Origin of the sequence: Vibrio sp. J383 (genome assembly GCF_023503985.1) — a bacterium.
Lineage (GTDB): Bacteria > Pseudomonadota > Gammaproteobacteria > Enterobacterales > Vibrionaceae > Vibrio > Vibrio splendidus.
Map to the genome: position 1 here is coordinate 3,109,199 of NZ_CP097293.1, position 230,686 is coordinate 3,339,884.

181 protein-coding genes, 12 tRNA genes and 2 pseudogenes (2 of these 195 cut by a window edge) are annotated in these 230,686 nt (G+C 44.5%); 70 read left to right on the forward strand and 125 right to left on the reverse strand.

The features are described from left to right. From M4S28_RS13940 to vcdP, 7 genes are all read right to left on the reverse strand, one after another. A protein-coding gene (locus tag M4S28_RS13940) for a glutamate-5-semialdehyde dehydrogenase (RefSeq protein ID WP_050649653.1) crosses the window boundary here: on the reverse strand, positions 1-594 show its start. 657 nt of this gene lie to the left of the window's left edge; only the first 594 of its 1,251 coding nucleotides appear in the window; the start codon lies at positions 592-594; its stop codon lies beyond the left edge, outside the window. A 66-nt stretch (positions 595-660) separates the two neighbouring features. Next, the gene (gene proB, locus M4S28_RS13945; RefSeq protein WP_192852256.1) at positions 661-1,845 is read right to left on the reverse strand and encodes a glutamate 5-kinase; all 1,185 of its coding nucleotides are present in this window, start codon (positions 1,843-1,845) and stop codon (positions 661-663) included. Between the two features lie 76 nt (positions 1,846-1,921). Continuing rightward, positions 1,922-2,311, reverse strand: coding sequence for a sigma factor-binding protein Crl (gene crl, locus M4S28_RS13950; protein WP_017091097.1), 390 nt, complete (start codon positions 2,309-2,311; stop codon positions 1,922-1,924). A gap of 144 nt (positions 2,312-2,455) precedes the next feature. Further along, positions 2,456-3,709 carry an esterase FrsA gene (frsA, locus tag M4S28_RS13955; protein WP_026012376.1) on the reverse strand — a complete coding sequence of 418 codons (1,254 nt, stop codon included), beginning with the start codon at positions 3,707-3,709 and terminating at the stop codon, positions 2,456-2,458. 89 nt (positions 3,710-3,798) lie between these two features. After that, positions 3,799-4,263 carry a xanthine phosphoribosyltransferase gene (gene gpt / locus M4S28_RS13960; protein WP_017084190.1) on the reverse strand — a complete coding sequence of 155 codons (465 nt, stop codon included), beginning with the start codon at positions 4,261-4,263 and terminating at the stop codon, positions 3,799-3,801. Positions 4,264-4,347: 84 nt separating this feature from the next. Further along, positions 4,348-5,637: an NCS2 family permease gene (locus M4S28_RS13965; protein WP_017106261.1), complete on the reverse strand. Its 1,290-nt coding sequence runs from the start codon at positions 5,635-5,637 to the stop codon at positions 4,348-4,350. 522 nt (positions 5,638-6,159) lie between these two features. After that, positions 6,160-6,246: a small protein VcdP gene (vcdP, locus tag M4S28_RS26620; protein WP_016767614.1), complete on the reverse strand. Its 87-nt coding sequence runs from the start codon at positions 6,244-6,246 to the stop codon at positions 6,160-6,162. A gap of 456 nt (positions 6,247-6,702) precedes the next feature. Here vcdP and M4S28_RS13970 point away from each other — a divergent pair, with 456 nt between their 5' ends. Continuing rightward, entirely contained in the window at positions 6,703-8,175 is a 1,473-nt protein-coding gene (locus tag M4S28_RS13970; protein WP_102312429.1) for an aminoacyl-histidine dipeptidase, read from the forward strand. A gap of 156 nt (positions 8,176-8,331) precedes the next feature. Here M4S28_RS13970 and M4S28_RS13975 read toward each other — a convergent pair whose 3' ends face one another. Further along, positions 8,332-8,871 (reverse strand): DUF3332 family protein, encoded by a 540-nt coding sequence (locus M4S28_RS13975; RefSeq protein WP_029223480.1) that lies wholly within the window; start codon positions 8,869-8,871, stop codon positions 8,332-8,334. 271 nt (positions 8,872-9,142) lie between these two features. On the opposite strand from M4S28_RS13975, the gene M4S28_RS13980 reads away from it, so the two are divergent. Continuing rightward, positions 9,143-10,189: a succinylglutamate desuccinylase/aspartoacylase family protein gene (locus M4S28_RS13980; protein ID WP_076675667.1), complete on the forward strand. Its 1,047-nt coding sequence runs from the start codon at positions 9,143-9,145 to the stop codon at positions 10,187-10,189. A gap of 194 nt (positions 10,190-10,383) precedes the next feature. Here M4S28_RS13980 and M4S28_RS13985 read toward each other — a convergent pair whose 3' ends face one another. Continuing rightward, on the reverse strand, positions 10,384-10,701 hold the full coding sequence (locus tag M4S28_RS13985; RefSeq protein ID WP_004734416.1) for a DUF3622 domain-containing protein: 318 nt from the start codon (positions 10,699-10,701) through the stop codon (positions 10,384-10,386). Positions 10,702-11,055: 354 nt separating this feature from the next. Here M4S28_RS13985 and M4S28_RS13990 point away from each other — a divergent pair, with 354 nt between their 5' ends. Then, complete coding sequence (locus M4S28_RS13990) at positions 11,056-12,066, forward strand: adenosine deaminase (RefSeq protein WP_249631979.1); 1,011 nt, start codon at positions 11,056-11,058, stop codon at positions 12,064-12,066. Between the two features lie 91 nt (positions 12,067-12,157). Here M4S28_RS13990 and M4S28_RS13995 read toward each other — a convergent pair whose 3' ends face one another. Continuing rightward, positions 12,158-13,342 carry an NnrS family protein gene (locus M4S28_RS13995; protein WP_121602997.1) on the reverse strand — a complete coding sequence of 395 codons (1,185 nt, stop codon included), beginning with the start codon at positions 13,340-13,342 and terminating at the stop codon, positions 12,158-12,160. Between the two features lie 308 nt (positions 13,343-13,650). Between M4S28_RS13995 and M4S28_RS14000 the strand changes: the two genes are divergently transcribed. Then, positions 13,651-14,205: a gamma-glutamylcyclotransferase family protein gene (locus M4S28_RS14000; protein WP_102463146.1), complete on the forward strand. Its 555-nt coding sequence runs from the start codon at positions 13,651-13,653 to the stop codon at positions 14,203-14,205. Between the two features lie 114 nt (positions 14,206-14,319). Here M4S28_RS14000 and M4S28_RS14005 read toward each other — a convergent pair whose 3' ends face one another. Then, on the reverse strand, positions 14,320-14,652 hold the full coding sequence (locus tag M4S28_RS14005; protein WP_004734420.1) for a tRNA-binding protein: 333 nt from the start codon (positions 14,650-14,652) through the stop codon (positions 14,320-14,322). A gap of 197 nt (positions 14,653-14,849) precedes the next feature. Between M4S28_RS14005 and M4S28_RS14010 the strand changes: the two genes are divergently transcribed. Beyond that, the gene (locus tag M4S28_RS14010; RefSeq protein ID WP_017080052.1) at positions 14,850-15,848 is read left to right on the forward strand and encodes a substrate-binding domain-containing protein; all 999 of its coding nucleotides are present in this window, start codon (positions 14,850-14,852) and stop codon (positions 15,846-15,848) included. Between the two features lie 219 nt (positions 15,849-16,067). Here the strand turns inward: M4S28_RS14010 and galM are convergent, their stop codons facing one another. The 4 genes from galM to galE form a co-directional block, all read right to left on the reverse strand. Beyond that, on the reverse strand, positions 16,068-17,147 hold the full coding sequence (gene galM, locus M4S28_RS14015) for a galactose-1-epimerase (RefSeq protein WP_249631980.1): 1,080 nt from the start codon (positions 17,145-17,147) through the stop codon (positions 16,068-16,070). A 111-nt stretch (positions 17,148-17,258) separates the two neighbouring features. Beyond that, positions 17,259-18,419 (reverse strand): galactokinase, encoded by a 1,161-nt coding sequence (galK, locus tag M4S28_RS14020; RefSeq protein ID WP_004734423.1) that lies wholly within the window; start codon positions 18,417-18,419, stop codon positions 17,259-17,261. Positions 18,420-18,667: 248 nt separating this feature from the next. Beyond that, entirely contained in the window at positions 18,668-19,720 is a 1,053-nt protein-coding gene (locus M4S28_RS14025; RefSeq protein WP_249631981.1) for a UDP-glucose--hexose-1-phosphate uridylyltransferase, read from the reverse strand. A 266-nt stretch (positions 19,721-19,986) separates the two neighbouring features. After that, on the reverse strand, positions 19,987-21,006 hold the full coding sequence (gene galE / locus M4S28_RS14030; RefSeq protein ID WP_249631982.1) for a UDP-glucose 4-epimerase GalE: 1,020 nt from the start codon (positions 21,004-21,006) through the stop codon (positions 19,987-19,989). Between the two features lie 393 nt (positions 21,007-21,399). On the opposite strand from galE, the gene ebgR reads away from it, so the two are divergent. The 7 genes from ebgR (at position 21,400) to ygjK (ending at position 33,758) form a co-directional block, all read left to right on the forward strand. Beyond that, positions 21,400-22,383 (forward strand): transcriptional regulator EbgR, encoded by a 984-nt coding sequence (gene ebgR, locus M4S28_RS14035; RefSeq protein WP_017060801.1) that lies wholly within the window; start codon positions 21,400-21,402, stop codon positions 22,381-22,383. A 324-nt stretch (positions 22,384-22,707) separates the two neighbouring features. Then, positions 22,708-25,824 carry a beta-galactosidase subunit alpha gene (ebgA, locus tag M4S28_RS14040; RefSeq protein WP_249631983.1) on the forward strand — a complete coding sequence of 1,039 codons (3,117 nt, stop codon included), beginning with the start codon at positions 22,708-22,710 and terminating at the stop codon, positions 25,822-25,824. A gap of 3 nt (positions 25,825-25,827) precedes the next feature. Then, a complete protein-coding gene (locus M4S28_RS14045; protein ID WP_249631984.1) occupies positions 25,828-26,280 on the forward strand; it encodes a beta-galactosidase subunit beta in 453 nt (150 codons plus the stop codon). 165 nt (positions 26,281-26,445) lie between these two features. After that, positions 26,446-27,870 (forward strand): amino acid permease, encoded by a 1,425-nt coding sequence (locus M4S28_RS14050; RefSeq protein WP_004734429.1) that lies wholly within the window; start codon positions 26,446-26,448, stop codon positions 27,868-27,870. A 574-nt stretch (positions 27,871-28,444) separates the two neighbouring features. Then, entirely contained in the window at positions 28,445-29,878 is a 1,434-nt protein-coding gene (locus tag M4S28_RS14055) for an amino acid permease (protein ID WP_017080740.1), read from the forward strand. A 406-nt stretch (positions 29,879-30,284) separates the two neighbouring features. Then, positions 30,285-31,349 (forward strand): protein YgjJ, encoded by a 1,065-nt coding sequence (gene ygjJ / locus M4S28_RS14060; RefSeq protein WP_004734431.1) that lies wholly within the window; start codon positions 30,285-30,287, stop codon positions 31,347-31,349. A 15-nt stretch (positions 31,350-31,364) separates the two neighbouring features. Further along, positions 31,365-33,758, forward strand: a complete 2,394-nt coding sequence (gene ygjK / locus M4S28_RS14065; protein ID WP_249631985.1) for an alpha-glucosidase — start codon at positions 31,365-31,367, stop codon at positions 33,756-33,758. A gap of 212 nt (positions 33,759-33,970) precedes the next feature. On the opposite strand, the gene M4S28_RS14070 is transcribed toward ygjK, so the two are convergent. The 4 genes from M4S28_RS14070 to M4S28_RS14085 all read right to left on the reverse strand — a co-directional run bounded on the left by M4S28_RS14070 (position 33,971) and on the right by M4S28_RS14085 (position 40,423). Beyond that, complete coding sequence (locus M4S28_RS14070) at positions 33,971-37,087, reverse strand: beta-galactosidase (protein WP_249631986.1); 3,117 nt, start codon at positions 37,085-37,087, stop codon at positions 33,971-33,973. Between the two features lie 161 nt (positions 37,088-37,248). Further along, positions 37,249-38,475: an ABC transporter substrate-binding protein gene (locus M4S28_RS14075; protein WP_249631987.1), complete on the reverse strand. Its 1,227-nt coding sequence runs from the start codon at positions 38,473-38,475 to the stop codon at positions 37,249-37,251. A 176-nt stretch (positions 38,476-38,651) separates the two neighbouring features. Next, positions 38,652-39,503, reverse strand: a complete 852-nt coding sequence (locus tag M4S28_RS14080) for a carbohydrate ABC transporter permease (RefSeq protein ID WP_004734435.1) — start codon at positions 39,501-39,503, stop codon at positions 38,652-38,654. Continuing rightward, complete coding sequence (locus M4S28_RS14085) at positions 39,503-40,423, reverse strand: carbohydrate ABC transporter permease (protein ID WP_004734436.1); 921 nt, start codon at positions 40,421-40,423, stop codon at positions 39,503-39,505. The genes M4S28_RS14080 and M4S28_RS14085 overlap by 1 nt, the downstream gene beginning before the upstream one ends. 296 nt (positions 40,424-40,719) lie before the next feature. On the opposite strand from M4S28_RS14085, the gene M4S28_RS14090 reads away from it, so the two are divergent. Then, positions 40,720-41,802: an ABC transporter ATP-binding protein gene (locus tag M4S28_RS14090; protein WP_249631988.1), complete on the forward strand. Its 1,083-nt coding sequence runs from the start codon at positions 40,720-40,722 to the stop codon at positions 41,800-41,802. 281 nt (positions 41,803-42,083) lie between these two features. After that, positions 42,084-43,424, forward strand: a complete 1,341-nt coding sequence (locus M4S28_RS14095) for an MATE family efflux transporter (RefSeq protein WP_016767622.1) — start codon at positions 42,084-42,086, stop codon at positions 43,422-43,424. A 97-nt stretch (positions 43,425-43,521) separates the two neighbouring features. On the opposite strand, the gene M4S28_RS14100 is transcribed toward M4S28_RS14095, so the two are convergent. Then, positions 43,522-45,216, reverse strand: coding sequence for a solute:sodium symporter family transporter (locus M4S28_RS14100; RefSeq protein WP_010436271.1), 1,695 nt, complete (start codon positions 45,214-45,216; stop codon positions 43,522-43,524). 100 nt (positions 45,217-45,316) lie between these two features. Next, positions 45,317-47,419 carry an alpha-galactosidase gene (locus M4S28_RS14105; RefSeq protein ID WP_249631989.1) on the reverse strand — a complete coding sequence of 701 codons (2,103 nt, stop codon included), beginning with the start codon at positions 47,417-47,419 and terminating at the stop codon, positions 45,317-45,319. A gap of 248 nt (positions 47,420-47,667) precedes the next feature. Between M4S28_RS14105 and M4S28_RS14110 the strand changes: the two genes are divergently transcribed. Continuing rightward, the gene (locus M4S28_RS14110) at positions 47,668-48,741 is read left to right on the forward strand and encodes a LacI family DNA-binding transcriptional regulator (protein ID WP_249631990.1); all 1,074 of its coding nucleotides are present in this window, start codon (positions 47,668-47,670) and stop codon (positions 48,739-48,741) included. A 234-nt stretch (positions 48,742-48,975) separates the two neighbouring features. Here the strand turns inward: M4S28_RS14110 and M4S28_RS14115 are convergent, their stop codons facing one another. After that, positions 48,976-49,902, reverse strand: coding sequence for a LysR family transcriptional regulator (locus M4S28_RS14115; RefSeq protein ID WP_017080750.1), 927 nt, complete (start codon positions 49,900-49,902; stop codon positions 48,976-48,978). A 100-nt stretch (positions 49,903-50,002) separates the two neighbouring features. On the opposite strand from M4S28_RS14115, the gene chrA reads away from it, so the two are divergent. Then, the gene (chrA, locus tag M4S28_RS14120) at positions 50,003-51,151 is read left to right on the forward strand and encodes a chromate efflux transporter (protein ID WP_249631991.1); all 1,149 of its coding nucleotides are present in this window, start codon (positions 50,003-50,005) and stop codon (positions 51,149-51,151) included. A 204-nt stretch (positions 51,152-51,355) separates the two neighbouring features. On the opposite strand, the gene M4S28_RS14125 is transcribed toward chrA, so the two are convergent. The 16 genes from M4S28_RS14125 to M4S28_RS14200 all read right to left on the reverse strand — a co-directional run bounded on the left by M4S28_RS14125 (position 51,356) and on the right by M4S28_RS14200 (position 66,663). After that, on the reverse strand, positions 51,356-52,276 hold the full coding sequence (locus M4S28_RS14125; protein WP_249631992.1) for a glycosyltransferase family 2 protein: 921 nt from the start codon (positions 52,274-52,276) through the stop codon (positions 51,356-51,358). Further along, entirely contained in the window at positions 52,269-54,050 is a 1,782-nt protein-coding gene (locus M4S28_RS14130; protein ID WP_249631993.1) for a hypothetical protein, read from the reverse strand. The genes M4S28_RS14125 and M4S28_RS14130 overlap by 8 nt, the downstream gene beginning before the upstream one ends. Positions 54,051-54,068: 18 nt before the next feature. Continuing rightward, positions 54,069-55,073: a tetratricopeptide repeat protein gene (locus M4S28_RS14135; protein ID WP_249631994.1), complete on the reverse strand. Its 1,005-nt coding sequence runs from the start codon at positions 55,071-55,073 to the stop codon at positions 54,069-54,071. Beyond that, complete coding sequence (locus M4S28_RS14140; protein ID WP_102498635.1) at positions 55,070-56,041, reverse strand: type II secretion system F family protein; 972 nt, start codon at positions 56,039-56,041, stop codon at positions 55,070-55,072. Before M4S28_RS14140 ends, M4S28_RS14135 begins: the two co-directional genes overlap by 4 nt. A 3-nt stretch (positions 56,042-56,044) precedes the next feature. Next, complete coding sequence (locus M4S28_RS14145; protein ID WP_102498636.1) at positions 56,045-57,010, reverse strand: type II secretion system F family protein; 966 nt, start codon at positions 57,008-57,010, stop codon at positions 56,045-56,047. Positions 57,011-57,019: 9 nt separating this feature from the next. After that, on the reverse strand, positions 57,020-58,468 hold the full coding sequence (locus M4S28_RS14150) for a TadA family conjugal transfer-associated ATPase (protein ID WP_029222298.1): 1,449 nt from the start codon (positions 58,466-58,468) through the stop codon (positions 57,020-57,022). Positions 58,469-58,501: 33 nt separating this feature from the next. Further along, positions 58,502-59,722, reverse strand: a complete 1,221-nt coding sequence (locus M4S28_RS14155; RefSeq protein WP_102398355.1) for an AAA family ATPase — start codon at positions 59,720-59,722, stop codon at positions 58,502-58,504. Positions 59,723-59,746: 24 nt separating this feature from the next. Next, positions 59,747-60,232 carry a TadE/TadG family type IV pilus assembly protein gene (locus tag M4S28_RS14160; RefSeq protein WP_108100217.1) on the reverse strand — a complete coding sequence of 162 codons (486 nt, stop codon included), beginning with the start codon at positions 60,230-60,232 and terminating at the stop codon, positions 59,747-59,749. Then, entirely contained in the window at positions 60,232-60,660 is a 429-nt protein-coding gene (locus tag M4S28_RS14165) for a TadE/TadG family type IV pilus assembly protein (protein ID WP_249631995.1), read from the reverse strand. Before M4S28_RS14165 ends, M4S28_RS14160 begins: the two co-directional genes overlap by 1 nt. 2 nt (positions 60,661-60,662) lie before the next feature. Then, positions 60,663-61,937, reverse strand: a complete 1,275-nt coding sequence (locus tag M4S28_RS14170; protein ID WP_249631996.1) for a TadE/TadG family type IV pilus assembly protein — start codon at positions 61,935-61,937, stop codon at positions 60,663-60,665. Positions 61,938-61,953: 16 nt separating this feature from the next. Then, positions 61,954-62,250, reverse strand: a complete 297-nt coding sequence (locus M4S28_RS14175; RefSeq protein ID WP_017080025.1) for a hypothetical protein — start codon at positions 62,248-62,250, stop codon at positions 61,954-61,956. Further along, positions 62,213-63,667, reverse strand: a complete 1,455-nt coding sequence (locus M4S28_RS14180; protein ID WP_249631997.1) for a type II and III secretion system protein family protein — start codon at positions 63,665-63,667, stop codon at positions 62,213-62,215. Before M4S28_RS14180 ends, M4S28_RS14175 begins: the two co-directional genes overlap by 38 nt. Positions 63,668-63,675: 8 nt before the next feature. After that, positions 63,676-64,425, reverse strand: coding sequence for a Flp pilus assembly protein CpaB (gene cpaB, locus M4S28_RS14185; RefSeq protein ID WP_017080023.1), 750 nt, complete (start codon positions 64,423-64,425; stop codon positions 63,676-63,678). Further along, positions 64,418-65,767 (reverse strand): DUF8689 domain-containing protein, encoded by a 1,350-nt coding sequence (locus tag M4S28_RS14190; protein ID WP_249631998.1) that lies wholly within the window; start codon positions 65,765-65,767, stop codon positions 64,418-64,420. The genes cpaB and M4S28_RS14190 overlap by 8 nt, the downstream gene beginning before the upstream one ends. Before the next feature lie 37 nt (positions 65,768-65,804). Continuing rightward, positions 65,805-66,335 (reverse strand): A24 family peptidase, encoded by a 531-nt coding sequence (locus M4S28_RS14195; protein ID WP_102535115.1) that lies wholly within the window; start codon positions 66,333-66,335, stop codon positions 65,805-65,807. A gap of 157 nt (positions 66,336-66,492) precedes the next feature. Then, positions 66,493-66,663 carry a Flp family type IVb pilin gene (locus tag M4S28_RS14200; protein ID WP_086715348.1) on the reverse strand — a complete coding sequence of 57 codons (171 nt, stop codon included), beginning with the start codon at positions 66,661-66,663 and terminating at the stop codon, positions 66,493-66,495. A gap of 194 nt (positions 66,664-66,857) precedes the next feature. Here M4S28_RS14200 and M4S28_RS14205 point away from each other — a divergent pair, with 194 nt between their 5' ends. The 3 genes from M4S28_RS14205 (at position 66,858) to M4S28_RS14215 (ending at position 70,617) form a co-directional block, all read left to right on the forward strand. Beyond that, on the forward strand, positions 66,858-67,601 hold the full coding sequence (locus M4S28_RS14205) for a helix-turn-helix domain-containing protein (RefSeq protein WP_249631999.1): 744 nt from the start codon (positions 66,858-66,860) through the stop codon (positions 67,599-67,601). A gap of 83 nt (positions 67,602-67,684) precedes the next feature. Then, positions 67,685-69,373 carry an AMP-binding protein gene (locus M4S28_RS14210; RefSeq protein ID WP_249632000.1) on the forward strand — a complete coding sequence of 563 codons (1,689 nt, stop codon included), beginning with the start codon at positions 67,685-67,687 and terminating at the stop codon, positions 69,371-69,373. 338 nt (positions 69,374-69,711) lie between these two features. After that, positions 69,712-70,617 carry a LysR substrate-binding domain-containing protein gene (locus M4S28_RS14215; RefSeq protein ID WP_249632001.1) on the forward strand — a complete coding sequence of 302 codons (906 nt, stop codon included), beginning with the start codon at positions 69,712-69,714 and terminating at the stop codon, positions 70,615-70,617. Between the two features lie 145 nt (positions 70,618-70,762). On the opposite strand, the gene M4S28_RS14220 is transcribed toward M4S28_RS14215, so the two are convergent. Continuing rightward, a complete protein-coding gene (locus tag M4S28_RS14220; RefSeq protein WP_061022452.1) occupies positions 70,763-70,969 on the reverse strand; it encodes a DUF1127 domain-containing protein in 207 nt (68 codons plus the stop codon). Positions 70,970-71,072: 103 nt separating this feature from the next. Between M4S28_RS14220 and M4S28_RS14225 the strand changes: the two genes are divergently transcribed. Then, positions 71,073-72,023: a LysR substrate-binding domain-containing protein gene (locus M4S28_RS14225; RefSeq protein WP_249632002.1), complete on the forward strand. Its 951-nt coding sequence runs from the start codon at positions 71,073-71,075 to the stop codon at positions 72,021-72,023. 45 nt (positions 72,024-72,068) lie between these two features. After that, positions 72,069-72,287 carry a VF530 family protein gene (locus M4S28_RS14230; protein WP_054547529.1) on the forward strand — a complete coding sequence of 73 codons (219 nt, stop codon included), beginning with the start codon at positions 72,069-72,071 and terminating at the stop codon, positions 72,285-72,287. 128 nt (positions 72,288-72,415) lie between these two features. Here the strand turns inward: M4S28_RS14230 and fusA are convergent, their stop codons facing one another. Further along, a complete protein-coding gene (gene fusA, locus M4S28_RS14235; RefSeq protein WP_004734469.1) occupies positions 72,416-74,503 on the reverse strand; it encodes an elongation factor G in 2,088 nt (695 codons plus the stop codon). 234 nt (positions 74,504-74,737) lie between these two features. Then, on the reverse strand, positions 74,738-76,120 hold the full coding sequence (gene radA, locus M4S28_RS14240; RefSeq protein WP_054541846.1) for a DNA repair protein RadA: 1,383 nt from the start codon (positions 76,118-76,120) through the stop codon (positions 74,738-74,740). Positions 76,121-76,281: 161 nt separating this feature from the next. On the opposite strand from radA, the gene M4S28_RS14245 reads away from it, so the two are divergent. Then, positions 76,282-78,630: a PilZ domain-containing protein gene (locus M4S28_RS14245; protein ID WP_004734471.1), complete on the forward strand. Its 2,349-nt coding sequence runs from the start codon at positions 76,282-76,284 to the stop codon at positions 78,628-78,630. A gap of 89 nt (positions 78,631-78,719) precedes the next feature. On the opposite strand, the gene serB is transcribed toward M4S28_RS14245, so the two are convergent. Beyond that, positions 78,720-79,700, reverse strand: a complete 981-nt coding sequence (gene serB, locus M4S28_RS14250) for a phosphoserine phosphatase (protein ID WP_004734472.1) — start codon at positions 79,698-79,700, stop codon at positions 78,720-78,722. A gap of 109 nt (positions 79,701-79,809) precedes the next feature. Between serB and M4S28_RS14255 the strand changes: the two genes are divergently transcribed. Next, entirely contained in the window at positions 79,810-80,421 is a 612-nt protein-coding gene (locus tag M4S28_RS14255) for a YtjB family periplasmic protein (RefSeq protein ID WP_017080011.1), read from the forward strand. 258 nt (positions 80,422-80,679) lie between these two features. Here M4S28_RS14255 and deoD read toward each other — a convergent pair whose 3' ends face one another. From deoD to M4S28_RS14290, 7 genes are all read right to left on the reverse strand, one after another. Continuing rightward, positions 80,680-81,399, reverse strand: a complete 720-nt coding sequence (gene deoD, locus M4S28_RS14260) for a purine-nucleoside phosphorylase (RefSeq protein ID WP_004734474.1) — start codon at positions 81,397-81,399, stop codon at positions 80,680-80,682. A gap of 65 nt (positions 81,400-81,464) precedes the next feature. Further along, positions 81,465-82,685 (reverse strand): phosphopentomutase, encoded by a 1,221-nt coding sequence (locus M4S28_RS14265; protein WP_029224167.1) that lies wholly within the window; start codon positions 82,683-82,685, stop codon positions 81,465-81,467. A gap of 76 nt (positions 82,686-82,761) precedes the next feature. After that, the gene (deoA, locus tag M4S28_RS14270; protein ID WP_026012373.1) at positions 82,762-84,090 is read right to left on the reverse strand and encodes a thymidine phosphorylase; all 1,329 of its coding nucleotides are present in this window, start codon (positions 84,088-84,090) and stop codon (positions 82,762-82,764) included. Positions 84,091-84,201: 111 nt separating this feature from the next. Then, entirely contained in the window at positions 84,202-84,978 is a 777-nt protein-coding gene (gene deoC, locus M4S28_RS14275; RefSeq protein WP_017080007.1) for a deoxyribose-phosphate aldolase, read from the reverse strand. A 523-nt stretch (positions 84,979-85,501) separates the two neighbouring features. Then, positions 85,502-86,764 (reverse strand): NupC/NupG family nucleoside CNT transporter, encoded by a 1,263-nt coding sequence (locus M4S28_RS14280; RefSeq protein ID WP_004734478.1) that lies wholly within the window; start codon positions 86,762-86,764, stop codon positions 85,502-85,504. 204 nt (positions 86,765-86,968) lie between these two features. After that, positions 86,969-87,781 (reverse strand): TatD family hydrolase, encoded by an 813-nt coding sequence (locus M4S28_RS14285; RefSeq protein ID WP_249632003.1) that lies wholly within the window; start codon positions 87,779-87,781, stop codon positions 86,969-86,971. Then, positions 87,762-87,917, reverse strand: coding sequence for a DUF5363 family protein (locus M4S28_RS14290; RefSeq protein WP_157936365.1), 156 nt, complete (start codon positions 87,915-87,917; stop codon positions 87,762-87,764). The genes M4S28_RS14285 and M4S28_RS14290 overlap by 20 nt, the downstream gene beginning before the upstream one ends. 280 nt (positions 87,918-88,197) lie before the next feature. On the opposite strand from M4S28_RS14290, the gene M4S28_RS14295 reads away from it, so the two are divergent. Together M4S28_RS14295 and M4S28_RS14300 are read left to right on the forward strand one after the other, a co-directional pair. Continuing rightward, a complete protein-coding gene (locus M4S28_RS14295; RefSeq protein ID WP_249632004.1) occupies positions 88,198-90,435 on the forward strand; it encodes a hypothetical protein in 2,238 nt (745 codons plus the stop codon). Positions 90,436-90,530: 95 nt separating this feature from the next. Continuing rightward, complete coding sequence (locus tag M4S28_RS14300; RefSeq protein ID WP_114633970.1) at positions 90,531-91,244, forward strand: hypothetical protein; 714 nt, start codon at positions 90,531-90,533, stop codon at positions 91,242-91,244. On the opposite strand, the gene M4S28_RS14305 is transcribed toward M4S28_RS14300, so the two are convergent. The 6 genes from M4S28_RS14305 to ubiT all read right to left on the reverse strand — a co-directional run bounded on the left by M4S28_RS14305 (position 91,241) and on the right by ubiT (position 95,947). Beyond that, positions 91,241-92,071 carry a LysR family transcriptional regulator gene (locus M4S28_RS14305; RefSeq protein ID WP_114633971.1) on the reverse strand — a complete coding sequence of 277 codons (831 nt, stop codon included), beginning with the start codon at positions 92,069-92,071 and terminating at the stop codon, positions 91,241-91,243. The two genes, M4S28_RS14300 and M4S28_RS14305, sit on opposite strands and share 4 nt — an antisense overlap. 106 nt (positions 92,072-92,177) lie before the next feature. Then, on the reverse strand, positions 92,178-93,758 hold the full coding sequence (gene prfC / locus M4S28_RS14310) for a peptide chain release factor 3 (protein ID WP_249632005.1): 1,581 nt from the start codon (positions 93,756-93,758) through the stop codon (positions 92,178-92,180). A gap of 173 nt (positions 93,759-93,931) precedes the next feature. Next, entirely contained in the window at positions 93,932-94,387 is a 456-nt protein-coding gene (gene rimI / locus M4S28_RS14315) for a ribosomal protein S18-alanine N-acetyltransferase (protein WP_249632006.1), read from the reverse strand. Then, the gene (locus tag M4S28_RS14320) at positions 94,380-94,778 is read right to left on the reverse strand and encodes a DNA polymerase III subunit psi (RefSeq protein ID WP_029222295.1); all 399 of its coding nucleotides are present in this window, start codon (positions 94,776-94,778) and stop codon (positions 94,380-94,382) included. The genes rimI and M4S28_RS14320 overlap by 8 nt, the downstream gene beginning before the upstream one ends. Positions 94,779-94,932: 154 nt before the next feature. Beyond that, positions 94,933-95,436: a GNAT family N-acetyltransferase gene (locus tag M4S28_RS14325; RefSeq protein WP_004734484.1), complete on the reverse strand. Its 504-nt coding sequence runs from the start codon at positions 95,434-95,436 to the stop codon at positions 94,933-94,935. Then, positions 95,420-95,947, reverse strand: a complete 528-nt coding sequence (gene ubiT, locus M4S28_RS14330; protein ID WP_004734485.1) for a ubiquinone anaerobic biosynthesis accessory factor UbiT — start codon at positions 95,945-95,947, stop codon at positions 95,420-95,422. Before ubiT ends, M4S28_RS14325 begins: the two co-directional genes overlap by 17 nt. Positions 95,948-96,205: 258 nt before the next feature. Between ubiT and M4S28_RS14335 the strand changes: the two genes are divergently transcribed. From M4S28_RS14335 to M4S28_RS14345, 3 genes are all read left to right on the forward strand, one after another. Further along, positions 96,206-98,245 (forward strand): sensor domain-containing protein, encoded by a 2,040-nt coding sequence (locus M4S28_RS14335; RefSeq protein ID WP_249632007.1) that lies wholly within the window; start codon positions 96,206-96,208, stop codon positions 98,243-98,245. Positions 98,246-98,423: 178 nt separating this feature from the next. Further along, the gene (ubiU, locus tag M4S28_RS14340; RefSeq protein ID WP_004734487.1) at positions 98,424-99,437 is read left to right on the forward strand and encodes a ubiquinone anaerobic biosynthesis protein UbiU; all 1,014 of its coding nucleotides are present in this window, start codon (positions 98,424-98,426) and stop codon (positions 99,435-99,437) included. Between the two features lie 18 nt (positions 99,438-99,455). Next, positions 99,456-100,334: a U32 family peptidase gene (locus M4S28_RS14345; protein WP_017084242.1), complete on the forward strand. Its 879-nt coding sequence runs from the start codon at positions 99,456-99,458 to the stop codon at positions 100,332-100,334. Between the two features lie 86 nt (positions 100,335-100,420). Here the strand turns inward: M4S28_RS14345 and M4S28_RS14350 are convergent, their stop codons facing one another. The 17 genes from M4S28_RS14350 to rlmE all read right to left on the reverse strand — a co-directional run bounded on the left by M4S28_RS14350 (position 100,421) and on the right by rlmE (position 118,732). Further along, positions 100,421-101,758 (reverse strand): MATE family efflux transporter, encoded by a 1,338-nt coding sequence (locus M4S28_RS14350; RefSeq protein WP_102444419.1) that lies wholly within the window; start codon positions 101,756-101,758, stop codon positions 100,421-100,423. 89 nt (positions 101,759-101,847) lie between these two features. After that, entirely contained in the window at positions 101,848-102,255 is a 408-nt protein-coding gene (locus M4S28_RS14355; RefSeq protein ID WP_004734490.1) for a MarR family winged helix-turn-helix transcriptional regulator, read from the reverse strand. A gap of 156 nt (positions 102,256-102,411) precedes the next feature. Continuing rightward, the gene (nlpI, locus tag M4S28_RS14360; RefSeq protein ID WP_004734491.1) at positions 102,412-103,335 is read right to left on the reverse strand and encodes a lipoprotein NlpI; all 924 of its coding nucleotides are present in this window, start codon (positions 103,333-103,335) and stop codon (positions 102,412-102,414) included. A gap of 124 nt (positions 103,336-103,459) precedes the next feature. Next, on the reverse strand, positions 103,460-105,580 hold the full coding sequence (gene pnp, locus M4S28_RS14365) for a polyribonucleotide nucleotidyltransferase (RefSeq protein WP_249632008.1): 2,121 nt from the start codon (positions 105,578-105,580) through the stop codon (positions 103,460-103,462). 379 nt (positions 105,581-105,959) lie between these two features. Beyond that, positions 105,960-106,229: a 30S ribosomal protein S15 gene (rpsO, locus tag M4S28_RS14370; RefSeq protein ID WP_004734493.1), complete on the reverse strand. Its 270-nt coding sequence runs from the start codon at positions 106,227-106,229 to the stop codon at positions 105,960-105,962. Positions 106,230-106,447: 218 nt separating this feature from the next. Further along, on the reverse strand, positions 106,448-107,401 hold the full coding sequence (gene truB, locus M4S28_RS14375; protein WP_004734494.1) for a tRNA pseudouridine(55) synthase TruB: 954 nt from the start codon (positions 107,399-107,401) through the stop codon (positions 106,448-106,450). Next, positions 107,401-107,814 carry a 30S ribosome-binding factor RbfA gene (rbfA, locus tag M4S28_RS14380; protein ID WP_004734495.1) on the reverse strand — a complete coding sequence of 138 codons (414 nt, stop codon included), beginning with the start codon at positions 107,812-107,814 and terminating at the stop codon, positions 107,401-107,403. The genes truB and rbfA overlap by 1 nt, the downstream gene beginning before the upstream one ends. A 134-nt stretch (positions 107,815-107,948) precedes the next feature. After that, positions 107,949-110,639: a translation initiation factor IF-2 gene (infB, locus tag M4S28_RS14385; protein WP_004734497.1), complete on the reverse strand. Its 2,691-nt coding sequence runs from the start codon at positions 110,637-110,639 to the stop codon at positions 107,949-107,951. A 22-nt stretch (positions 110,640-110,661) separates the two neighbouring features. Continuing rightward, entirely contained in the window at positions 110,662-112,149 is a 1,488-nt protein-coding gene (nusA, locus tag M4S28_RS14390) for a transcription termination factor NusA (RefSeq protein WP_004734499.1), read from the reverse strand. A gap of 35 nt (positions 112,150-112,184) precedes the next feature. Further along, complete coding sequence (gene rimP / locus M4S28_RS14395; protein WP_004734501.1) at positions 112,185-112,640, reverse strand: ribosome maturation factor RimP; 456 nt, start codon at positions 112,638-112,640, stop codon at positions 112,185-112,187. A gap of 237 nt (positions 112,641-112,877) precedes the next feature. Further along, positions 112,878-112,954: transfer RNA gene (locus tag M4S28_RS14400), tRNA-Met, on the reverse strand. A 53-nt stretch (positions 112,955-113,007) separates the two neighbouring features. Further along, positions 113,008-113,092 (reverse strand) — tRNA-Leu (locus M4S28_RS14405). Between the two features lie 16 nt (positions 113,093-113,108). Beyond that, positions 113,109-113,441 (reverse strand): preprotein translocase subunit SecG, encoded by a 333-nt coding sequence (gene secG / locus M4S28_RS14410; protein ID WP_004734504.1) that lies wholly within the window; start codon positions 113,439-113,441, stop codon positions 113,109-113,111. Between the two features lie 294 nt (positions 113,442-113,735). Beyond that, complete coding sequence (gene glmM / locus M4S28_RS14415; RefSeq protein WP_017087432.1) at positions 113,736-115,076, reverse strand: phosphoglucosamine mutase; 1,341 nt, start codon at positions 115,074-115,076, stop codon at positions 113,736-113,738. 21 nt (positions 115,077-115,097) lie between these two features. Beyond that, a complete protein-coding gene (gene folP / locus M4S28_RS14420) occupies positions 115,098-115,928 on the reverse strand; it encodes a dihydropteroate synthase (protein ID WP_017084247.1) in 831 nt (276 codons plus the stop codon). Between the two features lie 90 nt (positions 115,929-116,018). Then, positions 116,019-117,995, reverse strand: coding sequence for an ATP-dependent zinc metalloprotease FtsH (gene ftsH, locus M4S28_RS14425; RefSeq protein ID WP_029224632.1), 1,977 nt, complete (start codon positions 117,993-117,995; stop codon positions 116,019-116,021). 107 nt (positions 117,996-118,102) lie between these two features. Continuing rightward, positions 118,103-118,732 (reverse strand): 23S rRNA (uridine(2552)-2'-O)-methyltransferase RlmE, encoded by a 630-nt coding sequence (rlmE, locus tag M4S28_RS14430; RefSeq protein ID WP_017079994.1) that lies wholly within the window; start codon positions 118,730-118,732, stop codon positions 118,103-118,105. A 114-nt stretch (positions 118,733-118,846) separates the two neighbouring features. On the opposite strand from rlmE, the gene yhbY reads away from it, so the two are divergent. Next, positions 118,847-119,143: a ribosome assembly RNA-binding protein YhbY gene (yhbY, locus tag M4S28_RS14435; protein ID WP_004734509.1), complete on the forward strand. Its 297-nt coding sequence runs from the start codon at positions 118,847-118,849 to the stop codon at positions 119,141-119,143. Positions 119,144-119,268: 125 nt separating this feature from the next. Here yhbY and greA read toward each other — a convergent pair whose 3' ends face one another. Next, positions 119,269-119,742: a transcription elongation factor GreA gene (gene greA, locus M4S28_RS14440; RefSeq protein ID WP_017079993.1), complete on the reverse strand. Its 474-nt coding sequence runs from the start codon at positions 119,740-119,742 to the stop codon at positions 119,269-119,271. Between the two features lie 513 nt (positions 119,743-120,255). On the opposite strand from greA, the gene M4S28_RS14445 reads away from it, so the two are divergent. Next, the gene (locus M4S28_RS14445; protein WP_017079992.1) at positions 120,256-121,293 is read left to right on the forward strand and encodes a porin; all 1,038 of its coding nucleotides are present in this window, start codon (positions 120,256-120,258) and stop codon (positions 121,291-121,293) included. A gap of 111 nt (positions 121,294-121,404) precedes the next feature. Next, the gene (gene dacB, locus M4S28_RS14450; protein WP_249632009.1) at positions 121,405-122,844 is read left to right on the forward strand and encodes a serine-type D-Ala-D-Ala carboxypeptidase; all 1,440 of its coding nucleotides are present in this window, start codon (positions 121,405-121,407) and stop codon (positions 122,842-122,844) included. 127 nt (positions 122,845-122,971) lie between these two features. On the opposite strand, the gene M4S28_RS14455 is transcribed toward dacB, so the two are convergent. Together M4S28_RS14455 and tyrS are read right to left on the reverse strand one after the other, a co-directional pair. Next, complete coding sequence (locus M4S28_RS14455) at positions 122,972-123,817, reverse strand: magnesium transporter (protein WP_249632010.1); 846 nt, start codon at positions 123,815-123,817, stop codon at positions 122,972-122,974. A 376-nt stretch (positions 123,818-124,193) separates the two neighbouring features. Beyond that, on the reverse strand, positions 124,194-125,381 hold the full coding sequence (tyrS, locus tag M4S28_RS14460; RefSeq protein WP_004734518.1) for a tyrosine--tRNA ligase: 1,188 nt from the start codon (positions 125,379-125,381) through the stop codon (positions 124,194-124,196). Positions 125,382-125,510: 129 nt separating this feature from the next. Between tyrS and shyC the strand changes: the two genes are divergently transcribed. Beyond that, a complete protein-coding gene (gene shyC / locus M4S28_RS14465; RefSeq protein ID WP_017088382.1) occupies positions 125,511-126,800 on the forward strand; it encodes a peptidoglycan DD-endopeptidase ShyC in 1,290 nt (429 codons plus the stop codon). Positions 126,801-126,896: 96 nt separating this feature from the next. Here the strand turns inward: shyC and M4S28_RS14470 are convergent, their stop codons facing one another. The 3 genes and pseudogenes from M4S28_RS14470 to erpA form a co-directional block, all read right to left on the reverse strand. Then, complete coding sequence (locus M4S28_RS14470) at positions 126,897-130,004, reverse strand: efflux RND transporter permease subunit (protein ID WP_249632011.1); 3,108 nt, start codon at positions 130,002-130,004, stop codon at positions 126,897-126,899. 10 nt (positions 130,005-130,014) lie between these two features. Then, a pseudogene (locus M4S28_RS14475) lies at positions 130,015-131,139 on the reverse strand (efflux RND transporter periplasmic adaptor subunit). A 339-nt stretch (positions 131,140-131,478) separates the two neighbouring features. Further along, a complete protein-coding gene (erpA, locus tag M4S28_RS14480) occupies positions 131,479-131,820 on the reverse strand; it encodes an iron-sulfur cluster insertion protein ErpA (protein WP_249632012.1) in 342 nt (113 codons plus the stop codon). A gap of 296 nt (positions 131,821-132,116) precedes the next feature. On the opposite strand from erpA, the gene hemL reads away from it, so the two are divergent. The 14 genes from hemL to M4S28_RS14550 all read left to right on the forward strand — a co-directional run bounded on the left by hemL (position 132,117) and on the right by M4S28_RS14550 (position 154,946). Beyond that, complete coding sequence (gene hemL / locus M4S28_RS14485) at positions 132,117-133,412, forward strand: glutamate-1-semialdehyde 2,1-aminomutase (RefSeq protein ID WP_017084255.1); 1,296 nt, start codon at positions 132,117-132,119, stop codon at positions 133,410-133,412. Between the two features lie 343 nt (positions 133,413-133,755). Beyond that, positions 133,756-134,841 (forward strand): AI-2E family transporter, encoded by a 1,086-nt coding sequence (locus tag M4S28_RS14490; protein WP_004734536.1) that lies wholly within the window; start codon positions 133,756-133,758, stop codon positions 134,839-134,841. Between the two features lie 110 nt (positions 134,842-134,951). Further along, the gene (gene rsmC / locus M4S28_RS14495; RefSeq protein ID WP_249632013.1) at positions 134,952-135,974 is read left to right on the forward strand and encodes a 16S rRNA (guanine(1207)-N(2))-methyltransferase RsmC; all 1,023 of its coding nucleotides are present in this window, start codon (positions 134,952-134,954) and stop codon (positions 135,972-135,974) included. A gap of 216 nt (positions 135,975-136,190) precedes the next feature. Continuing rightward, the gene (locus M4S28_RS14500; RefSeq protein ID WP_249632014.1) at positions 136,191-139,580 is read left to right on the forward strand and encodes a response regulator; all 3,390 of its coding nucleotides are present in this window, start codon (positions 136,191-136,193) and stop codon (positions 139,578-139,580) included. A 710-nt stretch (positions 139,581-140,290) separates the two neighbouring features. After that, positions 140,291-141,973: an ABC transporter substrate-binding protein gene (locus M4S28_RS14505; RefSeq protein WP_004734533.1), complete on the forward strand. Its 1,683-nt coding sequence runs from the start codon at positions 140,291-140,293 to the stop codon at positions 141,971-141,973. Positions 141,974-142,142: 169 nt separating this feature from the next. After that, complete coding sequence (locus M4S28_RS14510; RefSeq protein WP_004734532.1) at positions 142,143-143,129, forward strand: ABC transporter permease; 987 nt, start codon at positions 142,143-142,145, stop codon at positions 143,127-143,129. 2 nt (positions 143,130-143,131) lie between these two features. Further along, on the forward strand, positions 143,132-144,157 hold the full coding sequence (locus M4S28_RS14515) for an ABC transporter permease (protein WP_004734531.1): 1,026 nt from the start codon (positions 143,132-143,134) through the stop codon (positions 144,155-144,157). A 2-nt stretch (positions 144,158-144,159) separates the two neighbouring features. Further along, on the forward strand, positions 144,160-145,143 hold the full coding sequence (locus M4S28_RS14520; RefSeq protein ID WP_146454918.1) for an ABC transporter ATP-binding protein: 984 nt from the start codon (positions 144,160-144,162) through the stop codon (positions 145,141-145,143). Between the two features lie 87 nt (positions 145,144-145,230). Continuing rightward, positions 145,231-146,226 carry an ABC transporter ATP-binding protein gene (locus M4S28_RS14525; RefSeq protein WP_249632015.1) on the forward strand — a complete coding sequence of 332 codons (996 nt, stop codon included), beginning with the start codon at positions 145,231-145,233 and terminating at the stop codon, positions 146,224-146,226. Positions 146,227-146,324: 98 nt separating this feature from the next. After that, positions 146,325-148,046, forward strand: coding sequence for a glycoside hydrolase family 9 protein (locus M4S28_RS14530; protein WP_249632016.1), 1,722 nt, complete (start codon positions 146,325-146,327; stop codon positions 148,044-148,046). Positions 148,047-148,048: 2 nt separating this feature from the next. Next, positions 148,049-148,933, forward strand: coding sequence for a glucosamine kinase nucleotide-binding domain-containing protein (locus M4S28_RS14535; RefSeq protein WP_054541855.1), 885 nt, complete (start codon positions 148,049-148,051; stop codon positions 148,931-148,933). Positions 148,934-148,945: 12 nt separating this feature from the next. After that, positions 148,946-150,907, forward strand: a complete 1,962-nt coding sequence (locus M4S28_RS14540; RefSeq protein WP_249632017.1) for a beta-N-acetylhexosaminidase — start codon at positions 148,946-148,948, stop codon at positions 150,905-150,907. A 146-nt stretch (positions 150,908-151,053) separates the two neighbouring features. After that, complete coding sequence (locus M4S28_RS14545; protein WP_249632018.1) at positions 151,054-153,459, forward strand: glycoside hydrolase family 94 protein; 2,406 nt, start codon at positions 151,054-151,056, stop codon at positions 153,457-153,459. 74 nt (positions 153,460-153,533) lie between these two features. Next, positions 153,534-154,946: a phosphoglucomutase/phosphomannomutase family protein gene (locus M4S28_RS14550; RefSeq protein WP_249632019.1), complete on the forward strand. Its 1,413-nt coding sequence runs from the start codon at positions 153,534-153,536 to the stop codon at positions 154,944-154,946. Between the two features lie 157 nt (positions 154,947-155,103). Here the strand turns inward: M4S28_RS14550 and M4S28_RS14555 are convergent, their stop codons facing one another. The 10 genes from M4S28_RS14555 to hrpB form a co-directional block, all read right to left on the reverse strand. After that, positions 155,104-156,132 carry an ABC transporter ATP-binding protein gene (locus M4S28_RS14555; RefSeq protein WP_249632020.1) on the reverse strand — a complete coding sequence of 343 codons (1,029 nt, stop codon included), beginning with the start codon at positions 156,130-156,132 and terminating at the stop codon, positions 155,104-155,106. Further along, complete coding sequence (locus tag M4S28_RS14560) at positions 156,132-157,757, reverse strand: ABC transporter permease (protein WP_017091574.1); 1,626 nt, start codon at positions 157,755-157,757, stop codon at positions 156,132-156,134. Before M4S28_RS14560 ends, M4S28_RS14555 begins: the two co-directional genes overlap by 1 nt. Positions 157,758-158,002: 245 nt before the next feature. Next, complete coding sequence (locus M4S28_RS14565) at positions 158,003-159,016, reverse strand: Fe(3+) ABC transporter substrate-binding protein (protein ID WP_017084266.1); 1,014 nt, start codon at positions 159,014-159,016, stop codon at positions 158,003-158,005. Between the two features lie 297 nt (positions 159,017-159,313). Further along, on the reverse strand, positions 159,314-160,543 hold the full coding sequence (locus M4S28_RS14570; RefSeq protein WP_017084267.1) for an ammonium transporter AmtB: 1,230 nt from the start codon (positions 160,541-160,543) through the stop codon (positions 159,314-159,316). 27 nt (positions 160,544-160,570) lie between these two features. Further along, complete coding sequence (glnK, locus tag M4S28_RS14575; RefSeq protein WP_004738200.1) at positions 160,571-160,909, reverse strand: P-II family nitrogen regulator; 339 nt, start codon at positions 160,907-160,909, stop codon at positions 160,571-160,573. A 259-nt stretch (positions 160,910-161,168) separates the two neighbouring features. After that, complete coding sequence (locus M4S28_RS14580; protein ID WP_017088701.1) at positions 161,169-161,537, reverse strand: YacL family protein; 369 nt, start codon at positions 161,535-161,537, stop codon at positions 161,169-161,171. 237 nt (positions 161,538-161,774) lie between these two features. Beyond that, positions 161,775-164,363 carry a bifunctional aconitate hydratase 2/2-methylisocitrate dehydratase gene (gene acnB / locus M4S28_RS14585; RefSeq protein ID WP_026012369.1) on the reverse strand — a complete coding sequence of 863 codons (2,589 nt, stop codon included), beginning with the start codon at positions 164,361-164,363 and terminating at the stop codon, positions 161,775-161,777. A 272-nt stretch (positions 164,364-164,635) separates the two neighbouring features. Then, positions 164,636-166,969 carry a patatin-like phospholipase family protein gene (locus M4S28_RS14590; RefSeq protein ID WP_249632021.1) on the reverse strand — a complete coding sequence of 778 codons (2,334 nt, stop codon included), beginning with the start codon at positions 166,967-166,969 and terminating at the stop codon, positions 164,636-164,638. 38 nt (positions 166,970-167,007) lie between these two features. Beyond that, complete coding sequence (gene mrcB / locus M4S28_RS14595) at positions 167,008-169,407, reverse strand: penicillin-binding protein 1B (RefSeq protein ID WP_102572184.1); 2,400 nt, start codon at positions 169,405-169,407, stop codon at positions 167,008-167,010. Then, positions 169,404-171,842, reverse strand: a complete 2,439-nt coding sequence (gene hrpB / locus M4S28_RS14600) for an ATP-dependent helicase HrpB (RefSeq protein ID WP_241907276.1) — start codon at positions 171,840-171,842, stop codon at positions 169,404-169,406. Before hrpB ends, mrcB begins: the two co-directional genes overlap by 4 nt. A 94-nt stretch (positions 171,843-171,936) precedes the next feature. On the opposite strand from hrpB, the gene sfsA reads away from it, so the two are divergent. The 7 genes from sfsA to panC all read left to right on the forward strand — a co-directional run bounded on the left by sfsA (position 171,937) and on the right by panC (position 178,091). After that, positions 171,937-172,698: a DNA/RNA nuclease SfsA gene (gene sfsA, locus M4S28_RS14605; RefSeq protein WP_017087411.1), complete on the forward strand. Its 762-nt coding sequence runs from the start codon at positions 171,937-171,939 to the stop codon at positions 172,696-172,698. A 135-nt stretch (positions 172,699-172,833) separates the two neighbouring features. Further along, on the forward strand, positions 172,834-173,280 hold the full coding sequence (gene dksA / locus M4S28_RS14610; protein ID WP_017073117.1) for an RNA polymerase-binding protein DksA: 447 nt from the start codon (positions 172,834-172,836) through the stop codon (positions 173,278-173,280). Positions 173,281-173,478: 198 nt separating this feature from the next. Next, positions 173,479-174,354, forward strand: coding sequence for a tRNA glutamyl-Q(34) synthetase GluQRS (gluQRS, locus tag M4S28_RS14615; RefSeq protein ID WP_029224634.1), 876 nt, complete (start codon positions 173,479-173,481; stop codon positions 174,352-174,354). A gap of 183 nt (positions 174,355-174,537) precedes the next feature. Next, complete coding sequence (pcnB, locus tag M4S28_RS14620) at positions 174,538-175,893, forward strand: polynucleotide adenylyltransferase PcnB (RefSeq protein ID WP_004735460.1); 1,356 nt, start codon at positions 174,538-174,540, stop codon at positions 175,891-175,893. Further along, positions 175,890-176,375, forward strand: a complete 486-nt coding sequence (gene folK / locus M4S28_RS14625; RefSeq protein ID WP_004735459.1) for a 2-amino-4-hydroxy-6-hydroxymethyldihydropteridine diphosphokinase — start codon at positions 175,890-175,892, stop codon at positions 176,373-176,375. Before pcnB ends, folK begins: the two co-directional genes overlap by 4 nt. A gap of 22 nt (positions 176,376-176,397) precedes the next feature. Further along, entirely contained in the window at positions 176,398-177,192 is a 795-nt protein-coding gene (gene panB / locus M4S28_RS14630; RefSeq protein ID WP_004735458.1) for a 3-methyl-2-oxobutanoate hydroxymethyltransferase, read from the forward strand. An 8-nt stretch (positions 177,193-177,200) separates the two neighbouring features. After that, on the forward strand, positions 177,201-178,091 hold the full coding sequence (gene panC / locus M4S28_RS14635) for a pantoate--beta-alanine ligase (RefSeq protein ID WP_017079968.1): 891 nt from the start codon (positions 177,201-177,203) through the stop codon (positions 178,089-178,091). 106 nt (positions 178,092-178,197) lie between these two features. Here the strand turns inward: panC and M4S28_RS14640 are convergent, their stop codons facing one another. The 3 genes from M4S28_RS14640 to M4S28_RS14650 all read right to left on the reverse strand — a co-directional run bounded on the left by M4S28_RS14640 (position 178,198) and on the right by M4S28_RS14650 (position 181,841). Then, positions 178,198-178,968, reverse strand: coding sequence for an ABC transporter permease (locus M4S28_RS14640; protein ID WP_004735456.1), 771 nt, complete (start codon positions 178,966-178,968; stop codon positions 178,198-178,200). A gap of 1 nt (position 178,969) precedes the next feature. Further along, entirely contained in the window at positions 178,970-179,887 is a 918-nt protein-coding gene (locus M4S28_RS14645; protein ID WP_017079966.1) for an ABC transporter ATP-binding protein, read from the reverse strand. 322 nt (positions 179,888-180,209) lie between these two features. Continuing rightward, the gene (locus M4S28_RS14650; protein ID WP_029222729.1) at positions 180,210-181,841 is read right to left on the reverse strand and encodes a SulP family inorganic anion transporter; all 1,632 of its coding nucleotides are present in this window, start codon (positions 181,839-181,841) and stop codon (positions 180,210-180,212) included. A gap of 287 nt (positions 181,842-182,128) precedes the next feature. On the opposite strand from M4S28_RS14650, the gene can reads away from it, so the two are divergent. After that, the gene (gene can, locus M4S28_RS14655) at positions 182,129-182,788 is read left to right on the forward strand and encodes a carbonate dehydratase (protein ID WP_004735453.1); all 660 of its coding nucleotides are present in this window, start codon (positions 182,129-182,131) and stop codon (positions 182,786-182,788) included. 77 nt (positions 182,789-182,865) lie between these two features. Here the strand turns inward: can and hpt are convergent, their stop codons facing one another. Then, positions 182,866-183,396 carry a hypoxanthine phosphoribosyltransferase gene (gene hpt / locus M4S28_RS14660; protein ID WP_004735452.1) on the reverse strand — a complete coding sequence of 177 codons (531 nt, stop codon included), beginning with the start codon at positions 183,394-183,396 and terminating at the stop codon, positions 182,866-182,868. 337 nt (positions 183,397-183,733) lie between these two features. Here hpt and M4S28_RS14665 point away from each other — a divergent pair, with 337 nt between their 5' ends. Further along, positions 183,734-184,339 carry a LuxR/HapR/OpaR family quorum-sensing transcriptional regulator gene (locus tag M4S28_RS14665; RefSeq protein WP_017079965.1) on the forward strand — a complete coding sequence of 202 codons (606 nt, stop codon included), beginning with the start codon at positions 183,734-183,736 and terminating at the stop codon, positions 184,337-184,339. 301 nt (positions 184,340-184,640) lie between these two features. Here the strand turns inward: M4S28_RS14665 and lpdA are convergent, their stop codons facing one another. The 5 genes from lpdA to ampD all read right to left on the reverse strand — a co-directional run bounded on the left by lpdA (position 184,641) and on the right by ampD (position 192,794). Next, positions 184,641-186,068 carry a dihydrolipoyl dehydrogenase gene (lpdA, locus tag M4S28_RS14670; protein WP_004735450.1) on the reverse strand — a complete coding sequence of 476 codons (1,428 nt, stop codon included), beginning with the start codon at positions 186,066-186,068 and terminating at the stop codon, positions 184,641-184,643. Positions 186,069-186,310: 242 nt separating this feature from the next. After that, positions 186,311-188,200 carry a pyruvate dehydrogenase complex dihydrolipoyllysine-residue acetyltransferase gene (gene aceF, locus M4S28_RS14675; RefSeq protein WP_249632022.1) on the reverse strand — a complete coding sequence of 630 codons (1,890 nt, stop codon included), beginning with the start codon at positions 188,198-188,200 and terminating at the stop codon, positions 186,311-186,313. A 26-nt stretch (positions 188,201-188,226) separates the two neighbouring features. Continuing rightward, positions 188,227-190,890 carry a pyruvate dehydrogenase (acetyl-transferring), homodimeric type gene (gene aceE, locus M4S28_RS14680; protein ID WP_004735447.1) on the reverse strand — a complete coding sequence of 888 codons (2,664 nt, stop codon included), beginning with the start codon at positions 190,888-190,890 and terminating at the stop codon, positions 188,227-188,229. 62 nt (positions 190,891-190,952) lie between these two features. Then, entirely contained in the window at positions 190,953-191,714 is a 762-nt protein-coding gene (gene pdhR, locus M4S28_RS14685; RefSeq protein ID WP_004735446.1) for a pyruvate dehydrogenase complex transcriptional repressor PdhR, read from the reverse strand. 480 nt (positions 191,715-192,194) lie between these two features. After that, the gene (gene ampD, locus M4S28_RS14690; protein ID WP_017087406.1) at positions 192,195-192,794 is read right to left on the reverse strand and encodes a 1,6-anhydro-N-acetylmuramyl-L-alanine amidase AmpD; all 600 of its coding nucleotides are present in this window, start codon (positions 192,792-192,794) and stop codon (positions 192,195-192,197) included. 83 nt (positions 192,795-192,877) lie between these two features. Between ampD and nadC the strand changes: the two genes are divergently transcribed. The 8 genes from nadC to yacG all read left to right on the forward strand — a co-directional run bounded on the left by nadC (position 192,878) and on the right by yacG (position 199,982). Beyond that, a complete protein-coding gene (nadC, locus tag M4S28_RS14695; RefSeq protein ID WP_017079961.1) occupies positions 192,878-193,768 on the forward strand; it encodes a carboxylating nicotinate-nucleotide diphosphorylase in 891 nt (296 codons plus the stop codon). Between the two features lie 255 nt (positions 193,769-194,023). Beyond that, positions 194,024-194,452 carry a pilin gene (locus M4S28_RS14700; RefSeq protein ID WP_249632023.1) on the forward strand — a complete coding sequence of 143 codons (429 nt, stop codon included), beginning with the start codon at positions 194,024-194,026 and terminating at the stop codon, positions 194,450-194,452. Continuing rightward, positions 194,453-196,138: a type IV-A pilus assembly ATPase PilB gene (gene pilB / locus M4S28_RS14705; RefSeq protein ID WP_249632024.1), complete on the forward strand. Its 1,686-nt coding sequence runs from the start codon at positions 194,453-194,455 to the stop codon at positions 196,136-196,138. It begins immediately after the preceding gene. Between the two features lie 14 nt (positions 196,139-196,152). Next, on the forward strand, positions 196,153-197,382 hold the full coding sequence (locus M4S28_RS14710) for a type II secretion system F family protein (protein WP_249632025.1): 1,230 nt from the start codon (positions 196,153-196,155) through the stop codon (positions 197,380-197,382). Between the two features lie 67 nt (positions 197,383-197,449). Continuing rightward, the gene (locus tag M4S28_RS14715) at positions 197,450-198,319 is read left to right on the forward strand and encodes a prepilin peptidase (protein ID WP_249632026.1); all 870 of its coding nucleotides are present in this window, start codon (positions 197,450-197,452) and stop codon (positions 198,317-198,319) included. A gap of 2 nt (positions 198,320-198,321) precedes the next feature. After that, entirely contained in the window at positions 198,322-198,936 is a 615-nt protein-coding gene (gene coaE, locus M4S28_RS14720; RefSeq protein WP_017079956.1) for a dephospho-CoA kinase, read from the forward strand. A gap of 26 nt (positions 198,937-198,962) precedes the next feature. Further along, on the forward strand, positions 198,963-199,703 hold the full coding sequence (gene zapD, locus M4S28_RS14725; RefSeq protein ID WP_017088714.1) for a cell division protein ZapD: 741 nt from the start codon (positions 198,963-198,965) through the stop codon (positions 199,701-199,703). Between the two features lie 81 nt (positions 199,704-199,784). Further along, positions 199,785-199,982 (forward strand): DNA gyrase inhibitor YacG, encoded by a 198-nt coding sequence (gene yacG, locus M4S28_RS14730; protein ID WP_017056605.1) that lies wholly within the window; start codon positions 199,785-199,787, stop codon positions 199,980-199,982. A 361-nt stretch (positions 199,983-200,343) separates the two neighbouring features. Here yacG and rplS read toward each other — a convergent pair whose 3' ends face one another. The 5 genes from rplS to ffh form a co-directional block, all read right to left on the reverse strand. Beyond that, the gene (gene rplS, locus M4S28_RS14735; RefSeq protein ID WP_004735514.1) at positions 200,344-200,697 is read right to left on the reverse strand and encodes a 50S ribosomal protein L19; all 354 of its coding nucleotides are present in this window, start codon (positions 200,695-200,697) and stop codon (positions 200,344-200,346) included. Positions 200,698-200,756: 59 nt separating this feature from the next. Next, complete coding sequence (trmD, locus tag M4S28_RS14740; RefSeq protein ID WP_004735512.1) at positions 200,757-201,497, reverse strand: tRNA (guanosine(37)-N1)-methyltransferase TrmD; 741 nt, start codon at positions 201,495-201,497, stop codon at positions 200,757-200,759. Between the two features lie 26 nt (positions 201,498-201,523). Further along, a complete protein-coding gene (gene rimM, locus M4S28_RS14745; RefSeq protein ID WP_004735510.1) occupies positions 201,524-202,078 on the reverse strand; it encodes a ribosome maturation factor RimM in 555 nt (184 codons plus the stop codon). Between the two features lie 24 nt (positions 202,079-202,102). Beyond that, positions 202,103-202,351 (reverse strand): 30S ribosomal protein S16, encoded by a 249-nt coding sequence (rpsP, locus tag M4S28_RS14750; RefSeq protein ID WP_004735508.1) that lies wholly within the window; start codon positions 202,349-202,351, stop codon positions 202,103-202,105. A gap of 212 nt (positions 202,352-202,563) precedes the next feature. Continuing rightward, positions 202,564-203,958, reverse strand: coding sequence for a signal recognition particle protein (gene ffh, locus M4S28_RS14755; protein ID WP_004735506.1), 1,395 nt, complete (start codon positions 203,956-203,958; stop codon positions 202,564-202,566). Between the two features lie 200 nt (positions 203,959-204,158). Between ffh and M4S28_RS14760 the strand changes: the two genes are divergently transcribed. The 3 genes from M4S28_RS14760 (at position 204,159) to M4S28_RS14770 (ending at position 207,879) form a co-directional block, all read left to right on the forward strand. Then, the gene (locus M4S28_RS14760) at positions 204,159-204,953 is read left to right on the forward strand and encodes a cytochrome C assembly family protein (protein WP_029223243.1); all 795 of its coding nucleotides are present in this window, start codon (positions 204,159-204,161) and stop codon (positions 204,951-204,953) included. Positions 204,954-205,080: 127 nt separating this feature from the next. Next, complete coding sequence (locus M4S28_RS14765; protein WP_054541869.1) at positions 205,081-206,352, forward strand: HlyC/CorC family transporter; 1,272 nt, start codon at positions 205,081-205,083, stop codon at positions 206,350-206,352. Positions 206,353-206,556: 204 nt separating this feature from the next. Then, entirely contained in the window at positions 206,557-207,879 is a 1,323-nt protein-coding gene (locus M4S28_RS14770; protein WP_009845967.1) for an IS4-like element ISVbsp1 family transposase, read from the forward strand. 99 nt (positions 207,880-207,978) lie between these two features. Here M4S28_RS14770 and luxS read toward each other — a convergent pair whose 3' ends face one another. The 23 genes and pseudogenes from luxS to M4S28_RS14885 all read right to left on the reverse strand — a co-directional run. Further along, the gene (gene luxS, locus M4S28_RS14775; protein ID WP_017079953.1) at positions 207,979-208,497 is read right to left on the reverse strand and encodes an S-ribosylhomocysteine lyase; all 519 of its coding nucleotides are present in this window, start codon (positions 208,495-208,497) and stop codon (positions 207,979-207,981) included. A 24-nt stretch (positions 208,498-208,521) separates the two neighbouring features. Further along, positions 208,522-209,172, reverse strand: coding sequence for a transglycosylase SLT domain-containing protein (locus M4S28_RS14780; RefSeq protein WP_004735500.1), 651 nt, complete (start codon positions 209,170-209,172; stop codon positions 208,522-208,524). A 10-nt stretch (positions 209,173-209,182) separates the two neighbouring features. Continuing rightward, positions 209,183-210,751: a glutamate--cysteine ligase gene (gene gshA, locus M4S28_RS14785; protein WP_029406033.1), complete on the reverse strand. Its 1,569-nt coding sequence runs from the start codon at positions 210,749-210,751 to the stop codon at positions 209,183-209,185. A 99-nt stretch (positions 210,752-210,850) separates the two neighbouring features. After that, on the reverse strand, positions 210,851-213,709 hold the full coding sequence (locus tag M4S28_RS14790) for a M16 family metallopeptidase (RefSeq protein ID WP_249632027.1): 2,859 nt from the start codon (positions 213,707-213,709) through the stop codon (positions 210,851-210,853). A gap of 9 nt (positions 213,710-213,718) precedes the next feature. Further along, positions 213,719-214,180 (reverse strand): YqaA family protein, encoded by a 462-nt coding sequence (locus M4S28_RS14795; protein ID WP_004735497.1) that lies wholly within the window; start codon positions 214,178-214,180, stop codon positions 213,719-213,721. Positions 214,181-214,186: 6 nt separating this feature from the next. Continuing rightward, positions 214,187-215,140: an NADP-dependent oxidoreductase gene (locus M4S28_RS14800; RefSeq protein WP_004735496.1), complete on the reverse strand. Its 954-nt coding sequence runs from the start codon at positions 215,138-215,140 to the stop codon at positions 214,187-214,189. A 171-nt stretch (positions 215,141-215,311) separates the two neighbouring features. Next, positions 215,312-216,442: a sodium ion-translocating decarboxylase subunit beta gene (locus M4S28_RS14805; protein ID WP_004735495.1), complete on the reverse strand. Its 1,131-nt coding sequence runs from the start codon at positions 216,440-216,442 to the stop codon at positions 215,312-215,314. A 9-nt stretch (positions 216,443-216,451) separates the two neighbouring features. Continuing rightward, positions 216,452-218,233, reverse strand: coding sequence for a sodium-extruding oxaloacetate decarboxylase subunit alpha (oadA, locus tag M4S28_RS14810; protein ID WP_249632028.1), 1,782 nt, complete (start codon positions 218,231-218,233; stop codon positions 216,452-216,454). 31 nt (positions 218,234-218,264) lie between these two features. Next, positions 218,265-218,522 (reverse strand): oxaloacetate decarboxylase subunit gamma, encoded by a 258-nt coding sequence (locus M4S28_RS14815; protein WP_010435831.1) that lies wholly within the window; start codon positions 218,520-218,522, stop codon positions 218,265-218,267. Positions 218,523-218,897: 375 nt separating this feature from the next. Continuing rightward, positions 218,898-218,974, reverse strand: a tRNA-Arg gene (locus M4S28_RS14820). 84 nt (positions 218,975-219,058) lie between these two features. Continuing rightward, positions 219,059-219,135 (reverse strand) — tRNA-Arg (locus M4S28_RS14825). Positions 219,136-219,219: 84 nt separating this feature from the next. Continuing rightward, positions 219,220-219,296 (reverse strand) — tRNA-Arg (locus M4S28_RS14830). A gap of 101 nt (positions 219,297-219,397) precedes the next feature. Next, positions 219,398-219,474, reverse strand: a tRNA-Arg gene (locus M4S28_RS14835). Between the two features lie 84 nt (positions 219,475-219,558). After that, positions 219,559-219,635 (reverse strand) — tRNA-Arg (locus M4S28_RS14840). A gap of 101 nt (positions 219,636-219,736) precedes the next feature. Next, positions 219,737-219,813, reverse strand: a tRNA-Arg gene (locus tag M4S28_RS14845). Between the two features lie 84 nt (positions 219,814-219,897). After that, positions 219,898-219,974, reverse strand: a tRNA-Arg gene (locus M4S28_RS14850). Between the two features lie 85 nt (positions 219,975-220,059). Then, positions 220,060-220,152 (reverse strand) — tRNA-Ser (locus M4S28_RS14855). Between the two features lie 48 nt (positions 220,153-220,200). After that, positions 220,201-220,277 (reverse strand) — tRNA-Arg (locus M4S28_RS14860). Between the two features lie 46 nt (positions 220,278-220,323). After that, positions 220,324-220,416 (reverse strand) — tRNA-Ser (locus tag M4S28_RS14865). Positions 220,417-220,893: 477 nt separating this feature from the next. Beyond that, positions 220,894-221,091, reverse strand: a complete 198-nt coding sequence (csrA, locus tag M4S28_RS14870; RefSeq protein WP_004415691.1) for a carbon storage regulator CsrA — start codon at positions 221,089-221,091, stop codon at positions 220,894-220,896. Between the two features lie 92 nt (positions 221,092-221,183). Next, on the reverse strand, positions 221,184-222,365 hold the full coding sequence (locus M4S28_RS14875; protein WP_080583151.1) for an aspartate kinase: 1,182 nt from the start codon (positions 222,363-222,365) through the stop codon (positions 221,184-221,186). A 220-nt stretch (positions 222,366-222,585) separates the two neighbouring features. Beyond that, entirely contained in the window at positions 222,586-225,168 is a 2,583-nt protein-coding gene (gene alaS, locus M4S28_RS14880; RefSeq protein WP_102463485.1) for an alanine--tRNA ligase, read from the reverse strand. Between the two features lie 324 nt (positions 225,169-225,492). Then, positions 225,493-226,041: pseudogene (locus M4S28_RS14885) on the reverse strand (recombinase RecA family protein); the annotation flags it as partial. A 144-nt stretch (positions 226,042-226,185) separates the two neighbouring features. On the opposite strand from M4S28_RS14885, the gene M4S28_RS14890 reads away from it, so the two are divergent. The 4 genes in view from M4S28_RS14890 to M4S28_RS14905 are tightly spaced (at most 2 nt apart) and all read left to right on the forward strand, a layout consistent with a single transcriptional unit that may run on beyond the window. Next, on the forward strand, positions 226,186-228,063 hold the full coding sequence (locus tag M4S28_RS14890; protein WP_249632029.1) for a hypothetical protein: 1,878 nt from the start codon (positions 226,186-226,188) through the stop codon (positions 228,061-228,063). A gap of 2 nt (positions 228,064-228,065) precedes the next feature. Then, on the forward strand, positions 228,066-230,084 hold the full coding sequence (locus M4S28_RS14895) for a hypothetical protein (protein WP_249632030.1): 2,019 nt from the start codon (positions 228,066-228,068) through the stop codon (positions 230,082-230,084). Continuing rightward, a complete protein-coding gene (locus tag M4S28_RS14900; protein ID WP_249632031.1) occupies positions 230,074-230,640 on the forward strand; it encodes a hypothetical protein in 567 nt (188 codons plus the stop codon). Before M4S28_RS14895 ends, M4S28_RS14900 begins: the two co-directional genes overlap by 11 nt. Beyond that, a protein-coding gene (locus tag M4S28_RS14905; RefSeq protein WP_249632032.1) for a site-specific integrase crosses the window boundary here: on the forward strand, positions 230,637-230,686 show its 5' end (the start). Its footprint extends 1,441 nt past the window's final position; 50 of the gene's 1,491 nt are visible here — the first part of the coding sequence; it begins with the start codon at positions 230,637-230,639; its stop codon lies beyond the right edge, outside the window. The genes M4S28_RS14900 and M4S28_RS14905 overlap by 4 nt, the downstream gene beginning before the upstream one ends.

The window sequence follows — 230,686 nt, forward strand, 5'->3', positions numbered from 1 at the left end:
AATCATATCCACGTAATCATCCAGTTTAAGCAGTTGAGATACGAGTTCACGATCAGGCTTCTCGATGTACTGAACAGAAGCCGCTGGAAGCTCCGCTTTCTCTAATGCAGACTGGATAACTTTAACCAGTTCCATGTTCGAGAAGAACGTCTCTTTACCACCACGTAGAATGCTTGCGTTACCTGTCTTTAAACACAGAGCTGCAATATCGATGGTTACGTTCGGACGCGCTTCATAGATAACACCCACCACGCCAAGCGGTACGCGGCGGCGAGACAGTGACATACCGTTTTCCAGTACCTTACTGTCCATTTCGCTGCCCACAGGGTCGTTAAGGCTAATTACGTTACGTACATCGTTAGCGATACCGGTTAAGCGCTCTTCATTAAGAAGTAGACGATCAAGCAGTGCATCAGTTAGACCGGCTTCACGGCCTAATTCGATATCTTTTGCATTCGCTTCTAGAATCGTTGCAGCGTTTGCTTCTAGCTCATCAGCGATGATCGCCAATGCCTTGTTCTTCTGCGCCGTTGATGCGGTCGCTAGGTGGAAAGCAGCGTCTTTTGCTGCAATACCCATGTTAGTTAAATCCACGTTTAACTCTCCCTAAATTCTGTCTGTCTTTGGATGTAACAAGGCGATTCGCCTTATCATCACGAGCTATTCTTGGATTACAACCAGGTCGTCACGGTGAATGACTTCTGACCCGTAATCGTAGCCAAGAATGTCGCCAATATCTTTACTGTGCTTGCCTGCTATTTTTGCTAGGTCTTGGCTTGAGTAGCTAGCGATACCACGCGCCACTACCTTACCTTTGCTGTCTGTGACTTGGGTAACTTCACCACGAGAGAATTCGCCTTTAACTCGAACAACCCCTTTTGCCAACAAGCTGCTGCCTTTGGTGTTAACGGCATTGACTGCGCCATCATCGACCACTATGTCACCAGCTGAAGCTGGGCCCGCTAAAATCCAGCGTTTACGGTTTTCAAGCGCTTCCGCTAAAGGCAAGAAACGCGTGCCTTGTGGGTTATCACTCAATGAATCAAACACCACATTTTCAGCACTGCCCGCTGCAATGATCACTTCAATACCCGCACGACGAGCAATATCAGCTGCCTGCAGTTTTGTCGCCATGCCGCCGGTACCTAACGTAGTACCACTGCCGCCAGCGATCTTACGCAGTGTGTCATCAATGGTTTTCACTTCTTTGATGAGTTCAGCGTTTGGATCTTTGCGAGGGTCAGCCGTAAACAGGCCTTTTTGGTCAGTTAATAGCAAAAGCTTATCAGCGCCGCATAAAATACCAACCAATGCCGACAAGTTATCGTTATCGCCCACTTTAATTTCGTTGGTGGCTACTGCGTCGTTTTCGTTTACTACCGGAATAATATCGTGTTCAACGAGTGCGTTAATCGTGTCACGTGCATTCAGAAAACGCTCGCGATCATCGAGATCAGCACGAGTCAGTAGCATCTGGCCAATTTTAAGGCCATAGATAGCAAACAAAGACTCCCAAACTTGAATCAACTGACTTTGCCCAACTGCCGCAAGCAATTGTTTGCTCGCCATCGAGTTGGGAAGTGCGGGGTAACCAAGGTGCTCACGTCCGGCTGCAATTGCACCAGACGAAACCATAACCACAGAGTGGCCTTGTTTTTTTAATTCAGCACATTGACGAACCAGCTCAACCATGTGAGCGCGGTCTAATGCCAATGTTCCACCAGTTAAGACACTGGTACCCAGTTTAACAACGACAGTTTTACTCTGTGTTGTTGTCCCGCTTTGATGATTTGTTGTCATGAAGTCTTTTATGAATAAAACAAATAAGAGGTGATGTTTTAGCAATCAACAAGAGAATTCACAAGTAGAAAAGGTGCGAAATCGCACCTTTTTGCTTTATAGAGAAGAGTAACCTTTAAAATCAGACGAATTCGACAGACTCTTCGTCTAACTGAACGCCGATTTCAAATTTCTTTTGAAGTTCGTCAACCAGCTTTTGGTGAAAGGCTTCTTGAGTTCGAGAGACCTCAGCGACCGCCTTTTTAGGTAATGGTAAAGGATCCCAGTTACCATCGATGTTGTATTTACCCGTGTTGTACTTCGCCGAAAATCCTTCTTCCGACTTATCCAACTCTAGCCACCAGCCCCAGAACTCGCGCTCTTCTGGTGACTTTTTATCGTTCACACACACAGATAAGCAATCAAAGATATAGTGGCCTTCTTCTGATTGCGGCTCCCTCAAATACGGACCAATGGCCTTTAAAACGTTTAACAAGCGATAATGTGTCGGTTGCTGTGTCACTTCTGACATATTGAATCTCCATTTTCAATGTTAAGAATGACTTTACTCAGACTGCAATACGTAGAAAACATGCAGTTGGATTTTATAAATTTTCTCTGAGTATCAGGTACTTACTTTGTACACTTTTCATGCTTAACTAATTTAGGAGAAATGTCATCTAAATAATTCATCCTCAAGCCACTTTATCGCTAATTCGAGGGATTGCTCATACCCCTGTGTAATTGATTTAGTTTTGATTTTCTTCGCTTTGCCGTAATCACTGTAAATAGCAACCAGTTGATTATCCAGATGCGGTGAAACAGGGTCACCTTCCAAAGCCAATGCCAAAATAGGAACGCTGGTTTTACTGTTAGCCAGCAAGCCTTGCACCTTCAATGACCAAGCCATCAGTTGTCCAGAAAGGCTATTGATGTCCACCGCTCCTTTGCCAAGGCGAGAAGCCAACACATCCAAATGCATCTTGGGCATCTGCTTGAGTTTGTCCGCATGAACAAAGATATCGTGGATCGGAGCGCCAAGAGAGATACAGGCTTTGAGTTTGTGCTGCTCAAGGAAGGATAACCTCACCATCGCGTTACCACCGAATCGGAAACCAAACAGACCGACTTTATGATGGTCCACCCATGGAATGTTAGGCAGTTCATTCAACACGGCTTGATGCAGGCAAGAAGAGTCTTCGGTTAGTGGCCAATGCGAACTGTGCCCTATCGACGGCATATCAATCGTTAGCATCGCAATGTTTTTCGGTGCTAGGTAATCTCTAAACAAACGCCACATGTCAGTTTGCAAGCTATCTAAACCCGCACTCACGATCACGACAGGTTGTGGTTTGTCTGTTTTGGTTAGATGTAAGTTCGCCTTAATCTTTTTGTTTTGATACGGCACTTCGATTTGTTTGACGATCAATTTGGTGTGTTTGATCGCTTCAGAATACGCCGCATTCGCTAATACCTGCGCCTGAGCAGCAAGGTTGTCGTTCTTTAGATGTGGGTAACCCGCAATGCTGAAACACAACGATGCTGAAAACAGCTCTTCAGCCATCTCTTCACCGTTCTTCTCATTAGAACGATTCTGATGCTGCATACCTAGCTTGGTCCATTCGTATGCCCAGTTACCACTGCGGTAGCCCATCACGGTATCTAACCACTCATCGGTGGTACGAGAATTATCGGATGAGGCGATGCGTGCCAATACCGCTTCTTGCTCTATCGGGTTAACGCCTTGCCATACCCACTGAAGACGTCTTAGGTTTCGATACCAAGATGAGTTCTGCTCTTCACGTTTTTTATCCAACAGTTCTTCTGAACTTGGCATGTAACGCGTGAGCATTGAGGTCTCTTTAGCCTGCTTGTGTTTTACAAACAAGGTTTCCGAAAGGTTCGAGCTCGTTTCTTCTGATTCAGACATTGGGATACTTAATAAGAAATGGTTGTTACTAATCATATAAAAAAAAATGACCCTATAAAGGGTCATTTCTCAAAAAACTAAGTTTACACTTATTTTGACTTGCGATTTACCGGCTCAACGAAGCTTAGGCTAGTATCCCAAGGTTGCTCAATCCATGTGTCTTGAGCGATATCAACGATGTATTCGTCTAACAAATCTGCGCCAGATGGTTTTGCACACACAGCGATCAGTTTCGCTTTAGGGTACATTTCGCGAAGCTTGCGTGCAGTGTCACCACTATCAACAAGGTCTTCAACGATTAGGAAACCTTCGCCGTCACCTTCAGGTGCTTTAACGACTGTCATATCACGCTGGTGATCGTGGTCGTAGCTAGAAATACAAATCGTATCTACGTGACGAATACCTAGTTCACGAGCCAAGATTGCACCAGGAACCAAACCACCACGGCTTACTGCCCAGATACCTTTCCACTGTTCTGCTGGCATTTGCTTTTCAGCTAGTTGACGGCAGTAAGTCTGCATGTTGTCCCAAGTGATAACGAATTTGTTGCTCATAGTATAAAACCTAATAATTTTGTCATGTTATTAGAGGCTATGCCTTACATAGCCTCTTCAGCGATTAAGCAGAAATCTAGACGATTAAGCGAAAATGTATTTAAGAATAAAGATAACGGACATTACCCACACAGCAGGTGAAACGTCGCGACCTTTACCACTTAGCAGCTTAATTGCAGCGTAAGCGATGAAACCTAGTGAGATACCCTCAGCGATAGAGTACGTCAGCGGCATAAGCAGACATGTTACCACGACTGGTGCGGCTTCCGTAAGATCACGCCAATCAATGCCAACTAGGCCAGACATCATCAGAATTGCTACATAGAAAAGTGCACCTGATGTTGCGTAAGCCGGAATCATACCTGCAAGTGGCGAGAAGAAAAGAGCCAGTAGGAATAAGATACCAACAACAACCGCAGTTAGACCGGTACGACCGCCTTCAGCAACACCCGCAACACTCTCAACATAAGAAGTTGTGTTTGATGTACCTAGCAATGCACCAATAGATGTTGCTGTAGAGTCAGCAAGCAGTGCTTTGTTCAAGCGCGGTAGTTTACCGTCTTCTTTGATTAGGTTTGCTTTCGTTGCAACACCAACCAGGGTACCCGCGGTATCGAACAAATCGACGAACAAGAATGCGAATACAACTGAAATCATACCAATTTCAAATACAGCAGAGAAATCAAGCTGCATGAATGTAGGAGCAAGGCTTGGTGGTGTCGACATGATGCCGCCGTATTGAACGTCACCGATCGCAATACCAATCGCCGTGATTGCTAGAATCGCAATCATTACCGCACCTTTCACACCGCGGTGAACAAGAGCAATAGTCAGGAAGAAACCAAGCGCACCTAACATTGGCGCAATCGCAGTGATATCACCAAGTGAAACCTTAGTCGCTGGGTTAGAAACAACGATGCCTGCATTGCTAAGCGCGATAAACGCAAGGAAAAGGCCGATACCCGCAGAGATACCAACACGCAGAGACATAGGGATCGAGTTGATAATCCATTCACGGATCTTAAAGATACTTAAGAAGATGAAGATTACGCCTGATACGAAAACCGCTGCCAAAGCAACTTGCCACGTATAACCCATACCCATTACAACAGCGTAGGTAAAGAATGCGTTCAGACCCATGCCTGGAGCTTGCGCGATTGGGTAGTTAGCAACAAAACCCATGATGAAACAGCCAATAGCGGCCGCTAAACAGGTTGCTACAAATACAGCGCCATGGTCCATACCAGCATCAGCTAGAATCATTGGGTTTACAAAAATGATGTAAGCCATTGTTAGGAAGGTTGTTAGACCTGCGATGATTTCAGTGCGCACATTGGTGCCATTTTCACTGAGTTTGAATAGCTTTTCGAACATTATCGAATCCTATAAGGGTAAAAAGTAAACGGTTGCGTAATCGATTGGCTGTGGATTATAAAGTTATCAAATAACAAATTCCAGATAGAATTAAGGCTCTAATCGATATTTATCAGAATGCCGTATGAAACAAAGCGATTAAAAACGAAGAAAAACAGGAACAATAACGAATAAAAACAATACTTTAGTGAAACTCAATACCATAGAAACACTTGGCTATTTTTTAAACCATCAGTTATTTTCATTGAGAATGTAGCCATCAAATTCTCAATTTAAACCCACAAGAGATGTGTATTTTTCAACAGGATCAGTAATAAGGCGCAAATTGATATTTTAGCGTTTAAAAAACAACCGCTGAGAATGGTAGAAAAAGTAGTGAATTGACGCGGTAGGGAAAAAGTAGCAGGCAAAAAAAACGCCACTCAATACTGAGTGGCGGTAGAATCTGTCAACCAAAAGGGTTGTAAAAGAATTCCAATATATAGGGGTGAACAAAACTGTTCGAGTTACATGCTTGTGGTATTAGTAACCAAAGCTTGTAGGGTATGCAAAGTTGCTAGTGTAAACAGAGCTGTTAAGCCAGAACATTGCAGATGGTAAACCTTTCATAACTATCACCTTAATAAATCAATAAAAAACGAATTTGATTTCTCGGTTCCTTGGAGGCGATAAAACGGACTCATCCTTTGAGCATTTACTCTTCACTTCAGAAGTTGGTTATTAATATACCCGAAAGAAAAAAGATTACAAGTATTTTTTGCTATACGTCACACTTTTGGCTAATTATGGTTATTTAAGAAACTTTGTTTTGTAATTAAATTACAAAACAGACTTAAACAAACGTTTGCTTACGCCATTTATAAGCATCAAAGCGCTTAATCATGATCAGATAGACAAGATCGCTTTCAAAATTTGAGCTATTTGAGGTTTAGAACCGCTACTCGTCAAAACGCTCAAGTGGTATGCTGTTGCCATCAAAACAGACCCATATTTTAGATTTTTATTCTAAGGTTTTACCTATAGAAATCCTAAATATATGGTTACCAAATAAAAAAGGAGTCATCCGTGTCTGAATTCCATTCTGAGATCAGTAAATTATCCCCTGCCCCTATTTGGCAGTTCTTCGATAAGATTTGCTCAATCCCGCATCCTTCTAAGCATGAGGAAGAGCTAGCTCAATACATTATTGCTTGGGCAACAGAGCAAGGTTTAAATGTACGTCGCGACCCAACGGGTAACGTATTCATTACTAAACCTGCAACGCCAGGCATGGAAAACAAAAAAGGTGTAGTGCTACAAGCGCACATCGATATGGTTCCACAAAAGAACGAAGACACGGTTCACGACTTCGCTAAAGATCCTATCCAGCCATATATTGATGGTGAGTGGGTTACAGCAAAAGGCACAACACTGGGTGCTGATAACGGTATGGGTATGGCTTCTTGCCTTGCTGTACTGGCATCAAACGAAATCAAACATGGCCCTATCGAAGTTCTACTAACCGTAGATGAAGAAGCAGGCATGACTGGTGCTTTCGGTCTTGAAGCAGGTTGGTTAGAAGGTGATATCCTTCTTAACACCGATTCAGAGCAAGAAGGCGAAGTGTACATGGGTTGTGCTGGCGGTATCGACGGCGCAATGACATTTGAAATTGCACGTAACGCGATTCCAGCAGATTTCGTAACACGTAAGCTTACGCTAAAAGGCCTAAAAGGCGGTCACTCTGGTTGTGACATCCATACTGGTCGTGCAAACGCGAACAAACTGCTTGCTCGCTTCCTAGCGGGTCACGCAAAAGAGCTAGACCTTCGCATCGTAGAATTCAAAGGTGGTAGCCTTCGTAACGCTATTCCTCGTGAAGGCTTCGTAACGGTTGCGGTTCCTGCAGCAAACCAAGAGAAACTGGCTTCGCTATACAACTACTACACAGAGCTGCTTTCAACAGAGCTAGGTAAAGTAGAAGACAGCATCGTGACTTTCAATGAAGAAGCTTCTGTAGAAATGGGCGCACTTGCGTCAGTAGACCAAGCTCGCTTTATCGCGGCACTTAACGCATGTCCAAACGGCGTGATTCGTATGAGTGACGAGATTGAAGGTGTTGTTGAAACATCTCTAAACGTAGGTGTTATCACAACAGAAGAGAACTCAATCACAGTGCTTTGCCTGATTCGTTCTCTTATCGATTCAGGTCGTAGCCAAGTAGAAAGCATGCTTCACTCTGTTGCTGAACTAGCAGGCGCTAACATCGCGTTCTCTGGTGCTTACCCAGGTTGGAAACCAGACGCAGATTCAGAAATCATGCATATCTTCCGCGACATGTACGAAGGTATCTACGGTCACAAGCCAAACATCATGGTAATCCATGCTGGTCTTGAATGTGGTCTATTCAAAGAACCTTACCCGAACATGGATATGGTTTCTTTCGGCCCAACCATCAAGTTCCCTCACTCTCCAGATGAGAAAGTGAAGATCGACACGGTTGAGCTATTCTGGAACCAAATGGTTGCGCTACTTGAAGCAATCCCAGAAAAAGCATAATTCGATAAGCTATGTTTGTTCAATGAATCGTGCTTTTCAATAAATAGCACTTTTCAGTAAACACCGTTTATCCGAGACAAAATAAAACAGGTACTCAATGAGTACCTGTTTTTGTATCTAATTTTTGTAAACGACTATTTGTGACTAAAGAAGCGATTAAGCGCGTGTAGCCGCGTAGCTCTCTAGCTCATCAATTGAAGTTTGTGCCACAACTTCACCATCGATGAAGTACGTCACCATCTCGCCATCGCGAACACCGATTAACGTCGCACGCTCACCAGATTGGTAAGTAATGTCCATTTGGATCGTGTTTTCATCAATCTGCTGCATTTGACCTTTCTCAATCACATCAGCACTCGTAATAGGGCCTACTGGCGCTTCCGTTAGAGACGGATCCAACTGATGGTTGATGTCTAAGTACGTATCAGTCTTTGTATCAAAGATGTGCGGAGAACCAGTTAGTGGGTTGCTACCAGTCCAGAACTCTAGTGAGTTGAATACCAGGTAATCGGCAGCAACTGTTAGGCCGTAAGCAGGCGCTAGTAGCATGTTCAAGCCACCACGTGCGTAACGGTTATCAACAGCCTTAACGTTAAACTTCATTAGGTAACCGGTTACTGCGTTACTACCAACACAGCCAGATAAAGCGACAGAAACCACCGCCAGTGCAACGACTTTTGAAATTGTTTTTTTCATTTTTATCTCGATATATGAATTTGGCCGCCAAAAAATGGCGATGGATAATACCAATCAACCGAACGGAAAATATCAGAGTTAAATCAATGTATTGTCAGAAAATTCACAATTTAAAACACCCTCTAATTAGCCAAATCAAAAACAGAAACCAATTCAGAAGCCTCTCCATAAAAAACTTTTGTCGTGACCGTAAAGTGATTGATTCGTACTAAAAATCAACGATTGATACATTCCGTGTTAACGAATTATCACTATGTTGAGAACAACCTAAATGGCAAGACTAAAACCTAATCAACCCTTCGAATTACTTGGTTATACTGTTCAGCCAGGGCAACGAATGGAGATTGAACTACAAGCTGCCCTGCTTTACACGCACTCTCCACTTTCGATCCCGATTGAAATTATTCACGGTCGCCAAGCAGGTCCAACACTGATGGTAAATGCGGCTATCCACGGCGATGAGCTAAACGGTGTTGAGATTGCACGACAACTGACAAACGCGATTGATCCAAAGAAACTGAAAGGGACATTAATTGTTGTACCGATCGTTAACGTGTTTGGCTTTATCCATAAATCTCGTTACCTACCAGACCGTCGTGACCTAAACCGTTGCTTCCCAGGTAGTGAGAAAGGATCGCTAACATCACGCATCGCTCACACCTTCTTCGAGAACGTAGCGAAACACTGTGATTACATTCTTGATCTTCACACAGGCGCGATTCACCGTACTAACTTGCCACAGATCCGTGCAAACCTATCGAACCCTGAAACACTGCGCATCGCAAAAGCATTCGCAACACCAGTGATCATTGATTCTCCATTGCGTGACGGCTCACTACGTAGTGAAGCAGAAAAGTTGGGGATTCCTGTACTAACGTATGAAGGTGGTGAAGCGCTGCGTTTTGATCACCTAGCGATTCGTGCGGGTTACCTTGGCGTGCATCAAGTAATGAAAGAAATCGGCATGCTGCGCCCTAACCGTAAGAAGTTGCCAGAGCCAGTACTGAGTAAATCTACCAGCTGGATCCGCGCTGAGTCAGACGGTATTTTGCGCAACATGGTAAGACTGGGTGAACAAGTTGAAGCAGGACAAACTCTGGCTTACATCAGTTCACCTCTAGGTCACCAAGAAGGCCAAGTGATCACCACTAAAGGCGGTATCGTGATTGGCCAACAAACTCTACCGTTGGTAAACGAAGGTGACGCTGTATTCCACATTGCTTACTTCAAGCAAGATGATGATGAAGTGGGACAGTCTGTAGAGAGTTACATTGAAGAAGTCGCGGAAGACGATTGGCTGACAGCGCTAAACAACTAAGGACCGAATTCGGGTAATTAGTGAGTCAGATACGTAGCCACCAGCCATGAGTGGTTACGTGATCCAGACTAATACACCACAAATGAAAAAGCCCCGATAAACTTTTAACTAGAAAGAGAAAAGCTATATCGGGGCTTTTTTTACTTGTCCCTTATCTTAAAATTAAGGGACCTGTAAATTAATTGTGCACTGGATTACTCAGCGTCTTCTTGCTCTTCTTCACGAGCTTTTGCGCGTGCTTCACGTGCTTGCTCAGCTTTAAGCTCTTTAGTGTGACGTAGTTCGTCACGCTCTTTACGCTGCTCTGATTTACGCTCGTTACGTTCAGCTTGGTTTGAGATGAAAGATGCTAGCTCTTTCTCTGCCCACTCTTGTGCTAGAGCTTCAGTTTCGAAACCAGACTCACGCTTAGATACTGTTGTGCTGCGAGACGTTACTTGACGAGTAATCTCTGCACACCAACCGTTGCGTTTTTCTGTAAGGCGGATATCAAATTTTTTGTTCTTAGACATGTTCTATTTTTTCCTAAGGGAGATCATTAAGGGATCGGTCACTTTGATAACTCCATCTAAGTGAGCATCTTTTAACACCATCCCTTGGTAAGCGCGGTATTAGAGCACAAACCAATGAATATTGCTGCAAATATTTGCAGCGGATCACACTCCCATGCTGCAAATCGTTTGCGCCGGATTTCAATGGGTTCGTAACTCTCGATTCATCATCAACTTCTGTGCAATTTTATCGACAACAATGAAATGAACTATGCTCAAACAGAGATAAATGAAAGAGATAACCTGCAGGCTCAGGTTTACAGACTCTACTGTCTCGCCTACTCCGCCCATAATTAAAATAGCTAAGGAGTTGCTATGGATAGCTTCATCAAACATTTACCCAAGGTTGAGCTGCACTTACATATTGAAGGCACGCTAGAACCTGAGCTGATGTTCCAACTGGCCAAGCGCAATAACGTGTCGATTCCCTTTGATAACCCAGACCAAGTAAGAGACGCGTACCAATTCCACAATCTTCAGTCTTTTCTCGATATCTATTATCAAGGCGCTAACGTACTGATTCATGAACAGGATTTCTATGACCTGACTTGGGCTTACCTACTCAAGTGCCAACAAGATAATGTGGTTCATACTGAGATCTTTTTTGACCCTCAAACCCACACCGAACGTGGTATTGCCTTTGAAGTCATCATAAGTGGGATTACTCAAGCTTTGAATCAAGCCGAGCAAGAACTAGGGATCAGCAGCCAGCTGATCATGTGCTTTCTGCGCCATCTTGATGAAGACAGCGCTTTTGAAACACTCCAACAGGCCCTTCCCTACAAAGATAAGATCATTGCCGTCGGGCTGGATTCGTCGGAAAAAGGAAACCCGCCGGAGAAGTTTAAGCATGTATTCCAAGAGGCGATCAACCAAGGGTTCCTGACCGTCGCGCACGCCGGAGAGGAAGGCCCTGCGCAAAATATTAGTGACGCGCTGAGCTTGTTGGGCATCACCCGTATTGATCATGGCGTTCGCTGTGTAGAAGATGAAGACTTGATGGAACAGCTAATCGCTAAACGCACACCGCTGACCGTATGCCCGCTATCGAATACCAAGCTAAAGGTCTTCGACACCATGCAAGAACACAATATCGTCGAGTTGCTGAGAAAAGGGCTGTGCGTCACCATCAATTCCGATGATCCGGCTTACTTCGGCGGCTATATGAATGATAACTTCCTCGCCGTCGCCAATGCTCATCCACTGACGAAAAACGAATTAGCGCAATTCAGTATTAATGCTGTCGAAGCGAGTTTCATCTCGCCTCACGCCAAAGAAGATCTCATTGCACAAGTGCGCCAATATCTTGCCGAGAATACTCACTAAGAGAATGGATCTTTGAGAATGGAGCTTTGCTGCGATCAAAAAAGGGAAGCTCAGTGCTTCCCTTTCAAAATGGGTTCGAAAATCAATAGGCTTAGCCTGGGTGACCATCCACTCTTGGCGTTAAAAGCATCATGCCGAACTTCCAGATAAACAACCCGAATGCTAACGTCCATAAACCCGCGCTGATGTTCACCATCTCAAATAAATACGCAGGGAAGAAAGTCACACCTACGCTGCGAACCAAAGCCGCGATAAAAATAGCCGAGAACGCTAACGCCATACTTGGCCCTTTATAGATTGCACGACCCGTGTGCCCCATTGTCACGCGCGTAATCATCGCAAGAATTAATCCACTCAAACCGCCAATTGCAAACAAGTGCAGCATGTTGTGGCTCGCGAACGGGTTGTCTAATAAACCACGTAGCAGCAAGCTTAAAGGGATGCATAGGTAAGCCGCATGCAGCGACCACACCAAGGGTTCAGATAACGTAGTCCAAGGCTTCCAGCGGATAAAGCGCACCAACTGAGTCACACCTGCAAATACCATCAACTCATTGCCGACTTGAGCAAAGGTCAATGGGAAGAAGCTCAATACAAATAAGCCAACCAAAGGTAGATTCGCTAACCATTCTAACCAAACTAGTGGTTGTGCTTTTTCAAAATCGAAGCGACGTGCCGTGAAGAACGGAATCACTCGCCCACCCATCACTGATAGCAGCAAGGTAAACCACCATAACATTGCGTGCCATACTGCAGACGATGGGAATGGAGGCATACCTTTAACGGTCGCGTAACTAGCAAAGTTCGCCACGATAGCCAATATAAACAGCGGCACAAAGAATAGATTCTTCCAGCCTTTCGATTTAACAACTCGGAAACCAATTTCGTAAGCGGCGAAGATTAAGAACAACGCCTCAACCGATGAGATCAGCCATAACGGTGCGGGGGTCCAAAACAGAATACGAGGTGCTAACCACAAACCAACCAGTGCGGCTAATCGATAGTGTTTGGTTCCATTGACACCCGTCCACGTTTGCACCGCAGTTAACACAAAACCGACCACAATCGCCATGGCAAAGCCAAACAGCATTTCATGTACGTGCCACCAAAGCGCCGGTACTTTTAGCATTTCTGGCTGACCGTTTTGGAACATGATGACCCAAGCCACAATCGCGATCACAGCATAGAGACTGCCTAAAAAGAAGAAAGGTCTAAAACCTAATCGAAGATATGCAGGAATCGCATCTTCTACACTTTTATCTGTGATATTTAACAAACTCGTTCCTCATTTCAGATAACAAGCCAAGAGTGGCTTCTGGGAATTGCTATTTCATAGTCAAATTCATGATGCAGTAATCATCACTGCAATATTGCCTAACGTAATGCATGAAACGCGCCAAAGGTATAAAGCCAATAAAAACAAGTAACAAGGAGTCTTTAGGCTTCAAAAAAGTGTCAATTAAACACACCCTATAAAAGTCATTTAGACTCATGAGAGTGTAAAATAAAAAACTACTGACATTTGATGAAGCCAAACATATAGTAAGACTAGTCTCAAATACAAAAGAACAGACAGGGAACGCGATGTATATTTTTGGTTATGGTAGCTTGATCAACTCCTCTTCTCGTCAACTCACAGGTCAAACAGGACAAGCGATTCCTGCGATAGTGCATGGCCTAGTTCGTCATTGGAGTAAGATCGATGACAGCTATGTTTTGTCACCTTTGATCGTGAATCTCGGTGAGGGACAAGTGAATGGAGTTTTACTTGAAGTGGATGATATTGCGCTGACTGAGTTTGATCGCCGTGAGCGTGGTTATCACCGAATTGAGTTAAGAAGCGATCAGATAGAGAGCCAAACCGAGTTTAAACAGGATCAATCGATCTGGGTTTACATCAAAGACGAGATTCAAGCACCTTGCGAAAACAGCCCTATCGTTCAAACCTATGTCGATACGGTATTAGCAGGATGTTTAGAAGTGTCTGAAAGCTTTGCGGCGCACTTTGTTCAACACACACAAGGTTGGCATCACCCATTAGAAAATGATCGCCACCAGCCTAAATACGGCAATCTTGCTGGGGTTTCAGATCACCACCACAGTGTGATTGATGGCTTGATACTGACTGTTCGAAGCTAGTTGATGTACGTTATTAATGGATGTACATAGTTAATTGATCTACATCGTTAATTAATCTAAATCGCCAGTTAATCTAGGTTGGTGAGCTCGATCGCTCTCCAACCTAAAGCGATCTTAAACGACACGAATACCTGCAGGCATCGCACGTTCCGGTGTCAGCAATACACTTTCAGATTCATCTTCCGTTTCGGCACATAACAACATGCACTCAGAAGTGTGGCCTCTCATCTTCGCCTTCGCTAGATTACACAAAACAACAACCTGCTTACCCATCAACTCTTCTTCGGTGTAGTAAGGCACTAGGCTGGTCACCGTTTGTAGCGTCTTCTCACCGATATCCACTTGCACGATGTAAAGCTTGTCTGCGTTTTCATGACGCACAACCTCAATGATCTTACCGACACGCATTTCTAACTTAGCAAAGTCACCATAAGAGACAGTATCCATTTCTCACTTCCTATATTGATTTATTTTCACTCACTAAATTATTTACTAAAATTAAGTAAAATGTAAATGTTTACACTAGCATTAAGCCTAATAATTACAAGCGGTAAAGATCTCATTACTGGAAGTAAAATGAGAGTTTCGTTGCCTTGCACTCATTGTCGGTGTTAAATAGATGCAGCAATGTATAGAGGTTAAAAATGGCAACAATTAAAGATGTCGCAAGGGAAGCAGGTGTTTCTGTTGCAACCGTATCTCGAGTCGTGAATAAGTCTCCGAAGGCAAGTGCGAACTCAATTGAATCCGTCACCAAAGCGATGTCTAAACTCGGCTATCGCCCGAATGCCAATGCTCGCGCGCTGGTAAGCCAGAGCACCAATACCGTCGGTGTGTTGGTTGGTGATATCTCCGATCCTTTTTTTGGCACGCTGGTTAAGGCTGTCGATAATGTCGCTCGTGAGAACGGAAAGCATATCCTCGTCGGTAATGGCTCACACGATCGTGAAGAAGAAAGACAAGCGATTGAGTTACTGATCAATAGCCGTTGCGACGCCTTAGTGATCCACTCAAAAGGCCTGACAGACGAAGAACTGATTGCCTATGCAAAAGAAGTCAAAGGCTTAGTGCTGATCAATCGCTATATTGCTGAGATTGCCAACCGTTGTATTTTCTTGGACAACAAGAAAGGTGCGTATCTTGCGACTGAATATCTGATTCGTCATGGTCATAAAAATATTGCCTGTATCGCTTCATCGCACAGCATTGAAGATGCCGATGAGCGTGTACAAGGTTACTTGTCAGCACTCTCGGATTACAAAATAGCGTTATCTGACAGCTATATTGAGTACTCAGCTCCCACCAGTGAAGGGGGTGAATACGCCATGACCAACCTTTTGACTAAATCACTGCCAATCACAGGCATTGTTGCGTACAACGATTACATGGCGGCAGGTGCTTTGTCTGTCCTAGATGAAAACGGTATTCAAGCGCCAGACAAAATGTCGATCATTGGTTTCGATGATGGCTTGATTGCACGCTATGTTCATCCAAAGCTAACCACCATTCGCTACCCGATTCAGATGATGGCAGAGAAAGCGACACGACTCGCGTTGCACTTAGCCAAAGGTGAAAACACCTCAACGGAGCCAATGATGTTCTCTCCGACTTTGGTGCGCCGTAATTCGGTAGAGAAAATCTAAGCTCTGGTCAACTCACCAAACAACAAACAAAAAAAAGCCCTAACAGAATCGCTTCTGTTAGGGCTTTCCTACCTTACTCTGATACCCAACAATCGCGCTTAATAAATCACACACTCGTTGAGCGCCACTTTTGCTCATCCCCCAAGAACAACGCGATAACTCACATCGTTCTATTCACAAACAAAAGCAATTGGCATAACCGTTTTGAGCTAGAGCGTACTAGTTTGAAGAATCCCCCGAAAATTCAAACTGGTAACAGGTACGGTAGTTATATTCTTGTTCAGGCTTGAGAATACAACTGTCCTGCTTCCACTCTGGGTGGTTAGGAGAGTCAGGTAAGAACTGGGTTTCTAACGCCAAACCAGCGTAGTCTTCATAGCTGCCACCACTTCGGTTTGGTGTACCACCAAGCCAGTTTCCGGTGTATAGCTGCATCGCAGGTTTGGTTGAAAATACTTTTAGTGTGACGAGCGCATCTGGTGACGTTACGGTCGCAGCGCATTGAGTGCGCTTGCAGCCGTCAGCCAATAAGAAAGAGTGGTCGTAACCCTTTGCTGCTTTCTGCTGTTCATCACCCAACAAACGCTCTGAGATCATCATAGGCTGATTGAAGTCGAAGCTGGTCGATTTCACCGATTTAAGATTGCCTAATGGAATTCCTACCGAGTTGGTCGGTAAGAACTGATTGGCGTTGATGCTCACAATGTGTGACAAACAATCGTGCCCGGCTTCTGCACCAAGTAGGTTGAAGTACGCATGATTCGTTAAATTGACCACGGTTGGCTTGTCTGTGGTCGCAGAGTAATGAATGGAAACTCGATTGTCTTCGGTGAGTTCATAACGCACCGACACATTCAAATTCCCCGGAAAGCCTTGATCGCCATCAGCCGACTCTAAAGTAAACGATACAGATGTATCAGTCTGCTCGGCAATATTCCAACGACGTTTATCAAAACCGTTCGGACCACCATGTAAGGTATTGCCCGCTTGGTTGGTTTCCAGCTTGTAGTTCTGACCATCAATTTTGAAACGACCATTGGCTATTCGGTTAGCATAACGACCAACAGTTGTACCCATATAGCTGGCTTGTTTATCGAAGTTCTCCATTGAGTTAACACCCAACAAAACCTCTCTTTTATTTCCCTTTACTGGCAGGATACAGCTCAACCATGTTGCACCAATGTCCATGAATGTCACTTGCATGCCATGCTTATTTGATAGCGTCACTAACTGAGCGGATTGGCCATCATAGGCTGGGGTTTGTGTCATGGATTGATGCAGGTTTTGCTCTTGTGTCATTCTAAATTCCTTCTAGTGCCAGTAAAAAGCCTCTACCTGAAATAAAGGCTTTAGCATTTGGCCTACCATGATCTTTTTAGTTGGTAAGCTCTATATTAAGTCTCGAAGCGGTTAGATTACTTCAACTAAGCCTGCTCCGTCTTTCGCTTGGCACACATAAATAGATTCTTTTAGACCCGTCGCCGCTTGATATTTCTGCTCAACGGTTGTTTTAATTTCATCAACCAATGCAGGTGGAACCAATGCCACAATACAACCACCGAAACCACCGCCAGTCATACGCACGCCACCTTGATCACCAATCACGTGTTTTACTAGCTCAACTAAGGTGTCGACTTCTTTGACTGTGATTTCAAAGTCATCACGCATTGACGCATGTGATTCAGCCATCAATTCACCCATGCGTTTCATATCATGAGTACGCAGAGCTTGAGCCGCTTCAACGGTACGGTCATTTTCAGTGATCACGTGACGAGCGCGTTTCGCGACCATTTCATCCAACTCAGACTCTTTCGCTTTGAATTGTTCAATAGTCACATCACGAAGTGCAGGAACACCAAAGATGCGCGCCGCTTCTTCACACTGTTCACGACGCGTGTTGTATTCGCTGTCGACTAAGCCGCGTTTCTTGTTTGAGTTGATGATAACTACAGCCATATCTTCTGGCATTGAAACCGCTTGAGTTTCTAGGCTACGACAATCCAAAAGCATCGCGTGATTTGCGCGACCTTCTGCAGAGATCATTTGGTCCATGATGCCGCAATTACAGCCCACAAATTCGTTTTCGGCTTGCTGACCATTTAGCGCCACTTCGGCTTGGCTGATCTCTAGGTTGTAAAGCACCTTGAATGTCTGACCGATGACCACTTCCAGTGCCGCAGAAGAACTTAAACCTGCACCTTGAGGCACGTTGCCCGTTACAGAGATGTCTGCACCTGTAAATTCAAAACCACGACCTTTTAAGCACTTCACCACACCACGAATGTAGTTAGCCCACATCTTATCTTGTTGGAAGGTGATCTCTTGAGTTAAGTCGAACTCATCTACTGCATTTCCGTAGTCCACTGATACTACGCGCACGATGTTGTCGTCACGCTTAGCCGCTGCGACTACCGTTTGGTAGTTAATGGCACACGGTAGAACAAAACCATCGTTGTAGTCAGTGTGCTCGCCGATCAGGTTCACACGACCTGGCGCTTGGATAATATGAGTCGCTTGGTAACCAAGGACTTGCTCAAAAGATGCTTTCACGTTTTGGATTAGGTCAGACATAAGTAAACTCTCTGGTTAAACTCTTTGTTCAATTGGTTATGGCCCCTTTACGGCACCACTTTAATTCTTTTAGATTCCCTATCTCGTTCGTCTCTCACGGTAGGGAATGACAACATCAGCTTCTAAGCTCCTAACTTATAGGCCTTTCACCTGCCGTCATTCCATAATCGAGGAACGAGAAATCTGGAATCTCGCTTTTATTTAGTAACCGAGTTATCGATTAGTTTTACTATCAACGAAACAGGCGATTACTGTTCTTTGTAGTGAACGTCACTCAAATCACGAAGACGCTGCGCCGCTTGTTCTGCGGTTAAATCACGCTGAGACTCAGCCAACATTTCGTAGCCGACCATGAATTTACGAACCGAAGCACTGCGCAACAGTGGCGGGTAGAACAACGCATGTAGCTGCCAATGGTCGATGTCAGTACCTTCTTCGAAGAACGGCGCATAGTGCCAGCCCATTGAGTAAGGGAATGAGCATTGGAACAAGTTGTCGTAACGGCTCGTCAGCTTCTTAATCGCAAACGCTAAATCATCACGCTGCTCGTCAGTCAGTTCACTCATACGGCGGATGTGTGTTTTTGGCAGCAACATGGTTTCAAATGGCCACGCTGCCCAGTAAGGCACCACAGCAATCCAATGTTCGGTTTCAACCACAGTACGAGAGCCGTCTTTCATTTCAGCTTCAACGTAATCCACTAAAAGATTAGAACCTTGTTGTTCGAAGTACTCTTTTAACAGTTTTTCTTTGCGTTCAATCTCGTTGGGTAAAAAGCTGTTTGCCCAGATTTGACCGTGTGGGTGTGGCTGAGAGCAGCCCATAGTCTCACCTTTGTTTTCAAACGCTTGAACCCACAGATAGTCTTTACCTAGCTCTTCAATCTGTTCATTCCAGGTATCGATAACACCACGGATCTTGTTTACCGGAAGCTCCGGCAGCGTTTTGCTGTGGTCCGGAGAGAAACAGATCACGCGGCTCAACCCACGTACACCTTGAGTCTTGAATAGAGGGTTATCAGACTCTGGAGCATCAGGTGAGTCAGGCATCAACGCCGCGAAATCATTACTGAATACATAAGTGCCGTCGTAATCTGGGTTTTCATCGCCCGAAATACGCGTATTGGTTGGGCACAAGAAACACTCTTTCTCATACGCAGGAAGCTGCGCAGTCGATGGTTTTTCATCTTGGCCACTCCAAGGACGCTTTGCTCGGTGCGGTGATACCAAGATCCACTGACCCGTTAATGGGTTATAACGACGGTGCGGATGGTCTACTGGGTTAAATTCAACTTTTGACATGTTTAGATTGCTCTCAAATTTTGTGTCTTGGTCAATTAACCAAGATGAATAATTCTTCTACAAGGAGATTCCCTATCACGCTCGTTCCTCGCTGTAGGGAATGACGTGTGATCTCGTTGTGCTATTTGTGCAAAGGCAACCGCTTCATAGCCTTATGCTCATCCGTCATTCCAGAATCGAGGTACGAGATATCTGGAATCTCGCTTTTCTCATCTCTGCTTTCCCCAAAGAAATCGGAGATACAGCTAACAACGCTGCGGCTTCAATTACGAAGGGGAATAGCCGTTCGGGTTATTCGACTGCCAATTCCACGTATCTGCCGTCATCTCCATCACGCTACGCGTCGCCTTCCAGCCAAGCTCGCGCTCTGCTTTTTCAGTGCTTGCCCAACATTCAGCAATATCACCAGCGCGGCGTGGGCAAAGTTCATAAGGAACTGGCTTACCCGATGCTTGTGCGAAGGCTTCAACCATCTCGAGTACGCTTGAGCCTTTGCCCGTGCCTAGGTTGTAAATGTGTAAACCCGCCTTCTCGCCCACCGCTTTCAATGCGGCTACGTGTCCGTCCGCTAAATCCATAACATGAATATAGTCGCGAACGCCTGTGCCATCGACTGTTGGGTAATCGTTTCCAAAAACAGCCAATTTTTCACGGCGACCTACCGCTACTTGAGCAATAAACGGCATCAGATTATTTGGGATACCTTGTGGGTCTTCACCCATAGTGCCCGATGGATGGGCGCCAACTGGGTTGAAGTAACGCAGTAATGTCACACTCCAATCGTTCTCAGCGTTGAACAAATCACTCAAACATTCTTCGACCATGTACTTACTGCGACCATAAGGATTAGTTGTTGCACCCGTTGGAGAGCTTTCAGTAATTGGCACTACTTCTGGATCACCGTAAACGGTAGCCGAAGAGCTAAATACAATGCTCTTCACACCCGCTTTCTTCATGCTGCGAGCTAACACCAATGATCCATTGACGTTGTTATCGTAGTACTCCAAAGGCTTGGACACCGACTCCCCAACCGCTTTCAGGCCAGCAAAGTGAATCACAGCTTGGATATCGTTTTCTGAAAAAACGCTATCTAGAAAAGATTGATCACGAATGTCGCCAAGATAAAAAGTTGGTCGCTTACCGGTCAATGATTCGATTCGCTCCAGTACTAGCTCTTTGCTGTTGCAAAGGTTATCAACAATGATTGGCTCCATACCCGCCTGTATCATTTGAATACATGTATGACTTCCGATGTAACCCATGCCGCCCGTAACCAGTACTTTCACAATCAACCTCTCTTTGTCGTCATTCTTGGACTAACTCGAACTGATATTCAGCTCAGTAGCACCGTATGCCAGAAATAGTAGCAGCCATTTTGACTATAATTCTGTGATCAAAACCACGAAGTGTAAACGTTTACACTAGCTCATATCATTGTTACTGAACGTGACATAGGTAGAACCTATAAACAAATACATCTAATTCATTGAATTTTAATAAGATAATTATAGATAGTTAGATTTGAGACATCATAGAGGAGTTGAGCATTTATTTTACTAAAAGTTAATGCAATGACTTCCAGTTTGATTACAATAGGTCTGTAGAATAAAGAGGTGCATTGCTTTTTTACTAAATACCAATTTCAAAGCAGCGCAATGTTCCAATAACAGGAAGTGAGTATGGCAACGTTAAAAGATATCGCGACTGAAGCACATGTTTCATTGGCTACAGTTTCAAGGGTTCTCAATGAAGATCCAACATTAAGCGTCAAGGAAGAGACCAAAAGGCGTATCTTTGAAATTGCAGAGAAGTTGGAATACAAAACCAGCAGCTCACGAAAAGCCGTTAGCAGTAAAAAACAAAATCATCACTTCCTTGCGCTGTATAACTACAAGCAAGAAGCTGAAGTGAATGACCCTTACTATCTATCGATTCGCCACGGGATTGAAACCCAATGTGACAAGATGGAAGTTAAACTAACCAACTGTTATGAAAGTAAAATACACGTAAATTCAGCGCCTATCACTGGTGTATTGTTGGTGGGAAGAATGACACCGGAGGTTATCGAACAAGCCAAAAAGCTAAGCGATAATATCTGTTATGTCGATTTCACTGATCACTCTGAACCTTATGACTCTGTCGACATCGACCTGGCTTTGATCAGCAAAGAGATCACCAACTTCTTTATCAACCAAGGCTATCAACGCATTGGTTTTATTGGCGGACAAGATAACGTCAACACTCCTGATATTCGCGAAGTCGCCTTTGCTGAATACGGTAGCCTTAAGAATGTTGTCAGCGAGCAAGACATCTATCGTGGAGACTTCTCTAGTTCTTCAGGTTATAAGCTTGCAAAACAGATGCTAGCGACGGGCGACTACCCTAAAGCCATGTTTATTGCGTCAGATTCCATCGCAATTGGTGTTTTACGAGCCGTTCATGAGCACGGATTAAACATTCCTGAAGATATTGCGTTGATTAGTGTAAATGACATCCCAACAGCTAAATTTACCTTCCCATCTTTATCGACTGTTCGTATTCACTCTGAACTAATGGGAATTCAAGGCGTTAACCTGTTGATTGAGAAAGTACGCGACGGCCGTACTATCCCATTACGTGTCTATGTACCAAGCAAATTAAAGCTGCGTGACACGACAAAATAGTTAAAAATATCAAACAGATAAACTAAGGCTACCTTTGTTGAAGGTGGCCTTTTTTGTGCCCATCACATACGCCTATATACACATACATACCTCTTTAGCCTGCTTCATAAAACAGCCAATAGCATTCTTTTAAGTGGATCACACAGCACTGTAAAAAGACCATAAAAAACGTGATGGAGTTAAAGTAAAACGTTTTCACCAATTTCATTTAGTAAAAGTTTTACTAATAATTACCTCAGTCCAAAAATACTCGTATTCACTACGACCCAATTACGCATAAGAACGTCGGTCAGCAAATTGCATCTAGGCCGAGAGAGAGGCAACGTGAACAACTGGGAAAACTTCCTGAATTTACATGAGAACCGTATGGCACCGCGTGCATATTTCTTCTCATACGCATCAGAAAAGAATGCAAAAACGTTTCAGCGTGAACTTAGCAGCCACTTCCAACTATTGAGTGGCCAATGGAATTTCAGCTATTTCACCAATCCACTATTGGTTCCTGAAGAGTTCTACTCTCAAGAAATGAAAGACTGGGGCCACATTACGGTTCCAAACATGTGGCAAATGGAAGGCCACGGCGATCTTCAATACACAGATGAAGGTTTCCCATTCCCAATTGATGTGCCTTTCGTACCATCAGACAACCCAACCGGTGCATACCAACGCTCTTTCTTCCTTGGCGAAAGCTGGGACGAGAAACAAACCATCATCAAATTTGATGGCGTTGAAACTTATTTCGAAGTTTACGTAAACGGCGAATACGTAGGTTTCAGCAAAGGCAGCCGCCTCACCGCTGAGTTCGATATCTCTAACCACGTAAAAGCAGGCAACAACCTACTTTCTATTCGCGTGATGCAATGGGCCGACTCAACCTACATTGAAGACCAAGACATGTGGTGGACGGGCGGTATCTTCCGTGACGTTTACCTAGTGGGCAAAGAACAGCTGCACGTTCAAGACGTTACCGTTCGTACTGACTTCGACGACGCTTACCAAAGCGCTACTCTGTCGTGCAAAGTGGAACTAGAAAACCTAGCAGCAGCGGTAAACGCAACCCTTGAGTACGCATTGCTTGATGGCAGCCAAGTTATCTCGCAAGGCTCTGTAGATAGCTTAGCCGTCCCTAATCATAAGACTAGTGGCAATGTAGATACTCAATTCTCTATTGATGTGGTTAACCCTGTTCAATGGAACGCTGAAAACCCTTACCTATACCAACTGTTGCTTACGCTGAAAGACGCTGACGGCAAGGTACTGGAAGTGATTCCACAACGCGTTGGTTTCCGTGATATTAAAGTTCGCGATGGTCTGTTCTACATCAACAACAAGTACGTGATGCTGCACGGTGTGAACCGTCACGACAACGACCACCTGAAAGGTCGTGCTGTTGGCATGGATCGCGTAGAGAAAGACTTAGTACTGATGAAGCAACACAACATCAACTCAGTACGTACGGCGCACTACCCGAACGACCCACGCTTCTACGAACTGTGTGACATCTACGGCCTATTCGTGATGGGCGAAACTGATGTCGAAACACATGGCTTTGCGAACGTTGGTGACCTAAGCCGTATCACTAACGATGCTGCATGGGAAGCGGTGTTTGTTGAGCGTATCGAACGTCATATCCACGCTCAAAAGAACCACCCTTCTATCATCATGTGGTCACTGGGTAATGAGTCTGGCTACGGTTGCAACATCCGTTCTATGTACGATGCAGCAAAAGCGATTGATGACACGCGTCTAGTTCACTACGAAGAAGACCGTGATGCTGAAGTGGTCGACATCATTTCAACCATGTACTCACGTGCTCAACTGATGAATGCCTTCGGTGAGTTCCCACACGAAAAGCCACGCATCATCTGTGAATACGCACACGCAATGGGTAACGGCCCAGGCGGTTTAACTGAATACCAAAACGTGTTCTACAAGCATGACGCGATTCAAGGTCACTATGTTTGGGAGTGGTGTGATCACGGTATTCTGGCGCGTGATGAAGCAGGCACAGAGTTCTACAAGTACGGCGGTGACTACGGTGACTACCCGAATAACTACAACTTCTGCATGGATGGTTTGATCTACCCAGACCAAACTCCAGGCCCAGGCTTGAAAGAGTACAAGCAAGTGATTGCCCCAGTGAAGCTTCGCGATTTCGATGCACAAACGGGCACCTTCACAGTAGACAACAAGCTTTGGTTCTCAAACATCGATGACTACACCATCACTGCGGAAATCCGTGCTGAGGGTAAAACCATTGCGGTACAGCATATCAAGGTTGAAGAGCTGGCTGAGAACTCTAGCCGTGAACTGACGCTTAATTTGCCAGAGCTTGATGAGCGTGAAGTGTTTGTGAACTTTACAGTTCGTAAGGATTCTCGTACTTCATACAGCGAAGCGAACCACGACATTGCGGTTTATCAGTTCCAAGTGAAAGAGAACACAGCACAACTTGACGCCTTCACTAACAATAATGCGACAGCACTGAATGTTGAAGAATCTCGCTTAGCCTACCTAATCAAAGGCCACAACTTTGCTCTGAACTTCTCGAAAGTGAACGGCAAACTGACGTCATGGTTAGTGAACGGTGAAGAACTGATTAAGTCAGAGCCGAAGCTGAACTTCTTCAAGCCAATGATCGATAACCACAAGCAAGAGCACGATGGTTACTGGGAGCCTGCGCACCTACAGATCATGCAAGAGCACTTCCGCACGCTAAACGTTGAGCAAGTTAACGGCAAGGTAGAGATCACCACCACCAGCATCGTTGCTCCACCGGTATTTGATTTCGGCATGCGTTGTGAATATCGCTACCAAATCAGTGCAGAAGGCCAACTGAACGTTGAGCTAAGCGGTGAGCGCTACGGTGATTACCCACATGTGATTCCAGTGATTGGTTTCGATATGGGCATCAATGGCGACTTCGACCAAGTTCAATACTACGGCCGCGGCCCTGAAGAGAACTACCAAGACAGCAGACAAGCCAACATGATTGATGTTTACCAATCAACCGTGGCTGACATGTTCGAGAACTACCCGTTCCCACAAAACAACGGCAACCGCCAACACGTTCGTTGGGCTGCGCTTTCAAGCCGCGCGGGTAATGGTATTGCAGTAAAACCACAGCAAGAAATCAACTTCAGCGCATGGTTCTACACCAACCAAAACCTACACCAAGCACAACACACCATTGAGCTAGAGAAGAGCGGTTACATCACGCTAAACCTAGATCACCAAGTGATGGGCTTAGGCTCGAATTCTTGGGGCAGCGAAGTGCTCGACTCTTACCGAGTTTACATGGACGAGTTCCGCTACGGCTTAACTCTGATTCCATTCCAAGCAGGCGATTGCGACGCGCAGCACCTAATCAATCACAACTTTGGCGATGAGTTTTTTACGGCGAATACACCGAAAGCTCAACCACAACAGAACGAGGCATAAGCGATGATCGTTTTAGACAACCTAGAGCAATTTAAAGTCGTTTACCGCGACGGTCGTAAATGGCAACGCTGTGTAGAAGCGATTGAAAACATCGGCAACATCAAAGATGGCGTGATGTATTCCATTGGTGACTCACTGGCTTACATGATTGAAGACGGCGTGGCTCGTAACACCGAAAACTTTACTGGCAACCGTCGTTACTTCGACGTGTATTACTACCTAGAAGGTCGTGAAACCGTCGAGTTCGCAGCCAAGTCAGAGCTAGAGCAAATCCAAGCTTACAGCGATGAAACTGACCGCGAACACCTAATGGGTAACGGCGAGACTTGCGAGTTAGCTGAAGGCCAAGTGGCGATCTTTGATAACAGCAAAGCCTACCGATTCCACGGTGATAACCGAGTTCGTAAAGTGGTGCTAAAAGTGACTATCGAAGACGGTTACTTCCTTAATAAGTAAGTAACTGGAGCTAAACAAACGAAAACAACAACAAGATCTATTCACAGTGTGTACTGAGCCTTGCCGTTCAAGGCTCAGTCACACGGCACAACGCCTTTACGCTTCTTCCCTACAAGGAAGCCTAAAGAAATAACGACTATAATTACGTGACCCTTGGAGGACACTATGTCTGAATCTGTACGCGGTAAGTTAGGTAAATTTGCCTTGCTCTCCATGACATTTGCAGCGGTATTTAACGTTCGCAACATTGTAAATAACAACATCGAATTGGGATTGAGTTCTGCTCCTATCTTTTTGCTCGCCACCCTTATTTACTTCATTCCATTCGTGTTCATTATTGCTGAATTCGTATCAGCAAATAAAAATTCTGAGTCAGGCATGTATGACTGGCTTAAACAACCGCTGGGTTCAAAAGCGGCCTACTTAGGTTCATTCCTATATTGGTTCGTGAACCTATTTTGGTTTGTATCATTACTGCCCAACGTTATCGCATACGCGTCTTACGCGATGCTTGGCTACGAGTACGCCTTCTCTCCGATAGTGACTTCGGCAATATCAATAGGTCTGTTTGCAGCAGCGACACACATCTCGACCAAAGGTGCGAGCTGGTTAGGTAAAATTGCAGAGATCGTTGCATACGGTGTATTTGCACTGTTCGCGGTTTACGTTATCGGTGCAATGATGGCACTCGGTGGTAACCATGAGCCGGTAGAGCCAATCACGCTTGAAGCCATGACACCAACCATCAACTGGGCAACGTTAGGCATTATGTGTTGGATCTTCCAAGCAGCCGGTGGTGCAGAAACCGCAGCCGCTTACCTAAACGATGTTAAAGGTGGTCATAAGTCTTTCATCAAGGTGATCATCAGCGCGGGTATCGCTATCGGTATCATGTACGCAGTCGGTTCTCTATTAGTGAACGTATTCGTTGCTCGTGACGAATTAACTTATGCTGGCGGCATGGTTGAAATCTTCACTGGTATGGCGAACTACTTCGACATTTCACAATCTCTAACGGGTCGCTTCGTCGGTATCATTCTGTTCGTCGCTATGTTCGGTTCGATGATGATGTGGACAGCAGCGCCAGTAAAAATTCACTTCTCTGAAATCCCTAAAGGTGTTTACGGTGAGAAAACGACTGAGCTTAACGAGCACGGCGTGCCTGTTCGCGCAGCATGGTGGCAATTCGCTTTCGTATTCCTAATGCTAGTGGTTAACGGCTTCGGTTCTGAGTCTGTACAAGACATGATGAACACAGCAATCAACCTAACAGCAGGTACCGCAATGTTACCGCCTATCTTCATCATGGTGGCGTACTTTGTATTCCGCTTGAAGCATGACGATACCCCACGTGACTTCCGCATGGGTACTCGAGTTCAAGGTATGTCTGTTGTGTCAGTACTTATCGGTATCTTTGTTGTAAGCATGACGGCATCAGCATTCCCAACGGGTGTAGACTTAATGCAAGCGTTCTTCGTCAACGTATTTATGACGGCTGTATTCTCAGCTATCGCTTGGTGGTGGATCTCTCGCTTTGAAAAGAAGCAAGCAGGTAAAGATGCAAAGCTAGAAGCGGCTAAACAATCGTAATACTTAGCAGCATTAGAACCAATTTCAAAAGCGCCTGTCATGGCGCTTTTTTGTTTTAAATCAGACAATTAAAAACCAACACCCGAAAATAAAAACGCCATTCCGTCAAGGATTTACTTCACGAAAAACGTTAATTAAATCGCAATAAAACTCGAACAAAAACAAAGGTAAAACATTAACTAAATTTATTTACTCAAGGTCACATATTTGATCAATTTTGATTAACTTCCCGCCGCTTAATCTTTAATCTTCTTGCTGAAGAGACGAAAGAGTTCATATTTAAAAACGACAAAAAGCCCCTACAAACCTTACAAATCGTCGTTCATGAAACAAACAATCTCTTTGATGAACCTCTTAACCTTTAACTCTTTGTTTTGGTAATAACTTTACTGAAAATCAAGGAATAAAAGCGATAAGAAGTCCGATCGTAAATCTATAAAAACAACAATGAGCCAACCCTGACAAAACAAAGCGGGTGTTTGCCAAACCAACATAACAATAAAAGTGCGGCCTAGAGCCTCCCTCTCTAGGACCAAGTTATAACGATCATCAACGTGATTCACCGGAGAACATCATGTCCGAAAATAAACGCAGTACGATAGGCAAGTTTGCCCTACTGTCTATGACCTTCGCGGCGGTATACAGCTTCAACAACATCATTAACAACAACATCGAGATAGGCCTTTCCTCGGCGCCGATGTTCTTTCTAGCCACCATCTTTTACTTTGTGCCTTTTTGTTTGATCGTCGCAGAGTTTGTGTCACTGAATAAAAACTCTGAAGCGGGCGTTTATTCTTGGGTTAAAAGCTCTCTAGGCGGCCGCTGGGCGTTTATTTCGGCTTATACCTACTGGTTTGTTAACCTTTTCTTCTTCACATCTCTGCTGCCTAGAATCATCGCTTATGCGTCGTATGCGTTCTTAGGGTTTGAGTACATATTCACGCCAATCACCACGGCGATCCTCAGTACCATTTTGTTTGCGATTGCTACGCACATTTCAAACAATGGCGCGAAACTACTAGGCCCCATCACCTCACTAACCTCGTCGCTTATGTTGTTGCTAACAATGTCTTACATCTTGTTGTCTGGCGGTGCTTTGATCGGTGGTATCGAGCCAGCAGATCCAATCACCATTGAAGCGATGACACCAAGCTTCAACTGGGCATTCCTTGGCGTAATCACTTGGATATTCATGGCGGCAGGCGGTGCAGAATCGGTTGCGGTTTACGTTAACGACATCAAAGGTGGTCACAAGTCTTTCGTTAAAGTGATCATCATTGCCGGTATCTTCATTGGTGCGCTTTACTCGGTGGGTTCAGTACTAGCAAACGTGTTTGTGTCGCGAGAAGAGCTTAAATTTACTGGCGGCTCAGTGCAGGTATTCGAAGGGCTAGCACGACACTTTGGGTTGTCTGAAATCCTAATGAATCGCTTTGTGGGCGTGGTTTCATTCACGGCGATGCTAGGCTCTCTGCTGATGTGGACAGCGACACCCGTTAAGATTTTCTTCTCTGAAATCCCTAAAGGTATCTTCGGTGAGAAAACGGTCGCTCTAAACAAACAAGGCGTTCCAGAGCGTGCGGCTTGGATTCAGTTCTTGATTGTGATTCCACTGATGTTCATTCCGACACTGGCGTCCGATACGGTTCAAGATCTGATGAGTACCATTATCAACATGACAGCTGCAGCATCGATGTTGCCACCGCTATTCATCATGATCGCGTACCTTAATTTACGTTTGAAGTTGGATCACTTACCTCGTGATTTCAGAATGGGCTCACGTATGACAGGCATTACCGTGGTCTCGATTCTGATCGGCATTTTCACTGTTGGCTTCTTTGCGTCAACCTTCCCAACAGGTGCTGACATCATGACCATCATCTTCTACAACGTGGGCGGGATTGTTATCTTCCTTGGCTACGCGTGGTGGAAGTACGGCAAATATGAAAAAAGCTTATCTCCAGAAGAGAAAAAACTAGAAGCAAAACCTGAACCGGCGAACGCTTAGTTTACCCTGCACTCTGACTTAAACTTCAGGCACTCGCATTTGGTGAGTGCCTTTTTATTTGTCGGTACATTTCCACTAACCATCTCGATTAAATCAAAGCCATTCAAGAATCAAAGCATTCGAACCAACAATCTAACCACCCATCAAACAATTCACCTCCCGAATACTTACAACCCTAGCCATACCTCTGCAAATTCAACTGAAAGTCAAAATAAAAACAAAGTAAATATTTACTAAAAATAGATCACACTTTTAAACTTAATTAATTTTAAACATCAAAATTATCATTAATATTGGTTTTGCGATCGTAAGTAACCTGACCAATACGCCTTGAAGAGCACCCAATATTAGAAGTCAGAACTACTTGCGTACCTTCATTTATAACCCCGACACAGAAGTGATTAAAATGAAAAGTAGTTTTACTAAAAACACTCTTATTACAAGCTGTATTCTTGCTGCCTTAAGTACCACTGCCCACGCGGAAGAGTCCGCAGCAAACCACAGTGATACTCAGCCTCCTCAGACAGAAACTGAAACCCTATTTAACTTTTATGGTGAGCTTGGCCTTGGTGGTCACGTGGCACTCGAAGGTGATGATAAAGGCCGCTACGCAGACGGTACTTACATTGAAGCTGGCTTGGCTATCGAGCACGGTAATTGGTTTGGTCTTGCTTATATGGAAGGCTGGACAGTACAAGCCGACGACGAAGGCAATGCTTGGGCAACGGGCCACGGCTGGGGCGGCTTTGAAGGTGGTTTCAACCGCTTTTACGCTGGCTACCGCACAGATAACAAAACAGAATTCATGATTGGTCGCATGGACTCTTCATTAGATGACGTTCAATGGTGGGGTGACCCTACGGTTGAATACGGCTACGCGATCTCAAACACGCGAGACGTGCACCTTGGTGTGAAGATTCAAAACCTAGAAGGCAAGCTTCGCTACAGCGTTTCTTTCGCGCCAGAGTCTGACTTCTCTGAAGACGATGCTCTTGTTCACTTCGGTAAATACGACAGCTTCGCAGACCAATGGAAAGATAAGAACGCCATGGTCAATGGTTACCTTCAATACGATCTGACCGACGACTTAACCCTAATGGGTGGTGGTGAAGTTCGTAACAACGATGGTGGTGAACTATTGCTATTGGGTGCTGAGTACAAAAACTTCGCCACTCGTGTTTGGCACGATACAGATAAAGGCAACCAAGAGTCTTTCGGTAGCGAGTCTGGTATTCAAACCAGTGCATGGTACGAAGCGGCACAAGGCGTTTACCTATCTGCAGCCTACAACTACGCAAACTTTGACGGTGACAATGGCGACAAAGAAATCACCTCTTACATCAATGCTGGCGTTTGGTATGAATACGGCAACGGCGCGTTTGCGACTGCTTTCGATAGCCGCTTTGGCGTAGGCAGCGACACTGAAATCGGCGACGCTCAGGTGTTCGCAATGCAATACTTCTACTGGTAATAACAGGAATTGATCATGAAACTGAATAAATCATTCGCAGCTCTCGCTATCGGTGCAGCCCTTGTCGTTACTGGTTGTGCTTCAAACTCAATCTCTGGCTCAGGCTCTGACACAGAACAACTGCAAGCCAACGAATTTAAGAATGTTATCGACCGTACTGGCTCACCTGAATACATGCGTGACTACGACTTCGATGACCACCAACGCTTTAACCCATTCTTCGACCTAGGAGCATGGCACGGTCACCTGTTGCCAGATACCACAGAAGGCATGGGCGGATTCCCAGGTACAGCTCTGCTTACCGAAGAATACATCAACTTCATGGCTGATAACTTCGACCGCCTAAGCGTGTTCAAAGACGGCAAAAAAGTGGCTTTCACTATGGAAGCTTACAGCCTACCGGGCGCATTGGTTCAGACGCTAAAATCTGACGATGTGACCGTAGAAATGACGATGCGTTTTGCTTCAAACCGTACCTCTCTGCTAGAAACCAAAATCACTACCGACTCACCGATTGAATTGGTGTGGGATGGTGAACTGCTAGAAAAGACGCACGCCAAAGAAGGCGTGGCACAAACCGACAAAACAATCGCTGAAACTTACCCTGAGTATAACCGTCAAATCGTCGCAACCGACGATGGCCTAAAGGTGACCTTCGGTAAGGTTCGTTCGACATGGGATCTACTGACTTCTGGTGAGTCTGAATACCAAGTTCACAAGTCGATTCCAACGAAAACCACGGTTGATGGTTTAGCGTTTACTTCAACGGCAAACATTGAAGCATCGACGACTATCTACACCACATACTCACATGTTCTAACGGCAGAAGAAGCCCAAGCGGAACAGCCTGAAATCAAAAAGATCATGGCAAACCCTACCGACTTCTTAGCAGCATCAGCAGAACGTTGGGAAGGCTATCTTGAGATGGGTTTAACCAACCCGAACGCGACACCAGAGCAAGAGCGTGTTGCGGTTAAAGCGATGGAAACCCTAAACGGTAACTGGCGTGGCGCTGCAGGTGCGATGGAGTTTGACTCTGTAACACCATCAGTGACGGCGCGTTGGTTTTCGGGCAATCAAACTTGGCCGTGGGACACATGGAAACAAGCCTACGCAATGGCTCACTTCAACCCAGATGTAGCAAAAGACAACATTCGCGCGATGTTCGCTTACCAAATTCAGGCTGACGATGCCGTTCGTCCTTGGGATGAAGGTTACGTGCCCGATCTACTCGCTTACAACCTAAGTCCAGAACGTGGCGGCGATGGCGGTAACTGGAATGAACGCAATACCAAACCAAGCCTAGCAGCATGGGCAGTAATGGAAGTCTATAAGACCACCAGCGATGAAGCTTGGCTCGAAGAGATGTATCCAAAGCTAGTGGCATACCACGATTGGTGGCTGCGCAACCGTGACAACAACGGCAACGGCGTACCTGAATACGGCGCAGCACGTGATAAAGCACACAACACACCGGAAGGTGAAATGTACTTCACCGTGGTTCGTGGCGATAAACACGAGACAGTTATAGGCCAAGCTGCACTGGATAAAGTGATTGCTGAAGGTAACTACGATTACATCGAGAGCCCAGCGCAAACAGCCGCGTCTTGGGAGTCAGGTCGTGACGATGCAGCCGCATTTGGTTTCATCGATAAAGATCAGCTAGATGCGTATGTCGCGAACGGCGGCAAGCGCAGCGATTGGGATGTTGAGTTCGCTCAAAACCGCGCTGAAGATGGCACACTGCTAGGCTACTCGCTATTGCAAGAATCTGTCGACCAAGCAAGCTACATGTACAGCGATAACAAGTACCTAGCAGAAATGGCTGACATCCTAGGTAAAGACGCAGAAGCGAAAGAGTTCCGTGAAAAAGCAGAGCACCTATCGAACTACATCAACACTTGTATGTTCGACGAAGGCACTAACTTCTTCTACGACATTCGTATCGAAGACAAACCACTAGCCAACGGCTGTGCAGGTAAACCGATTGTAGAGCGTGGTAAAGGCCCTGAAGGTTGGTCACCATTGTTCAATGCTGCTGCCACTCAAGCTAACGCTGATGCAGTTGTCTCTGTAATGAAAGATACAGAAGAGTTCAATACCTACGTTCCACTAGGCACAGCAGCGCTTTCTAGCCCTGCATTTGGCCCAGACATTTACTGGCGTGGACGTGTATGGGTAGATCAATTCTACTTCGGCCTAAAAGGCATGGATAGCTACGGCTACCGTGACGATGCGATTGAAATGGCAGGTGCGTTCTTTGACCACGCCGATGGATTAGTTCAAGACGGTCCAATCCGTGAAAACTACAACCCACTAACCGGCGAACAACAAGGCGCACCAAACTTCTCTTGGAGTGCGGCTCACTTGTACATGCTTTACAACGATTTCTTTACTGACGCAGAGTAAATCGAACCTTTTTATCTGTCCTCTGAGATTCATTAATACACCGGTTCAATAAGATACTGCGAATTAACAAATTTCAGGCTTTGGCACTCAGCGTTATGTTGAGTGCCTTTTTTATATCTGAAGCCAAATAATCGAACAAACAAGCATTTAGACTATTTGGCCTACTATGATCCTTTTACTCTATTCGCTGTACTTTAACCGTTCGCTGCACTTTAACCGTTCTCACCACAATAGAAGCGCACCTGATAATGGTAATGCTCTTTCAATAATTTGTATTCATCATGAACACTTGGCGTCCATGAATCGTCGCCGCCGACACCCATATGGAAGCCATCGACATAAACAAACAGCTGTTCTTGTTCGGTTAAGTCACAAGTATGCTTTGCCTTCTGTAGCTGCTGTAACCCAAAACGACTGACTGAGAAATGGAAGTCTCCTTGCAGTTCAAATGCTCCCACTTTTGCCTCACGAACATCACAACGCAAGCCGCAATCAGAAGGGAAAATATACGGGGTATGCATTTGTTCAATGTTCTGTTGATATCGCCCTATATGGGCTGACATTTTTCGATCTGGGTAGTTTTCGTGTGGCCCACGACCAAGCCATTCCACCCCATCAGGCACATGCTTCAAAGCAAACTCAAAACCGACTCGTGGCAGAGACGGCAAACCTTTCGCCGCTTGCACATCCACATCTAATTTGACCTCACCATCGGCAAATAATTGATACCGCCACGTCGACAATAAACGAACTTGATCTTCCACTGTATGGGCAATGATTGCCGTCACCGACACCCCGTTTTTCTGAGTAATGGCTGAAAATTCGATACACTCAGGAGTGAGCCTATCTAACCTCATCGCCTGCCAGCGTGCGATCCATGAATTGGGGTCGACGCGGTTTGCTTCACTAACACCGATATCGTTGTCTAATGGCGCTCGATAAAAGTTATCTCGAAGGCCACTAGCAAGTTGTTCCACCCCTTTGATTTTCCAGCGTTCTAATGTCCCAGATAATCTGTCAAACTCTACTTGATAAGCATCACCACTCACCGTCAGCAGCGCGTCGGTTTCAGTCACTTTCGGTGGAAATTGAGATAGGTTGGCATCCAACATCAATTGCGGCTGAGTGGGTAAGGTAAGCTGTTCAATCGCCGTCACATGGCCTTTATTCGCCCACGCAGTATTGGCATTTAATACCACTTCGAGATTAAGGTAATTAAGCGCATTGGCCGTATGAGGAATAGTCACACCGTTAAGCTCTATCTGGACACTCTCGTCCGCACCAACCATCAATTCGATCCAACCGTCGCACGTGACCACACCATTCTGGGTAACCGTCCAATTCAACGTTTCAACCCTGCTGGTCACAAATAGGTGTTCGCTGTGTACCTCAATCACCAGTGGTGATGCAGACACCAGTTTGAACTGATAAAACTGTTGCGCCTTTTTCACTTCATGCAGCGTTGGATGTACCGTTCTGTCTGGGAATACCAAACCATTAATGCAGAACTGGCGATCATTAATCTCGTCGCCGAAATCACCACCATAGCCCCAATATTGTTTGCCGCTCGAATCGGTTTTGGTTATCCCTTGATCGACCCAATCCCAGATAAAGCCACCTTGCAATCTAGGATTATCTCGAAAAGCGTGCCAATATTTGTCGAAGCTACCGAGGCTATTGCCCATCGCATGTGCATACTCACACAAGATCAGCGGGCGCTGTTCGTTCGGCAGAGCTATGGCTTTACGAATACCCACTCTAGGAGTGACTTCAGGTTGACTCTCAACAACAGGTAAATCCCAATCAACACGCGCATACATAGGACATAAAATATCGGTCGCTGCTGTATCTGCCCCGCCACCTTCATACTGAACCGGGCGTGTTGGATCAGTTTGTTTCACCCATTGATACATCGCATGGTGATTACGACCTATCCCCGACTCATTACCCAATGACCAAATGATCACGCTGGCGTGGTTTTTATCGCGCTCCACTAGCCTAGTCATTCGTCTCATGTACGCATTCAACCACGACGAATCATTAGACAGTCGACACATCGGAAACTGACCATGGGTTTCCACATTCGCTTCATCAACCAAATACAGGCCATACTCATCACACAATTCATACCACAATGGGTGATTCGGATAATGAGCAGTTCTAACGGCATTGAAGTTATTTTGTTTGAGCAGTTTGATGTCTTGAATCATTCCTTCACGAGTCATGGTGTGACCCAATTCAGGGTGATGTTCATGGCGATTCACACCACGAATCAGCAACGGCTTACCGTTAACTTTGAGCAAACTATCGGTAATTTCAACACATCGAAATCCGACATCGTAAGCCTCGCAATCGACAAGCTCATCATGTTCATTGAGCAATGACACCACACAGTGATATAAGTAGGGTGACTCGGCACTCCACTTGTTCGGATTCACCACTGAAATGCGGTGTTCAGCGACTTCAGACCAAGGCCCTTTCTCATCCACAACTCGCTCACCAAAGCCCACGATTTGAGGTTCACAAACCAACAGTCCTTGAGCATCATAAAGTTCAGCTCTCAGCTTATCGCAGCCTTCTACATCATTGCTGTGCTTGGTTATTTTCGTAGAAATATTTAAAACCGCATCGCGATAGCAAGCATCTAGCTGCGTCTCAATACCAACATCCTCGATTGCGACCTTGGGCTTTCTCAATAAAGTCACATCACGGAATATGCCGCTGAGCCACCACATATCTTGGTCTTCAAGATAGGAACCATCAGACCAACGCAGCACCATTACTGCGAGCGTGTTCTCGCCTGCTTGTAAGTATTCAGACAGGTCAAATTCAGCCGGTAATCGACTGTCTTGCGAATAACCAACCCACTTGCCGTTGCACCATAAATGAAATGCAGAATTCACGCCATCAAAGGTCAGCCTATGGGTATCTAATAGCTCCGGTTCCATGCAGTTAAAATGAGTTCGGTAGAGCCCTGTCGGATTATCGCTAGGGACGAAGGGAGGGTTATCAGCGAAAGGATACTTCACATTGGTATAGATCGGTTTATCAAAGCCAAGCATCTGCCAGTTGCTTGGCACTGTGATCGACTTCCACGAGGAATCATCAAAATGTTCAGAGACAAACTCTTCGCAGACCAACTCAGGCGAACCGAACAGCTGAAACTTCCAAACCCCATTAAGAGACAAGGTGCGTGACGAGTTCTTCCCCACAGCCTCAGCCAACGAGGTGTAACCATTCAAAGGAGCATGAGCCTCAACAACGTTATGATGAGTGATGTGTTGGTTTTCCCATTCACGGGCAGAGATGATTTGAGAGAAAGTTCTCATGGAGTGTTCCTTACGATAAACCGTTCAAAGTGAATCATTGCAAGTGATACTCAGTGCTCCATAACATTCAAACATGACGAACACCAACGAATCAGCACTGGCAATAATCCCTAGAGAGACAAAAGAAAGCCGCAGCCTGAACCGCTGCGGCTATTGAGATATTACTTAAAGGTACGCTTGCTCACCTTATCGAGTTTCTTCAAGATTTTTTCGATTCGGTCAGGGTGAACCATAAACTCTTGGAAACCTTTCATGCCCTCTTTGGCCATCGCAGGATCGGTATCACGGTCATAGAACTGAGCCGTACCATCGGTAGAAGCGAGCATTGCTACACCTTTATCTAAGAACGGATCTGACTTGGCTTTGGCTTTATTGTTGGTCGGAATTTGCAACAGCATCTCATTGATCAGCTGTTGGTTTTCAGCGCGAGCAACAAACTCTAAGAACTTACGAGCATCTTCCTTATTTTTTGCTTTAGAAGGAATGTGTAACGTATCCATTGGCGCGTCTTCTGACATCGGAATACTTGGGTCGATGACAGGGAATTGGAAGAAATCCATCTTGCCATCTAACTCAGCAGGGAAGTTTGGCGTAATGAAGTTCCCCATCAGGTACATCGCCGCTTTACCGTTGTACAAGAAAGGTTGAGCTTCTTGCCAAGAATAAGAGGCGTGATTTTCTAGATAGTAACCAGGCTCAACAAGCTCAGCCCAGTTAGCGAAGGTTTTCTTCACACGTTCGTCAGAATATGACACCTTGCCTTCCATCAACTGAATATGAAAATCCAAGCCGTTAGTACGCATGTTGATGTAATCAAACCAACCTGCAGCGGTCCACAAGTACTTAGTGCCAATCGCAAACGGTGCCACACCATTTTCTTTCAGCGTTGCCGATGCCGATTTCAGATCATCCCATGTTTTAGGTTCAGCAATTCCATACTGTTCAAAAATGTCTTTGCGGTAGTAGATACCCCATTGGTAATACGTGTATGGCACACCAAATTGCTTGCCATTTACCGTCATTGCAGGTGCGGCTGACGCAAAGTCTTGCTTCATGTTGTTGTCAGTCCAAATATCACTAACATCTTCAAACAGGCCGCGGTCAACAAAGGCTTTCATTCGGTTACCCGCATACCAAAAAACCACGTCCGGCGGCGAAGTGACCAACCAATTACGAATCGTTGTTTTGTACGACTCGTGATCGTACAAGTTGTACTTGACCGTAATATCTGGGTTTTCTTTTTCAAAGCGGTTAATGATCTCACCCCACGCCTCTTTTGGCGCTGGATCAGAAGCATCTGAGTTGATGACTAAGGTGCCTGCAAACGATGTTGCAGACATGGAGGCAGCGAGCACTGCAGAGGCAGCGATATGTTTCACGTATTTCATATTGAGGTCCTTGTTATGGAGCTAAGCTCTCTAAGTCCAATTCTTATTGTTTTCTCTCGTAGGGTGGTTCGTGTTTTAGTTACTCTTCAATGATTCATCCATTCGGGATGTCGGTAGCAATAACGACTAAAGCCGTCGCTATTGCTAGATTCGTGTATCGATTCTTATCTCGTTATTTACCCTTTGGTCGCACCTAATGTCAGACCTGCGATAAAGTGCTTTTGCATGGTAAAAAACAGCACAACCGGTGGGATAGCCGCGACTACAGCACCCGCCGACATAAACTGCCAAGACGCCAGCCATTGGCCTTGAAGTGAGCTCAACCCCGCAGTCACAGGGCGAACGTCATCACTCTGAACCAGTACTAGTGCCCAGAAGAAATCGTTCCAAATAAAGGTAAACACCAACACGGCTAGCGCAGCTAATGCAGGGCGAACCAAAGGCAGCACCACATGCCAGAATATTTTCCATTCACTCACCCCTTCAACACGCGCCGCTTCGATCAAGGCATCTGGGATCCCGACGATAAAGTTACGCATAAACAAGGTACAAAATCCGGCTTGAAAAGCGATATGGAAGAAAATCAATGCCCAATGGGTATCGTAAAGGCCAAGTCCAATCGTTAAATCACGCACTGGAATCATCAAAATTTGGAACGGAACAAAGTTGCCCGCGATAAACATCGCAAAGATCCAAACGTTGGCTTTAAAGTTGTATTTCGCCAAGGCATACCCAGCCAAAGTCGAAAGAGCGACAGCCCCTGCGACCGCTGGCAGTGTGATGATCAAGCTATTGATTAGGTACTGCCCCATAGAGGTCGAGGTAAAAACTTGGGTGTAGTTCTCTATGAATTGAATCTCGCTCGGCCAGCCCCAGTAATTACCTTTGTTGATGTCATCCATCGAACGAATCGACGTCATCATCACGGCGATAAGCGGTAACAACCACATCACGATCGAGATAGGTAACGCGACTCGGTAGCTGATATTAGTAAAGCGACCGGCTTTTTGAATTGGTTGCGGAAACATTATTTTTCACTCCTTAACATGCGCCACAAGAAGTAAGCGATATAGATATCCATAATCAGAAACAGCACCACCGAAACCGCCGCACCGTAACCCATTCGATAATTAAAGATAGACTCTTCATACATTTGATACGCCAGTACCGTCGAGCTGCCCCAAGGTCCACCCGCCGTCATGGTTGCCACTAAATCGAAAGAACGTAGGGCACCAATCACGGTCACGACCACAGCAATAAACGTCGCGGGTCTTAGTTGAGGCAACACCACGTACCACAACATGCGCCACTTCTTTGCACCATCCAGTCTCGCCGCTTCTAATTGCTCTGGGTCGAGGTTATTCAACCCAGTGAGATACAAGATCATGCAGTAAGAGATTTGTGGCCATAGACCAGCGGCAATGATTCCGTAGGTGACATAGTCTTCGTCAGCGAGTATTGATATGGGCTCAAAACCGAACGCACCCAATACCATATTGAAAAGGCCAAATGAAGGGTCATAGAACCAGGAGAACACTAGACCAACCACCACTTGAGAGATAACAAAGGGGAAGAAAAATAAGGATTTAACGACACGAATGCCTTTCACTTGTTGGTTTAAGAAAAGGGCAATCGCCAAGCCACACGGTGGCGCAAGCATAAAGAAAATCAACCAAAGGAAGTTATTCGTTAACGAAGTATAAAAAGCATCTGAGTCAAAAAGCTCACGATAGTTCTCAAGCCCCACCCACTCTTTTTCGCCTAACCCATCCCACTCAAAGAAGCTCAGCCAGATACTGTCCAAGATGGGGTAGATAACATAGAGAGAGAAGATAGCGATGGCTGGCGCCAAAAACAGCCAAGGCGACACCTTAGAACTAATGCGCCTTTTCTTTTTCGCCGATGGGATGCGATTTTCTGGGTATATCGTTTTCACAGATTGCTCCATTTCCCGAAATTCCTTGTATTAAAAGCTTCATTTACTATTTGATTAATTTCCACCTAGGTTTCTAAATTTAATCAAGCAATGCAGCATTTATAGTAATTACGTTCAAATATTAGGCTTATTGATAACATTGCGCACAGTTATGTTTTATTTTTGTAAACGTTTCCACAAAAATCAGTATAGATCGCCAAATTTATATGACCACGGTCAATAAATCATGCGAGGCACCTAACAAATTTCTGATGAAAGCGTATGTTTTAAAGGCAAAGAGATGCAGTCCAACGAAGCAAGGAGAGAGCATGGCTGATATCAGCTTAAAACAGGTCATCAAACGATATGGTGATGTTCAAACGATCCATGGTGTTGATCTAGAAATAAGTAACGGCGAATTCGTAGTATTCGTTGGACCGTCTGGTTGCGGTAAATCAACTCTCTTACGCTTAGTTGCTGGCTTGGAAGAGATTACTGAAGGTGAGATCCATATTGGCGATGATCTGGTTAACGATGTCGATCCTGCCGAGCGTGGTGTGGCGATGGTATTCCAGTCCTACGCCCTTTATCCGCATATGACGGTTGAAGAAAACATGGGCTTTGGCCTGAAAATGAACGGTGTTGCTAAAGAAGTCGTCGAGAAACAAGTCACCAGTGCAGCGAAAACGCTTCAACTAGATCCTTTATTGAAGCGTAAACCTAAAGAACTTTCGGGTGGACAACGTCAGCGTGTTGCTATCGGTCGAGCAATTGTTCGTAACCCGAGAGTGTTCTTATTCGACGAACCTTTGTCTAACCTAGATGCAGAACTCCGTGTCGATATGCGCTTACAAATCGCCAAATTACATCAAGATCTGCAAAATACCATGATCTATGTAACGCACGATCAAGTGGAAGCCATGACGCTTGCCGACAAAATAGTCGTACTTAGAGATGGCCGAGTTGAACAAGTTGGTTCGCCACTCGAACTGTATCACTCTCCTCAAAATGAGTTTGTGGCCGGCTTTATTGGCTCCCCGAAAATGAACTTCTTACCTTGTTTGGTCAATAACATCTCTGAGACTCATGCTCAACTGACCGTAAATGGCTCGAGTAAAATTACTCTACCACTGCCAAGTGATGGCCTTGCAGAAGGGCAAAAACTCACTCTCGGTATTCGACCTGAACATTTAGAGATTAATGGCGAGTCGGATATCACCATTGAGTTCCAGAGTGAGGTCGTAGAAAGGCTAGGCAACAGCACTTATATGTTTGGTCAGTCTTGTGGTGTAGACAGCTTTAAAGTTCATCTGCCCGGAGATCAAGAGGTCACTCGCTATCAGTCTCTCAATCTAAATTTCTCATCAAAAGATTGTCATCTGTTTGATGCTGAAGGGCAGAGAATTAATTAAGCGTTTAAAAACGGTAAAGCTAGCTGATGTTGCTCGCTTTACCGCTTCATTTCAAACTCACTTCTTGTGCCACTTTTTAGTCGTTAAACGCTTCCACTTTATTCCTCTTTACCTTATGAAACATCTCTCAAAAGTTTCATAACTCACACTTAAATGTTGGCCTCTGAAGGCTTATTCGAACTTTATTTACCCTTAATAGCTATCCGGACATTAATTTGATAGTCGTTTACTAAATAATCGCTAAACTATAGTGTCGCCTACCCCCTTTTGAGAAAACCTAAATGCCTACTGCTGATTCCACCCTAAATAAACGCATGGGAATCGTTGCGCTCACCTGGCCAATTTTTATCGAAGTTCTTTTAAGAACAGCCCTCAACACCAGTGATGTCTTCATGCTATCTGGATACTCAGACAAAGCCGTGTCTGCCGTTGGTGTTATCTCTCAGATATCTTTTTTCCTGATCATCGTCTCGACCATGGTCAGTAGTGGAACTGGCATATTAATCGCGCAATACAACGGTGCTTCTCGCGACGAAGAGAGCGCTCATGTGGGTGTGGCGAGTATTGTATTAGCCATCATTACAGGCCTGTTACTGAGCATTATCGCCACTCTTGGCGCTGAGTATTTTATCCCTCTTTATCAACTTGAAGCTCAAGTGGAACAATACGCTCAAGAGTACCTATTTATCAGCGGTGCTCTCACCTTTAACGTGACGATTGGCGTTGTGCTAACGACGATTCTGCGCAGTCATGGCTACTCTAAGTCACCGATGATCATCAACTTAATAGCAGGTGTTATTAACGTACTGGGTAACTATTGCGTGTTGTACCAACCTTTTGGCCTACCAGTGTACGGTGTACAAGGCGTTGCTGCATCAACGGTCATTAGCCAAATGATTGGCCTATTGATCTTAATCGGTGTTGTAAGAAATAAAGGAATAGACTTACCTCTTAAGCAGTTCAAATCCGTACCTAAAGCTATCTATCAAAAAATCATTAAGATCGGCTCAATGAATGCGGGTGAGGTACTGTCTTACAACATGGCGCAAATCACAATTACCTTCTTCATAGTGCAGATGGGAACCTCGTCATTGGCGGCGTTCACCTATGCACAAAACATCGCACGTCTCTCTTTTGCGTTTGCTTTAGCTATCGGCCAAGGGAGCCAAATTCAAACAGGCTACTACATTGGAAAGGGCTGGATAGATGAAATTACGAGCCGGGTACAACGCTACTTTGTGGTTGGCTTCATCGCCTCAACTAGCATAACTTGTATGGTCTATATTTTCCGTTTTGAGATCCTAGATCTATTCACTCAAGATCCTGAAATCATCGCCCTTGCTGCATTACTTATTGCCGGGTCAATCTTGTTAGAAGCTGGCCGTGTTTTTAACCTGATCTTCATCTCATGTCTAAAAGCGACAGGCGACATTAAGTTCCCTGTAAAGATGGGAGTATTGAGCATGTGGGGCATTGGGGTTGCAATGAGCTATTTGCTTGGTGTGCACTGGGGCTACGGTGTATTTGGTGCCTGGATGGCTATCGCGATGGACGAATGGTTCCGAGGAATCATCATGGCGTATCGTTGGCGAGCAAAGAAATGGATTCGATTCTCATTCTAGAACATGAGTTTAGCGTTACATTTATCTTCATCAGATAGACAAACGCCGCTCCTATTTTCAAGGAGCGGCGTTTTCGTTTTTAATGAATCGAACTCACCTACGCGGTCGCAAGTGCTTTCTTACGCTTTGCTAAGCGTGCTGCAATACCAAACAGCATCACAATGCCGCACACACCGTAGACTTGCATAATGGTTGGATCATCCGAGACAAAACCAACATCAGAGAACATCACGTACGCACCTAATACCATGTAGAGAATGATAGCCGAAGCTTCGAAACGGAACGCCCAAGGCGTAACATCAATGTTTTCATTTACAGGCATCACATAATCATCTTCACGTGGCATAAAGTAACCAATAATGAACATCAGCGCCGTACATACAACAAACAGAATCGCCAATTGGTGTAAGAAGTGAATAGGTGTTTTGAACACTAACTGCATCGCAGCGTATGAACTTACAAATACCACCAATGCCACTTTAGCCGCTAGAGCTGGCACACGTTTAGAGATGTAACCCACAAACACGATAGTGAAGATTGGCACACTGAAGAAGCCCGCTACCATTTGTAGGTATTGGAACAAACCTTCTGGTGCGTACATGATGAATGGTGCGATACATACCGAGATAATCGCGATCACAACGCCGAAGATACGGCCTTTACCCACCAACTCTTCATCCGTTTTGCCTTGGCCAAACAAAGGCTTGTAGACATTCAATGCAAAGAGAGTGGTCGAACTGTTAAGCACACCATTAAACGTACTTAGGATGGCGCCAAACATCACCGCAACGAAGAAACCGACTAATGGTTTAGGCAATACTTCGTTTACCAAGCGCGTGTACATGGTGTCTGGATTACCAGCATCTGCGCCAAACATGTGGAATGCAATAATGCCAGGAATTATTAGGAACAGCGGAGAGATAACCTTAATTGCACCAGCAAGGATTACCCCTTTCTGACCTTCTTTTAAGTTCTTAGCACCCAATGCACGCTGGATGATTGATTGATCCGTCCCCCAGTAGTAAAGGTTCACAAGTAGAAGACCGGTAAACAAGGTTGAGAACGGCAGTGGATCGGTCTCAGTACCGACCGATTGCAGTTTCTCTGGCGCAGCGTACAACAGCGTATCTAAGCCAGCCCCAAAACTGCCATCACCTAGAGCCATCAAGCCAAAAACAGGGATCATCAAGCCGCCAATAATAAGACCAACACCATTAATAGTATCGGCAATCACAACCGCTTTGAGTCCACCATAAATCGCGTAAAAGAAACCAAGTAGACCGATCGTCGCTGAAATTAAGGCTATCGAGCTGAATTCTGAAATATTAAGCAGAGCTTGAACATCAAAGATCTCACCGAGAACAACGGCACCGGCATAAAGTGTGGTTGGCAAGATATTGATGACGTACTGGCACAAGAAAAGTAACGTCACAAACTTCTTCACCGACATGTCGTAACGACTCTCTAAGAAGTCTGGAATCGTCGTGATCCCTTGCTTGAGGTAACGCGGTACTAACATCAGAGCGATGATCACTAAGGTGACACCAGACGCTACTTCCCAACCCATGACACTCATGTTGTGGGTATAGGCTTGTGCGCTCATGCCAACAAAGCTAGTCGCGCTCAAGTTGGTTAAAATTAGGGAGCTGGCAATCAAACCACCGGTTAAGCTTCTTCCACCGAGAAAGAAACCGTCTTGTGAGGTGTTCTTGTCATTTTTAACTTTGTTGTAGGTAAACGCGACAACAAAACCAGTAAATAACAAGAATGACAGCAGAACTGTAATAGACATTTTGTTTTCCTTAAGTTTAGTTATTGCGGCAGCAATTCCTCGCTGCCGATTATATTTTTATATTTAGAATTTTATTTGTAGGGGACTCAGAGTTAGCGCTTCATATCTTTTTCAGATGAACAATCAAGGCTGACTCTGGGTCTAGAATCGGTAAGGTCAATCCAATCTCCTTGAGGTTATCGCCACTCAGGGTTAACGTTTTGTCGAGCCATTGAGGGCGTTGTTTCATCAACTGGAAACTGGTTTTTGGCATGTCCACTAACTTCACTTGATACATCGCGTTGTCTTCCACACAGCTAATACGAAGTGGAGAAGGCAGAGCATATTCAGGCATCGCTAATTGGCACACGGTAATCAGCATTTCATCGTCATTTTCAACGCCATAAATATTCTGATTTTTGTCCGAAGGATCCATTCGGAAACTACGACCAGAATGCAAAACATGACGAAATTGCTTATGCAGTGAAATGTAATGTGAGAATGCTTGTTTCTCTTCCGGTGACTCTTTAACAGGGTCAAGCTCAACACCCATGTGCCCCATGAGTGCAGTTACACCACGCATATTGATGCTGTGACGACGGTTGGTTGAGTGGCATTCTGCTGGGCCAATGTGCGCCCCCATCACTTCTGGTGGGAAGAAGTAACTCATGCCTTTCTGAATGGCTTGGCGCTCTAAGGCATCATTACAATCCGATGCCCAGAAACGATGTGTTCGTTTTAGAATTTCAAAATCGATACGGCCGCCGCCCGAAGAACAAGATTCAATCTCGACTTCTGGGTGCGCTCGATTCAACTCATCAACAAGGCGATATAGTGCTTTAGTTTGACCATGCACCGCAGCCTTACCTTGATGCCCAGGTTGAACCAACTCTCGGTTCATGTCCCACTTAAGGTAAGTGATGTTGTACCGAGTCAGCAGCGCATTGAGGCGTTCATACAAGTAGTTAAAACACGCTTCATTTTGTAGGTCTAACACGTATTGCCAACGACCAGACGGTTGATGATACCCTTGTAGTCCAAGTACCCAATCCGGATGGTTTCGATAAAGATTAGAGTCTTGGCTAACCATCTCAGGTTCAACCCACAACCCAAACTCCATACCCTGTTGGTTTACATGTTCAATCACAGGCTCTAAGCCATTTGGATATTTCACCTCATCCAAATACCAGTCGCCCAGTGCGGTACGTTCACCATCACGCCCCACAAACCAACCATCATCAATAATGAAACGTTCAACGCCCATCACGCCCGCTTCCGTTGCCATCTTCATGATGTAGTCAGGCTTGTGATCAAAATAGATCCCTTTCCATGTATTCAAGTGAACGGGACGAGGTTTATCAGTTGGAAATTGAATAATATTGTCGCGAACAAATTGCTGAAAACGCTGAGCAATACCGTTCAAGCCAGAATTGCTGTAACAGCCATAGAGCCAAGGTGTCTGATAAGTAGCCTCTGGTTCTAGAATCGATTCACCCGGTAGCAATAACTCTCCCGCTTGAACAAAGCGGCGGCCATCACTACGAACATCCGCGCGCATTTGGTGGTTACCGCTCCAACCCAAATGAAATCCCCACACCAAACCGTTCTGCTCTGAGAACCCTTGAGTGCCTGCAAACATGCCAGGGAAGTTTTCATGTGAAGTACGACCGCGACGGTTCTCTTGCATGAAGCCGCCGTGTTCAAAACGCTGACGTTGCGTTTGAAATTCATGACACCAACGGCCATGGAACGTCATGAGTTCGTTGGCATGATTCGGCAATGGCAACGTAGAAGAAAGCTTATTCAGGTAGTATTTATTGCTACCGTTATTGGTGACGGTTACACGCTTTTGAACGACGTCAGATTCGAAATCCAGTTTGATCTCAACCTTAAGCTCCAGTAAAGCAACCTTGTCTTCAAGGAAAAAACTCACTTCTTGATCTTGAGCATCGTAACGAACGGTCTTAAAGACGGGAGCCCAATCAAGCCCTTCTCTATGACCTTCAATACCCGGAGCGTTAAAGTGTCCACTGCCTAACTCAGGGCAAAGAGAAAGTGGCACATCCACATCAAGTCGAGCTTGAGAAATCGGCCTTTCTGTCGAAAGCAGAAGATCTTCATCAATACTTGCGATCTTTGCCCCCCAATGCAAAACCTCTGGAACGCGCCCTGATTTAATGATCAAACTATGATTTTTACTCTTTAAGTGAATAAATTCGTTCATTACTAATCTCTATTGTTTTCGTAAACATGATATAGAAATAATAGTGAACCCATCACGCCAAATTAGTATCCAAAACCGACAAAATCGTGATGTAAATTGGCTTTAACATTCGAGAAACTTGCACAAGATCGACTGTTTCCGGAAACATTTTTAATGTTTTAAAAGACATTTATTTGAGAGTGAGTAGAGTTTAGTTTGGTAAATTTCGGTAGGCTTATTTCACTCTAAAATATTCGATGAGCAGAGCGATGAGTATCACCTTTAAAGACGTAGCAAAACTGGCAGGGGTATCCACCCAGACGGTATCTCGAGTAACCAATGGCTCACAAGACGTCGCGGAGTCCACCCGCAACAAGGTTAACGCTGCCATAAAGCAACTGGGTTATGTACCCAATAAAGGTGCTCAAATGCTCAGTCGAGCCAAGTCCACCAGCGTTGGCTTAGTCACGCTCGATATGGCACTGCATGGCGCAGCAATGATCGCCAATGGCGTGCGAATGCAGGCTCATGATATGAGTTATGGCGTTGCTTTCTCTGTTGTTGCCGAGCCCAATCTCGCGAATACCCGTGAGGCAATCCGTGAACTGATGGCTCAACAGGTCGACAGCATAATTCTGAATGTGCCATTAAAGAGTACCGATGCAGAATTGTTAGTGGAACAATATCAGCACCTCAACCTAATCTTCATTGATGTCCCTTCTAACAGCCAAGTGAACTATGTTTGCGGTGATCATGCGGAAGGAGCAAAACTGGCGGCTCAACATCTACTTGAGAGCGGACGAACGGACTTCCTGTTAATCACTGGTCCGAACGAATCCAGCGCCTCAAAGATTCGACATCAAAGTTGGTTAGCCGCGTTATCAGATGCAGAGAGTAAGGTGCAGTATCAATATCAAGGAAACTGGCAAGCAGAAAGTGGTTATCTTGGCGTTCGAGAAGCTGTCTCTAAACAAGCCGTATTTGATGCCGTGTTAGTGGCAAGTGATCAGATGGCATTGGGAGCTTTACGTGCACTGCAAGAACTGCAGATACCGGTCCCTGATAAGGTTGCTGTCGTCGGCTTTGATGGCATCGAGGACAGTGCATTTTTTAATCCACCACTGACCACCATCAAACAGGACTTCACCACGATTGGCCGACAAGCAGTGGTACTTGCAGAGAAGCTCAACGCGAACTCACAAGATGCTTTACTGCAGCACCATATCGAAACGGCATTACTCCCAAGAGAAAGCAGCCAACCTAAGGTGACGGCTCACTATGAAAAACAAGAGATCGAGCAACTGCTAAAAAGGATTCAGACCCTTTTGCCAGAATCGACATAAAAGAAAAAGCGCTAGGGGGAGCTAGCGCTTTAAGACCAACTAAGTCCGTTTAGCCTGGTAGTTTTTTAAGCTATATCATGAGGATATAACCATTTTTTTACTTAGGTAAATCAAAAAGCCTATTCTTTACGACTGCTTTGAGTCGTAAATTAAGTATAGTCACGTTCTAGTAATTAACCGGATTTTTTTAGGGATAATTTGGACAAACTTAACGTCAAATCACAGCTCATAAATTTAGTCACTAATCACAGATGAAATAGCTTTAGCAATCAACTTTCTAAGTAATTTATTTTTATCATCTAGATGCTTTGCCTTGCGATAGACAAGCTGTATATCAAAGTCTGGAACATCGATAGGTGGTTTCACCGCCAGTAAAGTATCTTCGGTATCAATATCATTACGCGCCACGAGCCGAGGAACAATACACAACAACTCTCGACCACGAATTAATCGTTTTACTGTCAAGAAGTTACTTGAAGATATAGCGACTTTTCGACTGAAACCTAGCTCAGCCAATCGAATATCAACACCCGTTTTTAGAGCCCCCGCAGGAGAAACCAATGCATGTTCTACAGATACAAACTGATCTAAAGACATTGGTTGTTCAATAGATAAAACCGACTGATCGAACAAACACACATGTTGCTCTGTATACAAATGCTTTGTTCGATAAGGCTTTGGTACCTCACCAAAACTACCGATCGCGATATCGAGCTTAGCGTCTTCAAACACTTGTTGATAGTTGCTTCGATTGACATTGAATAACGTCACTTGAGAATAAGGCGAAGATTGCTTAATAAGATCAAACAACATTGGAGCGAACATCTGCTCTGCATAATCGGTAAGTCCGATCTTCCAAGTGCCTTTATAGGTTGCTACATCAAACGATTTAGACAACAGTACTTCTGACTGAATGGTATTGAGTAAGGCATCGACGGTGCTTGATAATTCAATCGCTCGGTCGGTCGCTTCCATCTTGCTACCGACCCGCTCAAACAAAGGGTCATCAAACAGCTTTCTCAATCTTTGTAAGCTATGACTCATCGCAGATTGGCTGACATAACAACGTTCAGCCGCCTTACTAACACTGTTGGTTTTATACAGAGCTTGCAGTGCAATCAATAAGTTAAGATCAATTCCTTTCCAGTTAAAATCAGCCACAAATCAATCCCATATCATTCATAATTATAATTAAAACAATTAATTTGAATCATAGTTTAACTCCACCTAAATTACGCTAAACATTTATCTGGAATCGATCATGCTTTCAATTTTTAAAACCTTTTTCTGGCTTGGCTGGATTAGCTTCGGTGGACCAGCGGCACACATTGGCTACTTCCGTAAAACCTTTGTTGAGAAACTGAATTGGTTATCCGACGAAGAGTACGGGCAAATTGTCGCCCTCAGTCAATTTCTGCCGGGTCCAGGCTCAAGTCAGGTTGGCTTTGCGGTTGGTTACAAAAAAGGTGGCTTAACCGGTGCGATTGCCGCATTTGTAGGCTTCACCTCCCCTTCTGTCATCCTAATGTTGATATTGGCCTTAGTGAGCAACCAGTTGTTGGAAGCACCGCTTTTCATTTCAATCATCCACGGGCTTAAGTTACTCGCGGTCGTGGTTGTAGCTGACGCCACTTTCGGCATGTACAAAAACTTTTGCCAATCAAAGGTAGCAACAGCACTGTGTGTGATCACCGCGATTGTTCTACTTTTGATTCCTGGGATCTGGCCTCAAGTCTTAGTGCTCCTATTTGCAGCAATCATTGGCAGCAAATTTTTAACCTCACACGAATTAAAAACAGCACCTTCGACGCACAAGATATCGTTAACACCACTCGTGATTTTCGTTGCTTTACTGGTTGGTCTGCCTCTATTCAGTGCTTACTCTCAAGGCATTGAAGTATTTGGCTTGTTCTACCAAGCAGGCAGCTTGGTATTCGGTGGCGGTCACGTGGTTCTTCCGTTGCTACAGAATGGCATTGGTGACCAACTGTCTCAAGATGCCTTCCTAACAGGCTATGCCGCAGCGCAAGCCGTACCGGGACCGATGTTTACGTTAGCCACTTACCTAGGTTATGTATTAATGCCATCAGCACCGATCACAGGGGCACTGCTCGCAACGATTGCGGTGTTCTTACCGGGCTTCTTGCTGCTACTGGGTGTATTGAAGAACTGGCAGGTAATTGCGAGTAAGCCTCTAGTAGCTGGGGCGCTTACAGGTGTGAATGCGGCTGTAGTCGGCTTATTACTTGCGGCTCTATACCAACCCATCTTCACAAGTGCAGTGAGTAGCGGCTTAGACTTCGCTCTGATCATTGTTGGTGTTTGGCTATTGAAAACCGTGAAGATGCCGATTGTAGGTTTAGTGGGGATCTTCATGTTATTGGGTGCGATTACCGGTCTCGCAATCTAAGTAATAATTGAGAGTAAGAGGTAGGGGAGCTAGTCGCCTACTTCTTACTTTAATCAAAATCGTCATCACAGCAGCAGCTATACAATTGCAACTCCACCTAGCACTTCAAGCACTTCAAGCACTTCAAGCACTTCAAGCACTTCAAGCACTTCAAGCACTTCAAGCACTCGAGTGCAGCTCCCTTGGCCAAAAACCTCAGCCTAATTATTTATCGTCCTTAAATCTTAAAATAGAGAGTATTCTCATCTCTCGCCTACCTCGTGATACGTTATCGAGTATCAAACCGCAGAAAAAAGACATCACAGCGATCAAAGCTATTGAGCTAGACAAAACAGCTGTAGGTAGCCTTGCCACTAAACCCGTGTCAACGAATTCAACAATAACGGGAATACCTAAGCTCAATGAAATAAGACCAAGCAATATCGAGAGCACGCCAAAGAAAAACATTGGTTTTACATCTCTCAATAAGAACAAGATAAAGTTGAGGATCTTGAAGCCATCACTCAAGGTGTTCAGTTTACTAGCGGTTCCTTCCGGCCTAGATTGGTACTGAGTTGAGACTTCTTTAATGGACATATTATGGTGTAACGCATGCACGGTGAGTTCTGTTTCTATTTGGAAGCCATCGCTGAAGATAGGTGCGGTTTTGACAAATCGATGGCTCATAATTCGATAGCCAGAAAATACATCATTCAATTGTGCATTGAATGCTAAGTTAATCAGTGATGAAAACATCTTGTTGCCAAGGATATGTCCTTTAGGATATGCACCAGAAGAGCGCTCGCGACTTCCAATAATCATATCGAGCTTTTCATTATTTAATTGCTCGATCAACACCGGGCACACTGACGCATCGTAAGTGTCATCGCCATCAGCCATCACATAAACATCAGCCTCAACATCAGAGAACATCCGCCTCACGACTTCCCCTTTACCTTGGCGAGGCTCATGTCGCACAATCGCCCCTGCTTGTAACGCCTCGTTGACCGTGTTGTCGGTTGAATTATTGTCGTAAACATAAATGTATGCATCAGGTAAGGCTTGTTGAAAAGAGGTAACCGTTTCGCCAATGGCTCCGGCTTCGTTATAACATGGGAGTAATATTGCTACTTTCTGTTTATTCATGCTCACTCCTTACTTTAAAAACTCGGTAACCATCCTCAATTCCATCGTATGTAACATCTAGCCAAGCAGGAATGTTATCTCCATAAAGCCTTCTAACTAAAGAGTCCTCGCTTCCAGTATTCTTGAGGAGAGATAAGTGAGGATCATTACCGATCAATATATAATCAACCTTTTTATCGACTATTTTGTTTCTTGCTAGAAGCATGTCCTCTTCTAACATCACTTCGATTAAAAATTGGTTACCCACAATATTTCTATGATAAGGCGCGGCGATTATACTGTTGTTCGTTTTAGCCAATACAGGTGCACCCGTTTCTATTCCTGAAAGGATCGTATGTGAATTAATACCTTTATCTTTTAGTACTTTAAATATATTGGGTGACTTGTATTCACTATCAAAGGTTGTGGTAATCTCACCCGTTGGAGACAATACAAGAATGAAAAATGCTACCGATAACGGTGATCCAGAAAAAATAATGATTATTTTTAATATCGAAAGTCTTACATATTCAGACAGCTTAATAATAAAATATGCTTGAAAAGGTGCAGCTAAAACAAAACACAACCTTATCACCCTAACTTGCCAAAATATCGCAAGGACTAAATTAAAAACAAATATGATATACAATATAGTACAGTGGTGATTTTTAATTCTTAAAACTGGGTATAGAATAGCGGGTACCAATAGTAAGGCATAGTTATCGACAGAAAAGAAACCTTTAATTGCTATATAACCAACTACAGATTTGGCCTCGGTGACCTGATCTAGCCAGTACAGCTTAAGTATCGGTGGGTAATCAATAAACAAAGCACTGGTCAGTGAGGGATAAAGGATCACAACCGGAAATAAACACAACAAACCAAGGGAAACAAACAATAATATTCTTTGTTTTAAGCTCATATCATCATTAGTCAATCGATTGTAAATATTAACAAACACCCAACCACTAAGGAAAAGAATGATGAGAATAAATGATACTTCGTCATATTTAAAAACAAAAAATTCATCGTAAGGTCTATTCAATAAGACAGCAAAAGCAGAAAAAAAAGTACAAGTTAGGTATAGCTTGGAGATATAACCAAACCATCCTTTATGAACAAAACTGTAATAAACCGTATAAATTACAAAGAAAGCCATAAATAACAATATATTCTCCATTCCTGTCCACAACGATAAAGACAGAAAAGCAGATTGAGCGTAAACACGCCATGATTGTTTCAGATTACGAATAGTAATAGGTGTTAATGACAGAAAAAGTGTTGCTAATATAAGTTGTATATTGTGATGATCAATAGAACCGGGTAAGAAATGAATAATTGAAGGCGAGGAAATAGCAAACATCATAGTGACAAATCGATACTTCTCTCCAAAATAATGTTCGCATAGATAAAAGCATGATAGCGCATACAATAATAAATAGAGCAAAGGAACAATAGACATTGAAATTGCATATGCAACACTGTCGCCAACCATAAATAGCAATGGGAAAGCAACTAAAGATAGCATTAGGTCAGGAAATCGAGACCAATGAATAATAATACCATCAGCGGCATTGAAATTACTCATCGGCTCTAGGTACCAATGCCCGTTCTTCATCCACTCTTGAAACTGAACAAAACGCATATAATCGTCATTGTCATTCAAGTTGAGTATTGAAACGCTTTCCCACTTATAAAAAAATATCACTATGGCACAAACTAGCCAAAGGGCAGAAATTACAATGATATCTTTATTAAAGCTTTCGCTTTTAGGCAATATGAATATCCTTTTCATTGAGCCAAAATCAAATTTCTACTGTTCCATCTCTCTCACTTCTGATAACGCTCTATTTAAATTTTCATTCGCTACTTTGTAGTAAGATGATTTCTTATCGATAGCTTGCTGTAGATAAGGAACTGCCTGATCGGGCTTTCCTTGTAATATCAAGAAGTAGCCGACATTATTCAACGCTTCCGGCGCTTCCATATGTCTCATAAATACGTTGGTTGCTTTTTTAATATCCCCAGAGGCTAAATAAATAAGCGCCAAATTATTCTGAGCTTTTTCATTATTCGGTTCTAACTCTAAGGCTGAACGCGTGTATTGATACGCTTCCTTGTAGTTACCGTACATGTAGTGGGAGTAGCCCATATTCAACAAAGCTTTGACTGAACTTTTGTCTATCGTCAGTGATTTTTTAAAGTACTCTTGTGCGATCTGATGCTTTCCGTCAACATCTTCCAGTACGCCAATCCCCATATACGCCAATGCTGGAGACATACTATCGACCTTCAAACTGGCCACTTCACTTTGGCTCAAAGCTTGGTAATTTTGGATAGTTTCACTGCTTTTTAAACGAACTTGATCTGAATTAATCGCTTTAAAGAAATAACTACGTCCTTCATCGGTACGACGTTGTTTGGTGTATAGAGCGCCTAACTGTTCCAAAACTTCAGTGTGAGCGGGGTTAAAATCTAGCGCTGCAAGGTAAGCTTTCTCGGCCAACGCATAGTTACCGCAAGACGAATGTATTTGGCCAATAGTGAACAGGGTTTTATCGTGAAACTCTTTTTCAGGGAAAGACAAAGAGCGTATGTATTCATACAACGCCAAGTCTATATTGTTGTCTCGCAGAGCAATGTCACCGCGCATAATTGCTTCTTTTTCATTTAGCGGTGGATCATCACTAGTCAAACTATCGATTGGTTTACCCGAATACAATTCGGCATCAAATTGGTTGGTTGGTTCGTCAGAAGATGCACAACCAAGTAGCAAAATGGGCAATAGTAGTAGAAGAAACTTATTGTATAACATCATAAACTTGCTCCCGGCGCACTTAATGCGTCCATTACGATCAAGAGTCCAGGGCCAAGTGCAACAATGAAAAAACAAGGCCAAATAAATATCAACATGGGGAATAACATTTTAGTCGGTATTTTCGCAGCGATTTCTTCAGCGGCTTGCTGACGCTTATCTCTAAAATCTTCAGTATAGTCACGGAGCGTTTGCGCTAAACTTCCGCCCATTCTCGATGCATGAGAAAGCAAAGAAACCAAGCCTTCCAATTCAACTAAACCAGTTCGTTCGATAAGCTGCCTAAGCGCATCAGGCATAGTGACGCCCGCTTGAATTTTAGCAAACACAGTCTCTAGTTCATCCGCAAGTTCAGGCTGAGAGATATAAAGCTCTGATGCAACACGTCCAAGAGCTGCATTAAAGCCAAGCCCTGATTCAGTACATACAACAAGAAGATCAAGCGCATCAGGGACGCCGTTTCTGATTTTTTTCTGACGCTCTTTTTGTAGCTTACTGAGAATAATATTAGGAGTGAATGTACCAAGAAAAACACAGGTCATTATAAGTAATTTATTATACTCTCCGCCTAACGCTATGTAATAAACCATAAAGCCCGCGACGATACCTATTAAGCTAGATAAAACCTTCAACGCATAGAAAACCGATAACGAACTCTTCTCATGGAACCCGGCATGCATCAACTTTTCCGAGTAAGTTTCATTATCTTTTTTATTACCTTTACTTATAAAAGGGCTTAATGATTCTAACGTATTCGAGAAGTCGTATGGTTTTCTGCCAGTCGGTGCCCCGTCTTCTGATATCTGTCTCAGTTTCTTGTCCAAAGGAGAACGAGCTCCTAAAAATAGAAATCCAAGCGTTAGCGTTAACAAGACTGTTGTAAGCAAAATCATCGAATAGATAACCATCTGAGAGCTAACTCCAAAGTCTGCTAACATCTGCTTCCAAACTTCAATATTTAATAATTCCATAGGTTATATCTCTATGCTGATGATCTTTTTAATCCACAAGGCTCCGATAGCCAAAAGAACAATACCGACACTCACCATGGATAGGCCGCGGGGATCTTTATAGAGTGGCTCGATATACTCGGGACTAGCGACCCTTAATGCGAAAAACAAACCAAAAGGAGATAACGTTAAGATCCATGCTGATAAACGACTTTCAGCAGAGAGCGTTCTGACTTTCCTTTCCAGTTTAAAACGCGCTCTAAGTACTTCAGATACCTTTTGCAGATTTTCAGAGAGATTACCCCCAGTCTCTTTTTGCAACATTACAGCACTAGAAAATGCCAACATTGAGACGGTTGGTACTCGTTCTGTCATCTGTAGAATCGCCAAGCGTAAGTCATAACCATAGTTAAGTAGGTTATAAGTATTTTTAAATTCAATACCGATTGGATCTGGAAGTTCTTCGCCAACTTCATTGAATGATTGGACGAGCGGTTGTCCTGCTTGCAATGCGCGTCGAATAATATCTAAAGCCTCAGGAAGTTGTTCCTCAAATCGAGCCATTCGGTAAGTCACTCGATTTTGCACAAATAGATAAGCGATAACCCAAACAAAAATGAACGCCCCCACACTGATGAACCATACTTGGTTGGTCATTATCGATATCAACGTGAGCAACACACCACAAAGAGAAACAATGAGTAAAAAGCGGCTCAATGCCAATTTAAAGCCGGCTAGTTCTAGCATTTTCTTTAAGCCAGCAAAATATGGAATGACGATTAATTTGCGGTCTACTGGAGATAATTCTTTGTTATAGTGTTCTTTGAGTAATGATAAACTCTCTGCATCGATATTACGTTGCGTCTCTTTCAAACGTCGAGACAACTCTTTGTGCTTCGCTTTTTTCCCTGCTGCAGGGAGCAACAAAGCTTGAGAGATAAAAAGCACCGCAATGAATAATAGACCTAATGAAACGCTTACATTGTCCATAATCTCTCCTTAACCTTTGGTCTCACTAAAGAGCTCGAAAGGCAGGTCGAGTCCACGTTTGACTAACTGGTCATGGTATTGAGGCACAACCCCCGTTGCTGTGAAATAACCGATAATATTGCCGTCTTCATCAATACCTTTACGCTGAAAACGGAATATTTCCGACATCGTAATCACCTCACCTTCCATACCGTTGATCTCTTGGATACTCACCATACGACGCTTACCATCTTCTTGTCGTTCCATTTGAACAACAAGGTGGATAGCCGAAGCAATTTGAGCTCGTAAGTTTTTGGTTGATATGTTCCACCCTGCCATCGAGAACATGTTTTCAACACGACTCAAGGCATCACGGGGGGTATTCGCGTGAATGGTAGCCAGTGAACCATCATGACCCGTATTCATCGCCGCTAGCATGTCAACGGCTTCGCTACCACGCACCTCCCCAACCACGATTCGGTCTGGTCGCATACGCAAGGTATTTTTAACCAATTCGCGCTGGCTGATTTCTCCCTTCCCTTCTAGGTTAGCAGGGCGGGTTTCGAGACGAATAACATGTGGTTGTTGCAGTTGTAATTCTGCCGAGTCTTCTATGGTAATAATTCGTTGGTCTCGCGGAATGAAACCAGAAAAGATATTCAGTGTGGTTGTTTTCCCTGACCCCGTCCCTCCTGAAATCAGGATATTCAGCTCACCTTTCACGGCAGCCTCCACAAATTTAGCCATTTGAGGAGAGACTGAGTCGTAACCAATTAAGTTATCCATGGTCAGACGATCGACAGCAAAACGACGGATCGAAACGGAAGGGCCATCGAGTGCGAGAGGCGGGATAATCGCATTAACACGGGAACCATCAACTAAGCGGGCATCTACCATAGGTGATGCTTCATCTATACGACGACCAACCTGACTGACGATACGGTCAATAATGTTTCTTAAATGGCGATCATCAAGAAAAGTATAGGGCGTTTTTTCGAGTTTACCCCGTCGCTCCACATAAACACTTTTAGGGCCGTTGACCAATATATCCGATACAGTTTGATCAGCTAATAAGGGCTCCAACGGACCAAGACCAAAAACTTCATCTTCTATCTGTTTGATGACCCGTTTACGTCCTTCTGCGCTGAGTGCATGACTACCATCATCAGCCATCAACTGAACGATAGCTTCGTGTAAGTCGAGCTTAGCGCGCTCCTTCTCCAAACTCGAAAGCAATCCTAAATCTAGGGTTTCAAGCAGCTGCTTATGAAAGAAGTGTTTGATTGATAATTCTTGCTCCAGTACTTTTCGAGCTTCATCGATCGCTTTCTCCTTTTCAACGCTCGCTTCTGTCCGAGAGTTACTGGACGTCTCAACACTTGATAAACGTTCAACAGGATTGGCATCTTCTGAATCATGCGAAATCTGTTCTACTTTTTTTTCAAACTCTGGATTTACATTTTTTCGTTTAAAGAACATCACAATCCCTCGTGTTTACTTTTCATCAACTCATTATGAAAACAACTTTTTCAGCCACCCTTTCTCTTCCTGCTCCGGTGGTGAAAGAACATGAGATAAGTCAATGATAGAGCGAGTAATAGAGCTTTTTTTTCTCGACTGAACTAACGGCTGCCCTAAGTTGGCACTCTCTAGCGCGACTTTAAAATCATTTGGCATAAGGTGTATGTCGTGGTTACCCACTGCTTGCTCAATGTCTTTCAACTTAATTGAATGTCGCTTTTCATAACGGTTGAGAATGACCTCTATTGAGTCACTTTGTAAGCCGTACTCAAACTTCAGAGATTTAATTAGTCGGCTTGTGTTTTTTACTGACACTAAGCTCTGTTGCAAAACCAAAAGTACTTTAGTCGCTGGTGATATTGCTGATGCAAATACGTGATCTAAGCCTCTAGACAGGTCAATGATCACATAAGGGTAGAAACGACGCAGAATTGGAAGTAATCGGCCAATTTTCTGAGCCTGCTCGAAATCATCAGCGTTATTTTCATGTTTAAAGCTTAGAACATGGAGACCTGATTCGTGTTTATTTACCAAAGAGCCCAAAGACATTTCATCCAAATCATTAGAGCTATTGATCGCATCAGAAACGCTATAAGTCGGAACTATGTTCAAATAGTCTGGGATCACGCCAAACTGAAGATCGATATCAAGTAAAAGAACTTCATTAGGGTGTTGAGTCGCCATCTCAATGGCAGTATTTAAAGCCAAGGTGGTTGCCCCCATCCCTCCTTTGGTATTCAAAAACAAGATAAACTCTCCGTAACTGGAGTTCTCAAGTTTTTCGGAAGCGGTTTTCTTCAATAATGGAAGTAAGTCCGATAGAGTCACATTGTGAGACAAAAAATCTGATGCCCCTAAACGAAGTGCTATTTTTAGTGATCCGTTATCACTTTCATCACCAAGCACAACTAAAGACAAATCCTTGTCTTCTAAAGACAAATCATACCCTTGCAACTCAACCATTTTTTGAGCCCAATTCCCATTAGCTTCAACGAAAATAAGCTCTGGGACATCTGCACTTTTTAGGTATTCCTCACTCATTGCCGCAAGAGAAAACGACGTTACATGAACATTTCGGCATTTTTTTAGTTCTTTACTCATATGCGAATGAAAGCCGTCAGTACTGTAGACTAACCAAACCTTTAGATTCGTTCTTAAACGCGTCATATCTTTATCGTTTTCATTCGGCGTTATTTTGATCGCTTCCCCCATACCGCTACTCCCGTAATAAATAACTTATGGACACCGATTCCTTTTTTCAGAGTCCGCCCTAACCACACCTAAGCTTTCAGCTGGTAATATTGTTTCAAACGCAGGGGCAGCAAGAAATCCATTCACTCCTAGAAAGCTTAGGTTACTGATTAACTGAATGCCATAACCCGTAGCCCTAGCACGCACAAACTTAATGGTGCCAAAGTTCGCTTCAAAATCAGAAGCAACCTCTCCCCCGCTCGCGTCTAAGTAAGCCACTTCTAAGTTCGCATTAGTAAATCCAACAAGAGGAATATCATCCACCACCATTCCTGCAATATTGTCTCTATCTAGGACGTAACATACCGTCGCTAACCGAGCTGCCTTCCTAGTCGCTTCGCTGACCATTTGTAGCGAAAATATATAGGCACCCAACGCTAAAATGAGAAAGAGAAGTAGAAAAATTAGCGATGAGACCAGAGTGAACTCAATAATGGCCAGCCCTTTAATTCGTCTTTTAAGCCTTGTCATCACAGCACCCTCATCACTGAAGTCACACTTAATGGAACAGCAAAACTCTCATTCGAAAAAGGAATAGACAAGAAAAGTGGAACATAATCATACGTCACACTAACTCGTACATAACTGTCGCCTGAAGGCGGGGTTACCGTCACATCCGATGTCGTCAATGAAGATAGTACAGCTGTCCCCGCGCTGTTCTGACCATAGACCACGACATTCTGAATTTCAGACGTCGGTGCGATGGTTCCACCAATGGTTCCATATACTTCACTAACCGCATAACGAGCGCCATTTTGTACTGACTTCGATATCACATTGTAGTGAATCAGAACATTGCCAAGCTCTAGAACTAAAACTAGAAAAAACAATAAGATGGGAGTCACAATGACCATCTCTACAGCAGCAAACCCCTGTTGAAATTGATTAGATTGCTTCATGGTCAAGACTCCCCACTATTGGGGTCCTTATACAGAACAATCTTATAAGTCCCTTCCGTTGTCGACGTTGTACTACCAGAACCACCAGCAACACTGCAAGAGTGGATAAACTCACCAAAAACGGCGGGTGTACCTGAGTTATTAGTTGGTGCTTTTTGCAACAAGAAAAAGCACCCAATTTTGTTTACGGTAAAGTCGGTTGCACCACCACTTTTACCTGAGCAATCAACCATAGGAATCGGTAAAATTCTTCGCCAAGCCACACCATTGGATGCACACCCTGAACCTCCGCTTGCTATACAGGCGTTAGTCTCTGACTCATATTGAGCGTAGGTATAACTTCCGTCAGAGTCGATCTCTCCCGTACCGGCATCAATCGTTATTTCATTGGTAGGTTCTGTGGTTACATAATCTGAAGGATAATCTGATGCAGATAAGCCACCACCATAGTCACCAAAACGAGTATTCAGGCCATCGCCTGTGGGACCAACAGTTCCACCTGGTTTAGTGGTTATATTGTCACCAATCGCTACAGGATAACTATAATTCCCACCTAAGCCTTCTTTGACGGTTTTACCACCAGAGCCAAAGTCTAATAGGTGATAATTACCATTACCCATTTCAGATAGTTTGTTATCCCCTACCTTAAGAGCATGAACGGTACCGACCTCATAACCAAACACATTGGTTATTACCTCACCGGTGTCATCGTGAAAACCATCTTCAGGATCAATATCGTTATCGGAGGTGCCATCACCAATACACACTCCAATGGGTACAACGTTATTAACTACTTCTTGCCCTGAGCTTGGCCCAGCAACGGCACTTGCCGATACTGCCTTATCAAGACCAAACAGTTGAATGAAAAATTCATCCATCTCTAGTGCATCCACGCGAACTCGCACATAAACATCATCACTTGCACCGAACGTCGTCGTGATCGCGCCAGTAAAATCCTGTGGGTCATTCGAATAATCAATGCTTATAGAAGCGGTCGAAAAATCAATTTCTTGGTTCCCTGTTGAAGCCGCCATAGCATTGAGCGCCGTACCGACTTCCGCGTCTACCGCGTCTTTATCTTTGCTATTGTCTAATATGGTTGCGGCAGCCAGCGCTGCAGAATCAACTGCATTTTGTAAGCGCGTTTTATTTACAACCATATGGTTTATGTCTACAGCTAGCGCTGAGACAGCTAGAAAAACCAACAAGGCAGCAGTAATCATCACCACAACTAAGCCTTGTTGCTTTTTAGGGCTTTGTGATACTCGATACAACATATGAGTACCTCCAGATTTAGTTAAAATCTTCTAAGATCTGGCTACTACTTCCGGACAGTTCGTTTTCACCTCTGCCAACATATCTGTCGTAACCAGTCTGCATCCGCTCCCCTGTACCATCAGGTACTTCGAGTAAATTCTCTTGGGTAGCATTAGGGTTATACGTTTGCTCTGTTTTCACTAGTGCTACCGAGTGCCCTAAACGAGCATCGTTCGCACAGCCAACTAATAACATTGCGAGAAAGATCATCATTATTTTAGTCATATCTATCCCCTTATAAATCATGCCCAAATGAGCCTTCGCTACCACCATCGGTCGGTGATATATCCTGTGAAACTTGAGATTGCTCTGAATCAGATTCAGACGGTTCAGCTATGTAAGCGCCTCGGCCCAATAAGTAATACTCCAAGTCATTAGGGTCAACAAAAGCATCAGTTGGCAGTGTTACTTTACTTCTATCCACCGGTTTGGCGAGTCGAGGCGTAACAAGAATGACCAACTCTGTTTCACCAGACACATATTCTTGGCTATTGAAAAGCTGACCTAAAATCGGCACATCTCCAAAACCTGGCATCTTGTTACTGATGTCCCTAACATTCTCACTCAACAACCCCGCAATACCGATAGTTTGTCCGTCGGCTAGCTCCAGTGTTGATGACGCGCTACGTCGAGTAATAGGTGGGATAAAATAAGTCGCATTTGTGGTACCCGGATCAATGGTCAATGAGCTGGTATTGGCTATCTCACTAACATCAACGGCTAGATTTAAATTGATTTTTTTGTCACTGAGTACCGTCGGTATAAATTTAAGCCCTACACCGTATTCTTTGTATTCAATGGTAATGCCATCTTCGTCTGGCACAGGGATAGGAAATTCACCACCCGCTAAAAACTCAGCCTTAGAACCACTTAATGCGGTTAAGTTAGGTTCAGCCAATACCTTAGCGACCCCGTTTTGTTTTGCTACGTCCAGTGCGAAAGTAAACAGAGTATTACTATCAATGAAAGACCCTAAAATGCCGTAGTCCGTCGACGTGGGAATATTGAAGATAGGCGTAGCTCCTAATACTCCGGCAGGTACAGAAGACGCCCCCCAAGAAAAGTCAGACCCACTGGTTTGGAAAAAGTGGAAGTTCGCATCAAACTTTCTCACTAAGCTTCTTTGAACCTCGGCAACCGTCACCTCTAACATAACCTGTTGCGCGCCACCTATAGACATTAGGTTGATAACACCTGTCGCTGCAGCTTGCTCACTTCCGCTTTCTTTTGATTCGTCAGCAGCCTGCCCTGACGAATAGGTTTCTGCAATTCGCATCGCCACATTCATTTGTTGTTGGTTACTAACCTGACCACTCAGCAACAAACGATTCTGCGCACTGTGCACCTCGATAGTTTCATCAGGAAGGAACTCATATAATTTAGCTTTGAGGCTATTAAGATCATGAGTAACTTCGATGTTAATAGACTCAATCAACTGACCTCGAGAGTCCCAAGCCATTAGGTTTGTCGCACCTAATTTTTTACCAATTAAAAACAGTTCATTTGATTTTAAAATTACAATATCTAAGACTTCAGGATCACCAAGAGAAACCTTCGCCGCTTTTCCCGACAACACCACATGCGTAGATTTATGATGTGGAACCGTGACTGTTTTTCCTGTCTGCAATGCCGCAACACTGGCCGTCGAAAAACAAATCAGGCTCAAAACACACGCTAATAATATTTTCATATCTCACCTCAATCCTTGACGCGCACATTAGATGTTTCTGTACCTTTGATAATGGTGACACTTGGTCTAGGCACATATCGACGAACCACTTTTTTCTCAACTTCGTGTGGGTTTCTCAAGGTCAGCTGAATACTGCCTTTGCTTTTAGCTGTCAGAAGTTTCTCCGCTTCTTTCGGCGTCATCTCAAGTGTTACCGCTCGCACGATAATCGGACTGTTTTCTTTCGTTTTAGCCGTTTGGTCGACAGCCAAAACCTTAATATCTTTAAGAACGGTTTGAGTCGCTGCAGAATTTTTTCCGTAAGAAACGGTATTGAGAATATCAACCTTATTACCCGGTAATAAGAACCCCGCCACACCAATAACATCATCAACACGTATCGTTACCGCACGTTTATTTTCAGGGATAAGAGCGGCAAGTGTTGACCCTTCTCCTGGTACAGTAAATCGTAACTTGTGAAGCACCTCTCCGGCATAGATAGTATTCGCAACAACCTTGCCAATCAGATCCGCTTTATCCGAATAGTTATTTTCATTAATCCAATCAACTTCCATCAACCTGGTGGTTAAAAACTGATCCTCGATAATGGTTCCGGCTTCAATTTCTTGTGATGCGACAACAACGGGGTGACGCTCGACCGTTTCAACTTCAACGGTTGGCTGAACTTGATCATCCATCCACTGCTTAGCAAAAAATACAGCCGCTAAGCCGAATACTACGGACAGTAAAAACAGTAGGAAAACTTGACTCTTATTCATTATTCTCTTCCTCGTGTCCATCAGAGGTAAAATAGACTTCCCATGCCATGGAAAGAATATCGAATGTGATAACAGGTGGGAGTTGCTCAAACGAAAGAATGTCTTTGCTTATACCAACGAGATCTTTCGGCAAACAGGGGAAAAGTGGCACCTTAAGAAGCGTGTGCATTTGAGACAAACGCTCAAAGAAACCATCTTGAAGCTCCATCTCTTTTTCAGCGACGACGCTCATCCATAAAGCTTCATAATCTCGCTGATTCAGCGGCTTGAATTCAATTTTGTAACCTAAACGACGTAGAAATGCAGGGTCGCTTATTTTCTTGGGATTTAGATTGGTAGAAAAGGCAAGCGTTAGAACAAACGGCATCGTGATTTGCTGGCCATTAGGTAGCGATAAATAATCAAAGGAATATTCCATTGGTACAATCCAACGATTAAGCAAAGCATCGACAGGCATGGGCTGACGACCAAGGTCATCAATGATAAAAATCCCATTATTTGCCATCATTTGTACAGGCGCTAACCAAACACGACTGTTCTCAGAATGATTGACTTCAAGCATATCCATAGTGAGCTCTCCACCCACCTGAATATTCGGCCTTTCACAATTAAGCCAACGCTTGTCGTATTGATCTTTGAGGGAGATACTTTGATCGCTACCGTTACTGTCTAACGGTTTATGATGTTGTGCAGAAAACACCTTGATAATGTTACCTAAGGCATAGACTGCATAAGGAATGAAAACAGACGTATGCAGCGCATTGACAATACGTGAAGCTACAAATGTTTTACCCGTCCCCGCATGCCCATATAGCAACAAAGCTCGTCCCGAATTTATTGCTGGCCCCAATACCGAAATCATTTTGTCGACACCATATACATCATTCAGTGCAGCTTCGACATGTGGCCGAGTCACTAACTCTGCTCTTAGATCCTGCAGCTTTACCACATCACTATATTGAGTAAGTGAAACGGGGGCGGGACCTAAATAAGCATCACGTTTAAAGGCAAGATCAGCTTCTTCAAGTCCTTTCTCAGAAAGGGAATAGCGGACGTGACTATGAGATGCAGATGAGAGAGAAAGGTTCGAGGTTGGTTGAAAAACTTCAATCAATGACTTTGTTCTCAACACAGCCAACGCACTTTCAACAATATGTGTCACAACACATAAATAGTTAGAAAGCTCTAAAACATCCGACTTGGGGTAGGCTGACAGGTGCTTCAACACAAGGTTTTCTATAACAACTTCAGGAACACCCAACATATCAATAGATGTAGGAACGGCTGGGGCTGAAATTTGAGGCTTCAAAGTTGTTGGATCAGTACGCCCTATAATATCCATATATTATTCCTCTCCATGAAGCTAACCAACAACAGATTTAAGTAAAGTAGCTATACATCGCCAATCCCATGACAACAGAGGGTGCAAAAGGCATCGTCACCTTATTTGAATACCTAGCGTGCGAACTAGCACTTTCATCCAATACTGGTGTCACTCCACCAAGCACGATCAGCTTATTTTCAAAATAGCCTTTAATACTAAGACTGTTCGAGTTGGAAAAGTTATATAGCAGGTAGAAAGTCCCGATCACTCCAGAAGAAAGTAAGATAAAGTACGACGCATCAAGTAATTGTCCCCACCCAAGATACATCCCCACAATACCTAATAGCTTCACATCTCCTGCAGACATAGCTCTTACAAAATATAAGAGTAATCCAAAACAAAAAAACACCACGAATCCAACTAAGGACATTAAAAAAACATCAAAGGTGTAATTGCGGTTAAACATTGATAAGAAGTACACAAACAAAAACAGTATCAATATTTTGTTTGGTATACGATGCTTCTCAACATCGTATACCGAAACTGCAATTAGCAATGCCCAAAAAACTGAAGGCTCATTAATCATATATTTAATTCATACACTCAAAATAATGCTCTGGATTTTACTCAGTAAGGCTGTTGCCATCCCAGAAAAAACCAACCCTATCGCAATAACAAGTAAGGCAGCAGCGATAATATAGGAAACCGAAGTAAGCCCTCTTTGCTGCCTCACTCCTTTCCGATCATAAACCACCAACGATTGTATTCAGTTTGGCTGCCAGAGTATTCCCTAAACCAGAAAATACAGTTGTCATACCTAATACTAATAATGCTGCACCGATTACGTACTCGATAACAGTCAACCCTTCTTCATCTTTCATGAATTCTTTACAATTATTCAAAAACTTATCCATGAGAACCTCTCCTTGATTTACGTATCAGGCTTTGTTTACCTGTAAACTAAATCTAGAGGTGAGAGATATATTCGGTTAGGATTTTTTTGCCATTCACTTGCACTTTTTTGTGGTACTTCTAATCTAATTGTTACGTATAGTAATTTAGCTAAATTTAAACCCACATTTAAATATGAAATAGAGTTGGTATTTATATGAAAGTAGTAACACCTTTATTATCAGATAAGGATAGCGACTTTAACGCTGTTATTATCAATAAAATAAGTCACTACTTTCCTATTGAAAACTTTGGACAAGATATATCTATAATCAGTAACTTAGATGTCAGGTTAGTGTTTTTCATATTGAATAAGCCAGATAAACTTCAACTACTTACAATGGCTTTAGCTATTTGCGAGAACCTAAATAAAAGAATAGTCATTATTTGCTCAGACCCGTTACCTAATATCGTTCGAAATCATAAGAATATATTTTTTATTATCGAAACAAACAGTAAACATCTGACCAGTAAGTTCGAAGAACTACAACGTAAAACGCAACATATCTTCGAGCCTCACTTTGATCTCGACCGAGATACAAACAACAACAATCAATTACCTGCAAAGTTGTTTACCTCTGAAGTCGTTAACTTTGTTATGGACAACATCAACAAAGAAATCAGAGAAACAGAAATCGCAGAAAAGTGTCATTGTTCAACAACCTACTTTTCTAAGAAGTTTCATCTACACTTTGGGGTAAGCTTTAGAGACTTTGTGTGCGATAAACGAATCCTGTTAGCCAAAAAGTTAATCGAAGCCGATACCGAATCAAAAATAGCTGTTATTTCTTACCAATGTGGATACAAGGATGTGTCGTATTTTTCAAGAATCTTTAAGAAAAGGACCGGAGTAACACCCGCAAGTTACAGACGTGCCTGCACGGATAACAGAAAACGCTAATTTTACTCCCTAAAAGAAAAAATCATGGTACATTTAACATGATTTTAACAAAAATAACTTAGCGAAAAACATGGAGTTAGACAATGATTCAGCCTAACGAGTTTAGCCAAGAAAAAGCAACAGCTCTCCCTACACCCAATGACATGATTTTAAAATGGGCAGAAGAACGCCCAGATGAAGTCTATTTAAAACAAATCATCAACCGCCAATTTGTTGAATTTACTTATAAAGAAGTGGCCGACAAAGCACTAAAACTGGCGTCAGCATTAGAAGGACTCGGAGCTCAACCCGGCGATCGAGTCGCGCTCGTTTCAAAAAACTGTGCAGAGTGGTTTATCTGTGATCTTGCCATGATGTTAGGAGATTTTGTCAGCGTCCCAATCTTTCCAACAGCGGGTGCAGATACTATTCAATACTGTATTGAACACAGTGAAAGTAAGATTGTAATTGCCGGTAAGCTTGATGATCCTAAAGCCACTCAAAAAGTACTCGATGATAATCCGAGTCTAATTAGTATCTCGTTACCCTACGATACTGCCGCTAAGTGCCAGCACACTTTTGAGCAACTTATCGAAACACATGAACCCTCAACCAAAAGACCTCAGCATCACGATGATAAGCTGATGTCGCTTGTTTATACTTCGGGTACGTCTGGGGTACCGAAAGGCGCAATGCTCACGTATGGTGCCTTTACATGGTCAGTTCAGAGATTAATCGATCACATTGGTATCCAACCTGGCGATCGCCTGTTTTCTTATCTGCCGCTTGCCCATATAACCGAACGAGTGTACATCTTTGGTTCTTCAGTGATGGGTGGGGTGGTTACTGCTTTCCCTGAATCTTTAGACACATTTATTGATGATGTAAAAATGCATCGTCCAACTTTGTTTATTTCAGTTCCTCGTTTATGGACTCTATTCCAACAACGAATCCAAGATAAACTTCCACAGAAAAAACTGAACTTCTTACTTAAAATTCCGTTCGTGAATAACCTAATTAAGAAGAAACTGGCTGATGGTCTGGGGTTAGACCAAGCTCGCGTTCTTGGCTGTGGCTCAGCTCCGGTATCACCAGCTCTACTTGCATGGTATCAGAGTGTTGGCCTACACATTACCGAAGCTTGGGGAATGACTGAGTCTTTCGCCTACAGCACGATTAACCACCCGTTTAGAGCAGACAAAATTGGCACTGTAGGTAATGCTGGTCCGGGCATCGAACTCAAAATTGCAGAAGACGAAGAGATTTTAGTTCGAAGCAAAGGCATGTTCTCTGGTTATTACAAAAATGACATTGCAACTCAAGAGTCTTTTAACTCAGAAGGTTGGCTTCATACGGGCGATATTGGTGATATCGACAGCGAGGGCTATTTAACGATTCGTGGGCGTAAGAAAGATACCTTTAAAACCGCGAAAGGCAAGTTTGTCGCTCCTGTACCCATCGAAAATAAACTCTTTGAGTACAGTCGTGTAGAAATGATGTGTTTGATAGGCTTAGGCTTACCTGGCCCTATCCTGCTGGTAGTACCGCATGACTTCCCTAATTTTGATCGGGCTCGTTACGAAAGAACAAGCAAACGCGTCATTGAAAAAATGAACGAACAGTTAGCTTCGCATGAGAAGATCAAAGGCGTACTGATGATTAAGGAACCATGGAGCATTGATAATGGTGTTCTTACTCCAACTCTCAAGATAAAGCGACATATCCTTGAGCAGAAATACCATGAAGTCGGTCATAACTGGCCGAAAGATAAATTGGTAGTTTGGGAAGAGTAATCAAAATCGAGAAGGAGCCAGTACGGCTCCTTTTTTGTAAGCTCAACTTATAGGTATTTAGTGTAATCAGCCGCATCATTGCTCCCATTGTCCAGACCGATGTCCTCCCTCATTCGACTGCTCAGCGATTCCGAACTAATAACTTGTCTCGATTTAGCCGTCTTACTCATCTTGGTTTTATCATTAACTTTAAGCATCTGATTAACAAATCTGCCGACCCAACAGGTTATTGTTTTCATTTTATCTCTCTTGTATTCCTTGTTTATTTGTCGCTATTATGGAAACAACCTGTTCGATAAGCGAACAACCATTGTTAACAGGGACTATAAGCTGAGATTATGGACAATAGACTGCGTCACCTTTCAGGTCTCCGTTACTTTGAAGTTGCGGCTCGCTTGAGCAATTACAGCAAAGCGGCTGAAGAGCTGTTCGTCACTCAAGCAGCCGTCAGCCAGAAGATTCGACAGTTAGAAGAACAGGTTGGATGTAAGCTCTTTATTCGTAAGGGGCGTGCAATGACTTTGACGCATGAAGGGCACACACTTTTTAGACATGTCTCTGATGGATTTCAAGAGGTTCTGCTGGGGTTAAACAAGATCCAATCAGAACCTATTCAAGGGCTGCTTGTTGTTAGAAGTCCCCCTTCTTTTGCTTCTCGTTGGTTACTACCTAGGCTGTGGAAGTTCTCGGTAAAGCACCCAGAGATCCCAATTAAGATACTAACAGGGTGTGATACCCCAAATTTAAAACATGGCGAGATTGATGTGGCTATTCGACAAGGCGAAGATCTATGCGTTGAAGAAGGCTTGACTCTTGAGATGCTAATCAACGAACCGGTTTACCCTTTTTGTTCCCCTGAACTCTCAAACTCTTTGAACTTCACATCACCTGAACAACTCCTCAAATGTTGGCTGATTCAGTTTGATAGCGGTTGTTTCCCGTGGGAGGAATGGTTTAGGCAAGCAAACATATCGACTCAAAGCAGCACCATTCAGTGGATGGAAGTCGGTACCTTTGATATGGGGTTAACGACTGTCATGGCGGGACATGGGGTTTGCTTAGCAACAGACAGCTTAGCTGGTGACTTCATCGAACGCGGCTTGCTAGTGAAGCCCTTTGATATAGGCATGACACCTGGGGTTCAAGTCAACCTATGCTTTGACCCTAACTCCCCGAGAGAAGAGCGTATTACAGCGTTCACCAATTGGTTGCACGAAGAAGTAAACGAGCTATTGGAGAACTAGCTCTGCCTATCAGCTCCTGAAATAAACAGTTCCCCAATAACTAAATACAGAATAGCAACGTAACTCTTCCTCGCCGACAAAGCTATGTTGAGTAAAAGCTATGTTGGGTAAAAACTGCATTGAGTAAAAGCTACGTTGCCCTGACTCACTCCCAAAACGATTTCTTCAGTTCTTTATCGACTTGATTCTGCGTAATACCAACATCTTCAAGTAAATGATCTGACAGTTCAGCTAGGTGCTTTCTCGTTCTACGGTTCTGAAGATACAGTCTAAATTTAGAATAGAATTTCTTAACTGATAACGATGGTAAGAATGATTGGTTAGTCCTTGATGTCGCTGTTATCGTGTTCATAGCCTTTCTCCTGTTGATCTTTCGCTTTGTTATGGTCAATAATCGACCAACAGAGCAACATCGACAAACGATAGATACTGACATTCAGTTAAGGAAAACTAATGTGAGAGAACGAACTCCACCATTTCAAGGGATCTATTACTTTTACACTGCAGCTGAAACTGGCAGTTTTAAACTTGCGGCAGAAAAACTGTTTGTCACGGCAGCAGCAGTAAGCCAACAAATTCGCCAACTTGAAGAATGGCTAGGCGCAGACTTGTTTATTCGCCAGCACCGAAAAATAGTACTCACTCACGAAGGTGAAGTGCTTTACCTGCAAGCGAAGAAAGGCTTTGCCCACATTCAAGATGGTGTGAGGCGAATTAACCAAGACCCAAACCCTACTCAACTTTCTATTTCAACCGTGCCATCATTTGCCCAACACTGGTTGGTACCTAGAATTGGCGACTTTCGCGATCGCCACCCTGACCTATCCATGCTGATTGAACCGACTAACAAGCTAGTGACGTTTGAAGATTCTAATGTCGATGTCTGCGTTCGGTATGGTCACGGTAACTACCCAAATATCGAGTCTCGTTGGTTAATGGACGAGGTGGTTTACCCAGTTTGTCACCCGATTTATCAAGAGAAGCATGGGATCCATGACATTGACGATCTGCATAAAGCTGAATTGATTGAAGATCGATGGCCAGATATGGATTGGAATCTATGGCTAGACATTGTTGGAGCGAAGGCAGGACGCTCATCATTGCAATTTGATGGCTCGCATTTTGTTTTAGAAGGTGCATTATCCGTACAAGGCGTTGCTCTTGTGAAGCACAGTTTGGTGTATCGGTATTTGCAGGAAAAGAAACTCGTTCGAATCGGTAACATCGCACTTAAGCCCAAATACAATTACTTCCTATGTGCGCCAGCTGGATACTTTCATCGCGAGAAAATCAAACGCTTTGAAGCTTGGATGCAAAGTCAGGTTCAGTTATTTGGAAATAAAGGTCGAGAAGAACTAACTATTATCGAGACAGATTACCAACTTAAATGGTCTGATAATTCATAAAGCGAAACTGGTATACTGAGCTCAAATAAATGGCGAGAACATCTCATGACACAAGAAAATAACCCGCTTCACGGCATAACACTGCAGAAGCTACTGACTGAATTGGTTGAGCATTACGGTTGGGAAGAGTTGAGTTATATGGTGAATATCAACTGCTTTAAAAAAGACCCAAGCATTAAATCTAGCTTAAAGTTTTTGCGTAAAACAGACTGGGCTCGAGTGAAGGTTGAGTCGATTTACATTGAGCTAAAACAGAACTCTTAAGTCTTAGTCTTAGTCTTAGTCTTAGTCTTAGTCTTAGTCTTAGTCTTAGTCTTCCAAGAGTAAGATAACAAAAAGCCCCGCAAGCTTTCACTTGCGGGGCTTTTTTAGTTAATTTAGAAAAGAGCTAATTACTTACCAGCTTCTTTTTCTGCTTTAACTTTAGCGATTACTTCTTCTGCCACGTTCATTGGACATGGAGAGTACTGTGCAAATTCCATAGAGAATTGGCCACGGCCTGAAGTAATTGTACGTAGGTGACCGATGTAACCAAACATTTCTGAAAGTGGTACGTCAGCTTTAATACGAACGCCAGTTACGCCAGCTTGTTGATCTTTGATCATGCCACGACGACGGTTAAGGTCACCGATAACATCACCAACGTGATCTTCTGGAGTAAATACGTCAACGTTCATGATTGGCTCAAGAAGTTGCGCGCCAGCTTTAGGCATAGATTGACGGAATGCACCTTTCGCTGCGATTTCAAATGCGATTGCAGATGAATCGACTGCGTGGAAACCACCATCGTAAAGTTCAACTTCAACGTCTAGCGTAGGGAAGCCAGCTAGTACGCCGTTTTCCATCATGCCACCAAAGCCTTTCTCAACAGCAGGCCAGAATTCTTTAGGTACGTTACCGCCAACAACTTTTGAAGAGAACGTAAAGCCAGAACCAGGTTCGCCAGGCTTGATACGGTAATCGATCTTACCGAATTGACCAGAACCACCAGACTGTTTCTTATGCGTGTAGCTATCTTCAATTGCTTGAGTGATAGTTTCACGGTAAGCAACTTGAGGAGCACCAACTGTTAGGTCAACGCCGTAAGTACGCTTAAGGATATCTACCTTGATGTCTAGGTGAAGCTCACCCATACCTTTCAGGATAGTTTCGCCAGTTTCTTCGTCAGTTTCAACTTGGAAAGATGGATCTTCTGCAACCATTTTACCGATAGCGATACCCATTTTCTCAGAACCGCCTTTATCTTTTGGAGATACAGCGATAGAGATTACTGGAGTTGGGAATACCATTGGCTCAAGCGTTACTTGATCTTTAGGATCACATAGAGTGTGACCTGTTTGCACGTTCTTCATACCAACGATCGCAATGATGTCACCAGCTTGTGCGCTAGTTAGTTCGTTACGGTCATCAGCTTGCATCTCAACCATACGGCCAACACGCTCAGTTTTACCTGTGAATGAGTTAAGAATCGTGTCGCCTTTGTTCAATTTACCAGAGTAAATACGAACGAAAGTTAGAGCACCGAAACGGTCATCCATGATTTTGAATGCAAGCGCTTTAAACGTTTCTTCAGTAGAAACGATAGCGTGGTTGCCAGTTTCTTCGCCGTTCTCGTCCATTAGAGGTTGAGGATCAACTTCAGTTGGAGAAGGTAGGTAATCTACAACAGCGTCAAGAATGATTTGAACACCCTTGTTCTTGAATGCAGAACCACAGTAAGTTGGGAAGAACGCTAGGTCACGAGTACCTTTACGGATACAACGCTTGATGTCTTCGATAGAAGGCTCTTCACCTTCCATGTAAGCTTCCATTAGGTCATCGTCTTGCTCTACAGCAGTTTCGATTAGCTCTTCACGGTATTGCTCTACGTCATCTACCATGTCCGCAGGAACATCTAGAATTTCGTAGTTTTCAGGAAGACCAGTGTCATCCCAAACGTATGCTTTACGGCTTAGAAGGTCTACAACACCCACGAATTCATCTTCGCGGCCGATTGGTAGAACCATAACTAGAGGAGTTGCACCTAGAACGTTTTTAACTTGGTCAACAACGTTGTAGAAATCTGCACCCATACGGTCTAGTTTGTTAACGAAGATCAGACGAGATACTTCTGATTCGTTAGCGTAGCGCCAGTTAGTTTCTGATTGTGGTTCAACACCACCAGAACCACAGAATACACCGATACCGCCATCAAGTACTTTAAGAGAACGGTATACTTCAACTGTGAAGTCAACGTGTCCAGGAGTATCGATAACGTTTAGACGGTGACCGTTCCAGAAACAGCTTACAGCTGCTGATTGGATAGTAATTCCGCGCTCAGCTTCCTGTTCCATGAAGTCAGTAGTTGATTCGCCATCATGTACTTCACCAGTCTTGTGGATCTGACCAGTTAGCTTAAGGATACGCTCAGTGGTAGTTGTTTTACCCGCATCAACGTGCGCGAAAATACCAATGTTTCTGTATTTCGATAAATCTGCCATTGTCTTACTCTGTTAATAGGATATAAAATGCGCGCAGAGTATATCACAATCTGTGAAGACTGATAGCTTTGCATGCATTTGGGACTAAAAAACTTTGCCTTTTTCTAACATATAGAAAAAGGCAATCTGTAGAAACAATCTAAATGATTGTTAAGTTTAGTGCTAACTTAAAGCGAAAATAGCGTTTAAGTTAGACTGAATTTCTGCTGTATAGAGTAGCTGAAGTGAGCTCAATTACAACTCATCAAAAGCATTAATTGCTTCTGATAATTTTTTCACGCCATGGATCTGCATTCCTGGAATACCCCCTTTAGGCATGTTGGCCGCCGGAACAATCGCTCTCTTAAAGCCATGTTTAAATGCCTCATTTAAGCGCTCTTGCCCGCTCGGTACAGGTCGAATCTCACCAGCTAGGCCTACTTCGCCAAAAACCACCACATCTTTTGGTAATGCGCGGTCTCTGAAACTAGAAAGTAGTGCCATCACCAATGCGAGATCGGCACTGGTTTCGGTTACTTTAACACCACCGACGACATTCACAAACACATCTTGGTCAGCCATTTGTAGGCCGCCATGTTTATGCAGCACGGCTAATAACAGTGAAAGCCTATTTTGCTCTAGACCAACAGCAACACGACGTGGATTAGCGAGCTGGGAATAGTCCACCAGCGCTTGGATTTCAACAAGAAGCGGACGTGTCCCTTCCCACACAACCATGACCGAACTGCCCGAGGTTTCTTCTTCGCCGCGAGACAAGAAAATAGCCGATGGGTTGCTGACTTCTTTCAGGCCTTGGCCTGTCATTGCAAACACACCTAACTCATTGACCGCACCAAAACGGTTCTTGTGACTGCGCAGCGTTCTAAAGCGGCTATCGGTTCCGCCATCTAACAGCACGGAACAGTCAATAATGTGTTCCAGTACTTTTGGCCCCGCTAATGTGCCGTCTTTAGTTACGTGTCCCACCAAGAACACCGCAACGTTGTTCTGTTTCGCATAGCGCGTTAATGCTGTTGCCGATTCGCGCACCTGCGCCACACTGCCCGGAGACGATTGAACATCAGCGACATGCATAACTTGGATTGAGTCGATAACCATGATCTTAGGTTGCTCTTTTTCGGCAATCTGACAGATCTTATCAACATTGGTTTCAGAGAGCATTTTGAGATGTTCTTTCGGTAAACCGAGTCGAGAGGCTCGCATCGCGACTTGTTGCAGTGATTCTTCACCTGTGACATAAAGTGTTGGCAACTGAGAAGAGAGCTGACACATGGTCTGCAATAACAGCGTTGATTTACCGGCACCTGGGTTACCACCAATCAGAATTGCAGCGCCAGGTACGACACCACCACCGAGCACGCGGTCGAGTTCTTTGAAACCACTGCTAAAGCGAGGGACTTCTTGCAGGTTAATTTCCGATAATGTCTGAACGCTCGATTCTGTTGCCCCACCTGCATAACCACCACTGAGTCGTTCATTACGCGCAACTTGAGGTGAAGCCGCTAACCTAACTTCGGTAATCGTGTTCCAAGCACCACATGCATTGCACTGCCCCTGCCAACGTGGAAAGTCAGCACCACAGTCATTACACACATAAGCTCGTTTTGCCTTTGCCATAAAACCTCAATAATTTACTCAGTTACACAATGATGTTGTCAATTTGTGACTTATTTGACCGTACGGGTGAAAATAAAAGTTGCAGTCATACCACTTATACTTAAAGATCGATTTAAACTAGTCGATAACATAAACGTACCGTCCATTCTAACAAGAAAAGTATGCAGCAATCTGAAATTCTATCTGTAGCAGAGCGACTCATCCCAGCCTACCACGCTGAGGATTTCGACTTCCTTCTTTCTCAAATGACAGAAGGTGAATCCCCGTCTCTGAAATTGCTCGTTAAAATGGAACTGAATCGTATCATGGCTCCGTGCACAAAGAGCATTGATTTACGCGGACGTATTGACACTGAATGCCGTCAATTTACGTTAGATGGTCGTAAACACTGGCTTGATGATATTGCTTTGAACGCGTATCAACGTGGTACTAAAAAGTTTAAAGGCTATACAGAGGGCGCGTGGGAGTTAGTGATGACTCCGCGAACTCAGCCACTTCGTAATATCGTTAAAACCTCGTCTCAACATAATCAAGATCTCACTAACGCTAATAGCCCATATGAAGCGGAAGCCATTAACCTCGGTTACGACTTAAAGCGTCAAGAAAACAGACTCAAGATTAGTTCACAGGTTGAGATCACCACATCTAAAGGCCAAAGCCTACATGGTGTGACGGTTGATATCTCCCCGTCGGGTGCAAAATTCAAGGTACCGAGCGCCTTTAAGTACAACCTCGGTGAGATCATCAGCGTTAAGTTCACAGAGCTTATCGAAAAGTCGCAAGAAAACGATGTTTACCAAGCGGTCGAATTCCGCGTTCTGGGCATTGATGAGTCTTACGAGAATAACGCCGTCAAATTTTTAAGAACCATCAAGGTAAGCAATAACAATATTGTAGCCCGCTTGCTTGATGAGTCTTTGAATAGCTCAAGCAAGAAAACCAGCCATGAGAATCAAGATAGAATCATTCGAACTCGTACTCGAGGTATCGAACACACCTATCTCAAGCACACCTGTAATCTTCCTCTTTTCTTTAGCGGCAGTGAGCTAAAGCTTGCTCTACTTACGGATAACAACCATCCGCTGTGGCAATACTGGCACGATGAGCGAAACCAACAAGCATTGGGTACCCTGTTCAACGAACAACGAATGAACTTGCTGGCTAAACCTGGCGTAAAGGGAACCAGTAACGTTATTTACTCGTTTACTCATGAGCATCAAGACAAGACCTTGTTCTACTCAATGATGCTTCCTGAAGCCTCTCGAGAGCAAAGACAGTTGTTCTGGCACATCGGTGGGAAACGTAAAAGCTGGAAGGCGTTCAAGTTCTCGGTGTTCGAACTTTCAGACACCGAGCGACAAGCCTTAGCCAAGCACTCGGATACGTTAGCTCAAAGCTCAGCACAACTGACGCATTGTGGAATCTTGCAAGAGATTGGCGATCACGAAAGTGCGGCTGACTATCTATTGAGTGAAAAACCGCGCATTCCAAGCAGTGAACTGAACCGCTTCCGTCATCCGCGTTCTGTAGTGGGGAACATTCAAAGTATCTACTTCGACTCTCAAACTCGTCGTAAAGAACCGAGGTATCAATTTAAGTCACCGTTACAGCTCACCTCACAAGATGGCGCCGCGGCTAACGGACATACCTTAGATATCTCAAAACGTGGACTCAGCATTGCTCTTGAGCATCCGATGGTACTCAAGATTAATGACCCGGTATTAGTAAACTTCAATGAACTGCAGCTCTACGACAAAAACCTGCCATTAAGCACCGTGCCTTACCACGTGATTCGAGTCAGCCCGAATGGTCGCAACGTGCAGTTGGTTATCGCCGAGAACACGAAGACAATGCGTACTATCGCCTTTCTCAATGGGCTTATCGATCAAAACCAAAGCAAGTTGATTAAGAAGAAAGAGATACTGCCAACACATTCTCTGCTCGAGTCTCTACACAACATTTTGCTGAGCAAGATGGTCAGCAACCCAATATTCATTGATAAACCGGGCTCAACACTGCGTTGTAAGATCATTGGCGTAAACTTCCCTCTGAATAAACACTTAGCACTGCTCGCTAAGCTTGGCCACAACCAAAAGTTCTCACTCGAACCTATTTTCAAAGGGCACTCTAACTCGCTGTTGGCTGAACCACTGAAAAGAATTGAAGGTGCTGAACCTAAACACCATGACGTCTATATTGCTGCGGTTAAGTTTGGCGACAAGATCCAATCCGTACACACGAAGTTGGTCAAAGACTTCGCCTCGGCAAAGGAACGCATCTTATTCATCAAGAAAGCTCAGCATTTAGGTGACGTGTATGTACTACGAGTCACTACTGCACCTATTTTTAATCCGCTAACGAGTTTATTCCAGTCTGATTTAGAAGAGCTCTCACGCATCAGCATGCACCAAGCTAAGAAGCTAGAGAATGAGGTCACGGCTTTTATTGGTTATGGTGAGATAGAAGATATTACCGATGAAGTGTTGATTCGATTGGAGCTGACACGCTAGACTACAGCGGCGTCTTAACTTGAACATGAAATAGAAAAAGCAGGCTGATAGCCTGCTTTTTTGTACTCGTTATACCGCCCTAAATATGACTAAGGCTTCGCTTGCCAGCTGATTTTTTGCTGCTTAGCTAACACACCCGACAAGATGCAAAGTACCCCGCCTAAACCGGCATAACGCACAGCAGTTTGAGCTTGTTGCTCTACTTTTGGCTTCGCATGGTAGGCGATGCCTAAACCTGCAGAGCCCATCATAACCAAGTCATTAGCACCATCACCAACGGCAACAGTGTTATGCAGTTCCAATTCGTACTCTTCAGCTAACTCTACCAAGATATCTGCTTTAGTCTGCGCCGAAACAACATCGCCTAAGACTTCACCCGTCAATTTACCATTAATGATTTCAAGCGTGTTTGACTGAGCGTGGTCAAGATCAAGCGTATCTTTCAGATAGTCAGAGAAGTAAGTAAAGCCACCTGAAGCAATTGCCGTCTTCCAACCAAGCTTATTCAGAGTATTCACTAGCTCAACCAAGTCTGGCATGAATGGCAATGATTGACGCACTTGCTCCAAAATAGATTCATCCGCACCTTTCAGTGCGCCTACTCGTTGACGTAGGCTCTGTTCAAAGTCGAGCTCACCTTGCATTGCTCGCTCGGTGATTTCAGAGACTAATTCCCCCACTCCAGCTAGCTTTGCAATCTCATCGATACATTCAATTTGAATCGCTGTGGAATCCATATCCATTACAATCAAACCTGGCTTAGATAGGTCTGGGACCTCGCTAAGGCAAGCATAATCAAGCTTTAAGGCCTGTAGGATTTCTTCGTGTGCTGGTGTTAGGTTGCCTGACATCAAAGCCACTTCATAATGCCCTACCTTCCACGTATCAAGAATGGTGTTGTAAGTGCCTGTGAAAAAATCGATGTCATCGAATGATTGTGGTGATAGATACTCACCGAATACAATCCAGTTGGCTTTGGCTTTAGCGAGTTGAGAAGCGAAACGAGTCTCGGGGAGTCGAGTTAATAATGTTGTATGCCTTTTAATCGGCAGATATTTCTGAGCGTCCATGTGTATGATTCCTAATTAACTATGCTAAACGTTAACCTATTGCAATTTGAAAACGCAAGTCTCAATATGTCTTAATCATAACATTTGTTTATTTCAGGCTTCGTGAAACATGAATGAATCATTGTTCTCAATACGTAACGCTTTACGAATGCTAGCCCTCATTTTGCTGGCTACTATGTTCGTTGTAACGATTAAAAATACAGTCGTGATCAGTAAAGGTAACGAGAAGATCCAAGCAAAGCAGCTAGAAACGCTGACTAAGTTGCTTATCTCTCAGGCATCACTTTCTGCCAGTAAAGCGATCACACAGCAAGACCAAGAGCGACTGCTTGATCTCACCAATCAGCTGTCTCAGGATCGCTTGGTATTCGATACCACGATATACGATGCAGAGGGGATTCGACTGGCTTCGAGTGAAAAAGCACTCTCAGTACGCGAAGTTCTAGGCTTAGACACGCCACTTTCAACAGCAAGTATCGGCAGACAGCAATTAGTTGAACCTATCTACTCTCCAGAGAAAGCGATCATTGGATTCATTCGTGTGACCTTTGAAACGGGTAAGATGACGGCGATTTCTGATCACCATTATCGTAAAAGTGATCGCTACATGATCGGCATGGTGTTGATGGGGTTTGTCAGTGGCGTGCTGTTTGTCATGCTCATTCGTAGAAGAAAAACCAAGTCTGGTGAGAACTTGCTACTTAAGAATGCAAACTCATAAGCTTTGTCATAGGGTCTTGGGTCTTGGGTCTTGGGTCTTGGGTCTTGGAATCACGAAAAAAAACCTCGGATTAGGCAAGATGAATTATTTCGATTGAAATCACATAGCCTTCAGAATCCAAGAAATAGCGCTCAGTAATACATCATTACCAATAAAAAGCCCCGACGCTCAGGCAGCGACGGGGCTTTTTGTTATCTGTTAATTTGGCTAGCTATATTTATTCGAGAGCTAGAAACAACTTAAACCACAAAGTAACTCTTACTCTTGATCACCAAGAAGCACAGAGTCTAGTGCGATAACCATCATGTCGTTGAAGGTCGTTTGACGCTCATCTGATGTGGTTTGCTCACCAGTTTTGATGTGATCAGAAACAGTACAAATAGTCAGAGCTTTTGCGCCGTATTCAGCACACACACCATAGATACCTGCAGCTTCCATCTCGACGCCAACAATGCCGTACTTATCCATCACCTCAAACATCTCGGGATCTGGCGTGTAGAACAACTCCGCTGAGAACAGGTTGCCCACTTTTACGTCTACACCACGCGCTTTTGCTGCATCTTCTGCCGCACGCACCATTTTGTAATCCGCAATAGCCGCGAAGTCATGGCCTTTAAAGCGAATACGGTTCACTTTTGAGTCAGTACACGCGCCCATGCCAATCACCACATCACGCACTTTGATATCTTCACTCACTGCACCACAACTGCCGACACGAATGATCTTTTTCACACCAAAGTCTTTGATCAGCTCAGTCGCGTAAATAGAACAAGATGGAATGCCCATACCGTGCCCCATAACCGAAACCTTACGACCTTTGTAAGTACCCGTGTAACCAAACATATTACGAACATCACACACCTGAACCACTTCTTCTAAGAAAGTTTCAGCGATGTATTTAGCGCGTAGCGGATCGCCTGGCATTAGAACTACGTCAGCGAAATCACCCATTTCAGCATTAATATGTGGAGTAGCCATTGAAAATATCCTTAATCTCAAAACAAAAAAAGAAGAGAGAGGTTTCCCTCTCTCTTAGTTAACCATTACAGAAAGCTTGTACCGTATCCCATTGGCGATGTGCCAAAGTATGACGCTAAGCTTTGACCGATATCAGCGAAGGTATCACGACGGCCTAGAGAGCCTGCTGGAACCTTGTTACCGTAAACAATCACAGGGATATGTTCACGAGTATGGTCTGAACCCGGCCATGTTGGGTCACAACCGTGGTCTGCAGTTAGGATAAGCACGTCATCTTCTTTCATCATATCGATGATTTCATTGATACGGCCATCGAAGTACTCAAGCGCAGCTGCGTAACCGGCAACATCACGACGGTGGCCGTATGCTGAGTCGAAATCAACGAAGTTAGTGAACACGATAGTGTTGTCGCCCGCTTCAGTGATCGCTTCTTTGGTTGCTTCAAATAGCGCTGGAATACCTGTTGCTTTGGTTTTCTGAGTGATCCCACAACCTGCGTAGATGTCAGAGATTTTGCCGATTGAGTGAACGTTGCCGCCCTTCTCATCAACCAGTTTCTGAAGTACCGTCGCCGCTGGTGGCTCAACAGAAAGGTCACGACGGTTACCAGTACGTTCGAATTGACCTTTACCTGCGCCAATAAACGGACGAGCGATAACACGACCAATATTGTAGTCAGCTAGCTCTTCACGAGCAATCTGACAAAGATCTAATAGGTTTTGTAGGCCGAATGTCTCTTCATGACATGCGATCTGGAAAACAGAGTCTGCAGAAGTGTAGAAGATTGGCAGGCCAGTCTTCATGTGTTCTTCACCTAGGTTATCTAGGATTTCTGTACCCGATGAGTGGCAGTTACCTAAGAAGTCAGATAGACCAGCACGCTCAAGGATGCGATCCGTCAGTTCTTTTGGAAAGCTGTTCTCTTTGTCGGTGAAGTAGCCCCAGTCAAACAATACCGGCACACCTGCGATTTCCCAGTGACCTGATGGCGTGTCTTTACCAGAAGACAGCTCAGCCGCGTGACCGTAAGCGCCAATGATCTCAGCGTCTGCGTCCATACCAGGAGCAAAGCGACCTGTAGACTCTTTGTGAGCCATCGCTAAACCTAGCTTAGACAGGTTTGGCAGCGTTAGTGGACCTTTACGATCCGCGTTATCTGCAAGGCCTTGATCACAATGGTCAGCAATGTGACCCATTGTATCCGAACCTACATCGCCGAATGTGTCAGCATCCGCTGTTTCACCGATACCGAATGAATCTAAAACTAAAATAAATGCTCTTTTCATTTTCTTCACCAACTTATTGCTCTTTGCACCAGAACTCTGTTTATCGGTATACACGAGGTATACCGATATCTGTTATTTACACGTCTTCAGAACGAATCTGACGGTAAACATCTGGCGTTGCTGTATATTCTCCGCCCACAGTGATTGCATTTTGTAATGCCGTCGCAGCTTCTTGCCACTGTTGTTCATTGCGAGCATGAATCATTGCTAATGGTTTATCATCGCTTGCTACTTCGCCAAGGCGAATGAAGCTATCAAAACCGACTGCGTAATCAATGCTGTCTGTTGCTACGCGGCGACCACCGCCCATACCAACGACAGCCATACCAATTGCACGCGTATCCATCGCTGATACTACACCGCTTTCGAGTGCGTACACTGGTTTAACAATTTCTGCTTTTTCTAGGTAGTTATCGTAGTTCGTTACGAAATCTACTGGACCACCAAGGCCCGCTACCATCTTACCGAAGCACTCTGCTGCTTTACCGTTATCCAGTACTGCCATCAGTTTTTCACGCGCTTCATCTGAATCTTTTGCTAGGTTACCCAGCACCAACATTTCCGCACACGATGCTAGCGTGATTTCCAACAAACGTGGGTTACGGTATTCACCAGTTAGGAATTGAACCGCTTCACGGACTTCAACTGCGTTACCCGCTGAAGAAGCCAGAACTTGGTTCATGTCCGTTAGGATTGCTGTTGTTTTAGTGCCTGCACCGTTTGCTACTGCAACGATAGATTTTGCTAGTTCTTCAGAAGCTTCATACGTTGGCATGAATGCGCCCGAACCGACTTTTACGTCCATCACTAGAGAATCAAGGCCAGCAGCCAGTTTCTTCGATAGGATTGAAGCGGTGATTAGCGAGATGTTATCTACTGTTGCTGTGATATCACGAGTCGCGTAAACACGCTTGTCAGCCGGTGCTAGGTCGCCCGTTTGGCCGATGATCGCCACGCCAGCTTCTTTGGTTACGGCACCAAACACATCGTTGGTTGGTGTAATGTTGTAACCAGGGATAGATTCTAGCTTGTCTAGCGTACCGCCAGTGTGGCCTAAACCACGACCAGAGATCATTGGAACGAAACCGCCACATGCTGCCACCATAGGGCCAAGCATCAAAGAAGTTACGTCGCCAACACCACCAGTGGAGTGTTTATCAACGATTGGGCCATCAAAGTTCATGTGGCTCCAGTCAATCACCATGCCTGAATCACGCATTGCACATGTTAGTGCGATACGTTCTGGCATCGTCATTTCATTAAAAAAGATAGCCATTGCGAATGCGGCAATTTGGCCTTCAGAAACCGTGTTTTTAGCGACACCTTGGATGAAAAAGTTAATTTCTTCCGTGGTCAGTACTTCGTTATCACGTTTTCTGCGAATAATTTCTTGAGGTAGATACATTAGTGCCTCCCAAACTCTAGTGAGTATGGTGTGTAGGGAAAGAGGTAATATGGAGTGACTTAACGCCACTCCATCAAACAGACTTAATTTTTATATACCCGAATGGGTAAATTAGTATGCTGCTGGATCAGCAGTTTCGTCTGTCACTTCTAATGTATTAAGAAGGTTAGTCAATAGGCTTGAAGCACCAAAACGGTAGTGCATGTTGTCTGCCCACTCAGCGCCTAGTAGCTCATCAGCCATTGCTAGGTAAGCTTGAGCATCTTCAGCTGTACGTACGCCACCAGCTGGTTTGAAACCAACAGTTTTAGCCACGCCCATGTCACGAATAACTTCAAGCATCATGCGCGCGAACTCAGGAGTCGCGTTTACTGGCACTTTACCTGTTGAAGTTTTGATGAAGTCTGCACCTGCTTCGATACAGATCTGAGAAGCTTTCTTGATAAGTGCTTCTTCTTTTAGCTCACCAGTTTCGATGATCACTTTAAGCGTGATGTCACCACAAGCGGCTTTACATTGCTTAACTAGCTCAAAGCCAACTTCTTCGTTGCCAGCAATAAGAGCACGGTATGGGAATACTACGTCAACTTCGTCTGCGCCGTACGCTACCGCTGCCTTCGTTTCTGCAACAGCAATTTCGATGTCGTCATTACCATGAGGGAAGTTAGTTACAGTCGCGATGCGTACTTCTGGAGTACCTTGCTCACGCAACGCCTTCTTAGCGGCTGGGATGAAGCGAGGGTAAATACAGATTGCAGCGGTGTTACCAACTGCAGTCTTCGCGTCATGACAAAGCGCCACTACTTTTTCAGTAGTATCGTCATCATTTAGCGTCGTTAGGTCCATAAGTTTAAGTGCACGTAGAGCTGCTGCTTTTAAATCGCTCATTTCTATCTCCGATCAATATATTCAAATAGTTAACTACTTCGCCACCCATCCAGTATAGATGGATATTTTAGTAATGCTCAGTAGTCACAAATGAACGGACTTGGTTCCCTGAAGACTTGATAACTTTCGCTATCAATTGCAATCCTTGTCACCGCACAGTACCAGTTTGGTCTATGGCACAACAAATCAGTCATGTTGTGTCTAACATCTATAGCGTATCGCTAAGTTTGGCTTAATCCCAGAAGAACAACCTTTAGATAAATCTAAGCAGTTACTTTCTTGCCAACAAGAGACATCCTGTCCCTTAAGCTTATACATTATAGGTATCCATCAATAAATTGTAGTGCTCCTTAGAACGCAAACGGTTTGTATCTCAAAAAAACATTCTAGACCTATTTTCGACTCCAAGCATTCACTCATGCTAATGCTCAAAATCACTAGGCCCAAAAACAAAAAAGCCCCGCAGCAATTTCTTGCTACGGGGCGATATTATTATGGCGTCTATATATCGATTTCTAACTGATTAGAAAGATAGGAAGAAGCCAGCAATTGTTGCTGCCATCAGGTTAGATAGAGTACCAGCTACAACCGCTTTAACACCCATACGTGCGATGTCGTGACGACGGTTTGGAGCAATACCACCTAGACCACCTAGAAGAATCGCAATTGAAGAAAGGTTTGCGAAACCACATAGAGCGAACGAGATAATTGCTTGAGTCTTAACAGACATTACTTGACCAGTCGCTTCAACGATTTGAGCGTTGTCACCGATGTATGGTACGAAGTTTAGGTATGCAACGAATTCGTTAACAACTGTCTTCTGACCAATGAAAGAACCAGCAATAGTTGCTTCTTCCCATGGAACACCAATGATGAATGCTAACGGTGCGAAGATCCAACCTAGAAGAAGTTCTAGAGTTAGGTTTTCCATACCGAACCAACCACCGATGCCACCTAGGATACCGTTGATAAGAGCGATTAGACCGATGAATGCTAGTAGCATTGCACCAACGTTAAGTGCTAGTTGTAGACCAACTGACGCACCGCCAGCAGCTGCATCGATAACGTTAGCAGGCTTGTCGTCGCCACCGTCGATGTCTGAACCTAGGTTCTCGTCAACTTCATCAGTTTCAGGCTTGATGATTTTAGCGAATAGTAGACCACCAGGTGCTGCCATGAATGACGCTGCTACTAGGTACTCTAGAGGTACACCCATAGATGCGTAACCCGCTAGTACACCACCAGCAACAGATGCTAAACCACCACACATTACTGCGAATAGTTCAGAGTTAGTCATTTTAGGAACAAATGGACGAACTACTAGAGGTGCTTCTGTTTGACCAACGAAAATGTTTGCTGCTGCAGACATTGACTCGGCGCGAGAAGTACCTAGAGCTTTCTGAAGACCACCACCAAGAACCTTGATTACAACTTGCATCGCACCAATGTAGTAAAGTACAGAGATAAGAGCAGAGAAGAAGATTAGTGTTGGTAGAACTTGGAATGCAAAGATGAAACCGATACCGTCAACTGAGAAGTTAACAAGGCTACCAAATAGGAAGCCAGTACCATCTTTACCGTAGTCGATCACGTTTGCTACACCAGCAGAGAAACCTGCAAGTAGATCACGACCCCAAGGGATGTAAAGTACGAATGCACCAAGTGCGAATTGGATAGCAAAAGCGCCACCCACTGTTCTGATATTAATTGCTTTGCGGTTGTCGGATAGTAGTACTGCGATTGCAATCAGTGCAACCATTCCGACGAGGCTCATAAACAGGCTCATAGTTTATGACTTCCTTATTAGTTATTTATTGGCGTGTTACAAAATGGGGCTATAAAGCGGAGGCAATTATACTCATGCGACCACTAATAAAGTAATGCCGTCCTCACACTTTCGTACAAGATTCATGTACCATTCACACGCAAATGTGAACCAAATCACAAGCTCAGTGCAATTTACGCAAACGATAAACAAAAACCTTCGATTTTATTCACATATACCGAATGCACGATGGCTATTTTGCCAAATTTGCGCTGCAACCGATTGCTTTGGCTCTTTTCTAAGCAAAAATAGTTCATTTAAGATCGTAACTAAATGTTTGGAATGATTAACATTTCCTTGGTTTCCATGCATAGGCATGTCCGGAGCATCCGTTTCCAATACCAAGCATTCAAGAGGCAGTTTTGCGATGGTTGTGCGTGTTTTTTGTGCTCTTGGGTAAGTAATCGTTCCACCGACACCAATATAGAAACCGAGCTTGATCCACGCCAAAGCTTGCTGTTCACTCCCTGAAAAACCGTGAATCACCCCACCAAAAGTGAACTTGTGCTGCTTTAATAGCTCAATGAGTCGGTTATAAGACTTCCTCTCATGGATGATCAAAGGCAGCTCAAATGCCTTCGCTAGCTCCATTTGTTGGATGAAAAAGCGTTCTTGTTTCTCCCGCTCGACATCGACAAAAAAGTCGAGACCACACTCTCCTATCGCAACACATTGACCGGTTCTTGATGAGAGTAATTGGCGAAGCTCTGAGAATTGCTCGTCATTGGCTTGCTCTAAAAAGTAAGGGTGGAAACCTAAGGCGTAGTAAACATTAGGGTAAGATTTGGCGATTTTATCGAGCTTCGACCAGTTACTTTGGCCAATAGAAGGAATAAGAATCTTCTCGACTTGAGCTTGTTTCGCTTCTTTAAGATAGCTATCAATACTTTGATCCGGTGTAAAACCTTGCTCAAACGCCTCAAAATCCGCATGGCAATGAGTATCAAACAGCGGAAAGTCACTTATTTGCTGTGTCATCTTCCCTACTCTCTGTTTGTTTCCCTTGGGGATCACGACGATAAGCAACACAACTGCGCTTGTTCTCAGGCGTTAAACCAAGCTCTTCACACCACTTGTCGTATTTCTTAATCCAAGCTTTTATCCAACTGAACATACTTACCTCAAGCCTCTGAAATTAAAACAACATGCTCTAATCCGCTTATATCCACACAAACTCCTAGAGAGCCAAATCATAAATAAAAACAACAACTCTACACATACAAATAATAATTAAGTTCAATAAGTAACCTATAAAAGATAAATGTATAAATCAAATTTATACATCAACACTAGCTGGCTATATTGTTGAAAATCTCACCACAGCAAATAATAAACGCACTTGCCAAGGAGGCATTGATAGCAAGACGCTCCATTAAATAACGAGATCCTACTTTATGAAAGCATCACTCTTAGCCATTACAATTTCTAGCGTGTTAGCTGCACCCACTTTTGCTGCACCTTACCAAGTTGACGTTGAGCTAGCCAACCAACAAACACTTCAGCTTATTGATGGACAAATGAAAGCTGTTGATGCTTCTGTTCAGTATAAGTTAAACGAACAATACGCCAATGCAACGCCAGGCACTACGGCAACATTAGATGACGTAGCCTATGAAAAACAATCAAACGGTACTTGGGCTGCTGTTGGTGCAGCTTCGGCTGCGTTGGTTGCAGGGCTGTTAAGTAGTTCTTCATCTTCCAGTTCATCTGACAACGGTAATACAATCCCAGAGCTTCCAGTCACTACTTCAATGGACAGTGTTGGTACATGGAAAGTCGCGGATAATGACAGTGGATATATTGTGACTCTTGCAGGGCAAGAGGTTTATGTTGACTCAAGCAATGTGACACTTAACAACGATGGTACAGCAACCATTGTCGTGAACGATCGCAAACTTATAGTAGGAATCAATGGAGACGAGCTTTACCGAGTAGATCAAGTTAGCCATCCAGACTTAGATATTCCTGATTGGGGCGATACACCTGACTTTGGCAACGGCATTATCGGTGAGGGTTGGACTCGTGTAGACATTGGCGCGGGTGTTCAAGACTTCTATCGCTTTGAAAAAGTGACTGAAGACGGTGTAAAAACAGTTGAAGTTAACGACCAGCGTAAACACGATGGTGGTGTTCATATTAGCGTTAATGGTGGTGACTGGAAACACTTTGATGGCTCCAAAGTTGCCGCTGCTAAAGACTTCATCGATGAACATCTACGTCCTGCAGACATGCCTCAGCTTTCAGATCCAGAATACGGTAACGGCATTGTCGGTGAGGGTTGGACTCGTGTCGACATTGGCGCGGGTGTTCAAGACTTCTACCGCTTTGAGAAAGTGACTGAAGACGGTGTAAAAACAGTTGAAGTTAACGACCAGCGTAAACACGATGGTGGTGTTCATATCAGCATTAATGGTGGTGATTGGAAACACTTCGACGGTTCTAAAATTGCTGCAGCTAAAGACTTCATCGATGAGCACCTAAAACCTGCTGATATGCCTCAACTGTCTGACCCAGAATACGGCAACGGCATTGTCGGTGAGGGTTGGACTCGTGTCGACATTGGCGCGGGTGTTCAAGACTTCTACCGCTTTGAGAAAGTGACTGAAGACGGTGTAAAAACAGTCGAAGTTAACGACCAGCGTAAACACGATGGTGGTGTTCATGTCAGTATTAATGGTGGTGATTGGAAGCACTTCGACGGTTCTAAAATTGCTGCAGCTAAAGACTTCATCGATGAGCATTTAAAGCCTGCTGATATGCCTCAACTGTCTGACCCAGAATATGGTAACGGCATTGTCGGTGAGGGTTGGACTCGTGTCGACATTGGCGCGGGTGTTCAAGACTTCTACCGCTTTGAGAAAGTGACTGAAGACGGTGTAAAAACAGTTGAAGTTAACGACCAGCGTAAACACGATGGTGGTGTTCATGTCAGCATTAATGGTGGTGATTGGAAACACTTCGACGGTTCTAAAATTGCTGCAGCTAAAGACTTCATCGATGAGCACTTAAAGCCTGCTGATATGCCTCAACTGTCTGACCCAGAATACGGCAACGGCATTGTCGGTGAGGGTTGGACTCGTGTCGACATTGGCGCGGGTGTTCAAGACTTCTACCGCTTTGAGAAAGTGACTGAAGACGGTGTAAAAACAGTTGAAGTTAACGACCAGCGTAAACACGATGGTGGTGTTCATGTCAGCATTAATGGTGGTGATTGGAAACACTTCGACGGTTCTAAAATTGCTGCAGCTAAAGACTTCATCGATGAGAACCTAAAACCTGCTGATATGCCACAAATCGACGCCCCTGCGAAGCCAACTATTTCTGCTGGGTTAGAAGGTGACAACATTGTTGTAACGGTAAATGGTAAATCTCATACGACTGACTATATAGCTGAAGCTGATGACCGTGGTGTCGTTCACATCAAAGATCGCCACGGAAATATTGTGGGTGAAGGCTACATAGATGAAGTAAATGGAACAGTCACTTTTGGGAACGGTATTGTTATAAATGACCGAGGTGATGTAACACTCCCTCCAGCGGTTAAAAACAACGTAAAAGACAGAGTGCAATCTATCGACCCAACCAAGCTACAGAAAGCTAAATCCGCTATTCAACAACGTTTACGCGGTTAATCTAAAACCAAGTTAAATCCTCTCACCCGATAATAGTGAACGCTATTATCGGGTGTTCTACTCACTAGCTAAGGAAAGCGATTCGGAATTTGAATATGAAACGCCTTCTATTAATACTTGCTTCAACCTTCCCTTTTTACTCATCTGCAAATGACACCCTTATTGAATCTATTGAGCGTTTTACTGATATTTTTTCCGTCAGCTTATCTCAAAATCCAGACAACGAGAAAACAGTTGCCACTCTTGATATAAATTATCAAATCAATGATAAGTTGCGTGTTTTTGGAGAAGTTGATACTCAAGAATACTGGCAAGCCGGTGTTGGCTACTCTTTCTGGCAAGGCGATACGTACTACACTGAAAATACGGTAAAAGTCAGTGAGCATGAAATCACAACGGGAATCTTTGCCGCGAAGCTAATCCATGAACAATGGACATTAATCGGAGATCTTAATTACAACTACATGGATAGAGATTTCGATGCTTGTCTTCCAAACTTATGCGTGGAATATAGAGCCTCTGATACATTCGATTATAGCGCTGGCGCTCTGTGGAGCCCGATTCAATATGCTGATTTTCTTTACAAATTCAACCAAGAAATCGGATTCAAAAAAGATACCCAAGACTTTTACATTAAAGATGGTACCGCTATAGGGCCTGGATATATCAGAAATGAAACTAGAACCAACATCCACTATCACGAGGTAGCTATATTCCTTAACTTGAAGTATGTAAAACCGTCCGTGACCTACACGATATACCCTGAAAATAAAAACTATGTGGAATTCGGTTTAGCCTTCGATTTCTAACTATTTAATAAGTGTTTAAGCTCATTTCGCAACTCTTGATGCTGCCCATTAGTTTGATACTTCTTGTGATAGAAAAACTCAAACTCCACCGGGCGCATCGCAAATGGAGGTTCATGAATTTGTAAACCGATGGTTTTAGCCAAATGGATCATGCTAACCGGAACCGCAGCAATATAGTCAGTTCCTTTTACTGCTAAGATCAAGTTAGTTAGATTTCGAACTTCAATTGCCACATCACGTGTGAAGCTCTTTTCGGAAAGAAAGTCGACTATTTGAGTATCTTGACGAAGTAACTTTAAGGTTACATGCCGTGCTGCAAGAAACTCATCCATGGAAATCTGCTCACCAAACTGACTAACCTCGGGATCGCTCATCAATAACAGTCTATCTGTTGTCGCAAATTCAGAAGATAAGCTAGCTTGTTTCGGTAAACCGGTATCTACCACTAAATCGACTCTATTTAACCGGATATCTTCAACGACGTTATCAACGGAAATTGGTGATTCGACTAATTGGACACCATGAAGCATTGGCATTTTATGTAATAAGTTAGCTGGCATATAAACAGTAAAATCACGCTTTCTTGATACTGCACCTTCCATCAACTCTAAAGCATCAGATAATTGACCAGCCAATTTGTGAGCCATTGAGGTTGGCTCTATTGATCGCCCTACTCTTACGAACAACGCATAGCCAACAACCGCTTCAAACCTCTTGATTGCAGCACTGACCGCAGGTTGAGTTAGCTCTAACGATTCGGCAGCTTTGGTTATCGATCTTTGTTGATATACAGAGAGGAATGGCTTTACTAAATTGAGATCAAACACGCTTTACTCCATCAAAACGGTGTACTCTTAGTGTAACAAAAAAGCCGAATGCTAGAAGCAATTCGGCTTTATTATTATCCAACAATGTTATGTGGAACTGTCGCTATTAGTGCTCGCGCGTCGCTCGGAACTGAACGTCAGGGAAACGTTCAGAAGCTAGGTTCAAGTTCACCATTGTAGGTGCGATGTAAGACAGGTTATCACCACCATCTAACGCTAGGTTAGCTTGGTTCTTACGTTTGAACTCTTCTAGTTTCTTCGCGTCATCACATTCAACCCAGCGAGCTGTTGCAACATTAACACCTTCGTAGATAGCTTCTACGTTGTATTCCGCTTTCAAGCGCGCTACAACCACGTCGAACTGAAGTACACCAACCGCACCAACGATCAAATCGTTGTTCTGCATAGGACGGAATACTTGTACTGCGCCCTCTTCAGAAAGCTGAACCAAACCCTTTAGAAGTTGCTTCTGCTTTAGTGGATCGCGTAGACGAATACGACGGAATAGCTCAGGCGCGAAGTTTGGAATACCAGCGAACTTCAAGCTTTCGCCTTGTGTGAAGGTATCGCCAATCTGAATAGTGCCGTGGTTATGCAGGCCGATAATGTCACCAGCATACGCTTTCTCTGCGCGAGAACGGTCACCCGCCATGAAGGTTACCGCATCAGAAATACTTACGTTCTTGCCAGTACGAACATGATTCATCTTCATACCTTGGTTGTAAGTACCCGAAACGATACGCATGAATGCGATACGGTCACGGTGTTTTGGATCCATGTTTGCTTGGATCTTAAAGACGAAGCCAGAGAACTTCTCTTCTGTCGCTTCAACATCACGCTCATTTGCTTGACGCGTTTGAGGTTCAGGAGCCCATCGAGTTAGGCCGTCAAGCATATGGTCAACACCGAAGTTACCTAATGCAGTACCGAAGTAAACCGGAGTCAACTCGCCAGCCAGGAACAGTTCGCGGTCAAACTCAGGGCATGCGCCGATAACCAATTCAAGCTCTTCACGAACACTGCTCGCCAGATCTTCGCCAACAGCTTCGTCTAGTTCAGGGTTATCTAAACCTTTAATGATGCGAACTTCTTGGATCTCATGGCCGTGGCCAGATTCGTACAAGATCGTTTCATCACGATGAATGTGATAAACACCTTTAAACTCTTTACCACAACCGATTGGCCATGAGATTGGAGCACAAGCCATACCTAGCTCGCTTTCCACTTCATCAAGCACTTCCATTGGGTCACGAACGTCACGGTCAAGTTTGTTCATAAACGTTACGATTGGAGTATCACGTAGACGCGTTACTTCCATCAGTTTACGAGTACGATCCTCGACACCTTTCGCAGCATCGATAACCATCAAACAAGAGTCAACCGCTGTTAGAGTACGGTACGTATCTTCCGAGAAATCTTCGTGTCCTGGAGTATCGAGTAGGTTTACTAGGCAATCATTGTATGGGAATTGCATTACCGACGTGGTTACCGAAATACCACGTTCTTTTTCCATCTCCATCCAGTCAGATTTAGCGTGCTGGTTAGAGCCACGACCTTTTACGGTACCCGCTTTTTGAATTGCGTTTCCGAATAAAAGAACTTTTTCAGTAATCGTGGTTTTACCCGCATCCGGGTGAGAGATAATTGCAAACGTTCTACGTTTGCTCACTTCTTGTTGGAAAGACATAGTCGCCCTTTGCTGATCTAAAGCGTAAAAAGGGCAAGTAGATAATACTTGCCCTTGAATTCTGTGTGCGGATTATACAGAAAGCGAGTCACTTTCTAAAGGGTCAGTTTACACCCTATTTTGTGGCTAATTCTGTGGTTAGTTATCTAGTCGGCTAAAAGACGTAACACGCCCTAACTAAACGACATAAAAAGATAGCTCATAATGATCGCATCTTCGTTGCCTTGCTTGGTTGGGTAATAGTTACGACGACGGTCAACTTCATTAAAGCCAGCCTTCTCGTAAAGATTAAAAGCATTCACATTACTTTCGCGAACTTCCAGCCAAGCACTTTCCGCGTCAGCTTGTTCACACATATCGAGAAAGTGCTCAACCAAAGCCTTGCCGTAACCTTTACCTTGCTCCTTAGGGTCAACCGCTATCGTCAGCAAAGTCACTTCACCGACAATGTTCTGAGCATAGAAATAGCCGACAACCTTTCCATCGACTTCTAAAACACGGTGGCTGCCTCCACGGCTATTAAGATCACGAATCATGTTTTCAGACCAAGGATGAGAATGCGCGGTCTGCTCAATTTGCCAAATAGCGTCGAGGTGTTGTTCTGAAGTGGGTAATAATTGATTAGTCATAAGCACAAATTTGTTGCCATAAGTCGCGGCGATGTTGGTTATTACCGTTAATGTCAGACAGTAATGGAGATTGAAGTGTTTTTGCCTTCAGTTCATGGGCAGATTCGCAACCAGCAAACCATACCCATTCAACCGAACCTAAATCCACAGCAGACAAGTGTTGTGGTTGAAGGTGTAAAGCCTGAGATAAGTCGAGCTTGATACTTTTAAGTACGCGTTCAAACATCACAGCGAGATCTTCCTGAGGTTTTTCAGGCGAAACCAGTAGCAACTTACAGTCGCTCGATAGCGGAATCAATTCAGATTCGTAGCCAACCAAACGCTCTGGGTGACTAAGCTCCCATTGGCTGATGCCCATCTCTTGCAGGTATTGTGCGTGTGTTTGTGACATATCTAGCGGTGTAACCTTAGGTTTGTTGGTATTGCTCTTCTTAGAGCGAACTGAAAAGGAGCTCATTGGGGCTGATACTAACAAAAAATAAAGGAGCATCAAGCTCCTTTATTTAGACTAAATCAGTTTGTATCGGATTACGTGGTAAATCAGCTTATAAGTCGTTGAACTCTGGGCTGTAAGCAATCTCACCAGAATGCCCAGCAAACACACCTTCTACCAACTCAATCGCTTGGAAAGCACCTTCAGGTACATCCCAAACACAACTCAGGCCAAACTCGCTCGCAGCCTTAAAACCAAAGCGGCCGTAGTAAGCAGGATCACCAAGCACAACACAGGCTGGGTAACCGAAATCTACCAATGTAGAAAATGCGTCTTCAACCAGTGATTTGGCAATACCTTGATTGCGGTACTCTTCTTTCACTGCGAGAGGCGCAAGTCCCTGCCAGTTATGATCGTCACCATGGAGAGTGATAGGGCTAAACATCAGGTGACCAACCACCTCGCCCTCATCAGAACAAGCCACCAGCGATAGCGTTAAATGGCTATTCTCACGCAAGCTCATAACCAAATTAGCTTCTGCATCTGTTTCAAAAACAGATTTCAATAAACGATCAATGACAAGTATATCTGCCGGTGCTTCAGTTCGAATAAGCATTCATTACCTCACTTTGTGTATCTGGGGATTGTACTCCCTTCTGCACAAAATCAGCTAATTGATTTAACAAAGTTTTCATAGGAGTCGGCAATACGTCTAAATCTACGCTATCCATCAAGTTTTTGACTTCTAAACCAAGCTCTGTATCGCCCTCAATAGACAGTCTACGTTGAAAGAAAAGCGTATCTGGGTCTTCTTTACGCCCGGCAATCAGCACAAGATCGTTAAGGTTTCCGCTAAAGCTTACATCTTCAACAACCTCGTTATCAGCTACAACTAGTTGCTCATTTTGATAGCTAATACACCAACTTAACCCCATATCTTTTATTGAGACTTTAAGCCACTTGTCTTCTAAGAATTCAAAGTCACCGTCCTCTAAAGCTTCCTTAAAGACATTCTTAAGCGCCTCCAATAAGGCTCTTTTTTGTACTGTTTTAGGCAATAACTGGACTGGAGATCGCAAAATTGATGCGGCATTTTGAACTAGTTGAGTGCGAATCTTGTTTATCACGTGACTTATCCGTAACTTTGTCAATAATATGGAATGCATCATAGATGATGTTGAAATCTCAGTTACTGTTATGTATCAAATTAACTTCGGTTTGATACTCGACCTTTAATATCCTGAAAATCACAGTTATAGTAACTCAGGTCATGAGAATTACAGCGGATCGCTGCACTCACAGGTAAATATCGATAGCCACACAAAAAGTAATAAATATTTATCGATAGTGAATATTCAAGCTCTTGGAGAATTGGTAGTACTTTGATGCCTCCCCAGCAACTACAACATTGGTTTACCCAGCTAACAGCAAACAGTCCGTTCTTTTTTGCGGTACTTGACGCCCAACATAACTATTTTATGGTTAATGAGCGTTACTGCGATATTGCTGGTTTGAGTAAAACCGAGCTTGCTGGCATGAATGACCGCCAAACATTAGGTGAGCAATTCTACCAACACCTTAAGCCTTACTATGAGCGTGCATTCAATGGTGAAACGATTGAGGCTGAAGTCACTCTCAACGAAACTAACCTCGATACCAGCCTTCATTTCAGTCTATCTCCGCTGACGAATGGCAACAAAACCGACTACATTGTCTTTCATGCCTTCGACACATCAGAAAACCAAGTACTTGCCCGTTCTTTAGAAGAATCCGAAGCGAAATTCCACAAGCTATCTCACCTACTCCCTGACGGATTACTGTTAGTTGAAAGTGACTACATCTTGTCATCAAACCCAGCAGCAGCACGCTTGCTCGGCTTTAACTCCACCACCGAGTTAATTGGCGAAGAGTTGGGACGATTATTCATCGATGAACAAACCAAAACAGTCTTCAATAATAACCTGAGTTCTATTATTTCTGAGTCTGGTTTGGTTTGCTTAACGGGTGCCCGATGCGGATTTGAACGTAAGGTTCAACTCAACATCGACTCCACCACTATTCTTGGAAGTAACACTCAGCTTGTGCTTATCCAAGATGCACAAGAGACCACAAAGCAGTATACGCCTGCAAACAGTGAAGATGCCTACATCGATGCACTGACCAAGCTCTACAACCGAGTTGGGTTCACCAAACGTCTTGAGCAGTTCATTCAAAACGATACGCCAGTTGTGATGCTCTACTTAGATATTGATAACTTTAAGAATATCAATGATTCACTAGGTCATCATATTGGCGATAAAGTGATTAAAGAGGTTGCTTCACGCCTAAAACGTTTACTGCCTCGTCAGGCCGTTATTGGTCATTTAGGCGGGGATGAGTTTGGTATTATCCTGCCAGAACCTGAACATCAGCGAACGCCTGAAATGCTCGCTGAAAAGATCATTTCCCTGATCAATCAACCCTTCGATCTTCACCACTTTAGTAAGCGCTTAGCCTGCTCGATTGGCAGCGTGAGCTTTCCTCAAGATGGCACCGATGCTCGTATCTTGCTGCAAAATGCAGACACCGCAATGTATGAAGCCAAAGATCGTGGACGTAACCGCCTGATCAAGTTCAACGAACAGATGAACAAAGAAGCGCGTATGCGATTGTGGTTGGAGATAGAGCTACAAAAAGCACTGCAACAGAATGGACTTGAGGTTTGGTATCAACCTAAGGTCAACGCGCGTGATTTCACCATCAACGGTGCAGAAGCGTTAGTGCGCTGGAAGCACCCAGTAGAAGGCTACATCAGCCCTGCCGCATTTATCCCTGTAGCGGAACGAGCTGGCCTTATTGAACAACTTGGCCGAGTGGTGATGCGTGAAGTATTTGCCACGGTTAAGCGCTGGAAGATGCAAGGTATCTTGCCAGGTAGAGTGGCTATTAACTTGTCTCCAGAGCAATTTGGTAACCCGAAACTGATTGATTACGTTGAAAAGTTACTTCGTTCAACAGAGCTTGACCCTAGTGCTATTACGTTTGAGCTGACAGAAAGCGCGGTGATGAGTGATAGTGAACACACACTTCAAATGCTTAACGCTATAAAGAAACTCGGCTTTGCTTTATCTATCGATGATTTTGGTACGGGCTACTCTTCTCTGTCTTATTTGGCTCGCTTCCCAATTGATGAGCTTAAGATTGACCGTGCTTTCATTTCTGATATCGATACGCTACCAAAGCAAATCACTGTGATTGAAAACATCATCAACCTAGGTAAATCTCTCGATTTAACTGTAGTGGCAGAAGGCGTCGAAACCAGTGAACAAGCGACGCTTCTATCAAACCTCAACTGTAGTTCAATTCAAGGCTTCCACTTCTATCGCCCACAACCGAAACAAGACGTCGAAGAGCTGTTTGCCCAAAATCGTCGCCATAAGAACTAGTACACGATTCAACTATCACCCTGTCAAAAGCCACACCAAAGCACAAAAGCCTTACTAGTCAGTACCCCAAACGGAGTAAAAGCAGATTTATCCATCTAAACCTGCCTTACATCAATTCCGTCATTCATAATTCTTCATAAAATACTCGCTTCAATTTCATTCTACTGGTAGTGAGCAAATGGAACTCTTATGCCCAGCGGGTAACTTACCTGCTTTGAAAACCGCTATTGATTGTGGTGCGGATGCTGTCTATATCGGATTCAAAGACGATACCAATGCCCGACACTTTGCAGGCCTTAACTTTGCGGGTAAAAAGCTCGATCGTGCTGTGCAATATGTGCATGACCGCAACAAGAAAATTCACGTTGCCTTAAATACTTTTGCTCACCCAAATGGCTTCGAACGCTGGACAAATGCCGTAGACAACGCCGCAGCACTAGGTGTTGATGCGCTGATCATTGCTGATATCGCAGTGCTTGAGTACGCAGCAAACAAATATCCAGAACTAGAATTGCATCTATCGGTTCAAGCTTCTGCGACCAATGCGGCTGCAATCGACTTCTACCACAAGAACTTCAATGTAAAGCGTGTGGTATTGCCTCGCGTATTGTCAATTCATCAGGTCAAACAGCTTTCTCGTAACATCACCTCTGACGTTGACCTTGAAGTATTCGCTTTTGGTAGTTTGTGCATCATGGCAGAAGGTCGTTGCTACCTCTCTTCATATATGACCGGCGAATCACCCAATACCGTTGGTGCTTGTTCTCCAGCAAAATACGTTCGCTGGCAAGAAACAGAAACAGGCCTAGAGTCACGCTTGAATGAGATTCTTATCGACAAGTACGTAGCTGGCGAAAACGCGGGCTACCCAACGCTGTGTAAAGGCCGCTTTGAAGCAGAAATCGATGGTGAGCGTAAACGCTATCACGCACTTGAAGAGCCAACCAGCCTCAACACGCTGTCTATGTTGCCTGAGCTATTTGCTGCCAACGTTGCCTCAGTGAAAATTGAAGGTCGCCAACGTAGCCCTGCTTATGTCGAGCAAGTGACTCGTACTTGGCGCGCAGCTATCGACCGCTACTTAGCGAACCCAGAACAATACCAAGTGGAACAAGCTTGGAATGCGACACTGGCGAATGTATCTGAAGGTACACAAACCACGCTTGGCGCTTATCACCGTAAATGGCAATAGAGCCAAATGGAGAACTCAATGAAATACGCATTAGGCCCTCTTCTTTATTTTTGGCCAAAACAAGACGTTGAAAGCTTCTATGAGCAAGCGAAGTCAAGCTCTGCTGATATCATCTACCTAGGTGAAGCCGTGTGTTCAAAGCGTCGTGAGATGAAAGCAAAACACTGGATGGATATTGCCAAAGAGCTGTCGGCTTCAGGTAAGCAAGTCGTACTTTCCACCATGGCATTGCTAGAAGCACCAAGCGAAGTCAACATCATGAAGAAGTACATTGATAACGGTGACTTTGCGATTGAAGCCAACGACGTGTCTGCGATTCAATTAGCAAGCGAAAGCAAAGTGCCTTTTGTGGTTGGCCCGGCGGTTAACACCTACAACGCACGTACTCTGAACCTGTTCTTGAAACAAGGTATGACGCGTTGGTGTATGCCTGTTGAGCTTTCTCGCGAATGGCTAAGCAACGTAATGACACAGTGCGAAGAGCTTAATATCCGTAATAAGTTCGAAGTAGAAGTATTTAGCCACGGCTACCTACCACTTGCTTACTCAGCACGATGCTTTACTGCTCGCGCAGAAAACAAAGCCAAAGACGATTGCGAAACCTGCTGCATAAAATACCCTACCGGCCTACAGGTCGATAGCCAAGAAGGCCAGTCAGTCTTTAACCTTAACGGTATTCAAACTCAATCAGGTTACTGCTACAACCTAGTCAATGATCTACCGAGCATGCATGACTTGGTTGATGTGGTTCGTTTAAGCCCATTGGGCATCGATACCTTCTCTGAAATCAATAACTTCAGAGCGAACGAACAAGGTAAAAATCCAAAGACCATTGAAAGCCGCCAATGCAACGGTTATTGGCATCAGCTTGCGGGTTTAGACGTTAAGAACATCTAGTTCTTCGAATTGAACTAGCCAGCAACAGATACAAAAAAGGTCTAGCATTCGCTAGACCTTTTTTTATTCAGCTCAAGAAAAGCGACCTATGCTGTCGCTGTTTCTAGCGGCGCATCGTCGAGCTTCTTTACGTCTTTATAGAGCATGATCATAACCACTACGCTGAGTGCGATGTTAGACAGTGGATAGGCAATCCAAATCCCCGGCACACCGTACAATTTAGGCATGATGTACAAGAAAGGTAATTGGATAAGCATATTGCCTATCGTCACAAACATCGCTTTACTGCCTTTGTTCACCGCCTGATAGTAAGCACCCGCTACCACCAAGAAGCCATCAAGCGCCAGTGCAAACATGTGCAGTCGGATACCCAACACTGTGTACTCAACTAGCTGAGGTTCATCCGAACTAAACACAGAAACGAACTCACGTGGGAATGCGTTCAGCAGCAATACAAACGCGACACCGATCAATACTGAACTCACCATCGCAATCTTAAGTAACTTACGAATATTGGCTTGATTACGCGCACCATGGTTGTAGCTCACTAATGGCTGCATGCCGTTGGCGATACCTTCCGCTGTGAGATAATAAACCGTCACTATGTAGCCCAAAATAGCGTAAGCACCAATCATCAGCTGGTCGCCATATTGAGAGAACAAGGCATTGTGCAGCGCCACCATCATCGAACCATAAGCGTACATAAAGAAGCTCGATGTACCAATGGCGAAGATTTCAGGAATCACCGAGAACTTCAGTCTCAGTTCATTCCAACGTAAGCGTAAGTTTGCTCGACGTGAGAAAAAGTAAGCCAACCCCAAACCCGTTACCACAAACTGAGCAATTGCGGTTGCCAATGCAGCACCCTTCAACTCCCAACCAAGCTGCGCGATAAATAGGTAATCCAATACAATGTTAATCACCGCACCGACAATCATCAGTATGGTGGCCAAGTTAGGACTGTCATCGTTACGCAGTAAAAACGGCATCGCGATAGAGCCTAAAGTGAAGACACTAGCGCCAATCAGAATATGTAAGTATTGCAGGCCTAGTTCATACACTCGCCCTTCAGCCCCCTGCCAAAGCAAGAAGTTATCGGCAAACAGAAACAACAATCCAGAAACAATGGGGGTTATCGCCAACAACAATGTTAGACCGGTTGCTAAGATCTGCTTAGCGCCTTTGGTGTCTTTTTCGCCTTGACGGATCGAGACAAGCGCACCCGTACCCACGCCCACAAGCATACCAATACCGAGGATCGACCCAATAACAGGCCACGCGACGTTAATGCCCGCAAGTCCATCGGCCCCTACATAACGGCCAATGAAAATACCATCCACCACTTGGTAAAGGCCATTAACTAACATCGCCGCTACGGTAGGAATTGTGTATCGCCAGAATTGACGACTAATTGAGTTACTCATTTCTTACTCTACTTTCTTCAGTGAGTCGCATATCAATGGGATATGACTCGTAAAACTAGTTAACAAGGCTAACTAAATATCTAAATTATTTATTTCAAAGCCTTGTTTAATAATAGGTTCAGCTGGTGGGATTCTTGCTCAGACAAGCGACTTTCCAGTATCTGTGCCATGACCTGATAGATTTTACTTTCTTCTTCCAAACCGACTTCAGCCTTTTGGGTCAAAATCACCAGCTTTGATCTCGCATCTTCAAGAGATGCTTTGCGCTCAACTAGACCTTTTCTTTCTAGCCTTTGAACCATAGTCGTCGCAGAAGGTTTTGTCACCTGCATCTCAATAGCGAGGTCTGTTAGTCGAATAGGCTCTAACGATGCTTGAATGACCTTCAAATAATCGTACTCATTGAAGCTCAACTGGCAGATAGGATCTTCGTTCACCTGAGTGCGCCATATCTTAGAAGCAAAGCGTTCAATTTTTTCTAGATTTTGGTCCAGCATAGATTTCCAACCACAGAATTTACATTTAGTTAGCAAGACTAACTATTTTAATCTTGTTTAAATAAAATGCAATCAAAAACGAGCCCCCCGTTTATAAAAAAGGAGCATAAAAAAACCGCTGACAGGCAGCGGTTTTTAATATTCTTACTATGTCACTTACTTAGCGTTAGCTTCTTCTTCGGCCTCAGCCAACTTAACTTGCGCTAAATGCTCGGCTTTAAGCGTAGTGAAGATACGGCTTAACTCTAAGAAAGAGTAACGGTGTTCTACGTATTCATACACGTTAAAAGAAACCGCTAACTTGTACAAAGAGATCGCATTCGCGTAATCACCATTCATGTGGTGGCGCTTAGCAAGGTAGAAGTACGTTTCCGTCAGACGTTGAGCTAGGAGCGTATTGTCACGAGTCCCGGTTAGAATAGCTTTGAAAGCCTGCTCTTCGGTAATATCGTCAAGCATGATGGCAACTAATACCCAACCCCACTGCTCATCACGACTCTCGTAACGCTTTTGCAAATCAAGCTTTGCTTGTTCTGGTGTGAGTTCATGCTGAATGATGTAAAGCCACAGAGCGCGAAACGGATCGCTAGGATCATCAGCGTAGTGCTTCATCATCTCTTCGTTGGCTAAGTCATAGCGCTCGCCATAGTAGAGTGCGATAGAACGATTTCGTTCTGCATATGAGTTTGCAGGATCAAGCTCTAACGTAGAATCAAAAGATTCATAAGCGGCATCAAACTCCCCTACTTGCGTAAAGTAAACACCCAAAAGGTTGAAGATATCAGGTTGAGCGGGGTTCAATGAAAGAGACTGATTGAAATCAAGACGTGCTAAATCACGCAGGCCAACGCTATCGTAGTAATTACCACGCTCGAACAACATTTTAGCTCGAACTTCATCGTTCAAATCTGGGCGCTGTAATAACTGACTAAGGCGCGCTATTTGCACTTCTTGCTGAACACTTGGTTGAAGCGGCACAGCCATTGGTGGATAAACCCAACGTGAGGTGTTATCTGATGTTGTCGCACAACCAGTTAGTACAAGCAGTAAACACATACTCGCGGTTTGAAACCATTTCACAAATAATTACTCCTGTTATGACCGCAATAAAAAAGGGGAGCGATATGCTCCCCTTTATAACATGCTTTTTTACCAATGGGTTAGAAATCACTAAAAAGCGATAGTCCCATTAATAGGCTAAGAATTACTCAGCAGCAGGTGCTTCGCCTTCAGCTGGCATTTCAACTGCTTCTTTCATGCTCAGACGTACACGGCCTTGACGGTCAATTTCAAGAACCTTAACAGGAACTTCTTGACCTTCAGTTAGGTAGTCAGACACTTTCTCAACACGCTTGTCAGCGATTTGAGAGATGTGTACTAGACCATCTTTACCTGGAAGGATAGTAACGAATGCACCGAAGTCAGCTAGACGAGCAACTTTACCTTGGTAAATGCGGCCAACTTCAACTTCAGCAGTGATCTCTTCGATACGACGGATAGCTTCTTGAGCAGCTGCGCCTTCAGTAGCAGCAATCTTGATTGTGCCATCGTCTTCGATTTCGATTGTAGTACCTGTTTCTTCACAAAGAGCACGGATAACTGCGCCGCCTTTACCGATAACATCTTTGATCTTATCAGAGCTGATTTTCATTGTGTGGATACGTGGAGCGAATTCAGAGATATCTTCACGAGCACCAGAGATAGCTTCATCCATTACAGAAAGGATGTGCTTACGTGCACCTTGCGCTTGGTTAAGAGCAATTTGCATGATCTCTTTAGTGATACCTTCGATCTTGATGTCCATTTGAAGTGCAGTGATACCAGCGTTAGTACCTGCTACTTTAAAGTCCATGTCACCTAGGTGATCTTCGTCGCCAAGGATGTCAGAAAGAACAACGAAATCGTCGCCTTCTTTAACAAGACCCATTGCGATACCCGCAACAGAAGCTTTGATTGGAACACCAGCATCCATAAGTGCTAGAGATGTACCACATACAGAAGCCATTGAAGAAGAACCGTTAGATTCTGTGATTTCCGATACAACACGAACTGTGTATGGGAATTCGTCAACAGAAGGCATTACTGCTTGGATACCACGTTTAGCAAGCTTACCGTGACCAATTTCACGACGCTTAGGAGAACCAACGAAACCAGTTTCACCTACACAGTATGGAGGGAAGTTGTAGTGTAGAAGGAAGTTATCTTTCTTCTCACCCATTAGGCTGTCGATGATTTGAGCATCACGTTGTGTACCAAGCGTTGCAGTAACAAGTGCTTGAGTTTCACCACGAGTGAATAGAGAAGAACCGTGTGTACGTGGAAGAACACCAGTACGTACGTCTAGCGCACGAACCATGTCTTTTTCACGGCCATCGATACGTGGGTTGCCAGCAATGATGCGGCTACGTACTACGTTTTTCTCTAGAGAACCAAGCATGCCGCGGATTTCGCGCTCATCTAGGTTTTCGTCTTGTGCAATTAGAGCTTCAACAGTGTCGCTCTTGATTGCGCCAACTTGCTCGTAACGCGCCATTTTCTCAGTGATCTGGTACGCGTCAGATAGACGTGTTTCAGCTTGCTCAGCAACTTTAGCTTTAAGCTCAGTGTTAACTGCTGGCGCTTCCCAGTTCCAAGATGGAGTTGCAACTTCAGCAGCAAACTCGTTGATTGCTTTGATTACAACTTGTTGTTGGTCGTGACCGTAAACAACAGCTGAAAGCATTTCTTCTTCAGATAGGTTATCTGCTTCAGATTCAACCATTAGTACTGCGCCTTCTGTACCAGACACAACTAGGTCTAGTTTAGAGTTTTCAAGCTCAGTATTTGATGGGTTAAGAACAAGTTCGCCGTCGATGTGACCAACACGTGCAGCACCGATAGGACCATTGAATGGAGCACCAGAGATAGCAAGCGCAGCAGACGTTGCGATCATAGTGATCATGTCTGGGTTTACGTCAGGGTTGATAGAAACAACCGTAGCGATAACTTGAACTTCGTTTTTAAACGCACTTGGGAAAAGTGGACGAATTGGACGGTCAATCAGACGAGCTGTTAGCGTTTCGCCTTCAGAAGGACGACCTTCACGCTTGAAGAAACCACCAGGGATTTTACCCGCAGCGTATGTACGCTCTTGGTAGTTAACTGTTAGAGGGAAGAAATCTTGGCCTGCAACAGCTTCTTTCTTAGCAACAACAGAAACGAATACTGATGTATCGTCCATAGTCGCCATTACAGCAGCAGTAGCTTGACGTGCCATTACGCCCGTTTCTAGAGTAACGGTGTGGTTACCGTACTGGAACGATTTTACAACTGGTTTTTCAAACATTGTATATCCTTAGCTCTAAAGTCATGACTTTAGATTAAGTGAAGATTGACTCAAGATATTACCAATCGCGACTAGTGAAAAGAGACTTGGGAATGATGCTTCTTTGTATGAGTTCATACGCCGAATTAAGACCAAATCCGCCTTTGAATAGTCGCGACCTATTGGCCGACATCTGTGACTGTAACGTCTTGAGAGGTTGATTGCCCAGCGTTGAAAACGCATAGGCGGGCGTAGTATAAACTATTTTTATTAGGAGAGATATTTCCTATCAGAAAAAGCCAGATGATATTCTGTGCATCCGGCCAAACATTTTCTTACAGGCACAAAAAAAGGAGCATAAATGCTCCTTTTCTTCAAACTGTCTTTGCAGACATCGCTATTAGCGACGTAGGCCTAGACGCTTGATTAGATCTTGGTAACGAGTAAGGTTTTTGCCTTTCAAGTAATCAAGAAGCTTACGACGGCTAGAAACCATACGTAATAGACCACGACGGCTGTGGTGATCGTGTTTGTGCGCTTTGAAGTGACCTTGTAGGTGGTTGATAGAAGCAGTAAGTAGTGCTACTTGTACTTCTGGTGAACCTGTGTCGCCTTCAGATTGTGCGTATTCTGCAACGATTGCTGCTTTAGTTTCTGCATTCAGAGACATAAATCTCTCCTGATAAGAGTAAGTTTATATTTGTAGCAGCCAATCTCTGATTCAGCCGCTACGCGAGCCGAGGATTATAGGGAAGTTTACGAGTTGGTGCAATAACAATCGAACTCATGAAAAACGAAAAAAGCGAACCATTAAAATTAAGGGCTCGCTTTCTATATTATTGATTCGCTTTTCCAGGCTAAGCGCCAATACCTAACTAGGTTTCAGCGTTACGCTTGTGGCTCTTCATCTCTGAAAACAACCAAACGCTTCGGTGCAACTCGGCCATCTTCAGCAATTTGAGCAACGCCAACAAACAGCTTCTCTTCACCACTTGTCATGCGAACGGTACCTTCAGCAGGAGCGCCTGCGACTTGAACGGGCATACCGTGCTGAACAAGGTCAGTCAGTTCCGCATTCAAATTAACTTCAGGTAAATCTTCTACAGCCGTGTCCATTGGCATTAGCAATGGATCAAGCAACTCTTTAGGTGCAATTTCTTGCGCTTGTGCTTGCTCTAGAATTTCGTTCAACTGTTCTAAGGTAACCATGCGTTCATACGGGTACTTTGCAACACCAGTACGACGAAGCATTGTCACGTGAGCACCACAACCTAGCATTTCACCAAGATCGTCGGTGATTGTACGGATGTAAGTCCCTTTAGAACAATGCACTTCCATCTCAACTTCATCGCCTTCAAAGCGAAGTAGCTCAATAGAATACACAGTGATCTTGCGAGACTCACGAGGCACCTCGATACCTGCACGTGCGTATTCATACAAAGGCTTACCTTGATACTTCAATGCTGAGAACATTGATGGAATCTGGTCGGTTTCACCTTTGAAGCTTGCAATGCAGCGTTCAAGTTGCTCTTGAGTCACGTTGATTTCACGCGTTTCAACCACTTCACCATCAGAATCTGAGGTGTTGGTACGCTCACCAAGCTTCGCGACAACAACGTAGCGCTTATCAGAATCTAGAAGAAACTGAGAGAACTTCGTTGCTTCACCAAGACAAATTGGCAGCATGCCAGTCGCAAGAGGATCCAAAGCACCGGTGTGCCCTGCCTTCTCTGCAAAGTAAATACGCTTTACTTTTTGCAGTGCATCATTAGATGAAATGCCTGTTGGCTTATCTAACAGAATTACCCCGTTTATAGGGCGACCTTTACGACGGCGAGCCATTACTCTTCATCCTTAGACTGAGTTTCGTCAGTGCGGCCAGATTCTTCTTGCTTACGCTTGTCATCGTTCAGTACTTCACTTACTAGGTTAGACATACGCATGCCTTCTACCAATGTGTTGTCGTAAGTAAAACGAACTTCAGGTGTTAGACGGTGACGAATACGCTTGCCAAGAGCCATACGAACTGGCACTTCATGCTCTTTAAGAGCAGCAAGACATGATTCAGGTGTTTGCTCACCGATACATAGGAAAGTCACGAACACTTTTGCGTATGCAAGGTCACGAGACACTTCTACATCTGAAATAGTTACCATACCAATGCGTGAGTCACGAACTTCACGTTGGAGGATAAGTGCGAGCTCTTTTTGAAGCTGCTGAGACACACGTTGTGTGCGGCTAAATTCTTTTGACATTTTCTTTTCTCACTTAGAAAGATGGGGGGCTTGGTAATTACCAGCCCCCCATGGTGTATTCAACAACCGATTACTTATTACCTTTACAGGTAATGTTAGTAACCTTAGTCAATATGTCGAGTCGTACTGACTGGTTAGTCTAGAGTACGTTTAACTTCAACAATTTCGAATACTTCGATCTGGTCACCAACGCGAACGTCGTTGTAGTTCTTAACGCCGATACCACACTCGTAACCATTTTTAACTTCTTGAACGTCATCTTTAAAGCGACGAAGTGACTCTAGTTCACCTTCGTAGATAACAACGTTTTCGCGAAGTACGCGGATTGGGCTGCTACGCTTAATCGTACCTTCAGTAACGATACAACCAGCGATTGCACCAAGTTTAGGCGACTTAAATACGTCACGAACTTGAGCAAGGCCAATGATCTCTTGACGGAATTCAGGAGCAAGCATACCGCCCATCGCCTGTTTCACTTCGTCGATCAGTTGGTAAATGATTGAGTAGTAACGTAGATCTAGGTTTTCATTCTGAACAGTACCACGCGCAGTTGCGTCAGCACGAACGTTGAAACCAAGGATGATAGCGTTAGAAGCAGCTGCAAGCGTTGCATCAGTTTCCGTAATACCACCAACACCAGAACCTACGATGTTCACTTTAACTTCGTCAGTTGACAGTTTCAGTAGAGAGTCAGCAATTGCTTCTACAGAGCCTTGAACGTCAGCTTTAAGTACAACGTTAAGTTCAGCAACTTCACCAGCAGTCATGTTCGCGAACATGTTCTCTAGTTTCGCTTTTTGTTGGCGAGCTAGTTTAACATCACGGAATTTACCTTGACGGTAGTTCGCAACTTCACGCGCTTTACGCTCATCACGTACAACCGTTGCTTCATCACCTGAAGCAGGAACGCCAGAAAGACCTAGAATTTCTACAGGGATAGATGGACCTGCAGTTTCGATGTCTTTACCGTTTTCATCGCGCATTGCACGAACACGGCCGTACTCTTGACCACAAAGAACGATATCGCCTTTGTTAAGAGTACCAGACTGTACTAGTACTGTTGCAACTGGACCGCGACCTTTATCAAGACGAGATTCAACAACAACACCAGATGCCATGCCTTCTTTAACCGCTGTAAGCTCAAGAACTTCAGACTGAAGAAGGATAGCTTCTAGAAGACCATCGATGTTTGTACCCTGTTTTGCAGAGATGTGAACGAAGATGTTCTCACCGCCCCATTCTTCAGGGATAACGTCGTATTGAGCTAGCTCATTCTTAACGTTGTCTGGGTTTGCACCCTCTTTGTCGATCTTGTTCACAGCAACAATCAGAGGAACACCTGCCGCTTTCGCGTGCTGGATAGCTTCGATTGTTTGTGGCATTACGCCATCATCAGCGGCAACAACAAGTACAACGATATCTGTCGCTTGAGCACCACGAGCACGCATAGCTGTAAACGCCGCGTGTCCAGGAGTATCAAGGAACGTGATCATGCCGTTGTCAGTATCTACGTGGTAAGCACCAATGTGCTGTGTGATACCGCCAGCTTCGCCAGACGCAACGTGTGCTTTACGAATGTAATCAAGTGTAGAAGTTTTACCGTGGTCAACGTGACCCATGATAGTAACAACAGGAGCACGACCTTCTGCGACAGCATCGCTATCACGGTCAGCTAGCACTGCTTCTTCTAGTTCGTTTTCTTTACGTAGGATAACCTTGTGACCCATTTCTTCAGCAACAAGTTGTGCTGTTTCTTGGTCGATCACTTGGTTGATAGTCGCCATAGCGCCCATCTTCATCATTACTTTGATAACTTCAGTTGCTTTAACTGACATTTTGCTAGCCAGTTCAGAAACAACGATAGTTTCGCCAATAGCAACATCAGATTTAGCAACAGTTGCTGACTTATCGAAGCCTTGCTGCATTGAAGTTGGTTTAGCAAGCTTACCTTTACCGCCACGACCACGTTGGTTACGACCACCACGGTTGTTGCCAGGTTGAGCTGCTGGAGCAGGTTTCTTCTTGCGACGACGAGGAGCTTTCTCATCTTTTTTATCAGCCGCATCTTCTGCTTCACGAGCATAAGTAGAAGTAGTCACATGGTAATCCGCAGATTTCTCTTGCTCTTTCTTCTTCTTCTCTTCTTCAGACCAACGTTCTTGGTTCTCTTCTGCTAACTTACGAGCTTCTTCAACAAGCTTAGCTGCTTCAGCTTCGGCTTTACGAGTTGCTTCTTGCTCTTGACGAGTTTTAAGTTCATCCGCTTCTTTTTTCGCTTGTGCGTTAGCGTCTGCATTTTTTGAATTCATGTCTTTTTTAGCCTTTTCAGCTTGTGCGCGTTGAGCCTTCTCTTCAGAATCACGTTTTGCATCCGCTTCACGTGTTACTTTTTCTTCGGCTTCGCGCTGTGCTTTCTCTGCAGCATCACGTTTCGCTTGCTCTTCAGCATCGCGTTGTGCTTTCTCTTCCACTTCACGATTAGCTACTTCCTCAGCTTCACGTTTCGCTTCATCTTCAATAGTGCTGCGCTTCACGTAAGTACGCTTTTTACGTACCTCTACTTGAACATCCTTACTCTTACCGCCTCCAGCGGCAACACTTAGCGTGCTGCGGGTCTTGCGTTGAAGAGTTAAACGAGTCGGTTCTGTTTCGCCTGAAGTATCGCCATGCTCCTTTTTAAGGTGCGTTAGCAATGTTTGCTTCTCTGAATCAGTCACTTGATCCGACCCTGCTTTCTTCATTCCTGCATCAGCAAGTTGTTCAATTAAGCGGTCAACTGGCGTACCAATCTCTTCACTCAGTGCTTTAACTGTTAATTGTGTCATACCGCTTTCTCTCCTTGCTGAATTATTCTTCGTCGCCGAACCAACAGATGTTACGCGCAGCCATAATCAGCTCGCCTGCTCGCTCTGCAGTTAGGTCTTCGATGCCTTCTAGTTCATCAACGCCTTGGTCAGCTAGGTCTTCCAATGTCGCAACGCCTTTTGCTGCTAGCTTGTAAGCCATTTCACGCTCAAGACCTTCAAGTGCAAGTAAGTCTTCAGCAGGCTCAACACCGTCGAAAGTCTCTTCTTTCGCTAGCGCTAGAGTAGTCAGTGCGTCTTTCGCGCGGTTACGTAGTTCTTCAACGATACCTTCGTCTAGACCGTCTACTTCAAGAAGCTCGTTCACAGGAACGTATGCCACTTCTTCAAGTGTAGAGAAGCCTTCTTCAACAAGCATTTGAGCAAAGTCTTCTTCAATGTCTAGGTGCTTCATGAAGTTTTCAATAGAAGCAACGGCTTCTTCTTGGTGCTTCTTCTCTAGATCAGCAACAGTCATTACATTCAGTTCCCAACCCGTTAGTTGAGAAGCTAGACGTACGTTTTGACCGCTACGGCCAATCGCTTGTGCCAGGTTATCGGCTTCAACAGCGATATCCATAGAGTGTGCATCTTCATCAACGATGATTGAAGCAACATCAGCAGGCGCCATTGCGTTAATAACGAACTGAGCTGGGTTATCGTCCCAAAGAACGATATCGATACGCTCACCGCCAAGATCATTAGAAACAGCTTGTACACGTGCACCACGCATACCAACACACGCACCAACAGGGTCAATACGTTTGTCGTTTGTTTTCACGGCGATTTTAGCACGAGAACCAGCGTCACGTGCAGCACCTTTAAGTTCAATTAGCTCTTCACCAATCTCAGGCACTTCAACGCGGAATAGTTCAGCTAGCATTTCTGGCTTCGAACGAGTAACGAAAAGCTGGAAACCACGAGCTTCTGGTTTAACTGCGTAAAGAAGACCACGAACACGGTCACCTGGACGGAAGTTTTCACGAGGAAGTTGGTCGTCACGAAGGATTACCGCTTCAGCGTTGTTACCGAGGTCTAGAATAACTGTGTCACGGTTAACTTTCTTAACTGCGCCAGTTACGAGCTCGCCTTCGTTGTCAATAAACTGTTCAACGATTTGAGCACGTTCTGCTTCACGTACTTTCTGTACGATAACTTGCTTAGCCGTTTGAGTCGTAATACGGTCAAACGTTACTGATTCGATATCATCTTCAATGAAACCGCCAAGTTCGATCTCTGGATCATCGTACTTTGCAGCTTCAATAGAGATTTCTTTTGTTGGGAATTCAACTTCCTCAACAGCTTCCCAACGGCGGAAAGTTTCGAAATTACCCGTTTTACGGTCAATTTCTACACGAACTTCAATTTCTAATTCGCTTTTCTTTTTTGTTGCCGTTGCAAGCGCGATTTCAAGCGCTTCAAAAATACGCTCACGAGGAACTGCTTTCTCATTTGAAACAGCTTCTACTACCGCCAAAATTTCTTTGTTCATTAATCTAGCCTCTTAAGCTCTTCTCTCTAGGAGAACTAAAATTTAGGGATCAGGTTAGCTTTCGCAATATTGCTCAGGACGAATTCTTCTTCTTGTCCTTCAACCAATACTTTCACTGTCTCGCCTTCGATAGATTGGATATCACCTTTCCATTTACGACGGTTGCCGACAGCCATTTTCAAAACGATGCTTACCTCGTGACCAATAAATTGTTGGTAATGCTCTGCTTTGAACAGTGGTCTCTCTAAACCTGGTGAAGACACTTCAAGGTTATAAGCCACTGAAATTGGATCTTCAACGTCCATTACGGCACTTACTTGGTGACTAACCTCAGAGCAATCATCTACATTGATACCATTTGGTGAATCGATGTAAATACGTAGCGTTGAGTGCTCACCAGCACGAATAAATTCTAATCCAACTAACTCATAACCTGATGCTGCTACTGGAGCGTCAAGCATTTCAGTAAGTTGTCTCTCTAAACCAGTCATTTAACCACTCCAGAAACAAAAAAAGGGCTCAAAGCCCAATTTAAATTCCAAGCAAACATTATCATCTAAAGGCATTTACAAATGCTTAGATAACAAAAAACCCCGTATAAGCCGGGGTTTTTGTTGCTGGACCCTTATATGTTAAGTGTCATCACATTCGATATCACACTTAACTCACAGTGAGGTTCACACTGTGCAAACTTGCTACCAATACAAGCTATATAATAGCATTGAAATTGGTTGCGGGAGCCGGATTTGAACCGACGACCTTCGGGTTATGAGCCCGACGAGCTACCAAACTGCTCCATCCCGCGTCCGACTTGTGAGCATTATACGCCCAACAAGATGTTTTACAAGTTTGTAAACATGGTGCCGAGAGAGGGACTCGAACCCTCACACCCTAAGGCACTAGCACCTCATGCTAGCGTGTCTACCAATTTCACCATCTCGGCATCAAATCTTTGCAGCTTATTGTGGAATTTCGTCGCCTTGCGTCGGAACTTCACTCACTGCATCTTCAGCTTGCTGAATTACCTGACCTTGAGTCGGGTCAATCCATTGTGACTCAGTTTTATGTGTAGACATATTACCAAGCACTAAGCTAAGGATAAAAAATGTAGTTGCAAAAACTGCAGTCATTCGGGTAAGGAAATTTCCTGAGCCACCAGCACCAAACACAGTGTTTGAAGCGCCAGCACCGAAAGAGGCTCCCATATCTGCGCCTTTACCTTGTTGAATCAACACTAGGCCAATTACACCAAGCGCTGCCAACAGGTAAATCACAAGTAGAACTGTAAACATTTTTCCACCTATGTTCCTAATTGTTGAGCCAGCGCCGTTCAAAAAACTATTTTTGAGAACAAGGCTAGCGACCTCCTAACTGAAGGCCGAGCAATACTAGCGAATGCGACGATGGCTGACAAGGGGAATTTGCTAAAAAATAAGCCTTTACCAAGCGAATGGTTAAAAAAAGGTCAAAAGCGACACAAAACTCATTTACGTCTCTTTTGACCGTTATATCTTTTGACCTTGATATAACTCAATCACTTCTAATCACAGGCGCTATTCGTTTCGCCGGTTAAGTAAAAGGTTAAATTAACAGTTTGCTTTTACTGCATCAGCGATCTTAAGCGCTGAAGATTGAACAAGCTCAGCATCTTCGCCTTCAACCATGACACGCAGTAGTGGCTCGGTACCAGACTTGCGTAATAGCACACGACCTTTCTCGCCAAGCTCTGCTTCTACTTCTACAACCGCTGCTTTTACCGCTTCGGCTTCTAGTGGGTTTGAATCTCCGCTGAAACGAACGTTTTCTAGAACTTGAGGGTATAACGTCATGCCCTGAGACAGCTCATTCAGTGTCATTTCGCTATCAACAACTGAAGCCAATACTTGCAAGGCAGCAACGATAGCATCACCTGTCGTCACTTTATCTAATAGGATAACGTGACCCGAATTTTCTGCACCGATCTTCCAGCCTTTAGCAAGAAGTTGCTCCATGACGTAACGGTCACCAACAGCAGCACGAACAAACGGAATACCTAACTGCTTAAGGCCATTTTCCATACCAAGGTTCGTCATTAGCGTACCAACAACGCCACCTTTCAACTCACCGCGACGCAGTGCATCACGAGCAATGATGTAAGCAATTTGGTCACCATCAACTTTGTTGCCTAGCTCGTCAACCATGATGATACGGTCACCGTCACCATCAAAGCCTAGGCCTAACGCTGCTTTTTCTTCAAGTACTTTAGCTTGCAGAGCACGCACATCGGTCGCACCCACTTCGTGGTTGATGTTAGTACCATTTGGCTCAACACCCATTGCAATCACTTCAGCGCCCAACTCTTTAAATACCGCTGGCGCAATGTGGTAAGTCGCACCATGTGCGCAATCCACCACAATTTTCATGCCCGCTAACGTCATTTTGTGTGGGAATGTACTTTTACAAAATTCAATATAACGGCCAGCTGCATCATTTAAACGTACAGCTTTACCCAATGCAGAAGATTCCACGCACTCGATATCTTTATCTAATTCAGCTTCGATAGCCAACTCAATGTCATCCGACAATTTAGTGCCTTCAGACGAGAAGAACTTAATGCCGTTGTCATAGAAAGGGTTATGCGATGCAGAGATAACGATACCAGCTTCAGCACGGAAAGTTTGTGTTAAGTAAGCAACAGCAGGTGTTGGCATTGGGCCAGTAAACGTAGCCTGAAGACCCGCAGCAGCAAGGCCAGCTTCTAACGCAGACTCAAGCATATAGCCAGAGATACGAGTATCTTTACCAATGATCACTTTCTTGGTGCCCTGCTTCGCAAGAACACGACCTGCAGCCCAGCCAAGCTTCAGAACAAAATCAGGTGTAATCGGGTATTGGCCAACTTTGCCACGTACACCATCTGTGCCGAAGTAACGTCTTTTATCAGACATATTGATTTTCCTTAATTATTATTAGTGATTGTTATTCATCACTTCGATTATCTTCATCGCTTCCAATGTATCTTCAACATCGTGAACGCGAATAATTTGTGCGCCTTTCATTGCAGCGATAGTCGCGCAAGTGACACTGGCTACCATGCAATCTGCTGGGGCCTTGTCCAGTAGCTTAAAGATCATCGATTTTCTCGACATCCCAGCTAAAACTGGCAACCCAAGCGTATGAAATTTTTCAAGGTGCGCTAATAGGTGGTAATTGTGTTCAATGGTTTTACCAAAACCAAAACCAGGGTCCAGAATCAGCTGGTTTTTTGAGATGCCTACAGCCTCACAAGCTTCCACTCTTTCTTGTAGGAATGCTTCAACATCCATTAGAACATCGTCGTAAACTGGGCTAGCTTGCATGGTTCTTGGTTGGCCTTTCATGTGCATCAAGCAAACAGGAACATTACCCTCAGCGGCCGCTTGTAGGGCACCTGGTTCTTGTAAAGCGCGTACATCATTGATCAAATCAGCACCCGCTTCAACAGCTTGGCGCATCACTTCGGCTTTGCTGGTATCAATAGAAATCCAAACATCAAACTTGGCACGAATCGCTTTAATTGCAGGTATAACTCGAGCGAGCTCTTCCTCTAAGGAAACATCCGGAGCTCCAGGGCGAGTCGATTCACCACCAATATCAATAATGCTAACGCCGGCTTGAATCATTCGTTCAGCTTGCAGCAATGCATTGTCTAATGAGTTGAATCTTCCGCCATCAGAGAAAGAATCAGGGGTGACATTGAGGATACCCATTACATGTGGGCGGTCTAAAACGAGTGTTTTATTGTTTGCTTTTAATATCATGAAAGGCAGGTCTTAAAGAGTAAAAAACACCTTGAGCTATAAACAGAAAAACCCTGAGCGTACTCAGGGTTTTAATTTATAGCTTAGCGATTAAGAATCTTTATTTCGAGTATCATCTGATTCAGATTTAACTTCTTCAACTTTCGATTCTTCAGCTTCTGGTTCGGCTTTAGCTTGTTCTTCAGATTTAACTTCAGCTTCAGGCTTGGCTTCTTCCTTTGCAGGTTCTGCTTTTACTTGCTCCCCCCAACCAGCAGGCTCACGGATCTCGGTTTTACGATCCATCAAATCATCAATTTGACCCGCATCAATCGTTTCATACTTCATTAATGCATCTTTCATTGAGTGCATTAAATCCATATTGTCTTCGAGTATTTGTTTCGCTCGAGCGTAATTACGATCAATTAGGATACGAATCTCTTCATCGATAAGTCGAGTGGTTTCATCCGAGACGTGTTTCGCTTTGCTCATTCCGCGGCCTAAGAAAACTTCACCTTCTTCTTCTGCATAAAGAAGAGGGCCTAGTTTTTCAGAGAAGCCCCATTGAGTCACCATCTTACGAGCAATATCAGTGGCACGCTCAATATCGTTTGATGCACCTGTCGATACCTTGTCTGAACCGTAAATCAATTCCTCAGCAAGACGACCACCGTATAGGCTAGAAATCATCGATTCTAGGTGTTGACGGTTCATACTTACACGATCTTGTTCTGGTAAATACATAGTAACACCAAGCGCTCGACCACGAGGGATGATAGATACTTTGTACACTGGATCGTGCTCAGGCACTAAACGACCAACAATTGCATGACCAGCTTCATGGTAAGCCGTCGATTCTTTCGTTTCTTCAGTCAGAACCATCGAACGGCGCTCAGCACCCATCATGATTTTGTCTTTCGCTAATTCAAACTCAACCATCGATACATTGCGTTTGTTACCGCGAGCAGCGAATAGAGCCGCTTCGTTCACAAGGTTCGCAAGGTCTGCACCTGAGAAACCGGGTGTACCGCGAGCAATCAGAGATGGTTCAACATCGCCTGATAGTGGAACCTTACGCATGTGTACTTTAAGAATCTGTTCACGACCGCGTACATCTGGTAGACCAACCACTACTTGACGGTCAAAACGGCCTGGACGAAGCAATGCTGGGTCAAGTACGTCTGGACGGTTAGTCGCAGCGATAACGATAATACCTTCGTTACCTTCGAAACCATCCATCTCAACCAGCATTTGGTTTAGTGTTTGTTCACGCTCATCGTGACCACCACCAACACCAGCGCCACGCTGACGACCAACAGCATCGATTTCATCGATAAAGATAATACAAGGCGCTGCTTTCTTCGCTTGTTCGAACATGTCACGCACACGAGATGCACCGACACCAACAAACATTTCAACGAAGTCAGAACCTGAGATAGTAAAGAACGGTACTTTCGCTTCACCAGCAATTGCTTTTGCAAGCAATGTCTTACCAGTACCAGGAGGACCGACCAACAGGATACCTGTCGGGATCTTACCACCCAGCTTTTGGAAACGACTTGGGTCACGAAGATAATCAACAAGCTCTTTCACGTCTTCTTTTGCTTCGTCACAACCAGCAACATCAGCAAACATCGTTTTGATTTGTTCTTCGCTCATCATTCGAGCTTTGCTCTTACCAAAAGACATCGCGCCTTTACCGCCGCCGCCGCCTTGCATTTGACGCATGAAGAAAATCCACACACCAATCAGTAAGATCATTGGGAACCATGAGATAAAGATAGTGCCAAGCAGGCTCTGCTCTTCAGGTGGTGTACCCTGAACTTTTACGTTTTGATTAATTAAGTCATCAAGTAGCTTTTGATCATAAACAGGCATGTAAGTTACATACTTAGAGCCACCACCACGACGTGTGAAAGTGATCTCGCTGTTATTGAACTGTGCATCTTGAATCTGGCCTTGGCCAACTTCCTGTACAAATGTGGTGTAATCTACTGCTCTGCCGTTACTTTCCCCAGGGCCGAAGCTCTGGAATACCGACATCAACACTACCGCGATAACAAGCCACAGAATTAAATTTTTTGCCATGTCACTCAAGGTGTAAGCCTCTCGATAACTAATTGTAATTAAAGGTAGGGTACTACAGTTTGTAACCTGTAGCCATGTTGTTAACTCTCACTCTTGGAAGAGAATCGTTAACCTTTGTAACCAGTTGCTACGATAAACACTTCACGAGATCGAGCTCGAGAAGAGTCGGGTTTTCTCACTTTAACTGTTTTAAACATCTCACGGACGTCCTTAACATATTGGTCAAACCCTTCGCCTTGGAATACTTTTACAACAAAACTACCATTGGTAGCTAGAACTTGTCGACACATATCCAAAGCTAATTCAACTAAATACATAGCTCTTGGCTGATCCACAGAATTGTTGCCTGCTATATTAGGTGCCATATCAGACATCACGACATCAACCATGTTTGGTTGTATACGTTCCAATAAAGCTTCTAGCACAGCTTCTTCGCGGAAATCGCCTTGTAAAAAGCTCACTCCAGCAATCGGATCCATAGGTAGCAAGTCACAAGCAATGATTTGACCGTTGTCTCCGATAATCTTAGCAGCATATTGAGACCAACCGCCAGGCGCTGCGCCCAAATCCACAATGGTCATCCCAGGAGTCAGCAATTTATCTTTCGTTTGAATCTCTTCCATTTTGAAATAAGCACGCGAACGATAGCCTCTTTTTCTTGCTTCATTTGCATACTTGTCGTCGAAGTGTTCCTTCAACCAACGGCCTGAACTGGCCGAGTGTTTCTGTTTGCTCATTGGATACCTAAACTGGAGGAAAGTACTAATTGCTGAATAAATTATAGTCTTCAGCTTTAGATGGCGTTAAAATAGGTTTTTTCAACCCTAATACTAAATAAAATTGGCCGCGTAATGAACCTAAGTACCAAACAAAAGCAGCATCTAAAGGGCCTAGCTCACAGTTTAAAACCTGTCGTGCTAATGGGCGCAAATGGACTTACTGAAGCTGTTCTAGCGGAAATCGAATTGGCTCTAGACCACCACGAACTGATCAAGATTAAAGTTGCATCAGAAGACCGTGAGACTAAGCAACTGATTATCGATGCAATTGTACGTGAATCTAAAGCTGAGAAAGTACAGACTATCGGTAAAGTTCTAGTACTGTTCCGTCAGTCAGAAGCACGTAAAATCGAGATTCCACGCAAATAAGCTAGTTTGACATCAAGCTAGCTCCACAATAAGAAAGCCACCGTGCTTATCTTTTAGTGTAGCGTGAGAAACGAAAAAGGTCGCATTAGCGACCTTTTTACTTATTAGAACCAAAGTAAATTCAATTAGATGTATTCTACTTTGTCGATTTCGAAATCTTTATCGCCGCCAGGTGTAGAGATAATAACTTCATCACCTTCCATCTTACCAATAAGGCCACGAGCGATCGGTGATTTCACCGAAATGCGGCCAGTTTTGATTTCAGCTTCATCTTCAGAAACGATTTGGTAACGGAACTCTTCATCAGTATCTACGTCAATCAAAGTAACCGTAGTACCAAAGATAACCTTGCCTGTGTTATCCATTTGAGTTACGTCGATGATCTGAGCTAGCGATAGCTTGTATTCGATATCTCGAATTTGAGCTTCACAAATACCCTGCTCTTCACGAGCGGCGTGATATTCAGCGTTCTCTTTCAAGTCACCGAGTTCACGTGCTTCACCTATAGCTGCTGAAATAATAGGACGTAGCTTAAGTAGGCGATCTAATTCGTCACGTAGCTTCTGAGCGCCACGTACTGTCATTGGAACCTTTTCCATTTTTTACCTCTATGCCAAAGCTTTCTTTGGCCAACATAAATACACCCAACGCATTTATTGGGTGATAGAAACAAAACGATTTGGCTTAGTGTAAACAAACTTTATGGCTAAATCACCTTTATTCCACTTTGCGTTATAAAAGCTTTATCTAGGTCTAAATTACAGACATCACAAAAATGAATAATAACTCCCCCATCAATAAGCGGGGAGTTAAATACCTAAAAAAACAAAAAACAAACAAAATAAACACAGATCACACTTTTATAAAAAGCACCTTAAAACATACACTTAAACAACAAGGGATATAATAAAACAGTGTTCATTTTTTAGTTTTATATCATTTTACTAACTGACTATGGAACTTTAGAGGTAAAAAGTAACCCATGGATTGCACTGGCATTTTTCAGACTTCTGTTCTAATCATGATTATGAAGCCTGATTAATACAGGCAATACACAAAAGGGTTCAAATCCTTGATAAAACTTCTATGGACAGTAATTAGGAATTAATAACATGAACAAGACTATGATCGCGCTTGCTGTATCGGCTGCAGCTCTTGCTACTAACGCAGTGGCAGCGGACGGCAAACAAGCTGGTGGTATCGACGGCACTTCTGTATACAGCTCAAATGGCACTTCTCTAGAGATCGGTGGTCGTGCGGAAGCTCGTCTATCTCTAAAAGATGGCAAAGCTGAAGACAAAACACGTGTACGTCTTAACTTCCTAGGTAAAGTTGAAATCCAAGACGGCCTATACGGTGTTGGTTTCTACGAAGGCGAATTCACAACTGCTGAAAACGGCGGCTCTACTGATAACAACGACGGCGACATCACTAACCGTTACACATACGCTGGTATCGGCGGTACATTCGGTGAAGTAACTTACGGTAAAAACGACGGTGCGCTAGGCGTTATCACTGACTTTACCGATATCATGTCTTACCACGGTAACTCAGCGGCATACAAAATTGCAGCAGCTGACCGTTCAGACAACATGGTTTCATACAAAGGTCAATTCCAAGACCTAGGCGTTAAAGCAAGCTACCGTTTTGCTGACCGTTCAGAAAACGCTGCTGGTGAGTTCGTTGACAACGACGCAGACGGCTACTCTCTATCTGGTATCTACGCAATCGGCGATTCTGGCTTTAAGCTAGGTGCAGGTTACGCTGATCAAGACGAGCAAAACGAGTACATGCTAGCGGCATCTTTCCGCACTGAAGCTCTATACTTTGCTGGTACATTCACTGACGGTGAATTAGCAGACAAAAACGGCGATTACACTGGTTACGAATTCGCAACTGCGTACACGCTAGATAAAACTGCATTCACTCTAACTTACAACAACGCAGAAACTGACGGTGAAACTTCAGCTGACAACGTTGCTATCGATGCTACTTACTACTTCAAGCCTAACTTCCGTACGTACATCTCGTACAACTTCAACCTTATCTCTGAAGGTGACAAGTTAGGTTCAGTTGGCCTTCTTAACGGCCCTGCATCAAAAGCAGATGCTGAAGACGAGCTAGCTCTAGGTCTACGTTACGACTTCTAATTCTGATTAACTAATTGATTAATTAGTTAATTGAGAATCAAAACGCCCGCTATCTAGCGGGCGTTTTTTATATCTGTATACTGAAAACATCAGCCATCCAAGAAATCTTCTATGCGCCTTCTATCCACACTACTTGTATGTAGTTTTTCCATTAGCGCTTTCTCAGTTAACGCTTTCGCTTACCCCCCTCTAGATAAATTGCCTGATGGCAGTAGCACAAGTGTAATTTTGGAATCCCTGAGAGGCGATTCAAACAAAATGAATTCCAACAGTGATGGCTTCTACCCGCCCGCCAGTACTTTAAAGCTGGTGACAGCTTTAGCGGCTAAGTTGGAGTTAGGGGATGACTTTCACTACACGACCAGCATTGCCCGTTCTGGGAATGACTCAATCATTTCATTTAGTGGCGACCCGACCCTACAACGAGAACAGCTTAAAAGCCTTTTGGCTCAATACGCAAAATCTCAACCCAGAACCATCAAGGGTAACTTATACCTAGATAACTCGACTTTTACGGGCTACCAGCGAGCGGTGGGTTGGCCTTGGGACATTCTAGGGGTTTGTTACAGCGCGCCTTCGAGTGCGATGACCTTAGACAGCAACTGCGCACAAGCCTCTATTTATACAAAAGATAACGGCAGCACTCGTGTCTATATTCCCGCTCACTATCCGATAGACGTGACAACAACCGCAGCCACCGTAACTCGCTCAGGGCAGAAAGCCACACAATGCGACTTAGAGCTCATTACTACTCCAGACAACGCTTACAAGCTCTCTGGTTGCTTAGTAGAGCGTAAGAAGCCACTACCGCTCAAGTTCGCGATTCAAAACCCAGAGCTTTATACCTACCAAGTCGTGGGCTCGCTTCTTAAAGAGCTGAAAATCCAAGTTAATGGCGATGTGATTATTGGTAAAAAAGCGAAAGCAGATAAAACCAAGTTAGTCGCGAGCCACCATTCAGAAAAGCTTCCTGAACTGCTCGATATCATGCTCAAGAAGTCCGATAACCTGATCGCAGACAACCTAACCAAAACACTGGGTGCGACATTTTATGTTCAACCGGGCAGCTTCAATAACGGCACCGAAGCAATAAAGCAGATATTACTGACTAAAGCGAACATCGACCTGAGCAAAGCACAGCTCGTCGATGGTTCAGGGCTATCGAGGAATAACCGAATGAGATCGCAAACCATGGCTCAGGTTCTGCGTTATATCTGGGATAACGACAAGCAGCTCAACCTACTTGGGGCAATGCCAACTTCGGGCACTGATGGGACACTTAAATACCGTCAAAGCATGAGGAAAGCACCAATCCAAGGTAATATTATTGCGAAAAGTGGGTCTTTGTACGGTAGCTACAACATGGCAGGTTTTGGTTTAGACAAAGCGGGCAATCCAAACTCTTTGTTTGTGCAGTTTGTGCGTGATTATTTCCCGGAAGAGCAAGATCCAGACAAACCTGTAGAAGCACCAATCACCCAATTTGAACGTGCTTTCTACAAAGATGTGGTCGAGTTCAGTCAGACAAACATCGAATCCAATATCGATTAATTTGCTAAAAGCTGTTCATTAAACAACAAAAAATGGCGCTGAAGATCCTAAATCTTCAGCGCCATTTTTTTCTACGATGTTTTTCTTCGGAAATGCTTTTTGTTTCCAAAGTATTTATTTGAAGACGTTAAGCGATACCGAGGAATGAATTCACTACCGTGAAGTAAATCCACATCCCTGAAATATCGACTATCGAAGCCAATACTGGGCTCACCAGCACCGCAGGATCTAATTTGAATAGCCTTGCAACAATCGGTAACCCAGCGCCTAACACGGTGGATATCGTCACTTGAATAAACAGAGCGACAGCAATCGCGTAAGCAATCATATTGATGTCGTAGCCGCCGGTAGACTGGTTGTCACTAAATAATAAGATGCGACCAATCATTACCACAGCAATCGCAAGAGCTAAACAGATAGCGACTCTAAACTCTTTCCAAAGAACCTTGGCCCATTGACGCTTCTTCAATTCACCGGTGGCTAAGGCCCTAATGACCAAAGTCGCCGCTTGTGTGCCTGTATTACCACCCGCAGCAGCAATTACCGGCATATAAATCGCCAGAAGGACTAGCTGGCTAAGAATGTCTTCATACTGAGCAATGATAAGCCCAGAAACAATACCCAGCAGCGCTAAGGCAATAATCCAACCGATACGCTGCCTAACATGGCTAAGCACTCCAGTTGAAAGGTAACCTTGTTGAGGCTCAACCTCTGAGTAGATCAGCCCTAGTTGGTGAGCTAGATGTCGAGAGCGCTTCTCAAAGCCCTGCTCTTCTAGCTCACTAAGTAAAGTCTGAATAATACTGAGAGAGCATTGCCCAAGTACTAACACCGCATCTTCAAGTGGCATTCGGTTTAAAAGGTTAATTTGTTGCTCACGCCCATACTGTTGAAATGCATTCGATACAGCTTGGATGTCTTGCTCTGTGTACAAAGCTTCGATAGATAAAAAAGTGTTGTTCATTACCGTCATGGCGAATCTCCCGATTGGCAAAGGTAACGACCATCAAAACAAATAGCATAAGTTTATAGATTTATAGATTTATGCGCACCAAGAACTGAAAGCTACTGGTGTGTCTACTTGTTAGAATCTAGTGTGTGGAAAAGAATGAGGGGGAAAAACAAAGATACCCTACCTGAACGGCAGGACAATAGATCAATACCGAGACGGGTTATTCTTCTCCATTCAAACTAGGAGGATGGTCGGTATTGTTCATAAAAATCTCCAGAATTACTGTCAATATGACAGCGCGCACAGTGTAGCAATGCACGTTCAAAAACTTCGTCAACTTTGTGTCAATAAAAAAGGCATCCGTGGATGCCTTTTGTTCAATTATTGATGTGTGTTATTACTTAATAGTAATACGAGCAAACTTACGCTTACCTACTTGGTAAACTGCAGTACCTGCTTCAGGTACAAACTTGCTGTCTTCAATCTTCTCGCCTTCAAGCTTAGCAGCGCCTTGCTTGATCATACGCATCGCATCAGAAGTAGAGTTTACAAGACCCGCTTCTTTTAGAACGTTCGCAATCGGTAGGCCGGCTTCGAATTCAAATTCAGGCATTTCATCAGGAACTTGGTTCTTAGCAAAACGGTTAACGAACTCTTGCTCAGCGGCTTCAGCATCGGCTTCACTGTGGAAACGAGCAATGATCTCTTTCGCTAGAAGTACTTTAACGTCACGAGGGTTTTTGCCCGCCTCAACGCCAGCTTTCAGTTCCGCAACTTCTTCAAGTGGACGGAAAGACAGCAGCTCGTAGTAGCTCCACATTAGATCGTCAGAGATAGACATGATCTTACCAAACATCTCGCTTGGTGCTTCGCTAATACCGATGTAGTTGTGCGCAGACTTAGACATCTTCTTAACACCGTCTAGACCTACAAGTAATGGCATCATCAGTACCGCTTGTGGTTTTTGACCTGCTGCTTTTTGCAGTTCACGACCCATTAGAAGGTTAAACTTCTGGTCAGTACCGCCAAGCTCAACGTCGCTCTCTAATGCAACAGAGTCGTGACCTTGTAGAAGTGGGTACATGAATTCGTGGATAGCGATCGGTTGACCACCAGCGTAACGCTTTTTAAAGTCATCACGCTCAAGCATACGAGCAACAGTTTGGTTAGAAGCAAGACGAATCATGCCTTCAGCACCAAGCTCAGATAGCCACTCAGAGTTGAAACGAATTTGCGTTTTCGCAGGGTCTAGAATCTTGAATACTTGCTCTTTGTAAGTCTCAGCATTCTTCAATACGTCTTCACGGCTTAGCGGTGGACGCGTTGAGTTCTTACCTGATGGATCACCAACCATTGCAGTGAAATCACCAATAAGGAATGTCACTTCATGACCAAGCTCTTGGAAAGCACGAAGCTTGTTAAAGATAACCGTATGGCCTAGGTGGATATCTGGAGCGGTTGGATCGGCACCCAGCTTAATGCGTAAAGGACGACCTTCTTTTAATTTAGCAATCAGTTCGTCTTCTGGAATCAGTTCTTCTACGCCACGTTTGATCTCGGCTAGTGCAGCTTCAATACTCGCCATTCTTGTTCACTCCCACAGATTTGGCAAAAATATAATAATTAGACATCTTACTTGAATAGCGATGTATTTTGAAACCAGTTACACTATTCCGTCGTCGATTTTCATAATATTTACAGAACGAACCGGAACATGTTGTCTATTTTTGCACGCCTTCCTATTTTGCACCGGGCTTTTATCGCATTTTTTAGTGCCGTAATTTTCGTCGCGATTTTCTTACTCCCCGATGTCAGCAGTTTACGTGACGATACGGGCGCTTTAGTGGTGGGGAAACATTACCCACTGACTATCAATGCATCTGCACTTGTTAGCTCGAGTGACGCACCGCCGACGGCTGTGCTTAATTGGGAGAAATACACCGTTCGTTCTGGCGAAAGCACCTCTGTCTTATTTGAACGTATTGGCCTCTCATACCGCTTGCTGATCACGCTACTCAATACCAATAACGATATTAAGAAGCAGCTGTCTAACCTAAGACCTGGCGATGTATTGCAGTTCGGCTTCGATGAGAACAACGACCTTATTCAGTTAAAACGACAACTTAGTGCGTTTGAAAGCTTCAAGATCACTAAGTCTGGCGATTCTTTCTCATCAAGTTTCGACAAAAAAGAAGTTGCCTACCAATACAATTACGCTGAAGCCAACATCACGTCTAACTTCTGGAATGCAGGCGTTAGCGCAGGTTTAACCGCAAACCAAATCATGGAACTCGCCGGTATCTTCGGTTGGGATATCGACTTTGCGTTAGATATTCGTAAGAACGACAGCTTCAAAATCTTATACCAAGAGAAAGTGGTTGAAGGTGAGGTGGTTGGTCGCGGTAAGATCATGGCAGCCGTATTCAAAAACCAAGGCGATTCATTTACCGCGGTATTGGATGATAAGAGCGGCAACTACTTCGATGAAAATGGTCGAGCAATGAAGAAAGCGTTCTTGCGCTCACCAATTGATTTTCGTCGCGTAACATCAAACTTTAATCCTACCAGGAGACACCCAGTAACCGGTAAGGTTCGAGCTCACCGCGGCACCGATTACGCAGCTCCTGTTGGCACGCCTATCTGGGCAGCCGGTGACGGTATTGTTCAGAAGTCTGGTTACAACCAATTTAATGGTAACTACGTGTTTATCCGCCACAGCAACACCTACATCACCAAGTACCTGCACATGAAGCGACGTATGGTGAAAACAGGTCAACGAGTTAAACAAGGCCAAACCATTGGTACTTTGGGCGGTACAGGCCGTGTGACTGGCCCGCACTTACATTATGAATTCTTGGTTAATGGCGTACATAAAAATGCGCGTACCGTGAAATTACCACAATCTAAGTCGTTAACAGGTAAAGCAAAAGCAACATTTATTGCGAACTCAGAAATTCGATTGAGTAACCTAGAGCGATACGGCCAGTTACTAGCAACTAATTAGGTTACTAGCGACTAATTAGACTAATAGCCATATAAACCAACGAAAAGAGCGCCCACCAAGGCGCTCTTTTTATTTCCGTCGAACTAGGACTTATCTTTAAGCGTCGTTACTTGGGAGCACATCGGGCTTCTTATCTCGCCCTAGCATCAGCAAACAAGGCGTCAGCACCAAGGTTAGTACTGTAGCAAAGGCCAAACCTCCCGCAATGGCTGTAGCAAGTTGCGACCACCATTGCGTGCTCGGCGCGCCGAATTCTATCTTTTGATTAATCAGATCGATGTTCATTTCTAACACCATCGGCATCAAGCCTAAAATGGTGGTAACCGTAGTTAGCATTACTGGTCTTAAACGCTGAACACCCGTCCTGAGAATCGCATCTCGCTTGTCCAAGCCGCGTTTTATCAGTTGGTTATAGGTATCAATCAGCACAATATTGTTGTTTACCACAATTCCTGCCAACGCTATCACTCCAATACCGGACATCACAATGCCAAACGGACGCTGGAAGATAAGCAAACCAACAAACACACCAACCGTTGAGAACAGCACCGCACTAAGAATCAAAAACGCTTGATAGAAGCTATTGAACTGAGTAATCAAAATCAAAGCCATCACCGCCAATGCAACTAAGAAAGCACTTTGTAAGAAGGCTGACGAGTTTTCTTGTTCTTCATTTTGACCACGAATACGAAACTCGACACTACTTGGTAAACCTAACTCACTTAACGCTTGCTCAATCTTTGGCAATTCGAGTGCAAGGTTATAACCCTCTTCCATATCCGCCATAATGTTCACCACACGCTTACCATCAAGACGCTTTATCGTGTCCTGCTTATGGTCTGGCACAATCTGAGCAAAGTTAGTGATCGGCACCAAGCCTGTTGGTGTTTTGACTCTTAGTTGGTCAAAGCGCCCAATATCTCTTTTATCGCTTGGGTATCGCACCAAGATATCGACCTCTTCGGAAGAATCATCTGGGAGATAATCGCCAATCTTTAGCCCGTTAGTGACGAATTGAACCGTATTACCCACCAAGGTCGCATCAGCCGAAAAACGCGCAGCATCATCTCTGCGAATATCCACTTTCCAATCGATGCCATCTTTACTCGCGGTATCACTTATATTGGTCAGCGCCTGATTGCCATCCGCCCAGTTTCTTACAATTTTTGCAGCCTGATTCAGCTGCTCTGGTGTTCTTGCCGATAGCTCAATCACTAAGTCATTCTCAACCGGAGGCCCTGCATCTGGAAACTTATATTCAATCTCGACCCCTGCGTATTGATCGGTGTACACCTTTAATTCTTCAATGATCGCCTTAACACTGCGACGGTATTGCCAATCAACAGGGGTAATCGAGATCAAACCAATCTGATCATCACCACCCGTACGCGTATAAACGGTATCGAACTCATCATGATTGAGCATCATCAACTCAATATCACGCATGATGACATCTTTCTCTTGGATAGAAAGATCACCATGAGAACGAACTTTGACGTTAAAGAATGGCGGATCAACTTCTGGAAAGAATTCTGCACCTAGACCCGCTTTTGAATACGTAAAACCAACCGCAACCGCAAGTAATATCGCACTGAAAAGAATCTTAAAGGGGTGCTTAATCGCAATCGACAACGTGTGGTAATAAGCCTTGGTTAAACCAGTAGCCTGTGAGAAATCACCGTTGTGCAGTGCCACCATTCGAGCTTGGCTTTTGGGCGATACATATTGAGGTTTACCAATCAAACCACCGAGTACAGGCACAAACAACAACGCCATAATCAATGAAGCGGTTAAGGTTGCAATCAACGTTAATGGCAAGAACTTCATGAATTCGCCCGTCACATCCGGCCAAAACAGTAACGGAGCAAATGCCGCCAACGTTGTCGCAGTAGACGCTGTTATCGGCCATGCCATCCGTTTCGCTGCATCTCGGTAAGCGGCTTTACGCCCTTCCCCCTCTTGCATTCGCCTGTCTGCAAACTCGGTCACCACAATTGCGCCATCGACCAACATACCAACCGCCATGATCAACGAGAACAGCACCACGATGTTGACGGTTAGACCAAACACAGACAACACCAATAATCCCGTGAGGAATGATCCAGGAATTGAAATTCCGACCAATAGCGCGGTTCGAACACCAAGAATGGCGATGATCACGATCACCACTAAAATGATGGCGGATAAGATATTGTTTTGAAGATCGTTGAGCATGATCTTCACATCTTTAGATTCATCCCAAGTGTATTTGACCAATAGGTTATTTGGCCACTCGGCTTGCTGCTGAGCACCAGCCATTACCGCTTTGACTAGCTCAACGGTTTCAATGATGTTTTCACCCGCACGTTTCTTGATATCCAAGACAACCGCGGATTTGCCATCTAAACGGGCAAAGCTTTCAGGATCTCGAAACGCTCGGCGAACCGTAGCCACATCGCCAAAGGTTACTACCTGTTTACCATCCACTTTGATTGGCAACTCAAGTACGTCTTTTAAGGAGTTAAACACAGAAGGGACTTTGACCGAGAAACGTCCGTAACCCGTATCAACAAAACCGGCCGCCACCACTCGGTTATTCAGAGCAATCAGATTATAGATGTCCGCTTGATCTAGGCTGTAACTCTCCATCAATAATGGATCAACGATGATTTCTACTATGTCATCGCGATCGCCTGCAATATCGACCTCTAGAATTTGGCGATAGCTTTCGAGTTTATCTCCGAGCTCTCGAGCGATTTGTACGATGGTGCGCTCAGGCACGGTACCAAACAGAACCACTGACAACACAGGCTGCTCAGAAGCGAGGGTAACTTCATTTACAGTCGGCTCATCGCTATCTTCTGGCAATTTGGGCTTAGCTAGATCAACCGCGTCACGAACATCAGCCATCGCTTTAGTAAGATCGACGCCAACATTAAACTCTAACACCACAGAGGCGTGCCCTTCTGCTGCGGTTGCTGTCATCTCTTTTACGCCTTCGATTGACCTAAGCTCTTGCTCAATAGGTCGAACCAATAAACGTTCTGAATCCGTTGGCGAGATCCCTTGATGCCCGACTGAAACGTAGATAATTGGAATGGTGATATCTGGGCTCGATTCTTTGGGTATCGTGATATAGGTAATCACACCTGCGACTAAGATGAGCGCCAAAAGGGAGAGCATTGTTCGAGCACGAGACAAGGCTGCATCAATAATTGAATACATCGGCTATCTCCTACTCTGCAGTTACGTTAGAGAGTTCAGCACCTTGCTCAACAGCAATCACCGAATCACCATCACGAACAAAACCTTGCCCTACCGTGATGATATCGACACGCTGACCTAACCCCGTGAGCCACACGCCATCTTGCTCAGCTTTCACCAGTTGAATGCCGACGAATTTCACGATTGGTGAATCATCAATTGAAACCAAAGTTTTGACCCCAAGATTACCCGCCTCATCCAGTGCCAACATGGCTGGTGTCACTTTGATAGCGTCTCTCGTTTCTAGATTGAGGGTTACTTCGGCACTGACACCGGCAGGTAACAGGCCATCGGAGTTATCGATTTCAATCTCTATTGGGAAGGTATTGGTAGCAGCAGAAGAGATACGAGAAACATAGCGTAAGCGGCCTTCCGCTTCTTCTCGCCCTAACAAGCGAACCAAAGCAGATTGATTGACTAGCAAATGCTGGATATGACGCTCACTGACATCGGCCTCAATAACCAAAGGATCGAGGTCAATCACGCCCGCGACCGGATCGCCAACACCAACGAAATCACCGAGCTCCACCATCAAATCTTGAACCACACCCGAAAAAGGCGAAGTAATCACAGTATTCTTTAAAGCCAATTCCGCATTGCGCTTCATGGCCTTTGCTTCCGTTAGTGAAGCCTCTGCGGTGGTATAGGCTATCTCGCCTTGCAACCCTCTTTTCTTCAAAGACTGTGCTGCTTTAAATTCTTTTTGCTTCAAACGATATAACGCAGATGCTCGCTCCAACTGGATCTCTAAATCGCCTTTATCAATCTAAGCAATGGCTTGTCCAACTTTAACCGCATCGCCCTTAACAACGTTCAATCTAACAACCTTGCCCGCAACTTCAGCCCCCAAACGAGCATGTCTATCGGGCGCCGTTCGACCATAGAGATCAATCGTTTTAAAGGTCGGTGATGAAGTAAATGTTTGAAAAGAGACCTTCGCCAACGGAATTTCTGTCACTTTTTTCTCAGACGACTCTTCCGCTTGCCCCACTCCTAAACCAAGCCAAATCGACAACAGCACAACTAGAATCAGAGAAACCAACCACGGCTGCTTCAGTTTCTGAAAAAGTGGAGAGTTAGAAAATAGAGTGGGCATAGCAAATCCTTTTGTCCGATGTTATTAAGGCGCGCTAATTAGCTTAACACTGTCATATGCAACATCCTGATGCACTGCGGTAACCTTAACAGACCCACACCCAACGAAGTTGGACTCTATCGACAGTTTAAAAAATATGGCGTTTACTATAAATCAGGCAGATGAAATAAAGGTTACACATTCCCGATCTAAATACCTCTTGGTATGTATGGCTAGAACAGGTCGAATTACTGTCTGTTTTATATGATGTATTTCTTAAAAAAAAAAACGCCGAGCATGAGCTCAGCGTTTAAAATATTTCTAATGTAGCTCTCAGTTCAAGCTACCTTTCAGTTCACGTTAGACGCTAAATGATGCACCACAGCCACATGTTGTGGTCGCGTTCGGGTTGTTCACAAAGAAACGTGCGCCTTCTAGGCCTTCAGTGTAATCAACCATGCCGCCCATTAAGTACTGTAGGCTCATTGGGTCAACAACCAGCGTAACACCGCTGTTTACAATAGTAGTGTCGCCATCATTTACTTTTTCATCAAATGTGAAGCCGTATTGGAAACCACTACAACCACCACCTGTAATGTATACACGCAGTTTTAGTTTTGGGTTTTCTTCTTCAGCAATTAGCGTTTGAACGCGTGTAGCTGCTGCATCAGAAAAAGACAATGGGATATTTACTTCGCTCACGACAACCTCTCTTACCTGTGTCAAAAACAACATGATACAAATCTAATTCGAGACCATAGTTGTTGAGTATTTTCTTATATTCTGGTGATTATCTAATACCTGACTGAAACGTTCAAGTATTCACCACAGGATCGTTCCTTTTACTGTCGTAAACTCGACCATATCTGACAATTAAAACGTGTAACCACACAAAACAACCAGATTCGGGGGATTATATCGGCGAAAGCATTCCTAGTTGGATTCTGGATAGGTACAATGCGTGCCAATTGGTCCGACAGTCAAAAGAGGATATATCAATGACCAAATCAGCAGAACTGTATCAAAAGGCACAGCAAACTATTCCAGGTGGCGTTAACTCTCCAGTGCGTGCTTTTAACGGTGTAGGTGGTTCTCCAATCTTCGTTGATAGAGCTGACGGCCCACTTCTTTTTGATGCTGATGGGAAAGCATATATCGATTACGTTGGCTCTTGGGGCCCAATGATCCTTGGTCACAACCACGCAGTTATCCGTGAAGCTGTCATTGATGCAGCGCAACGCGGCCTTAGCTTCGGTGCTCCAACCGAAACTGAAATCAAAATGGCTGAACTTGTCTCTGAGATGGTTCCATCAATGGAACAGCTGCGTATGGTGAGCTCAGGTACAGAAGCAACAATGAGTGCGATTCGTCTTGCTCGTGGCTTTACTGGTCGTGACAAAATTCTTAAGTTTGAAGGCTGTTACCACGGTCACGCAGACAGCCTACTGGTAAAAGCAGGTTCTGGCGCACTGACTTTAGGTCAACCAAGCTCTCCTGGTGTACCTGCTGATTTTGCGAAACTAACGCTAACAGCAACCTTCAACAATCTAGATTCAGTACGTGAAATCTTCGCAGCAAACAAAGGCGAGATCGCTTGTATCATCGTTGAGCCTGTAGCGGGTAACATGAACTGCATCCCTCCAGTCGAAGGCTTCCACGAAGGTCTACGTGAAATCTGTGACCAAGAAGGTGCGTTGCTGATCTTTGATGAAGTAATGACAGGCTTCCGAGTTGCTGAAGGTTGTGCTCAGGCTTACTACAACATCAAACCAGACCTAACGTGTCTTGGTAAAGTGATTGGCGGCGGCATGCCTGTGGGTGCTTTCGGTGGTCGTAAAGACGTGATGCAATACATCGCACCAACTGGCCCGGTTTACCAAGCAGGTACGCTTTCAGGTAACCCTGTTGCTATGGCAGCTGGCTACGCGTGTTTGAACCTTCTAAGAGAAGAAGGCAACGAAAAGCGTCTAGCATCAAAAACTAAGCAACTGGCTAATGGCTTCAAGCAACTTGCAGACAAGCACGGCATTCCGATGCTAGTTCATCAAGTTGGCGGTATGTTTGGTTTCTTCTTCACTGACCAAGAAACAGTAACCTGCTACGAAGATGTAACTAAGTGTGATGTCGAACGTTTCAAGCGCTTCTTCCATCTAATGTTAGATCACGGTGTTTACCTTGCACCGTCAGCATTCGAAGCAAGCTTTACTTCTCTTGCTCATGGTTCAAAAGAACTGGATGCAACACTAGAAGCTGCCGATCGCTCTCTTGCGATCATTGCTGCTGAAAGTAAATAGTCGAAAGCACTTTATAAGTCGCTAACCGATTGAATTTAGGGCTGCATTAGATGCAGCCCTTTTTAATACATCACGCTCGCTAACCACAAATATGACAGCTTATTTACCCTTCGATTAAGGCTAAAACTGAACCTAAAACGCCTAACGTTCCCAGAAAAGAAAAACCAACAACATCAAGGTGCCAAGGAACATTCTGAACCAAGGGATCTCTTTTTTTGTTTGCTGTTCTTCATCTTGGCATTTCTTATCTTTATTACAGCATCCCATTATCAAAACTCCTCATTGCTAACTCTCTGTTTTGCAGCCATTATAAACTCAGAACGCAAATATAGAGACCATTAACGTGTCAGAAAAACTCAAAATCAATACCAGCCACTGGGTGATCATCATTGCCCTACTTGCGGCGGCTTATGCTTGTTACTTGCTTATAGAGCCGTACGTCAACTCAATCGTGATGGCCTTTATCATTTCACTATTGATGTTCCCGATCCATGAGTGGCTTGAAAAAAAGCTCCCGAATAAAGAAAACATCGTCTCTCTGCTGTCTTGTGTGATTCTGACTTTCATTATTGTTATCCCTTTATTGGCAGTATTCGCAGCAATTGTTCAGCAAGGTTCTCTGTTCTCTCAGAACACCTACCAATGGGTGACCCACGGCGGTATTCAGACTCTTTTTGCGCATCCTCTGGTTGTTAAAGCTCTGTCGTTTGTAAATAACTACCTACCTTTTGACAACATTGAACCACAAGCTATCGCACAGAAAGTCGGTGAATTTGCGACCAGCTTTGGCTCAAAACTGGTTGGTATCAGTGCAAAAATCCTTGGTGACGCGACCAATTTCTTGATGGATTTCTTCTTGATGCTGTTTGTTCTGTTCTTCTTATTAAGAGATCACGACAAAATCATCAGCGTAGTTCGTCATATTTTGCCTTTATCTCGTAGCCAAGAAGACAAATTGCTAACCGAGATTGAGCAAGTATCGAAATCAGCTGTAATGGGTTCATTCTTAACCGCAATAGCACAAGGTTTTGCGGGCGGTTTAGGTATGTGGATTGCCGGTTTCCCTGGCCTATTCTGGGGCACCATGATGGGCTTTGCCTCTTTCATCCCAGTTGTGGGGACCGCTCTAATCTGGATCCCTGCGGCGACCTACTTGTTCCTAACAGGCGATACAACGTGGGCTATTTTCCTAACGGTTTATTGTGTAGCGATTGTTGGTTCGATTGATAACCTGCTTCGTCCGCTGCTGATGCAAGGCAGTGCAGGCATGAATACCTTGATGATCTTCTTCTCACTGTTAGGTGGTATTCAATTGTTTGGCCTAATTGGTCTTATCTACGGCCCACTAATCTTTGCGATTACCATTGTCCTATTCAACATCTATGATGAAGAGTTTAAAGACTTTTTAAATCAGCAAGACAAGAGTTAACGAACTTGACGTCAACTTGATTGGCGAACCCGTATTAAACACTTCAAGCTTTGGGCGGATTATGCGAAAATCCGCCCTCATTTTTTGCTAACGATTCAATAGAGTGTCCTATGTCAGCTTATATTGCCCCAAGCCAGATTGCTCAACGCCAACTCGCCTACTTTGAAGGCAAACATGTTTTAGTTGCTGGTGAGGCAGAAGACTTATTTCCTGTTGAATTAGCGAAACATTGTGAATCAGTCACCGTGTTTACCTCTAATTACAGCTACTACCGTCAATTAGAAGGCTGCAACACCATCCAACGTTTTTATGGTGCGGAGTTTACCGAAGAAACCAAAGCCGACTTAGTGATGCTGTACTGGCCAAAGGCTAAAGCAGAAGCGGAATTTCTGTTGGCGATGTTATTTGCCAAGCTAGGTAAAGATACCGAGATTGTCGTAGTTGGAGAGAATCGTTCTGGTGTTAAAAGTATCGAGAAGATGTTCACTCCTTACGGCAAAGTCGTGAAATACGATTCGGCGCGCCGTTGCTCTTTCTACTGGGGTCAATGCTTCGAGCAACCACAAGCCTTTAACCTGCAAGACTGGTTTAAAACCTATACGGTTAACATTGATGAGCAATCACTGACTGTAAAAAGCCTTCCAGGTGTGTTTAGTCACGGCCAATTTGATGTAGGTAGCCAACTGCTACTTGATACTCTGCCAAAGCTGAAAGGTAAGGTACTGGATTTCGGTTGTGGTGCAGGTGTACTAGGCGCGGTAATGGCATCTCGTCACCCTGATATCGAGCTAGAAATGTGCGACATCAGTGCATTTGCCGTGGCATCAAGCCAAGCAACGTTAGAAGCGAACGGTTTAACGGGAAATGTCTTCGCCTCAGATGTCTATTCCGACACATCAAAAGACTACCAATTCATCATCAGTAATCCACCATTCCATTCTGGTTTGGATACAAGCTACAGCGCGACTGAGACCTTACTTGCTAAGGCTCCTAAGCATTTGAAGCGTTCTGGCGAGATGATTATTGTTGCGAACAGTTTCTTAAAATACGTTCCAATTATTGAACAAGCGTTTGGAAAATGCGCGACTCTAAATAAGACCACTAAATTCGCGATCTACCACGCAAACAAATAGCCTATCTAGCACAGCGCAGGGGCATTATCTGCGCTGTCTGTTCATATTTTTGTCAAAACTCTATAAAAATGAGCTTTTGCACACGCTTTAAATACCACTTACTTGTCAAAGTAAAAAAACTCGTTAATTTCGTTAAATTGGAACCCGTTAATTCCATTCTCTGTACTTGTTTTCACCCCTTTTAACAGTACATCAAAGGAAAGTAGTACCCAATTTATGTTTAGATTCTATCGTAAGCAGAAGTTTAAGCGCCTTCAAAATACCCTAATGTTGGCATTTCTTGTCCTCAGTATTACCCCAGTGACACTTATCGCGATATTTTTCCTCCAGTCGCACAGTCAGGATCTTCAGGAACAAAGTACTTCGCACCTTGTTTCGGTCCGTGATACTAAGCAACAGCAAATTGTCGATTACCTACAAGCTCAAGAGTCCCAAGTCATGGGCTTTGTTCGCTCAGAACTTGCCAATGCCAGTGGCGGGCGATTCTATGGTTTAATCAATGCGTTCCAACGCTTAGGATTAGATATTGACGAAGCGCGCAGTAATGCGCAGCAGCGTTACATTCAAGGCTCTGGCGATCAAATCAAGACATCAATTCTTCCAGAATCTAGTAGCTTTATTGGCAGCGAACGTTATCGACTGCTTCACAAGCGCTACCATAACTCATATCAAGAATTGCTTAAGCGTTCAGACTTTGATGACATTCTATTAGTCGACATTAACGGTAACGTCGCTTACTCAATCTTTAAGCGTGATGATTACGGTACTAACTTGCTAACAGGTAAGTACAAAGATTCAAACCTAGGCGTTACCTTTCAACGCTTAGCAAAAGACGTAAAAGACAAACGTAAATCCAACGAGGACTATACACCGGTTATCGTTTCTGACTTTAAAGATGAGAACGGTAAGCAGACGGCTTGGTTAGGTGCGCCTATTGTTCAACAAGGCTACCTGCACAGTTACGCCATGTTTAGGCTGCCAATCAATGGGATTACTAAGCTGATCGCGGATCTCAACAAGAGTTCAAATATTCAAACACTGCTTGTGGGTGATGATCACCTGCCACGCAGCCTCGCCCATTCGCAAGAGTCGATTAATTTAAGCTTAGACGTTGTCGATAAAGCATTGGCTGGCGAAACGGCCGTAGGTACGTTCAACAACACTCAAGATCAAGCGATCATCGCAGCATATACCCCAATTGAGCTGAAATACGCAACATGGGCTCTTGTCGTAGAGCTGCCAGAAAAAGAGGCGTTTGCCCGTATTCATCAGTTAGAGAAGATCTTCGTGATCGTGATGCTCACAGCGATCATTCTTGTGTTTGTCGCATCGCATTATCTGTCCAATTTCATCACTTCCCCTCTCCTCAAACTGACGTGGGCTGCCGAGAAAGTCTCTGCTGGTGATCTTGATGAAACCATGATCAATACCGAACGCAAAGATGAAATAGGCCGACTGGCGGTTAGCTTCGAAAGAATGCAGCGATCGATCCGTGAAAAAATGCAGCTCATCAAGAGCCAAAACGGTGAGCTTGAGGACAACCTTAAGACCATTCAAAAGCAAAATGAAGAGTTGCAACTGGCGAACAAACTTAAAGATGAATTCTTAGCCACCACCTCACATGAATTGAGAACGCCATTGCATGGCATGGTTGGTATCGCTGAAGCGCTAATATCTGGTGCTAACGGCCCTATTCCTGCCAACCAGAAGTACCAATTGGATATCATCATCAATAGTGGTCAGAGGTTGGCTACACTGGTTGATGACCTGCTTGATTATCACAAGATGCGCTATGGCAGCTTGGATATTAAGAAGTCTGCTGTTGATTTATCTGCAGCCACCAGCTTAGTGCTTGAGTTATCTCATCACCTGTTAGGTAACAAGCCAATCCGCATCATTAACCAAGTGCCAAGCGATTTAGGTCTCGTTTCATCGGATCCTCAACGACTTGAGCAAGTGATGTATAACTTGGTTGGCAATGCCATCAAGTACACATCAGAAGGTAAGATTGTTATCTCAGCAAGCGTCATCGACGACAACATTCGAGTACAAGTTGTTGATACCGGTCAAGGTATACCTGCTGAATATCTTGAACACATCTTTGAGCCATTGATTCAAGCTGGCCAAGACGCAAGTAACTATCGCCAAGGTGCCGGCCTTGGGTTATCCATCAGTCGTCAGTTAATCGAGTTGATGGGTGGTTCGCTGTATGTAAGTAGCCAGCCGATGCTTGGCACTACATTCAGCTTCACATTACCTTTAGCTACCCAAGAAGAACTGGATAGCTACAGTGAGTCAGGGAGCTACTCACACTTCCAAGCGCCGGATTTAATTGATAACACTCAGCAAGAAAACAGCGCTATCAGTGAAAACCCAGATGGCCCGTTATTGGTTATCGCCGATGATGAGCCGGTGAACCTGCGCGTATTAGACAGCTTCTTGAAGCTAGAAGGTTATCGAGTTCGCACCGCCTGTGACGGCCCTGAGACCATTGAACTGATTGAAAAAGAGAAACCAGAGTTACTTCTGCTCGACATCATGATGCCAGGTATGAGCGGCTATCAGGTTTGTGAAGCACTGCGTAAGCAATACGATCATGCACAATTGCCAATCATCATGCTAACGGCACTCAACCAAGCGGAAGACCGGGTTCGCGGTTTCGAAGCGGGTGCCAATGACTATTTATCCAAGCCTTTCAACAAACAAGAACTGGCGGCTCGAATTACTGCGCACCTATCAGCAAGCAAAGCTGAGCAAAGACGTATTGAGAATGATCAATTGCAACTAGAGCTTAAACACAGGGCCATGGTTGAAGCTAACCTGCTAGAAACTCAAGGGCGCTTGCTAGAGCAGCTAGAATCAGCCCCTGAGGCCATCATCTGTATTCGTGATGACCAACGTATTCGCTTCGCCAACGAAGCGGCTGCTAAGCTGTTTAGACGTGGGCAAGAACAACTCAAGCGTTCAATGGCCGACGAGATCATCGCGCCTAAATACCTGAAGGTGGAACAAGCTCACTACTGTGGTGATATTGATATCTATATAGACGACACACGTCAGCGCATTCCAAGTGATATCCTTAAGCTACCTGAAGGCTCAGGGCTCGACACCATGTATATCTTCAATGTCGGTGGTGGCGTTAACTCAAACCGAGTCAATAACCTCGAAACAGCGGTTGAGGCACTTTCAAGCTACGCCTTTGAAGGTGACAAAGATAAGCTTCAACAACTGAAGGAGCTTGGCGGTGAATTTACTCGCCTTGCTGATAAGGCAACTGGTGAGGGTAAAAACAAGCAAGAGCTGATGCGTGAAGTACTAGTCGATGTCATGACCAATGCCATTATCTACTGGGAGTCTGTTACTGGGGAGACCAAGTTTGCTTTCGCAGAAAAGAGTGGCTTATGGCGAGTCTACTTAGACCGCAGTACCCTACAAACTAGAACGCTAGACAAATACCTACGAGTAGAAACTCTACCGAAAACACCTCGCTGGCGAACGGTACTGAGCTCTATCGAATTCATACTTGAGCACTGTAAAGAACAAACACCAGAAAGAACTCATATCGAGATGCTAAGGGATAAACTACAGAAACTACTGACCAGCTAATCCTGAAGTAAGATCACGATACTGTAAATAATGGAGCCCACTTAGCGTGGGCTTTTTTGTACGCCTAATAATCACAAAAAGTAGAATCCCAACGCTTGCAACACACTTTTTTTACGTCTTTAAACAAGGAGGAATTCACGCCAATTACGCATAGTGCGTACTCGTAACCATCAGTACTTTTCGTTCTATTCTCAATCATATCTGACCGTTATCTTACTCTTTGTTGCAGTTTGAGAAGCGAGTCACAACAGAACGGCAGATTTAATTTTCTAGGGAAATTTAACGTAAAAGCGGCAAGTGACCAAGATCTACAATTACAAAACCCTAGCCTAAAGCTTTATAATAAAAAGCTCAGGTAGTTAGTGACCACTTACATCCAACCGATACAGCAAAACCAAATGCGAGTCACATCACCTTAACAATTGCGCACAAAAAACCACCAAAGCACCCCGTTTTGACGTTAATGACGTGGGATTGTGTGTTTTTAACGTTTTTGACGGGAAACGAGTTTGATTAATTCATCGATAAGGTGTTTTCTTACTCCTGCCAAAGGCCTACAGGCCACTCTTACCACTTCTCAGAATCAACGATGAATCTGGAGCAATGAAGAAGAGGTAGGCCTTTAACTAGAGTGTGTATCTACTAAACAATTTAGCGACAGATAACATTCAATCCATTAGTGAAATGAAAGCAAATAGTAAGGAACAGCTATGCTTGCCAATATAAAAAAAACAGCAATAGCAACAGCAATTATTGCAACTGCTACAACAGGTTTTGCATCAGTAGCAACAGCTGCAGAACGCAGTGAGTTGACTATTCACCCGAAAGAGTACACTACATTCGTACGTAACTTTAACCCGTACCTTGGTGCTACCAACCTACATACTACAACCGACTTCCTTTATGAGCCGCTAGTAGTATTTAACGAAATGCACGGTAACACTCCGGTGTTCCGTCTAGCTGAAAACTTCACAATGTCAGATGATCTGATGAGCGTAGTTTTCGACATTCGTAAGGGTGTTAAATGGTCTGACGGAGAAACTTTCTCTGCTGATGATGTTGTTTTTTCTTTCAACCTTGTAAAAGAGAAACCAGAGCTTGACCAATCTGGCATCAACTCTTGGGTAACTTCTGTAGAAAAACTAAACGACTACCAAGTTAAGTTCAGCCTAACAGAAGCTAACTCGAACGTACCTTACGAGATTGCTAAAGTACCAGTAGTACCTAAGCACATCTGGAAAGACGTGAAAGATCCATCAACGTTTACCAATGAGAACCCAGTAGGTTCTGGTCCGTTTACAGAAATCGATACGTTTACAGCTCAGCTATACATCCAGTGTGCTAACCCGAACTACTGGGATGCAGACAACCTAGATGTTGACTGTCTACGTGTTCCACAAATTGCGAACAACGACCAGTTCCTAGGTAAAGTTGTAAACAGTGAAATGGACTGGACGTCTTCTTTCGTTCCAGATATCGATCGTACATACGCTGCAGCTAGCCCTAAACACCACTACTGGTACCCGCCAGCAGGTACACAGGCATTCATTGTTAACTTCAAGCACCCTGATGCTGCGAAGCATGAAGCATTGAGCAACGTTGAATTCCGTCGTGCTTTCTCTATGGCTCTTGACCGTCAAACTATCATCGATATCGCATTCTACGGTGGCGGTACTGTGAACGATTTCGCATCGGGTCTTGGCTACGCATTTGAAGCTTGGTCTGATGAAAAAACTCATGACAAGTACAAAGGCTTCAACACTTACAACGCTGAAGGCGCGAAGAAGCTTCTTGCTGACGCTGGCTTCAAAGATGTAAACAAAGATGGTTTTGTTGACACTCCATCAGGCAAGTCTTTCGAACTAATGATTCAATCGCCAAACGGCTGGACTGACTTCAACAACACAGTTCAACTAGCGGTAGAACAGCTAAACGAAATCGGTATTAAAGCGAAAGCTCGTACACCTGACTTCTCTGTTTACAACCAAGCAATGCTTGAAGGTACATACGACGTAGCATACACAAACTACTTCCACGGTGCGGATCCATACACGTACTGGAACAGTGCTTACAACTCATCACTTCAATCTGGTGATGGTATGCCTCGTTTCGCGATGCACTTCTACCAAAACGACAAGCTAGATGGTCTTCTAAACAGCTTCTACAAAACAGCAGACAAGAACGAGCAGCTAGATATTGCACACGGTATCCAGCAAATCATCGCTGCAGACCAAGTGACAATCCCAGTGATGTCTGGTGCTTACATGTACCAATACAACACGACTCGCTTCACTGGTTGGTGGAACGAAGAAAATCCAAAAGGCCGTCCAAACATTTGGGCTGGTATTCCAGAGCGTCTACTTCATGTACTGGACCTAAAACCAGTTAAATAAGTAATCGTTCAATCTTTGCGGCGTAACTTCTTACGCCGCTTATAAAAATCCCCACACTATCAATTGAAAGTATGGCGCTAGTCGTCAGGGGATTTTTCGTTCCAAATTTCGCTAGGAGCGACCTGAATCCAGAAACAGGGAAACAATCTGGGTGAGTAAGGTGTGAGTTATGGGTTATTTTTTAAGACGTTTGTCATTTTATTTTGTCGCGCTATTAGTTGCAGCGACGTTAAACTTTATTATTCCAAGAGCAATGCCTGGTGACCCAGTTACCATGATGTTTGCGAACGCTTCTGTACAAGTTACTCCTGAGCGTATTGCGGCAATGAAAGAACTATTAGGCTTCGTTGATGGCGGCTTACTGGTTCAATACGGCGCATACATGAAGAACATTCTAAGCTGGGAGCTTGGTACATCAATTCAATTCTACCCACTTTCAGTAAATACACTGTTAGGTGGCGCATTCGGTTGGTCGCTATTCTTAGCAGGTACTGCCGTTATTCTTTCTTTCTCGATTGGCTCAATCCTAGGTATTTTTGCAGCGTGGAAACGTGGCAGTAAATACGATGCCTTTGTTACTCCAGGGATGCTTATTCTACAAGCCGTTCCTCAAGTTGTTATTGCCATGCTTGCGCTATTTACCTTCGCAATTGGTTTGAAGTGGTTCCCAACTGGCTACGCCTATACCGCTGGTACGATACCTGACTGGACAAGTTGGGCATTCATCAAAGACGTTGCTTACCACGCTTTCTTGCCTCTGGTATGTGCTTCGGTTGTTCAAATTGGTGGCTTCCTAGTAAACATGCGTAACAACATGATCAACCTACTCGCAGAAGACTACATCACCATGGCGAAAGGCAAAGGCCTTAGCGAAAACCGAGTGGTATTCAATTACGCAGCTCGTAACGCGATGCTGCCAAGTGTGACGGCGCTTTCGATGTCTCTAGGTATGGCAATCGGCGGTCAGTTAATTATCGAAATCATCTTTAACTACCCAGGTCTTGGTAGCGTACTTTTCAACGCAATTAACGCTCGTGACTACCAAGTATTGCAAGGCCAACTGCTTATCATGACGCTATTCATGCTGTTCTTTAACCTTGTTGCAGACATGCTTTACGTTGTTCTTGACCCTCGTCTTCGTAAGGGTGGTAAATAATCATGAAAGATATTCTAAAACTCATTTGGCGCAATCCGATGGCCCTAACCGGTGTCATCATCCTAAGTATTTTTATTCTTGGTGCTATTGCGGCTCCATTGATCACCAAACATGTACCAGACAAGCGTACAGGTAACCCACACGAGTACCCTGGCTTCGTCGTTAAGTCTGCACAAACGAACCCTGACGGCTGGGTTGCTCAAAACCTAGCAGACGACCGTCGCACACTTATCATGTCTAAGAAGGCAGATCACGTACTGGGGACAACTCGTATGGGGCGTGACGTTTGGTCACAAGTGGTATACGGCGCACGTGTATCTCTGGCTGTAGGTTTTGGTGCAGGCCTTACCGTATGTTTACTAGCAACGGTTATCGGTGTTTCCGCGGGCTACTTTGGCGGCCGTGTCGATGACATTCTGACAGCCGCAATGAACATCATGCTGGTTATTCCTCAATACCCATTACTGTTCGTCGTTGCAGCCTTTATCGGTGAGGCAGGGCCACTCACCATAACCTTAGTTATCGGCTTTATGTCCTGGGCTTGGGGCGCGCGTGTTGTTCGTTCCCAAACGTTAGCACTGCGTGAAAAAGAGTTTGTAAAAGCCGCTGAAGTTTTGGGTGAATCTTCATTCCGTATCATCTTCGTAGAGATTCTTCCAAACCTTATCTCTATCGTTGGCGCGAGCTTCATCGGTTCGGTGATGTACGCAATCATGATGGAAGCTACGATTTCGTTCCTAGGTCTTGGTGACCCGAACACAATCAGCTGGGGCATCATGCTTTACAACGTTCAAACCTCTTCATCAATGCTGATTGGCGCTTGGTGGGAACTGTTGGCTCCTTGTATCGCATTAACACTACTTGTAACTGGCCTTGCTCTACTTAACTTCGCGGTCGATGAAATTGCCAACCCGCAACTGCGTTCTCACAAAGGCATGAAGCGTTGGAAAAAACTAGCGGCTCAAGATAAAGAAGAACGTGAACCAGAACTACCACCACAAAATGCACTTTGGAGCGGAGATAAATAATCATGTCTGAACCACTAATTTCAATCCGCAACTTATGCGTGGATTACATCACAGAGTCTGGCGATGTTCGCGCGTGTAATAACGTAAGTTTTGACATCGCTCCGGGTGAAGTATTCGGCTTAGCTGGTGAATCTGGCTGTGGTAAATCAACCGTTGCTTTCTCTCTTATGCGTCTTCATAAGCCGCCCGCTTACATCAGTGGTGGTGAAGTCATCTTCAATGGTGAGAACATCCTTGAATACAGTGACGAACGTATGCAAGCGTTCCGCTGGAGCGAGATGTCGATGGTATTCCAGAGTGCGATGAACGCACTCAACCCTGTACTTCCAATGGAAGAGCAGTTCTGTGATGTGATTATGCATCACACCAACATGACTCGTGAACAAGCTAAACAACGCGCTGAAGGTCTACTTGAAATCGTCGATATTCACCCGAGCCGATTGAGTGACTACCCTCACCAATTCTCTGGCGGCATGCGTCAACGCTTAGTTATTGCTATCGCTTTAGCATTGAATCCAAAGCTGATCATTATGGATGAGCCAACGACCGCGCTTGATGTGGTTGTTCAACGCGAAATCCTACAAAAGATCTATGCACTAAAAGAAGAGTTTGGTTTCTCAATTCTGTTCATCACCCATGACTTGTCATTGATGGTCGAGTTCTCTGACCGTATCGGCATCATGTACTCCGGTGAACTTATCGAGGTCGCGAACTCTCAAGATATTCTAGAAAATCCTTACCACCCTTACACCAAAGGGCTGGGTAGTTCTTTCCCTCCACTAACAGGGCCAAAGACAAAACTAGCGGGTATTCCGGGCAACCCTCTGAACCTCTTAGAGATTCCTGAAGGGTGTCGTTTCCAAGCTCGTTGTGACCGTGTACATGAAACTTGTACTAAGGTGCCAACTAAGCTGCGCTCTATCGACCCGGGACACTTGTCTAACTGCCACCTGTACGGTGACCCAATAGTACAAAGAAAGCTATAGCTTGCACGCTGAATCAGCGTGGATAACGAATAAGGCGGCTCGACCGTCGAAAAGCAAGCAAAACGAACAAGGATTCTGGAGACAATTATGAGCAAAGATTTCGGTCAATTATTGGTAGAAGGCAAGAATGTCGTAAAAGACTTCCCAATAAGCAGTACCACCATTCAAACCCCAATGATGCGTGCGATTAACGACGTGTCATTCAAGATGTACAAAAGCCGTGGCCTAGCGGTGGTTGGTGAGTCTGGTTCAGGCAAATCAACAACGGCAAAAATGATCGCAAAAATGTACGCGCCTTCGGGCGGTACGATCGAATACAAAGGTCGCGATATCCAAGAGATCTCAAGCAGAAAAGACCTCATGCACTACCGTGAAGGTGTGCAGATGGTATGGCAAGACCCGTTTGGTTCACTGAACCCAACACACAATATCTTCCACCACATCGCTCGCCCTTTGTTGATCCACAAAAAAGTATCTCCGGGCAACAATAAAGAGTTACAGGAACGTGTATACGATCTTCTAGAGCAAGTGGGGTTAGTACCACCGCAAGCGACGGCAGAAAAGTACCCTCACCAACTCTCAGGTGGCCAGCGTCAACGTGTCAACCTTGCACGTAACATCGCGGTAGGTGCGGAAGTGGTTCTAGCCGATGAGCCAACCTCAATGCTTGATGTATCGATTCGTGCTGGTGTTTTGAACCTGATGGAAGAGATGAAGTTTGAGAAGCAAATGTCTCTACTTTATATCACTCACGACATCGCAACTGCTCGTTACATCGCTGAAGATCTTTCCGTAATGTACGTTGGACACATGGTGGAATGGGGCGATACCGATGACGTTATTGCTAACCCTCAACACCCTTACACTCAGCTATTGGTTTCGGCAGTTCCAGATCCTAAGAAATCGATCCACGACCAACTAGCAGGTAACAAAGGGGAGATCCCACTTTGGACACCAGTATCAGCAGGTTGCCCATTTGCAGGCCGTTGTACTCACGCGATGGACAAGTGTAAAGAACAGCTGCCAGGAGTTACACAGTTAGCTGATAACCACTTTGTACGTTGTTACCTACACGAAAGCTAAGCAATAAAGTCCAAGTTAGGGTCTGCGGACCCTAACTATTTATATCCAAAACATTCAAGTACCTAGCCAATAGAAACTAGGACTGTCGGAGAGTATTGATGCTGTTATTGACCAACCATATTGGCTATGAGTCCACAGGCCCAAAGCAAGCTATCTTACAAACAAAGAAAGCTCGTCTATCGAGCACTACGGCTTTACTCGTCTGTGCAGACAATCATATGACTGTCGGAAGTTTTGATGTGGTTAAACAAGGCCGCGTAGCAAATTGGCATCAAGGGCAATTCTTCACTATCGATTTCAGTTCAGTTACTGAATCTGGTCGCTACTACCTACGTTTTGACAACCTGCGTTCAGAAGTATTTGAGATTGGTAGCAACCTATTAATGAACCACACATTCTCTGATGTGCTTCATTACTTTAAGTCACAACGCTGTGGCGGTATTTTCGACAAAAAAGATCGACAAGCACAAATTCTAAGTACCGACAGATACGTCGATGTCCACGGAGGATGGTATGACGCATCAGGAGATGTCAGTAAGTATTTTAGCCACCTGTCTTATGGTAACTACCTAAACCCACAACAAATTCCAATGGTCGTTTGGAACATGCTAAAAAGTGCACGCTTGACTAGCCATAACCCAGACTTCCCGAAATTCTCCATGACTCGTCTAACGGAAGAGGCTCTGTTCGGTGCCGACTTCTTAGTGCGTATGCAAGACGCCGACGGATACTTCTATATGACGGTATTCGACAAATGGAGCAAAGATATCAATCAGCGCGACATCTGCGCTTATGCGACTCAAGATGGTCATAAATCAACGGACTTACAGGCGGGCTACCGACAAGGTGCCGGCGTAGCTATTGCAGCATTGGCTGCTGCATCTGAGCTTGAAGCCTCTGGCAGTTACTCTAGCCAAACCTACCTTGATACAGCTGCGAAAGGCTATTGGCACCTTAAAGAACACAACCTTCAGTACCTAAACGATGGCGAAGAGAACATCATCGATGAGTATTGCGCCCTACTCGCAGCCAATGAGCTGTATCGCGTAACTCAAGACCAGCAATACCTAACAGAAGCAAGAGCTTGGGCGACTCGTTTAATCTCTCGCCAACAGTCAGATAATTCATTTGAGCACTTCTGGTCGGCAAACTCTGATGGCTCTCGCCCATACTTTCATGCAGCAGAAGCTGGCCTTCCGGTGATTGCGCTATGCGAATACATCGACAACGAAACCAATACTGAATTAAAAGAACAGGCTCGCACAGCTGTTGAGCAAGCTTGCCAGTTCGAAATCAACATTACCGACAAAGTCACCAACCCATTCGGCTACCCAAGACAGTACGTTAAATCTGTCGATGGTGATAAACGTGATGCCTTCTTCGTCGCTCAACAGAACGAGACAGGTTACTGGTGGCAAGGTGAAAATGCTCGCCTTGGTTCACTCGCAACCATGGCTTACCTAGTTCAACCGCACATTAAGGATAATGACCTTCAACAGCGTCTAATCCAGCTTTCACAAAACAGCCTTGATTGGATCTTGGGCCTCAACCCATACCACATGTGCATGCTCGATGGTCACGGCCATAACAACCCAGACTACCTACCTCAGCTTGGTTTCTTCAATGCAAAAGGTGGTGTCTGCAACGGCATCACGGCTGGTTTCGAAGACGAACAAGACATCGCATTCAACCCACCAGCACAGAAAGACGACATGCTTCAAAACTGGCGCTGGGGTGAACAATGGATCCCTCACGGCGCTTGGTTCCTATTGGCAACGGCTTCGCAATTCAACTTCCTAGCACAAAGTAAGGAGCAATAATCATGACTCTTTACTACGTAGGTATTGATGGTGGAGGCACTTCTTGTCGAGCTCGAATTCGCGATGACCAAGGCAAGCTGGTTGGTGAAGCAAAGAGTGGCAGTGCCAACATTCTATTGGGTGTTGATGTTGCAATGAACTCTATCGTTGACGCCATCACCAAAGCCGCACAACAAAGCCAACTCGACTCTAACGATTTTTCTAATATGCATGTTGGTTTGGCGCTAGCTGGCGCAGAGCAAAAATCAGCATGGCTCGACTTCATGGTACAAGCTCACCCTTTCGCAAGTATGACACTCAATACAGACGCTTACGGCGCTTGCATTGGTGCTCACAACGGCCAAGACGGTGCAATCATGATTGGTGGCACAGGTTCATGTGGTATCTACCTAAACAACGGCGAACAACATGTTGTTGGCGGTCGTGAATTCCCAATTTCAGACCAAGGCGGCGGCGCAGTGATGGGCCTTCGTTTAATTCAGCAAGTTCTACTCGCTGAAGATGGCATTCGCAACAAAACTCCGCTGACTCAGCATGTTATGAATCACTTCAATAATGATGTTGATGCGATCGTGGCGTGGTCAAAAGGCGCGATTCCAAAAGATTACGGCCAATTTTCTCCAGTTATTTTTCAACTGGCAAATGAAGGTGATGAACTGGCTATCGAGATGCTCAAGCAAACCGCTGCTGATATCGAAATGTTTGTCTTAGCACTACACCGAAAAGGCGCTGACAAGGTGTGCTTAATGGGAAGTATCGCTGAGCGTATTCTCAACTGGCTATCTCCACCAGTACAACAATGGATCGTTAAACCTCAATTCGACGCTATCGAAGGCGCATTGATGTTTGCCGGAAAATCACAACACAACTTGTATCAACAGGCTTAGCAGGGAAGTTATATGAATTATCGCATCGACTTAGCTGTTCTTTCTGAACAAAAAAATAACTGCCGATTCGGCCTTACGGTACATAACTTAAGTGACCTCGACGTACAAGATTGGTCACTGCATTTTGCCTTTGACCGATTCATCCTTCCTGAGAGTTTGTCGCAAGGTGAATTGACTCAAGTAGGAAGCTTTTGCTCGTTCAAACCAAATTCGCCAGTGTTAAAAGCCAATAACCATTTCTACCTTGAATTCAGTATTCAAAGCGCACCATTCCGCTTCTATTCTGATGGCCTTAACGATGCCTTTATCCAGTCACATCATGATGGGGAAACATCGGTACTGCCTGTCGCGATATCACCCATTGTACTGGCTTCGCCATACCGTGAACGCAATCAAATTCCTGAAGTGAGCGCAGCTCAAGTGGCATTGATTCCTCAGCCGAATCAGATCGAATTTCAGCAAGGTAGTTTCGCGCTAAGTAGATTCGCGCTAAGCAGCGAATGCAGAATTGAGGTTCAATCTCATCTTGCTGATAAGGCAGTCTCTTGGTTCCAGCAAGAATTGCTCTCGACCTTTGAGTTGTCTCTTTCGAACGCGCTTTCAACTGAACTTTCAAAAGACGAAAGCGGCGACATTCTATTTCGCAGCAACCCGACGTTAGATGAAGCCGAATACAAGCTGTCCATCACTGCACAACAGATTACTGCTGAATCAGGCAGCCAATCGGGCTTTACACACGCTGTGGCAAGCTTGATCCAGTTAGTTCAACAACTGGACGCGGAGAACTTCTCTCTACCATGTTGCAAAATCGCCGATCAACCTCGATTTAAGTACCGCGGCATGATGTTGGATTGCGCTCGTCACTTCCACTCAGTCGATCAAGTGAAGCGTTTGATCAACCAACTGGCGCAGTACAAATTCAACGTTTTTCACTGGCACCTAACCGATGATGAAGGCTGGAGAATTGAGATCAAGAGCCTGCCTCAGCTAACAGAAATTGGCGCTTGGCGTGGTCCTGATCATGCATTAGAACCGCAATACACCCACATTGCTGACAACTATGGCGGCTTCTACACACAACAACAGATTCGCGAAGTCATTGAATATGCTGAGCAACGCAGCATCACGGTGATCCCAGAGATCGATATACCGGGACACTGTCGCGCCGCAATCAAATCACTGCCAGACATGCTAGTTGAGCAAGCAGACACCACACAATACAAGAGCATTCAGCACTACAACGACAACGTGCTAAATCCAGGTTTACCGGGTACTTACCAATTCCTAGATGCAGTTATTGAAGAGGTCGCAGAGCTTTTCCCTAGCGAATTGATCCACATGGGCGCAGATGAAGTGCCACCAGGAGTGTGGAGCAACAGCCCTGCAGCTCAAGCTCTGATGAAAAAGCATCAATATAAAGACAGCAAAGACTTGCAAGGTCACCTATTCCGTTATGCCGAGAACAAACTCAAGCAACTTGGCAAGCGCATGGTGGGCTGGGAAGAAGCGCAACACGGCGACAAAGTCAGTAAAGAGACCATCATCTACTCGTGGCTCAGTGAAGAAGCTGCAGTGAATTGCGCTCGCCAAGGCTTTGATGTGGTGCTGCAACCGGCACAATTTACCTATCTCGACATGACCCAAGATTATGCACCGGAAGAACCGGGCGTAGATTGGGCTGCCGTAATCCCATTAGAACAAGCTTATACCTATGAAGCGCTTGCTGAAATATCCGACACCGACCCAATTCGTAAGCGGATCCGCGGAATTCAGTGTGCTCTATGGTGTGAGATCGTCACCAACCAAAAGCGTATGGATTACATGGTATTCCCAAGAATTAGCGCTTTAGCTGAAGGATGTTGGACACATAAAAACAACCGAAACTGGCTAGATTACCTATCTCGCTTAAAGGGGCATCTGCCATTACTCGACAGACTCGATGTTGATTATCGCAGCCCTTGGAAAGCTCAATAAAACAAAATCAAAGCGACACTCATATCGAGTGGATACTGACTCAAATTAAGTTGCTAACTCAAATTAAGGTGCTCAGTCAGATAAGACTCAGCATCACTATTTAAAAATTAGCTGCATAGATGCAGTTTGTTAAAAAGGAAATGACAATGAAATACGGCTATTTCGATAACGACAATCGCGAATACGTCATCACTCGCCCTGATGTACCAGCACCTTGGACCAACTACCTAGGTACTGAAAAGTTTTGTACCGTAATTTCGCACAATGCGGGCGGTTACTCGTTCTACAATTCTCCGGAATACAACCGTGTTACTAAATTCCGTCCAAACGGCACATTCGACCGTCCAGGACACTATGTTTACCTGCGTGATGATGAGACGGGTGATTACTGGTCTATCTCTTGGCAGCCAGTGGCAAAAAGCCTAGATGAAGCGAACTACGAAGTACGCCATGGCCTGTCATACTCTAAGTTCAAGTGTGAATACAGCGGTATTACCGCAACTAAAACGCTATTCGTTCCTAAGGGAGAAGATGCTGAAGTTTGGGACGTCGTGCTGAAGAACAACACTGACAAGCCAAGAACCATCAGCACTTTCTCATTTGTTGAGTTCTCTTTCAGTCATATTCAATCAGATAACCAGAACCATCAGATGTCTCTGTACTCTGCAGGTACGTCTTACCAAGAAGGTGTTCTGGAATACGACTTGTACTACAACACCAACGACTTTGAAGGCTTCTACTACCTAGCTTCAACTTTCTCACCAGACAGCTACGATGGCCAACGTGACAACTTCCTTGGCATGTACCGTGATGAAGCCAACCCAATTGCGGTTGAAAATGGCAAGTGTTCTAACAGCGCTCAAACCTGTTACAACCATTGTGGTTCTCTGCACAAGCAATTTACGATTCAACCGGGTGAAGAAGTCCGCTTTGCGTATGTACTCGGTATCGGTAAAGGCAACGGTGAACGCCTACGCGAGAAGTACCAAAATACAGCCAACGTAGATGCGGCTTTCCAAGGAATAAAAGATCACTGGGACGAGCGTTGCAACAAATTCCAAGTTAAGTCGCCAAACGAAGGCTTAGACACCATGATCAACACGTGGACGCTATACCAAGCGGAAACCTGTGTGGTTTGGTCGCGCTTTGCATCCTTCATTGAAGTCGGTGGCCGTACTGGCCTTGGTTACCGTGATACGGCGCAAGATGCTATTTCAGTACCTCATGCCAACCCACAAATGACCAAGAAGCGCATTATCGACCTACTTCGTGGCCAAGTGAAAGCAGGCTACGGTCTACACTTGTTCGATCCAGACTGGTTTGATCCAGAGAAAGCTGACGTTGAACCTTCAAAATCACCAACGGTTGTTCCAACACCGTCAGATGACGACAAGATCCACGGCATTGACGATACCTGTTCTGATGATCACCTATGGATCGTTCCAACCATCATCAAATACGTAATGGAAACGGGTGAACACGATTTCTTTGATGAAGTGATTCCATACGCAGACGGTGGCGAAGCAACGGTTTACGAGCACATGAAAGCGGCGCTGAATTTCTCTGCAGAATACGTAGGGCAAACCGGTATCTGTAAAGGTCTTCGTGCTGACTGGAATGACTGTTTGAACCTAGGTGGTGGTGAATCTTCTATGGTTTCATTCCTACACTTCTGGGCGCTACAAGAATTCTTAGACCTTGCTAAGTTCCGTAATAACGAAGTTGACGTCGCTAAATACACGGAAATGGCAGCTAACGTTCGCGAAGCGTGTGAAACACACCTTTGGGATGACGAGGGTGGCTGGTACATCCGTGGTCTGACTAAAAATGGCGACAAGATCGGTACCGCTCAACAAGCTGAAGGTCGTGTGCACCTTGAGTCAAACACGCTAGCGGTTCTATCTGGCGCGGTATCTCAAGAGCGTGGCGAGAAAGCGATGGACGCTGTCGATGAGAACCTTTTCTCTGAATATGGCCTGCACCTAAACTCTCCTTCATTCGCAACACCAAACGACGATATCGGTTTCGTAACTCGCGTTTACCAAGGCGTTAAAGAGAATGGTGCAATCTTCTCTCACCCGAATCCATGGGCTTGGGTAGCAGAAGCGAAGCTAGGTCGTGGTGACCGTGCTATGAAGTTCTACGACGCACTTAACCCGTACAACCAAAACGACATGATTGAAACGCGTTACGCAGAACCATACTCGTACGTGCAGTTCATCATGGGTAAAGATCACCAAGATCATGGTCGTGCAAACCACCCTTGGTTAACAGGTACCTCTGGTTGGGCTTACTTCGCGGTAACCAACTTCATTCTTGGTGTTCGTACAGGCTTTGAAGGCTTAACAGTTGATCCATGTATCCCGACTGATTGGCCAGAGTTCGAGGTTACTCGTCAATGGCGTGGCGCGACTTACAACATCACAGTGCAGAACCCGAATGCAGTAAGCAAAGGCGTTGCCTCTATCACTATCAATGATGAGTCAGTTGAAGGCGCAATCCCGGTACAAGCAGAAGGCAGCGTGAACGAAGTTATCGTTGTACTCGGCTAATCACTTAATTTGATGAACAGCTCCTATCTCAAGTCTTTACTGGCTTGAGATAGTGAGACTAAAAGGATTTTCTAATGATTAAATTTGGTACTGGCGGCTGGCGCGCGTTTATTGGTGAAGAGTTCACTAGAGAAAACGTCCGCTTAGTGGCACAAGCACTCTCTAACATCATCAATAATGAAGATGCAGCGAAAAACGGCTTCGTTATCGGCTATGACCGCCGCTTCCTTTCAGATAAAGCCGCGTGCTGGTTTGCTGAAGTATTGGCAGCCAACAACATCAAAGTGAGCTTTATCGACAAGTTCGTTCCGACTCCTATCGTGATGTTCCAAGCAAAAGAGATGGGATGTATTTACTCTGCGTGTATTACCGCTTCTCACAACCCAGCGGACTATAACGGCATAAAGATCTTCATTGAAGGTGGCCGAGATGCTGATGAGACCATCACAGAAAAGATCGAACAACAGATTTCGACCCTAACCAGTGAAGATGTCGTCAGAGTCGATTTTGAACAAGCATTGAATGACAAAGAAATTGAAATCATCAATCCGATGAACGCCTTTGTTGACTCGATCATTAACGCTATTGATATCGAATCGATTAAACAAGCCAACCTAAGAGTCCTGATCGACCCAATGTTTGGCGTGGCAAAAAACGCACTGCAAACCGTTCTAATCAGTGCCCGCTGTGATGTCGACGTGATCAACGATGGTAAGAACCCAGATTTCGGTGGTCTCATGCCATCTCCTAATGCAGCTACGCTGTATCGCTTGAAGCATTTGGTAGCAGCAGAAGGCTATGACATTGGTATTGGTACCGATGGCGATGCCGACCGTTTAGGCATCATCGATGAGAAAGGTCACTTCATTCACCCTAACGAAGTGTTACTGCTTCTTTACTACTACTTATTGGAATACAAAGGCTGGAAAGGCTCTGTCGTGCGTAACATCGCTACCACACATCTGCTCGACAAAGTAGCGGCAGATCATGGTGAGAAGAGCTTTGAGGTTCCTGTAGGCTTTAAGCATATCAGCTCTCAAATGGAAGCCGATGATTCACTGATTGGTGGTGAAAGCTCGGGCGGTTTAACCATTCGAGGTCACATCAAAGGTAAGGATGGCGTGTTCGCATCGAGCTTACTGGTTGAGATGATCAGTGTGACAGGCAAGAAGCTGTCTGAGCTGCTTGATGAGATTTACTCTAAGTATGGCTATGCGTATACGGCGGAAGGCGATTGCAAGTTTAAACCTTCAGAGAAGGAAGCGCTCTACACCAAGATCTACGTCGAAAAACAACTGCCTGAATTTGAATACGAAATTGAAAAAGTCAGCTATGAAGATGGTGCCAAGGTGTACTTCAAGAATGGCGGCTGGGTGATTGCTCGTTTCTCAGGAACTGAGCCATTGCTACGAATCTTCGCAGAAATGGAAGATAAAGACACTGCAGAACATGTTCTTCAAAAAGTGAAAGACTTCCTCTCTCTATAGGCTTATAGAGCGCAGCAGTCTTATATGGGACTTAACAAATCACTGCCTTGTTAACCCCTATAGATGAAGAGCTTTTGCCCAGTACTTTAGATTAAAGTGCTGGGCTTTTTTATGGCTCATCGAGAATTAGCGGTACTATGAGTTGAGTTGTACCTAATTAGAAAGCCAATACGCCTTTGGTATCCACTTTTACGTTGACCGGCATACCAACTTCAAGCGCTTCTGACGAGGTTGCCAATAGCTTTTGACCGTATGCTTCAATAACATAACGACAGTGGTCGCCCATAAATTGCTGCTCTAGTACTGAAATAGCACTGTCTTGTTCGTAACTAGCTTGGATATGCTGTGGTCTTAAAAGAAGCTCACACGCACTGCCAAATTCAATCTCCGTTTGTGGTTTAGCTTCAACCACACCTAAGCTGGTTTCAAACTCCAGCTCTGAAATACGCTGTGCATTGAGGTAACTGCCGCCGCCCAAAAAGTCTGCAACAAACTTACTCGAAGGGTGGAAATAAAGCTCCGATGCCGAACCATACTGTTCAATCACACCATGGTTCATTACTGCCATCTTATCTGCAAACGCGAACGCCTCTTCACGACTGTGAGTCACAAAAATAGCCGTCACACCCTGCTTCTTAAATATTTTACGAATCTGAGAGATCAACTCATGGCGAACCTGAGTATCGATGTTTGAGAAAGGTTCATCCAATAACAATAAATCTGGCTTGTATGCTAAAGAACGAGCAATCGCTACGCGCTGCTGTTGACCACCAGAAAGTTGATGTGGGTATCGGTCACCGAATTCATCTAAATGAACCAGCTCCAACATCTCTTGGACTTTCTCTTTCTTTTGCTGATCAGAGAGATCTTTAAGGCCAAAACCGACATTCTGGTTTACCGTCAGGTGCGGAAACAGGGCGTAATCTTGGAAAATCATACCGATGTTTCGTTGCTCTGGTGGCAACCAATTATCACCATCATCAATGGTTTGACAGTTCAAGCTCATGATTCCGCTACTTAATGGAAGCAGGCCTGCAACCGCCTTAAGCAAAGTTGTTTTTCCGCAGCCACTGGCACCAAGAAGACAAACAATTTCACCATGCTCAACTTCTAACGAGAGCGATTCCAAGATGGTTTGCGACTCATATTTGCAAGTCAGATCTTTAATTGATAATGCACAACTCATTAGTGTTTCTGCTCCAAAGAACGGTTAACGATGATCAGAGGAATTAAACCCACCAACACCAATAATACAGCAGGCATTGCCGCCAACTCTAGGTGCTCATCTGAGGCATAGTTATAAACATAGGTCGCCAATGTTTCGAAGTTGAAAGGACGTAACAGCAATGCCGCATTTAGCTCTTTCATTGATTCGATAAACACCAGTAAACCTGCGATCAACGCACCGCGTTTAATCAAAGGCAAATGGACACGACGTAACATCTGGTTGGTATTACAACCCATGGTTTTAGAAGCCATATCCAATGAAGGAGATACTTTACTCAAGCTACTTTCGATACTGCCGATCGCCACTGCAGAAAAACGCACGACCATTGCAAAGATAAGCGCAAACATGGAACCAGAGAAGATCAAACCAGGTCGTCCCCACTCCATCACTTTAGCGATGTCATTGACCAAGTGATCCATAAACAACACGGGTACCATCACGCCAATCGCTAACACGGTGCCTGGAACGGCATAGCCCATCGAAGCAATACGCATGTAAGCCTGATTTTTCTTACTTGGGCTAACACGCTGATTAAAATTCACAATCATCGCAATGATAACGCCAATAATCGCCGCGACTACTGACACATAAAGGCTGTTAATCGCATACTCTCTGAATTCAGGCGTCCAGCTTTGCGCAAAGTATTTGTAGGCATAGATCATCAACTGACCGAGAGGGAACAAGAATGCAACACACACTAATCCCCAGCACCAGAACAGTGCCAACCATTTTTTCCAACCGGACAAGTCGTAGCGAAAGTCTTCACGACTGCTGAATTGATTCTGGAACAGTTTCTGTTTACGACGGCTATAGCGCTCTGAACTCAACAGTAGGATCACGATAACCAGCATAATTGCCGATATTTTCGCTGCAGCCGTTAAACTTGAATAACCTAACCAGGTATCGTAAACCGCTGTCGTTAAGGTGTTGACTGCAAAGTAACTCACGGTACCAAAGTCACCGATGGTTTCCATTGCGACAAGCGATAGACCTACCGCCATAGAAGGACGAACAAGCGGTAAAGAAATACGACGAAAGCTTTCCCAAGGTGAACATTTTAGCAACCGAGCGGATTGCAATAAGGAGACGTTTTGCTCCATAAATGCCGCGCGGCACAACAAGTAAACATACGGGTAAAGAACGAGGGACAAAACAATAATGGCACCCGATAAGGTTCTAATATCCGGGAACCAATACTCACCGGGTCCCCACCCAGTCAGATCTCGCAGTAGCACTTGAACAGGGCCTGCAAAGTCGAACCAATCGGTAAAGATATACCCGACAATATAGCCAGGCATAGCTAATGGCAGTACCAGTGCCCACTGTAAAACACGCTCACCCGGCACACGGCACATTGCCATAATCCAAGCAGACGGAATACCAAAAACTAAAGACAGGAACATGGTTCCTATGACTAAAACCACCGTATTGTAAGCATAGGTGGGCATCACTGTGGACATCAGATGAGAAAATAGCTCATCTGTTTCTCCAACAGCCGTCGTAAAAATCGCTAAGATCGGTAAAACCAGCAATACTGCAATAATGCCGCTACTGGTGTTCCATAAATAATTCTTTTCTTTCATCGCCTAACTACAACGAGGCTTAATGAAACACAAATGCATTTGCAAATACATCTCATATCCTTTTAATGGTGGGGTTATTTATACCCATATACTGTAACGACTTCAAGGTGAGATGCTAATAACTCAAGGGATCAACGACGAGCTTTGTATCAAAAAGTGATTTTCCAAAAACAAACAACCCCAAGTGACCGAAAATGGCGACTTGAGGTTGTCATTTTACTTGGGCCGAAGCCTACAGTAATAAATTAAAGATCGAACTTAACTTCATCTAATAGCTTGATTGCTGCTGCGTGGTGGTCAGCGATCTGGTCTAGAGAAATTGTATCAGCTTTGAATTCACCCCATGAAGCAACAAGCTCAGAAGGTTTAACGTCTGCTTTCACTGGGTATTCGTAGTTTACTTCTGCGTACATGCTTTGCGCGGTGTTACCAGATAGGAATTCCATTAGCTTAACGGCATTCTCTTCGTTTGGAGAGTATTTAGCCATTGCCATACCAGAGATATTCACGTGAGTACCTGTTGTCTCTTGGTTAGGGAAGTTAATGTAAACAGCATCAGCCCAAGCTTTTTGCTCTTTATCGTTAACCATCTTACCTAGGTAGTAGCTGTTGCCAAGAGCAACATCACATAGACCTTCTTTAATCGCTTTAACTTGTGCGCGATCGTTACCTTGAGGCTTACGTGCTAGGTTTGCTTTTACGCCTTCTAGCCACTCTTTCGTTTCAGCTTCACCTTTGTGAGCGATCATCGAAGATACTAGAGAAACATTGTATGGGTGCTTACCGCTACGAGTACAGATTTTGCCTTTAAATTCAGGCTTAGTTAGATCTTCGTAAGTGAACTCTTCACCTAGACGACCAACACGGTCACGTGAAGAATAAACGCTACGTGTACGAGTTGTTAGAGCAAACCACTCGTTAGCAGTATCTTGGTACTGAGCAGGGATGTTCTTTTCAAGTACATCACTTTCAACAGACTGAACTAGACCTTGTTTAGTTAGTTCAGATAAACGGCTGATATCGACAGTTAATACAACGTCAGCTGGGCTGTATTCACCCTCTTGAGCTAACTTCTCTGCTAAACCTTTTTTAGCAAACTTAACGTTTACTTTAATGCCAGTCTCTTTAGTGAATTCCTTGAACATAGGTTCAACTAGGAAAGGTTGACGGTAAGAGTATACGTTCACTTCTTCCGCAGCCATTGCTGTCGGGGCAATCACACTACACGCTAGAGCTGAAAGTGTTAGCAGTTTTTTCATTGTAAAATCCTTCATATCGAAATGATAATCTATATCAGTTGCGTTATTATATTCATCAGTAACATAATTACAATGATGTCCGACAAAAAATTTGTCTACTCAGCACCATCAAGCTCGCACTTTTGTAACAATGTATTTCAGGAGATATTCATATCATCTCCTATTCAAAATACTCGCTCACTCTCTCTTGAGAGATCATTGTTGCTTAGACATAAATAACAAGAAACCCCATAACCAATGGTTATGGGGTTTCTTAAACTAGCTTACTCTTTGTCTACATTAAGCTTTATTCTTTGATTACTTTACTGATACAAATTCAGGGTAAGCGCCAACACCACAATCGTGCATGTCCATACCTTCTAGTTCTTCATCTTCGGTTACACGGATACCAATTGTTGCTTTAAGCACTGCCCATACCGCTAGGCTAGCTCCGAATACCCATGCAAAGATTACTGCTGCACCCAATAGTTGAGCACCAAACGTTGCATCCGCGTTGCTTAGAGGCACAGCCATTAGACCGAAGAAGCCACATACACCGTGTACTGAGATAGCACCCACCGGATCATCAATCTTCACTTTATCTAGAGCAATGATGCTGAATACAACCAAGGCACCAGATACCGAACCAATCGCTACAGAAAATAAAGGTGATGGTGATAGAGGGTCTGCAGTGATTGCTACTAGGCCAGCTAACGCACCGTTAAGAATCATTGTTAAGTCTGCTTTACCCCAAGTTGTTTTACATACTAGTAATGCTGCGATTGCGCCAGCTGCTGCTGCTGCGTTGGTGTTAAGGAAGATCTGGCCAACCGCTGTCGCGTTTTCAAAGTCTGAAACCATTAGCTGAGAACCGCCGTTGAAGCCGAACCAACCAAACCATAAGATGAACGTACCTAATGTTGCTAACGGCATATTTGAACCAGGGATTGGGTAGATTTCACCATTTTTACCGTATTTACCTCGACGAGCACCGAGTAACAATACGCCAGCAAGCGCAGCCGAAGCACCAGCCATATGCACGATACCTGAACCTGCGAAATCACTGAAGCCTGCTTCTGATAGGAAGCCACCACCCCAAGTCCAGTAACCTTCCATTGGGTAAATAAACGCTGTTAGAACCACAGAGAAGATAAGGAATGACCAAAGCTTCATACGCTCAGCCACTGCGCCCGAAACGACCGACATTGCCGTTGCAACGAACACAACTTGGAAGAAGAAGTCAGATTCTAGTGAATGGTCTGCGCCTTCACTTTGAGTACCAATTAAAGTACCGAATGAAGGCAACCAACCACCTTCACCGTTATCTACGTACATAATGTTGTAGCCAACCACTAAGAAAGTCGTACAAGCAATAGCGTATAAACAGATGTTCTTGGTTAAAATTTCTGTGGTGTTCTTTGAACGAACTAGACCAGCTTCAAGCATTGCGAAGCCTGCTGCCATCCACATGACCAACGCACCTGAAATGAGGAAGAAAAAAGTGTCTAGTGCGTAACGTAGTTCCATTACTGTTGTCGTAAGTTCCATATTAAAGTCTCCAGTCCTTGTAATTCTTTAAAGTGCTTCAGCATCCATTTCACCAGTACGAATACGTACGGCTTGGCTTAGGTCATACACAAAAATTTTGCCATCACCGATTTTTCCGGTATGTGCTGCTTGGCTAATCGCTTCAACAACTCGGTCAACGTTTTCAGCTTGGGTAGCAATCTCTAGCTTCACTTTTGGTAGGAAATCCACTTGGTACTCCGCACCACGATACAATTCAGTATGTCCCTTCTGACGACCAAAACCTTTCACTTCAGAAACTGTCATACCTTCAATGCCCACATCAGAGAGCGCTTCGCGTACATCATCTAATTTGAATGGCTTAACAATGGCATTTATTAATTTCATATTCGTTCCTTAAATTCTTCACTTAATCCGTTAATTCTCTTATTACAATCCAAGTAGCGTGCCAAAATGTTAAGTCATTGATTTTAAATAATATGCAAATGATAAGGTCATAAAAACAAAAAAGGCCGCACCAATATGGTGCGGCCTTTTCACTATCTTAATGCGTTGCGCTATTGTTGCTCCAGTTTTGGGCAACCAAGCCTTCAAAGCTCTAAATGACTCAAGAATAGGGGCTAACTAGCGAGTAGAAAGTTAGACCTTAATAGCCTAAAAAGTCCATCCAGCGTTCGATAAGCCGCTCGAAATCATCGATTCCACAGCTTGCTTGGCTTTCACAGTTATAGAAGTCGAATTCACTGCCCTCTTCCATCTCTTGCTCATGCGCTAACACGTTTTCCTGAATCGTTACGTCATCTTCATTGATAGCAAGGCTGATCTCTTTGCCAAGCAGCGTCACTTCATTACTCAGATCCTGTCGAGATTGTTCAATCAACGCCATCACGTGATCCAGTTTCTGCTTATCTTTCCCAATCTCTTCTTGAAGCCAGCGGCCAACAATTTCATGACCCATGCTGCACTTTACATAGTACTCGCCCATTAAAGTGTTTCGTGTAAATTCAAATTCCATAAAGGCTCCGCGCACTAATGACAGATAGGGTAAAAAATGAGGCGAGAGTATATAGCGAAGTCTACGAGAGATCGAGTGTGTTTAATGCTGCACTAAACCACCAATAAAAAATCAGCAAGAGCAAATCACTAACAACGCACACAAACAAAAACGCCCTCTCGTATAGAGAAGGCGTTGTATTAGCAGCGAGTACGTTACTGCAATGCAGTAGCGACTGACTGATTATCTATAAAGCGCTTATGCAGGCTCTTGGAAGATAACTGTGTCTGCTTTTTCCGTGTACTGACCCATTTTATGGAAGTTCAGGTAACGGTATGTATCAGCAGCGGTTGCATTGATCTTCTCAGCGTACTCTAGGTACTCTTCTTTCGTTGGGATACGACCAAGAATCGCACCAACAGCAGAAAGCTCAGCAGAAGCTAGGTAAACGTTCGCACCATTACCCAAACGGTTCGGGAAGTTACGTGTTGACGTCGACATAACCGTCGAAGCATCAGCAACACGAGCTTGGTTACCCATACATAGTGAACAGCCCGGAGTTTCGATACGTACCCCAGCACGACCGAAGATGCCGTAGTAGCCTTCTTCTGTCAGTTGGTCTTTATCCATCTTCGTTGGCGGAGCAACCCATAGGCGAGTATTTAGTGAGCCGTTAAACTCTTCTAACATCTTACCTGCAGCGCGGAAGTGACCAATGTTGGTCATACAAGAACCGATGAACACTTCTTGAATCTCTGTCCCTTGAACATCAGAAAGAAGACGAGCATCATCTGGATCGTTTGGCGCACATAGGATTGGTTGGTCAATATCAGCAAGATCAATCTCGATAACATGCGCGTATTCCGCATCTGAATCAGCAGATAGCAACTCAGGATTCGCTACCCACTCTTCCATTGCCGTGATACGACGCTCAATCGTACGAACATCACCGTAACCTTCAGCAATCATCCACTTAAGCATAACGATATTCGAGTTCAGGTACTCATCGATAGACTCTTGAGATAGCTTAACAGTACAACCTGCAGCTGAACGCTCAGCAGATGCATCAGAAAGCTCAAATGCTTGCTCTACAGACAGGTGTTCAACACCTTCAATTTCTAGTACACGACCAGAGAATTCGTTGATCTTACCTGCTTTCTCAACCGTTAGTAGACCTTGCTTGATACCGTAAAGTGGAATGGCATGTACTAGGTCACGTAACGTGATACCCGGTTGCATTTCACCTTTAAAGCGAACCAAGATAGATTCAGGCATATCAAGAGGCATAACGCCTGTTGCCGCCGCAAATGCTACTAGGCCAGAACCCGCAGGGAATGAAATACCAAGAGGGAAACGAGTATGCGAGTCACCACCTGTACCTACAGTATCAGGTAGAAGCATACGGTTTAGCCATGAGTGGATAACACCATCACCCGGACGAAGTGAAACACCCGCACGGTTCATGATGAAATCAGGTAGCGTATGGTGAGTGTTTACATCAACCGGTTTAGGGTATGCAGATGTGTGACAGAAAGACTGCATTACAAGGTCTGCTGAGAAACCAAGACACGCCAGATCTTTCAGTTCATCACGAGTCATAGGACCCGTAGTATCTTGAGAACCCACTGTCGTCATTTTAGGTTCACAGTACTGACCAGCACGTACACCTTCAACGCCACACGCTTTACCTACCATCTTCTGAGCTAGCGTGTAGCCTTTATCAGAAGCTAATGGATCGATTGGTTTAGCAAACAGGTCTGTTTCAGCTAGGCCTAGAGCATCACGAGCACGACCTGTTAGGCCACGACCAATGATCAGTGGAATACGGCCACCAGCACGAACTTCGTCTAGCAAAACTTTGCCTAGTTCAAAGTTTGAAATCACAGAACCGTTCTTATGAACAACACCTTCGTACGGGTAGATATCAATGATATCGCCCATGTTCATGTCTTGTACGTTCAGTTCAATGGGTAGTGCGCCTGAATCTTCCATTGTGTTGTAGAAGATTGGTGCAATTTTACCACCAAGACAAACACCGCCAGTACGCTTGTTTGGTACGAATGGGATATCTTCGCCCATAAACCAAAGCACTGAGTTCGTTGCCGATTTACGTGAAGAACCTGTGCCAACAACATCACCAACGTAAGCCAGTTGAATGCCGTCTTTTTGCATTTCTTCAATCTGTTTGATTGGACCAACATTACCCTGTTCGTCAGGAGTAATGCCATCACGTTCCATTTTCAGCATCGCTTTCGCGTGTACTGGGATATCAGGACGTGACCATGCATCAGGCGCTGGAGATAGGTCATCGGTGTTCGTTTCACCAGTGACTTTAAATACTTTAACGGTAATTTTTTCCGCTACTTTGTCTTTAGCTGTAAACCATTCAGCATCAGCCCAAGATTGAAGCACTTGTTGTGCTGAAGCATTACCTGCTTTCGCTTTCTCTTCTACGTCGTAGAACGCATCGAACATAAGTAAAGTATGAGATAGGGCTTTAACAGCGATTGGAGCAAGTTCAGCGTCATCTAGTAGAGATACTAGAGATTCGATGTTGTAACCGCCTTGCATAGTACCAAGCAGTTGTGCAGCTTTTGCTTTGCTTACTAGTGGAGATGTCACTTCACCTTTAGTGATAGCCGTAAGAAAGCCCGCTTTTACATAAGCAGCTTCATCTACACCCGGTGGAATGCGGTTTTCTAGTAGGTCAAGAATGATTTCTTCTTCACCTTGAGGTGGATTCTTCAGAAGTTCAACTAGGCCAGCTACCTGCTCAGCATCTAGTGGTTTTGGAACAACTCCCTCGGCAGCACGTTCTTCGACGTGTTTACGGTAGGCTTCAAGCACGACTTTTTTCCTCTCATTGCGGTTCACTTCTTACCTTCATAATTGTTAGTAAAATAAAGAAGTGAACATCCTTGGAAACTTGGCTCTCCATTGCCATTTTTGTCATTCAATTTGTATTGATGAGCGGCGTCATAGAGGCCAAACTGTGGGCGATAGAATAGCAAATTTAACGTTAAATTAAAATCTTATCATTTTGACCAACATAGCAAGTTAAGACGAAAGTCCCACTATTTTTGCCTAATTACGCAGTTAAACGGCTACTCTACGCATGATTATTTGTAGGAAGTACCGACAATCAAATAGACCGAATCATAGTTATCTTCAGTTCGGCCATAAGCCAAAATAATCGGCCCTAAAGGGGAGTCGACTCCGGCAAAGACTGAGCCGGCGGTGAACATTGGCGCTTCGTCAATGCTCAGATCATTGTTCGACCATACACCACCATGCTCAATGGACGCACCCACGTAGAATGGCGATTTAAAGAGGCCGAAGTCATTTTCAAACCACTTATAGCGATAAATTAAACTGCCATACGCCAAGTTTTGCCCAATAAGACTATTTCTTGGTATTCCCGATAAATTTAAGAAGCCTCCAAGCTCCTTTGGATCAATAGGGAACACGGAATTTTTACTCTCTACCATACCAAAATCGAACTTTGCGACTAAAGTATGCTTTTCAATACTCTGCGCCGCCATGAAATTAGCTGAGAATTCATAAACCGTATCACTCTCAGACGTTAAATTCGATTCACCAACAGAGCTGTCGTTATCAAAATCATCATGAGAGACGAGGTACTCTAAATCGACAAAGTAACCCTTGGTCGGCAAGCTGAAGTTATCCAAAGTATCGAGTCGATACCCCATAAACCCGCCAATACGCTTGTAGCCACCGCTGCCCAATGAGGGTAACGAAGAAACCTCAACATCCCCATCAGTATAACGAACACCAAATTTCAGCTCTTGCCACAGCGTTGGTTGATAGCCTAATGCCAATTCACCGACATATTCACTATACGTCATTGGGAGGTAATCTTTCGTTACGTCCAGTGTCGGCTCTTCAATATCGTCAATATCTGCTGGTAGGTTTCTGTTCTCTTTGCTGTAAACAACCGATGCTGAAGTGAACAGTTTTTGACTCGAAAAGAAGGGCGAGTAAAGTTCCGCTTCAATTCGTTTGTCAGTACCCATCTCGATATTGGTTCTTAGTTCTGCACCATGCTTATTAATATCGGTAAAGTTGGCTGAGACACCGAGTGAGTATTGACTGGTAGTCGAGAAGTCATCTTCAAGAAAGAATCGAAAGTTGAGATAGTTTGGGCCCCAAGACTTTTCGTTCACATCCACTAACAGTTGATCCTCGCCATCAACATTATCAAACTCATAAGTGACCAATTCAAATCTATCCAGTGCATAGAGATCTTTCACTTTAGATTCGATTTCACTGGTTTTCAAAACCTCACCAGAATCGAGATTTAAGCGGTTTTCGATCAACTTATCTGAATAGTGGGTGTTGTTGTTGATGACCACCCTATCGACGACAGTTTGATCGCCATGTTTCAGCTGTCTGCGTGCTTTTTGTTTGTCCTCGATATAATGCTGATAATCGGCATTTGAGAGCGATAGCTTAGAAAGCTCATCAGTATGCTGCTTAGCGGCTTCATAGCCCGCGAGGAAAGCCGATGGCATTTTATCAAAGTCAGTCGTCTCCATTTGCCCAACATCAGGACGTAGGAAAACATCATCATCCGTCAGTGTTTCAGCTTGCTCTTGAGTGCTGCGTTGGACCAGATAATTAGAGAGTTGATCAGCTGCCGCTAGAAAATTCGTGAAATCTTCTTTGCCTTTGTAATTGGTACTGATATCCACCGCAATGACAATGTCCGCGCCCATCGCTCTGGCAACGTCGACTGGCATATTATTGGTGACACCACCATCAACCAGCATTCGGCCATCTAATTCATAAGGGGGAAGCGCGCCAGGAACTGACATACTGGCCATCATCGCATCAACAAGGTGACCATGGTCGATGACCACTTCTTCAAGCTCAATAATGTCGGTTGCGACTGAACGGTAGGGAATAGCAAGATGGTCAAAAGAGTCGAGTGGAGATAGGTTACCTGTGGTCTCACGCAGAATACGCAACATGTTCTGACCTTGAACCACGCCTTTCCTAGCTTTGATTTCGCCCCAACCTAAACCGAGATCGGTGTTCAGTTGGTAACGGTCTTCATATTCTTTGTCACGCACTCGGCGATCACTACGGTTAACGCGATCACGATAGCCGCGATTCCAATCAACCGTATAAATAAAACTTTCAATCTCATCAGCACTCATCCCTGTCGCATAAAGCCCACCAACGTAAGAGCCCATGCTGGTACCGGTAATGTAATCGACCGGAATTTGCATCTCTTCTAGCGCTTTAAGTACACCAATGTGAGCCGCTCCTTTGGCTCCTCCACCAGCAAGCACAACAGCAACGGTTGGTCTTTTATGAGCTTGTCCAGCTTGCTGAGATTGTTCCACCGGTGTCACAGTAGATGCAAACAGCTGAAAACTGATCACAGTACCGACAATGCCTAAGCCGCTCACTATCCAACGAGAAATCATTCTTTAAACTATCCTTGTCATTCTTTTCTTTTACGACTTTACCACTGAAAAAGCTTTTTTAGCCACTGTTTTGGTTGACTTTCACAACCCTTTTTAATGTTTCCATTCTCATCCCAAACCGGCAGTTTAACCGTACCATCACAGTCAAACTCTAAAGCCCCTTGAGAAGTTCGAGTAAAACTTGCCGTCGTAATGCCATTCGGCCAAGGCAACAGTAACTGCTCTGGAGTTCGATGCTTCAGATAATCGGCATAGACACGTAGCGCACCACTAGAGCCCGTGAGTTTAGTCGGCTTATTATCATCGCGCCCTAGCCAGATGGTAGTGACTTCGCGACCATCAACACCCACGAACCAACTGTCTCGGCTGTCATTACTGGTTCCCGTTTTACCCGCTAATCCTGCCCATGCAAACTGACCTTGCAGGAAACGACCCGTACCTTCAGACACACCACGTTTCATGGCATAAGTTGTCAACCAAGCTGCTTGCTGGTCAACGCTTTGTGATACACGAGGGATCGACTGATATAGAACCTCACCATCGTTATCAACAACTGAACGAAGCGCAGACAAAGGTGCGATACGGCCAGAGTTGGTGATGGTTTGGTACATCTGCGCTACCTGAAATGGGGTCAATGAGAATGAACCCAAAAACATCGATGGCACTGGGCGAATTTCGTTTTTATCGACACCCAGCTTTCCAATCGTATCCGAAACGCTATCAATACCTAACTGCATGCCCAAACGAACCGTTGGTACGTTGTAAGACTTAGAAAGCGCCACATACAAGGGCACATCGCCACGGAACTTACGATCGAAATTTCTCGGGCTCCACACGCTGCCTTTACTGCCTTTCAAGCTCAGTGGCGTGTCCTTCAATGTTGTCGCCAACGTGTACTTCTGGGGTTGATCTAGTGCGGTTAAGTAGATTGCTGGTTTAACCAAAGAGCCAATAGGACGACTCGCATTCAAGGCACGGTTAAAGCCATCGTAGCCAGTACGCTTACCACCAACCATCGCACGAATTTCACCAGTATTTCTATCCACGGCAATAGCAGCTGCCTCGAGCTTGTTACCTGCCGTTTTAGATAAATCAGGCACTTTACGAGCAATCGACTTTTCTAGCTTATCTTGGGACACCGGATCCAGAGAGGTAAAGACTCGAATGCCTTTCTGAGCTTCAAATCGGTCACCGACATATCTCTTAAGCTCAATGTTTACTTGCTGGAAGTAAGCGGGCTGACGGCTCGCAATACGTGGGTTATCTTGAATATCCAAGTCTCGGCTTGCGGCTTCTTCGTACTGTTTCGGCGTCAATATGTCTTGTTGCATCAGCAAACGTAGAACCAAATCACGTCGAGTCTTCGCTCGCTCAGGGTAACGAACCGGGTTGTAATACGAAGGTCCTTTGACCATGCCGACCAGCAGTGCTAGTTGATCGATTCGGAGTTCTTGAATCGGTTGCCCGAAGTACAAGCGAGATGCTAATCCAAAGCCATGAATCGCTTGCCCACCATTTTGCCCAAGATAAACCTCGTTTAAGTAGGCTTCTAAGATGCGATCTTTGCTGTAACGATGATCCAAGATAAGTGCAATGTAGGCTTCGCGAACCTTGCGCCACAATGTGCGCTCGCTAGATAAGAACAGGTTTTTTGCCAATTGTTGCGTCAACGTACTGCCACCTTGTACGGTTCGCCCTGCTTTTACATTGACCACCATTGCACGAGCGATTGCCAGTGGCGATACCCCATCGTGCTGATAGAAATTTCGGTCTTCGGTTGCCAGCAATGCATCAACCATCACCTCAGGGAACTGATTACGTTTTAAGAACAGACGCTGCTCATCGCTGCTTTTTTCAAGCATGCCAAGCATTTTCGGTTCAACACGCAGATACCCCATGTCGCCTTTCTTCTCTAGCGACTGAATACGAGTTAACTCGTTACCGTTGAAATGCAGCATCACATGACGATCCGCTTCCGGTCCATCGACAAACTCGAACGGGCGACGAATCATTTCAATCTTGGTTGAGGAAGAAGAGTATTCGCCTGGGTGACGAGGAGCGTTCACCTTACGATAATTGAGTACATCCAGCTCATTCTTAACCTGCACCAAACTCACCTGAGTTCCCGGAGACAGGTCCAGCACTCGCGCATAAACCACGGTTGGCAAATCAAACAACTGACCTTCAAAACGCTGCTTGACCACTGAATCAAGATAAATACCGACGAACAACAGCAATGCAGCAAGTGCCAAGCCGGCTTTCCAAGAAATGCCCCACAGGATCTTCAACCAACCTCTCTTGCCAGGCGGCTTAGCTTTAGGTTTAGTCTTTTTCGCTGCTGCTCTTGGCTTTCTAGGCTTGGCTTTGGTCGCTGGTGACTTCTTTGCTGGCGCTTTTTTAGGTGGTGCCTTTTTTGGCGTTAACATTTTGGTCATCATCGATTCAACTGTCGTTTAGTTTTAGTGGTTGCTACATGATTAGCAGGGTCATCTGGCCAAGGATGTTTTGGGTAACGGCCTTTCATTTCTTTTTGTACTTCTTTGTACGCGCCAGCCCAAAAGCCAGCTAAATCTTGAGTAATTTGTAGTGGTCGCTGAGCTGGAGAAAGTAGCTCAAGCACCACTTTTTTACGCCCTTGCGCGATCAATGGCGAGTCTTGTTCACCAAAGACTTCCTGCATTCGTACTGAGATCACTGGCTCAGACTGATACTGGTAGCGAATTGCTTTTTTACTGCCCGTCGGCATCAGATAGTCGGTAGGCAGCCATTGATCAATTTCTTGATTCAACGGCCAACCAAGGTATGCCGACAGTGCTTGTTCAATCGATACATTCGACAGCCCTTTGGCAGACTTAATGCCATTTAAATACGGCGACAGCCACTCATCAAGATGTTCAACTAAACTCGCATCATCCATCGCTGGCCAATCATGCTCAGGCATCCAAAGTTCTGCACAGCGTACCCGCTCAACCAGCTGTTTAGCCGAAGGGGTCCAATGTAAGCGATCCAGCCCGCATCGAGCGATATAATTGAGTAGCGCTTTGCTCGCCTGATTCGCATCAGGCTCTGGTAAAGCTTTGGTGCTGATAATCAACTTGCCCAAAGACACTCGCTGCTCTGCCACTAAGCGGCCACGTTTTTCATCCCAATCGGCGTAATCGGAACGCACAAACAGTTTTGGGAATTCAGCTTCTAGCTGCGAAATATCAACGGCAGTGGCTAAGAAAATCTGACTGGCTCGCCCTGTGCTGCGCATCAAATCAATCACTACGATATAGTCATTGTTCGCCAATGAATCATCGTCACGAACCTCAGCCCCGTGGCCATTCGCAAGAAGGAAAGCACTGCTGGTTGCGCTTCTCACTTGTGCAATTCGGTCTGGGAAGGCAAAACAAAGCACTAATGGTAGCAATGATTCGTCAACTTGTGACAAATCTAAGTGATGTTTGAGTTTGCTCGCGAGACTTTTCGCTCGCTGCATCACAACGCTATTTTTTGAGTGTTTTCTTTGCTTCAGTCGATGCAACGAATGCTGAATATCCGTCACATTGCGCTCTGGCTCTTCAAGTAAAGCGGCAGCAACAATCGCGACATTCAGTAGCTCTTGGCTGCTTTGCTGCGCTTTAACCAACATACTGGCGATGCGAGGTTCAATTCCTAAGCGTTGAGCCTGTTTTCCTAGTGCCGTAAATTGACCATTACCGTCTAACAGTTCTAGGTTTTGTAAGAGTTGCTTAGCTTGTTCTGTTGAAGCTTTCGGTGGAATGTCTAACCATTGCAATTCATCAGCACTTGCGGCTCCCCATTGTGTCAATTCAGACACCAACGAAGACAAATCAGAATGAAGAATCTCAGGTTCTGGCACAGCAGGTTGCTGCATCAACTGTGTTTCACTGTACAAGCGAACACACAAGCCCTCTTCGATTCGCCCAGCACGACCCGCTCTTTGTTCAGCTGAAGATTGCGAGATTTTCACTTGCTCCAGCTTAGTAATACCGGTTTTCAGATCGAACTTTGCCACACGTTCAAGCCCGGAATCGACCACCAGTCGAATGCCCTCAATCGTTAAAGAAGTCTCAGCAATATTGGTCGCTAACACCACTTTTCGACGCCCTTTCTCTGATGGCGCGATCGCTTTTTGTTGTTGAGGAAAGCTGAGCTGACCGTACAAAGGACACACATCGATATCGCTGGCGAGTTGTTCTAGTTGAGATTCGACTTGTTTTATCGCCGAGACACCCGGCAAGAAAGCCAAAAGTGAGCCTGACTGTTTCTCCATCAGAGAACGAATCACGTTGGCCATCTTAGGGGCTAAATATTCATTCGAGCCTAATGGCTGATAACGGAAGTCGACCGGGAAAGTTCGCCCTTGTGATTCAACATACTTGGCATCAGGCAACAAAGATTGCAGCGCGTGTTGATCTAAGGTTGCCGACATCACCACCACTTTTAGATCATCACGCAGTGCTTCTTGGATCTCCAAACTAAAGGCCAGCGCGGTATCTGCATGGATACTGCGCTCATGAAACTCATCAAAGATCACCATATCAACCCCAGTCAATTCAGGGTCGGTTTGGATCATTCTCGTCATAATCCCTTCGGTTACGATTTCCAAGCGAGTCGCACTGCTGGTTTTAGATTCACCACGAACTCTAAAACCTATGCTCTCTCCCACTTTTTCTCCCAATTGGTTGGCTAAGTAAGTTGCGATATTCCTTGCCGCCAAACGCCTCGGTTCAAGCATAATGATTTTGCCTTGAACGGCGTTGGTCTTAACTAACTGTAAAGGGAAGAATGTTGACTTCCCCGCACCGGGAGCGGCCTTTAGAATAAGTTGAGTGTGTGTTTCTACGCCAGCGAGCAGATCTGGCATCACAGCTTCTATGGGCAGTTGTGGCAATGGGAGAACCTTGTGGTGTAATGTTGGTAACATTGTACATAAAAACCTACCTGTCTAAATAAGTAATATGCACTTCAATCCTCCATTAGAGCCAGCGACTCTTATTAAACGCTATAAACGTTTTCTCACTGACATCCAACTTCCAGACGGCAGCGAACGTACTATTCATTGCGCTAACACTGGAGCAATGACGGGATGTGCGACCCCTGGCAATACGGTGTGGTACTCAACCTCAGATAATGTAAAAAGAAAATACCCAAACAGCTGGGAGATCTCAGAAACAGACAAAGGTCACCGTATTTGTGTAAATACTGCGCGAGCAAACCAGTTGGCAGTGGAAGCAATTGAAAATAATACTATAGTTGAACTCTTAGGCTATAACGCGTTACGAACCGAAGTGAAATATGGCAGTGAGAATAGTCGAATTGATATTCTGCTTGAAGATAACGAAAAGCCGCCTTGCTATGTCGAAGTAAAAAGCGTCACTTTGCTCGATGAACAACAAACGTCCACTAAGCAACAAATATCAACTAAACAACAAGCGTCAACCAAAGGGCAAGGTTTTTTCCCTGATGCGGTCACCACCAGAGGCCAGAAACATCTGCGTGAACTCACAGAAATGGTCGAATCTGGAAATAGAGCCGTACTTTTATTCACTGTTTTGCATTCAGGTATTGAAAAAGTGTCTGCGGCACACCATATAGACGCCAAATATTCGTTATTACTTAAACAAGCACAAGACGCTGGTGTTGAAGTGCTTTGCTATAAAGCAGAGCTAAGCAGTACTCAAATACAACTAAAACAAGCTGTTGAATTTATCAATAGCTAAGCAAAAATGCTGAACTATTCACATTGATTGCAAGTTTGAACAAGAGTATTTGCCACCATTCGTTCTTTCTGCTATAGATACCCGCCTTAAAATTAGCTGCTTTGCAGTTGACTAGGTGTAAATAGGAGATGCTGTATGCCAGAATCTAAGAAAAAAGCGCTAGGCATCCTAGCCATCGCAGGTGTTGAACCGTACCAAGCAAAGCCAGGTGAAGAATACATGTCACCTGAGCAAACGGAACATTTTACAAAAATTTTAGCAGCTTGGCGCAACCAGCTCAGGGAAGAAGTTGATCGTACTGTGCACCACATGCAGGACGAAGCAGCAAATTTCCCAGACCCAGTTGACCGTGCTTCTCAAGAAGAAGAATTCAGCCTAGAGTTACGTAACCGTGACCGTGAGCGCCGTCTTATCAAGAAAATTGAGAAGACACTAGACAAGATCGAAGAAGACGATTTCGGCTTCTGTGACTCTTGCGGTGTCGAGATTGGCATTCGTCGTCTTGAAGCTCGTCCAACTGCTGACCTTTGTATTGACTGTAAAACACTTGCAGAGATCAAAGAGAAACAGATGCAAGGTTAATTCTTGCGGATGTAAAAAAGGGAGCTTTGGCTCCCTTTTTTGTTTGTTATCCAAGCTGAATATTTCAAGATTTTGATAGCAAATCAACAGCTTTGACTTGTTTGTACGTATTAATACGATGACTAAACGAACCAAAGTAATAGATAAACGTCTTAAGAATCGGCTACTGCGGTACCATCAAGATTAGGTTTTTCACTTATGAATTATATCGGGCGCTTTGCACCATCACCGTCAGGTCCTCTTCATTTTGGATCACTAGTTGCTGCTCTTGGTAGCTACTTTCAAGCGAAATCCAACCAAGGACAATGGTTAGTTCGCATGGAAGACCTCGATCCACCAAGAGAAATGGCCGGCGCTGCAGACCTCATTCTTAAGACGCTTAAGGCTTACCATCTATTTTGGGATGGTGAAGTCGTCTATCAAAGCCAACGCCATGACCTTTACCAAGCTCAAATTGATCAATGGGTCGCTGACAAGCAAGCCTATTACTGCCAATGCACACGCAAGCAGATAAAGTCTTTAGGTGGCTTTTATAATGGTCACTGCCGAAACGCAGGTTTGATTGATTCAGGCGAACAAGCCGTGCGCTTGTGCATGGACTTTCCAGTCGAGTCCTTTGACGATGTTCGTCACAGTACGATTCAAATCCCTAAAGCATTGGCTGAAGAAGATTTTATTATCAAACGCAGAGATGGATTGTTTGCCTATAACTTGGCGGTTGTCCTTGATGACATCGATCAAGGGGTAACAGAAGTTGTAAGAGGCGCTGACCTGATAGAGCCTACAGGCCGACAAATCAGTTTGTATAAGACACTCAAGCAAAAAACCGTGAGTTACTTGCACTTACCATTGGCAACCGATGGCTTGGGGAATAAACTGTCAAAACAGAACCATGCCACCGCGATCGATCTCGACAACCCAAAACCAACGCTGCTCGACGCTATGCGATTCTTAGGTTTTGATATCCCGCATGCCCTCTATGAGGCTTCAATGGATGAGATTTTGTTATGGGGAACTCAGCAATGGAACGTCAGTCAGTTACCTGATAGTTTACAAAAAGAGCACAGCGATTAGCTCAAAACTAACGGCAAATAGCAAAAACGACACATAAAAATGCCATAACCAACAGCAGTGGTTAAGCAGACGATGTTCTCAAATGGCTCGCGCTAAGCTATCATTAGCCGCAATTAAACTCTGCACTACCACTTTGGACTAAGAGAAAAACAAAGTTGGCGATACCTACTTTGTTCTAAACTAATGAATACAAACGACAATACCCCAAGCGAACAACGCGGATTCCACGAATTAGCTCTGAATATATATACTCGTCAAGAGCACAATATTTCACGCAAGCAGATCAGCGACAACGCACTAAAAGTGCTATATCGCCTGAATGGTGCGGGTTTTGACGCATTTCTAGTCGGTGGTGGTGTTCGCGATATCTTATTAGGCTCACAGCCAAAAGATTTTGATATTGCGACCAACGCAACACCAGAACAAATCAAAAACCTCTTCAGAAACTGTCGCCTTATCGGTCGCCGTTTCCGCTTAGCACATATCATGTTTGGTCGTGACATCATTGAAGTGGCAACTTTCCGTGGCCACCACCAAGAGCCATCGAAAAACGTTTCTGCGCAATCTGATGAAGGCATGTTGCTACGCGATAACGTGTACGGCAATGTTGATGAAGATGCAGAGCGTCGTGACTTCACTATTAATGCGATGTACTACAACATTGCAGACTACAGCATTCACGATTACGCGGGTGGTGTGGAAGATTTAGAAGACAAGCTGATCCGCTTAATTGGCGATCCAGAAACTCGCTACCGTGAAGATCCGGTACGTATGCTTCGCGCGATGCGTTTCGCCGCTAAACTGGATTTCGATATTGAAGAAGACACAGCAGACCCTATCGAAGAGCTGGCACACCTGCTAAAAGATATCCCAGCAGCGCGCCTTTACGAAGAGTCTCTGAAATTACTTCAATCAGGTCACGGTTTAGAAACCTATCACCTAATGCGTGAATACAATCTGTTCCAACAGATGTTCCCTGCAATTGCAGAGCACTTCACTGAAGGTTACGACTCTCATACAGAGCAGATGCTTGACTTAGTACTCGACTCAACCGATCTTCGTATCGAAGATGGCAAGCGAGTAAACCCTGCATTTATGTTTGCAGCGATTCTTTGGTACCCAATGAACAAGCTTGCAGACAAGCTTGTCGCTGAGCAGGGTATGGCGCATTACGATGCGATAATGGAAGCGAGCAACATCATTCTTGACCAGCAAGTTAAGTCTATTGCTATTCCTCGTCGTCACACGGCGACCGTTCGTGAAGTTTGGCAACTGCAATTGCGACTGCCTCGTCGTAACGGTAAACGTGCTGTTCGTCTTATGGAACTGAATAAGTTCCGTGCTGGTTACGACTTCCTAGAAATGCGTGGCGAGATTGAGGGTGGCGAAACCAAAGAACTAGCAAAATGGTGGGAGCGTTATCAGACCGCAGGTCGCAACATGCGCCAAGCGATGGCTAACGACGTTGCAGCACCATCAAAATCAGGCCATCGTCGCCGTAAGACTTACCGAAACAAAAAGAGTAAGCAGTCCGAATGATAACGGCTTATATTGCGGTCGGCAGCAACCTTGCCGACCCAGTTAGCCAAGCAAACTTGGCTATCGAAACGCTAAAAAGCCTACCGCGATCAACGTTTATTGCGACCTCTCAGCTATATAGTAGCACTCCAATGGGGCCGCAAAACCAACCGGACTACATCAACGCGGTAGTAGCAATCCAAACCGAATTAACGCCAATTGAACTGCTTGATTGCACTCAAAAGATCGAGTTAGAGCAAGGGCGCGTCCGTAAAGACGAGCGTTGGGGGCCAAGAACTTTGGATCTCGACATTGTGTTATACGGCAATGAGGTGATCGATTCAGAGCGCTTAATCGTTCCTCATTACGGAATGAAAGAACGAGAGTTTGTACTTTACCCGCTTGCTGAAATCGCACCAAGTTTACAACTCCCTGATGGGACTGAGCTGACAGAACTACTCAAAATAGTTGATAAGAACGGGCTCAATGTTTGGCAACAATAGCCAAGCGCATTAAGGAAAACCAATGAAAAAAGTAACCATTAACGACCTGATCAAATGCAAACGTGAAGGCCGTAAATTCGCGACGTCGACAGCTTATGATGCGAGCTTTGCTCAATTATTCGAAAGCCAAGAAATGCCAGTTCTGCTTGTCGGTGACTCACTGGGTATGGTTCTACAAGGCCATAACGACACATTACCAGTAACCGTTGAAGACATTGCTTACCATACTCGCTCAGTGCGCGCAGGTAGCCCAAACTGTCTTCTTATGGCTGACATGCCTTTCATGAGCTACGCAACGCCAGAGCAAGCCTGTGAGAGCGCTGCAACCTTGATGCGTGCTGGTGCGAACATGGTAAAAATCGAAGGCGGAAGCTGGTTGGTTGATACTGTGAAGATGCTAACAGAACGTGCCGTACCAGTATGTGCACACTTAGGCTTAACGCCTCAGTCTGTGAACATTTTTGGTGGTTACAAAGTACAAGGTCGTGACGACGAGCAAGCCGACAAAATGGTTGCTGACGCTCTAGCACTGCAAAACGCAGGCGCTCAAATCGTTCTCCTTGAATGTGTGCCCGCTTCATTGGCAAAACGAATTACAGAAGCTTGTGACGTACCCGTTATCGGTATCGGCGCAGGTAATGTTACCGATGGTCAGATCTTGGTTATGCATGACATGTTCGGTATTTCTGCGAACTACATGCCGAAATTCTCTAAGAATTTCCTAGCTGAAACAGGTGATATGCGTAAAGCCGTCGCTCTATACAAAGAAGAAGTAGAGAGCGCACGTTTCCCTGATGATGCTCATACAATCGCTTAGGAGTAACTATGCAAACTTTTGCTGAAATAGCGGCTCTTCGTGAGCAGATTAAACAGTTTAAGCGTGATGGACGTACGGTTGCTTTTGTCCCGACAATGGGAAACCTGCATGAAGGTCACCTGACTCTGGTCAAGAAAGCTCGTGAACTGGCTGATATTGTTGTGGTAAGCATCTTTGTTAACCCGATGCAGTTTGATCGTACCGATGACCTGAACAACTACCCTCGTACGTTAGAAGCTGATTTAAGTAAGTTAACAGCCGAAGGCGTTGAGCTCGTGTTTACACCGACACCGGAAGTCATGTATCCAGATGGATTAGATAAACAGACGTTTGTTGAAGTTCCAGGCATATCTCACATGCTTGAAGGCGCGTCTCGTCCAGGTCACTTCCGCGGCGTATCAACGATTGTCGCTAAACTGTTTAATATCGTTCAGCCAAACTTTGCATGCTTCGGTGAGAAAGACTTTCAGCAACTTGCTGTTATTCGCCAGATGACAACAGATTTAGCGTTAGACATTGAAGTTGTCGGCGTAGCGACCGTTCGTGAAATGGATGGCTTGGCAATGAGCTCTCGCAATAGCAACCTAACGATTGACGAGCGTCAACGAGCTCCAGTTCTAGCGCGCACTATGCGTTGGATCAGCAGCGCTATTCGTGGTGGCCGCGATGATTATGCGTCAGTGATTGAAGATGCGACAGACCAGCTACGCGCAGCTGACTTACAACCAGATGAGATCTTTATCTGTGATGCGAAAACGCTGCAAGCGATCACGTCAGAAACGACTCAAGCTGTGATTCTGATGTCAGCTTTCCTAGGTAAGACGCGTCTTATCGATAACCAAGTTCTAGATTTGGTTACGGAAACAAAAGAAGAATTAAAAGAAGAAACGGCTGAATAGTCGGCTTCTGCTCTTAACGCAAAACAAAAACACCAAACGCAAAACATAAAAAAGGTCGATGTTATATCGACCTTTTTCTTTACCTGTTACTTAGATTAACCAAAGGTTAACTACGTAAGCCAATCCCCTTAGTCACTAGGTAGTGTGCAACGCCATACAGCGCTACGATAAACACACCCAATACACCGAACGACGTTACAATACCCACATCAGACACTCCCAAGAAGCCATATCTGAACGCGTTAACCATGTACACAATTGGGTTCAGTTTCGACACACCTTGCCAAAATTCAGGCAATAGACTGATCGAGTAAAACACACCACCAAGGTACGTCAGCGGCGTTAAAATAAAGGTCGGGATAATAGAGATATCGTCAAACGTGCGTGCAAATACAGCGTTGATTAAGCCACCCAGAGCGAACACAACCGACGTTAGAAATACTGTCGCAATAATCACGCCCCAATGGTCAACTTGCAGGTCGACAAAGAAAAGCGATACGAAGGTGACTATGGTACCCACTAACAAGCCACGCACCACACCGCCCATTACGAAACCAGCAATGATCACGTAGTTAGGGACTGGCGCTACAAGCAGCTCTTCAATGTTCTTCTGGAATTTGGCACTAAAAAACGACGAAGCAACGTTGGAATATGAGTTAGTGATCACCGACATCATGATCAGGCCGGGAACAATGTATTCCATGTAGCTAAAGCCGTTCATTTCACCAATACGCGCACCGATAAGGTTGCCAAAGATGATGAAATACAGCGTCATGGTAATCGCTGGCGGGACAAGTGTTTGCACCCAGATACGAGTAAAACGATTGATCTCTTTAGTCAACAAGCTACAGAAAGCGGTCCAATATAGGCTGTACATATTATTTACTCCCCTCACGGACAATACTCACAAATAGCTCTTCTAAACGGTTTGCTTTGTTACGCATAGAAAGGACTTTCACCTGCTGTTCACTCAATTGAGCAAAGATGGTATTCAAACCTAGGTTCTTGTCGATTTCGATTTCTAGCGAACCATTAACCATCACTTGGCTATTCACACCTTCAAGTTTAGGTTCAGTCGCGCCCTCTTCCAGATCAAGAATAAAGGTCTCTGCACTCAACTTACCCAGCAGCGACTTCATTGTTGTATTCTCAATCAGCTCACCACGGTTGATGATACCAATGTTACGACACAGCATTTCCGCTTCTTCTAGGTAGTGCGTCGTCAAGATAATGGTAATACCCTGCTTCTCATTGATCTCCTTCAGGAACCCCCACATTGAACGACGCAGTTCAATATCAACGCCCGCCGTTGGCTCATCAAGAATCAACAAATGAGGCTCATGCATCAGCGCACGTGCGATCATCAAACGACGCTTCATACCACCAGACAAGTTACGTGCACGTTCGCCACGCTTTTCCCACAAATCGAGCTGAGATAAGTATTTTTTCGCTCGCTCTTTCGCCACTGCTTTGGGCACACCGTAATAACCCGCTTGTTGTAGTACGATCTGCTCAACGGTTTCGAACGGGTTAAAGTTAAACTCTTGAGGCACTAGACCTAAGTTCTGTTTCGCCAACTCCAGATCGGTATCAATGTCGTAGCCGAACACTTTAACCTTGCCTGAAGTTTTGTTAACCAGTGAAGAGATAACACCAATGGTGGTTGATTTACCTGCACCATTTGGACCAAGCAGAGCGTAAAAATCGCCTTTTTCTACTTGTAAACTAACGCCTTTAAGAGCCTCAAAGCCCCCTGCATAAGTTTTTCTTAATTGCTCAATTTCTAATGCATACATAGAGATAGACTGCCATTTGCTATAGATAAGATGTTGATGACCAAGCTTGAGGAAGAGAGTAATTGCTTAAAACGAGCTAGCAGAAAACTAACCCAAACTTGTTTACTCGGCCATTTTGCAAACAAGTTTATCGTTGATTAACGATTAATACAAATACCGAGTGAGGGTTTCTTTCGAAAGCGAACAAGAATATTAGCTACGTAAAGACCAGTTCAGTGTTCAGTAAACATAAAAATGCCGTTAAGTTATTCACTTAACGGCATTAATCACCAATACTAGATTTGGCGTCTATCACTGATTCATGTCAGATTATTGCTGAAAATTAGACTGACTCAAATTGATGTTCATCTCTATCAACATAGCTTGTTGCAGCTGTCAAAGCTTCATATCTGAATCGGTAGGTGTTAGATTCCGGCACAAGATCAAGCACGTGGAATTTCTCTAGCTGCTGACGAGTATTCTCATTCGGACACAGCAAGTACACTTCACACTGCGCATCCAACGCATCTTTAATCGCATTTTCTAGTGCAAGCCCAACCGTCACATCAATCATAGGCACATCTGTCAGATCTAGAATCATCGCTTCGTAATCAGAGATACTAGAGTGCTGACGTGAAATCGCCTTTGAAACACTGAATATCATCGGCCCAGAAAGGTAAAAGAACAGCACTTTACCATTGGCACTATCCAGTAGCTGACGTTCGCTATCGGTCAATGGGATATCGTCTTCATCATCACCATCACTGATCGCCTTAACTTGTCTAGCTTGCTCTCGGCTCAATCTTTCAATAATTAGGATATTCGAGATAAAAACACCCAGTCCGACAGCAATAATCAAGTCCACGAATACAGTCAACAGCATAACGCCGTACATTACACCCATGCCGGCATAACTCACCTTGTGTGCTCGCTGGATAAAGCTCCAGTCAAGAATATTGAAACCAACATACATCGCAATGCCAGCCAATACCGCCATAGGGATTGGTTCGGTTAAGCCACCCGCAACCAATACCACCAATGCCAAAACTAAGGCTCGAATAACACCAGAAAGTGGAGAGCGAGCACCCACCTGAATATTGGTTACGGTACCCATGGTTGCGCCCGCACCGGGTAGCGCACCAAACAGACCAGAGATCATATTCGCGATGCCTTGGCCACGAAGTTCTTTGTCTGAATCATGCTCTTTACGAGTCAATGAATCTCCAATAACCGCAGTCAAAAGCGTATCAATACAACCAAGAGTACCCAGCACCAAGGCATCAATAACCATGGTCGTAAATTGTTCAGAACTGATTGTCGGAATAACGAGAGAGGGTAAACCAGCGGGGATCTCACCGATACGGCGGATAGAGTCGGTATCAAAAATAATGACGGATAAAAGGGTGACAGCAACTAAAGCAACCAGTTGAGCGGGCACATACTTACGATATTTAGCCGGAAAACCAAACAGAATACCGAGTGTTAATGCCCCTAAAAACAGTTCGCTTATTTTCAGATGGGCTAACGTATCAGGCAATGCGGAAAGCGTGCCCATCACCCCGCCAGATGGAGCCGCATGTCCTAACAATGGTGATAACTGCAAGATAATCAGAATAACGCCGATACCCGACATAAACCCAGAAATCACGCTATATGGCATCAAAGTAACGTATTTTCCAAGCTTTAAAGTACCAAGTAATATCTGAAAAGCACCCGCCATCATGACCACGGTAAAGGTCATTGCCATTCCTGTTTCAGGATATTTGGCCACCATGCTTGTCATCACTGCTGTCATGATCACCGTCATCGGACCGGTAGGCTCTGATATCAAGCTGCTTGAGCCGCCAAACAGTGCGGCAAATAGGCCGACCATGATGGCGCCCCAAAGGCCAGCTTCCGCGCCCGCACCAGACGCAACACCAAATGCCAACGCTAAAGGCAATGAAATGATGGCTGTGGTTACACCGCCAAACATGTCTCCTTTGAGACTGATATCCGCAAAACGACTTCCAAACAAAACACACCTTCCTGATGATGAAAATGACAAACCTTATCACTTTAACAAATGAGTTAATCAGACAGAAAGTGTTAATTCAATCACATTATTCATGACTTATAACCAGATGGTAGTTTCTGTGCTAAGTTAATGATCTTAACGACTAGAACACGTCAGATGAGTACGTGTTGACGCAGTTTTTACGGGATTGAATTTGTAACATTGTGTATAGTTACAATTCTTAATGAAGGGATGTAAGACGCAAAATGCCAGAGATTAAACAGCTTTTTGAAAACAACTCTAAATGGTCTGAAGAAATTCGCTCTCAAAGACCTGAGTATTTTACAACGCTTGAAGAAGGGCAAAGCCCTGGCTTTCTATGGATTGGCTGCTCTGATAGCCGAGTACCGGCCGAGCGTCTCACTGGTTTGTATTCTGGCGAACTGTTTGTTCATCGAAATGTAGCAAACCAAGTGGTTCATACCGATCTCAACTGCTTATCCGTTGTGCAATACGCCGTTGACGTACTCAAAGTTAAACACATCATTGTATGCGGTCACTATGGCTGTGGTGGTGTTAATGCAGCGATTGATAACCCTAAACTTGGCCTTATCAACAACTGGCTACTCCACATTCGCGATAACTACCTTAAGTACCGTAAGCAAATTGAATCTCTACCTCGTGAACAATGGGGTGACAAGTTGTGCGAAATTAACGTTGCTGAGCAAGTCTATAACCTTGGTAACTCAACCATCATGCAAACCGCATGGGAACGTGGACAAGATATTGAAATCCACGGCGTAGTTTATGGTATTGGTAACGGCAAGCTACAAGACCTTGGCGTTCGTTGTTCAAGTAATGACACGTTAGAAAATAGTCACTTAGAAGCGCTTGAAAAAATCCTATCGTCTCCAACTCTTGGTTAACCTTTAACGTCTAACCAGTAGATATAATAAAGGCTCGCATTGTGCGAGCCTTTTTTGTTTTTCTTCCAGAGCAGTGATTACTCTTGAGGTACTACTTTACCGATGTACGGTAGGTGACGATATTTTTGTGCGTAGTCGATACCAACACCAACAACGAACTCGTCAGGAATCTCAAAACCAATCCACTTTGTATCGACAATCACTTCACGGCGAGAAGGCTTGTCTAATAACGTGCAGATTTCGATAGATTTAGGGCCACGTAGGCTCAAAATCTCTTTCACTTTAGTCAGTGTGTTACCTGTATCGATAATGTCTTCTACAAGCAGAACATCTTTACCTTGGATATCATCATCAAGGTCTTTCAAAATACGAACGTCACGTGAGCTTTCCATGCCGTTGCCGTAGCTAGACGCGGTCATGAAATCAACTTGGTGAGTTAAATCGATAGCACGAGCAAGATCCGCCATAAAGACAAAAGATCCACGTAATAAGCCAACTAAAACTAGATCTTCACTGCCTTTATAGTGCTCCGTGATCTGCTTGCCTAGTACGTTCACTCGATCCTGAACTTCTTGCTCAGAGATCATGACTTCAACTGTATGCTTCATACTGCTCTCATTTTATTTGGTGATTGCGACGAATGTTGACAGTTTCGTCAGTTGTGTCGCTCAATTTTGTGAGTAAGTCTAGCACTGCTCAAATACCCACACCACCTTATGGTTCTAATTTACTGTGAGATTCTCAATTAAATGTGCGCTGATGCCCTATCCAATACTCGCTTCCTTTCACATCAATCCTGATCACGCTTTATGTATCAAGTTTGATGTAACTGTCTATAAAACAAGCTCAAAGGATTGACCATTCGCATATGCACCATTACACTCATCTTGGCTTAAATAATAATAAAATCATTAATATAAAAATTTCGTTGGCAAGGAAAATAAAATGGACTCAATATCTAAGAGACCTAGAACTAGGCTTTCACCTTTAAAAAGAAAACTTCAATTGATGGAAATCGCTCTTGAGGTATTCTCTCGCCGCGGTATTGGTCGTGGTGGACACGCTGATATTGCAGACATCGCTCAGGTGTCTGTAGCAACGGTATTTAATTACTTCCCTACCCGTGAAGATCTGGTTGATGAAGTGCTTAATCATGTTGTACGCCAATTCTCTAACTTCCTTTCAGACAATATCGATCTGGATATTCACGCAAAACAAAACCTACATAATATTGCGACTGAAATGGTGACGTTAGTGGCTCACGATAGCCATTGGTTGAACGTATGGTTTGAATGGAGCGCTTCGACTCGTGATGAAGTATGGCCTCTATTCGTAACCACCAACCGCACTAACCAAATGTTAGTACAAAACATGTTTAGCAAAGCGATCGAACGCGGCGAAGTTTGCGACGATCACGATCCTAAACATCTAGCGAACCTATTCCACGGCATCTGCTACTCACTGTTCATTCAAGCGAAACGTGTAGAAACGCCAGAAGAGCTTTCAAGCTTAACGGATAGTTACTTGAACATGCTGTGCATTTATAAGTAGATTCGAGATAAATGATTTAAGGGTTGGCCTAATCGGTCAACCCTTTTTTTGTAGAATGGAATGGCTCTTCGCATCCCGAAGCGCAGCGTACTCGCATCTCGGAGTGAAACGTTACTGTTCCTTACTTCAGATATAAAAAAACCGCTGACGAATCAGCGGCTTTTATAATCTAGGTATACTCAAAATAATTGGAGTTGCAGCTAGGCAACAAGTAAGTTCAGCCCTATGAGCATAGATTTACTATGTGATCAGGGTGAACTTACGCAGTTAACAACGCTGCGGCTTCAAGTATGAAGAGTATTTACTTTTTCTTTTTCACTGCTTTCTTATTTGGAAGGTCAGTGATTGAACCTTCGAATACTTCCGCAGCTAGACCAACAGACTCGTGTAGAGTTGGGTGAGCGTGGATAGTAAGAGCGATATCTTCTGCATCACAACCCATTTCGATTGCTAGGCCGATTTCGCCAAGAAGTTCACCACCGTTAGTACCAACAACAGCACCACCGATTACGCGATGAGTATCTTTATCGAAGATCATCTTAGTCATACCGTCAGCACAGTCTGAAGCGATTGCACGACCAGAAGCAGCCCAAGGGAAAGTAGCAACTTCGTAGTTCAGGCCTTCCGCTTTCGCTTCTTTCTCAGTCTTACCTACCCAAGCAACTTCTGGCTCAGTGTACGCAATTGATGGAATTACTTTAGGATCGAAGTAGTGCTTCTTACCAGAGATAACTTCAGCAGCTACGTGACCTTCATGCACACCTTTGTGAGCAAGCATTGGTTGACCAACAACGTCACCGATCGCGTGGATGTGAGGAACGTTAGTACGCATTTGCTTATCAACATTGATGAAGCCACGCTCATCAACTTCGATACCCGCTTTTTCAGCGTCGATAAGTGCACCGTTTGGAACACGACCGATAGCAACAAGAACGGCATCGTAGCGCTCAGCTTCAGCTGGTGCTTTTTTGCCTTCCATTGAAACGTAGATACCGTCTTCTTTCGCTTCAACAGCAGTCACTTTAGTTTCAAGCATTAGCTTGAACTTGTTCTTGATGCGTTTAGTGAAGACTTTAACGATGTCTTTATCCGCAGCTGGGATAACTTGATCGAACATCTCAACAACTTCAACTTTAGAACCTAGAGAGTGGTAAACCGTACCCATCTCAAGACCGATGATACCGCCGCCCATGATAAGCAGTTTTTCTGGTACTTCGTTTAGTTCTAGTGCATCCGTAGAATCCCAAATACGTGGGTCTTCATGTGGGATGAAAGGAAGTTTGATTGGGCGAGAACCCGCTGCAATGATTGCATTATCAAAGTTAATTGTTGTCGTTTCTTCGCCAACAACTTCGATGCTGTTAGGACCAGTAAACTTACCGAAACCGTTAACAACAGTAACATTACGCATCTTAGCCATACCGCCAAGACCGCCAGTCAGTTGATCAACTACTTTGTCTTTCCAGATACGAACTTTGTTGATGTCCGTTTGTGGCTCGCCGAATACAACGCCGTGCTCTGCCATCGCTTTTGCTTCTTCAATTACTTTAGATACGTGAAGAAGTGCTTTTGATGGAATACAACCAACGTTTAGACATACACCACCAAGAGTGCTGTAACGTTCAACTAGTACTGTTTCTAGACCTAAATCCGCACAACGGAATGCCGCTGAGTAGCCAGCAGGACCTGAACCAAGTACAACAACTTGGGCTTTAATTTCTTTGCTCATTGTGACCTCTTGTAGTCATTATCCCTAACAGGCTGAGTAGATGTTCTTAAAATTATTGGGCTTTCAAACAGGAAACATTTTACAGAGATGTTAACAGTGTGAAAGTAGCTTTAAGTTAGCCTGTGAGCTAGACAACAATTCCCCCGCAGTTTATGAGAAATGCCGGAAACTGTTCTCTAAAAATAGTCTTTATATAAAGAATTAAGGTGACCCGAAAGTCACCTTAATAATTACTTTCTCAATTACAGTACTAGACGACGAATGTCAGATAGTGCGCTGTTTAGGAAAGTAATGAAGCGTGCACCTTCAGCACCATCGATCACGCGGTGATCGTATGATAGAGACAGTGGAAGCTGCAGACGTGGTTGGAACTCTTTACCATTCCAAACTGGCTTAATCTCAGACTTAGATACACCTAGGATACCTACTTCTGGAGCATTTACGATTGGAGTAAATGCAGTACCGCCAATACCACCAAGGCTAGAGATTGTGAAACAACCGCCTTGCATGTCTGCTGCTGTTAGCTTACCAGAGCGTGCTTTCTTAGAAACAACCATTAGTTCTTCAGATAGCTCGTAAATACCTTTCTTGTTCACGTCTTTGAAAACAGGAACAACTAGGCCGTTTGGTGTATCAACTGCGATACCCACGTTTACGTACTTCTTAAGAATGATGCTTTCGCCATCGTCAGATAGAGACGAGTTGAATGCAGGGAATGCTTCTAGCGCTTTAGCAACAGCTTTCATGATGAACACAAGTGGAGTGATCTTCATGCCAGTGTCTTTCTTCGCTTCGATTGCATTCTGTTCTTTACGGAATGCTTCTAGCTCAGTGATATCTGCGTTGTCCCACTGTGTCACGTGCGGGATCATTACCCAGTTACGGTGCAGGTTAGCGCCAGAGATCTTCTTAATCTTAGAAAGCTTCTGAACTTCAGTTTCGCCGAACTTGCTGAAGTCAACTTTTGGCCACGGTAGTAGACCAAGAGCAGAACCGTCGCCGCCTTTACCAGATGCTGCAGCACCAGACTCTAGACGCTTAAGTGCATCTTTAACGTAAGACTGAACGTCTTCTTTAAGGATACGGCTCTTACGACCAGTACCTTTAACCTTAGAAAGGTTAACGCCAAATTCGCGAGCAAGACGACGAACAACTGGAGAAGCGTGCGCGTAGTCACCGTTCTCTTGGAAGTCGCCAGCTGCTGGAGCTACTGCTTCTGCTTTAGGTGCAGGTGCTGCTGCCGGAGCTGCTGCTTGTGCTGGAGCTGAAGCCGCTACTGCTACTGGAGCTGCGCCTTCAACAACGAAAGTCATGATTGAAGAGCCTGTTGACACTGTATCACCAGCTGCAATCTTGATTTCTTTCACTGTACCAGCGAATGGTGCAGGCACTTCCATTGAAGCTTTGTCGCCTTCAACAGTAATTAGAGATTGCTCTTCTTCTACTGTATCGCCAACCGCTACCATGATTTCAGTAACTTCTACTTCGTCGCCACCAATATCAGGAACGTTCACTTCTTTCTCAGCAGATGCTGCTGGAGCCGCTGCAACTGGTGCCGCCGCTGGAGCAGGAGCTGCTGCAACTGGAGCGCCAGAACCTGCCACTTCAAATACCATCACTAGAGAACCAGTAGATACTGAATCACCAGAAGCGATCTTGATTTCTTTAACGATACCAGCGAATGGTGCAGGTACTTCCATTGAAGCCTTGTCACCTTCAACAGTAAGAAGAGATTGCTCTTCTTCTACTGCGTCGCCGATAGCTACCATGATTTCAGTTACTTCAACTTCATCACCGCCGATATCAGGAACGTGAACTTCTTTAAGCTCAGCTGCTGCAGGAGCAGCTGCAACTGGTGCCGCCGCTTCAACTGCTGGAGCAGCCGGTGCTGCTGCAGCACCTTCCGCTTCAAAGATCATGATAAGAGAACCAGTAGAAACAGAATCACCTTCTGAAATCTTGATTTCTTTAACGATACCCGCTTGAGACGCAGGAACTTCCATTGAAGCTTTGTCGCCTTCAACAGTGATCAGTGACTGCTCTTCTTCAACCTTGTCGCCAACGTTTACAAGAATCTCAGTTACTTCAACCTCGTCAGCACCGATGTCTGGTACATTAATTTCGATTGTCATTGTATTTACCTACCTTAATGCCAGTCTTATGCGTATTGCGGGTTAGTTTTTTCAGTGTCGATATCGAACTTAGCAATTGCTTCAGCAACAACAGACTTCTCGATATCACCACGTTTAGCCAGTTCAGTTAGAGCTGCAACTACGATGTAGCCAGCGTTAACTTCGAAGTGACGACGTAGGTTTGCACGGCTGTCAGAACGGCCGAAACCATCTGTACCAAGTACTTTGTAAGACTCAGTTGGCATGTACGCACGTACTTGCTCAGCGTAGTTCTTCATGTAGTCAGTCACTGCGATTGCAGGTTCTTTACCAAGAACAGTCGTGATGTAAGGTACTTTCTCTTCAGCTTCTGGGTGAAGCATGTTGTCACGCTCTACCGCTTGGCCGTCACGAGTTAGTTCGTTGAACGACGTTACAGAGAATACGTCAGATGCTACGCCGTACTCTTCGCTTAGAATTTCAGCGGCTTTACGCGCTTCGTTCATGATAGTACCAGAGCTCATTAGTTGAACTTTGCCCTTAGCACCAGCGTGAGATTCAAGCTTGTAGATACCCTTACGGATGCCTTCTTCAGCGCCTTCTGGCATTGCTGGCATTGCGTAGTTCTCGTTCATTACTGTTAGGTAGTAGTAAACGTTCTCTTGGTTCTCGCCGTACATGCGACGGATACCGTCTTGCATGATAACCGCTAGCTCGTAAGCAAACGTTGGGTCGTAAGAGATACAGTTAGGGATCGTGTTCGCTTGAATGTGCGAGTGACCATCTTCGTGCTGTAGACCTTCACCATTCAGTGTTGTACGACCTGCAGTAGCACCTAGTAGGAAGCCACGAGCTTGTTGGTCGCCTGCTAACCAAGCCATGTCGCCAATACGTTGGAAACCGAACATTGAGTAGTAGATGTAGAACGGGATCATCGGTAGATCGTTTGTGCTGTATGAAGTTGCAGCAGCAACCCATGAAGCCATAGAACCTAGTTCGTTGATACCTTCTTGAAGAACTTGACCAGACGTTGCTTCTTTGTAGTAAGAAACGATGCCTTTATCTTCAGGTGTGTATTCTTGACCGTGTGGGTTGTAGATACCAACCTGACGGAATAGACCTTCCATACCGAATGTACGTGCTTCATCACAGATGATAGGAACGATGTTCTTACCAATGTTCTTATCTTTAAGAAGGATGTTTAGCGTACGTACATAAGCCATAGTTGTAGAGATATCACGCTTCTGTTCACCTAGTAGAGGTGCGAATGCGTCTAGCTCAGGAACCTTGAACTCTTGAGTAAACTTAGGAAGACGAGCAGGCGTGTAACCGTGTAGAGCGTTACGACGAGCGTGCATGTATTCGTACTCAGGCGTACCTTCTTCTAACTTCAGGTAAGGAAGCTCTGTGATTTTCTCATCAGAAAGAAGGTCTTCTAGGCCTAGGCGATCACGTAGGTGTTGAACATGAGTCATGTCCATTTTCTTAACACCGTGTGCAATGTTCTTACCTTCAGCCGCATCACCCATGCCGTAACCTTTAACAGTCTTAGCTAGGATTACAGTTGGCTTACCGTTTGTCTCTTGTGCATTGTTAAATGCAGCAAACAGTTTAGAAGAATCATGACCACCACGCTTAAGAGCGAAGATTTCGTCATCAGTCATGTCTGCAACTAGTGCAGCTGTTTCTGGGTACTTACCAAAGAAGTGCTCACGTACGTATGCGCCATCTTTAGATTTGAATGTCTGGTAGTCACCATCGATAGTTTCGTTCATTAGTTGAAGAAGCTTACCAGTCGTGTCTTTAGCCAGTAGTGAATCCCAGTTGCTACCCCAGATAACTTTAACAACGTTCCAACCTGCGCCTTTAAATAGGCCTTCAAGTTCTTGGATGATGCTACCGTTACCCATTACAGGGCCGTCTAGACGCTGTAGGTTACAGTTGATTAGGAAACATAGGTTGTCTAGCTTCTCACGCGCAGCGAAAGAGATAGCACCACGTGATTCTGGCTCATCCATCTCACCGTCACCTAGGAACGCGTATACGCGTTGCGCTGAAGTTTCTTTCAGGCCACGGCCATCAAGGTACTTAAGGAAGCGCGCTTGGTAGATCGCAGAGATCGGACCAAGACCCATAGATACAGTAGGGAACTGCCAGAACTCAGGCATCAGTTTCGGGTGCGGGTAAGAAGGGATACCTTTACCATCAACTTCTTGACGGAAGTTATCTAGCTGTTCTTCAGTTAGACGACCTTCAACGAATGCACGAGAGTAGATACCTGGAGAGATGTGACCTTGGTAATAAACTAGATCGCCACCGTCCGTCTCATTTGGAGCACGGAAGAAGTGGTTGAAACATACTTCGTAGAACGCTGCAGCTGACTGGTAAGAAGCCATGTGACCACCAAGGTCTAGGTCTTTCTTAGAAGCACGCAATACAATCATGATTGCGTTCCAGCGAATAATCGAACGAATACGACGCTCAAGAGTTACGTCACCAGGGTAAGCTGGCTCTTGTGCTGCTGGAATTGTGTTGATGTAGTTTGTGTTGATGCCTGTAGCCATATCAACACCATCTAAACGCGCTTTATCTAGAACTTGTTCTAGTAAAAACTGTGCACGTTCTACACCTTCTTCACGTACTACTGACTCAAGAGCTTCTAACCAATCTTGAGTTTCCAGAGCATCAACGTCATGCTTCATGTCAGACATGGCGATCTATCCTTTTTGTTAGTTGGATTCTACTAAACACGTAAATAGCCGAAGTATTACGGCTATTTACCCTGTTGAATTCGACGTAAAGAACGTTCGCGGCGCGATTCTTCTTTGGTCAAATCCATCAATGTTTCTTCGATGTAAGCTAAATGAGAATGTGACATTTCACGCGCCTGTTCTGGCTGCCCTGAAACGATCGCATCTACAATGTTAGCTCGATGTATACTCACTTTCTCCACAACGTCTTTACGACGATGCAACAGCTTTAAATTTTCTAAGACATTTTGTTCGAGTAACGGAGCCAAACTACGAACAATGTGTAATAACACCACATTGTGCGCTGCCTCTGTTAAAGCAATAAGAAAAGCCATCACTGCTGCAGATTCGGCTTCAATATCACCCTTATCTTGCGCGCCGTGAATTTTTTCTTGGCATGCTTGAATTCGAGCAAAGTCTTCATCAGTGCCACGCAATGCCGCAAAGTAAGCCGAAATCCCTTCCATCGCATGACGCGATTCCAACAAGTCTAGTTGGGTTTCAGAATGGGACGACAACAAATTAAGCAAAGGATCTGAAAAGCTTTTCCAGATATTTTCGCTAACAAACGTACCTCCACCTTGACGGCGAGTAAGCAAGCGTTTTGCTTCTAAACGTTGTATCGCTTCTCGGATTGAAGGACGAGACACATCGAACTGTTTCGCTAGTTCGCGCTCAGGCGGCAGCTGCTGCCCTGGAGCCAGTGTTCCTTCCACTATCAACCTTTCTAACTCTTGTTCGATAACGTCCGAGAGTTTTGGCTGACGAATCCTTTGATAAGCCATAGTTTGTTGTTCTTCTTTTTCTTCGCTGACAATTGGTAATACCAATTTTAAGTTGGGCAGAAATTAACATAATTAAAACGCCACTGTCCAGTGCAAAATTGACCTGCATCATAGAACACGGCATGAATTAACCATGATTTAACAAATGAAATTTAAAACAGCAACCAAATTGGTCTTACCATTTACAGGGGTAATACTTTTGGGGAGGTTTCGTGCTAGAAAGTTTCAGGATAAAAATGAATTGTTTCAGAAAGATTAGTGCCACTTGTTTAAAAATCAAACCAAGCGCACATTTAGGATGGAAATTCTGTTCATAAGTTTTAATAAATTAGCGTTTGATAAGCTCGTCACACTCTCGATTTATTGATGCTCTCCTCTCCACCACTTTCTTTACATAGCAACAACAAAAATTCACAAGTCATTATGCCAGGCGTTGACTATTCAACGCCTAACAGCAGTAAGGCTATCTAAAGTTGAGGCTTAGCCCTTGAGCTTTTCTTTAAATTTCTGCCAGTCGAAAACCAAGCCAGGATCGGTTTTGCGCAGAGGCGCAATATATTGGTGGCCTGTGATTCGTTCAGTGGTAATTTGAGGGAAGCTCGATACCAGTGTTTCCGTTAATTGGGTAAGCGCTTGATACTGCTGCTCGGTATAAGCCACAAAGTCACTGCCTTCCAGTTCAATACCAATCGAATAGTCATTACACCTTTCACGGCCGGCAAAGCTGGACTGGCCAGCGTGCCAAGCTCTATCAAGGAACGAAACAAACTGCACAACCTCACCATCACGACGAATCAAGCAGTGTGCAGAAACACCCATTTGGTGAATCACCTGAAAAAATGGATGCTCTTCTGGGTCAAGTTTGCCCGTAAAAAACTGTTCGATGTAAGGCCCACCAAATTGCCCCGGAGGTAAACTAATGTTGTGAACCACCAGCAGAGAGATATCGTCGACGCTAGGTCTAACATCAAAATACGGTGAAGGAACATGCCGAGCGTTGTCATACCATCCGTTGAAGCTGATCGTCATCTTGGTCTCACTTTCTTTTCTGCTAGCACAATAAGATGTGACCTTACCCATAGAGCAGTCACGCTAGCCTCTTTAATTTGAAGTTAAGCAAGAGTATCATTCCATTCCCACTCCCTTTCAAGATTAGATTTGCGATGAAAAACACACATAACAGCCACCAACGCCTTGACTACTTAAAAGAGCAACTGCCTCTAGAGATCACTCGCTCAGTGGCTGAGACCATCAAAGAAGATCTAGGCGGAACGTTAGATCCAGCGGCTGATATTACGGCAAGTCTAATCCCAGCAGACGCAATCAACAGCGCTACCATCATTACCCGTGAACACGGTGTGTTCTGTGGTAAAGCTTGGGCTGATGAAGTGTTTAAGCAATTGGGCGGTGAGGTGACTATCGAGTGGAACGTAGAAGATGGCGACAAGGTTGAACCAAACCAAACGCTTTGTAGCTTAACTGGCCCAGCACGTGCGCTATTAACCGGTGAGCGTAATGCCATGAACTTCATTCAAACGCTATCTGGCTGTGCGACAACAACAGCGATCTACGCAGACAAAGTTAAGCACACAGAATGCCGCCTGTTAGACACTCGCAAAACAATTCCTGGCCTTCGCAGCGCACTAAAATACGCTGTCGCTTGTGGTGGCGGTTTCAACCACCGTATCGGTGTTTTCGATGCTTACCTAATCAAAGAAAACCACATCATCGCCTGTGGTGGTATTGAGAAAGCTATCTCGACAGCAAAAGAACTTAACCCGGGGAAACCTGTGGAAGTTGAAACGGAAAGCCTAGCAGAGCTAGAGCAAGCGATCAGCGCTGGCGCAGACATCATCATGCTAGACAACTTCACCACAGACATGATGCGTGAAGCCGTGAAAATCAACGCTGGCCGCGCAGCATTAGAGAACTCAGGCAATGTAACATTAGACACGATTGCAGAGTTCGCTGAAACGGGTGTTGATTACATCTCTGTTGGCGCACTGACTAAGCATCTAAAAGCGATGGACCTATCCATGAGATTTAAAGCGTAATTAACTGAATAGTAAATATATTTCCGTCAAAGGCATTGTTGATAACAGTGCCTTTTTTATTACCTAAATTATCAGTATTTCAATCACTTATTTAAGTTGGTCGCATAATTTTGCGAGCCATATGAAACACCACACTAATAAATACGAAACCACTCGCGACCACACCTGAACACCATTCCACTTCCCCATTCCGACTTCTATTCTTTCCATCAACCAGTGCTTGCGCTGAAACAAACTAAACAATGGAATAGAACAATGAATAACAAAAGTAAAAGAACAAATCAGAAAGGCTTTACGCTGATTGAATTGATGATCGTCGTGGCGATTATTGGTGTGTTGTCAGCGATAGCTGTACCTCAATATCAAAGCTATATAGCAAAAAGCGAGGCAGCGTCGGCACTTGCGTCAATTACAAGCCATAGGACTAACGTTGAAACATACGTTTTAGAAAATGGTACTTTTCCTGCGACCTCTGCGGCTTTGGCGATACCGACATCTCCATTAGGTATCGTCTCTTATGAGAACGTAACTAGTGCAGCAGGCAGCATACAGTTTCAATTTGGTTCATCAGGCGTAAGCCCTGACGTAGTATCGAAAAAAGTGAATTTGGTACGTACTGGAAATGGTGCGTGGTCATGTACGTCAGATGTAGATAGTAGCTTAAAGCCTAAAGGCTGTTCATAAGTGCTAACCAACCTCCCAACCGTTCTACGTCAGGCTAGTTTAATTAGCCTGACACAAGAACAAGCTGTTGCGGAACATGTACAAGCTTCGGGTATTTCTACACCTGAAGCTTTGCTCGTTCTGGAGTTCTTTAGCGGTGATTCCTTAGCAAGCAATATCAAAACCATTTTCGGTTTACCGTTAGTACAACTAGCTAGTACTGACTACGAAACCTTGTGTGAGCAATTGGGGCTTCGTGAGCTGATCACCAAATATCGAGCAATCCCGATTTCAGTTTCTAGTTCTACTCTTACGCTCGCCTCGGCTGATCCGACCGACTTACAAGCTGAAGATGACTTTCGATTCGCAACCGGATTACAGATTGAATTGGTTGTCGCTAACTACTCTGAATTAGAAAGTGCAATACGAAAGCTGTATGGCCGTTCGATTTCCGGGCAAGACTCAAAGCGCAAAGATATCACCCAAGATGAGCTCGCTAACCTTGTTGAGATATCTGATGACGAGATAACGTCCATTGAAGACCTCAGCCAAGATGACTCCCCTGTCAGTCGCTTTATCAATCAGATTCTAGTCGATGCAGCACGTAAAGGCGCATCGGACATCCACTTCGAACCTTATGAAGAAAACTACCGCGTACGTCTACGTTGCGATGGCATCCTTGTCGAAATTCAACAGCCCGCCTCTCATTTAAGTCGTCGTCTATCGGCTCGCCTGAAGATCCTCGCCAAACTTGATATCGCCGAACGTCGTTTGCCTCAAGATGGTCGTATCAAACTGCGCTTAAATGACGAACTGGCAATTGATATGCGTGTATCTACACTGCCAACATTATGGGGAGAAAAGATCGTACTGCGTCTTTTAGACAGCAGCGCTGCCAATCTCGATATCGATAAGCTCGGTTACAGCGAGGATCAAAAAGCACTCTACCTTAATGCATTGAAACGCCCGCAAGGTATGATCTTAATGACCGGTCCAACCGGCAGCGGTAAAACGGTTTCTCTCTATACTGGCCTTCGCGTTCTTAACACAACAGAACGCAACATCTCAACAGCCGAAGATCCTGTTGAAATTAACCTGTGTGGCATCAATCAAGTACAAGTGACGCCTAAGATCGGCTTTGGTTTCGCTGAAGCGTTGCGGTCATTTTTACGACAAGATCCTGATGTGGTAATGGTCGGTGAGATCCGCGACTTGGAAACCGCAGAGATCGCGATCAAAGCCTCACAAACCGGACACTTAGTGCTTTCGACACTGCACACCAATTCTGCAGCAGAAACCGTGACTCGCCTCTCTCATATGGGGATAGAACCTTTTAACCTCGCTTCATCATTAAGTTTAATTATCGCCCAACGACTGGCAAGACGATTGTGCGACCACTGTAAAGCCGCTGATGACTCACCTGATATATTTCTACGCCACTCTATTCCCAATAGCCAAATCATCTACAAAGCCAGCTCACAAGGATGTAATGAGTGTAATCAGGGATACTCGGGGCGAGTCGGTATCTATGAAGTCATGCCGTTTAGCGACCAACTGAAAAATAGCCTGATCGACAAACCGAACGCGTTAGCCATTGAAAACTTGGCACGTCGAGAAGGCATGAGAACTTTACAAGAGTCAGGTCTAGATAAACTGCTTGAAGGCACCACCAGCTATCAAGAGCTACAACGTGTTCTATACCTATAATTCACGGAGCGAAAATGAGTAGTAAAAGCAAACAATCACAACTAAAAAACTACCATTGGAAGGGAATCAATAGTTCTGGCAAGAAAGTATCAGGGCAGAGCTTAGCGCTCACCGAATTAGAAGTGCGAGAGAAGCTCAAAGAGCAGCACATTCAGATTAAGAAAATCAAAAAGAAAAGCATCTCAGCAATCACTCGTTTAACTCACCGCGTCAAAGCCAAAGATATCACTATTTTGACTCGCCAACTGGCTACCATGTTGGCGACTGGTGTGCCGATCGTGCAAGCCATCAAGCTGGTGTCAGACAATCACCGCAAAGCAGAAATGAAATCGATTTTATCGCACATCTGCAAAGGTGTAGAAGCCGGAACGCCAATCTCAAAAGCGATGCGAACCGCAAGCCGCCACTTTGATGACCTCTATACCGACTTGGTCGCGACAGGCGAACTCTCCGGCAACCTTGCACAAGTATTTGAACGCTTGGCGACCTATCGTGAAAAGAGTGAGCAACTAAAATCCAAAGTTATAAAGGCGCTCATCTATCCTGCAATGGTTGTTGCGGTCGCTCTTACCGTTTCCTACTTAATGCTGACCATGGTAATTCCGGAATTTGAATCGATGTTTTCAGGCTTCGGAGCAGACTTACCTTGGTTCACCCAGCAAGTGCTTTATCTTTCCCATTGGATGCAGGCTTACAGTTTCTATACTGCCATCGGTATTGGTTTGTTAATTCTGTCTTTTCAGCAACTGCGTCAGCGATCCTACTCGATTCGACTTTCAACCAGTCGCCTTGGCTTACGCTTTCCTATCTTGGGTGCTGTCATCACCAAGGCATCGATTGCAAAGTTCAGCCGAACACTTTCAACCAGTTTCAGTTCTGGAATTCCCATCTTAACCAGCCTTAAAACCACAGCTAAAACCGCAGGCAACCTGCATTATGAATCGGCCATCATTGAGGTTCACCGTGAGACTGCCTCAGGCATGCCGATGTACATTGCAATGCGCAATACCAATGCCTTCCCGGAGATGGTTTTGCAGATGGTGATGATTGGTGAAGAGTCAGGAGATCTTGATGATATGCTCAATAAAGTCGCTTCCATTTACGAGTTCGAAGTAGACAACACCGTCGATAACCTAGGCAAGATTCTAGAGCCACTGATCATCGTATTTTTAGGCACCGTAGTTGGCGGACTTGTTGTCGCGATGTACTTACCGATCTTTAATCTTATGAGTGTGTTAGGATAGTTAAAAGCAACTAAACACCCATGAGCAGCCAACCTCTGCTCACCTTGATTAAGTGGTAAAGGACACTATGGAAGTATTTCACTACTATCCTTGGCTATTCCCCGTATTAGCTTTCATTTTTAGCCTTCTTATCGGCAGCTTCCTCAACGTAGTCATCCACCGTTTACCGATAATGATGGAACGAGAGTGGCAACAAGAGTGCTCGGAGTATTTCTCTCAATATAAAATTCCAGCGCCAGAGGGAGAGTTCAATCTCAGTATCCCTCGTTCTACCTGCCCGAAATGTAAAACCCAATTAAGAATCATCGACAATATTCCAGTATTAAGTTGGTTGTTCTTAAAGGGCAAGTGTCATAGCTGTGCTAACCCAATCAGCGCTCGTTACCCATTGGTCGAACTGCTTACGGCGATACTTTGTACCGTAGTCGCGAGCCACTTTGGTTTCAGTTACTACGCCATTGCTTTGATTTTTTTCACGTTTGCATTGATTACCGCAACCTTTATCGATCTCGATACTATGCTGTTGCCTGATCAAATTACCTTACCTTTAGTTTGGTCTGGTATCGCGTTAGCTCTGTTTAATATCAGCCCTGTATCGCTTCAAGATTCCGTGGTTGGTGCAATGGCAGGTTATCTAGCGCTATGGTCTGTTTACTGGTTATTCAAACTACTGACAGGCAAAGAAGGCATGGGTTACGGCGACTTCAAACTTCTGGCTGCGCTTGGCGCCTGGCTTGGCTGGCAGCACCTACCAATGATCATTCTTTTGTCGTCGCTGGTCGGTTTAGTTTTCGGCTTGATTCAACTTCGCTTGAAACAGCAAGGCATAGATAAAGCCTTTCCCTTTGGACCTTACCTTGCAATTGCGGGTTGGGTGAGTTTGATGTGGGGCAACGACATCATGGGCTGGTATTTCACTTCTGTACTAGGAATTTAACCATGGCAATCATTATCGGATTAAGCGGTGGTATCGCCAGTGGAAAAACCACCGTTGCTAACCTCTTCAATGAGCATTTTAATATTGATATTGTCGATGCTGATATCGTTGCACGCGAAGTCGTTGCAGTGGGCAGTGACGGCTTAAAGCAGATTACTGATCGTTTTGGTGAGACGATCTTGCTTGAAGATGGATCACTTAACCGAAGTAAGCTGCGTGAGCTAATCTTCTCGGATCCCACAGAGAAACAATGGATCAATGACCTGCTGCATCCCATGATCCGTAACAAAATTGACAGTGACCTGTCTAAAGTCACATCCCCTTATGGTTTATTAGTCGCACCGCTATTGGTTGAAAACCAAATGCAAAGCATGGCCGATCGCGTATTAATCGTTGATGTGCCAACAGAAGTGCAAATAGAGCGTACGATGAGTCGTGATAATGTTTCTAGGGAACAAGTTGCATCAATTTTAAAATCACAGGCTTCAAGAGAACAACGCTTAGCAGTTGCAGATGACGTGATTAAAAACCATACTAAAAACCAAGAACTTTTGCCTCAAATCACAGATTTACATCAAAAGTATCTGGCAATCAGTACTGTAGATGGGTCAGAATAGAATAATGTTGAATGAAGGTTTGCTCGATGATCACCCACAAATTTGAACATCCTCTAAATGAGAAAACACGCATCTACTTAAGAGTTGAATCGCTCTTGAGGCAGCTGCACTTGTCTTCTACATTTTCCGATGCTCAACAGTATCAACTCTTTTTCCGTTCCATCTTTGATCTGGTTGAAATCTTCGAACAGATCCAACTCAAGAGTGAACTTGCAAAAGATATTGAGAAGCAGCGTGTAACCTACAAAAGCTGGTTAGATGTTGAAGGTGTCGATCAAGAGATGCTGACTTCGCTACTCAACGATATTAGTAACATCTATCGTGAACTGATGCAGGCGGAGCGTTTTGGGCAGTCACTTAAAGAAGACCGCTTCTTGAGTGCCATACGTCAACGCTTTAATTTACCAGGTGGCTCATGCTGCTTTGATTTACCCGCACTGCATTATTGGCTGCATCTTCCTCTCGATAAAAGAATGCGAGATGCCAAAGCTTGGATGGATAGCCTACAGCCTCTGTATGAAGCGCTAACACTATGGTTAAAGCTCACCAGAGAGACTGGTCACTTTAAAGAGCAAATTGCTCGCGCTGGCTTCTTCCAGAGTGATGCTGATGAAGCGAATATCCTTCGCCTTTCTATTCCAATGCAATACGGTGCTTACCCGATGATCTCCGGGCATAAAAACCGTTTTGCCGTTAAGTTCATGAGCTTTGAAACAGGACAAGCCTGTACTCAAGACATCGAATTTGAATTGGCTGTCTGCAGCTAATTAATTTCCTTTTATAGTTTGGCTTGAACCTTCACTCGAGCCTAAACTCTTTCTTACAATACCCTCTAATTAAGAATCACTATGTCGAAAAAAATCACCATCGTTAAATGCCCTCAATGTAATACCGACGTTGAATGGGGCGAACAAAGCCCACACCGCCCGTTTTGCAGTAAGCAATGTCAGATGATTGATTTCGGTGAATGGGCAGACGAAGAGAATAGCATCGCTGGCGCACCAGACATGTCAGATAGCGATGGTTGGTCGGAAGACCCGCACTAAGCGAGTAGCGAGTAGCGAGTAGCGAGTAGCGAGTAGCGAGTAGCGAGTAGCGAGTAGCGAGTAGCGAGTAGCGAGTAGCGAGTAGCGAGTAGCGAGTAGCGAGTAGCGAGTAAATTTTGAAGGGTTGGCGTTTAACGTCAATCCTTTTTTATTGCCTATAGCATGGTACGAATAGAGATTCCCTAATCCTTCCTTTGTCAGTCTAGGGAATGACGGTTCAATGTGAGTTTTGTTTTAGTCCGTCATCCTCAAGAGCGAGGAACGAGCGAATTGAGGCTCTCTTACCTACTCAGCTCTAAATAGCAGACACAAAAAAGCGGAGCCAAATGGCTCCGCTTTTATCGATAGAATGCAAAAAGAATTACTTCTTAGTAAGCTTCTCTTTAATACGAGCTGACTTACCAGAACGCTCACGTAGGTAGTACAACTTGGCACGACGTACTGCACCACGGCGTTTAACTTCGATGCTATCAACCATTGGAGAGTGAGTTTGGAACGCACGCTCTACGCCTTCACCGTTCGAAATCTTACGAACTGTGAATGCAGAGTGTAGACCACGGTTACGAATAGCGATTACAACGCCTTCGAAAGCCTGTAGACGCTCACGGTCACCTTCTTTTACCTTAACCTGAACTACAACAGTGTCACCTGGTGCGAATTTAGGAAGGTCTGATTTTAGTTGCTCTTCTTCAAGAGCCTTGATGATGTTGCTCATTTGTATAAATTCCTAGAATAAACTGATACTAAATTTAATAGGTTACTGCTTGCTTTTCGTTAAGAGCGTTGCTCTTTAATGAATTCAGCCAGTAATTGTTCCTGTTCGTCAGTCAGAGCTAGGTTTTCCAGGAGCTCTGGTCTTCTTAGCCAAGTTCGGCCCAACGATTGTTTTAATCGCCAGCGACGAATGTCCTTATGGTTTCCAGACTTGAGTACCGATGGCACATCTTTATCGTCTAGCACCTCAGGGCGCGTATAATGGGGACAATCTAGCAAACCATTTGCAAAAGAATCTTCTTCTGCTGAAGCGAAATCTCCAAGTACACCCGGAACAAACCGAGAGACTGAATCAATCAACGTCATGGCTGGCAGTTCGCCACCCGTCATCACAAAATCGCCAATCGACCATTCTTCGTCGACTTCAGATTGAATAATGCGCTCATCTACCCCTTCATAGCGACCACAAATAAGAAGCAAGTTCTCGTTTGTTGCCAACTCTTCAACACCTTTCTGGTCGAGTTTACGACCTTGAGGTGAAAGATAGATTACTTTCGTCTTTCCCGGTGCTGCTTGCTTGGCAGTTTGGATAGCATCGCGCAAAGGCTGAACCATCATTAACATGCCAGGACCACCACCGTAAGGTCTATCATCAACAGTGCGATGTTTATCATGAGTGAAATCGCGAGGATTCCATGTCTCAATAGATAAAAGACCTTTTTTAACCGCTTGACCTGTTACTCCAAAATCAGTAACAGAACGGAACATTTCAGGAAACAGGCTAATAATGCCAACCCACATGTGTTCTCTCGCTCTGTAATTTGGAGTTAGAATCCAGGATCCCAGTCAACTTCGATCCGGCGAGCTTCGCGATCAACTTTCTTGATCACTTGCTCTTCAAGGTACGGTACTAACCGTTCCTTTTGGCCAAAAGCATCTTTAAGATTTGCTTTAATTACTAGAACATCGTTCGAGCCAGTTTCTAATAGGTCAGTGACCTCACCAAGGTCGTAACCTTTAGTGGTAAAAACTTGCATACCGAACAATTCGCGCCAGTAGAATTCATCTTCTGACAATTCAGGTAACGAAGCAGGGTCAATAGCAATTTCAAAGTTAGTCATCAGTTGCGCGTCTTCACGAACATCTAATCCCGCTAGCTTACATACATAACCTTGGCCATGACGTTTCCAGCTCTCAACTTTGTACTCAACCCACTTACCCTTTTGGTTTAAATACCAAGGGCTGTAATCAAATATGCTTTCAGCATTGTCTGTGTAGGAGAACACTTTAAGCCAGCCACGAATACCATAGGTAGACCCAAGTTTACCCATGACAATTCTATTATTTTGCTCGCTCATCGTTTCTTTACCCTTCATCGACATAAGCTATTTCTCTTTAAAAAAGAATTAAGCCGCTTTTTGAGCGTCTTTAACTAGCTTAGCTACACGATCAGATAGAGATGCGCCTTGACCAACCCAGTGGTTAACACGATCTAGGTCTAGACGTAGACCTTCTTCTTGACCTTGAGCAGTAGGGTTAAAGAAACCTACTTTCTCGATGAAACGGCCAGTTACAGAGTTACGGCTATCCGCAACTACGATTTGATAAAATGGGCGCTTCTTTGCACCGTGACGTGCCAAACGAATGGTTACCATGTCGTCCTCTTTGCTTTCTTAATAAAATAATTAACCCCAAGTATAAGTAAATAGCTTGGGGTCTCGTGCCAAATTAAAGCCCCGGAATTTTACTCTTATTCCGGTGCAATGCAAGGGCTTTAGCTATTTTTTCACCAACATAGCAACCGGACACTTTCTGTGACACGGCTAACACTATGAAAAGTAACGTAGCTAAAGCTTACATTTGTAGATTATCGACCAAACGGGTTAAAACCACCACCCATTCCGCCCATACCTCCACCGCCGCCCATCATGCCCTGCATGTTGCGCATCATGCCTTTCATTCCACCCTTCTGCATTTTCTTCATCATCTTCTGCATTTGAGTGAACTGTTTAAGCATACGGTTTACATCTTGTACCTGCGTACCAGAACCTGCAGCAATACGCTTTTTGCGTGAGCCTTTGATTAGGTCTGGACGCTGACGTTCTTTCATTGTCATAGAGTTGATGATCGCTTCCATTTGCTTGAACATCTTGTCATCAACTTTATCTTTAACGTTGTCTGGTAGCTGAGACATGCCTGGAAGCTTATCCATCATGCCCATCATGCCGCCCATGTTTTTCATCTGACCAAGCTGCTCGCGGAAGTCTTCAAGGTCAAAGCCTTTCTTCTCTTTGAACTTCTTAGCCAGTTTCTCTGCTTTCTCGGTATCAACGTTTTTCTGTAGGTCTTCAATAAGAGACAGTACGTCGCCCATACCTAAGATACGAGAAGCAACACGATCTGGGTGGAATGGTTCTAGTGCGTCAGTCTTTTCACCAACGCCTAAGAATTTAATCGGCTTGCCAGTGATATGACGAACAGACAGTGCAGCACCACCTCGCGCATCACCATCAACTTTCGTCAAGATAACACCGGTTAGTGGAAGCGTATCACCAAAAGCTTTTGCGGTGTTCGCAGCATCTTGACCAGTCATTGCATCAACAACGAACAGAGTCTCTACTGGTTTAATTGCAGTATGAAGCTCTTTGATCTCGCCCATCATCTCTTCATCGATAGCCAAACGACCAGCAGTATCGACAATTAGCACGTCGTAGAATTTCTTCTTCGCATGGTCGATTGCAGCGTTTGCAATATCAAGAGGCTTTTGATCAGCTGAAGATGGGAAGAAGTCGACGCCAACATCGCTTGCTAACGTTTCAAGCTGTTTGATCGCCGCTGGACGGTAAACGTCGGCAGACACAACCAAAACTTTCTTCTTGTCACGCTCAGTCAGGAGCTTAGATAGCTTACCTACCGATGTGGTTTTACCCGCACCTTGTAGACCTGCCATTAAAATAACGGCTGGCGGCTGTGCTGCTAGGTCAAGAGCCTCGTTAGACTCACCCATCACAGCTTCAAGCTCAGCTTGAACGATCTTAATGAATTCTTGACCAGGAGTTAGAGATTTAGAAACCTCAACACCCACAGCGCCTTCTTTTACGCGCTTAACAAAATCGCGGACAACGGGCAGTGCAACGTCGGCTTCAAGTAGCGCCATACGTACTTCACGCAGCGTCTCTTTTATATTGTCTTCGGTCAGACGACCTTTACCGCTGATGTTCTTCAGCGTTTTGGATAGACGATCCGTTAAATTATCAAACATAGTTTTCTCTTCGCTCAAAACTGCGACTATTACTGTGAGTATACATTAGCGCGGATTAGAGTCATACCCGTTGTAGAGCGTTAATCATCCACGCTTGTGATGTGAGACATTATTCACTTAGAATTGAATGAGGTTGACCATAGCCCCAAAGAGCGATGCGAGGTATAATTCGCCAATTAGTAATCATTTAAATGGATACCATGGACAGTCTTATTGCGATCGCAGCAGCCTTTCTTTATACAATGGCGATTTCCACGATCATTCCAGGTCTCGTGCACCAAACAGGAATCCGCGTAAAAACGGTGTTTATTAGCGCATTACTTGCTTTAGCTTTCCATGCTTGGTTGCTTGGCGATTTAATTTTTAATGCCAGTGGCCAAAACCTCAGTATCTTGAACGTTGCTTCATTGATCAGTTTAATCATCTCTTTGGTCATGAGCGGTGCTATGCTCAAAACCCGATTGTGGTTCATCTTGCCCGTCGTTTATAGCTTCGCTGCGCTTAACTTGATGGCTGCCACTTTTCTTCCGAGCACCTTCATCAAACATCTAGAGAATGACCCAAAACTGCTTGTGCACATCTCTTTGGCGCTCTTCTCATACGCGACACTGACTATCGGCGCGCTCTACGCTCTACAACTCGCGTGGCTCGATCACAAACTTAAAAAGAAAAAAGCGTTAGTAATAAACCCTAACCTACCTCCTTTAATGATGGTGGAAAGACAGCTTTTCAAGATCATTCTGATCGGTAATGGCTTATTAACAGGTACTTTATTGACTGGCCTTATCTTCGTACAAGATATGTTTGCTCAAGGAAAAGCACACAAGGCTGTATTGTCTTTTATTGCTTGGGTTATCTACTCCATCCTTCTATGGGGTCACTATCAGAAAGGTTGGCGTGGACAAAAAGTCACTTGGTTCGCACTTGCCGGTGCCAGCATGCTCACATTAGCCTACTTCGGTAGCCGCTTCGTTCAGGAAATCATCCTGAATTAGTCTGTAAAATGAAGGCAATGTCTCACACACCTTGCCTTTAAAATATTGAGTCCGTTAGATTCAATTGACATCTCGACCATGTTCGGTCATAAATTAATCAAGATACACAAATAGGAAAAGAATAGTTTTGGACGACATATCAACGGGTATCTTATTTGCGCTACTCGCGTGTCTCATTGTAATTTCTGGTTATTTCTCTGGTTCCGAAACGGGCATGATGTCCTTGAACCGCTACCGTTTAAAGCACTTGGCCAATACGGGTCATAAAGGTGCCAAACGCGTAGAAAAACTTCTGAACCGCCCAGACAGATTGATCGGCCTAATTCTCATCGGCAACAATCTCGTCAACATTCTTGCGTCTGCGATCGCGACTATTCTTGGTATGCGCATCTACGGGGATATCGGTGTAGCGATTGCTACCGGTGTCCTGACTCTCGTGATCCTAGTGTTTGCCGAGGTAACCCCAAAAACCATCGCTTCTCTGTTTCCAGAGCGTGTCTCTTACGCCAGTAGTATCCTTTTGATCATACTGATGAAGGTACTGTCACCATTGGTGATATTGGTGAACTTCATTACCAACGGTTTTATTCGTATCTTAGGTGTTAAAGCCCGCCACGATGCGACCGACCACTTAAGCTCTGAAGAGCTGAGAACCGTGGTAAATGAAGCGGGAAGCCTAATACCTCAACGCCACCAAGATATGTTGGTATCTATTTTAGATTTAGAACACGTGACCGTGAACGACATCATGGTGCCTCGAAATGAAATCACTGGCATCGACATCAATGATGACTGGAAATCTATCGTTCGCCAATTAACTCACTCCCCTCATGGGCGTATTGTGTTATATCGTGACCAGATAGATGAAGTGGTTGGCATGCTTAGGTTACGAGAAGCTTACCGCTTGATGCTTGAAAAGAACGAATTCAATAAAGAGACACTGTTGCGTGCTGCGGATGAGATCTACTTTATTCCTGAAGCGACACCACTCAATATCCAACTACTTAAGTTTCAGCGCAATAAACAGCGCATCGGTTTGATTGTGGATGAGTATGGCGATATCAACGGCTTGGTTACCCTTGAAGATATTCTAGAAGAAATCGTTGGTGAGTTTACGACCTCAATTGCACCAAGCTTATCTGAAGAGATCACACCGCAAAGCGATGGCAGCTTCTTGATTGAAGGCAGCGCCAATATCCGTGACATAAACAAAGGCTTGCAGTGGACACTACCTACAAACGGCCCAAGAACACTTAATGGTTTAATACTGGAACACCTTGAAGACATTCCAGAAAGTCACCTGAGTGTTCAGGTTGCGAGTCATCCAATGGAAATTGTTGAACTCGAAGAGAACCGTATCAAGCTCGTTCGCGTGTTCCCGCAGATCGTTAACGGATAAAAGTGGTTTGCTGGACTGGGATAACTAAGTGAGTAATCACAAGCTCACATGCGACAACTGCCTAGATCTAAAATATGTCTCGTCCTAAAATACGTTGACGAAAAAGGCCCGGTTCATTGAACCTAATGCCGATCGTTTAAGAAGACTTGAACGATCTTGCAGTTAGCAGATAATCCCCATCAACAACGTTGATGGGGATTTTTTATGCTTGAACAAGAATTAGCAATGGCACACGAGACCATTGAAGATGCCGACAATTATGAATCTGTCGTCGACGCCATTCAGATTGAGTGGATAGAACAAGCTCTTCTTGAAACCAATAAAGCGAGCATAAGACGACGTCGGCTTCCCGCTCAGCAAGCTGTCTGGTTAGTTATTTGGATGGGGCTGCAACGCAACATGTCTATCAAAGAGGTATGCAGTTCATTAGACATTGCGCTTCAGCCTAAACCTGAAGATAGCTGGTCTCGTGTTGCACCTAGTGTCCTAACTGATTCACGCCGACGTCTAGATGAGAGTCCATTAGCGGCTTTGTTTCACACAACGGTAAAGGCTTGGAATGGAGATATCCTTCAACAAGATAAAGACTTAGAGCTTAATGTTCTTGCTGTGGATGGAACTACATTTAGGTGCCAAGATTCCCCAGAGAACGCTGAAGAATTTGGGTTCATCTCTAAAAAATTGAAACCTTACCCTCAACTTCGTTTAGTCGCTTTGATGTCAACAGAAACTCGAATGATTATGGGGGCGGCTTTTGATGGCTGTCATGTCGGTGAAACGACCTTAGCTAAGCGTCTATTCAATGATATCCCCGCACATTCATTGACCTTATTTGATCGTTGTTATTTCTCGGCAGACCTTTTGTTGTCGTGGCAAGAGAGTGCGGAAAATGCTCACTGGTTAATGCCTGCAAAACGTAAGCTACGCTATGAAGTGTTGGAGAAATATGCGGAGAACGACATGCTCATCTCAATGCCCATCTCTCCTCAAGCTCAACGGCAGAATCCGAATTTACCCGCACGTTGGGAAGCCAGATTAGTCCTATATCAAGAGCCAAAAGGTGAGATAAAAGGTTTTATTACTTCACTTACAGACCCTAGTAGATACTCGCTAGAAAGCCTGCTGCGTATTTATTGGCAACGCTGGGAGATAGAAGAAGGTTATGGTGAAATTAAACAGACTCAACTGCAAAGTCACGTCACTTTACGAAGTCGTTTTTCTGCCGGTGTGAAGCAAGAGCTTTGGGGCGTATTACTTGCCTATAACTTAGTGCGATTAGAGATGGTTAAGATAGCTTCAGAAGCCGGGGTTCGAGCGACTAGGGTCAGTTTTACCGCCGCAATTAACCTTATTGATGCGCAATTACGTTGGTTAGCTTTAAGTCCAGACGGAACTCTACCTGTAAAACTGAAAAGGATGAGAGACAGTTTGAGTCACTTCATTCTTCCAGATAAAAGAAAGGACCGAACGTTTCCACGTTCAGTCCTCTTTGTCCCAGCCAAATATCCGTTCAGGTTCAAGCAATAATGCTTATCCGAACGGCATTAGGTTCATTGAACCGGGCCTTTTAGTATCTAACTCGCTCTGTCTCTAGAGTGAAGCGTATTCAAGGTGAACTAACAATGACTAGTCGATCTTAAGCTCTTGAAGCATCGACTCTGGCAATGCCAGTTCATCATTTTTGTTTACAGAGATACCGGCAGCGATGATCGCATTAGCGATATCTTTAGCTTCATCCAAAGAGTGCATTGCCGCAGTACCACATTGGTACTCGTTCAGCTCAGGGATCTTATTTTGATTCTCAACTTTCAGCACATCTTGCATTGCAGCCAACCAACCGTCTGCTACTTGCTGCTCTGAAGGCGTACCAATTAGGCTCATGTAGAAACCAGTACGACAGCCCATCGGTGAAATATCGATGATCTCTACATCTGAACCGTTCAATTGATTACGCATAAATCCTGCGTATAGATGCTCTAGAGTATGGATACCTTTCTCAGATAGGATGTCTTTGTTTGGCGCAGTAAAACGCAGGTCAAACACAGTGATGGTATCCCCTTTTGGGGTTTGCATTGTTTTAGCTACACGAACTGCAGGTGCGTTCATGCGCGTGTGATCAACAGTGAAACTATCTAATAAAGGCATTGCTATTCTCCGTGACGGTTGGCTTTAGAAAAACCAACTTCTATTGTCTTCTAGTTCTTTACGACACTGTTTAAGCTGCCATCCATAATCTTTTGCTTGCTGTTCGACTTTGCGTGCCACCTTAATCAACGATGGTTTGCTATTGTATGACTTACGCTTATAACCACCACGACCTTCATGATAAGCCAGGTATTGGTTATACGGGTCCCATAGTGAGATACCAAGCTGACGACGCGTCTCGCTGGTGTACCAACCGATGAACATCAATGCATCATCAAAATTGGTTCTTGAGCCACCGTTATTGGTCGCCTTTTGGAAATCTTCCCAAGCAGGGTCTTGAGCTTGTGCATAACCGTAAGCACTACTCACGCGTCCCCACGGAATAAAGCCAAGAATGTAATCTTTAGGCGGGCGCGCATCATGACGATAGCTACTCTCTTGTTTCACAAAAGCCATCGCTACGTTGATCGGCGTGCCCCACTCTTCTTGCATATCGAGTGCATCTTCATACCACGACGGGTGTTCTCTGAAGATGCTACACAAGTTATCTTGCTGCTTTGGCGGTGGCGTGGCACATCCAACCAATAGGCTAGAGACAACACCAACAGTCACTACTGGCAACCATTTTCCACTTACGCGTTTAGGCTGGCCTAATAAGGCTTGCTTCCTTTCCACCAAAGTCTCGCTATGCTTTTAAATACGAAAAATAATCCGTTAAGAAGCTGTCAAAATCTTGAGTGCTTGCTTCTTCACTTTGTTGCTGAGCAATCACAGAGCGTTGAACTTCCGCTTCCATCAACTCAGCTGAGTAAACTTTATATTGGTGTGCTTTGTGTTGCTGAGCGTACGTTTTTCCTAACGCACAACCCACTTTACCCAAGCCACCTAATTTTTTGGTCTCTTCTAGCAACTGGCCAGAAATGGTCAGCTCTGGGTTATCAATCCAAGTTTCAAGCGTATCGCACGTTTCTTGGTATGCACGACCACCTTGTTCAGCATCCATCAACTCAGCGATAACACGAAGATCTTTGAATACGCGTTTAGCCCAATCTTGCAGAGACAGCCTCTCGCCATCACAACCAATCTTGAGTTCTAAACCAACCTGACGACCTTCTAAGATCACCTTGTTCCAGTTATCGCGCCAGCATTCAAGTTCGCAGTTATCCATCTCAGCAGAGTCAGATAGAACACTCCAAGTTAAGAATAGATCGAGGAAGCGAACTTGTTGCTCATTGATACCAATTGAGCTGAATGGGTTTACGTCCAAAGAACGAACCTCGATGTACTCAACACCAGCACGAGCCAGCGCTTCCGATGGTTTTTCACCACTTTTCGCCACGCGCTTAGGGCGAATTGGCGCATAAAGCTCGTTCTCGATTTGAAGAACGTTACTATTCAATTGACGGTATTCACCATCAACCTTAGTGCCTATCTCAGCAAACTCTTCTGATGGCGTGCGAATCGCTTGGTTCAAACCTTCAAGGTACTGGTCTAGGCTGTTGAAGCCAATCTTTAATACGCTTTGAGCACTATTGGTGTAGCCAAGATCACTCAGGCGAAGTGCCGTTGCTTTTGGTAGATACAGCGTTTCACCAATCTTTTCAAAAGGTAGCTTTGTCTCTCTTCCTTTGATGAAAGAAGGACATAGTGCAGGTGAAGCACCGAAGAAATATGGGATTAACCAACCAAAACGGTAATAATTACGAATCAAACCAAAGTACGCATCTGACTTAGCTTCACAACGCGTTTCTTCTGTTTGCTCTCCAAACAGGCTATCCCAAAAACTTTCTGGGAAAGAGAAGTTGAAGTGAACACCAGAAATAATCTGCATCAGGCTACCGTAACGGCGCTTTAGGCCTTCACGATATAGCGTCTTCATTTTGCCGTTGTTAGAGGTGCCGTATTGCGCTAGCTGAATGTAATCTTCACTGCCTACATAACAAGGCATAGAAAGCGGCCACATCTTTTCGCCATCTAACTTGGTTTGTGTGAAATGGTGGATATCAGACAACTGATTCAAAAGCGTCGGAACGTCGTTAGAAACAGGCGTAATAAACTCCAGTAGCGACTCAGAAAAATCGGTCGTTACCCATCCGTTCATCAACGCAGATCCCAAAGCCTTTGGGTGCGGCCCAGTCGCAAGATGCCCATCTTCCGTGTAGCGTAACGTTTCCCTTTCAACACCACGACCAAATTGAGAGAAGGTCTTAGGGTTGGTTGCAACTTGCTTTAGTCGCGCAGCAAAATCAGTCAAAATTCAGTTCACTTATCTTATATCGTTCTGATTAGAACTATCATAAATTAGGTTGGAGGAGAAAAATAGAGTCTTTTCCCTCCCCCTTTAATGTGTACTCTAACGAATGATTTCAAGCTCTTCTATTGGAATATCTAACTTTTCTAGTTGAGGACGAAGCGAAGTCGCATCACCAACAACAATTATTTGATAATCATTCGGGTCAAACCATTTCTTAGATAGCTTGTTTAACGTCTCTTTTGAGACCGTTTCAACTATCTGATTACGTTGTTGCAGGTAATCCTCGTCAAGGCTCAGCGCAACAATATTACTCAGCAACCCAGCCTTTTGACTTGGAGTTTCGTATTTAAGCGCATCTTGTTGACCGACGGCAAGGCGCATAAATTTCACCTCTTCGTCAGTTAATCCACTTTGACTAAATTCATTTAGCTCTGAGATAAACTCTTGAATCGATGGAACCGTCGCATTGGCTCTCACTTGAGCACTAAATACTACCGCACCAGTTTCACGCGTACTCGCGAAGTAACCGCTCGCACCGTAAGTGTACGCCTTGTCTTCACGTAAGTTTTGGTTAATGCGGCTATTGAAGTTACCGGCTAAGTTAAAGTTGGCTAGCTGGCTCAAATACAACTCACCAGTCGCGTCGAAAGGTAAACCTTTACGCACTAAACGAACAATACTTTGCGGTGCACCCGGTTTATCAACTAAATACAGGTGCTGTCCTGAAAGCTCTTTGATGATCTGAGGACGCGTTAGTGGTGCCGCATCGCCTTGCCACTGTTCAAAGAATTGTAGCTGTTTTCCCACCTCTTTCTTCGAGATGTCTCCCACAACAACAATATTGGCACCTTCCGGTGTGTAGTGTTGTGCATAGAATTTTTTCACATCATCTAAGGTTAGATCCGATAGAGACGCCTTGGTGCCATCGCTTGCTCGAGCAAAAATACTGTCACCAAATAGCACTTCACGGGTTGCTTGAGAAGCCATCCAGCTTGGTTGTTGATGCTGATAGACAACACCTTCAAGCATCTGCTTCTTAACACGTTCAAAGTCTTGCTCATCAAACTTAGGCTCAAACAGAACCTCTTGTACGATCGCTAAGGTTTGAGGCAGGTTTTTCTCTAGCGTTGAAACCGAGATATCCGTGGTATAACTTCCAGCGCTAATGCTGACACTGCTACCTAGCTTATCTAAGGTCGCCTGCAACTCTTCAACCGTTCGTTTCGTCGAACCTTCTTCCATCATCGAAGCCGTTAGATTCGCTAAGCCTTCCTGCCCTTTACGAACATAGCGTTCGCCTGCAGGCAGTTGAATTTGAAGCTGTACTGTCGGCGTTTCACTGGTCACGGTACCAATCAAGTCAGTGCCGTTCGCAAAGTGCATGCGGTACAACTCAGGCATGGTCGCTTCAACACCAAAGTTCACTTCTGGCATCACGCTGCGATCAAATGTGTTTGGCGCCTTTCTGAAATCCAGTTGGTCTTCCGTCACCTTGCTGTATTCAGGAAGGGTACGTGCAGGTGTGGTAAAGGTAGCCTCACGAACCGCTAAGTCGAGTTTTTTCTTAGGAACCACACTCAACGTAACCTTGTGCTTGCCTTCGATGAAATCTTGGTATGCCTTGCTTACGCTTTCTGGAGTAACCGCTCGAATTTGATCGAGTTGCGATTCAATGCGATCCGGCTGACCATAGAAGGTTTGGTTAGACGCAAGCTGTGAAACCTTACCTTTAACACTTTGTAGTGCAAAAACTGCATCCGCTTCTGCCATACCAGTGATCTGGTCTAAACGCTCTTGTTCAACGCCCTCTTTCGAGAATTGATCTAAGGTATCCATCAGCTCTTTGTTCAGAACCGTCAAATCGCCTTTTTCACCTGAATTACCCATCGCATACACATACATGGTACATGCAAGCTCAGCACAATCATGGAAAGATCCTGCGCTCACCGCTTTTTGCGTTTTTACGAGGTTTTGATACAGGTAGCTGTTGGTGCCAGAACCTAACACATTGGACAGTGCATTCAATGAAGCCTGCGTCTCTTCACCACGATACGTTGTTGGCCAGCCAACAAGCACCATCGGCTGACGAATATTATCTTTTAAGGTGATGTACTTGTCTTCAGTCAGCACTGCAGGTTGCTTCTCTGCCGCCTTAACTTCAGGTCCTTGAGGGATAGGGCCAAAGTACTTGTTAACCCACTCTAGCGTGTCATCAACGTCGATATCACCACCGATCGTTAACACGGCATTGTTTGGGCCATACCAACGTAAGAAGAATGCCTTAAGATCATTCACATCAACACGATCTAAGTCTTCAACATAACCGATTGGTTGCCACGAGTAAGGGTGACCTTCTGGATACAGTGCTTCACCCATGCGCTCCCACATCAAGCCATAAGGGCGGTTTTCGTAGCTTTGCGCTCGCTCATTCTTAACCGTGCCTCTTTGCACCTCAAATTTCTTTTGAGAAACTGCATCTAACAAGAAACCCATTCTGTCCGATTCTAACCACAACATTTTTTCGAGTTGGTTAGAAGGAACGGTTTCAAAGTAATTAGTTCGGTCACGGTTGGTGGTGCCATTTAACGAACCACCCGCTTCGGTGATGATCTTGAAGTGCTGTTGATCACCGACGTTCTCAGAGCCTTGGAACATCATGTGTTCAAAGAAGTGAGCAAAGCCTGATTTACCAATCTGTTCACGAGCAGAACCCACATGATAGGTCACATCAACATGAACAAGTGGATCAGAATCATCAGGAGAAAGAATAACGGTCAAGCCGTTTTCAAGCTGATACTTCGCATAAGGAATCACGACTTTATCTTTAGAAGGCTTAACCTCTTCTAACAGAGTGACGCCTTCCGGTAACGAGGAAAAGAAGGGTGTTGAGCTAGGTACATTGTAAGAACAGCCAGCAATGGCGATAAGAGAAAATGTACCAAGTAAAACCTTTTTCATAGGTTCTCCTTAGAAAAAACCGAAGTAGATAGCAGCAAGTAAGCTGTAGCGAGCGGCTTTGCCAATCGCTATCAAAATAACGCTAGGGATAAATTTCATTCTCAGCCAACCCGCAGCCAGACATAAAGGATCACCAATGATGGGTAACCAACTGAATAACAATGTCCAGTAACCATAACGGCTCAGCCAAGCCATAGCCTTATGACCATGCTTTTCAGATTGAGTTCGATTAGGCAACCACAAACCAATCCAATAATTGGTAAGGCCCCCCAAAGTATTACCGAGTGTCGCCAGAAGAATGATCGATGATGTTGAGAATTGATCTAAGCTCAAGGCTGCCACAAGGCTCGCTTCTGATCCCCCGGGCAATAATGTGGCACTCAAGAAGCCACTGATAAAGAGCACCCACAGCGCCGAGTCAGAGAACCACAGCGCTATGTTTTCAAACAGAGAATTAAAAAACTCTAGCACTGCATATCAACCTTCTTGCATTTTAAGTAGTACCTTGCCTCTGGTATGTCCGGTTTCAACCTGTAGATGAGCTGACTGCGCTTCGTCTAACTGGTAGATACCTTGAATCTCTGTTTTGAGCAATCCGACACTGACCATGTACAGCATAGTGTCCATTTGCTCTGGGTTTGGTTCAACCAGCATGCCTGATGCAGTAAAGCCTAATAATGTTGCTTTTTCGCAGATCAATTCTGCAGATAAAGTTGGGACTGTCACCACTCTTGCGCCATCTTTTAGACACTTCAATGCATCGAGAGCGGTATCGCCACCAACCAAGTCAATCAGCACATCAACATCAGAGACTCTTTCCGATGCTGGCGCAAACTTATAGTTAATCGCATGAGCGCCTAGCGTTGCTAAGTAATCAAGATTCGCTTCGCTACAAGTTGTGTAAACCTCGGCTTTCGCTGCCACGGCGATTTGAACCGCTAGATGACCAACGCCGCCAGCACCCGCTAAGATAAGTACGCGATCGCCCTCTTTCACTTCAGCTTTGTTGAGCGCTTGGGCTGCTGTTTGACTGGCTAATGGTAATGCTGCGGCCGCTTCTAGAGTCACCGAATCAGGAACCATGCTTAATGCCGCTTCTGGGACACACACATATTGGCTGTAACCGCCACCTTGCAGTGGGAAACCAATAAAGCCTGCCACGTTGTCGCCAACCGTAAAGCGCTCAGCCTGCTCCCCTAGGGTGACAATTTGCCCTGAAATGTCATAACCAGGTACCCAAGGCAGGTTATCTTTGTTCTGTGCTGCAGCCCAACCTAGACCAGCACGGGTTTTAACATCAATCGGATTAATGCCCGAAAAGGAAACTTTAACCACGACTTCTCCAGCCTTAGGCTCAGGAATAGCACGGGTTTGAATACTGAGGTTTTCGACACCGCCGAATTGAGTAATCGCTATCTGTTTATTTTCCATTTCCACATTTCCTTGATTGATAAAAGCCCTAATGAGCAAGCACCCTAATTGATAAAAAGAAAGGGATGCGAAAGCATCCCTTTGACTATAAACCATTTAATAAGGCTAAGTTAACCGCTCATTCGTAAATTGACGACCAATTAACGTAACGATACGTGACCTAGGAACCTACTAGCCCACTAGAGCTAATAGAATACCCGCCGCAACCGCACTACCAAGTACACCTGCCACGTTCGGGCCCATCGCATGCATCAACAAGAAGTTTTGAGGGTTTGCCTCAAGACCAACCTTGTTTACCACACGAGCCGCCATCGGAACCGCTGATACACCAGCCGCGCCAATCAATGGGTTGATGTCTTCTTTAGAGAAGCGATTAAGCAACTTCGCCATTAACACGCCACCCGCCGTACCAATACTGAACGCCACCGCACCTAAACCTAAAATACCCAGCGTCTCTAAGTTCAAGAACGTGTCCGCTTGAAGCTTAGAACCAACACCTAGGCCTAGGAAAATAGTTACGACGTTAATCAGTTCGTTTTGAGCTGTTTTTGAAAGGCGATCAACCACACCCGCTTCACGCATTAAGTTACCCAAGCAGAACATACCTACTAGAGGTGTTGCTGAAGGTAGGAACAGAATCGTCATCAGTAATACAGCAAGCGGGAAAAGGATCTTCTCGGCTTTACCAACGTGACGTAACTGCGCCATCTTAATCTTGCGTTCTTCCGGCGTCGTTAGCGCTTTCATGATAGGTGGCTGAATAATAGGAACTAAAGCCATGTAGCTATAAGCCGCAACTGCAATAGCACCTAGTAGGTCAGGAGATAACTTACTCGCCAAGAAGATCGCGGTTGGGCCATCGGCACCACCAATGATCGCAATTGACGAAGCATCTGCCATTGAGAATTCCATTCCTGGAACATAGTTCAGCAAGATCGCACCAAATAGCGTTGCGAAGATACCAAACTGAGCCGCAGCCCCTAGCCATAACGTTTTAGGGTTAGCAATCAACGCACCGAAGTCCGTCATTGCACCAACACCCATAAAGATCAGCAGCGGGAAAATACCCGTTTCAATACCAATGTAGTAAACGTAATAAAGCAAACCACCTGGATCAGTAAACCCAGCATTTGGAATGTTTGCTAGTACAGCACCAAAACCAATCGGTAATAAAAGTAACGGTTCAAATCCTTTACGAATTGCCAAAAACAACAATAAGCAACCGACCAGCATCATACAAATCTGGCCGAACTCAAAGTTAGCAATCCCTGTTTCAGACCATAAGGTCATCAATCCTTCCATGGTACTCCCTTACGCTAAGCTTAGTAGTGGAGCGCCTACAGTAACTGCATCGCCTTCTTTAACATTCAATTCCTGAACGATACCACCACGAGCAGCACGAACTTCCGTTTCCATTTTCATCGCTTCCAAGATCAGTAGCACATCGCCTTCAGCCACTTCAACACCAGGCTGAACGATCACTTTGAAGATGTTACCTGCTAATGGAGCTGGAACCGCTTCTGCATCAGAAGCCGCGGCAGGTGCAGCTTGAGACGCTTGTGCTGGTTTTGCTGATGGAGATACCGATGTCAGTTCACCTTGAGGGCCAACTTCAACATCATAAACTTGACCATCAACCTTCACACTGTAGCTTTCAATGCTGCCTGAAACAGGCTGTGGTGCCGCAACAGGAGCTGCCGTTTCTGCAGTTGGTGCAGGTTCAAATGCTTCAGGGTTACGACGGTTCTTAAGGAACTTAAGGCCGACTTGTGGGAAAAGTGCGTATGTCAGTACATCATCAACGGTATCTTCAGCGAGTGAAATGCCATCTGATTTCGCTTTTTCTAAAAGGTCTGTCGTTAACGTATCCATTTCAGACTTAAGTAAATCAGCAGGACGACACGTGATTGGCTCTGCACCATCTAACACTTTCGCTTGCAGTTCAGCATCAACCTCAGCAGGCGCTTGACCATATTCACCTTTCAGTAGACCCGCAGTCTCTTTAGTGATGCTCTTGTAGCGCTCACCCGTTAGAACGTTGATAACCGCTTGAGTACCAACAATCTGAGAAGTAGGTGTTACCAAAGGAATGTAACCCAGCTCTTTACGTACGCGAGGGATCTCTTCGAGCACTTCGTCCATACGGTCGGCTGCGCCCTGTTCTTTAAGCTGGCCTTCCATGTTGGTTAACATGCCGCCAGGAACCTGAGCAATCAAGATACGTGAATCAACACCTTTTAGCTGACCTTCCCATTTCGCGTACTTTTTACGTACATCACGGAAGTAAGCCGCGATGGGTTCGATCTGATCAAGCTTAAGATTGGTATCACGCTCTGTACCTTCTAACATCGCAACAACCGTTTCAGTTGGCGTGTGACCGTAAGTACAGCTCATTGAAGAAATAGCGGTGTCTAGAATATCGATACCCGCTTCAACGGCTTTAACCGCTGTTGCTGTAGATAGACCGGTTGTCGCGTGGCTATGCAACGCTAGAGGAACGTCACACGATGCTTTGATACGTGTAATCAGCTCTTCCGCTTCATACGGCTTTAATAAACCTGACATATCTTTGATACATAGTGAGTGACAACCTAGATCCTCTAGGCGTTTAGCCAAATCAACCCAAGTATCTGAGTTGTGAACCGGACTGGTTGTGTAAGACAACGTACCTTGAGCGTGACCACCAACGTCAATCGTTGCTTTCACTGCTGTTTCAAAGTTACGTACGTCATTCATCGCATCAAAAATACGGAATACATCCATGCCGTTCTTATGGGCACGTTCAACAAATTTCTCTACTACATCATCCGCGTAGTGACGGTAACCCAATAGATTTTGACCACGCAGTAGCATCTGCATTGGTGTGTTTGGCATCGCTTTTTTCAGCTCACGCAAACGCTCCCATGGATCTTCTCCTAGAAAACGAATACACGAATCAAACGTTGCGCCGCCCCAAGTCTCTAAAGACCAGTAACCGACTTTATCCAGTTCTGCCGCAATTGGCAGCATATCTTCGATACGCATACGAGTAGCAAATAGTGACTGGTGCGCGTCACGAAGTACCACATCTGTGATAGCTAGTGGTTTAGACATGCTCATAAACTCCTTTTTAATCCTTTAAATGCTACTTAGCAGTAGACGCACGGTATTGATGAACCGCGGCCGAAATTGCTGCCACTACCTGTGGACTAACAGCTGAAGGGTTTGATTGTGATTTTTTAATTTTTTTAGGTGCTGCGATCGGCTCTGGTACTTCTTCTGGTACCAGTTTTGACATCAACCGAACGAGGTAAACTAGAATAGTTAGGAAAATAAAGACAACGGACATCCCCGTTATCATTAGAGTCGCCGCATCTCCTAGCAGGCTTCCAATATTAGTCATGTTGCTTCCTTTCTTCGTCATCCTGACATACGTGCAGGATTTCAGCGAATAGTGATCCCGACCCATGGATTATCTCGATTGGTAAAAGTTTGTCAATTTTGTTTAAGGTTCTGTTACGGATAACGCACACATAAGGTTAATTATTCGCCTATCAGATCACATAAATCTGTCAAATACGTCATTTATAGATATTTAAACTGTGACTTAAACGGGGCTTTTCTTAGAAATGATATGAGAAAGGTAGAATAACAAAGAAGCAATCAAGAATTACTTTAAATACAATAAGTTAAACAACGACAAAATTTAACATTATCGCAACAAATTTGCAGCAGACATAAAAAAAGCCTCGTATAAACGAGGCTTTTTTTAATAAGGTGGTGCGCCCTGGAGGATTCGAACCTCCGACCGCCTGGTTCGTAGCCAGGTACTCTATCCAGCTGAGCTAAGGGCGCAACGGTTTCGATATTAAGCTGTTAGTTAAGGCAATAAAGCAAAACTAAACGTTCAACATCAGGATTAATGAAAACCCTAAATAGTGGTGCGCCCTGGAGGATTCGAACCTCCGACCGCCTGGTTCGTAGCCAGGTACTCTATCCAGCTGAGCTAAGGGCGCAACGGTTTCGATATTAAGCTGTTAGTTAAGGCAATAAAGCAAAACTAAACGTTCAACATCAGGATTAATGAAAACCCTAAATAGTGGTGCGCCCTGGAGGATTCGAACCTCCGACCGCCTGGTTCGTAGCCAGGTACTCTATCCAGCTGAGCTAAGGGCGCAACAGTTTCGATATTAAGCTGTTAGTTAAAGCAATAAAGCAGTTAAGGCAATAAAGCAAAACTAAACGTTCAACATCAGGATTAATGAAAACCCTAAATAGTGGTGCGCCCTGGAGGATTCGAACCTCCGACCGCCTGGTTCGTAGCCAGGTACTCTATCCAGCTGAGCTAAGGGCGCAACGGTTTCGATATTAAATTGTTAGTTAAGGCAATAAAGCAAAACTAAACGTTCAACATCAGGATTAATGAAAACCCTAAATAGTGGTGCGCCCTGGAGGATTCGAACCTCCGACCGCCTGGTTCGTAGCCAGGTACTCTATCCAGCTGAGCTAAGGGCGCAACGGTTTCGATATTAAGCTGTTAGTTAAGGCAATAAAGCAGTTAAGACAATAAAGCAAAACTAAACGTTCAACATCAGGATTAATGAAAACCCTAAATAGTGGTGCGCCCTGGAGGATTCGAACCTCCGACCGCCTGGTTCGTAGCCAGGTACTCTATCCAGCTGAGCTAAGGGCGCAACGGTTTCGACACTGAACTTTTAGCTAAGGCAATAAAGCAAAACTAAACATTCAACATCAGGATTAATAAAAACCCTAAATAGTGGTGCGCCCTGGAGGATTCGAACCTCCGACCGCCTGGTTCGTAGCCAGGTACTCTATCCAGCTGAGCTAAGGGCGCACGGTATCTTCAAGTGAAGAAGTTGTGAAATATATCACATTCTTGTTTCTACGAAACAAAAAAAAGGCCATAGGCCTGTAATGAATGGCGGTGAGGGAGGGATTCGAACCCTCGATGCGGCTACAAACCACATACTCCCTTAGCAGGGGAGCGCCTTCGGCCACTCGGCCACCTCACCAAATTCATTATTCTTATCCATTACTTCTTAACAAAGTAATCTAAAGAATGGTGCGCCCTGGAGGATTCGAACCTCCGACCGCCTGGTTCGTAGCCAGGTACTCTATCCAGCTGAGCTAAGGGCGCACATTGTTACTTCTGTGTTTGCTTGCAAATTCAAACGTGCAAGAAATGGCGGTGAGGGAGGGATTCGAACCCTCGATGCGGCTATAAACCACATACTCCCTTAGCAGGGGAGCGCCTTCGGCCTCTCGGCCACCTCACCGTCTTGCGGAGGCACATATTACGTTTTACCGAAAATATGTCAAACACTTTATTGAAAAAAACCGGACAAAAACATTCAACCGTTTGCAATTTAATCAAAGCGCTTGCAAATTGAACTTATAACATCCAATTAGCGCTTTTTCCCTTAAAAATTAAGGTGAAAGATTGGCAATAATTAATAGCGGAAAACAATTATCTAATTTATCTCGCAGTAAGTGTAACTGCTGATTGCACCATACTACGGGATGCTCTATTTCGCCATAGGGTAAGTCAGTAAAACTTGAACTATGGCAAACAAATATCATGATGCTTCAATAAGAGTTAACTCTGGTGGCTTGGCTTTTCTATATCAAGCACTCCATCCAGCATCTAAAACTAAACCAGCTAGTGAATCAACCTATTGCTAAGTTGTGATTATGTGCACCCCAAGATCAAAAAAGGCTAGCAACAATGCTAGCCCCTCTTCTACGCAAAAGTATTAGTAGTTGCCAGATGCAACGTTACCATTACCTTTTTCAGCTTGAATGCGCATGTAGATCTCTTCACGGTGAACAGATACTTCTTTAGGTGCGTTAACACCAATACGTACTTGGTTACCTTTAACGCCTAGTACAGTAACTGTTACTTCATCACCAATCATCAGTGTTTCGCCAACACGGCGAGTCAAAATTAGCATTCTTTGCTCCTTGAGTAATCTCTAAATTTATCTAGCTACGAGAGCATTATCCAACAAAAGTTATATTTTCGTAAACTATCGATTGAGTTTATTTAACCAAAATGCACTTCTTTTTTAAGATAACCCTGTGTTTCACGCGCTACGATGTATGCATTGTGTAATATGTTAGCAGCTATATCGACTTGCGTTGGTGATATCACCAAAGTTAAAGACTGCTGCTGCAATAAGTGATGTTGTACATCAATTTCGCCTTCAGACAACAATCCATGTGAACTGACCACAATTTCTTGCGTTCGGCTTCCTACCACAGTTAACAAACTAACATATTCACTATTACGGATTTTTTCAGCAAAAACTAGTTTTAATTTAGCACTTATGTCCGGTTTGATAATGAGCGCTGCCCGTTCTGTTTCCTCGATCACACTACAGACTTCGATCCCTAACAACTGGCAATGCGACATGAGAGACGGTAAATCTTGATTCAAACACTCGATGCGAACCATATCTCTTTGAATGGCTATCCCAGCAATATCATTCAAACAATCATTACCCGCGATGAGAGTGCCCTCGCCTTCTTCAAAACTCGAAAGTACTCTCAGTGGTACATTGTGTCGCCACGCATGCTGAACACATGGAAGGTGCAAAACCTTAGCGCCTCTGCGAGCCATTTCTTCCATAGAGGGAAAGTCTAAGGTATCTAATTTTTTAGATTGCTTAACCACTCTAGGGTCGCAGGAATATACGCCATCAACGTCAGTATAGATCTGACACTCTTTAGCTTGAAGCGCGCCCGCTAATGCAACGGCCGTGGTATCTGAACCACCTCGCCCTAAGGTTGTGATGTCACCTTTCGCATTAACACCTTGAAAACCTGCAACAATGACAATCTGGTCATCATCTAACAGCGCTCTAATAGGAGCGGTATCAATACGCTCAATCGTCGCATTATTATGATTAGAATCGGTGTGTATCTTGGCTTGATAGCCGGTCATCGATGTCGCTTCATAACCCAACTTGTGCAACGTCATCGCCAACAAAGCCATGGAAACTTGTTCTCCAGCCGTTAACAACACATCCAATTCTCTAGCGTTTGGAACACTATCAACTTGTGAAGCTAAGTTAACTAACCGATTTGTTTCACCTGACATAGCAGAAACGACAACCAAGATCTGGTTCCCTTCATTTTTCGCTTCAATGATTTTTTCTGCTACATGATGGATCCGCTCTATTGAACCCACCGACGTTCCACCAAATTTCTGCACGATAAGAGGCATTTTCACCCGTCCTCACCTTCCCAAGACCAATGTCTATATATGACAAAAAAACACATACTCCGCGTCAGGGCGAAGCAATAAAAAATTAACCAAGGAGTCTAACGCCACCATTAGACTTCTTGGTTAATCTCAATCAAACCTTGTTTAAACACACTTCCAATAGGCAAAATAAAAGATGCCCAATCAACTGATTGGGCATCTTTGTATCAATTACTTAAGCTTAAAGACGCTCTTCTAGCCAAGTACGCACAGATTTAAGCGCTTCTGGCAGTGCTTCAACGTCTGTACCGCCCGCTTGAGCCATATCTGGACGACCGCCGCCTTTACCGCCAACTTGCTCAGCAACCATCTTAACGAGGTCACCCGCTTTTACTTTGCCGATAAGGTCTTTAGTTACGCCAGCAATCAAGCCAACTTTACCGTCTGCGATATTCGCAATCAGGATGATGCCGCTACCTACTTGGTTTTTAGCGTTATCAACCATAGTACGTAGGTTCTTGTTGTCTGCGCCTTCAATTGCAGCAACCAAAACTTTAGTACCAGAGATGTCTTCTACTTTGCCCATGATATTTGCGCTTTCTGCAGCAGCCATCTTTTCTTTAAGCAGTTGGATTTCTTTCTCTAGCGATTTCGCTTTCTTAGCTGATTCAGCCAATTTCTCTTCGTAAGCGTTAGCCTGAGCTTCTACTGCATCTAGAGCAGCTTCACCCGTTACCGCTTCAATACGACGAATACCCGCAGCAATACCACCTTCAGAAGTGATCTTGAATAGGCCGATATCACCCGTGTTGCTTGCGTGGATACCACCACAAAGTTCAGTCGAGAAATCGCCCATAGATAGAACGCGAACTTCATCATCGTACTTCTCGCCAAACAGTGCCATTGCACCTTTTTCTTTCGCTGACTCGATGTCCATGATGTTGGTTTCAATCACGTGGTTCTTACGAACTTGTACGTTAACCAAACGCTCTACTTCTTTAATCTGTGCCGGTGTTACCGCTTCAAGGTTAGAAAAGTCAAAACGTAGGTTGTCTGGCTTAACTAAAGAACCTTTTTGAGCAACGTGCTCACCTAGAACTTCGCGCAGTGCAGAGTGAAGTAAGTGAGTTGCAGAGTGGTTTAGTGAGATAGCAGCACGACGCTCAGCATCAACCGTTGCTTCTACTTTATCGCCTTGAGCAAATACACCTTCAACTAGCTCGCCGTGGTGAGCAAATGCGTTACCTAGCTTCTGAGTGTCTTGTACTTTGAATAGACCAGATGCTGTTTTTAGCGTACCAGCGTCACCACATTGACCGCCTGACTCAGCGTAGAATGGTGTCTCTTCAAGGATGATGATTGCTTTGTCGCCAGCCGATAGTGAAGATACTTCTTCGCCGTCAACAAATAGCGCAGAGATTTCACCAGCGCCTTCAGTCGCTGTGTAACCACAGAACTCAGTGTTCGTGTCTACTTTGATCGTCGCGTTGTAATCAGTACCGAATTGGCCTGCTTCACGTGCACGCTTACGCTGTGCTTCCATCGCCTTCTCAAAGCCTTCTTCATCGATAGTAAAGTCGCGTTCACGAGCTACATCGTTAGTAAGGTCAGCTGGGAAGCCGTATGTATCGTAAAGTTTGAAGACTGTTTCACCGTCAAGCTCTTTGCCTTCAAGTGCGTCTAATGCGTCGTTAAGGATAACCATGCCACGCTCTAGCGTGCGACCAAAGTTCTCTTCTTCGATGCGAAGTACTTTTTCAACAAGCTCTTGTTGTTTCTTCAGCTCTTCAGCCGCAGAACCCATCACTTCAGCCAGTACACCCACAAGTTTGTGGAAGAACACGCCTTGTGCACCAATCTTGTTACCGTGACGAACTGCACGACGAATAATACGACGTAGAACGTAGCCACGACCTTCGTTTGAAGGCATTACGCCATCAGCGATTAGGAATGAACAAGAACGGATGTGGTCAGCAATAACGCGCAGCGATTGGTTAGATAGGTCGTCGTGACCTACTACTTCTGCTGTCGCCTTGATTAGCTTTTGGAATACATCAATTTCGTAGTTAGAGTGAACGCCCTGCATGATTGCAGAGATACGCTCAATACCCATACCAGTATCTACAGCTGGCTTAGGTAGCGGTTCCATAGTGCCGTCAGCGTGACGGTTGAACTGCATGAATACGTTGTTCCAGATCTCGATGAAACGGTCACCATCTTCTTCAGGTGTACCAGGACGGCCGCCCCAAATGTGCTCACCGTGATCGTAGAAGATTTCAGTACATGGACCACAAGGACCTGTGTCACCCATCGTCCAGAAGTTATCAGATTCAAACTTCTTGCCGCCTTCTTTGTCGCCGATACGAACAATCTTGTCAGCTGGAATGCCCACTTTCTTGTTCCAGATTTCGAATGCTTCGTCATCTGTCTCGTAAACCGTTACTAACAGGCGATCTTTTGGCAGACCTAGTGTTTCAGTCAGGAATTCCCAAGCAAACCCAATCGCTTCTTCTTTGAAGTAATCGCCAAAGCTGAAGTTACCTAGCATTTCGAAGAATGTGTGGTGACGAGCCGTGAAACCTACATTTTCAAGGTCATTGTGTTTACCACCCGCACGTACACAACGCTGAGCCGTAGTTGCTCGAGTGTAGGCACGCTTTTCGGCGCCTAGGAAGCAATCTTTGAATTGGTTCATACCTGCGTTAGTGAACAGCAGGGTTGGATCGTTATGTGGAACTAACGATGAACTGTCTACGATTTGGTGTTCTTTGCTCTCAAAGAACTTAAGGAACGCGTTGCGAACCTCATCAGTGCTCATGTACATGCAGCTCTTCCTGAAAATAGTCGAGTTAGAATTTTGCCGTATTGTAGATCATGGTTAAGGCTTCGACTAGTTTTCTTGTAGAAAAGACACCCTTGGGCAGGATTTTAGTTGGAAATCGATAAAATGAAGAATATTCCACTAGCTCAGATAGGGAACAAACAAAAAATTGGCAAGCTACCTCAAACAACCAAATAGATCTAGCAAGGCGCTGCAAGGATGGGGACAGATACTTTGACAAAAAAAAGCCCCGCATAAAATATGCGAGGCTTCCTATTCTTTCAAAGCGGATGTTCCTTTCAAACACCCGCTCTATAAACCGTTAGCTTATAGCTCTTCGTTTTCTTCTTCTTTCTCTGCGCCTTTCTCTTCAAGAACAGCAGGAGTCAGTAGCAATTCACGAAGCTTAGTGTCAAGTTCCAGAGCGATCTCTGGGTTTTCACGTAGGTGCTTACAAGAGTTCGATTTACCTTGGCCGATCTTGTCGCCTTTGTAGCTGTACCAAGCGCCCGCTTTCTCTACTAGCTTATTCTTAACACCTAAATCGATAAGCTCACCTTCGCGGTTGAAGCCTTTGCCGTAAAGGATTTGAGTTTCAGCTTGTTTGAATGGTGCAGCAATCTTGTTCTTAACAACCTTGATACGAGTCTCGTTACCAACAACTTCATCACCATCTTTGATTGCACCAGTACGGCGAATATCAAGACGAACAGATGCGTAGAACTTAAGTGCATTACCACCTGTAGTTGTTTCTGGGTTACCAAACATCACACCAATTTTCATACGAATTTGGTTAATGAAGATAGCCATACAGTTAGACTGTTTAAGGTTACCTGTCAGCTTACGCATTGCTTGAGAAAGCATACGCGCTTGCAAGTTTTACACAACCAACACTTCCAATATAAAGTATAAAGAAGGATATAAAAACATATAGAACAACACTTTATTTAATACCAATCCATTTGATTCTATCTTACACTCTAGTTGACACCATCAATCAGGAAGACTGGGTAAGAAATAATGCAAAAGCATCAAGGGTATGATCGTTGCGAAGAAAAGTTAGAGCAGATCTTATTGCGTAATTATGCAGTTAATATTCAGACTGGACTTGAAACTAGATTTGGCGCACTTGAAAGTCCACGACGAGCCGTCAGGACATTGTCTAGTTTTCTAGATTTCATAATCGCTCAAGATATCGTGATAGAACATTGTGAAGAGTTGTCTCTTCTCTTCCATAGCTATCAGCATCTCATGATGTCCGAAAATCAACACTTATCTCCGACCACCATCGAATCCGACCTGAATGCATTACGGTATACATTGGAGGCTCTACAATCATCTAAGGTTTTTCCTAATGGCCACCTTGCTCCTGTAATGAAGCAATACAACGATGCTCTTTACAAAAATGCTGAGCACGATGGGAGGAAGGTGCTGGGAGGGTTACAACTTCCGAATGAGTCAACAGATAATAAAATCCCTTTGGCCGTTCGATTAAATGTTCCTGCCGATGAATTCCTAGAGTCCCTCGTTTCAAATATTCGTCGGCATAGAAACACTCTGCTGCATATAGCCCGAAGCTATCTAGAGGAAGCGAATGCTCGGTTAGATTATCGTGAATTTGCTATTAACTTCACTCCTAAAGCCATGTTTGACAACCCCAAAAACCTTACCCTAGGCGTTTCTCAAAAAAATGCCCAATATAGTTTGTTCAATGATAAGCGACTTGGGGAAGTGGCGAAGATGAACATGATCTCTTATCTACACCACAAACACAGTGGCATTCTTAATGATGATTTCAATGGTCGATTTTACTTATATTCCTTTGGTGGGACTGTTGAATTACGAGAGTATTTTGGCTTGTCATCTTTATCGGCTGTGGCGGCTCAAATCATTATTGTAATCGAGTCAGGCATCAATGTTACAAATCTCAGGTCAATGAAAGTTGATGCAAATGGTGGCCTAAAAGACTCTTTTAGAAAAACTGATGATGGCTTCAATATCATTCATGAAAAACTACGAGCAGGCTCTAAACGAAACAAGCAAATGGTGTTAGTTGACGATTCATATATCAACATCGAGTACGCTTTTGACTACCTTCTTCGTTCAACCGAACACTACCGCAAATTCGTCATCCCTGAAGATAAAGATTACCTTTTCATTCACGATACTATGCAGGTCGAAGGAACAGTATGTCGAATGTCTGACTTCCCATTTAAACATGGCTTTAAGAGTTTGTTAAAGGTAGCTCGTGACAAAATATTAAACGATCCTCAATGGTGCGAACAGGTAACAGTAAAAGACATTGATGATCTTCTTCTTCATGAACCTAATGCCCAGCAATTACGTGTAAGTGAAGGCATACTCAGATGGTACGATAGTGGTGGTGACAGTCTTGCAGCCGCAAGTTATCTTGGGAACTCTGAATCTGTAGCCTTAAAAAACTACATTCCTAAAGAGCTTCAGGGGGTGCTATTTAGCCACCAGATAAGTAAATTCCAACATCTACTATTAGCTGCTGCAACAGACAAACAAACTTACCAAGCTGAAGTTCTAGGCCTACAGTCTCAAAGTGGCGCTAACGATTATTACGAAGACTATATCACCCAGCTTGACGCTATGAATCCTCACTGGAGGAAGCTAGCAGAAAGCAAAGAGATAAAACTGAAGAAGAATAACGAGAAAGCATTCGCACTTATAATGAATGAGGCAACATTATTAAACCTCTACACCGCTTTTAATAATGAGAACAAGGCTCTTAAAGACGGTAATAGCCCAGATGAAGAAACAAGCCTAAGGAGCACTGTGTTTAAAAACTTAGTTTCTTACATAAATGGATACGGAAAAGGTGAGCAGCGAAGGATGCTCCAGAAAATCATTCTTAGCGGGAGAGGTTCATAGTGATGCAATTATTTATCGGCAATCTAGCTCTGGCTCCAGCCCTTGAAACTGAAGAATTCAATATTGATCTAGATGATCTATCTAAGTGGCGCGCCAACTGGCTAGACAGTGAATTCAGCGATAACATCTGGCAATTAAAACACTGTAAAACGCCATTGAATTTCCGAGCACGATTGACCAATGGGGAGTTCCTGACTGATACGAAGTATACATCGCTACTTAATACTATTAAGAAAGTTGTGTTTCTAAAAAGATCAGGCCATTTAGCCAACCTAAAAGGCAAAATGACAACAAGATCAAAAACTCAATATACATTGGCTAGGGTACTAATTTCATTTGCTCAATACCTAGTGAACCATGGTCACTTTGAGGGTAAAAAAGGGTTCGGAACCTTATCAGAAACGATCTTTGATGACATAGTGAAACTCTATATTGAAGGAGGAAGGGATGCTGTATCCGGCCACCTAGTGATTATTGAAGATGCAATTAAAAACCTAAAACAGATCAATAAATTAGATTGCATCCTAGATTCAAGTGGCGCGTTTAATAATGCTGCATTTAACTCGGTCACAGGTATTGGTTCAGATGTCACAGACTACCTTTCTGATTTGTCGAAAGATAAGTTGAAGAAGTATGTTACGTTCAAGGAACATGTAAAAAGCGTGTCTGGTAACAAAACTGAATTCAATAATGCAACACCACTAAAGCAAACTCGACAGGAAAATTCTAGAGGTAAAGAGGGGACTGTCATCCCATCAAAAATTTCTGATACAGCTTTAGGTACATTGATTTCGGCTCTGAACACCCTTAGTGATTATCAAATTGCCCTAAAAAATTCAGAGTTGGCTTACTTTAAGGCTTTCACAGCAACCTCAAAAGATTACGCAGATTCGTATTATGAATCAAGACGAACGCCGAATATCCCTACTGATATAGCTCTTGCGTACATTGACTCTGCCGTTGGATTTGTCCATGAACATGGGGATAATATTGTGAGCGCACTTGAAGACTGTCGAAAACAAATAGATCACGAAGTTGAAACAAGAAAAAAACCCCGCAAAGACCATGTTATGAAGTGCATAACAGTCCCACGCAACAGCACTACTATAAAATATGACGTCAACCGATATAACATCATCCCCCCTAGGTCTAGCATACAAGAAAAGCGAGATACCGTATCTTTAGAAATCCTTCTTGAGATTTTTCAATCCGCTGTTTTCATTTTATTGGCTACGTTTTCCTGTAAGCGATTTCAAGATGTAATTCCGGTTAAACAAGCAGCCAATACCATTGGTTACACAGGGGTCAACAATATTAAGTTCGGCTTATCAAAAGCAGATCCACTTGAAGTTCTTCGTGCGACAGGGAGGCCTGTTCCGCGAGTTGTTGCAGATGCCTTCGACAACTTGGTTAGAATTAACAGCTTACTACTAAAAGAACCTGATGCTTCGTCCGCTAGCTTATTTCAGAAAGAACTTATTCTCGGAGCAAAACTAGAACGCTTCGATAATACTGAGATGAGTCGAGATACTTTAATTAGAAGACTTCTTCAATTCGCTGATTTTATGGAAATTCCAACAGTGGTGGCAAATGGAGTTGAAAGTCGTTGGTATCTCAATCGCATGCACATGCTACGTAGGTTCTTTGCTTGTGCTTACTACCACACTCAAGACAAACAACACCTCCCAGCCTTAACTTGGCTAATGGGACATGCTGACACTCAGCAGACGATGCATTACGTCACACAAAATCTAACAAATGCAGAGATGACCTCTAGTGAAGCTGCAAGTGTGATTGCTTCAACCATTTCTAGTATGGATGATGATAAAGATGTTGTTAAAGAATTAAGCAACCTCTTCGGGGATAGCACAATGGGAGTTGCGGTCGCTAGAGATGAAAGACGACTTGAAAGGCGCATCCAAGAGCTAATAACAAAAGGCTATCGAGTCATCAAAAAAGTATCAGGTGAACTAGTGATCCTCGGTTCTAACTATGAGGAGGACGCAAGCAATGCCAAATAACCAGATGTCAAGCAACCATCAAAGTAGTATTGGTAAACAAAAAAGTGCGGTTCAAATTGAACTCCGTTTTAAACTAATGGAAGCTATTTCCAGAGACAACCATAACATTGAAATTACTGATGAAATTTTAAAAGCTATGGAATCAGATAAAGCATTACTCAGCTTCTCTGGGGTTATTGAAGGTATAAATTTCGGCTGTGGCCTGAGTGAATTTAAACCTATAACAAGGAACACTGTAAAAAGCCACGGGAAACTCGAAAGGATTCAATTACGACGTGAAGAAGTTAAAATTAAGCTACTAACACCTTTAGCAGAAAGCACGACCGTCAACTTCCCGGCTCAGAAGAATCTAACTAAATCGGAAGAGCTAGAAGAGGAGAAACTCAAGGTGAAAAAACTGAATAGTGAGTTGGCATCTCTCAGAAGCGCTTACAAAAATTTGCTTAGAACAGTTAAAAGTAAGCTACCACTTGATCCTGATATTGACAGTATTGTTCGGTCACACAACCAACAAAGCCTTACAAGGCAACGAGTAAATATGAAGGTGATAAAATGAGTAAGAAAAGTAATTCTAGGTTTGATTCACCGACGATCATCTACGG

Excerpts from the sequence above, each read along its gene's own strand:
- crl (WP_017091097.1), bottom strand. The coding sequence starts at position 2,311 with ATGTCAGAAGTGACACAGCAACCGACACATTATCGCTTGTTAAACGTT.
- frsA (WP_026012376.1), bottom strand. The coding sequence starts at position 3,709 with ATGTCTGAATCAGAAGAAACGAGCTCGAACCTTTCGGAAACCTTGTTT.
- gpt (WP_017084190.1), bottom strand. The coding sequence starts at position 4,263 with ATGAGCAACAAATTCGTTATCACTTGGGACAACATGCAGACTTACTGC.
- M4S28_RS13965 (WP_017106261.1), bottom strand. The coding sequence starts at position 5,637 with ATGTTCGAAAAGCTATTCAAACTCAGTGAAAATGGCACCAATGTGCGC.
- vcdP (WP_016767614.1), bottom strand. The coding sequence starts at position 6,246 with ATGAAAGGTTTACCATCTGCAATGTTCTGGCTTAACAGCTCTGTTTAC.
- M4S28_RS13975 (WP_029223480.1), bottom strand. The coding sequence starts at position 8,871 with ATGAAAAAAACAATTTCAAAAGTCGTTGCACTGGCGGTGGTTTCTGTC.
- M4S28_RS13980 (WP_076675667.1), top strand. The coding sequence starts at position 9,143 with ATGGCAAGACTAAAACCTAATCAACCCTTCGAATTACTTGGTTATACT.
- M4S28_RS13985 (WP_004734416.1), bottom strand. The coding sequence starts at position 10,701 with ATGTCTAAGAACAAAAAATTTGATATCCGCCTTACAGAAAAACGCAAC.
- M4S28_RS13990 (WP_249631979.1), top strand. The coding sequence starts at position 11,056 with ATGGATAGCTTCATCAAACATTTACCCAAGGTTGAGCTGCACTTACAT.
- M4S28_RS14000 (WP_102463146.1), top strand. The coding sequence starts at position 13,651 with ATGTATATTTTTGGTTATGGTAGCTTGATCAACTCCTCTTCTCGTCAA.
- M4S28_RS14005 (WP_004734420.1), bottom strand. The coding sequence starts at position 14,652 with ATGGATACTGTCTCTTATGGTGACTTTGCTAAGTTAGAAATGCGTGTC.
- M4S28_RS14010 (WP_017080052.1), top strand. The coding sequence starts at position 14,850 with ATGGCAACAATTAAAGATGTCGCAAGGGAAGCAGGTGTTTCTGTTGCA.
- galM (WP_249631980.1), bottom strand. The coding sequence starts at position 17,147 with ATGACACAAGAGCAAAACCTGCATCAATCCATGACACAAACCCCAGCC.
- galK (WP_004734423.1), bottom strand. The coding sequence starts at position 18,419 with ATGTCTGACCTAATCCAAAACGTGAAAGCATCTTTTGAGCAAGTCCTT.
- M4S28_RS14025 (WP_249631981.1), bottom strand. The coding sequence starts at position 19,720 with ATGTCAAAAGTTGAATTTAACCCAGTAGACCATCCGCACCGTCGTTAT.
- ebgR (WP_017060801.1), top strand. The coding sequence starts at position 21,400 with ATGGCAACGTTAAAAGATATCGCGACTGAAGCACATGTTTCATTGGCT.
- M4S28_RS14045 (WP_249631984.1), top strand. The coding sequence starts at position 25,828 with ATGATCGTTTTAGACAACCTAGAGCAATTTAAAGTCGTTTACCGCGAC.
- M4S28_RS14050 (WP_004734429.1), top strand. The coding sequence starts at position 26,446 with ATGTCTGAATCTGTACGCGGTAAGTTAGGTAAATTTGCCTTGCTCTCC.
- M4S28_RS14055 (WP_017080740.1), top strand. The coding sequence starts at position 28,445 with ATGTCCGAAAATAAACGCAGTACGATAGGCAAGTTTGCCCTACTGTCT.
- ygjJ (WP_004734431.1), top strand. The coding sequence starts at position 30,285 with ATGAAAAGTAGTTTTACTAAAAACACTCTTATTACAAGCTGTATTCTT.
- ygjK (WP_249631985.1), top strand. The coding sequence starts at position 31,365 with ATGAAACTGAATAAATCATTCGCAGCTCTCGCTATCGGTGCAGCCCTT.
- M4S28_RS14070 (WP_249631986.1), bottom strand. The coding sequence starts at position 37,087 with ATGAGAACTTTCTCTCAAATCATCTCTGCCCGTGAATGGGAAAACCAA.
- M4S28_RS14075 (WP_249631987.1), bottom strand. The coding sequence starts at position 38,475 with ATGAAATACGTGAAACATATCGCTGCCTCTGCAGTGCTCGCTGCCTCC.
- M4S28_RS14080 (WP_004734435.1), bottom strand. The coding sequence starts at position 39,503 with ATGTTTCCGCAACCAATTCAAAAAGCCGGTCGCTTTACTAATATCAGC.
- M4S28_RS14085 (WP_004734436.1), bottom strand. The coding sequence starts at position 40,423 with ATGGAGCAATCTGTGAAAACGATATACCCAGAAAATCGCATCCCATCG.
- M4S28_RS14090 (WP_249631988.1), top strand. The coding sequence starts at position 40,720 with ATGGCTGATATCAGCTTAAAACAGGTCATCAAACGATATGGTGATGTT.
- M4S28_RS14095 (WP_016767622.1), top strand. The coding sequence starts at position 42,084 with ATGCCTACTGCTGATTCCACCCTAAATAAACGCATGGGAATCGTTGCG.
- M4S28_RS14100 (WP_010436271.1), bottom strand. The coding sequence starts at position 45,216 with ATGTCTATTACAGTTCTGCTGTCATTCTTGTTATTTACTGGTTTTGTT.
- M4S28_RS14105 (WP_249631989.1), bottom strand. The coding sequence starts at position 47,419 with ATGAACGAATTTATTCACTTAAAGAGTAAAAATCATAGTTTGATCATT.
- M4S28_RS14110 (WP_249631990.1), top strand. The coding sequence starts at position 47,668 with ATGAGTATCACCTTTAAAGACGTAGCAAAACTGGCAGGGGTATCCACC.
- chrA (WP_249631991.1), top strand. The coding sequence starts at position 50,003 with ATGCTTTCAATTTTTAAAACCTTTTTCTGGCTTGGCTGGATTAGCTTC.
- M4S28_RS14125 (WP_249631992.1), bottom strand. The coding sequence starts at position 52,276 with ATGAATAAACAGAAAGTAGCAATATTACTCCCATGTTATAACGAAGCC.
- M4S28_RS14130 (WP_249631993.1), bottom strand. The coding sequence starts at position 54,050 with ATGAAAAGGATATTCATATTGCCTAAAAGCGAAAGCTTTAATAAAGAT.
- M4S28_RS14135 (WP_249631994.1), bottom strand. The coding sequence starts at position 55,073 with ATGATGTTATACAATAAGTTTCTTCTACTACTATTGCCCATTTTGCTA.
- M4S28_RS14140 (WP_102498635.1), bottom strand. The coding sequence starts at position 56,041 with ATGGAATTATTAAATATTGAAGTTTGGAAGCAGATGTTAGCAGACTTT.
- M4S28_RS14145 (WP_102498636.1), bottom strand. The coding sequence starts at position 57,010 with ATGGACAATGTAAGCGTTTCATTAGGTCTATTATTCATTGCGGTGCTT.
- M4S28_RS14150 (WP_029222298.1), bottom strand. The coding sequence starts at position 58,468 with ATGTTCTTTAAACGAAAAAATGTAAATCCAGAGTTTGAAAAAAAAGTA.
- M4S28_RS14155 (WP_102398355.1), bottom strand. The coding sequence starts at position 59,722 with ATGGGGGAAGCGATCAAAATAACGCCGAATGAAAACGATAAAGATATG.
- M4S28_RS14160 (WP_108100217.1), bottom strand. The coding sequence starts at position 60,232 with ATGACAAGGCTTAAAAGACGAATTAAAGGGCTGGCCATTATTGAGTTC.
- M4S28_RS14165 (WP_249631995.1), bottom strand. The coding sequence starts at position 60,660 with ATGAAGCAATCTAATCAATTTCAACAGGGGTTTGCTGCTGTAGAGATG.
- M4S28_RS14170 (WP_249631996.1), bottom strand. The coding sequence starts at position 61,937 with ATGTTGTATCGAGTATCACAAAGCCCTAAAAAGCAACAAGGCTTAGTT.
- M4S28_RS14175 (WP_017080025.1), bottom strand. The coding sequence starts at position 62,250 with ATGGTGGTAGCGAAGGCTCATTTGGGCATGATTTATAAGGGGATAGAT.
- M4S28_RS14180 (WP_249631997.1), bottom strand. The coding sequence starts at position 63,667 with ATGAAAATATTATTAGCGTGTGTTTTGAGCCTGATTTGTTTTTCGACG.
- cpaB (WP_017080023.1), bottom strand. The coding sequence starts at position 64,425 with ATGAATAAGAGTCAAGTTTTCCTACTGTTTTTACTGTCCGTAGTATTC.
- M4S28_RS14190 (WP_249631998.1), bottom strand. The coding sequence starts at position 65,767 with ATGGATATTATAGGGCGTACTGATCCAACAACTTTGAAGCCTCAAATT.
- M4S28_RS14195 (WP_102535115.1), bottom strand. The coding sequence starts at position 66,335 with ATGATTAATGAGCCTTCAGTTTTTTGGGCATTGCTAATTGCAGTTTCG.
- M4S28_RS14200 (WP_086715348.1), bottom strand. The coding sequence starts at position 66,663 with ATGGATAAGTTTTTGAATAATTGTAAAGAATTCATGAAAGATGAAGAA.
- M4S28_RS14205 (WP_249631999.1), top strand. The coding sequence starts at position 66,858 with ATGAAAGTAGTAACACCTTTATTATCAGATAAGGATAGCGACTTTAAC.
- M4S28_RS14210 (WP_249632000.1), top strand. The coding sequence starts at position 67,685 with ATGATTCAGCCTAACGAGTTTAGCCAAGAAAAAGCAACAGCTCTCCCT.
- M4S28_RS14215 (WP_249632001.1), top strand. The coding sequence starts at position 69,712 with ATGGACAATAGACTGCGTCACCTTTCAGGTCTCCGTTACTTTGAAGTT.
- M4S28_RS14220 (WP_061022452.1), bottom strand. The coding sequence starts at position 70,969 with ATGAACACGATAACAGCGACATCAAGGACTAACCAATCATTCTTACCA.
- M4S28_RS14230 (WP_054547529.1), top strand. The coding sequence starts at position 72,069 with ATGACACAAGAAAATAACCCGCTTCACGGCATAACACTGCAGAAGCTA.
- fusA (WP_004734469.1), bottom strand. The coding sequence starts at position 74,503 with ATGGCAGATTTATCGAAATACAGAAACATTGGTATTTTCGCGCACGTT.
- radA (WP_054541846.1), bottom strand. The coding sequence starts at position 76,120 with ATGGCAAAGGCAAAACGAGCTTATGTGTGTAATGACTGTGGTGCTGAC.
- M4S28_RS14245 (WP_004734471.1), top strand. The coding sequence starts at position 76,282 with ATGCAGCAATCTGAAATTCTATCTGTAGCAGAGCGACTCATCCCAGCC.
- serB (WP_004734472.1), bottom strand. The coding sequence starts at position 79,700 with ATGGACGCTCAGAAATATCTGCCGATTAAAAGGCATACAACATTATTA.
- M4S28_RS14255 (WP_017080011.1), top strand. The coding sequence starts at position 79,810 with ATGAATGAATCATTGTTCTCAATACGTAACGCTTTACGAATGCTAGCC.
- deoD (WP_004734474.1), bottom strand. The coding sequence starts at position 81,399 with ATGGCTACTCCACATATTAATGCTGAAATGGGTGATTTCGCTGACGTA.
- M4S28_RS14265 (WP_029224167.1), bottom strand. The coding sequence starts at position 82,685 with ATGAAAAGAGCATTTATTTTAGTTTTAGATTCATTCGGTATCGGTGAA.
- deoA (WP_026012373.1), bottom strand. The coding sequence starts at position 84,090 with ATGTATCTACCTCAAGAAATTATTCGCAGAAAACGTGATAACGAAGTA.
- deoC (WP_017080007.1), bottom strand. The coding sequence starts at position 84,978 with ATGAGCGATTTAAAAGCAGCAGCTCTACGTGCACTTAAACTTATGGAC.
- M4S28_RS14280 (WP_004734478.1), bottom strand. The coding sequence starts at position 86,764 with ATGAGCCTGTTTATGAGCCTCGTCGGAATGGTTGCACTGATTGCAATC.
- M4S28_RS14285 (WP_249632003.1), bottom strand. The coding sequence starts at position 87,781 with ATGACACAGCAAATAAGTGACTTTCCGCTGTTTGATACTCATTGCCAT.
- M4S28_RS14290 (WP_157936365.1), bottom strand. The coding sequence starts at position 87,917 with ATGTTCAGTTGGATAAAAGCTTGGATTAAGAAATACGACAAGTGGTGT.
- M4S28_RS14295 (WP_249632004.1), top strand. The coding sequence starts at position 88,198 with ATGAAAGCATCACTCTTAGCCATTACAATTTCTAGCGTGTTAGCTGCA.
- M4S28_RS14300 (WP_114633970.1), top strand. The coding sequence starts at position 90,531 with ATGAAACGCCTTCTATTAATACTTGCTTCAACCTTCCCTTTTTACTCA.
- prfC (WP_249632005.1), bottom strand. The coding sequence starts at position 93,758 with ATGTCTTTCCAACAAGAAGTGAGCAAACGTAGAACGTTTGCAATTATC.
- rimI (WP_249632006.1), bottom strand. The coding sequence starts at position 94,387 with ATGACTAATCAATTATTACCCACTTCAGAACAACACCTCGACGCTATT.
- M4S28_RS14320 (WP_029222295.1), bottom strand. The coding sequence starts at position 94,778 with ATGTCACAAACACACGCACAATACCTGCAAGAGATGGGCATCAGCCAA.
- M4S28_RS14325 (WP_004734484.1), bottom strand. The coding sequence starts at position 95,436 with ATGCTTATTCGAACTGAAGCACCGGCAGATATACTTGTCATTGATCGT.
- M4S28_RS14335 (WP_249632007.1), top strand. The coding sequence starts at position 96,206 with ATGCCTCCCCAGCAACTACAACATTGGTTTACCCAGCTAACAGCAAAC.
- ubiU (WP_004734487.1), top strand. The coding sequence starts at position 98,424 with ATGGAACTCTTATGCCCAGCGGGTAACTTACCTGCTTTGAAAACCGCT.
- M4S28_RS14345 (WP_017084242.1), top strand. The coding sequence starts at position 99,456 with ATGAAATACGCATTAGGCCCTCTTCTTTATTTTTGGCCAAAACAAGAC.
- M4S28_RS14350 (WP_102444419.1), bottom strand. The coding sequence starts at position 101,758 with ATGAGTAACTCAATTAGTCGTCAATTCTGGCGATACACAATTCCTACC.
- M4S28_RS14355 (WP_004734490.1), bottom strand. The coding sequence starts at position 102,255 with ATGCTGGACCAAAATCTAGAAAAAATTGAACGCTTTGCTTCTAAGATA.
- pnp (WP_249632008.1), bottom strand. The coding sequence starts at position 105,580 with ATGTTTGAAAAACCAGTTGTAAAATCGTTCCAGTACGGTAACCACACC.
- rpsO (WP_004734493.1), bottom strand. The coding sequence starts at position 106,229 with ATGTCTCTGAATGCAGAAACTAAAGCAGCAATCGTTGCAGAATACGCA.
- truB (WP_004734494.1), bottom strand. The coding sequence starts at position 107,401 with ATGGCTCGCCGTCGTAAAGGTCGCCCTATAAACGGGGTAATTCTGTTA.
- rbfA (WP_004734495.1), bottom strand. The coding sequence starts at position 107,814 with ATGTCAAAAGAATTTAGCCGCACACAACGTGTGTCTCAGCAGCTTCAA.
- infB (WP_004734497.1), bottom strand. The coding sequence starts at position 110,639 with ATGACACAATTAACAGTTAAAGCACTGAGTGAAGAGATTGGTACGCCA.
- nusA (WP_004734499.1), bottom strand. The coding sequence starts at position 112,149 with ATGAACAAAGAAATTTTGGCGGTAGTAGAAGCTGTTTCAAATGAGAAA.
- rimP (WP_004734501.1), bottom strand. The coding sequence starts at position 112,640 with ATGACTGGTTTAGAGAGACAACTTACTGAAATGCTTGACGCTCCAGTA.
- secG (WP_004734504.1), bottom strand. The coding sequence starts at position 113,441 with ATGTTTACAGTTCTACTTGTGATTTACCTGTTGGCAGCGCTTGGTGTA.
- glmM (WP_017087432.1), bottom strand. The coding sequence starts at position 115,076 with ATGTCTGATAAAAGACGTTACTTCGGCACAGATGGTGTACGTGGCAAA.
- folP (WP_017084247.1), bottom strand. The coding sequence starts at position 115,928 with ATGATATTAAAAGCAAACAATAAAACACTCGTTTTAGACCGCCCACAT.
- ftsH (WP_029224632.1), bottom strand. The coding sequence starts at position 117,995 with ATGGCAAAAAATTTAATTCTGTGGCTTGTTATCGCGGTAGTGTTGATG.
- rlmE (WP_017079994.1), bottom strand. The coding sequence starts at position 118,732 with ATGAGCAAACAGAAACACTCGGCCAGTTCAGGCCGTTGGTTGAAGGAA.
- yhbY (WP_004734509.1), top strand. The coding sequence starts at position 118,847 with ATGAACCTAAGTACCAAACAAAAGCAGCATCTAAAGGGCCTAGCTCAC.
- greA (WP_017079993.1), bottom strand. The coding sequence starts at position 119,742 with ATGGAAAAGGTTCCAATGACAGTACGTGGCGCTCAGAAGCTACGTGAC.
- M4S28_RS14445 (WP_017079992.1), top strand. The coding sequence starts at position 120,256 with ATGAACAAGACTATGATCGCGCTTGCTGTATCGGCTGCAGCTCTTGCT.
- dacB (WP_249632009.1), top strand. The coding sequence starts at position 121,405 with ATGCGCCTTCTATCCACACTACTTGTATGTAGTTTTTCCATTAGCGCT.
- M4S28_RS14455 (WP_249632010.1), bottom strand. The coding sequence starts at position 123,817 with ATGACGGTAATGAACAACACTTTTTTATCTATCGAAGCTTTGTACACA.
- tyrS (WP_004734518.1), bottom strand. The coding sequence starts at position 125,381 with ATGGCGAGTATTGAAGCTGCACTAGCCGAGATCAAACGTGGCGTAGAA.
- shyC (WP_017088382.1), top strand. The coding sequence starts at position 125,511 with ATGTTGTCTATTTTTGCACGCCTTCCTATTTTGCACCGGGCTTTTATC.
- M4S28_RS14470 (WP_249632011.1), bottom strand. The coding sequence starts at position 130,004 with ATGTATTCAATTATTGATGCAGCCTTGTCTCGTGCTCGAACAATGCTC.
- hemL (WP_017084255.1), top strand. The coding sequence starts at position 132,117 with ATGACCAAATCAGCAGAACTGTATCAAAAGGCACAGCAAACTATTCCA.
- rsmC (WP_249632013.1), top strand. The coding sequence starts at position 134,952 with ATGTCAGCTTATATTGCCCCAAGCCAGATTGCTCAACGCCAACTCGCC.
- M4S28_RS14500 (WP_249632014.1), top strand. The coding sequence starts at position 136,191 with ATGTTTAGATTCTATCGTAAGCAGAAGTTTAAGCGCCTTCAAAATACC.
- M4S28_RS14505 (WP_004734533.1), top strand. The coding sequence starts at position 140,291 with ATGCTTGCCAATATAAAAAAAACAGCAATAGCAACAGCAATTATTGCA.
- M4S28_RS14510 (WP_004734532.1), top strand. The coding sequence starts at position 142,143 with ATGGGTTATTTTTTAAGACGTTTGTCATTTTATTTTGTCGCGCTATTA.
- M4S28_RS14515 (WP_004734531.1), top strand. The coding sequence starts at position 143,132 with ATGAAAGATATTCTAAAACTCATTTGGCGCAATCCGATGGCCCTAACC.
- M4S28_RS14520 (WP_146454918.1), top strand. The coding sequence starts at position 144,160 with ATGTCTGAACCACTAATTTCAATCCGCAACTTATGCGTGGATTACATC.
- M4S28_RS14525 (WP_249632015.1), top strand. The coding sequence starts at position 145,231 with ATGAGCAAAGATTTCGGTCAATTATTGGTAGAAGGCAAGAATGTCGTA.
- M4S28_RS14530 (WP_249632016.1), top strand. The coding sequence starts at position 146,325 with ATGCTGTTATTGACCAACCATATTGGCTATGAGTCCACAGGCCCAAAG.
- M4S28_RS14535 (WP_054541855.1), top strand. The coding sequence starts at position 148,049 with ATGACTCTTTACTACGTAGGTATTGATGGTGGAGGCACTTCTTGTCGA.
- M4S28_RS14540 (WP_249632017.1), top strand. The coding sequence starts at position 148,946 with ATGAATTATCGCATCGACTTAGCTGTTCTTTCTGAACAAAAAAATAAC.
- M4S28_RS14545 (WP_249632018.1), top strand. The coding sequence starts at position 151,054 with ATGAAATACGGCTATTTCGATAACGACAATCGCGAATACGTCATCACT.
- M4S28_RS14550 (WP_249632019.1), top strand. The coding sequence starts at position 153,534 with ATGATTAAATTTGGTACTGGCGGCTGGCGCGCGTTTATTGGTGAAGAG.
- M4S28_RS14555 (WP_249632020.1), bottom strand. The coding sequence starts at position 156,132 with ATGAGTTGTGCATTATCAATTAAAGATCTGACTTGCAAATATGAGTCG.
- M4S28_RS14560 (WP_017091574.1), bottom strand. The coding sequence starts at position 157,757 with ATGAAAGAAAAGAATTATTTATGGAACACCAGTAGCGGCATTATTGCA.
- M4S28_RS14565 (WP_017084266.1), bottom strand. The coding sequence starts at position 159,016 with ATGAAAAAACTGCTAACACTTTCAGCTCTAGCGTGTAGTGTGATTGCC.
- M4S28_RS14570 (WP_017084267.1), bottom strand. The coding sequence starts at position 160,543 with ATGGAACTTACGACAACAGTAATGGAACTACGTTACGCACTAGACACT.
- glnK (WP_004738200.1), bottom strand. The coding sequence starts at position 160,909 with ATGAAATTAATAAATGCCATTGTTAAGCCATTCAAATTAGATGATGTA.
- M4S28_RS14580 (WP_017088701.1), bottom strand. The coding sequence starts at position 161,537 with ATGGAATTTGAATTTACACGAAACACTTTAATGGGCGAGTACTATGTA.
- M4S28_RS14590 (WP_249632021.1), bottom strand. The coding sequence starts at position 166,969 with ATGATTTCTCGTTGGATAGTGAGCGGCTTAGGCATTGTCGGTACTGTG.
- mrcB (WP_102572184.1), bottom strand. The coding sequence starts at position 169,407 with ATGATGACCAAAATGTTAACGCCAAAAAAGGCACCACCTAAAAAAGCG.
- hrpB (WP_241907276.1), bottom strand. The coding sequence starts at position 171,842 with ATGCCAGATCTGCTCGCTGGCGTAGAAACACACACTCAACTTATTCTA.
- sfsA (WP_017087411.1), top strand. The coding sequence starts at position 171,937 with ATGCACTTCAATCCTCCATTAGAGCCAGCGACTCTTATTAAACGCTAT.
- dksA (WP_017073117.1), top strand. The coding sequence starts at position 172,834 with ATGCCAGAATCTAAGAAAAAAGCGCTAGGCATCCTAGCCATCGCAGGT.
- gluQRS (WP_029224634.1), top strand. The coding sequence starts at position 173,479 with ATGAATTATATCGGGCGCTTTGCACCATCACCGTCAGGTCCTCTTCAT.
- pcnB (WP_004735460.1), top strand. The coding sequence starts at position 174,538 with ATGAATACAAACGACAATACCCCAAGCGAACAACGCGGATTCCACGAA.
- folK (WP_004735459.1), top strand. The coding sequence starts at position 175,890 with ATGATAACGGCTTATATTGCGGTCGGCAGCAACCTTGCCGACCCAGTT.
- panB (WP_004735458.1), top strand. The coding sequence starts at position 176,398 with ATGAAAAAAGTAACCATTAACGACCTGATCAAATGCAAACGTGAAGGC.
- panC (WP_017079968.1), top strand. The coding sequence starts at position 177,201 with ATGCAAACTTTTGCTGAAATAGCGGCTCTTCGTGAGCAGATTAAACAG.
- M4S28_RS14640 (WP_004735456.1), bottom strand. The coding sequence starts at position 178,968 with ATGTACAGCCTATATTGGACCGCTTTCTGTAGCTTGTTGACTAAAGAG.
- M4S28_RS14645 (WP_017079966.1), bottom strand. The coding sequence starts at position 179,887 with ATGTATGCATTAGAAATTGAGCAATTAAGAAAAACTTATGCAGGGGGC.
- M4S28_RS14650 (WP_029222729.1), bottom strand. The coding sequence starts at position 181,841 with ATGTTTGGCGGTGTAACCACAGCCATCATTTCATTGCCTTTAGCGTTG.
- can (WP_004735453.1), top strand. The coding sequence starts at position 182,129 with ATGCCAGAGATTAAACAGCTTTTTGAAAACAACTCTAAATGGTCTGAA.
- hpt (WP_004735452.1), bottom strand. The coding sequence starts at position 183,396 with ATGAAGCATACAGTTGAAGTCATGATCTCTGAGCAAGAAGTTCAGGAT.
- M4S28_RS14665 (WP_017079965.1), top strand. The coding sequence starts at position 183,734 with ATGGACTCAATATCTAAGAGACCTAGAACTAGGCTTTCACCTTTAAAA.
- lpdA (WP_004735450.1), bottom strand. The coding sequence starts at position 186,068 with ATGAGCAAAGAAATTAAAGCCCAAGTTGTTGTACTTGGTTCAGGTCCT.
- aceF (WP_249632022.1), bottom strand. The coding sequence starts at position 188,200 with ATGACAATCGAAATTAATGTACCAGACATCGGTGCTGACGAGGTTGAA.
- aceE (WP_004735447.1), bottom strand. The coding sequence starts at position 190,890 with ATGTCTGACATGAAGCATGACGTTGATGCTCTGGAAACTCAAGATTGG.
- pdhR (WP_004735446.1), bottom strand. The coding sequence starts at position 191,714 with ATGGCTTATCAAAGGATTCGTCAGCCAAAACTCTCGGACGTTATCGAA.
- ampD (WP_017087406.1), bottom strand. The coding sequence starts at position 192,794 with ATGGGTAAGGTCACATCTTATTGTGCTAGCAGAAAAGAAAGTGAGACC.
- nadC (WP_017079961.1), top strand. The coding sequence starts at position 192,878 with ATGAAAAACACACATAACAGCCACCAACGCCTTGACTACTTAAAAGAG.
- M4S28_RS14700 (WP_249632023.1), top strand. The coding sequence starts at position 194,024 with ATGAATAACAAAAGTAAAAGAACAAATCAGAAAGGCTTTACGCTGATT.
- M4S28_RS14710 (WP_249632025.1), top strand. The coding sequence starts at position 196,153 with ATGAGTAGTAAAAGCAAACAATCACAACTAAAAAACTACCATTGGAAG.
- M4S28_RS14715 (WP_249632026.1), top strand. The coding sequence starts at position 197,450 with ATGGAAGTATTTCACTACTATCCTTGGCTATTCCCCGTATTAGCTTTC.
- coaE (WP_017079956.1), top strand. The coding sequence starts at position 198,322 with ATGGCAATCATTATCGGATTAAGCGGTGGTATCGCCAGTGGAAAAACC.
- zapD (WP_017088714.1), top strand. The coding sequence starts at position 198,963 with ATGATCACCCACAAATTTGAACATCCTCTAAATGAGAAAACACGCATC.
- yacG (WP_017056605.1), top strand. The coding sequence starts at position 199,785 with ATGTCGAAAAAAATCACCATCGTTAAATGCCCTCAATGTAATACCGAC.
- rplS (WP_004735514.1), bottom strand. The coding sequence starts at position 200,697 with ATGAGCAACATCATCAAGGCTCTTGAAGAAGAGCAACTAAAATCAGAC.
- trmD (WP_004735512.1), bottom strand. The coding sequence starts at position 201,497 with ATGTGGGTTGGCATTATTAGCCTGTTTCCTGAAATGTTCCGTTCTGTT.
- rimM (WP_004735510.1), bottom strand. The coding sequence starts at position 202,078 with ATGTCGATGAAGGGTAAAGAAACGATGAGCGAGCAAAATAATAGAATT.
- rpsP (WP_004735508.1), bottom strand. The coding sequence starts at position 202,351 with ATGGTAACCATTCGTTTGGCACGTCACGGTGCAAAGAAGCGCCCATTT.
- ffh (WP_004735506.1), bottom strand. The coding sequence starts at position 203,958 with ATGTTTGATAATTTAACGGATCGTCTATCCAAAACGCTGAAGAACATC.
- M4S28_RS14760 (WP_029223243.1), top strand. The coding sequence starts at position 204,159 with ATGGACAGTCTTATTGCGATCGCAGCAGCCTTTCTTTATACAATGGCG.
- M4S28_RS14770 (WP_009845967.1), top strand. The coding sequence starts at position 206,557 with ATGCTTGAACAAGAATTAGCAATGGCACACGAGACCATTGAAGATGCC.
- luxS (WP_017079953.1), bottom strand. The coding sequence starts at position 208,497 with ATGCCTTTATTAGATAGTTTCACTGTTGATCACACGCGCATGAACGCA.
- M4S28_RS14790 (WP_249632027.1), bottom strand. The coding sequence starts at position 213,709 with ATGAAAAAGGTTTTACTTGGTACATTTTCTCTTATCGCCATTGCTGGC.
- M4S28_RS14800 (WP_004735496.1), bottom strand. The coding sequence starts at position 215,140 with ATGGAAAATAAACAGATAGCGATTACTCAATTCGGCGGTGTCGAAAAC.
- M4S28_RS14805 (WP_004735495.1), bottom strand. The coding sequence starts at position 216,442 with ATGGAAGGATTGATGACCTTATGGTCTGAAACAGGGATTGCTAACTTT.
- oadA (WP_249632028.1), bottom strand. The coding sequence starts at position 218,233 with ATGTCTAAACCACTAGCTATCACAGATGTGGTACTTCGTGACGCGCAC.
- M4S28_RS14815 (WP_010435831.1), bottom strand. The coding sequence starts at position 218,522 with ATGACTAATATTGGAAGCCTGCTAGGAGATGCGGCGACTCTAATGATA.
- csrA (WP_004415691.1), bottom strand. The coding sequence starts at position 221,091 with ATGCTAATTTTGACTCGCCGTGTTGGCGAAACACTGATGATTGGTGAT.
- M4S28_RS14875 (WP_080583151.1), bottom strand. The coding sequence starts at position 222,365 with ATGCCTCTTATCGTGCAGAAATTTGGTGGAACGTCGGTGGGTTCAATA.
- alaS (WP_102463485.1), bottom strand. The coding sequence starts at position 225,168 with ATGTACATGAGCACTGATGAGGTTCGCAACGCGTTCCTTAAGTTCTTT.
- M4S28_RS14890 (WP_249632029.1), top strand. The coding sequence starts at position 226,186 with ATGCAAAAGCATCAAGGGTATGATCGTTGCGAAGAAAAGTTAGAGCAG.
- M4S28_RS14895 (WP_249632030.1), top strand. The coding sequence starts at position 228,066 with ATGCAATTATTTATCGGCAATCTAGCTCTGGCTCCAGCCCTTGAAACT.
- M4S28_RS14900 (WP_249632031.1), top strand. The coding sequence starts at position 230,074 with ATGCCAAATAACCAGATGTCAAGCAACCATCAAAGTAGTATTGGTAAA.